General features: G+C 51.0%; 184 protein-coding genes, 1 rRNA gene and 2 pseudogenes (1 of these 187 cut by a window edge). 25 read left to right on the forward strand and 162 right to left on the reverse strand.

Translation table 11 applies throughout. From position 1 onward, the window contains the following. Together AC50Y3_RS21170 and AC50Y3_RS21175 are read right to left on the reverse strand one after the other, a co-directional pair. Positions 1-267 (reverse strand): 16S ribosomal RNA (locus tag AC50Y3_RS21170); the annotation flags it as partial. A gap of 368 nt (positions 268-635) precedes the next feature. Next, positions 636-1,511 (reverse strand): nucleotidyltransferase-like protein, encoded by an 876-nt coding sequence (locus tag AC50Y3_RS21175; protein ID WP_494820715.1) that lies wholly within the window; start codon positions 1,509-1,511, stop codon positions 636-638. 143 nt (positions 1,512-1,654) lie between these two features. Here AC50Y3_RS21175 and AC50Y3_RS21180 point away from each other — a divergent pair, with 143 nt between their 5' ends. Further along, positions 1,655-2,029: a YgzB family protein gene (locus AC50Y3_RS21180; RefSeq protein ID WP_494820716.1), complete on the forward strand. Its 375-nt coding sequence runs from the start codon at positions 1,655-1,657 to the stop codon at positions 2,027-2,029. A 68-nt stretch (positions 2,030-2,097) separates the two neighbouring features. On the opposite strand, the gene AC50Y3_RS21185 is transcribed toward AC50Y3_RS21180, so the two are convergent. The 9 genes from AC50Y3_RS21185 to AC50Y3_RS21225 form a co-directional block, all read right to left on the reverse strand. Further along, on the reverse strand, positions 2,098-3,825 hold the full coding sequence (locus AC50Y3_RS21185; RefSeq protein WP_494820717.1) for a glycosyl hydrolase family 18 protein: 1,728 nt from the start codon (positions 3,823-3,825) through the stop codon (positions 2,098-2,100). A gap of 124 nt (positions 3,826-3,949) precedes the next feature. Then, entirely contained in the window at positions 3,950-4,384 is a 435-nt protein-coding gene (locus AC50Y3_RS21190; protein ID WP_494820718.1) for a Fur family transcriptional regulator, read from the reverse strand. Positions 4,385-4,467: 83 nt separating this feature from the next. After that, positions 4,468-6,375 (reverse strand): DUF4097 family beta strand repeat-containing protein, encoded by a 1,908-nt coding sequence (locus tag AC50Y3_RS21195; protein ID WP_494820719.1) that lies wholly within the window; start codon positions 6,373-6,375, stop codon positions 4,468-4,470. Positions 6,376-6,482: 107 nt separating this feature from the next. Continuing rightward, positions 6,483-7,925, reverse strand: coding sequence for an Asp-tRNA(Asn)/Glu-tRNA(Gln) amidotransferase subunit GatB (gene gatB / locus AC50Y3_RS21200; RefSeq protein ID WP_494820720.1), 1,443 nt, complete (start codon positions 7,923-7,925; stop codon positions 6,483-6,485). A gap of 34 nt (positions 7,926-7,959) precedes the next feature. Next, positions 7,960-9,417 (reverse strand): Asp-tRNA(Asn)/Glu-tRNA(Gln) amidotransferase subunit GatA, encoded by a 1,458-nt coding sequence (gatA, locus tag AC50Y3_RS21205; RefSeq protein ID WP_494820721.1) that lies wholly within the window; start codon positions 9,415-9,417, stop codon positions 7,960-7,962. 36 nt (positions 9,418-9,453) lie between these two features. Next, positions 9,454-9,741 carry an Asp-tRNA(Asn)/Glu-tRNA(Gln) amidotransferase subunit GatC gene (gatC, locus tag AC50Y3_RS21210; RefSeq protein ID WP_091223885.1) on the reverse strand — a complete coding sequence of 96 codons (288 nt, stop codon included), beginning with the start codon at positions 9,739-9,741 and terminating at the stop codon, positions 9,454-9,456. A gap of 100 nt (positions 9,742-9,841) precedes the next feature. Beyond that, positions 9,842-10,828 (reverse strand): ABC transporter ATP-binding protein, encoded by a 987-nt coding sequence (locus AC50Y3_RS21215; protein ID WP_494820722.1) that lies wholly within the window; start codon positions 10,826-10,828, stop codon positions 9,842-9,844. A 29-nt stretch (positions 10,829-10,857) separates the two neighbouring features. After that, positions 10,858-11,673 (reverse strand): ABC transporter permease, encoded by an 816-nt coding sequence (locus AC50Y3_RS21220; RefSeq protein WP_494820723.1) that lies wholly within the window; start codon positions 11,671-11,673, stop codon positions 10,858-10,860. A gap of 6 nt (positions 11,674-11,679) precedes the next feature. After that, entirely contained in the window at positions 11,680-12,471 is a 792-nt protein-coding gene (locus AC50Y3_RS21225; protein ID WP_494820724.1) for an ABC transporter permease, read from the reverse strand. Positions 12,472-12,678: 207 nt separating this feature from the next. Between AC50Y3_RS21225 and AC50Y3_RS21230 the strand changes: the two genes are divergently transcribed. Then, entirely contained in the window at positions 12,679-13,545 is an 867-nt protein-coding gene (locus tag AC50Y3_RS21230) for a hypothetical protein (protein WP_494820725.1), read from the forward strand. A 76-nt stretch (positions 13,546-13,621) separates the two neighbouring features. Here the strand turns inward: AC50Y3_RS21230 and AC50Y3_RS21235 are convergent, their stop codons facing one another. From AC50Y3_RS21235 to AC50Y3_RS21455, 45 genes are all read right to left on the reverse strand, one after another. Continuing rightward, positions 13,622-14,002, reverse strand: a complete 381-nt coding sequence (locus AC50Y3_RS21235) for an ATPase (RefSeq protein ID WP_494820726.1) — start codon at positions 14,000-14,002, stop codon at positions 13,622-13,624. A 101-nt stretch (positions 14,003-14,103) separates the two neighbouring features. Further along, positions 14,104-14,889, reverse strand: coding sequence for an ABC transporter permease (locus tag AC50Y3_RS21240; protein WP_494820727.1), 786 nt, complete (start codon positions 14,887-14,889; stop codon positions 14,104-14,106). Next, a complete protein-coding gene (locus AC50Y3_RS21245; RefSeq protein WP_494820728.1) occupies positions 14,886-15,848 on the reverse strand; it encodes an ABC transporter ATP-binding protein in 963 nt (320 codons plus the stop codon). The genes AC50Y3_RS21240 and AC50Y3_RS21245 overlap by 4 nt, the downstream gene beginning before the upstream one ends. Next, a complete protein-coding gene (locus AC50Y3_RS21250) occupies positions 15,845-16,051 on the reverse strand; it encodes a PLD nuclease N-terminal domain-containing protein (RefSeq protein ID WP_494820729.1) in 207 nt (68 codons plus the stop codon). The genes AC50Y3_RS21245 and AC50Y3_RS21250 overlap by 4 nt, the downstream gene beginning before the upstream one ends. Before the next feature lie 18 nt (positions 16,052-16,069). Beyond that, positions 16,070-16,270 (reverse strand): sigmaY antisigma factor component, encoded by a 201-nt coding sequence (locus tag AC50Y3_RS21255; protein ID WP_494820730.1) that lies wholly within the window; start codon positions 16,268-16,270, stop codon positions 16,070-16,072. Continuing rightward, complete coding sequence (locus AC50Y3_RS21260; RefSeq protein ID WP_494820731.1) at positions 16,252-16,632, reverse strand: DUF5345 family protein; 381 nt, start codon at positions 16,630-16,632, stop codon at positions 16,252-16,254. The genes AC50Y3_RS21255 and AC50Y3_RS21260 overlap by 19 nt, the downstream gene beginning before the upstream one ends. Further along, positions 16,625-17,254 (reverse strand): RNA polymerase sigma factor SigY, encoded by a 630-nt coding sequence (gene sigY / locus AC50Y3_RS21265; RefSeq protein ID WP_494820732.1) that lies wholly within the window; start codon positions 17,252-17,254, stop codon positions 16,625-16,627. Before sigY ends, AC50Y3_RS21260 begins: the two co-directional genes overlap by 8 nt. Before the next feature lie 95 nt (positions 17,255-17,349). After that, the gene (locus AC50Y3_RS21270; protein ID WP_494820733.1) at positions 17,350-18,681 is read right to left on the reverse strand and encodes an LLM class flavin-dependent oxidoreductase; all 1,332 of its coding nucleotides are present in this window, start codon (positions 18,679-18,681) and stop codon (positions 17,350-17,352) included. 19 nt (positions 18,682-18,700) lie between these two features. Further along, entirely contained in the window at positions 18,701-19,711 is a 1,011-nt protein-coding gene (locus AC50Y3_RS21275; protein ID WP_494820734.1) for a GNAT family N-acetyltransferase, read from the reverse strand. Positions 19,712-19,732: 21 nt separating this feature from the next. Beyond that, complete coding sequence (locus tag AC50Y3_RS21280) at positions 19,733-20,890, reverse strand: amidohydrolase (protein WP_494820735.1); 1,158 nt, start codon at positions 20,888-20,890, stop codon at positions 19,733-19,735. Between the two features lie 34 nt (positions 20,891-20,924). Next, the gene (locus AC50Y3_RS21285; protein WP_494820736.1) at positions 20,925-21,935 is read right to left on the reverse strand and encodes an LLM class flavin-dependent oxidoreductase; all 1,011 of its coding nucleotides are present in this window, start codon (positions 21,933-21,935) and stop codon (positions 20,925-20,927) included. Between the two features lie 21 nt (positions 21,936-21,956). Further along, positions 21,957-22,709, reverse strand: a complete 753-nt coding sequence (locus AC50Y3_RS21290) for an amino acid ABC transporter ATP-binding protein (protein ID WP_494820737.1) — start codon at positions 22,707-22,709, stop codon at positions 21,957-21,959. Then, positions 22,706-23,416, reverse strand: coding sequence for an amino acid ABC transporter permease (locus tag AC50Y3_RS21295; RefSeq protein WP_091223855.1), 711 nt, complete (start codon positions 23,414-23,416; stop codon positions 22,706-22,708). Before AC50Y3_RS21295 ends, AC50Y3_RS21290 begins: the two co-directional genes overlap by 4 nt. After that, on the reverse strand, positions 23,413-24,195 hold the full coding sequence (locus AC50Y3_RS21300) for an amino acid ABC transporter permease (RefSeq protein WP_494820738.1): 783 nt from the start codon (positions 24,193-24,195) through the stop codon (positions 23,413-23,415). Before AC50Y3_RS21300 ends, AC50Y3_RS21295 begins: the two co-directional genes overlap by 4 nt. Before the next feature lie 30 nt (positions 24,196-24,225). Beyond that, on the reverse strand, positions 24,226-25,092 hold the full coding sequence (locus tag AC50Y3_RS21305; protein ID WP_494820739.1) for a transporter substrate-binding domain-containing protein: 867 nt from the start codon (positions 25,090-25,092) through the stop codon (positions 24,226-24,228). Positions 25,093-25,300: 208 nt separating this feature from the next. Then, positions 25,301-26,200: a LysR family transcriptional regulator gene (locus AC50Y3_RS21310; RefSeq protein WP_494820740.1), complete on the reverse strand. Its 900-nt coding sequence runs from the start codon at positions 26,198-26,200 to the stop codon at positions 25,301-25,303. 130 nt (positions 26,201-26,330) lie between these two features. Next, a complete protein-coding gene (locus AC50Y3_RS21315; protein WP_494820978.1) occupies positions 26,331-27,107 on the reverse strand; it encodes an SDR family oxidoreductase in 777 nt (258 codons plus the stop codon). 40 nt (positions 27,108-27,147) lie between these two features. Further along, positions 27,148-28,017: a helix-turn-helix domain-containing protein gene (locus tag AC50Y3_RS21320; protein ID WP_494820741.1), complete on the reverse strand. Its 870-nt coding sequence runs from the start codon at positions 28,015-28,017 to the stop codon at positions 27,148-27,150. An 89-nt stretch (positions 28,018-28,106) separates the two neighbouring features. Then, the gene (locus AC50Y3_RS21325) at positions 28,107-29,192 is read right to left on the reverse strand and encodes a Gfo/Idh/MocA family protein (RefSeq protein ID WP_494820742.1); all 1,086 of its coding nucleotides are present in this window, start codon (positions 29,190-29,192) and stop codon (positions 28,107-28,109) included. Beyond that, on the reverse strand, positions 29,179-29,982 hold the full coding sequence (locus AC50Y3_RS21330) for a sugar phosphate isomerase/epimerase family protein (RefSeq protein ID WP_494820743.1): 804 nt from the start codon (positions 29,980-29,982) through the stop codon (positions 29,179-29,181). The genes AC50Y3_RS21325 and AC50Y3_RS21330 overlap by 14 nt, the downstream gene beginning before the upstream one ends. 37 nt (positions 29,983-30,019) lie before the next feature. Further along, positions 30,020-31,192 carry a Gfo/Idh/MocA family protein gene (locus AC50Y3_RS21335; protein WP_494820744.1) on the reverse strand — a complete coding sequence of 391 codons (1,173 nt, stop codon included), beginning with the start codon at positions 31,190-31,192 and terminating at the stop codon, positions 30,020-30,022. Beyond that, positions 31,189-32,058: a sugar phosphate isomerase/epimerase family protein gene (locus AC50Y3_RS21340; protein WP_494820979.1), complete on the reverse strand. Its 870-nt coding sequence runs from the start codon at positions 32,056-32,058 to the stop codon at positions 31,189-31,191. Before AC50Y3_RS21340 ends, AC50Y3_RS21335 begins: the two co-directional genes overlap by 4 nt. 14 nt (positions 32,059-32,072) lie before the next feature. Continuing rightward, entirely contained in the window at positions 32,073-33,119 is a 1,047-nt protein-coding gene (uxuA, locus tag AC50Y3_RS21345) for a mannonate dehydratase (protein WP_494820745.1), read from the reverse strand. A gap of 229 nt (positions 33,120-33,348) precedes the next feature. Then, on the reverse strand, positions 33,349-34,599 hold the full coding sequence (locus AC50Y3_RS21350) for a M24 family metallopeptidase (protein ID WP_494820746.1): 1,251 nt from the start codon (positions 34,597-34,599) through the stop codon (positions 33,349-33,351). A 128-nt stretch (positions 34,600-34,727) separates the two neighbouring features. Beyond that, complete coding sequence (locus tag AC50Y3_RS21355; RefSeq protein WP_494820747.1) at positions 34,728-36,278, reverse strand: response regulator; 1,551 nt, start codon at positions 36,276-36,278, stop codon at positions 34,728-34,730. 34 nt (positions 36,279-36,312) lie between these two features. Next, on the reverse strand, positions 36,313-38,040 hold the full coding sequence (locus tag AC50Y3_RS21360; protein ID WP_494820748.1) for a sensor histidine kinase: 1,728 nt from the start codon (positions 38,038-38,040) through the stop codon (positions 36,313-36,315). 102 nt (positions 38,041-38,142) lie between these two features. Then, entirely contained in the window at positions 38,143-39,852 is a 1,710-nt protein-coding gene (locus AC50Y3_RS21365; RefSeq protein WP_494820749.1) for an extracellular solute-binding protein, read from the reverse strand. Positions 39,853-39,942: 90 nt separating this feature from the next. Next, positions 39,943-40,824, reverse strand: coding sequence for a carbohydrate ABC transporter permease (locus AC50Y3_RS21370; RefSeq protein ID WP_494820750.1), 882 nt, complete (start codon positions 40,822-40,824; stop codon positions 39,943-39,945). 15 nt (positions 40,825-40,839) lie between these two features. Then, the gene (locus AC50Y3_RS21375) at positions 40,840-41,811 is read right to left on the reverse strand and encodes an ABC transporter permease (RefSeq protein ID WP_494820751.1); all 972 of its coding nucleotides are present in this window, start codon (positions 41,809-41,811) and stop codon (positions 40,840-40,842) included. 213 nt (positions 41,812-42,024) lie between these two features. Beyond that, positions 42,025-42,510: a hypothetical protein gene (locus AC50Y3_RS21380; RefSeq protein WP_494820752.1), complete on the reverse strand. Its 486-nt coding sequence runs from the start codon at positions 42,508-42,510 to the stop codon at positions 42,025-42,027. Positions 42,511-42,536: 26 nt separating this feature from the next. Then, positions 42,537-42,962: a hypothetical protein gene (locus AC50Y3_RS21385; RefSeq protein WP_494820753.1), complete on the reverse strand. Its 426-nt coding sequence runs from the start codon at positions 42,960-42,962 to the stop codon at positions 42,537-42,539. Further along, positions 42,959-43,105 (reverse strand): hypothetical protein, encoded by a 147-nt coding sequence (locus tag AC50Y3_RS21390; protein ID WP_494820754.1) that lies wholly within the window; start codon positions 43,103-43,105, stop codon positions 42,959-42,961. The genes AC50Y3_RS21385 and AC50Y3_RS21390 overlap by 4 nt, the downstream gene beginning before the upstream one ends. A gap of 14 nt (positions 43,106-43,119) precedes the next feature. Beyond that, positions 43,120-43,272, reverse strand: coding sequence for a hypothetical protein (locus AC50Y3_RS21395; RefSeq protein ID WP_177246046.1), 153 nt, complete (start codon positions 43,270-43,272; stop codon positions 43,120-43,122). A 29-nt stretch (positions 43,273-43,301) separates the two neighbouring features. After that, positions 43,302-44,192 (reverse strand): hypothetical protein, encoded by an 891-nt coding sequence (locus AC50Y3_RS21400; RefSeq protein WP_494820755.1) that lies wholly within the window; start codon positions 44,190-44,192, stop codon positions 43,302-43,304. Positions 44,193-44,210: 18 nt separating this feature from the next. Next, entirely contained in the window at positions 44,211-45,149 is a 939-nt protein-coding gene (locus tag AC50Y3_RS21405; protein WP_494820756.1) for a type II secretion system F family protein, read from the reverse strand. Then, positions 45,146-46,561, reverse strand: a complete 1,416-nt coding sequence (locus AC50Y3_RS21410) for an ATPase, T2SS/T4P/T4SS family (protein WP_494820757.1) — start codon at positions 46,559-46,561, stop codon at positions 45,146-45,148. Before AC50Y3_RS21410 ends, AC50Y3_RS21405 begins: the two co-directional genes overlap by 4 nt. After that, positions 46,561-47,466, reverse strand: a complete 906-nt coding sequence (locus tag AC50Y3_RS21415) for a CpaE/TadZ family protein (protein WP_494820758.1) — start codon at positions 47,464-47,466, stop codon at positions 46,561-46,563. Before AC50Y3_RS21415 ends, AC50Y3_RS21410 begins: the two co-directional genes overlap by 1 nt. Beyond that, positions 47,463-48,185, reverse strand: a complete 723-nt coding sequence (locus tag AC50Y3_RS21420) for an SAF domain-containing protein (RefSeq protein ID WP_494820759.1) — start codon at positions 48,183-48,185, stop codon at positions 47,463-47,465. The genes AC50Y3_RS21415 and AC50Y3_RS21420 overlap by 4 nt, the downstream gene beginning before the upstream one ends. A 180-nt stretch (positions 48,186-48,365) precedes the next feature. After that, positions 48,366-49,064, reverse strand: coding sequence for a hypothetical protein (locus AC50Y3_RS21425; RefSeq protein WP_494820760.1), 699 nt, complete (start codon positions 49,062-49,064; stop codon positions 48,366-48,368). After that, on the reverse strand, positions 49,057-49,749 hold the full coding sequence (locus AC50Y3_RS21430) for a hypothetical protein (protein ID WP_494820761.1): 693 nt from the start codon (positions 49,747-49,749) through the stop codon (positions 49,057-49,059). Before AC50Y3_RS21430 ends, AC50Y3_RS21425 begins: the two co-directional genes overlap by 8 nt. A gap of 175 nt (positions 49,750-49,924) precedes the next feature. After that, positions 49,925-50,275, reverse strand: a complete 351-nt coding sequence (locus tag AC50Y3_RS21435; RefSeq protein WP_090581240.1) for a type II toxin-antitoxin system PemK/MazF family toxin — start codon at positions 50,273-50,275, stop codon at positions 49,925-49,927. A 3-nt stretch (positions 50,276-50,278) separates the two neighbouring features. After that, on the reverse strand, positions 50,279-50,560 hold the full coding sequence (locus AC50Y3_RS21440; protein ID WP_090581236.1) for a CopG family ribbon-helix-helix protein: 282 nt from the start codon (positions 50,558-50,560) through the stop codon (positions 50,279-50,281). 236 nt (positions 50,561-50,796) lie between these two features. After that, positions 50,797-51,972 (reverse strand): alanine racemase, encoded by a 1,176-nt coding sequence (gene alr, locus AC50Y3_RS21445; RefSeq protein ID WP_494820980.1) that lies wholly within the window; start codon positions 51,970-51,972, stop codon positions 50,797-50,799. Positions 51,973-52,142: 170 nt separating this feature from the next. Beyond that, positions 52,143-53,324: an outer membrane lipoprotein-sorting protein gene (locus AC50Y3_RS21450; RefSeq protein ID WP_494820762.1), complete on the reverse strand. Its 1,182-nt coding sequence runs from the start codon at positions 53,322-53,324 to the stop codon at positions 52,143-52,145. Between the two features lie 208 nt (positions 53,325-53,532). Beyond that, on the reverse strand, positions 53,533-53,937 hold the full coding sequence (locus tag AC50Y3_RS21455; protein ID WP_494820763.1) for a DUF4259 domain-containing protein: 405 nt from the start codon (positions 53,935-53,937) through the stop codon (positions 53,533-53,535). Between the two features lie 234 nt (positions 53,938-54,171). Here AC50Y3_RS21455 and AC50Y3_RS21460 point away from each other — a divergent pair, with 234 nt between their 5' ends. Next, a complete protein-coding gene (locus AC50Y3_RS21460) occupies positions 54,172-55,647 on the forward strand; it encodes an esterase-like activity of phytase family protein (protein WP_494820764.1) in 1,476 nt (491 codons plus the stop codon). A gap of 194 nt (positions 55,648-55,841) precedes the next feature. Here the strand turns inward: AC50Y3_RS21460 and AC50Y3_RS21465 are convergent, their stop codons facing one another. The 5 genes and pseudogenes from AC50Y3_RS21465 to AC50Y3_RS21485 form a co-directional block, all read right to left on the reverse strand. Beyond that, positions 55,842-56,237: an antibiotic biosynthesis monooxygenase gene (locus AC50Y3_RS21465; RefSeq protein ID WP_494820981.1), complete on the reverse strand. Its 396-nt coding sequence runs from the start codon at positions 56,235-56,237 to the stop codon at positions 55,842-55,844. Between the two features lie 30 nt (positions 56,238-56,267). Then, positions 56,268-56,681: pseudogene (locus AC50Y3_RS21470) on the reverse strand (ankyrin repeat domain-containing protein); the annotation flags it as partial. Between the two features lie 2 nt (positions 56,682-56,683). Then, a complete protein-coding gene (locus AC50Y3_RS21475; protein ID WP_494820765.1) occupies positions 56,684-57,493 on the reverse strand; it encodes an ABC transporter ATP-binding protein in 810 nt (269 codons plus the stop codon). After that, positions 57,490-58,518 (reverse strand): FecCD family ABC transporter permease, encoded by a 1,029-nt coding sequence (locus AC50Y3_RS21480; protein WP_494820766.1) that lies wholly within the window; start codon positions 58,516-58,518, stop codon positions 57,490-57,492. Before AC50Y3_RS21480 ends, AC50Y3_RS21475 begins: the two co-directional genes overlap by 4 nt. Before the next feature lie 4 nt (positions 58,519-58,522). Next, complete coding sequence (locus AC50Y3_RS21485) at positions 58,523-59,794, reverse strand: ABC transporter substrate-binding protein (protein ID WP_494820767.1); 1,272 nt, start codon at positions 59,792-59,794, stop codon at positions 58,523-58,525. A 388-nt stretch (positions 59,795-60,182) separates the two neighbouring features. On the opposite strand from AC50Y3_RS21485, the gene AC50Y3_RS21490 reads away from it, so the two are divergent. Continuing rightward, positions 60,183-61,754 (forward strand): methyl-accepting chemotaxis protein, encoded by a 1,572-nt coding sequence (locus AC50Y3_RS21490; RefSeq protein ID WP_494820768.1) that lies wholly within the window; start codon positions 60,183-60,185, stop codon positions 61,752-61,754. An 83-nt stretch (positions 61,755-61,837) separates the two neighbouring features. Here AC50Y3_RS21490 and AC50Y3_RS21495 read toward each other — a convergent pair whose 3' ends face one another. The 29 genes from AC50Y3_RS21495 to AC50Y3_RS21635 form a co-directional block, all read right to left on the reverse strand. Continuing rightward, positions 61,838-62,500, reverse strand: a complete 663-nt coding sequence (locus AC50Y3_RS21495) for a DUF4386 domain-containing protein (RefSeq protein ID WP_494820769.1) — start codon at positions 62,498-62,500, stop codon at positions 61,838-61,840. Between the two features lie 65 nt (positions 62,501-62,565). Beyond that, positions 62,566-64,698, reverse strand: a complete 2,133-nt coding sequence (locus AC50Y3_RS21500; protein WP_494820770.1) for a helix-turn-helix transcriptional regulator — start codon at positions 64,696-64,698, stop codon at positions 62,566-62,568. A gap of 287 nt (positions 64,699-64,985) precedes the next feature. Then, a complete protein-coding gene (locus AC50Y3_RS21505; protein WP_494820771.1) occupies positions 64,986-70,634 on the reverse strand; it encodes a CIA30 family protein in 5,649 nt (1,882 codons plus the stop codon). A 42-nt stretch (positions 70,635-70,676) separates the two neighbouring features. Beyond that, positions 70,677-71,513, reverse strand: coding sequence for a carbohydrate ABC transporter permease (locus tag AC50Y3_RS21510; RefSeq protein ID WP_494820772.1), 837 nt, complete (start codon positions 71,511-71,513; stop codon positions 70,677-70,679). A gap of 9 nt (positions 71,514-71,522) precedes the next feature. Then, on the reverse strand, positions 71,523-72,410 hold the full coding sequence (locus AC50Y3_RS21515) for a carbohydrate ABC transporter permease (RefSeq protein ID WP_494820773.1): 888 nt from the start codon (positions 72,408-72,410) through the stop codon (positions 71,523-71,525). A gap of 74 nt (positions 72,411-72,484) precedes the next feature. Beyond that, the gene (locus tag AC50Y3_RS21520) at positions 72,485-73,825 is read right to left on the reverse strand and encodes an ABC transporter substrate-binding protein (RefSeq protein ID WP_494820774.1); all 1,341 of its coding nucleotides are present in this window, start codon (positions 73,823-73,825) and stop codon (positions 72,485-72,487) included. A 132-nt stretch (positions 73,826-73,957) separates the two neighbouring features. Then, the gene (locus tag AC50Y3_RS21525) at positions 73,958-75,520 is read right to left on the reverse strand and encodes a response regulator (RefSeq protein WP_494820775.1); all 1,563 of its coding nucleotides are present in this window, start codon (positions 75,518-75,520) and stop codon (positions 73,958-73,960) included. A 2-nt stretch (positions 75,521-75,522) separates the two neighbouring features. Continuing rightward, the gene (locus AC50Y3_RS21530) at positions 75,523-77,292 is read right to left on the reverse strand and encodes a cache domain-containing sensor histidine kinase (RefSeq protein WP_494820776.1); all 1,770 of its coding nucleotides are present in this window, start codon (positions 77,290-77,292) and stop codon (positions 75,523-75,525) included. A 203-nt stretch (positions 77,293-77,495) separates the two neighbouring features. Next, complete coding sequence (locus tag AC50Y3_RS21535) at positions 77,496-80,837, reverse strand: methylmalonyl-CoA mutase family protein (protein ID WP_494820777.1); 3,342 nt, start codon at positions 80,835-80,837, stop codon at positions 77,496-77,498. A gap of 114 nt (positions 80,838-80,951) precedes the next feature. After that, positions 80,952-82,709: a DUF5107 domain-containing protein gene (locus tag AC50Y3_RS21540; RefSeq protein ID WP_494820778.1), complete on the reverse strand. Its 1,758-nt coding sequence runs from the start codon at positions 82,707-82,709 to the stop codon at positions 80,952-80,954. Continuing rightward, on the reverse strand, positions 82,703-84,391 hold the full coding sequence (locus AC50Y3_RS21545; RefSeq protein WP_494820779.1) for a DUF4091 domain-containing protein: 1,689 nt from the start codon (positions 84,389-84,391) through the stop codon (positions 82,703-82,705). The genes AC50Y3_RS21540 and AC50Y3_RS21545 overlap by 7 nt, the downstream gene beginning before the upstream one ends. 1 nt (position 84,392) lies before the next feature. Next, positions 84,393-85,979 (reverse strand): DUF4091 domain-containing protein, encoded by a 1,587-nt coding sequence (locus tag AC50Y3_RS21550; protein WP_494820780.1) that lies wholly within the window; start codon positions 85,977-85,979, stop codon positions 84,393-84,395. A 26-nt stretch (positions 85,980-86,005) separates the two neighbouring features. Beyond that, positions 86,006-88,006, reverse strand: a complete 2,001-nt coding sequence (locus AC50Y3_RS21555; protein ID WP_494820781.1) for a glycoside hydrolase family 2 TIM barrel-domain containing protein — start codon at positions 88,004-88,006, stop codon at positions 86,006-86,008. A 24-nt stretch (positions 88,007-88,030) separates the two neighbouring features. Then, positions 88,031-88,822: a glycoside hydrolase family 16 protein gene (locus AC50Y3_RS21560; protein ID WP_494820782.1), complete on the reverse strand. Its 792-nt coding sequence runs from the start codon at positions 88,820-88,822 to the stop codon at positions 88,031-88,033. A gap of 291 nt (positions 88,823-89,113) precedes the next feature. Continuing rightward, positions 89,114-90,049 (reverse strand): carbohydrate ABC transporter permease, encoded by a 936-nt coding sequence (locus tag AC50Y3_RS21565; RefSeq protein ID WP_494820783.1) that lies wholly within the window; start codon positions 90,047-90,049, stop codon positions 89,114-89,116. Positions 90,050-90,061: 12 nt separating this feature from the next. After that, positions 90,062-90,922, reverse strand: coding sequence for a carbohydrate ABC transporter permease (locus tag AC50Y3_RS21570; protein ID WP_494820784.1), 861 nt, complete (start codon positions 90,920-90,922; stop codon positions 90,062-90,064). Continuing rightward, on the reverse strand, positions 90,922-93,189 hold the full coding sequence (locus AC50Y3_RS21575) for a DUF5696 domain-containing protein (RefSeq protein WP_494820785.1): 2,268 nt from the start codon (positions 93,187-93,189) through the stop codon (positions 90,922-90,924). The genes AC50Y3_RS21570 and AC50Y3_RS21575 overlap by 1 nt, the downstream gene beginning before the upstream one ends. Next, entirely contained in the window at positions 93,176-95,206 is a 2,031-nt protein-coding gene (locus AC50Y3_RS21580; RefSeq protein WP_494820786.1) for a YIP1 family protein, read from the reverse strand. The genes AC50Y3_RS21575 and AC50Y3_RS21580 overlap by 14 nt, the downstream gene beginning before the upstream one ends. A gap of 14 nt (positions 95,207-95,220) precedes the next feature. After that, positions 95,221-96,093, reverse strand: coding sequence for a carbohydrate ABC transporter permease (locus tag AC50Y3_RS21585; protein ID WP_494820787.1), 873 nt, complete (start codon positions 96,091-96,093; stop codon positions 95,221-95,223). Positions 96,094-96,108: 15 nt separating this feature from the next. Beyond that, the gene (locus AC50Y3_RS21590) at positions 96,109-96,996 is read right to left on the reverse strand and encodes a carbohydrate ABC transporter permease (protein WP_494820788.1); all 888 of its coding nucleotides are present in this window, start codon (positions 96,994-96,996) and stop codon (positions 96,109-96,111) included. Next, positions 96,993-99,965 carry an extracellular solute-binding protein gene (locus tag AC50Y3_RS21595; protein ID WP_494820789.1) on the reverse strand — a complete coding sequence of 991 codons (2,973 nt, stop codon included), beginning with the start codon at positions 99,963-99,965 and terminating at the stop codon, positions 96,993-96,995. Before AC50Y3_RS21595 ends, AC50Y3_RS21590 begins: the two co-directional genes overlap by 4 nt. An 84-nt stretch (positions 99,966-100,049) precedes the next feature. Then, on the reverse strand, positions 100,050-101,477 hold the full coding sequence (locus AC50Y3_RS21600) for an ABC transporter substrate-binding protein (RefSeq protein ID WP_494820790.1): 1,428 nt from the start codon (positions 101,475-101,477) through the stop codon (positions 100,050-100,052). Between the two features lie 191 nt (positions 101,478-101,668). Then, the gene (locus tag AC50Y3_RS21605; RefSeq protein WP_494820791.1) at positions 101,669-102,679 is read right to left on the reverse strand and encodes a LacI family DNA-binding transcriptional regulator; all 1,011 of its coding nucleotides are present in this window, start codon (positions 102,677-102,679) and stop codon (positions 101,669-101,671) included. Between the two features lie 221 nt (positions 102,680-102,900). After that, complete coding sequence (locus AC50Y3_RS21610) at positions 102,901-104,502, reverse strand: extracellular solute-binding protein (protein ID WP_494820792.1); 1,602 nt, start codon at positions 104,500-104,502, stop codon at positions 102,901-102,903. A gap of 70 nt (positions 104,503-104,572) precedes the next feature. Beyond that, complete coding sequence (locus AC50Y3_RS21615) at positions 104,573-105,487, reverse strand: carbohydrate ABC transporter permease (RefSeq protein WP_494820793.1); 915 nt, start codon at positions 105,485-105,487, stop codon at positions 104,573-104,575. Next, on the reverse strand, positions 105,487-106,404 hold the full coding sequence (locus AC50Y3_RS21620) for an ABC transporter permease (RefSeq protein ID WP_494820794.1): 918 nt from the start codon (positions 106,402-106,404) through the stop codon (positions 105,487-105,489). The genes AC50Y3_RS21615 and AC50Y3_RS21620 overlap by 1 nt, the downstream gene beginning before the upstream one ends. Before the next feature lie 230 nt (positions 106,405-106,634). Continuing rightward, positions 106,635-108,050: a response regulator transcription factor gene (locus AC50Y3_RS21625; RefSeq protein ID WP_494820795.1), complete on the reverse strand. Its 1,416-nt coding sequence runs from the start codon at positions 108,048-108,050 to the stop codon at positions 106,635-106,637. Beyond that, positions 108,043-109,818 carry a sensor histidine kinase gene (locus tag AC50Y3_RS21630; protein WP_494820796.1) on the reverse strand — a complete coding sequence of 592 codons (1,776 nt, stop codon included), beginning with the start codon at positions 109,816-109,818 and terminating at the stop codon, positions 108,043-108,045. The genes AC50Y3_RS21625 and AC50Y3_RS21630 overlap by 8 nt, the downstream gene beginning before the upstream one ends. A 164-nt stretch (positions 109,819-109,982) precedes the next feature. Beyond that, a complete protein-coding gene (locus AC50Y3_RS21635) occupies positions 109,983-110,984 on the reverse strand; it encodes an iron-hydroxamate ABC transporter substrate-binding protein (RefSeq protein ID WP_494820797.1) in 1,002 nt (333 codons plus the stop codon). Between the two features lie 289 nt (positions 110,985-111,273). Here AC50Y3_RS21635 and murG point away from each other — a divergent pair, with 289 nt between their 5' ends. After that, positions 111,274-112,365 carry an undecaprenyldiphospho-muramoylpentapeptide beta-N-acetylglucosaminyltransferase gene (gene murG / locus AC50Y3_RS21640; RefSeq protein ID WP_494820982.1) on the forward strand — a complete coding sequence of 364 codons (1,092 nt, stop codon included), beginning with the start codon at positions 111,274-111,276 and terminating at the stop codon, positions 112,363-112,365. A 124-nt stretch (positions 112,366-112,489) separates the two neighbouring features. Here murG and AC50Y3_RS21645 read toward each other — a convergent pair whose 3' ends face one another. Beyond that, positions 112,490-112,873 (reverse strand): hypothetical protein, encoded by a 384-nt coding sequence (locus AC50Y3_RS21645; RefSeq protein ID WP_494820798.1) that lies wholly within the window; start codon positions 112,871-112,873, stop codon positions 112,490-112,492. A gap of 79 nt (positions 112,874-112,952) precedes the next feature. After that, the gene (locus AC50Y3_RS21650; RefSeq protein ID WP_494820799.1) at positions 112,953-114,293 is read right to left on the reverse strand and encodes an MFS transporter; all 1,341 of its coding nucleotides are present in this window, start codon (positions 114,291-114,293) and stop codon (positions 112,953-112,955) included. A 375-nt stretch (positions 114,294-114,668) separates the two neighbouring features. Here AC50Y3_RS21650 and AC50Y3_RS21655 point away from each other — a divergent pair, with 375 nt between their 5' ends. Further along, on the forward strand, positions 114,669-115,559 hold the full coding sequence (locus AC50Y3_RS21655) for a helix-turn-helix transcriptional regulator (RefSeq protein WP_494820800.1): 891 nt from the start codon (positions 114,669-114,671) through the stop codon (positions 115,557-115,559). Positions 115,560-115,621: 62 nt separating this feature from the next. Then, positions 115,622-117,025 (forward strand): ADP-ribosylglycohydrolase family protein, encoded by a 1,404-nt coding sequence (locus AC50Y3_RS21660; protein WP_494820801.1) that lies wholly within the window; start codon positions 115,622-115,624, stop codon positions 117,023-117,025. A gap of 594 nt (positions 117,026-117,619) precedes the next feature. Here AC50Y3_RS21660 and AC50Y3_RS21665 read toward each other — a convergent pair. Continuing rightward, complete coding sequence (locus tag AC50Y3_RS21665; RefSeq protein ID WP_494820802.1) at positions 117,620-118,123, reverse strand: hypothetical protein; 504 nt, start codon at positions 118,121-118,123, stop codon at positions 117,620-117,622. Positions 118,124-118,205: 82 nt separating this feature from the next. Beyond that, positions 118,206-119,219, reverse strand: a complete 1,014-nt coding sequence (locus AC50Y3_RS21670) for a CobW family GTP-binding protein (RefSeq protein WP_494820803.1) — start codon at positions 119,217-119,219, stop codon at positions 118,206-118,208. Between the two features lie 241 nt (positions 119,220-119,460). On the opposite strand from AC50Y3_RS21670, the gene AC50Y3_RS21675 reads away from it, so the two are divergent. Continuing rightward, entirely contained in the window at positions 119,461-120,564 is a 1,104-nt protein-coding gene (locus AC50Y3_RS21675) for a CobW family GTP-binding protein (protein ID WP_494820804.1), read from the forward strand. 67 nt (positions 120,565-120,631) lie between these two features. Here AC50Y3_RS21675 and AC50Y3_RS21680 read toward each other — a convergent pair whose 3' ends face one another. Then, complete coding sequence (locus AC50Y3_RS21680; RefSeq protein WP_494820805.1) at positions 120,632-121,462, reverse strand: phytanoyl-CoA dioxygenase family protein; 831 nt, start codon at positions 121,460-121,462, stop codon at positions 120,632-120,634. Positions 121,463-121,513: 51 nt separating this feature from the next. Continuing rightward, positions 121,514-122,923 carry a glucuronate isomerase gene (gene uxaC, locus AC50Y3_RS21685; protein WP_494820806.1) on the reverse strand — a complete coding sequence of 470 codons (1,410 nt, stop codon included), beginning with the start codon at positions 122,921-122,923 and terminating at the stop codon, positions 121,514-121,516. 160 nt (positions 122,924-123,083) lie between these two features. Between uxaC and AC50Y3_RS21690 the strand changes: the two genes are divergently transcribed. Next, the gene (locus tag AC50Y3_RS21690) at positions 123,084-123,947 is read left to right on the forward strand and encodes a helix-turn-helix domain-containing protein (RefSeq protein ID WP_494820807.1); all 864 of its coding nucleotides are present in this window, start codon (positions 123,084-123,086) and stop codon (positions 123,945-123,947) included. Between the two features lie 45 nt (positions 123,948-123,992). Here the strand turns inward: AC50Y3_RS21690 and AC50Y3_RS21695 are convergent, their stop codons facing one another. The 14 genes from AC50Y3_RS21695 to AC50Y3_RS21760 form a co-directional block, all read right to left on the reverse strand. Continuing rightward, positions 123,993-125,576 (reverse strand): response regulator transcription factor, encoded by a 1,584-nt coding sequence (locus tag AC50Y3_RS21695; protein ID WP_494820808.1) that lies wholly within the window; start codon positions 125,574-125,576, stop codon positions 123,993-123,995. Next, positions 125,569-127,350 carry a sensor histidine kinase gene (locus AC50Y3_RS21700; RefSeq protein ID WP_494820809.1) on the reverse strand — a complete coding sequence of 594 codons (1,782 nt, stop codon included), beginning with the start codon at positions 127,348-127,350 and terminating at the stop codon, positions 125,569-125,571. Before AC50Y3_RS21700 ends, AC50Y3_RS21695 begins: the two co-directional genes overlap by 8 nt. Before the next feature lie 136 nt (positions 127,351-127,486). Beyond that, positions 127,487-129,244: an extracellular solute-binding protein gene (locus AC50Y3_RS21705; protein WP_494820810.1), complete on the reverse strand. Its 1,758-nt coding sequence runs from the start codon at positions 129,242-129,244 to the stop codon at positions 127,487-127,489. Positions 129,245-129,335: 91 nt separating this feature from the next. Further along, positions 129,336-130,223, reverse strand: coding sequence for a carbohydrate ABC transporter permease (locus AC50Y3_RS21710; protein ID WP_494820811.1), 888 nt, complete (start codon positions 130,221-130,223; stop codon positions 129,336-129,338). A 56-nt stretch (positions 130,224-130,279) separates the two neighbouring features. After that, positions 130,280-131,233, reverse strand: coding sequence for an ABC transporter permease (locus AC50Y3_RS21715; RefSeq protein WP_494820812.1), 954 nt, complete (start codon positions 131,231-131,233; stop codon positions 130,280-130,282). 98 nt (positions 131,234-131,331) lie between these two features. Next, complete coding sequence (locus tag AC50Y3_RS21720) at positions 131,332-133,347, reverse strand: beta-galactosidase (RefSeq protein WP_494820813.1); 2,016 nt, start codon at positions 133,345-133,347, stop codon at positions 131,332-131,334. A gap of 229 nt (positions 133,348-133,576) precedes the next feature. After that, a complete protein-coding gene (locus tag AC50Y3_RS21725; RefSeq protein ID WP_494820814.1) occupies positions 133,577-135,049 on the reverse strand; it encodes a glycoside hydrolase family 32 protein in 1,473 nt (490 codons plus the stop codon). A gap of 117 nt (positions 135,050-135,166) precedes the next feature. Beyond that, a complete protein-coding gene (locus AC50Y3_RS21730; RefSeq protein WP_494820815.1) occupies positions 135,167-136,795 on the reverse strand; it encodes a response regulator in 1,629 nt (542 codons plus the stop codon). Position 136,796: 1 nt separating this feature from the next. Beyond that, positions 136,797-138,704 (reverse strand): cache domain-containing sensor histidine kinase, encoded by a 1,908-nt coding sequence (locus AC50Y3_RS21735; RefSeq protein WP_494820816.1) that lies wholly within the window; start codon positions 138,702-138,704, stop codon positions 136,797-136,799. A 177-nt stretch (positions 138,705-138,881) separates the two neighbouring features. Then, positions 138,882-140,600 (reverse strand): type 2 periplasmic-binding domain-containing protein, encoded by a 1,719-nt coding sequence (locus AC50Y3_RS21740; protein ID WP_494820817.1) that lies wholly within the window; start codon positions 140,598-140,600, stop codon positions 138,882-138,884. 73 nt (positions 140,601-140,673) lie between these two features. Beyond that, on the reverse strand, positions 140,674-141,567 hold the full coding sequence (locus AC50Y3_RS21745; protein ID WP_494820818.1) for a carbohydrate ABC transporter permease: 894 nt from the start codon (positions 141,565-141,567) through the stop codon (positions 140,674-140,676). 27 nt (positions 141,568-141,594) lie between these two features. Continuing rightward, entirely contained in the window at positions 141,595-142,566 is a 972-nt protein-coding gene (locus AC50Y3_RS21750; protein WP_494820819.1) for an ABC transporter permease, read from the reverse strand. 971 nt (positions 142,567-143,537) lie between these two features. Next, the gene (locus tag AC50Y3_RS21755; protein WP_494820820.1) at positions 143,538-144,116 is read right to left on the reverse strand and encodes a GNAT family N-acetyltransferase; all 579 of its coding nucleotides are present in this window, start codon (positions 144,114-144,116) and stop codon (positions 143,538-143,540) included. Between the two features lie 48 nt (positions 144,117-144,164). Next, entirely contained in the window at positions 144,165-144,527 is a 363-nt protein-coding gene (locus AC50Y3_RS21760; RefSeq protein ID WP_494820821.1) for a VOC family protein, read from the reverse strand. Positions 144,528-144,677: 150 nt separating this feature from the next. Between AC50Y3_RS21760 and AC50Y3_RS21765 the strand changes: the two genes are divergently transcribed. The 4 genes from AC50Y3_RS21765 (at position 144,678) to AC50Y3_RS21780 (ending at position 146,821) form a co-directional block, all read left to right on the forward strand. Then, the gene (locus tag AC50Y3_RS21765; protein ID WP_494820822.1) at positions 144,678-144,836 is read left to right on the forward strand and encodes a hypothetical protein; all 159 of its coding nucleotides are present in this window, start codon (positions 144,678-144,680) and stop codon (positions 144,834-144,836) included. Between the two features lie 291 nt (positions 144,837-145,127). Then, a complete protein-coding gene (locus tag AC50Y3_RS21770) occupies positions 145,128-145,586 on the forward strand; it encodes a Calx-beta domain-containing protein (protein ID WP_494820823.1) in 459 nt (152 codons plus the stop codon). Between the two features lie 86 nt (positions 145,587-145,672). Further along, entirely contained in the window at positions 145,673-146,578 is a 906-nt protein-coding gene (locus AC50Y3_RS21775; RefSeq protein ID WP_494820824.1) for a hypothetical protein, read from the forward strand. 27 nt (positions 146,579-146,605) lie between these two features. After that, positions 146,606-146,821 carry a helix-turn-helix transcriptional regulator gene (locus AC50Y3_RS21780; protein ID WP_494820983.1) on the forward strand — a complete coding sequence of 72 codons (216 nt, stop codon included), beginning with the start codon at positions 146,606-146,608 and terminating at the stop codon, positions 146,819-146,821. Between the two features lie 14 nt (positions 146,822-146,835). Here AC50Y3_RS21780 and AC50Y3_RS21785 read toward each other — a convergent pair whose 3' ends face one another. The 8 genes from AC50Y3_RS21785 to AC50Y3_RS21820 all read right to left on the reverse strand — a co-directional run bounded on the left by AC50Y3_RS21785 (position 146,836) and on the right by AC50Y3_RS21820 (position 159,291). Further along, a complete protein-coding gene (locus tag AC50Y3_RS21785; RefSeq protein WP_494820825.1) occupies positions 146,836-148,848 on the reverse strand; it encodes a hypothetical protein in 2,013 nt (670 codons plus the stop codon). 35 nt (positions 148,849-148,883) lie between these two features. Then, entirely contained in the window at positions 148,884-149,990 is a 1,107-nt protein-coding gene (locus AC50Y3_RS21790; protein WP_494820826.1) for a glycoside hydrolase family 172 protein, read from the reverse strand. Positions 149,991-150,133: 143 nt separating this feature from the next. After that, entirely contained in the window at positions 150,134-151,018 is an 885-nt protein-coding gene (locus AC50Y3_RS21795) for a carbohydrate ABC transporter permease (RefSeq protein ID WP_494820827.1), read from the reverse strand. Between the two features lie 18 nt (positions 151,019-151,036). After that, positions 151,037-151,942, reverse strand: a complete 906-nt coding sequence (locus AC50Y3_RS21800) for an ABC transporter permease (protein ID WP_494820828.1) — start codon at positions 151,940-151,942, stop codon at positions 151,037-151,039. 80 nt (positions 151,943-152,022) lie between these two features. Then, the gene (locus AC50Y3_RS21805) at positions 152,023-153,753 is read right to left on the reverse strand and encodes a type 2 periplasmic-binding domain-containing protein (RefSeq protein WP_494820829.1); all 1,731 of its coding nucleotides are present in this window, start codon (positions 153,751-153,753) and stop codon (positions 152,023-152,025) included. A 200-nt stretch (positions 153,754-153,953) separates the two neighbouring features. After that, positions 153,954-154,727 carry a response regulator transcription factor gene (locus AC50Y3_RS21810; protein ID WP_494820830.1) on the reverse strand — a complete coding sequence of 258 codons (774 nt, stop codon included), beginning with the start codon at positions 154,725-154,727 and terminating at the stop codon, positions 153,954-153,956. Next, positions 154,724-156,472 (reverse strand): sensor histidine kinase, encoded by a 1,749-nt coding sequence (locus AC50Y3_RS21815; protein WP_494820831.1) that lies wholly within the window; start codon positions 156,470-156,472, stop codon positions 154,724-154,726. The genes AC50Y3_RS21810 and AC50Y3_RS21815 overlap by 4 nt, the downstream gene beginning before the upstream one ends. A 206-nt stretch (positions 156,473-156,678) precedes the next feature. Continuing rightward, positions 156,679-159,291 (reverse strand): cadherin-like beta sandwich domain-containing protein, encoded by a 2,613-nt coding sequence (locus tag AC50Y3_RS21820; RefSeq protein WP_494820832.1) that lies wholly within the window; start codon positions 159,289-159,291, stop codon positions 156,679-156,681. A gap of 397 nt (positions 159,292-159,688) precedes the next feature. Here AC50Y3_RS21820 and AC50Y3_RS21825 point away from each other — a divergent pair, with 397 nt between their 5' ends. Next, a complete protein-coding gene (locus tag AC50Y3_RS21825; protein ID WP_494820833.1) occupies positions 159,689-160,744 on the forward strand; it encodes a LacI family DNA-binding transcriptional regulator in 1,056 nt (351 codons plus the stop codon). 75 nt (positions 160,745-160,819) lie between these two features. Here AC50Y3_RS21825 and AC50Y3_RS21830 read toward each other — a convergent pair whose 3' ends face one another. Next, positions 160,820-161,236 (reverse strand): hypothetical protein, encoded by a 417-nt coding sequence (locus AC50Y3_RS21830; protein WP_494820834.1) that lies wholly within the window; start codon positions 161,234-161,236, stop codon positions 160,820-160,822. Positions 161,237-161,410: 174 nt separating this feature from the next. Here AC50Y3_RS21830 and AC50Y3_RS21835 point away from each other — a divergent pair, with 174 nt between their 5' ends. Further along, positions 161,411-161,755 carry a helix-turn-helix domain-containing protein gene (locus AC50Y3_RS21835; RefSeq protein WP_494820835.1) on the forward strand — a complete coding sequence of 115 codons (345 nt, stop codon included), beginning with the start codon at positions 161,411-161,413 and terminating at the stop codon, positions 161,753-161,755. On the opposite strand, the gene AC50Y3_RS21840 is transcribed toward AC50Y3_RS21835, so the two are convergent. The 12 genes and pseudogenes from AC50Y3_RS21840 to AC50Y3_RS21895 all read right to left on the reverse strand — a co-directional run bounded on the left by AC50Y3_RS21840 (position 161,724) and on the right by AC50Y3_RS21895 (position 183,587). Continuing rightward, a complete protein-coding gene (locus tag AC50Y3_RS21840) occupies positions 161,724-161,858 on the reverse strand; it encodes a hypothetical protein (protein ID WP_494820836.1) in 135 nt (44 codons plus the stop codon). The genes AC50Y3_RS21835 and AC50Y3_RS21840 overlap by 32 nt on opposite strands. A gap of 182 nt (positions 161,859-162,040) precedes the next feature. Further along, positions 162,041-164,128, reverse strand: coding sequence for a GxGYxYP domain-containing protein (locus AC50Y3_RS21845; RefSeq protein WP_494820837.1), 2,088 nt, complete (start codon positions 164,126-164,128; stop codon positions 162,041-162,043). Between the two features lie 281 nt (positions 164,129-164,409). Further along, positions 164,410-166,620 carry a hypothetical protein gene (locus AC50Y3_RS21850; RefSeq protein WP_494820838.1) on the reverse strand — a complete coding sequence of 737 codons (2,211 nt, stop codon included), beginning with the start codon at positions 166,618-166,620 and terminating at the stop codon, positions 164,410-164,412. Positions 166,621-166,680: 60 nt separating this feature from the next. Next, entirely contained in the window at positions 166,681-169,698 is a 3,018-nt protein-coding gene (locus AC50Y3_RS21855; protein WP_494820839.1) for an alpha-mannosidase, read from the reverse strand. A 77-nt stretch (positions 169,699-169,775) separates the two neighbouring features. Next, positions 169,776-171,242 (reverse strand): extracellular solute-binding protein, encoded by a 1,467-nt coding sequence (locus AC50Y3_RS21860; protein WP_494820840.1) that lies wholly within the window; start codon positions 171,240-171,242, stop codon positions 169,776-169,778. Between the two features lie 89 nt (positions 171,243-171,331). Next, positions 171,332-172,261, reverse strand: coding sequence for a carbohydrate ABC transporter permease (locus AC50Y3_RS21865; protein ID WP_494820841.1), 930 nt, complete (start codon positions 172,259-172,261; stop codon positions 171,332-171,334). Positions 172,262-172,264: 3 nt separating this feature from the next. After that, a complete protein-coding gene (locus AC50Y3_RS21870; protein ID WP_494820842.1) occupies positions 172,265-173,251 on the reverse strand; it encodes a carbohydrate ABC transporter permease in 987 nt (328 codons plus the stop codon). Between the two features lie 404 nt (positions 173,252-173,655). Beyond that, the gene (locus tag AC50Y3_RS21875) at positions 173,656-174,834 is read right to left on the reverse strand and encodes a GntR family transcriptional regulator (RefSeq protein WP_494820843.1); all 1,179 of its coding nucleotides are present in this window, start codon (positions 174,832-174,834) and stop codon (positions 173,656-173,658) included. 422 nt (positions 174,835-175,256) lie between these two features. Beyond that, positions 175,257-178,091 (reverse strand): GxGYxYP domain-containing protein, encoded by a 2,835-nt coding sequence (locus AC50Y3_RS21880; RefSeq protein ID WP_494820844.1) that lies wholly within the window; start codon positions 178,089-178,091, stop codon positions 175,257-175,259. Between the two features lie 313 nt (positions 178,092-178,404). Then, the gene (locus AC50Y3_RS21885; protein ID WP_494820845.1) at positions 178,405-179,601 is read right to left on the reverse strand and encodes a GntR family transcriptional regulator; all 1,197 of its coding nucleotides are present in this window, start codon (positions 179,599-179,601) and stop codon (positions 178,405-178,407) included. 80 nt (positions 179,602-179,681) lie between these two features. Continuing rightward, positions 179,682-181,703, reverse strand: coding sequence for a GxGYxYP domain-containing protein (locus tag AC50Y3_RS21890; protein WP_494820846.1), 2,022 nt, complete (start codon positions 181,701-181,703; stop codon positions 179,682-179,684). 615 nt (positions 181,704-182,318) lie between these two features. Then, positions 182,319-183,587, reverse strand: a pseudogene (locus AC50Y3_RS21895) (FAD-binding protein). A 154-nt stretch (positions 183,588-183,741) separates the two neighbouring features. Between AC50Y3_RS21895 and AC50Y3_RS21900 the strand changes: the two are divergent. Continuing rightward, positions 183,742-184,566, forward strand: coding sequence for an RMD1 family protein (locus tag AC50Y3_RS21900; RefSeq protein WP_494820847.1), 825 nt, complete (start codon positions 183,742-183,744; stop codon positions 184,564-184,566). 104 nt (positions 184,567-184,670) lie between these two features. Beyond that, a complete protein-coding gene (locus AC50Y3_RS21905; protein WP_494820848.1) occupies positions 184,671-184,895 on the forward strand; it encodes a hypothetical protein in 225 nt (74 codons plus the stop codon). Positions 184,896-185,007: 112 nt separating this feature from the next. On the opposite strand, the gene AC50Y3_RS21910 is transcribed toward AC50Y3_RS21905, so the two are convergent. From AC50Y3_RS21910 to AC50Y3_RS21920, 3 genes are all read right to left on the reverse strand, one after another. Further along, the gene (locus AC50Y3_RS21910) at positions 185,008-185,343 is read right to left on the reverse strand and encodes a hypothetical protein (RefSeq protein WP_494820849.1); all 336 of its coding nucleotides are present in this window, start codon (positions 185,341-185,343) and stop codon (positions 185,008-185,010) included. A gap of 80 nt (positions 185,344-185,423) precedes the next feature. Further along, positions 185,424-186,341 carry an ATP-dependent DNA ligase gene (locus AC50Y3_RS21915; RefSeq protein WP_494820850.1) on the reverse strand — a complete coding sequence of 306 codons (918 nt, stop codon included), beginning with the start codon at positions 186,339-186,341 and terminating at the stop codon, positions 185,424-185,426. Between the two features lie 77 nt (positions 186,342-186,418). Beyond that, on the reverse strand, positions 186,419-187,024 hold the full coding sequence (locus tag AC50Y3_RS21920; RefSeq protein ID WP_494820851.1) for an MSMEG_1061 family FMN-dependent PPOX-type flavoprotein: 606 nt from the start codon (positions 187,022-187,024) through the stop codon (positions 186,419-186,421). Between the two features lie 122 nt (positions 187,025-187,146). Here AC50Y3_RS21920 and AC50Y3_RS21925 point away from each other — a divergent pair, with 122 nt between their 5' ends. Both AC50Y3_RS21925 and AC50Y3_RS21930 read left to right on the forward strand, forming a co-directional pair. Then, complete coding sequence (locus AC50Y3_RS21925) at positions 187,147-187,620, forward strand: YeeE/YedE family protein (RefSeq protein ID WP_494820852.1); 474 nt, start codon at positions 187,147-187,149, stop codon at positions 187,618-187,620. Further along, entirely contained in the window at positions 187,617-188,021 is a 405-nt protein-coding gene (locus tag AC50Y3_RS21930; protein WP_494820853.1) for a DUF6691 family protein, read from the forward strand. The genes AC50Y3_RS21925 and AC50Y3_RS21930 overlap by 4 nt, the downstream gene beginning before the upstream one ends. 14 nt (positions 188,022-188,035) lie before the next feature. On the opposite strand, the gene AC50Y3_RS21935 is transcribed toward AC50Y3_RS21930, so the two are convergent. From AC50Y3_RS21935 to AC50Y3_RS21955, 5 genes are all read right to left on the reverse strand, one after another. Then, the gene (locus tag AC50Y3_RS21935) at positions 188,036-189,250 is read right to left on the reverse strand and encodes an MFS transporter (protein WP_494820854.1); all 1,215 of its coding nucleotides are present in this window, start codon (positions 189,248-189,250) and stop codon (positions 188,036-188,038) included. A gap of 314 nt (positions 189,251-189,564) precedes the next feature. Continuing rightward, a complete protein-coding gene (locus AC50Y3_RS21940; protein WP_494820855.1) occupies positions 189,565-194,919 on the reverse strand; it encodes an S-layer homology domain-containing protein in 5,355 nt (1,784 codons plus the stop codon). Positions 194,920-195,458: 539 nt separating this feature from the next. Next, a complete protein-coding gene (locus tag AC50Y3_RS21945) occupies positions 195,459-196,160 on the reverse strand; it encodes an SDR family oxidoreductase (protein WP_494820856.1) in 702 nt (233 codons plus the stop codon). A 158-nt stretch (positions 196,161-196,318) separates the two neighbouring features. Next, a complete protein-coding gene (locus tag AC50Y3_RS21950) occupies positions 196,319-197,743 on the reverse strand; it encodes an MDR family MFS transporter (protein ID WP_494820857.1) in 1,425 nt (474 codons plus the stop codon). Positions 197,744-197,906: 163 nt separating this feature from the next. Continuing rightward, on the reverse strand, positions 197,907-198,767 hold the full coding sequence (locus tag AC50Y3_RS21955) for an SDR family oxidoreductase (RefSeq protein ID WP_494820858.1): 861 nt from the start codon (positions 198,765-198,767) through the stop codon (positions 197,907-197,909). Positions 198,768-198,891: 124 nt separating this feature from the next. Here AC50Y3_RS21955 and AC50Y3_RS21960 point away from each other — a divergent pair, with 124 nt between their 5' ends. Beyond that, the gene (locus AC50Y3_RS21960) at positions 198,892-199,221 is read left to right on the forward strand and encodes a winged helix-turn-helix transcriptional regulator (protein WP_494820859.1); all 330 of its coding nucleotides are present in this window, start codon (positions 198,892-198,894) and stop codon (positions 199,219-199,221) included. Positions 199,222-199,476: 255 nt separating this feature from the next. Here AC50Y3_RS21960 and groL read toward each other — a convergent pair whose 3' ends face one another. The 8 genes from groL to AC50Y3_RS22000 form a co-directional block, all read right to left on the reverse strand. Next, positions 199,477-201,114: a chaperonin GroEL gene (gene groL / locus AC50Y3_RS21965; protein ID WP_091223635.1), complete on the reverse strand. Its 1,638-nt coding sequence runs from the start codon at positions 201,112-201,114 to the stop codon at positions 199,477-199,479. A gap of 72 nt (positions 201,115-201,186) precedes the next feature. Continuing rightward, on the reverse strand, positions 201,187-201,468 hold the full coding sequence (groES, locus tag AC50Y3_RS21970) for a co-chaperone GroES (RefSeq protein WP_090983460.1): 282 nt from the start codon (positions 201,466-201,468) through the stop codon (positions 201,187-201,189). A gap of 217 nt (positions 201,469-201,685) precedes the next feature. After that, a complete protein-coding gene (gene tatC / locus AC50Y3_RS21975) occupies positions 201,686-202,426 on the reverse strand; it encodes a twin-arginine translocase subunit TatC (protein WP_494820984.1) in 741 nt (246 codons plus the stop codon). 147 nt (positions 202,427-202,573) lie between these two features. Beyond that, entirely contained in the window at positions 202,574-202,807 is a 234-nt protein-coding gene (locus AC50Y3_RS21980; protein WP_494820860.1) for a twin-arginine translocase TatA/TatE family subunit, read from the reverse strand. Positions 202,808-202,918: 111 nt separating this feature from the next. Next, the gene (locus AC50Y3_RS21985) at positions 202,919-203,950 is read right to left on the reverse strand and encodes a molybdopterin-binding protein (RefSeq protein ID WP_494820861.1); all 1,032 of its coding nucleotides are present in this window, start codon (positions 203,948-203,950) and stop codon (positions 202,919-202,921) included. Beyond that, a complete protein-coding gene (locus AC50Y3_RS21990) occupies positions 203,947-204,441 on the reverse strand; it encodes a MogA/MoaB family molybdenum cofactor biosynthesis protein (protein ID WP_090983463.1) in 495 nt (164 codons plus the stop codon). The genes AC50Y3_RS21985 and AC50Y3_RS21990 overlap by 4 nt, the downstream gene beginning before the upstream one ends. Before the next feature lie 263 nt (positions 204,442-204,704). Then, the gene (gene moaC, locus AC50Y3_RS21995) at positions 204,705-205,172 is read right to left on the reverse strand and encodes a cyclic pyranopterin monophosphate synthase MoaC (RefSeq protein ID WP_494820862.1); all 468 of its coding nucleotides are present in this window, start codon (positions 205,170-205,172) and stop codon (positions 204,705-204,707) included. 4 nt (positions 205,173-205,176) lie between these two features. After that, positions 205,177-205,800: a 5-formyltetrahydrofolate cyclo-ligase gene (locus AC50Y3_RS22000; protein ID WP_494820863.1), complete on the reverse strand. Its 624-nt coding sequence runs from the start codon at positions 205,798-205,800 to the stop codon at positions 205,177-205,179. 210 nt (positions 205,801-206,010) lie between these two features. On the opposite strand from AC50Y3_RS22000, the gene abc-f reads away from it, so the two are divergent. Then, on the forward strand, positions 206,011-207,951 hold the full coding sequence (gene abc-f / locus AC50Y3_RS22005) for a ribosomal protection-like ABC-F family protein (RefSeq protein WP_494820864.1): 1,941 nt from the start codon (positions 206,011-206,013) through the stop codon (positions 207,949-207,951). An 83-nt stretch (positions 207,952-208,034) separates the two neighbouring features. On the opposite strand, the gene AC50Y3_RS22010 is transcribed toward abc-f, so the two are convergent. The 4 genes from AC50Y3_RS22010 to AC50Y3_RS22025 form a co-directional block, all read right to left on the reverse strand. Beyond that, a complete protein-coding gene (locus AC50Y3_RS22010; protein WP_494820865.1) occupies positions 208,035-208,361 on the reverse strand; it encodes a hypothetical protein in 327 nt (108 codons plus the stop codon). 983 nt (positions 208,362-209,344) lie between these two features. Further along, positions 209,345-210,193, reverse strand: a complete 849-nt coding sequence (locus tag AC50Y3_RS22015) for a class I SAM-dependent methyltransferase (protein WP_494820985.1) — start codon at positions 210,191-210,193, stop codon at positions 209,345-209,347. Positions 210,194-210,220: 27 nt separating this feature from the next. Beyond that, positions 210,221-210,682 carry an HIT family protein gene (locus AC50Y3_RS22020; protein WP_494820866.1) on the reverse strand — a complete coding sequence of 154 codons (462 nt, stop codon included), beginning with the start codon at positions 210,680-210,682 and terminating at the stop codon, positions 210,221-210,223. 49 nt (positions 210,683-210,731) lie between these two features. Next, on the reverse strand, positions 210,732-212,324 hold the full coding sequence (locus AC50Y3_RS22025; RefSeq protein ID WP_494820867.1) for a 2-isopropylmalate synthase: 1,593 nt from the start codon (positions 212,322-212,324) through the stop codon (positions 210,732-210,734). Between the two features lie 555 nt (positions 212,325-212,879). Here AC50Y3_RS22025 and AC50Y3_RS22030 point away from each other — a divergent pair. After that, positions 212,880-213,209: a hypothetical protein gene (locus tag AC50Y3_RS22030; protein WP_494820868.1), complete on the forward strand. Its 330-nt coding sequence runs from the start codon at positions 212,880-212,882 to the stop codon at positions 213,207-213,209. A 166-nt stretch (positions 213,210-213,375) separates the two neighbouring features. On the opposite strand, the gene AC50Y3_RS22035 is transcribed toward AC50Y3_RS22030, so the two are convergent. The 9 genes from AC50Y3_RS22035 to AC50Y3_RS22075 all read right to left on the reverse strand — a co-directional run bounded on the left by AC50Y3_RS22035 (position 213,376) and on the right by AC50Y3_RS22075 (position 219,303). Further along, positions 213,376-213,585, reverse strand: coding sequence for a hypothetical protein (locus tag AC50Y3_RS22035; RefSeq protein WP_494820869.1), 210 nt, complete (start codon positions 213,583-213,585; stop codon positions 213,376-213,378). Positions 213,586-213,634: 49 nt separating this feature from the next. Next, positions 213,635-214,666, reverse strand: coding sequence for a tRNA (adenosine(37)-N6)-threonylcarbamoyltransferase complex transferase subunit TsaD (gene tsaD / locus AC50Y3_RS22040; protein ID WP_494820870.1), 1,032 nt, complete (start codon positions 214,664-214,666; stop codon positions 213,635-213,637). Then, positions 214,650-215,153: a ribosomal protein S18-alanine N-acetyltransferase gene (gene rimI, locus AC50Y3_RS22045; RefSeq protein ID WP_494820871.1), complete on the reverse strand. Its 504-nt coding sequence runs from the start codon at positions 215,151-215,153 to the stop codon at positions 214,650-214,652. Before rimI ends, tsaD begins: the two co-directional genes overlap by 17 nt. Beyond that, entirely contained in the window at positions 215,140-216,033 is an 894-nt protein-coding gene (gene tsaB / locus AC50Y3_RS22050) for a tRNA (adenosine(37)-N6)-threonylcarbamoyltransferase complex dimerization subunit type 1 TsaB (RefSeq protein ID WP_494820872.1), read from the reverse strand. Before tsaB ends, rimI begins: the two co-directional genes overlap by 14 nt. A 14-nt stretch (positions 216,034-216,047) precedes the next feature. Further along, a complete protein-coding gene (gene tsaE / locus AC50Y3_RS22055; protein WP_494820873.1) occupies positions 216,048-216,530 on the reverse strand; it encodes a tRNA (adenosine(37)-N6)-threonylcarbamoyltransferase complex ATPase subunit type 1 TsaE in 483 nt (160 codons plus the stop codon). A 13-nt stretch (positions 216,531-216,543) separates the two neighbouring features. Then, the gene (thiL, locus tag AC50Y3_RS22060) at positions 216,544-217,677 is read right to left on the reverse strand and encodes a thiamine-phosphate kinase (RefSeq protein ID WP_494820874.1); all 1,134 of its coding nucleotides are present in this window, start codon (positions 217,675-217,677) and stop codon (positions 216,544-216,546) included. Between the two features lie 147 nt (positions 217,678-217,824). Then, the gene (locus AC50Y3_RS22065) at positions 217,825-218,691 is read right to left on the reverse strand and encodes a YitT family protein (RefSeq protein ID WP_494820875.1); all 867 of its coding nucleotides are present in this window, start codon (positions 218,689-218,691) and stop codon (positions 217,825-217,827) included. 234 nt (positions 218,692-218,925) lie between these two features. Then, a complete protein-coding gene (locus AC50Y3_RS22070; RefSeq protein WP_090984223.1) occupies positions 218,926-219,114 on the reverse strand; it encodes an H-type small acid-soluble spore protein in 189 nt (62 codons plus the stop codon). Between the two features lie 3 nt (positions 219,115-219,117). Next, on the reverse strand, positions 219,118-219,303 hold the full coding sequence (locus AC50Y3_RS22075) for a hypothetical protein (protein WP_494820876.1): 186 nt from the start codon (positions 219,301-219,303) through the stop codon (positions 219,118-219,120). Between the two features lie 134 nt (positions 219,304-219,437). On the opposite strand from AC50Y3_RS22075, the gene ku reads away from it, so the two are divergent. Genes ku through ligD form a run of 3 tightly spaced genes read left to right on the forward strand, consistent with a single transcriptional unit; the run spans position 219,438 to position 222,331 of the window. Beyond that, on the forward strand, positions 219,438-220,379 hold the full coding sequence (gene ku, locus AC50Y3_RS22080; protein WP_494820877.1) for a non-homologous end joining protein Ku: 942 nt from the start codon (positions 219,438-219,440) through the stop codon (positions 220,377-220,379). Between the two features lie 3 nt (positions 220,380-220,382). After that, positions 220,383-221,435 carry an ATP-dependent DNA ligase gene (locus tag AC50Y3_RS22085; protein ID WP_494820878.1) on the forward strand — a complete coding sequence of 351 codons (1,053 nt, stop codon included), beginning with the start codon at positions 220,383-220,385 and terminating at the stop codon, positions 221,433-221,435. Then, positions 221,432-222,331: a non-homologous end-joining DNA ligase gene (gene ligD, locus AC50Y3_RS22090; protein ID WP_494820879.1), complete on the forward strand. Its 900-nt coding sequence runs from the start codon at positions 221,432-221,434 to the stop codon at positions 222,329-222,331. The genes AC50Y3_RS22085 and ligD overlap by 4 nt, the downstream gene beginning before the upstream one ends. A gap of 75 nt (positions 222,332-222,406) precedes the next feature. Here the strand turns inward: ligD and AC50Y3_RS22095 are convergent, their stop codons facing one another. Further along, positions 222,407-229,969 carry a LamG-like jellyroll fold domain-containing protein gene (locus tag AC50Y3_RS22095; RefSeq protein WP_494820880.1) on the reverse strand — a complete coding sequence of 2,521 codons (7,563 nt, stop codon included), beginning with the start codon at positions 229,967-229,969 and terminating at the stop codon, positions 222,407-222,409. Positions 229,970-230,512: 543 nt separating this feature from the next. Beyond that, positions 230,513-230,686: the 3' portion of an aldo/keto reductase family protein gene (locus AC50Y3_RS22100; RefSeq protein ID WP_494820881.1), read on the reverse strand. It continues 765 nt past the right edge of the window; 174 of the gene's 939 nt are visible here — the last part of the coding sequence; its start codon lies off the right edge, out of view; its stop codon occupies positions 230,513-230,515.

Genomic DNA, 230,686 nt, shown 5'->3' on the forward strand with positions numbered 1-230,686 from the left:
GCCGTTACCCCACCAACTAGCTAATGCACCGCAGGCCCATCTGTAAGTGACAGCTTGCACCGTCTTTCCCAATTCAGCCATGCAGCTAAATTGCATATCCGGTATTAGCATTCGTTTCCGAATGTTATCCCGGTCTTACAGGCAGGTTGCCTACGTGTTACTCACCCGTCCGCCGCTAACCTTACCCGAAGGCAAGATCCGCTCGACTTGCATGTATTAGGCACGCCGCCAGCGTTCGTCCTGAGCCAGGATCAAACTCTCCATAAAAGTGGTAAGCCCGAAGGCTTGGCCATTTTTAAGAATTCGCTTGTTAGCTCATTCAAAAAACTAGCTTTGCGAAACGTTCATTTCGCGATTTATGACCATTTGACTGGTCGCTCATTGTTCAGTTTTCAAAGAACAAATACTTCGTGTTTTGCTCGCCCATGTCTCAGCGGCGACTTGATTAATATATCACATCCGGCATTTCAAATGCAAGCTTTTTTTTATTTCTTTTTTCTTACTCGCTTGCCAGCATTACGCTGTTTCATGTTTGCCTCGGAGGCGGTAATAAAGAATTTATCACATGCCTGCATGCTACGTCAAGCATTAATTCACAAAAAAAATCGCGGGCAAGCTGCCCGCGATGAATCCTTCTACGAAACACTATGATATCGCAGCTCAAGCGCTTCTGTATCCCCAAGAAGCGGCATATAAGCGACCTCTCGGATATAGCCGCGCATGACAAGCTTCTGAAGAAGCAGCGACAAGTCCATATGCAAGTCCATGAGGTGTGGATGAGTTTGAAGCTCCATCACGCTCCACGGCTCTTCACGGCTGCTGAGAATAGAAAAGAGCAGCCCGCAGGACGATTTCATTTTGCTCATAACCGAGAACTCGCAAGCCAGCAAAACAAGCTGCACTCTCTTCTCAAGTGACTCCGGCGAAATGGTCAGCTCTTCATATAGTTTATAGATGCCTGGGTTGAACCGTCTCATCTGGCGCCAAACCGTGAGCTCCGGATGCACACCTTCTTCAATAAACGCAATATGCGCCCAATGATGAAGAGCGGTTAATACATTCGAGTAAGCATCGAGCAAATTGTTGTCCTGCAAATCCTGTTTAGCCTGCAGATAAGAGCGAATGAAATGTGAGAACTCCACAAGTTCCTTCTGTCCGCGCAAGGATGCCGGGAAAGAAAGCAAGCTTTCCCTGAGGTTGAACAAATAATTGTCTCGATCCACCAGGATCTCCCCCCGAACAAGCCATTGTATGATACTGCGGTTCTCGCCGCCCGCTGTCCATTGCTCCAGCATCGTAGGTGTTACGGTTCTGATCTGCACCCGATCTTCGCCGATGCGTACATGCTCGATTCCCCGGTTTGGGTCGTTCTGCGTAGAAACAACCAGTATTAATAGATCCAATCCGTCGATCATTGGATTGTACGGAACCGGGTTCTCGATGGCTGCCAGACTGATTAGCGCCTCATTATGTTCAAAGAATGTTTTAAAATGTGCCTTTATATGTTCCACGGTCTATCCCCCATATAGCTTCATGCTGTTGTTTAAGCTATAATGATTTCGCAGTTGTTTATACTCTTGTTCGACAATGTACGCACGTTTTCCTGCCTAAGGTCTTAGAAAACCGTACGCAAATGTCAGAAAGGATTTGTGATATGTTCGGAAAATCAAGTAAAATCAATGAATTTCGGCTCTGGGGCCTTATGTTCACGCTGTTTGGAATGGGACTAATGATACTGGGTACAGCCGGGGTTGTTTTCTGGGGACAAGCCGGTAAAGTATTCGCGGGAATATTTATGGTTATTGGTATGATTGCCATGTTGGCAAGCGTAGGTATTTACTTCTGGGCAGGCATGCTGTCGACCAGCGCAGTTATCCTGAATTGCCCGGAATGCGGCAGACATACGAAGATGCTAGGCAAAACAGACCGTTGTATGTATTGCAAAACGAAGCTGACACTTGATCCTACCCAGGCAACCGATCTAGATGATGCGGAAGAAGCAGAAGAAGTTTCCCAACCCCAAGCCTAGCATACACAATAATAAAAACGCCCTTCGACCGGCTTCCAGCCGGAGAAGGGCGTTTTTGCAATATATGATTACGGAAGTTTATTTAAAGATTGATGAATGATTGCCCAAATATCATCGGACTGGAACTGGCGCTGCCATGACGCAACACCGGCTATCCCGTACTTCTTGGCTAATGCGGTTCTTGCCTTCAATGAGACGCCATCTTCAATCCAAATGCGCTGCAACGCGCCGTCAGCCTCGTATTCCACGTAATTCTGTCCGGAATCGGCGTCAAATGTCGGCTTAAGCTGATGTTCTTTAATAATCGACTTCACGGCTTCCATCCCCAGCGCCTTCGAGCTTACTTTGACATTGTCGGAATCGTCTTTCTTCTCCGTCCACAACCGGGCATACAGCGGCATGCCTAACACCACTTTATTAGCCGGGACCCCGTCTTCTTCAATAATCCGCGAAAGCGACTGCTCTGTCCACGGCAATGAAGCAACCGAACCCGCCGTAGGGCTGGATGCCCAGTGCTCGTCATAGGCCATGATCATCATATAATCAACCACTTTGCCCAGAGCTGCACGATCAAGAAATAAGGACCACATTTCACTGTTCGATTTAGGCGTTACATCTATGGAGACAACGACATTCTGCTCATGCATGAGAGGTGTCAGCTCACGCACAAATTGAACCAGGTTCGCCTTGTCCGACGTGTTCACATTTTCAAAATCCAGGTTGATTCCTTTCAGCTTGTACATCTGCGCATAAGCAGCAAGCTGATGGATCATCTGCAAGCGGGTATCGGCCTTCGCTAATGCGGCCGTCGTCCGATCCGGATCGAAACCGTTGCTGAACACCGCCCACACTTGCATGCCTCTGTTCTGGGCCCATTTTACATAATGCATATCCGCTTTGCTTCTAATATTACCTTCACCGTCAAGAAGCTCGAACCAAGTCGGCGAAACAACGTTCACACCCGGCATATCACTGATTTGATCGGTGTCAGGCGCTTTCTCGTAGATTGCTTCCCACGTTAGATTGATTTTGCTGCCGACCGCTTTCCACGCTGTGAAGGGGGCCGGTTCGATCTGCTGCTTAATTTGCTCCGCTTCCGTCAGTTCAATATCTCGTTTCTGAGCATAGCCCAAAATCCCTTCTGTACTCTGAACCGTGTACCAGCCATCCTTCTCTCCCCATATGCGCACAGCATCGGAGTTCGCAAGGCGATCTACAATCGGCTCTTTAATGGTTGGCCCGCGTCTGATGACCACATCGTCTTTCACGACTCCGCGCTGAACCGCGTCTCCTGCCCGCATAATCGTGATAATATCGTCTTGCGCATTATATTCAGCATGAAGTCCATAAAGCTCTTCAAGCGGTGTAATCGGCAGATAGACGGCATCATCTTTCACCTGTGCCGCAATGCGAAGCGGATAAGGCTTCTTATTGATTGTCGCGGTTAATGCATTTGTTTTCATCCGCAGCACTTTATTCGCATTTGTTAGCACAATTGAACCGGTCTTGGCTTCATAATACACTTCTTCCTTAAGTCCCAGCTGATCATGAATGAAGCTTAAGGGAAGACTAATGATATCTTGATTGACCTCTGCATGACCTTCGGCCACTTGGCCAAGAAACAGAATCGGATGCGCTGCACCGTATTCCGGTTTAACTTCTGTATTATTAGGGGCAAGACGCTGCCAGCCTACCCAAATAACTGCTGCTGCAGCTACTATTCCGCTAGTTAGTACCACCCATTTCAACCAACCGCCGCCACTTTGTCGTCTAGGGCGCATTCGTACGGTTTCCACTTGTAAAGCGCTCCTCTCCAAGTTAAGCTAGTCCACCGATGTGGGAACGATCCAAATAAAAAACGCGCATGATGGTGAGCTGCCTCTACCCCTGCGCGTTTATTAGTCTTTCAATCATCGCATGTTAATTAGTGTGCCGCGCGGAGCAATCTGCGCAATACCCATAAATCTCCATTCGATGCCCCTCTACTTTAAAGCCCGTTTCTCTGGAAGCCGCTGCTTCTACATCCGTTAGAGGCGGATAATCAAAATCAACGATGGTGCCGCATGAACGGCAAATCGCGTGATAATGATCGGTTAAGTCGGCATCAAATCTGCTTGAATCATCGCCGTAAGTCAATTCGCGAAGCAAGCCCGCATCGACAAACAGCCGGAGATTATTATAAATGGTCGCCACGCTCATACTAGGAAACGATGGCGAAAGTGATTTATAAATTTCGTCTGCAGTGGGGTGAGTCATGGAGTGCATGAGAAAGCTTAAGATTGCATGACGCTGCGGGGTCATTCGTACGCCGGTACTTTTCAATTGTTCAAGCGCCTGCTCAACGGTCGCACCCATGCCCAACACGTCCTTTCTGCTTTTGTTAGAACCATTGTACGTGGATACTTTTCATTTTGTCAATGAAAGCGGGAATCATTTTATCATTTGTAACGATTTACCTGAATGCTGCTGTTCGCGTCGATATTGATCCTGAAGTTCGCTGTTCCGATGCTGCCACGTATCGTTTTCTTGCTGATTGTCAGTGGTAAATCGCTTGTCACTTCGCCAAAAGTAGCCGAGCCGTTGACGGAATAATTCCCATATAGAGGAATTGATAAGGCGATCTCGCCAATGGAGCTGTCGATATCCCAGTCGCCGCCGACTTGGGAGCTCGCAATCCGAATATCACCATTGAGGGTATCTGCTTTAATTGCACCCGTACCTTCTTTAATGACGATCTCACCGTTCTTGGTGTCCGTATCGATGTCGCCGGTCACTTGCTGCAAGTTGATACTGCCGCTAAGCGTGGAAGCTTCAATGGCACCAGTTACATATCCTGCTTTCACATCGCCATTATAGGTACTCAGCTCCGCGTCGCCAGTCAGCGTCGATGCATCGATGCTGCCATTCTTCGTCTCAGCCTTCACTGAACCCGTCAGGCCATGCATCGCGATCGAACCGGTTGTCGCTTTGATGCTTAGTCCTCCCGGCAATGACAACCCTGTTACATCTACAGAACCGTTCACAATTTGGATGGCGAGTTCGGATTGGACGTAAGCGATCTGAGGGCTAGCCGTATCCGTATCCGCTTGACCTGCACCCGTTGTTTCATCAGCTGTTGAGGTTTGATCCGGTAATTCGGCTGGGTTCGTTTGCGAAGCATCTGTCGATTCATCGGTATTAGTCGATTCCGTATCGTTAGTCGTGGTCTCGACTGGTACAAGCTTCCCAAACGCAGACTCAGCGGGTACGGTCACTACTATATTCATACGCGGCACACGATCTCCATTAGCACCATACGGATGACCTTTTGCCTCGATTTTCAACTCGTCCTCGCCGCTGACCGTTATTTCCGACTTGCTGGCTGTATCGTCTGCTTCCGTCTGCTCGGGTGCATCCACCCACATAACCGTTTCGACCGTCAGCTCGCTTACATTCCCCTTCTTGACTGTAACTTTGCCATTCGGGTTCACGATCTCGATACCTGTAGTTTCATACGTAACCGGGGCATGAATGGTTTCCTTCGCATAACGGAATCCTTTCTCTTCTCCGTAAGCACTCGTTCCGGTCAAATTAACCTTAAATTCATCCAGCCAACGAAAAGGCATGGAAGCGAACTGTGTCACACTAAAAGCCGTAACCGCTATAAGTGCAGCAAGGAAAGTCCCTCCGATATCGAAGGACGGCCGTTTGGAAGCGGTCCGATACGCAAGACTCATGATGACAACTTCAATGCCGAGCAAGACAAAAGCTGCCGGCCACCATTGTCCAATCAGCTCCATATCATTGCGATCGCGAATTTGGTCCCAGAGCAATAATGCCCCTACCGTGATCATCACCGCCGCCGCAGTGAATCTCCCCAACTTAAACATGAATCCACTCCTCCTTGAAGCAAATCCGATCGCCAGTACGATAAAACCAATGCCCGGTGCATAGGTGCCTATTGTATCCACAATTGTTTGAAAGACAACAGGTGCTTGAACAAACACGAGCAAAAGGAAGGCAAGTCCAATGACTGCAAGCCCTTGCACAATCGTACCTATTCCTAAACGCGGCGATTCTTCCACCGATGGATTTATTGCTGCTTCCCGCTGTTTAGCCGCCTGCTGGAGCGTATCGAATACGCTGTAAAACCAAAAGAACGGCAGCGCTAATCCTAAAAAGAGGATAAGTAGTGCGTATTTCCCTCCGCCTTCATCGGCGTAACGAATCATTGCAGCGATATCGGTCAGCGTGCCAAGCAGCAGCAGCATGCCGGTTAAATGCCGTCCCAGCGCAAGATGGCCGCCGCCCGGTATAAGAAAAGCGAGCAGCGACGCGAGCAGTGTACTTCGAGATGATTCACGCATGAGATGGTTGGCACCTCCTGGCTGTTGTTGATTACAAATATTGTATCATAATTTCCTGCAGCAAAAGAGGCATGTCCGCATTACGCCGGACATGCCTCTTCTTGTAGTTATTGATTCAAGCGTGCAAGCAGCAGCTTGTTCACGAGCGCCGGGTTCGCTTTCCCCTTCGTCTCTTTCATAACCTGACCAACCAGGAAGCCGATGGCTTTCTCTTTGCCGGCTTTGAAGTCTTCGACGGATTGCGGATTGCCGCTCACGATGCGGTCAACCACTTCTGCGATCGCACCTTCATCGCTAATTTGAACAAGGCCTTGCTCTTCAACGATTTGCTGAGGACGTTTGCCTGTTTCGAGCATTTCCTTAAAGACCGTCTTCGCGATCTTGCTGCTAATCGTGCCTTTCTCCATCAGACCGATCATCTCGCCGAGTCCTTGACCTGTCAGCTTGATATCTTCCAGCTCAAGGCCGCCCGCATTCAAATATCCGAGCAGATCGCCCATGATCCAGTTGGATACCGCTTTCGCATCCTTCGTAAATTGCAGGCTCTCCTCGAAGAAATCAGCCAGCTTCTTGGACGCCGTTATAACACCCGCATCGTAGGAAGGGAGACCGAATTCAGCGGTGTAACGAGCTTGACGCGCATCCGGCAGCTCCGGTATGGATGCCAGGACACGTGCCTTCCACTCTTCGTCGATGTGGATCTGCACAAGGTCAGGATCCGGGAAGTAGCGATAATCATGCGCTTCTTCCTTGCTACGCATGGTGAATGTTTTGCCTTGCGCTTCATCCCAGCGGCGTGTTTCCTGAACGACCTTGCCGCCGCTGTCGAGAATATCCGCTTGGCGCATTTGCTCATACTCGAGACCGCGCTGAACGCCGCGGAAGGAGTTCATGTTCTTCAGCTCGGCGCGTGTGCCGAACTGCTCTTGATCGTAAGGACGCAGACTGACATTGGCATCGCAGCGAAGCGAGCCTTCCTCCATCTTCACGTCGGACACTTCGCAGTAGAGCATGATGGCTTTCAGCTTCTCCAGGTAAGCCTTCGCTTCTTCCGGCGTACGAATGTCCGGCTCGGAAACGATCTCGACAAGCGGTGTGCCGACACGGTTAAAGTCGACCAATGATGCAAAGCCGCCTTCAACATGCGTCAGCTTGCCCGCGTCTTCCTCCAAGTGGAGGCGCGTAATGCCGATGCGTTTCGTTTGTCCGTTTACTTCGATATCGATCCAGCCATGCTCGCCGATCGGCTTATCAAATTGCGAGATTTGGTAGGCTTTGGGAGAGTCCGGGTAGAAATAGTTTTTGCGGTCGAATTTGCTGATGTCGGCAATTTGGCAGTTGAGCGCCATGGCTGCTTTCATTGCGAATTCCAGCGCCTGACGGTTCAATACCGGCAGCACGCCTGGGTGTCCGAGACAGATCGGACATGTATGGGTATTCGGCGGGGCGCCGAAGGAGGTGGAGCAGCCGCAGAAGATTTTACTCTTCGTGTGGAGCTCGACATGCACTTCCAGCCCGACAACCGTTTCGTAAGTGTTCGGTTCAAACATCGTTTAGCCCTCCTGCTTTATTGGCATCCGAGAATTATAGCTGCGGACGCTGTTTATGATGCTCAGTATGCTGTTCGAAAGCATGCGCGGCGCGAAGCACCGTGCGCTCATCGAACGCTTTGCCGATAATTTGCAAACCAACAGGCAGACCGTCTGCGAAGCCGCAAGGTACGCTGATTGCCGGAATACCGGCAAGGCTGACCGGAATGGTGCAAATATCGTTCAAGTACATGGTGAGCGGGTCGCCCACTTGCTCGCCGATACGGAAAGCAGGAGTAGGCGCAGTCGGCCCGATGATCAGGTCAAAGTTCTGGAACACGTTGTCAAAATCTTGCTTGATCAGCGTGCGCACTTTCTGTGCCTTCAAATAATACGCATCATAATAGCCGGAGCTGAGCGCATAAGTCCCGAGCATAATACGGCGTTTCACTTCCGGCCCGAAGCCTTGGCTGCGGGATTTGCGGTAAAGCTCAAGCAAATTATCCGGATTCTCGGCGCGAACGCCATAACGAACGCCGTCAAAACGAGCGAGGTTGGACGAAGCTTCAGAGGAAGCGAGCAGATAGTAAGTCGCTACCGCGTATTCCGTATGCGGCAGGGATACTTCTTCCCAAGTTGCGCCGAGGCTTTCGAATTGTTTCAGCGCAGCAAGTACCGCTTCTTTGACCTTCGGATCGATACCCTGTCCGAGGTACTCCTTCGGCACGCCGATGCGAAGTCCTTTGACATCGCCGCTTAACGCGCCGACATAGTCCGGAATTTCCACGTTAGCCGAAGTTGAATCGCCTGCATCGTAGCCTGCAATTGCTTGCAGTACATAAGCGGAATCTTCAACGTTCTTCGTAAGCGGACCGATCTGATCAAGTGAAGAAGCGAACGCCACGAGGCCGAAACGCGAAACCAAGCCGTACGTCGGCTTCAAACCAACGATACCGCAATAAGCCGCCGGTTGACGGATCGAACCGCCAGTGTCGGAACCAAGCGCGAAATAAACTTGTCCTGCCGCAACGGATGCCGCAGATCCGCCGCTTGAGCCGCCCGGTACATAATCCGTATTCCACGGGTTGCGTGTCGGGTGGAAGCTCGAATTCTCGTTGGAGCCGCCCATTGCGAACTCGTCCATATTCAGCTTACCGATCGTTACCGATTGGGCTGCGTTCAGTTTCTTCATTACTGTTGCGTTATAGATCGGATCGTAGTTGCGCAGAAATTGGCTCGCACAAGTCGTAAGCAAGCCTTCCGTCACGATGTTATCCTTAATGCCAGCCGGCAAACCGAACAGCAAACCTTGCTCTCCGCCAGCTGCCAAAGCGCCGTCCAGCTCAGCTGCCGCAGCGCGTGCGCCTTCTTCATTCAGCGTCAAGAACGCTTGTATGGAAGCATCGGTAGCGGCAATGCGTGAATACGAAGCATCCACCAAATCGCCTACCGACAGCTCTTTCTTCTTTAATTGGTTATGTACTTCCTGTAGGCGTAAGTCAAAGAGTGCCAACAGCCGTTCCTCCCTTCGGTATAAACCCTCACACTATTATTCAAGAACAGCCGGCACTTTGAACTGGCCGTCTTCATCATCCGGCGCATTTCGCAGTGCAGTCTCGTTCGTAACCGACTCGCGAATGACGTCGTCACGCATGACATTGTGAACCGGCAGCACATGGCTGGTTGGTTCCACGCCGTCTGTTTGCAGCTCGTCCAGCTTCTCGGCATATTTAAGAATCGCGTTCAACTGCCCCGTAAACTGCTCCTTCTCTTGCTCAGAAAGCTCCAGTCGGGCCAAATTGGCCACATGCTCGACATCTTTGATGGTTATGCTCATTGTCTATGGTCCCGTCCTTTCCATCCATTTTGCACACATTCTACCTATTATAACGTAAGCCTGCATTTAAACTCAATGAGAATGCTGAATGCAAGTGCGCTTAAGCGGGTGAGGAGCTGCGGTACATTTCCCGAATCATATCCTCGATGTCAGGCTCCTTCACGCTGAGATCGACAACCGAAAGCTTGGCCGATAAACCGCTGATCAGCTCGGATGCGGAAATATCGCTTTTGTGGAATCGATAGGTCAGCTTGAGTCCCTCTTGTTTGATCAACTCTGCACCAGGATGCTGCAGGGCTGACGGCTCCGGAAGCTGGCTCAGATCGAGAACGAGCAACCGGTAAGGCGCCATACGAAGGATCAACTCTGACAACGGACCGTCTTCGACCACCTTACCGTGATTAATGACAATCAGACGCCTGCACAGCTGCTCCACATCGTCCAAATCATGGGTCGTCAAAATAATCGTCGTGCCGCGTTTCATATTCATCTCTTTGATAAAAGTCCTGATGTTCTGCTTGGCTTCCACATCGAGGCCGATGGTCGGCTCGTCGAGAAACAGAACGGATGGCGAGTGCAGCATCGCTGCCGCCAAGTCGCCTTTCATACGCTGTCCGAGAGACAGCTGCCTCACAGGCGTATTGATCAGTTGGTCGATGCCAAGCACATCATGCATCATCGCCAAATTTGTCTTATACGTATCCTCATCAATGCGGTAAATGCGTTTCAACAGCTCGAATGTTTCACCCAGTCGCAAATCCCAGTAAAGCTGCGTGCGCTGTCCGAAAACGACGCCAAGCTGTTTGACGACGGACTTCCGACTTTCCTGCGGCGAAATGCCGCCAATTCTCACCGAGCCTGAAGTTGGGTGAAGGATGCCTGTCAGCATCTTAATAGTCGTCGACTTGCCCGCTCCGTTCGGGCCCAAATAGCCAACCATCTCACCCGGCTCGATACGGAAGCTGATCCCATCTACGCCGCGCACGATCGTTTTCTCCGGCCGGAACAAGCTCTGGATGGAGCCGCTCAGTCCGCTTTTCTTCTTAATGACGGTGTATTCTTTGACGACATTCGTCAGTTCAATCATATGCACGCATCCTCTCTCTGCCGCGGCCGCTACGAGCCGGCGCTTTCATATCTCTTCAGTCCGCTTTGGAAAATAAAATGGCATAGCGCAAAAATAATAAGTCCGACAACCGGCGTCCAAATCGCCAGTCCGACAGGGAATGTGAACCCGTCCTCTTGCCCAATGAAATCCGATGCGGGATAAAAGCTGATAAACCCGATCGGCAGCACGAAGGTCAATGCCAGCTGAATGAGTCTTGGATATAAGGAGAGCGGGTACATCGTCGTCCGTTCCATCGTCGCCAAAGTTAATGAAACGAGCGAGCCGCTGCGCTTGGTCCAGAACGCTGCTGAACCCATTATTGTGCAGATCGAAGCCCGGATGAACATCCCGCCGATGACGACCCCAAGCAGCTTCAATACATTGACGACATTCCAATCAAAGCCAATCTGAGCGCAGCCGTAGAAGAAGATAAGGAAGCCGGGAATGAGATCGATAAAGCCGATAAAGTTGACGTAGTTGATGACAAATTGAAAAAAGACGTTCATAGGGCGAAGCAGCATGCGATCGAAATCACCGCGGATCACCATGTTATCGATATGCCAGGTTTGAATGAAGAATATAACGGACAGGCCGTGGCTCAGCAGTCCTAGTCCATACAGAAATGCCAGCTGCGGGAAGGTCCAACCTGCCAGCGCCTGAAATTGCTCCACCATCAGCTTCAGCACCCATACCCCGCTGATGTACTGTAAAGGGATCATAAGAAACCAGCTGACCAAGAACAGCGGATATTCCAATTGACGCTGAACGGCCAGTTTGGCAAAGAAATAAGCAACGGATGCATGATAGCGAATCGCGTTAACCATGACGGATTAACCTCCTTGAATGAGCGTGACACGCTGGGCACGCTGCCACACGACGTAGGCGATAATAGCAAGCGCCGCAATCCAAACCGCTTGAATAACAAGCGCTGTTCCTGCCTGTGCGTATGAGGTTTTGCCAATATAAATGGAAAGCGGGGTTTGGTACATGTACTGGAAAGGAAGATAGCTCGACACGGTCGCCATCCAGCCGGGGAAGAACCAAATCGGAATCAGGCTGCCGGACAGCACGCGTACGATCGCATCCTTCACGATGCCGAGGTTCCCAAGCTCCATGACCCAGAATGAGATCATGCCGACGATCGCACCCATGAGCCAGAGTAGTAGAAAGCTCAGCATCAGGCTTGGTATAAAGAGGAGAAAGGCAATTAAGCTGACAGGCAGCGGCGGGGTAAATAGAATCGAAGCCAGCAAAATAAGCGGAATGGCTTGATTCACGAGCGCGCTTACCGTGGTGCCGAGATCCTCGGCCAGGAACATGCCCAGCAGATGGATAGGCTTAATGAAATCGGTCGCGATATGTCCCTCCCGGACCCGATAGTACATATCATTTTGAACATTGACCGATAGGATCGCCCCCATCACAACGGCTAAGATGGCGTAGACGATCATTTGATGCTGGCTCACCTCTTGCACGGAACCCATGCCCCGGTAAGCTGCCTTCCAGAGGAATACAGACGCAAGCAGCATAACCGCGTTAGAGGCCATGCCGGTGAACACTTCGAACCGATAGGCAATCGTCGTTAAAATTCTCATTTTGAAAAAATAGTAATAGGCAGACATACGAGGCCTCCTTCCAAACCTGTCCAATAATTGGATGTTTTTGTTATAGGATAACGTTGCCATCGCGGTTTGGGCAATACCTTTATGTGAAGTGAATCTTCATACAGGGCTAAGGGAGCTTTTACGTTACCTTCAGCTTTCTTTAAGGTTAACTGCCCATACTGGAGAATGTAACCAAGCACACCTAAACTCAAGGAGGAAGAAATAATGAACAAAACCATGAAAGCCCTCGGTTTAACGGCCGCAATCGCGGTGATGATTCCACTAAGCGCCTATGCCGCAACAAGCACATCGACTACGGACAGCACGAAGGCTACTACTTCGGCTACATCTACGGCGGCAATCGAACAAGGGCCGTTCGGTCATGATGGAATAGGCGGCGGCTTCAAACAACGTGCAGGCGGCTTCGTCAGTCAAGAGGTTCTGGATTTGCTGAAGCTGGATATGAAGGCGTTTAAAGAGAAAATCGAAGCTGGCAAAACGCTGGCTCAAATTGCGGAGGAACAAGGCGTCACGCGGGATCAGTTGAAGGCAACCATGACAACGGCATTCGAAAAGCAGCAGGCTGATCAGAAGAAGGCATTTACCGACAATCTCGATAAATCGCTTGATTCCACGCTCAAAGATGGTATCGGGTTCGGAAGAGGCAGCGGTGGCGAACGAGGCGGTAACTTCAAGATGGAGTTCAGATCTCATGCCGGCGCAGCCGACCTTAGTGCATCCGCAAAGGTTCTTGGGCTTAGCGATGAGGAATTGAAAACGGCGCTGAGCGGCGGTAAGACACTTGCTGACTTGGCAAAAGATAAAGGCATCGACGTCCAAAAGCTGATTGATGCGCAGAAGCAGGTTATCGTGGACAATTTAAATGCCGCCGTAAAAGCAGGCAAAATTACGCAAGCCGAAGCCGATAAGGAGATCGCCAAAGCGGCTGATATCGCAACACGGATCGTGAACGGGAAAATGGACAAAAAACCACATACGATTAAAATCGACCGTAATGGCGTAAAGCAAGATGCCGGCACCAAAGCAGATACGGGTACATCGGCGGCTGTGTCGCCGGGTACTGACGCTTAACAAGAAAAGCCTCCTTCCGATGAATCGGACGGAGGCTTTCTCTGTTTGAGCAGCTTGGTTACCCAGCGCGTTCGCGCTAGATCCAAGCTTTCAGATGGACTTGACGAATAAACTCTTCGCGAGTCTGCGGTTCGCCTTCGTTGTCCTCTTCTTGCATCGGCTCTTCCCCGCCATTCATGATGCGATGGAACAGCTCCGCATTGTGAGTTGCCAGCGCAAAGTCGATCAGCGCTTCGCGCTCCAAGCGGTCCACCTCTTGCTTCATCAACACTTCCTCCAGCTCGATATCAGCTGCAGGCACGTAGAAATTACGGTTTGCCTTCGGAACCCGAATGACATAATCGAATGCGTTATCGGCATTGCGATCATATGCAATTATATAACCATACTCCCCTACCGGGAGGGTCTGTTCAAATAAGTCCGATATGATAATGATACGTTGGCCAAGCTTATACATTAGCGTCTCACTCCTGTCACCAATAACCATACTCTATGACTCTACTCTATCCTACTAAAATTCAGAAAGGAAGTCCAATAGATGAGAATGGTTATTGGTTATTACATTTCCAGTGATGGACGACGACGCAGTGACCAAGCGGCGATTGCCATTACGGCAAGCATGATGCCAATCGCGATACAGACAGCCGGCCATAGGCTGCTTTGCCCGCTTGGCGAAGCCGTGAACTGCGCGGAGGCAAGCTTCGGCAGCATGCCCGGGCTTGCCGCGAGCGCGTGCGGGAACGCGGAGGCCGTCAGCGCGAGCATGGCCGCTGAGCCGAGCGCGCACGCAGCCGCTGCTGCTCCGCTGCGCAGCAATGCGCTAAACAGCAGCGTGAGCGAGCCCGCGAAGCTCAGCCAGAGCAAGAACAGCAGATAGGCATAGAGGCCGTGCTGCCAATCTACGTTATCGAACAGTGCCGCCGTGTAATACCACGCGGCGCCGAAGCCGCCTGCGAATGCGAGCGCGATGAGCACCAGCATGGCAGCCCATTTGGCCGAGACGAACGAGAGATACGAGATTGGCTTAACAAGAATCATAGCGGTCAACCCACTTGTGCGTTCCGCGGAAATGCTGCCCATGACTGATAAGGCTAGCACCAGCAGCCCCATCGTGTTGAACTGCTGCAGCGTCTGCGCCATAACTTCGTTCGCGGAAGGCTGCGGGATCGAAATGACCGCTCCATCCGGTAAATTGCCGGCATGCGCTAGGATGTCCGGCAGAAAATACGTGGAAAGGGGCTGCATCGCACCAAATATAATATAGACAAGCGGAACCCATACAAGCTTGTAGCTGCGGATCAGCTCTGTCCATTCTTTGCCGAATAACACAAGCCACCGGTTCATACGTGCTGCACCGCCCTCATAAATAAATCCTCCAGTGTCGTCGAACCAAATTCCAGCTTGGTTACGGGCACTCCTCGTTCCAGCAGTTGCTGCAGCACGATCTTTCGGACTTCGTCGATTCGGTTGTTCTGTACACGAAGCTTGACTCCGTTGCCGCCAGATAGCTGCTCCGCGGAGTGAAAGAGTTCCGATGACGTCGACGACGAAGAGACCATCAGTGAAACCCACTGTGACAAAGCGGTCCGCGCTTCATCGGTATTCTCGGCTTCAACCAGCAGCACCGGCTCACGATAAGCTGCGCGAATATCATGGATCGCCCCGCTAATGACAATACGACCGCTCTTCATAATGAGCACGTCGTCACACAGCTCTTCTGCGTCATGAAGCACATGCGTAGAGAATAAGATCGTCGTCTCGTGCTTCAGCTCTCCAAGCAACTGCATCACTTCACGGCGTCCAATGGGGTCAAGCGCAGATACCGGCTCGTCCAGAATAAGCAGCTTTGGCCGGTGAATGAGCGCCTGCGCCAGGCCAAGGCGCTGCTTCATCCCGCCGGAATACCCGGCGATTCGGCGCTTACCGGCATCTGCGATGCCGACCCGCTCCAGCAATTCGAAGCTGCGGGCAGCTGCTTCCCGTTTCGACAGCCCGCATAAGCCCGCGGCGTAGCGTAGAAATTCGGCGCCCGTCATCCAACCGTGAAATGCCGGCGTTTGCGGCAAATAGCCGATGAGCGCGCTGTGATCATCGCCCGGCTTCAAATCTCGGAAGCGTATGCTTCCTGACGAAGGCTGCAGCAGCCCGCTGAGAATGCGGATCGTCGTTGTTTTTCCCGCTCCGTTTGGACCGAGCAGCGCCGTGCATCGCCCTTCCCCAAGCGTAAAGCCAATATCCTGCAGCGCGGACGTTGCTCCGCTGAATGTTTTGCTAAGTCCGTCGACAGTAACGAGTCCTATCATGACGACTGTTTCCTGCCGAAGAGGAAGAACAGCACCGAACCAAGTAAATTCATGAAAATAATAATGAGCACCCACATCCACTTCGGCCCTCTCGTTTCAGCAGCACGCGCGCAAACGACAAGTGCCGTTACCATCAGAATCAGCTGCACAACGGCGAGCGGTAATATGAGGGAAAGCAGCTTCGCATTCGTTATTTGATCCATATTCGTAACCCCTCTCTCTTAATTATCCCTACGCTTCGACCAGTTCACTCGAACGATCAGCAAGTAACATAACAAGGGCATCGGGAACTGAATCAGTCCCCATATCCCCCAGAACCACGGATAACGGCTCCGTTTCTTCGCATCTTTAAACAGCCAGGAGGATTGGCACAGTAAAATAATGACGACGCCTATAAGTGGTGCTATTTCCCATCTGACCATCTGGGACGCCGCCTTTCCTTGCCTTTGATCATGAATAAGAAAACAAATGCCGCCGCAGCTGCAAAAGCTAAGACTTGGATGATTACGAATAGCACGATGCTGCTCACCCACAGCAGCAGCAAGCCGCTTAATACGAGAGCGCTAACCAGCCAGAATAAGGCGAGCTCCCGCCGATAGCGGCTGTTCAGCTCTTGCTTATGTTCATGAACCAGCTCCGTTATCGAGTCGACTGAAGGAATATCCGGCTGAATGGAGCGATCCCATTCTTCCAGATGAACGCCAAGCAGCTGCCGAAATTGCTGCTCTTCTTGCTGATCGTCGTCGATGTCACTTTTCTTGCTGCGCTTACCGTCTCTATTCATCCTCGTTAAGCTCCTTCCTTAGCTGTTTCAGGCCGTTATGCAGCCGCGACTTCACTGTACCGACAGGAATGTCGAGCCATGAGGCAATTTCCTCATAGGCATAGCCGTAATAATATTTGAGCAATATCGGCACACGGATCTCATACGATAAAGCCCCAAGCGCATCGAGTGCATGCGGCCATTCCTGCTGCCGCAACGCGGCATGAAACCGAATGGATTGCAGCGCTTGCTCCTCCGTTTGCCACTTCTGCTCTCTCTGCTGCTTGCGCATCTCGTCGATATAACGCCGGGTTGCGATCGAAATCAGCCACGTTGAAAATTTACTTTGCTGCCTGAACTGGCCGATCTTCTCGATGGCCTTCAGCATCGTATCCTGCACCAAGTCTTCCGCCATCGCCTTGTTCATCGTTACCTTCAACATGTACCGATACAACAAGGGGTAATGGCTGCGCAGCAGGGTCGACAGCGCATGATCGTCGCCGCGAATTGCCTGTTTCACTAGCTGCGCATCATCTCCCAGCTGTTCCATCCCGATCATCGTGTTCCCCTCACCTGCTGCATGAAATAAGCCTCTTTCCTTCAGTCTCGCCAATATGACGCCGAAGGTTGCCCGTTTGTTCACTTGCGCCGCAAAAACTTCTGGCGTTGTCCTTATATTGTAAAGAATTAGGAAGCGAGATGCAGCAAAAGGCCATCCGCATGGATGGCCTTTATCAATTATTGTTTCACTTTGGCTGCAGCTGTATAGCGATTCTCCGGCACCGGCAAGCCTAGATTTCCGCGTAATGTATCGGACTCATATTCAGTCCGATAGACGCCGCGTTCCTGGAGAAGCGGAACGACCGACTCTACGAAATCGCGCAGAGCGTCCGGCGTCGGCGCATATAAGATAAAGCCGTCCGCCGCTTCCTCCGCATGCCAACGCTGGAGCAAATTCGCCACTTTCTCAGGCGTCCCAATGAACTCACTGCGAGGTGTCGCCGTGCGAATCGCTACTTCGCGCAGCGTTAGGTTTTGCTCGCGCGCGAGCTGCTTAATTTTATCCGTTCCGCTGCGGAAACTGTTCTTGCCGAGTTCGCCGAGCTCAGGGAATGGATCGTCCAGCGGATATTGGGAGAAGTCATGGTGATCGAAAAACCTGCCGAGGTATTCCAGCGCCTTATCAATCGTCACCAAGTTCGCGTATTCCAAATACTTGCGCTCAGCTTCTTCTTCCGTAGCTCCGATGATCGGTCCGACGCCCGGCAAAATCACGATATCATCCCGCGAACGGCCAAGCGCAACTGCGCGATCTTTTACATCCTTATAGAATGCCTTAGCTTCGTCAATATTCTCATGTCCGGTGAATACGGCGTCCGCGCTGCTTGCAGCTAATTTCCTGCCGCTTTCGGACGAGCCCGCTTGGAAAATCACCGGATGTCCCTGCTTGGAACGCGCGATATTTAATGGTCCTTGCACGGAGAAATACTCGCCTTTATGATCGAGACGATGCATTTTGGACGGGTCGAAAAACACGCCGGACTCCTTATCCCGGATGAACGCATCGTCTTCCCACGAATCCCACAGGCCGCGTGACACTTCCAGATATTCTTCGGCGATTCTGTACCGTTCGTCATGCGTCGGATGCTCGGGTTTCCCATAGTTTTTGGCTGAACCTTCAAGAGGAGAAGTGACAACGTTCCAGCCCGCGCGTCCTCCACTAATATGGTCGAGGGAGCCAAATTGGCGCGAAACCGTAAAAGGTTCGCTATACGAGGTGGATAGAGTGCCAACAAGGCCGATCTTGGAAGTGACTGCCGCAAGCGCAGACAGTATCGTAATCGGCTCGAAGCGGTTTAGAAAATGAGGGATCGACTTATCATTAATATAAAGGCCATCCGCGATGAAAACGAGATCGAATTTCCCCGCTTCGGCCGTTTGCGCTTGTTTCCGGTAAAATTCGAAGTTCACGCTTGCGTCCACAGGTACCTCCGGATGCCGCCATGCGGATACATTGCCGCCTACCCCGTGAATAATCGCACCTAACTTCAACTTTTTATTGTTCGCCATAACGGGTACCTCCCTAAGTTTAGGATTGCAATAAAGCGGATTCTTTCAACCGGAGCCGGTAGCTCTTCACTAGGATATCTCCGTTCTTAAATTCCTTATCGAGCGCTCTCTCGAATCCCAGCCGCTCGTACAACCGCACCGCGGAGTCCATAATGTCGGAGGTATGCAGGTGAAGCGTATCGGCTCCCCACTCCAGTACCAGCTTCGCGCTCTCTCGAATGAGCTCCGTCGCTATCCCGCGTCCACGTGCTTGTCGCGATACGCCGAGAAGCCGAATAATCGGATTTTGAATGTCCAGCTCCGGCGCTCCATATGCGGTCTCCGAGGAATCATAGATGAACACGCTGCCCATGATTTGCCCATCCAACTCCGCAACAAGCCTCGACTTCGTCGAAGGCGTATCGACTGCTTGCAAAATATTTTCCTTATACTGCTCCCATCTTGCCGCATCCAGCGTAATTTCATATTGCTGATAGGCATCTAGCAGCACTTGAACAACCGCATCGCGATCAGAAGGACCAGCCTCTCTGATTCTCACTTTATTACGAGCCTCATCTTCCGCCTGCTTAATCCTCGCGATTTGCCCCAGATGGCGTTGTACATGCGAAATGAAAGATTGAACACTAGCAGCAAGTGTGATGCTTTCCCCTTTGAAATTAATACCTGTCTTGTTCCAATCCTCGATAGTGAGACGGTGAAACAACACTCGGTTATAGTTCAACAACTGGTTATAGAACGTCAGGATATCCTCGGCATTCCCCTCGTTCGCCTTCTGCCCCGCAACCCAACGATCTTGGTTAAACGCGGGCAATCGCACCTCAGAGTCGGACAAAATTTCGCGAATGCGAAACGAAACGACGACATTGTGGTCGGCCAAATGAGTAAGAACTTCGATAATGCTCCATTTATCTGCTGCAGCCTTCCAGCGCAATTGCTCATCGGACAACCCTTCGATGGCTTGCTGCAGTTGTTCGTAAGTATGCAGGTAGTGGTCAATTTGAACGAGATCTTGCAGGTTACTTTGACTCATCTATACACGCCTCCCAGACCGTTATGTCGATACCTTCAATGCACGTATGGCATCCACCGCTAACTTCTCGAAAAATAAAGCTCCAATCGACAGCGCTCTTTCATCCGCGTCAAAGGCCGGATGATGCCACTCTTGCGGGCCGGATGTGCCTAAGAAAAAGAAAATGCCCGGCGTCTCCTGCAAGTAGAATGCAAAATCTTCGCCTGCCGGAGAAGGCGCAGGCTCTACAACCGTCAACCCGAGCGACTCCGCAGTCTCGGCGGCACGCTCAGCCCATGTCGGATCGTTCACAACGGCCGGCGGACCGGTAATCCATTTGACCGTCGCTTTCGTATCGAGCGCCGTCCCGACACCGACGACCACTTGCTCGAACCGCGTGCGCACTCGATCACGTACTCGCTCATCGAATGTGCGAAGCGTTCCGTCGAATACGGCTTTGTCCGCGATCACATTCCAAGCCGTTCCGCTGTTCAGCCGAGTGACGCTAATGACCGCACTATCCAGCGCACTAACGTTGCGACTGACGATAGACTGCAGTGCCGTAATAATATGGGCAGAGGCTACGATCGGATCCAGCCCCGCTTCCGGCACGGCGGCATGAGATCCCCGTCCCTCGACTTCGACGACGAACCCGTCCGCCGCCGCCATGATCGGACCAGCCTTAATGCCAATTGTGCCTACCGGCAAGTTCGGTTTATTGTGCAAGCCGAACACCGCTTGCACGCCTTCAAGCGCGCCGCTTGCAATTACCTGCGACGCCCCTTTCGCTTTCTCCTCCGCGGGCTGAAATATCAGCCTGACCGTCCCTTCCAGCTCCTGTTCCCGCTGCTTCAATAAGAGCGCCGTACCCAGCAGAATCGCGGTATGAACATCATGGCCGCAGGCATGCATAACACCCGTTACAGTAGAAGCGAAGGGGAGGCCCGTTTCCTCTTGAATCGGCAAGGCATCGATATCCGCGCGAATGGCGATGATCGGCCCTCCGCGGTGGCCGCCTATCTCGGCGACAAGACCGGTTCTCAGCGGATATTCCGCGATTCGGATGTCTGCCTCCTTCAGCCAGGCGCTTAGAGCAGCCGTCGTTTTGAACTCTTCATGGGATAATTCGGGGTTCGCATGTAAATGACGCCGATACGCGATCAATCTCTCTTGGAGCTTGTCGACTACCTGAAAACTCATCTTGTTCTCTCCTCATTGCTAAGCTGCATGACCATTAAACCGGCTGTTCCTCGAAGGCTTCCTTCAGCAGCTCGAAATTTCGAACTCGTTTGGTAAAGTCGGGGATGATTGTCGTGAAGATCAGTTCATCCGCGTCGTACGTATCGCGCAGCTCGATCAGCCGCTTTCTTACGGTCTCTTTCGTTCCTCTCGTAATATCCGCATCGCGAATCTCCGCGGTATACGTCTCGCCTGCTTGCTTGGCGAACTCTTCTGCCTGCTCCAACGAACCGACGTTTACCACCTTGCCGCTTGCGAGCGTTACGCGAACGCTCTTGAAGTTACCCGCGAGCTCCGCAGCCTCTTCTTCGGTATCCGACGTGATGACCGATAACGCAAGGATGGCGTACGGTTCGCTTCCGTTGTCTCTATTGAAATGCTCGCGATAGCTCTCGAAGGCTAGTCGAGCCGTTTCCGGATCGTTGTTGATGAATAACGCGAATGCGTAAGGATACCCTCGCTCGGCGGCCAGTTTCGCGCTTGAAACGCTCGTACCTAGCAAATAGATGTCAGCGGGCTGTACCGGCAGCGGGTTGGCTTGCAACCCCGCTAGCGGATGGTCATCCCCAAACGAGCCATGGAGCAATTGTTCCAGCTCAACCAGCTTACTATCGAGCGATTCCGACTCGCTTAAGCCTTTCTGCAGCGCCTTCGTGGAACGAGGCAAACCGCCAGGCGCGCGTCCGATGCCAAGATCGACCCGTCCCGGTGCTAGCGTTGCCAGAACGTTAAAGTTTTCGGCAACCTTATAAGCACTATAATGCTGCAGCATGACTCCGCCTGATCCGACGCGAATCTTGTTCGTGCGAGCGAGCAAATGCGAGATTAGTACCTCCGGCGAAGCGCCGGCTATTTGCGGGGAATCATGATGCTCCGATACCCAGAAACGTTCGTAGCCTAGCTTCTCCGCCAATTGAGCCAGCTTAATCGTATTGCCCAGTGCTTCCGGCGGCGTCTGCCCGGGAAACACGATGCTTTGATCCAAAATGCCGAATTTCAATACCATCTACCATCCGCTCCGTTTCGATTAAATAGAATAAGCGCTCTCCGGTGTAATCCTCGCCAGAAATTGTTTGGTCCTGGCCTCCTTAGGCGACTGAAAAATGAGATTCGGCGGGCCTTCCTCGACGATCACGCCTTCGTCCATAAACACGACGTGATTGGCGACGTCTTGGGCAAAACCCATCTCGTGCGTGACGATGATCATCGTGATGCCTTCCTTAGCAATTTTGCGGATGACGGCAAGCACTTCACCGACGAGCTCCGGATCTAGCGCGGAGGTCGGTTCATCGAACAGAATTACGTCCGGATTCAGGGCAAGCGCCCGTGCAATGCCAACGCGCTGCTGCTGTCCTCCTGACAGCTGACTCGGATAGGAATCCAACTTGTTACCGAGTCCCACCTTCTCCAGCAGCTCAATGCTTCTTTGGCGAGCTTGCTCTTTCGGGATGTTCTTCACGATAACGAGCCCCTCCATCACGTTCTCAAGGGCGGTCTTATGCCGAAACAGATTATAGTTCTGAAACACCATCGCTGTTTTCCCACGCAAGGTATGAATATCCTTCTTCAATGGTTTCCGGCAATTCACCTTAAAGTCGTCGATCGAAATCTCCCCGTCACTCGGCTTCTCCAAGTAATTAATGCATCGGAGAAGCGTCGTCTTGCCAGAGCCGCTCGGGCCAAGGATAGCAACGACTTCGCCTTTTCGAACGGTCAGATCGATTCCTTTCAACACTTCATTGCGGCCGAAGGATTTCGATATATTCGTAAGTTTGATCATGCTACACCCCCGCGGTTATAAGCATTAATGCGCTTCTCCAGCAGCGCAGTTGCTCGTTCAATCAGAATGGTAAGGCCCCAAAAAATAAGCGCCGCGGCCAGGTACGCCTCAAAAAACTTCCAGTTCGTCGTTGCGATGATATCTGCCTTGGCGTTCACTTCCACAACCGATACGGTAAAAGCGAGCGTGGAGCCATGCAGCATGCCGATCAAGCTGTTGGATAAATTGGGGAGCGCAGCCGCGAAGGCTTGCGGCAATACGATTCGGCGCAGCGCCTGGAAAGTGGTCATCCCGATTGAATGAGCCGCCTCCATTTGACCTTTATTTACGGCGAGAATGCCCGAACGAATGACTTCGGATAAATAAGCGCCTGCGGTGATGGAGAAGGAGAGATAAGCGAAACCGATCATTGGAATCGAGACCGAGTGGAACGACCAATGGTACTTGTCGGCTAAGCTGTCGACGATCATGGGCAATCCGACATAAATAAGGAGCAGGTGAGTCAGCATCGGCGTGCCTCGAATAAACGTAACGTAAGCCGTACCGATCTGGCTCAGCACAGGAATGGCGAATATACGGGACAGCGCAACAATCAGACCGATGATAAATCCGCAACCAACGGAGACGACCGTGATGTAAATCGTGTTCGGAATCGCCGGAAGCAGCAGCAGAAAGGCTTGCCAGATGAACGCAAAATCCAATGTCATACGCCTGTGCCTCCTTTACCCCATGCTACTTTCGCATCTAGCAGCCGATTTAGCCCTTTTTTGCCCATTGGAAGTTTGCTAGCGGTCGTTATGGCCGTTTCATGCTTAAGCAGCCTGCGCTCCGTGTAATAGAACAATTTCTCCAAGAAGAAGCTGATGATGAAATAAACGATAGCCAATGCAATATAGCTTTCTAACAAATGCCTGGACATCGTAGGCAGCGTCTGCGATTTCCCCGTAAGCTCCATAACTCCGAGCGTAAAAGCCAGCGACGTGTCTTTCAGCGTTGCGATAACCAAGTTAGCCAGAATGGGGATCGATATGGCCAGCGCTTGCGGGAATACGATCCGTGTGAAAGCTTGATAGCCGGTCATGCCAACCGCGTAAGCCGCTTCGACTTGTCCCCGATCTACGGCGGAAACCGCAGCTCGGATTCCTTCTGAAATGTAGGCTCCGCTATGCAGCCCGTAAGCCAGAATAACGAAGTACAATGCCGACACCTTGCTTACGTCAACGTGCACGGCTTTCAGCACTTCCGGCAAGCCGTAATAGATCAAGAACAGCTGAATAATAATCGGCGTTCCTCTGAAAAAAGAGGCGTAGAGCTGGGAAACCCGCCGCAGCAGCGGCACCCGATAAAGCCGGGGAAGGGCGACGAGAAAACCGACGCCCAGACCGACCAAGATAGAGCTCGCTACGATAATCAGCGAAATCCGTATAAACGGAAGCAGCTTCCAGAAATATTCGACAACATAGGCGATATCGAATGGAGCACCCATAGACCGACCTCACCCTTTCTTGAATAGTGTCTATTTTTCAGATACGGTTGCGTCGAATCCAAGCCACTCATTGCTGATTTTGGTTAACGTGCCGTCTGCCTTGATTTCCAGAATCGCCCGGTCTACAGCATCCGCAAGCGTCTGCTGCTCCGGATCGTTCTTGCGGAACAAGAACAGAATATCCGCTTCGCTAAGCTCTTTGCCGACGGTTTTCAGCTTGCCTTCCGGATCGATGATCGGCAGCACGAAGTCCGCACCTACGGTAGCATCAACGCGGCCGGAAGTAATTTGGGACAAGGCGTCATTCGCAGCCCCGCTGGAATACACAATCTTAAGCGCATTGTCGTGGTCTTTGTTGTAGTTCTCCAGAATCGTCGCCTCAGCGCTCGTAGCCGTCGTGAATATCTTTTTGCCTTTCAGATCGTCGAGCGATTCAATCGCATCATTGTTGTCTTTGGCAACGATGATTTTGTTTTTCCAATGTGCATAAGACTCTTTGTTGAACAAGTATTTGGCTTCGCGCTCCGGGTTTTTCTCGAATTCGTGAGCAGCCAAATCGATTTTCTTCGTCTCAAGGCTTAGCAAAATATTTTTGAATTCCAGTACTTGAATGTCGAACTCGTATTCGGGAAGACGCTTATCGATCTCTCTGATCAATTCAACGTCATAGCCGGTCAGCTTGCCGCTTTCGTCGACGAATGCAACCTTAGGAAACTGATTGCCTGTTCCTACGACGATCTTCTTTACTTCTTTCGGCGCTTCGGAGTTGGCTGCAGCCGTGGTGTCGGACGCGACCTTGTTTGTAGCTGCATTGCTTGCATTATTGTTCTTGGTACCGCAAGCCGACATTGTGAGAATCAGAATAAGACTTGCTGCCATGACGATAGATTTTTTCATTGTAACCCCTCCGTTTTTGTTCGATTATTTAAACTTATAATTCCTAGTGGTTAAGTAAGAATTAATGTTGAGATTAACGATATCATCGCAATCAACGATCGTCTAATAGAGATTTTCAATATGTGAATCAAAAAATCCGATAATTCCTATTCATTTACTTAGTGTATAGATAAAACGAAAGGGCTGACCCTGTCTTGCGACATCTAGTTCAGCCCTTGTCTTGCTCGTCGAATAGGTGTTTGCCAATTTCCATGATCTCCGAAAGTAACTGCGTATGCTCGCCAAGGCAGGCGATGACGTTCGTTTGCAAAGATATCCCTTCCGTCTCCGTCACCCGAAGCGGAATCAGCTTTCCTTGGGCGACTTCTCCTCGTACGCTTAGACCGGGAAGGAAAGAAATACCGATTTTACCTAAGACGAGCCGTTTAGCCATCTCCGAATTGTCCGTCTGAATCCGAATGTTGGGCGGCTGCTCCAAATGCTCAAACACGCGGTGAATGCGGAGCCAGTCCAGTGCTCCGCATTCGAAGAAGACGAGCGGTTGCAGTGCAATCTCTTCGACTGACAGGTCTGTTCTCCCGATGAAAGGATGACCCTCGAAGGCATAGAGAGAAATTGGATCTTCGTAAAATTTGACGGAATGCAGGGAGGGATGATTCACCTTGCGAACGAAGCCGACGTCGACTTCCTTATTGAGCGTTTTGGAGACAATCTCATCAGTGGTGCCTGTGACGAATTTATAGTGGATGTTCGGAAATTGAAGCTGAAGCCGCGGCATGAGCTGCGGGATGATGTAGTTGGATACGGAAACTGTACAGCCGATCCTGAATTCCTCCGGCATCTTCTTTCGGCTTATGTTCAGCTTCCCCTTCTGATAGGTCAGTAACAGCTGTTGCGCATACGGAAGGAACCTTCTTCCCTCCTCCGTTATTTGAACCTGCTTGCCGTTCCGGTCGAACAGCTTGCAATCAAGCTCACGCTCCAGTGATTGTATGCGTGCCGTTACAGAGGGTTGGGATAAAAATAAAGCTTCTGCGGCTTTATTAAAGCTTCCGCAGTGGATGACGTACACAAACGCTTCGATATTTTCTATGTTGACGGTAACCACCTCCGGATCGATCGCACACTAATACATATTTATCCAATAAGATAACTCGGAATTCGCATCTTGTAAAGTGGAATATTCGTAAAAAAATACGGCCGTTCCACATATGATGCGGAACAAGCCGTATGGATTGTTAAATTGTCATCGATCCAAAGCCGCCGTCTACGCGAATCAGCGAGCCCGTGACATAGCCGGATGCCGCCTCGGAAGCCAGCCAAACGACTGCCCCTTTCAGCTCCTTCGGATCGCCAAAGCGCTTCATCGGCGTATGGCTCATAATGCTTTCCACCCGCTCCGGCGACAGAATGGCGCGGTTCTGCTCCGCCGGGAAGAACCCCGGTACGATGCCGTTGACACGTACGCCATGCGGCGCGAATTCACGCGCCAGAAATTGCGTCATGCTGTTCACGGCATGCTTCGAAGCCGAATACGTGAACACGCGCGAGAGCGGCGGTCCCGATGAAACGGAGCTGATCGTAATGATGCTTCCGCCATGACCGGCATCAATCATCGATCGGCCGAACACCTGGCAGGCCAGCATAACACTCTTCGCGTTGACGTCCATGATCCGATCCCATTCTTCTTCCGTAATATCGAAGAACGGTGTCGCACTGTTGGTGCCGGCCGCATGCAGCAGAATATCCGCTCGACCGTTTGGCGCCCAGTCTTTAATCTCGCCGAGCACCCGCTCGAGATCTGCCTTCACCGCGGCATCCGCCTCAAACAGCGCAGCACGGCCTGTTTCAAGCAGATGGGCAAGCTTCTCTTCCGCTCTTTCCTTGCTGCGGACGACAAGCGCCATATGCGCACCATGGTCAAGCATCGCTTCAGCCATGACGCTGCCAAGCGTACTTGCGCCGCTAATTAGGACCGCCGTACGGCCCGTTAAATCAAACAATGAGCTTCCGATATTGAACGCCTCCGAATGTGCGGCGGCGCACGCAAGGCTTTTAGCTTTCGGCAACGAGCTGGAGCATCCGCTTCCGGTACGTCTCCGGACTTGCACCGACTGTCGTTTTGAACAGTCTGCTGAAATGCGGCAGATGGTGGAACCCTACAGCGCGGCAAACCTCCGAAACCGACTGCCTGGGCTCGAGCCGAAACATCATTTTGGCCTGATTGATCCGCCGGTTGTATAAGTATTTGAATACCGTCGTGCCGGTAACATCTTTAAAGAGGTTGGACAGGTAAGGTTTCGTTAAATGGAGCGCACTGGCAATATGGTCGAGCGTCACTTCCTCGAGGTAATGATCCTCCAAGTAAGAGATGACACGCTGAACATGCTGCTCTTTCTGGGAACGATGCTCCCGCTCATTAACCGGCTCGCTGCACCAATCCCGAATGAGATGAAGCAGCTCGATGACCCGCATGACAAACCGATTATAGGCCGTTCGCACGCCCGCATCGTTCGTTCGCTTATACAGCTGATCCATCTCCGCAAGCAGCGTTTCAAGCTCTGCTTGATCCTGCGGGCTGAGCGAAATACGGATATTGCGCAGCTCATCGAACGGTTTCAGCAGCATCGCCGCCGTATCCGCTTGAAGCACTTTATGGATGTAAGCCGGATCCATATGTATAATCGTGCGAATATAAGGCCTATGCGGTGCCGGGTTTGGACAATGAAGCGTCATTCCATGCATGAGTATTAAATCACCGGGCTGGAGTGTAATCAGCTTATCGCCGATCAAATAATTGCATTCGCCTTCTTGAAAATAATACAGTTCATAAAAGGCATGCGAATGAAATTGAGCGCCCGGATACGGTTCGTCGTTCCGGTACATCAGCTCGATCGGCTGCTGCCATTGCATCGTGAGCGGCACACAGTTCCCCTCCATTTGAGGCGCCGTGTCAGGGCGCATCCTAATGAAATGATTTTACCATGTCGCACATCACCATTGTATAGATTCCTTTACAAACGGACGGCTTTATTTTGCGCGAGCATACAGAGCTCTGCCGCCTTAAAGGCATGTGCCTGCGTCATTGCATTCTCCGTCCGGTTAAGGCAGTCGAGAATCAACTCGCCGAAGTACGGGAAGCCGACCTGGCCGCCAACGGAGAGGTGATGCTCCCCTTCGTGGTTGACCAGATAGATGTGATCGCCGCTCTTGTCGCGCGCCACATCGATATATTTGCGCAGCTCGATATACCCGTCCGTGCCGAGAATAATCGTCCGACCGTCGCCCCAGGTGCCTAATCCGTTCGGCGTTAACCAGTCCACGCGAAAATAATTCGTCGCTCCGTTGTCGCCGATGAGCGTTGCATCGCCAAAGTCCTCGAGCTCCGGATAGTCCGGGTTGCTGTAGTTGGCGACTTTACTGCTCGCCACAGTCGCGTCCTTACAGCCTGCAAAGTGCAGGAATTGCTCGATTTGATGGCTGCCGATATCGCACAGAATGCCGCCGTACTGTTCCTTGCGGAAAAACCAATCCGGACGCGATGGCTTGTTCAGCCTGTGCGGGCCGGTGCCGATCACCTGAACGACGCGTCCGATGGCGCCTTCCTCCAGCAACTTGCCGGCATAGATCGCACTTTCGTTGTGCAGCCGTTCGCTGTAGTAGACCATGTACTTGCGTCCCGTCATCGCCTCTACTTCCCGCGCCTCCGCGAGCTGCTCCAGCGTGGTGAACGGGGTTTTGTCGGTGAAATAATCTTTGCCGTGCTTCATGACCGCGACGCCAAGGGGGCCACGATCAGATGGAATGGCGGCAGACGCGACCAACTTGACCTGCGGGTCTTCGAGGATCATCTCCGGCGAAGCGGCAGCTGTCGCCTGCGGGTAGACCTTCAGAAACTGCTCAACCTTAGCCGGATCGCGGTCGTATACCCATTTCAGCGTCGCACCTGCTTCGAGGAGGCCGTTCGTCTGACCGTAAATATGGCCGTGGTCGAGGCCCATGGCGGCGAATACGAACTCGCCGATGCCGACAACCGGTTCCGGTTTCTTGATCGCTACCGGCGCATAGTTCATGCCGTCGCTGCGATTAAACCCTGACATCGCCCTTCAACTCCTCTTCCGTTTGGTAGGCTAACTGCTGCAGCGCGCGGTAGCTGATCGCTAAGCTCTTGAACGGATCGCCGGGGCAAACGTCCTGCTCCACGACATACCATTCAACGCCCGTTTCGCGGCAAGCTTCGATAATCGCCGGCCAGTTCAGGTTGCCTTCGCCGATTTCGGCGAATACCTGCTGATCGTTTACGATCGCCATATCCTTGAGATGGACGACCTTCATGTCTGCAACCTTCATGATCCAGCTTACAGGGTCGGCTCCGCCGGCTTGCACCCAGTACGTATCCAGCTCGAAGCTGAATGCGCCGCTTGGGCTGTCTTTGGCATCAAGCAGCCAATCCATGCCGGTCTTGCCATCGAACTTCTCGAATTCGAATTTATGATTGTGGTAGATCAGTTCCAGGCCGGCTTCCGCCAGCTTATCGCCGATCTCGTTCATAATTCCCGCAAAGGCCGTGTAGCCAGCTTTGTCATTCCGATACTCCGGCGGAATAGAGCCGATGCCGACATATTTGCAGCCCCATGCTTGGTGCTCCGCAATAAGCGCGTCAAGATCGTTCAGCAGACGGTTGGTCGGCACGTGAGTGGCGCAGATGGCCAAGCCGTGGCCGTCGCAAATGCGTTTCACTTCATCCGGTGCGATGGGACCAATGCCGGACACTTGCACAGCATCGTAACCGATGGCTTTGACGCGCTTCAACGCGGCGTCCAGATCCTCGGCTGTCTTGCAATAGTCACGGAGCGTGTAGAGCTGAGCAGCGATTTGCTTCTTATACAATCGGGTCACTCTCCCTTAAATGAATGAATTGGATGTATTAGAACGTACCTGTCAGATCAGCCGGTTTGGTTTCTGCTGCAGCCGTAGATGGCTTCTGGAACGTTGAGCTTGCGATGCGTTTATTCAGCTCCGCTTCATGCAGCGCTTCGTCCAGCGGCAGATCCACCCATCCGTCCAGCCACGTGGACAAATGCATCGCATTGGAGAGCGTTAAGCCTTTGATTCCTTCTTGGCCGGGCGCAACTAGCGGCGTTCCAAGCAGAACGGCATCCGTGAAGTTTTGCAAAATACCTGCATGCTCCGGGCTCGGTCCTGAGCTTGGGATATCGATCTTCCAGCATTCCGGCGAAGCGAACGGTTCCGTGTTGCGGGCGTTGAATGCAGCTTCTTCTTCGCGCAGACGCCAGAAGGTCATCTTATCGTTCTCGATGACGATTTTGCCGCGGCTTCCCGATACTTCAAGGCGATTCGTGCCCGGCGCATCCGAGGTGGAGGTGATGAATACCGCCGTTGCCCCGTTCTCATATTCGGCGTAAGCGGTGACGTCGTTCTCGACTTCAATATTCCGATTCTTGCCGAATTGGCAGAATGCGCGCATTCTGGTTGGCATCATGCCTGTTGTCCACTGCCACAAATCAAGGTTATGCGGGCATTGGTTGATCAGTACGCCGCCGCCTTCGCCGCCCCATGTTGCGCGCCATGTGCCGGAGTCGTAGTACGCCTGCGTCCGGTACCAGTTGGTGATAATCCAGTTGATACGGCGGACTTCGCCGATCTCGCCGGATTGAATCATTTCGCGCAGCTTCTGATAGAGCGGGTTCATCCGCTGGTTGTAGACGATACCGAAGGTTTTGCCGCTTGCCGCAGCCGCTTCGTTCATCTCCCGCACCTGTTTGGCATAGACGCCTGCAGGTTTCTCGATCAGTACATGCATGCCTTTGTTGAAAGCTTGAATGGCTTCCGTTGGATGATCATAATGCGGTGTAGCCACAACAACGGCGTCAATAAGGCCCGAATCGATCATGGCTTCCGCGCTCTCAAACACGGCGACTTTATCGCCGAACTTCTCTCTTGCCCAATCCCGTTTGCTCTCGAAACCATCACAGACCGCGGTGAGCACGGCCCCCTTGATTGTGCCCGAAGTCAGGATGTTTGCATGTCCTGAGCCCATGTTTCCGATTCCGATAATACCGTAGCGAAGCTGTTTCATTCGATCTCCTCCATCCAAGTTTTCATTTGATTGGCATATGTTTGCAGCATCGTTCTTGTATCAAAGGTCGTGCTGAAATCCTCCACACCAAACCAGCCGTCATATCCGACCGCCTTCAGGTCGCGGAGTACTTGCTTCCACGGCACTTGGCCATTGGCAATGGGGCTCCAGCTGCAAGACCATTCTTGCGATTGCAGCGGGTCCGATGATTCCGTGCCTGGCGGCTGCCAGCCTGCATTCTTAACATGAACATGGGCCAAATACGGACCGAGCAGCTCCAAACCCATCCGGTAATTCTCGAAGCCTTCGTATACCATGTTGCCAGGATCATAGAGCACGCCGATGCAATCCGGATCGAAAGGCGATACGAGCCGGTGCGCGAGCGATGCACTTGGCGCAATTGTCACGTGGTGCGCTTCAACCAGTGCTTTAACACCATAATGGCGGGACAGCTGCTCTACCTCTTTGAGGTACGCGATCGCTTCCTCGTAGAGCTCGTTGTAATTGCGAGTGCGGTTGTAACCGGGAACGCCCACGCGAATCATGGATGCGCCAAAACGTTTCGCAAGCCGCATGACCTGCTCCGTACTTTCAATATCGCCGCATTGGATATAGGGCGTAATGGAGATGGTCTTCCTACCGGATCGATTCGCCGCTTGCTCGAAACGGCTGATCTCTTCCTCATTTGCATGCTGCGAGAGTGTGCAGATATTGTTGCCCCAGAAGGAAGGCGCCTCGTTGCGGAGCTCTGCCGGCGTGTCTTTGCAGCGCCATTCGATGCCGCTGATTCCTGCAGCTGCTGCCGCTTCGCATAACGCCTCCGGTGTAAGATCCGGTGTTGCAACCGTAAATACAGATAATTTCAACATATGGCTCGCGGTCAGCTCCTTGTCTTTGAAATCGCTTCCCAAATCCCGTTCAAATACGTTGCACCGAGCGCGCGATCATAGAGTCCGTAGCCGGGACGGCCTTGCTCGCCCCAAATCATACGACCGTGATCCGGACGAAGCGGTCCGGTAAATCCGGTTTCGTGCAGCGCCTCCAATATCCGTACCATATCGATGGAGCCGTCGGACGAGCGATGCGACGATTCTTGGAAGGAACGCGGACCTGTACGAAGGATGTTTCTTGTATGGGCAAAATGCAGCTTACCTTGTGAGCCAAAATGGCGGATGATCGCAGTTAAGTCGTTATCTTCGTTCGCACCAAGCGAGCCGGAACAGAATGTAATGCCGTTCGAAGGGCTGTTCACATGCTCGGTCAGCCGTTTCAATTGACTGAAATTGCTTACGATACGCGGCAGGCCAAAGATTGGCCATGGCGGATCATCGGGGTGAATGGCCATGACGATGCCAGCCTCTTCGGCGACGGGAATGACGCGCTCCAAGAAGTAAGCAAGGTTGCTCCAAAGCACGTCTTCCGTTACTTCGGCGTAAGCGTCAATGAGCTGCCCCATCTCTTCCTTGGTGTAGCTTTGATCCCAGCCCGGCAGCGACAAGTCGCCGTTCACCGGATCCATGCGGGAAATCGTTTCGTCCTCGAACGTCAAGGTCGTGGACCCATCCGGCAGTGTGTAAGCTAATTGTGAGCGTGTCCAGTCGAACACGGGCATAAAGTTGTAGCAGATGACAGGCACCCCGGCTTCGCCAAGGCGGCGAATCGTTTGACTGTAATTTTCAATAAGACGATCGCGAGAAGGTCGTCCCAGCTTGATGTCCTCATGCACGGGAACACTCTCGATCACTGCTAGCCGCAGCCCTGCAGCCTCGATGGTTTCTTTCAGCCGATTGATGGATTCCACCGGCCATGCTTCACCGACCGGCACGTCGTAAAGTGCGGTTACAATCTCGTGAATCCCAGGAATTTGGCGGATATTTTGCAAGGTGACCGGGTCATCATTGCCAAACCATCTAAACGTCATTTTCATCGTACAGCACCTCTTAGATTGGGTAGATTGGTCGATTTCCGCTTATTGGCATATAGATTCAGCATTATTGTAGCACAGCAAAGTCCAATAGAAATCGGCTTTGCCGATTACCTTAACCACAGTTAAATCTAAGAGAGAAGTACCGCATTTGAGTCAAGCTGGAGGCAGCTGGAAACGCAAAGAAGCTGTCTGCGGACAACATATCGTTGACTCACAGTCAGCTTCTTTATTATGGGATAAGGATCAGCCCTTCAGGCGATCTTGTGAGAGGCCGGCAGCCGGTATCGGTAATGAGGTAACTATTCTCGATGCCGACGACACCGCGTCCCGGAAATGTGAATTTGGGCTCTACCGCAAGTGTAATGCCTGCTTCGAGCGGATCGCTGAAACCTTTCGCAAGCACAGGCCACTCATCGACTTCAAGCCCGATGCCATGGCCGAGAAATTTGACCTGATTGATGCCATACCCCATAAAATGATCGGCAAGCCCTGCATCAGCAGCTTGTTTCAGCGCCGCCGCATAGATCGATTCGCTGGATGTGCCCGGACGCATCAGCACCTCCGATTGGCGAATGATGCGCTCCGCCTGCGCATAGGCTTCCGCCAAGTCATCAGGCAGATTGCCAATCACTGCGGTTCGGGTCTGATCGATAATATAGCCATCGATGCAGCAGCCGATGTCAATGAGGATCGGCTCCCCTCTGCCGATGGATTTGCGGCTCGTGCTTTGCGGAAACGCAGGTCCAAGGCCGAGGCCTCCTGCCGGACCATCGAACGCACTCGGAACGGCAGCCGCAGCGCCTGAGCCCAGCATGCCGGTTGTAATTTCCATGTTGTAGCTGCGGGTACGCATCAATCCGATATGACCGCGAATACGAATTTCATATTCGATTCGAGCCATCAGCTCAAGCTCCGTCAGGCCTTCTTTAATGATGCCTACAGCGGCTTCCAGCGCTTCTGCGACAACCTGTGCGGCTGCTTCAATACGGCCAATCTCCCACGGCGACTTCACCATCCGAACTCGTCGAACGAGCGTCGAACCGTCTACCAGAGAGCAATCGTTGCTGCTGCCCGCCAGTACTTCAGCCAGCTTGGCGAATGTGGATGCCGGCAGCACATCCATCTCCGTAGCAATCTTCACCACTTGAGCGCCGTTGGCGTTGCCAAACACAGCAGGATGGTCCTGCTCCAGCTGAGCGCGGAATTGGCGCAGCGAGTTTAACGCCTGCACTTGAACGGCCGACTCTTGCAACGCCCGCTCCACACTACGTCTCACATAGAATACTGCCGCGCCTTCAGCAGGAATAAATGCGTACCCGGCCTGCATCGAGCCTGTAAAATAATAAAGATCCACATGCTGCGTGACCAGAAAAGCATGGATGCCCGCTTGGGCCATGAACTGCTGCAGCCGATTTATACGCTCCGCGATTTCGTTCTGCTGCACCTGTATCGTTTCTACCGTTCCACTGTTCACCTGCACGCGCAATCGCTCCTTGCTCCAAGCTTATTTCCTCCATTACAACAAAAGAACAGCGGCTCCGTCAACTTGACGTCAGCTCCGCTGCTCTTGTGATTGTCCAATCGATTGGTTATTTGCCATCCAGCAGGTCATCCAAGCAGCTTACTTCTTGCCTTGCTTCGGTAATCCTGCGGACTAATCCGGTATTTATCACTGAACAACCGCGAGAAATATCTCGGGTTCGCAATCCCGACTAACGTGGAAATTTCATAGATTTTGAGATCTGATTGTGCCACCATAGCCTTTGCCTGTTCCAGCCGGAAGTCCTGAAGGTAATCCAAGAAGCTGTGTCCCGTCTCATTGCGGAACAGCGTTCCGAACCAACTCGGGCTCAAGTTTACCTGGCGGGCAACGGTGACCAGATCGATGTCCTCCTGATAGTTGCTGCGAATATACTTGATGGCATCGCGGATTTCTTGGCGGCAGCGATGAACGGGCATTGTCCTGCGGTTTAAGCTATCGATCAACTGTGTGATGATAATAGAGAGGCTGCTGACATGCTCGCAATGCTCAATCGCGGACAGAATCCATTCGCGAGCAGCAATCGCTCTCTCCGTTGTCTCCAAGTCAAAGTCTTCCCGGAAACAGCTGCTGAGCTCGAAGCCCGCGTGCTTCAGCTGTTCGGTGCCCGGCTTTGCATACATGGCAATCTCATCTCGCCATGCATTCAGCAGTGTCGCAAGTGCAGCAGTATCGTCCTCCTCCGCCGCCTTCTTAATATCGGCATAGAGCACCTTCAGTCTGGCATTCGATGATGAAGAAGCCTCTGCTTCCGGGCTGTTCTCACCGACGATGACGCAGCCTTTAGGTTCATAGAAAGCCTGCTCGAGCAGCTTGCGGCATGTTGCGAGTGCATCCGGCAGCTGAGCCAGTTTATACTTGAAGCCCGATAGCGCTTGGAGCGGCTCAATACCTCGGCCCAGGCATTCGTCATAGCCCTGCTTCAATGTGTGCATGGTCCAGGCATTGAAATCCGCGCTGCCATTCGGCTCACTCGATGCGAGCAGGACTGCCCACAACGGCTCCGTCAACCGAATAATGAATGACGTATACGGGGCAAATTCCTTCTCGTAAGCATCGATCATCAGCGCCGCATCATGCTTGACATCACTGGGAAATCGCAGCAGTCCGAGCCTGAATTGCTTGAAGGCCGACAATTCGTTTGCTAACGCCTCCGCGGATGCGGATGCGCCCCCCGAGAGCAGCCAATCCTGCAGCAGCTGCCTCAGCGTCCAATGCTTCTGCATGCGCGCCTTGCGGATTTCCTCGACCGCCCTGTCCAGACAGGAAATGAATTCCGTCTCGCTTAGCAGCAGCTTGGTCAAATAATCGGCTGCACCGTTTCGCATCGCGCTTTGCACCTTCTCGAAATCCTCGAAACACGTTAACAGAATAACTGCAGGCGGGGATGTCATGCCGCGGATTCGTTTTAATAAGCCCAAACCATCCAGTATCGGCATACCAATATCCGCGATCACTATATCCGGCTGCAGTTTCTCAATCATCCGCCAAGCCTGCTCGCCGTTCTCCGCTTCCCCAGCGATCTCATAACCGCGGGCCGCCAAATCGAATGAACGAATCCGCATCCTGGCTAAAGGTTCATCATCGACGATAAGCAGGCGAAAAGTAGGTTCATTCATTCGCTAACCTCCTGTAATAGAGAGTTTGGCTCTCTTAAAGCCGTGGCAATAGAATGACGACAGTCGTTCCTTCCCCGTATTCACTGCGGATGGATAAGCCGTAACGTTCTCCAAAATGAAGCCGAATCCGCCGATGAACGTTTAGCACCCCGATGCCGCGCTCGCTGCCCGGATCCACATCCTCCCGCAGTGCCTGCCGCAGCCATTCCAGCCTCTCTTCCGGAATGCCGACACCGTTGTCTCGCACATAAATCGCGACCGCTCGTTCCTCGACATGAACCGAGACGTCGAGCTCACCTTGCCTTCCTTCCAATGCATGCAGGCCGTGAAACACCGCGTTCTCTACGATCGGCTGCAGCACCAGCTTCATGACCGGCATCTGCGCGATCTCCGGCGGGGCCGTTCCGATCCGAAATTGGAAGCGGTTGCCGTAGCGGACGGATAAGATATGCAAATAGTCGCTGGCATAACGCAGTTCATCTACCAGAGGCGGCTGTTTGTTGTCGTCCAGGCTGTATTGAAGCAGCCGACACAGCACCTCCATCATCTCGTGCAGCTCCGGTTTGGGGCTGACGTCAATCATGATGTCGATCGTATTCAGCGTATTGTACAGAAAATGCGGATTGATCTGCGACAGCAGCACCTGCATGTCGGATTGGCGTTTTGCCTCCTCCGTTCGCTGGAGGCCGATGACAAGATCGGATATTTTGCCGGTCATCTGGTTAAACTGATTCGCCAGCTCACCTAACTCGTCCCGCTGCTTCACCTGCACCTTTGCTTCCAGGTCGCCTCTGGCAACCTTGCGAATTCCTTTGGTCAATGCGAGAATCGGCCTCGTAAACCACCAAGAAACCGTAATATATATACCCAGAAACCCGATTAGACCGAACAGCAGCAGCGACCAAGCGATCTGCCCGAGCGGCTTGAACCGGTTCTCCAGCTTATTGACGTCACCAACGACGATGACCTTCCATTTCAGGTTCGTATTCATATACGAGACGGAATGATAGACGCCGGCTTCCTTGAAATACTGCAGTGCCTGCGGCAGCGTCTCTACGTTCTTCTCCTCAACGAGCTTTCTTCTGCCCTGCGTTGACGGGCTTGCCCAGATGTAGTCGATCAATTGATTGTCGCTGCCATAGAGCAGCGTCTGCGTATCGTAGCTGCCGGCGAAGGCTGCGCTTCGATCCAGAAATGCAGATAAATCTACGAGAAAGGCCAGATAACCGGACGGATGGCCTTCTTCGTCGAAAACGGTCTTCGTCACTAGGCTTGTCGGGCCGTAAGCCCCCGTTCGGCCGATATCGGAGCGGATCGTATCCGACCATTCGAACACGCCTCGGCTCTCTTCCGCCTGCTTCCGCACAAGCTGTTCTTCCTTTTCCGAGAAATTGCCCCAGAAATTTTGCGGATACCCCGTAATGACGCCATCCTTGCGAATATAAACGATGCCTCGAACAAAGTCCGAGCGGATTTGCGCGGCTGTATGCATGGAGCTGCTCAGATTATCGCCAGAGCCGCCCTCCTGCTTGATCGTCTGTTCCATTTCCAGCATGTTATAGGTGATTTCGCTATTGTAGATAGAGATTAAGTGCGTGACCTGACTGGACATGCCGGCAAGTGCTTCGTTTTGCGTTTCCCGGAGGAACCCGAGCGTATAGTCCTTGGCGATCTGAACGACGAAAAACACGAACAACGTGCTTGGTATGAACAAGAGTAGAATCAATTTAGCGCGTGAACCAAGCGCGAAGCGAGGATTCAATCCAGATGCACCCTTCCATGGCGGCGTTATCCCGTAAATAGACAAGTATACTCACGAATGCACAGCTGCACATTCATGAGTATACCGAATACCAGTAGTTCCTTATTGTTTCTCTACGCCCAGCTGCGCGGCAGCATCGTCGATGAGCTTCTGTCCGCCTGCTTTCTTCCATTCTTCCACATAATTGTCCCAATCGTCAAAGGAACGTTTGCCGAGTACGAAGGAGATTTCATTCTTGTTCTGGAAATCCGTCAGCTTCTGGCTTGTCGGGCCGTCGAGCGTCAGATTCATATCAAAGTTCTTATAACGCGGCATGGCGATAACCTGCTGATTCCATTTGCTTCCGGTTACGCCAACCGGCTCGTCGTCATAGACTTGCCAGATCAGTGTGTAGCCGAAGAACTGCCAGTCTGCGAGCGATTGATATTCCGGCTTCACCTTCGAGATGTGCGAATCCTTGATGAAGAAGACGTTCGTACCATCATCATTCAGCTTTACGGTAGAGTCATCCGGGAAGATTTCCGGCCCGCCGCCTTGTGAAACGGCCCAGTAATTCTCGTTTGGATAAATCATCGTATCGAGCATATGGGCAAGACGCATCAATTTTCCTTGGTCATCCTGCAGCTTCTTGGAGAAAATGAACATGCCGCCCGGATTGCCGCCCGGTCCGTACATCCCGCCTTTACCGTCGCTTGATTTAAGCGGATTGAGCGGTTCCCACAGCGTAGCTGCGACTGCATCCTTCTTCTTCGCATCGTACTGCTCCTGCACGATATTCCAGCCCGGGTACCAGACGAGGCCGATCTGATCGTTCAAGCTGTAGGCTTTGAACGGCTCCCAGCCAATCGTATACCAGTCCGGCGCAAGCAGCTTGTTGTCGTACAACTTCTTCACAAACTGCAGGAACTGTTTGGTCGTACCATCCAGCATCGGATGATTGATCTTGCCGTCCTGCTCATTCCAGCTTGGATGGCCATACATCGTCTTCAGCGCATCCATCATGGACCACCCGTTGCCTGCACCCGCAGCGCCCATCAACCAGGTATCGGCTTTGCCGTTCTTGTTAGGATCCTTCTCGACGACTGCTTTCGCATAAGCGAACAGCTCGTCTTCATTCGTTGGCATGCTCATGCCAAATTCCTTCAACCAGTCCTGGCGGATAAAATAAGCCCAGTTGTCCGGGAACACGCTGTAACGCGGCACCCCAATCAGTTGGTCATCCTTCGTGGTGGCCCAGTTCTTGTATTCCTTCGTGACATATTCCATAGCCTGCGGCATGTATGGCAGTACTTCTTTGCCATCAAGCAGCTGGCCGGCATTATATAGCGATAAGGCGACATCCTTGTTCGGCATCATGACCATGTCCGGTTCGTCCCCGGAAGCAAAGCGCACGCTGACGGAATTCTTCAGATCATCCGCGTTCATGCTCGTGAATTTCAGCTTCACGTTGAACTGCTTCTCCAGAAATTCCTTCACCTTATCCTCAGGTACCGACTGGTTGAAGGAGCCGGATACCATAATATCCAGGTCGTAGGATTTGCTCATATCGTCGTAGGCATAGCTGGATTTATCCACTGCCGCCGGGACTTTCGGAAACGCATCCGGAAAATCAAGCTCTTTGAGCGGCGGCTCAGCCTTGCCGCTGCCCCCATTTCCGCTGCTATTATCCGTCGCGGTGTTATTGCTGCCTCCGTTATCCGCCGTCCCATTATTGGCAGCGCCGTTGTTTGTCGAGTTGTCGGAGCAGGCGTTCAGCATCGTAACGGAAGCCAATAGAACGGCTAATACGGAATAGGTCATTTTCTTTCTCATGGCTCGTGATCCCCTCTCTGAAACCAATGATATATGTGAAGAAGCGCCTCCGGATGGCTTCTCGACACCTCTTTTACACTTGCTTGGTATTTACCCTTTGACAGCACCCAAGTACATGCCTTTGACAAAATGCTTTTGCAGGAACGGGTAGACGCATAGAATCGGGACGAGGCCGATGACGACTGTTGCCATCTTGATCGTTTCTGTACTGACAGCTTGAGTAGACTTCAACATACCATTCATATTGTCGCCGCTGATAGAATCGACGGTCAGCATATTCTTGAGCACCATCTGCAGCGGATAGAGCGACTTATCATTCAAATAAAGCAACGCGTCAAACCAACTGTTCCAATGCGCTACGAGGTTAAACAACCCAATGGCAGCCAGCGCCGGTGCCGCAAGCGGAATCACGATACGCGTCAATGTGCTCCATTCTCCGGCTCCATCGATTTTAGCGGATTCGACGAGGCCATCCGGCAGGTTCTCGATGAAAATCTTGATGACCAGCAGACCGAAACTATCCACCATAAGCGGAAGCACCATCGACCAGAGCGAGTTGATGAGCCCCAGCTGCTTAATGACGAGATAAGTGGGAATCATGCCGCCATTGAGCAGAATGGTCGCCAGAATGAAGAAGAGGAACAGCTTCCTTCCGGGCAGCGTTCGCTGCGCCAAGACATATGCCCCAATCGTCGTCAGCGCCAATGAAAGCAGAGGTCCGACCGTACTGCGGAAGACGGAAATCAAGAACGAGTGCCATACAACGGAGGAAGCCATGATCCGCTTGTATGCTTCAAGCGTTGGCTCCTTTGGAATAATGACAAAATAATTGCGTTGAATCATCTCCGCTTTGGTCGTAAACGACATCCCAAGGACGTAGATTAGCGGGAAAATGGCGGTGATCGCCACGAGAATAACGATGATATGTATGATCGTTTGGTAAATCTTTTCGCTTCGCGATTTATAAATCATAGGTGGCCCTCCATTCTACCAGATGCCACGACCGGTGTATTTTTTGGCGATGAAGTTGCTCGATATAATGAAAACCATTCCTATAATGGATTGGAAGACGCCGACAGCTGTTCCGATACTGAATTGAAGCCGATTAAGTCCTTCACGATACACCCAAGTCTCAATGACATCTGCGGAATCGAGCACGGCCTTATTATAGAAGAGTAGAATTTGCTCGCCGCCTGCGAATAGAATATTTCCGAGACTGATACACAGCACAAAGGTGATGACAGGCAGAATGTTTGGCAACGTTATCGCCGTAATTCGCCTCATCGGTCCCGCGCCATCGATTGTGGCAGCCTCATACAGCTGCGGGTCGACGGTCGTCAGTGCTGCCAGGTAAATGATCGTACTCCAGCCGATTTCCTTCCATAGTGCGGATCCGAGCAGCAGCGGGCGAAACCACGTTTCCGATAGGAAAAACTCGAACCGGTTGTAACCCAGCCATGCCAGCACATTATTAACGAAACCAGACCCTGTGGAGAAGAACGCAAACACGATCCCGTAAACGATGACCCAAGAGAAAAAATGCGGAATATAGACTGCGCTTTGCAGCCATTTCTTCATTCTGCTCGACGCAAGATCATGGAACATGATCGCAAGGATAATAGGCGGGAAGAAGCCGACCACAATACGGAGCAGGCTGATCTCGATCGTATTCCGCAGCACGTTGACGATTTCGGGGTCCTCGAACATGATCCGAAAATTACCGAAGCCCACCCACTCGCTGTTGAACACACCTGTACCCAGCTGCAAGTCCTTAAAGGCTACGATCCATGCCAGCACAATCGGCCAATACCGAAAAATAACGTAATACGCGATGACGGGCAGAAACATCAGATACAGCACACGATGATCCGCGATCCGCTGCCAAAGGCCGCGTTTCGACGGTACCGCAGCCCGGCCGGGATGCAGCGCTGCGATCGACTTTAGGCCTGATTTTGCCACTTTTGCTTCCTCCTTCTTCCTTGCCGAAGCTTTGCCGGTTTGATAAACACAGTATAGCAAACGCTTTCATCTGAAAGGTACACTGTGAAACTGAAAAGGTGCACAAATACACTGAGTTCTCAACTGCGAGATTCTACTCCCACAAGGCGAAACGGCTGACGCCGTCCTTTGACGGCGTAGCGCGTTTCATTAACAAAAAGAGCAGCGGCTCCGTCAACTTGACGTCAGCTCCGCTGCTCCTTTAATCGTCCACTCGATTGGTTCGATCACAGTAAAAATGCGGGGATACACGATTCTGGCGATCAGAATGACGCCGGGTCGCTGCAACGTTACCTCGTAGTCATAGGTATCATTGCGATAGGTGTACGGAAACGTCCTGTCCCCGTTGATCACTTGAAAATCCACGACGTCCACCCGCTCCCGCAAATAAGCGCTGGGTAAGGGTTTCCCGCTCTCATCCAACTGCAAGTTGCGTTGCAAGTACAAACCGGCCGCCCTGCTCGCCGCTAGTTCATCAATGTGTAGTCGGCCTTCTGCCAATGCGCCTTCATCCACCTGCTGTGCCGCGGCATGCGCAGCTCGATTAACCGCGTGTTTACCCTGAAACAACGCTGTAATTGCAAGCTCTTCATCGGTTTGAAGCGCGTGCAGCAGCATCCATACGACCATCATCAGCATGACAAGCACCAACTTATACATACGGCAGCTTCCTCTCCCCGGGATGCTTACGGGACATATTCGCTCATCTTCATCCCGGTGGCTTGCAGCTTCGTATTCGCCGGTGGCGGTGCCAGCCCAATTAAACGGTCAATAGCCAGCAAGCCTTCGATGGGATAGCTCGCTGTCAGCGACAAGGCGGTTCCCCGAAGCAGCGGCTTAGTGGCATCGGTGGCTGAATCTCCGCTCCCTGAGCTGACTACGAACTGTACGGAGCCAGGGACGAGTCCATACTTAGCTAATCGAAGCCTCGAATCCTGCAGCATTGCGGCATCAATATATCCATGGTCGCCGTTTGCCCCAATTTCCAGCAAGTAATCTACCTCTTGCTGAAGAACAGCTTGGCGGACAATTAGAACATGTTTATAAATCGGAGAGAACATAAACCAGCAAATCATGCCGGACAGGAGGATAAACACAAGCAAACTCTTCAAGGGCTCATCCTCCGAATCCCATCGCTCATATGCCGGCCGGACTGCTCCAGTTGAGCCTTCGTTCCTTGCTCGCCGCCGGTTACACCATTGTATAGAATGACCGCAACGATGATTAGCAGCAGCGTCATCAATAACGATCGCATGCTACTGTGCCTCCTTATGGAATCGTAATCGTGTTGATTTTCGTATTCGCAGCATTTCCTTGCGTTTCGATTTGGTCCTTCGTTCCGGTCGTATCCTTAGCTACAATCGCATTAAACAACAGGACAACGACAACCAGCATCATGACAGTAATCAAGATATTCCGCATGCCCTCACCTCCTTCGTCACCTCAACCTGTTAATTGAGGGAGTTAAACAGCTTCTGTCCTTCTCGAACCCACGGGTATATAAAAATCTGAAAGGTGTACATGATCGGAAGTCCTGCTATAGCAAACAAGAAGTAGGATGTCGATTCCTTGCGACTGTCCTTCGCCAATTCCAGCTTCTCCTTGTAATCCTGAATTCGTTCTCGCAGCAGCTCATAATACTGTTCGCTCTCATGGAGCCGCAGGGAGTCGATCGTCTCTACGAAGCTCAGCCCCTCCTCGGTTCCAAGCCGCAGCTTTAGCCGCCTCAATGAGCCTTCCGCATCGTGATACCACTCGCCAAGCAGCATCTGAAGCTCGCTTCGCATCGTCCGTGTGTAAGGCAAGCAGCGCATCAGCTTCGTATGAATATGAAGCGAGGATCCTGCCAGATAGAGCAGTTGATTGCTGACGATATAAATCTCCTTCGTCATTCGTTCTGCTCTCGTTCTTCTAATGGCCTCTAGCCAAGGGACGTCCCAGAGAAGGAAAAGGATCACGATAGCAAGCAATAACGGCGCACTCACGCGCGGCAAAGCTTCCACTTCCACATAAGTGAAACCATACGCCACTGCCGACCAGAGCGGAACAAGCATGAAGAACAGTCTGCGAAGCAGCACATACAACGCCGCATCTCCTGAAAAACCGCATCCGGCGAGTAATCGTTCTCGCTCCTTAAACGAGCTGCTTTCACGGCTAATCCTCGTAAATGCAAGCCATTGATCGCTGACCGTCTTCTTCCGCCAATGCTGCAGCAATACATGCACATAACGCGGCTTCTTAAACGTCAGCAGCTTCAATAGCGAAGCAAAGAGCACGAATAATGCTGCATATTGGCCGCCAAGTGCTGCCCACATGACCGCCTTTGCAATAGAGTCACTCATAGTTAGCCATGAACCTCCTTACATTTTCTTGCGAGATAACCATAACCCCATAACGAAAGAACCGAATATCATCATTCCTGCGTTAAGCAATAAATCTCGCCCTGCGGGATCGACAATATAGTACTGGTAGGCATTCTCGGGATTGTAATGAAAGTTGATTCCGATAAACAGCAGGAGAAACAATATAGGCGAGAAGTTCGCGATACGGATCTCGAGCAGCTTATTGCGCTCCTGCTGATTAGCTCTGCGCGCCTTACGCATATCGGTAATCAAATCCTTTAAGTTGCCGGCGATCGGATGTCCCTCTGCCAGCCCCGCCCGGACTATATTCACAAAATAATCCGCCCAGACATGGCCGAGCGATGACGCAAAGATCCGCAAACTGGCTTCATCATCGCCCCGGACGGATACATTCCGATACAGCTGTTCAAACACCGCCTGCATCGGCCCAAGAAGCCGCTTCTCTTCAACCGTTCGCTGAAGCGCCGCTTTGATCTGCCTGCCACCGCTGACAAGGCAGCACTGATAGAACAGCTCTACGGCGGGCAGGAAATCGATACGAGTCTTCATTTGGCGATGCACAAGCATCGTCCGAAGCAGCATGTAAGGTGCCGTGACCATCACACCGCCCAGCATGAACGCGCCTTTCGCGCTCTCAAAAAATAACGCCCCAAAGGATGATCCTGTCAACAGAAGAAGCACGCTTGTGACGGCAAATGAGACCGGCCCCCAGCTTAACTGCAGGGACTCAAGCAGCTCGGCTAGATGGCGATAGGAACGGTCGAAGCGCTGCAGAAAACGTGAAATCCGTTCATGTGCACCACGATCACGTCGATAATTCAGCCTGCCGATAACCTGCTGTCGATGCAGCCATATTCCCATCATTCCTCGCACTGCAACATACACCGTGCCAAAAAGCGCTATGATGAATGAAAGAAGCCCCAGCTTAACGATCATTTGGGTTCAGCTCCCTCCATATTCGCGAAATCCGGCAGCCATGCTGCGCCCCAATGTTCTACAGACGCTGTCTTCAACCTTGCTTGCGCAGCTGCGGACGGCCCTTGCGGATATCGCCAATCACCCAATTCCTCATCAAAAACGGCCCAATCCCTAACAAACACTTCTCCATCCGCCCATCCCATCTCCGCCAGCCGCACTAACCGACGGCGTCCAGCCGCAATACGCATTTCAATGCCGATTTGGGTCACGTACTCAGCGATCCGCTTCGTCAGCCGCTCCGGGTTCATCCCCCGACCATCGAGCATACACATATCAGCAATTGCTTCGGGCACATCCTCCAGCATATTGGCATGCAGCGTCGTCATGCTGCCTGCATGTCCCCTCGTGCACGCTCGCACATAGATGTTGGCATCCTCATCTCGAATCTCAGCATGAATAATTCGTTGCGGCGACTGGCGCAGCGCCAGCTTGAACGCCTGCGTGGAGCGATGCATCGCATCCTCTTCATCCGCTTCATATTCGATCACGTTTTTCGTTGGGAAATCTCGCATCAGCATCAGCTCATGTCTGCCCTCAATTGTGACAATACGCTCCTCGTCCGGCAGTTCCCCAATCAGCGCCTTGATGAGATTGGTCTTACCGGAGTTCGTTGGCCCAATTACAACAATGTTGAATCTAGCTTCCAGAATCCCTACGAGCATCCGCCGAAGTCGCTCATTGATCGTTCCTAACTCCTCTCGCCCCAGCTGTTCCAGTTGAAATCGCCTAACCGTATAGAATCGCAATGTCAGTGTAGGCTGCGCCGTAAACCCATGGCCTGTCATCGTAACCCGTGTACCGTCGCGCAGCATCACTTCCGCCCATCGCTTGCGCGGATTAATACGATCGTTATTGTAGAGCACCAGGTTCTGTTGAATGCGCTCAACCTCGCGAAGTGAATCAAAGGCATACTGGGACGGCATACTTCGTCCGTCACGCACTTCAAATATCCTCTTGCCGACAACCTGAATCTCCTCCAGCCCATCCCGCTTCTGCAGCACCAGCTCCAGTACATTCATCCCAATCACTTCCGCGAACAGCGCCTCTGCAAGCGTCGCATACGGATGCCGGTAACCGGGCAATTCATGAATCCGCTGCCGGAGCAGACGATCCGCAATGACCGCGAGTATGCGCTCGCGATCATACGTATAACCAAGTACCGCTCGATTCAAGCTCTCGTTGTATTCACGCCGTTCTTCCTCTGTCTCACCGCGCGGCAGCGCCAAATAGGCGCGCACGTCTTCCGATAACCGGCTAAAGTCCCGCTGCGCATCATACTCTGTTACCGGAGCAGCAGCGTCTGCCACCGTTTCAACCGCCAGTAGCTTCGCCGAGAAAGCCGATGGCGAGAAGCGCCCCTCGCCTCTCATCAGGAGCTAACTCCGCCGCGATGGGTCAACAGCTTCTTATACCAAGGCTGAACCGTCATTCTTAATTGACGCTTCAAGCCATAATGCTCAATGAGTTTCCTTGATGGCTCCTTCATGACCGCTTTCCCTCTCTCGTCATGTAACAGCCACTCATCGAGTGTTCCGCTATCAAGCTGCGACAGCAGCGGTTCCGACAATGCCAGCTCCCCTAGAAACGTCACGCCTAGCTCTTTACAAATCTCCTTCACATGAAATCCTCCTTTGCCCCAGGGCTGATGTATGATTATGGCTTCATAACCGTGAGCAGCAATGCCGTACATGGCGGAAAGCTGCTTCATCCAGCGCTGTCCGTCCTCCTGAAAGTGAGACAACGCGCTTGTCGTTACGATAATCCGTTTATGCGCCTTACGAAGCGCGCACAGTGTTGCAGCATTATCCCAATAAGCACCGACATCTGCGATCACTACGCTAAATGTCTGTTCAGCGACGGTTAACAAATGCTCCATCTCTTCAATCGTGAAAAACTCCGCTTGATCCCGCATAATGTTGCCGAACAGCACGTGCAGATCCGGCACTCCTCGGCAGCGGTGCATGGAGCGAAGCAGTTTATCGGGTTGCAGCGAACCCGTAAGCAGCTCAGGCCGCAACGAATCCAATGTTGCGCCGGGTTTATCTACGCCAAGAAAACGATGTGCCTTGGCACTCTTAAGATTCAAGCAAAGATATCCAACGGACCTTCCGCTCTCCTCTGCGATTCGGCAGGCCGAAGCGAAAGCCGCAGTTGTCGTGCCGATATTCGGCGTCGTTCCGAGAAAGGTGATGATCGGATTGGCTACCGCGGCACTGGTACCAACACTGACACCTATGCCGATACCGCTAGCGGGAACAGCGCCGAAATCATTCATCGCGCCTCCTCCTTGGTTGCTGCAATATCAAGCGATTCGGACGAATAGGCAATAACCACTTTGCTGTTGCCGCCCTTACAGATCGAATCGAGCTTCAGCCACTGTGCCTCCGTCAAATTCAAATTGACGGAATCAATCATGCCGTTCGCATCACGTCTGGCGGCATACATGCCTTCTTTGTCCGAGTTAGCCAGCGACATCAGGTTCGAATTGCTCGTATCGTCGATTTCGAGATTGCCCGATGTTTTCACCGAGGCAACCGTCACCGATTCGGCAAACAACCTGGCAGATGCTACGGACTCTCCCGACAAATACAGCATCACTTTATCTCCGGCACGAATGCCATTCGAGACGGAAAGGACATAGTCGCGCGGGATTTGAAAAGTAGATTGCTCTCGACTTGGCAGCAGCCGGAATTTATCCACCTTCCAGCTAAGCAAAGGCTCGTTCGCGCCTAGCGGCACAATCACCTCCATGCCGTCCATCTCTTCTGCTCGCAAGAACATCTCCGGCACATAGGAGGCTTTCGCAATTTGCTTCACACCAAGCATTCCCGTTGTCAGCCGCTCACCGGCAGCAACGAACCGAACCGGAACGACAACGTCCACTGTCTCTTGAAACTTCACCTGTCGCAGCTGCAAAACGTACACTCCGTATACAAGCAAGCCTGATAGGAGGGCTGCCGAAGCGGTAACCCATACATGGCGCTTTCGATTCATGGCGATTCCTTTCTGCAGCTAAAATAGCGATAAACAAAAAAAGAACGCAAGCAGGGCATGGAGCCCAAGCTTGCGTTCTTCGCATAGCGGTTGCTAAATATCTGCTGCTATAATATTGAACTCATAATAACAGACCTGGCAAACACTGTCTAGCATAAATTGGCATTTTCTCATAAAATGTTATCTTTTAACCTCTTCATTCACGATCGAATCCTTGCTTACCTTGAGCGACTTGCGATACTCAATCAACCCGATCCGGCATCCCGGTCCAATGCTAATATTCGTTCCCCTTACAACATCGGCTGTCGTATGCTCCAAGTAAATATTCTCGCCTTCGATCAGCTCGCTGTTCAGTTCCATCGAATGCGGCTTAGTAAACCATTGCTTCATTCCGCCCCACTTGCTCTGCCGAACATTGATCCGCCCGCCGCCAATTTCTTTGGCATAACAAGGTCCCCATGGACGAATCTCGACCACGTTCGCGCTTAATAAGCCATGGATATGGAACCCGCCCCGAACATCAAAATATTCAGCCTCGCATTCCCCGTGAACAGCCATCTGGCCGCGAACCTTCATCGACTTGCTGCGAATGCTTCCCGTCGCATCCAACTCACCCAGCACATGCATCTGAGCGCCATATATATCGCCTCGAACGTTCGTTTCCCCAACCTGACGATAAAGTCCGACCTTCAAATCTCCTGATACGGTTAGGTTCCCCATGCTGTGGAGAGACTCGCTCTCAATAGAGCCAAGCACTTGGCCCTCACCTAATACACGGATACTTTCATAAGAACCGCCAGAGGTTGAGCCTGTTCCTGTAATGCGCACTTTTCTTCTTGTACCCGTCATCATCTGCAGCTTCACCTCGCCCTTACCCAAAAATCCGCGCTCGTGTGCGAACAACCGCGTCCGGATGCACGATGAGCTCCGATTCATACTCGACGCGATCAATCACACAGCCTGCACCGATCTTAACTAGACGGCCGCGTACAAGCGCTGCGGTAGTTTCGACCACATTGATTTCATCGCCTTCAATACGATCTGCACGCAGCTGCGTTTGCCAGTTTGTCGGCAGAATCGATTGCATCAGACGTTTAAGCGTGCCACTTTTCGTAATCATGACGCTGATTTGCTTGGCTCGAATCATATCCGCTCGCACCGGGCCATCCATGTAAATATTCAAACGGTCCGCATCCAGCACGCCATCCACGGTCATCGCACCTCTTACATCGCATCGCTGCGTCCTGCAATCGCCTTGAATTTTGATAAAACCATTCGCTTCATAAACCTCGCTAGCCAAATGACCGCGTACCGTAACCTGACCTTCAATCTTGGTTATGGCAGCTCTCAGCGAGCCTTCTACTGTTAACTTGCCAGCTGCTTCGAATCGTTCTTCTGCGCGAATGCTGCCTTTCACTTTTGCTAAACCACTCATCCGAAAGGAGTAACAATCCAAGTTTCCGTCTACCTTACTGACCCCTTCGAGCTCGACGCGGTGAAAGTCCCCTCCACCCGTTGTACCCATTCCTGAAATTGCAAAATCGGGCCGATTCATTGTCGTCATTCCTATGATCCCTCCATCGATTCAATATGTTACTTTCATTATGGAGTGAAACGACGCTGGCAAACAGCGGCGCAGGATGGAACATAAGCTACGTCCGAAGGCGGATATTAAGAATTCTTAAATAAGCAAAAAAAACAGAGCCATCTGGCCCTGCTGTCGTGTAGTGCTCTTTTGTTCAAAAATCGATTAGACCGACACTGATTTGAAGTGCCTCGTCTACCTTACGCATCGTCTCATCATCCAGGTGAGTGATTTTGTCGGTCAGACGCTGCTTATCAATCGTGCGGATTTGTTCCAGAAGCAGAACGGAATCACGGTCAAATCCATGCAATGCCGCATCAATCTCCACATGTGTCGGCAGCTTAGCCTTCTGGATCTGGGCTGTAATGGCTGCTACAATGACGGTTGGACTGAAACGATTGCCAATATCATTTTGAATAACCAGAACAGGACGAACGCCCCCCTGTTCAGAACCGACAACAGGTGACAAGTCCGCAAAAAACACATCGCCGCGTTTAACGATCAAGCTTTACACCCCGCTTACGAGTCGGCCGAGCGTATCGCCGGCATCTTCCTCCGCTTGAAAAGCTTCCGACGCCATCACTAGGTTGATTTTTGCCATTTCCAGATAGCCTCGCTGCATCGAATCGCGAATCTGTCGTTTCTTCCGCTCGATTAAATACAATTTCATAGCCTGACGAATGAATTCGCTTCGGTTCGAGTTTTCTTTGGCGACGATTCCGTCGACTTCCTCCAGCAAATGATCCGGTAAACTGATCATAATCCTTTTGGTGTTTTGCATATTGGCCACCGAACTCGCACCCCCAAAACATTTCCAGCAAAAAACAGTAACAGTATGTCATTGTTTGGTCCGTATTATACACCTTCATATGTATGCAGACCGTATATCAAGTATGCTGCATTGAAGATAAACGCTTTAGACCGACAACAAAGAACATCTTAACAACATTATTCGAGATAAGACGATAAAATCCTTTAAATCCATTGAAAATCCTTAGATGGTAATTCGTTCCTCATGCATGCCGCTTACAGCAGCGGATTCGACACAGCAACGACCTGCTGCCCTCGCAGATATACGCGCGGTACACGCGCTGCTACCATACATGTGATCTCATAATTGAGGGTCCCCAGCTTATCCGCAACTTCCTCTACGGAGATTACCTCGTCGCCTTGCCGACCCATGATCACGACTTCTTCGCCGACTTGAACCGGACCTTCAGAGGGATCAGCACCATCAAGCGCTATCATACATTGATCCATACAAATCGTACCGAGTACCGGTGCGCGCTGACCGCGCAGCAGCACTTCTGCCTTACCTGTCAGCATGCGACTAAAGCCATCCGCATAGCCGACCGGCAGTGTTCCGATTCTCTCCGTGCCCTTCGTCACATAGCGCGTACCATAGCTGATTCCCCAGCCTGCAGGCGCGTCCTTAACCATAACGATGGCCGTCTTGAACGTCATGACGGGTTCAAGCGCAATCCGTTGCTTATTCACGTCTGCCGATGGATAGAGACCGTACATGCTAATACCAAGGCGCAGCATGCCGCCGCCCATCTCCGGTGTATCTATTCCGGCTGCACTGTTAGCAGCATGGATGATCGGAATATGAAGATTTGCTGCTTTAAGCTGTTTGACGAACGTAGAGAAACGCTCATATTGCAGCTGCGTATAGCCTTTGTCCGCTTCATCCGCTCGCGCGTAATGGGTGAATAACCCTTCGACATCAATGCCTGGCTGCTCCATCGCGCGCGAAATAAACGTCAGTGCAGCATCACCTGCAAGCAGGCCCAATCGGCCCATGCCCGTATCGATTTTCATATGAACAGCGAGTTTCTTGCCGTTCGCCGGCAAGGCTGCCGCAGCTTCCAAAATTTCATCACTAAAAAGCGCAATAGCAATATCCGCATCCCGCGCAGCAGCTAAGCCTTGCGGCGGTACATAGCCAAGCACCAGAATGTTCGTCTTAATACCGGCCTGCCGGAGCTGAAGAGCTTCATCAAGAAACGCGACACCGAGAAAGTCAACGCCGCAGCGTTCGGCTTCCCGAGCCGTTTCGACGGCACCATGGCCGTAAGCATTCGCTTTCACAGATGCCATAAGCAGCATGCCTTCAGGCATTGCCTTCCGAAAAGACTGCAAATTATGAGAAAGCGCATCTAAAGATATCTCTGCCCGAGTGGGGCGATAATAAGCGTTCACATCCAACTTGCTCCACCTTCATTTCCAAAAAGTAAACGCCCGCCTTGGTAAGGGCAGGCGTTTATCTTATTAACCCGTAGCCTATATGTTAAACGTTTTGGCTTCCTGATGTCAATGAATTGGAGGGTCGAACAGGCCCGTTTCATGCTGGAAAATGTTTTTTGTACACACTATTTACTCATCTCGCCTTGTACGGATTGCGCGACTTTGATCATTTCATTTTGAGGTAAGTTGCCGGTCGTGATTCTGAATTCCGTGCCGTCGTAGGTCCATGTCAGCGTACGCTGTGCTTCGCTGTCGTCACCGGTGAGCGAGCCGTACGTAAAGCCCAGATCGATTAACTCACCTTTCATTGCAGACACAGCGACATCCTTAGGTTGTGTTTGAATCAATGTGTAATCGAAGCTCCCTGCATAACGAATAAGGATGCCCGCATTGCCGCCGAACACGATATCCTGCTGGTCTTTCTCCGATACACCATCAGGGAGATAGGACGGTTCCATGGCTGTAAATGCTTTATTGATCGGTCCGAGCGTGCCTTGCGAGCCATCATCGGACTCTTCACTGCTTGTTCCATTATTGTCCGGATTCGCTGTTGCATCGGAATCGACGGAATTATTCTCATTTGAATTCGTATTTGTATTCGCATTTGTATCTGCATTCACGTTCGTATTGCTTTGATCTGAATCCGGCTCAGCTGTCGTCGGTTTGTCGGCTGCTGTGCCCATATTGGTCTGCGTATCGAACACGCTCTTCTCCAGCTTAGAGCCGAACTCGAACGAGTCGAACTGGACGGACACCATTACGGCTGCATTGGCATCGCTGACTTCCACTTTGCTAGGGGCATAATCGGATTTGTTCAGCCAAATTTTCTGCCTAGCAAGCGATCCGTTCTGATAATTAGCCATTACATCAAATACATAAGCATCGTTATCGACTGCGAATTGGCGCGAGTTGTCGAGCAGAATGCTTTGAACCAGCGTTTGATACAGGTACACTTGTCCTTGGTTGGCCGGCCAATCGCTTTGGAAGCGGAACACTTTATTCAGGCGCGGCGTCAAGACAAATACGCCCTCATCGTTGCGCAACACGATTTGCGTGATGTCCTTCTTCGCGTTCGTCAAAGCGATACGATAGTACTGCGGCTTCTGATAAGAGACATCCACCTGATACTCCAGCGGCTGCTGGCCCGTGTACAGCGTCATCGTGCCTTTGCCGTGATAGCTGCCCAAGTTAGTTAGTGTTTTGTCCAATTCCTTGACAACCGATTCCGCGTCCTTAGTCCCGCAGCCTGCGAGCACCGCCGTAAGGCAAAGCAAAATAGCTGCGATTAAACTGAATCGACGACGCATGAGATCCACCCCTCATCACAAATTTTAAACGTATCCGGAGTTGCACATTGACGAAAGCCGTTTACGCTTGACTTGTACTATGTCTATGAGAGGACTTGGACAATTATGCAGACTAGCATGACAAGCTTATGGATCGATATCGATATAAAAAAGAAGAGCCCAGTCAGGCTCTCCTTCGATGTGTACCAATAGGATATATACCACTAACTTACAATCGGTTTTCCAGATTATTGATAACTTGCAGCCAGGCCTTATAGTCTTCTGATTCTTCCCAAAGTTCCTTTAGCTCCGAATCCTTTTTGATCTTCTTAACAGCTTTCTTGGCCAGCGGTAATAAGCTTTTCCCTTGTCCTTGATGCTGTTCAATCCATTCTTTAAGCCCTTCAACATAACTTGATTCCTTCTCCGGTTCCTCACCGGGTCTTCCTTGAAGTGCAGCCAGTATTTCAATGGCTCCGAGTGCATGAGAAGCTAAATCCACTTCTACATAATCTTCTTCCATAACTGAATCAAGAGTTTCTGTAATCATTTCCAGACCTTCCGATTCAAGAAGCTCCGCTTTCCAATCCAATACATCGTCATTTTCGAATATTCCGGTTCCCCATGCTCCCATGTAGACACACTCCATTTTGAATTTTCGCATAGTATCGAGACTAAATCTGAAGTATTCGAGAGTGGGATAAAACAATCCTGCCAGTTAAAGACCGCCATCCAACTTATTACATTAATAGTAGCAAGGTCTAATTTTACAATTTCTTCAAGTTTTTATCATATTACCTTAATCCTTCTCCTCTATGCTGATCAGAGATATAGCAAAGCCAGCATGTATAATAGAGGAGAGATGAGAATGAAAGCTGTTACAAAGAAATGGGTTGCCGTTGCGGGCGCTGCTTGCATCGCTATCGGCAGTACGCAAATCGTACAAGCAGCCGATACAGCACTTAAAGCCCTGGCAGTCCAGATCAAGCTGTTTACAGGCGATACCGAAGTGAAGCTGGATAAAGATGCGGTAACGATCAATGGCAGCTTATACGTGCCGGTGAGAGCGATGGGCGAGGCACTTGGACAAGAAGTGGCTTGGGACAGCACCAGCAAGAAAGTAACTTTGCGCGCGTATCCTTACGTTGCCGGCAAGTACACATGGACGAACCCTCCGATCCTTGGACTCGGTTTGAAGGAAGGCGGTTTCTCCGGTCTGGCCCATTTGCCGGGCGATCCGGACAATGTCTTCTATACACTCGCTGACCGTGGACCTAACGGCCAAATTACAATCGATAAGACGGTTAACCGCACATTCCCGGTGCAGGATTATGTGCCTCGTTTCTATAAAATCAAGCTTGAGGGCAGCTCCGTGAACATCCTTGAGACGAACAAGCTTCTGCTCCCTGAAGGTACAAAAGGCGTCGTTTCGGGCAGCCGTTTCACAACCGGCCTAAGCAACATCGCCTCCGATGAGAAATCATACGACAATACGGGTAAAACTTTGCTGCCGCTTGATCCGGATGGACTCGATCTCGAAGGCATCGCCTATAACCCAACGGATGACACGTTCTGGATGTCCGACGAATACCGCCCTTCACTCATTCAATTGAAACGTGACGGCACCATTATCAGCCGCTATGTTCCGGTGGGCGATAAAGCGAAGCTCGCGAATGCACAAATTCCGGTCATCGAATCGATCCCTGCCGTTTATGCGAAACGGATCGTCAACCGCGGTTTCGAAGGCGTTACGATCAGCCCGGATGGCAAATTCCTCTATGCTTCCATTCAAAGCCCGATGGCTGTGCCGGATAAAGCGACAGGCGAAGCCTCACGCAATCTGCGCATTTTGAAAATGGATCTGGCCACGAAGAAGCTTGTAGGCGAATATGTATATGTTGCCGAGGATGCAAAGTCATTCGTAAACGTTTCGCAGAAAGACGTTGTCATCTCCGATCTTCAAGCATTATCCGACGATGTCCTGCTCGTTGATGAGCGCGATAAGAATGAAGGCGCGGCAGCGCAAATCAAACGCGTTTACCGCATTGACCTGGCGAAAGCCACGAACATCCTTAACAACGCCGCTGTTAGCGGAAACGTTGAAGGTACGTCGGATTGGAAAGCACTGAGCGTGACAACTGCACCGAAAGAGCTGATTGTGGATCTAACGAAGCTCGATTATCCGTTCGAGAAATTCGAAGGTTTGACCGTGCTGAACAAGAACACGCTGGTTATCGCTAATGATAACGACTTCGGCGTTGGTGAGTACGATGCTAACGGCGTCCTCAAACTAACGGACAAGCAAACTCAAGTGTGGGTAATTAAAGTAAAAGAGATGTGGTAATACGTATGAAGGGCTGTCCCGGTCAACTTCGATGACTAGGGCAGCCTTTCTTTTCGTTATCGAAGGAAATGCCGTGCACGATGTGGTGAAATTTGATTGGTCGGCAGCTGAGAGTCGGTTTTTCCTACTCTCAAGATAAAAACGAGCACAAACGAAAAGAAGCCTCCGCTTGGAGGCTTCTTTTCGCTGCTGCATTAGTTAGCGCCTGATTCAACTGGCGCGGACTCTGGCAAATGCGAGACCACGACTTGATAGATCGTCACTTTGTTGCCTACGATCGGACCTGCTGCAGCTTCGGCAGCAGGCTGGCCGTGTCCATGCCCTTGACCGTGAGGAGAACCTTGCGCTCCTTCGCGGCGTGTATGTGCATGACGGAAAGAATCGCTGTTAGCCCAGGCTTGGAAGTCTTCTTCCTTCTCCCATGTTGTGCAAACGCGGATCTCTTCCGTTTCTTCGGAAACGACTGCATGCAGAACATCCATCCGGACAAATCCAGGGAATGTATGTACGCTCTTAGGTGTCTTGAAGCGTTCCAATACCGCCTCTGATAAGCCGGCACGAACCTCAATCCGATTTTCCACTACGATCATCGTTTTACTCCCTTTCTCATCGATATTCAAGAGTGATTTCAAATAAGAGACAACCTCTTTCGCTTGCTCGCCGCCGATCATGGCATGCTGCAGCAGCGTAATGCCGTGCGGTCCACGCGCATGAATCGATTCCGGATACCGGGTAAGCGTCGATTTGATCACTTCTAGTTCACCAAGCATAGCTGCGGCAAATAAATCGATCCGTGCACCTTTGGACAACAGCCACTCTGCAATGTCACGGCGTCCAACATGAGATGCCGCTCCGAGTGCGCTCTCCCAATCATCGCCGCCCCAGTTCATGGAGGCGTGCAACAAAGCAGGTTCTTGCGCAAGCAGGGTTTGGACCTTATTCAAATCCGCGTGTGCTGCGCCTACGTATTCTCGTACCAATTCGGTGCTTAATGCTGCTTTAGCCAATCGAATCTCCTCCTCATTATAACTCATATTTATGCTGTCGCTTCATGAGGCTGTTTGTTTACAATACCGCTTGGCAAATAAACCGGAACACCATCATCGTTGTAAACCTTGGCTTCGATGCCGAACACCTCGCGGAAGAACTCCACGCGGAATACTTCTCCCGGCGTCCCTTGCTTGACGATCGCCCCGTTCTTCATCGCCACAATTCGGTCGCAGAAGCGAGCAGCTTGATTCAAATCATGCAGGACCATCACGACTGTAATGCCTTGATCCTGGTTCAAGCTGCGGATCAGCTCCATCAATTCCAATTGATGCGCAATATCCAAATAGGTCGTCGGTTCATCTAGCAGCAGAATCCGCGGCGTCTGTGCCATACACATGGCAAGCCATGCACGCTGCCGTTCTCCGCCAGACAATTCCAACAGGGAACGATGCTGCAGCCTCGTCATGCTGGTAACCTGCAAAGCCCAATCCACTACTTCTTCGTGCTCGCCCCTGCATTCCTCATACCATTTCAGATGCGGATTACGTCCTCGGCGCACCAGGTCACGTACCGTTATGTCTAGGGCACCTTCCTGGGTTTGCGCAAGCATTGTCATCGTTCTCGCAACGGATTTGTTATCCATCCCTGCGAGCTCTCGCCCTTCTAGCTCAATCTTACCTGATTGAGGCGTCGCAAGTCTTGCCAACATCCGCAGAACGGTCGATTTCCCCGAGCCGTTAGGACCGACGATGCCGAGCCATTCGCCGGCGGCAACCTTAAGATTGAAGCCGTTTACGATCGGAGCAGAGCGCTCATAGCCATACTTCAATTGATCGGCAGTTATTGCAGGATTCATCGTTTGACCCCTTTCCTAAGCAAATAGAGGAAGAAAGGTGCACCGAGAAGCGCAAGTAAAATACCTACTGGGAATTCGATCGGATCAAACCAGCTGCGCGCAGCCGTATCCGCGGCCATGACTAACGTTCCCCCGCCAATTGCTGAAATAGGCAGTAAGATTCGATAATCATTACCGACTAACAGCCGTACGATATGCGGAACAACAAGGCCGACGAAGCCGACCATCCCCACGATGCTGATCGAAGCACCCGCCAGGAACGTAGACAGCAAAATAATAAGCATTCGTCCGATTTCAACTCGACTTCCGAGCAGTTTAGCGGCATCGTCACCAAGGACGAGCAGGTTAGCCGTTTTAATCAAGAAGATCGAAGCGATGATGCCAATAACGGCATACGGCAGCAACGTTTGAAAATGCGGCCAGCTTCTTCCGTTCAAGCTGCCTGACATCCAAGGCAGAACGGATTGAACCTTCTCACTGTTCAAAATCATCAGCGCCGTCATCGCTGCGCCTAGCAGCGAGTTTACCGCAACGCCCGCCAGAATCAGCCGTATGGGCGAAGCGCCGCCTTTCCACGAAAGAGCATACACAACTGCTGCCGCTGTCAATGCGCCAAGGAAAGCCGCGATGGGTAAATAAGCGATTTTCTCGGGGAACAAAATCATAATAACGACAGCCGCAAGTCCGCCGCCGGAGGAAACACCGATAATTCCGGGATCAGCCAGCGGATTGCGGAAGACACCTTGCAGGAAGGTGCCGGAGATCGCGAGGCAGATTCCTGCAAGCATGCCGGTCAGTACACGCGGAAGCCTGAGATTCCATACAATTTGCCTCGACTCCGAGTCGGAGGCGTGAAGCAATGAGCTCCACACCTCGCGCGCCGGAATCGGAATTGAGCCTGACATCAAGCCATACAACCCTGCAAGCAGCAGCAGGACAAGACTAATAATTAGTACACTGCCTCTGCGAATACTTCTCGAGGTCCGCACCTCTTGCGCTCTTTGTCCGGTTACGATTGTAGCCATCGGATTAGTCCACCGTCAAAAGCAATTTGTTGATTGTTTCGATCGCTTGCGGTGCTCTGATACCTGGGTTTGCAGCGAACAGATCGGAAGGCAGCACTTCGAACTTGTCATTCTTCACGGCAGGCAGGCTCTTCCAAGCCGCGTTTGTTTCGAATTCTTTCTTGAAGCTCGCTTTTACGTCTGCTGCATCACCATGCGTAATGAATAGAATAATGTCCGGGTTCGCAGCAACGATCCGCTCAAGGCTAAGCTCCGCATATTGCGGCATGCCGTCCATTCCTTTGAACGAAGAAGCTACGTTCTTACCGCCTGCAAGCTCCAAGAAATTGCCAGGGTAGCTGGTAGGAAGCGCAATAACGAAACTGCCCGGTGCGCCGTAAACGATCAACGTTTTCGGTTTTGCAGCCGTTTTTTTCAAACCTGCAACATCGCTGTTCATCTTAGCGATCAGCTGTGCTGCTTTCGAATCTTGACCAAGAATGCGTCCGTAAAGTTTGATCGAAGCTTGAATTTCCGTAAAGGAGTTGTGCGAGTTGAACATCACTTGTGCGCCGAGTTTCTCGATTGTCGCTTGTTGTGTTTTAAGCGCAGGGCTTGCAATAACGAGATCCGGTTTCAATGTAGCCAGTTTCTCGAAATCAATACCGTGCGAGCTTCCTACTTCCGGAACAGACTGCGCTTCGGAAGGGAATACTTTGCCAATAGCAGTGGAGCGGCCGACAACCTTGCTGCCGAGTGAATAGATAATTTCTGTATCGGAGGAAGAAAGCGTTACGATGCGGCTCGGTTTCTTCTTCAATGTAAACGGGCCGGTGCTAGTCGTCACTGTCAAGGTGCTGTTGATTGCAACGGAATTGAGGTTCTTATTGTAAGTCACCCATTTGCCAAATGCCTCGGAGATCAAACGAAGCGGTACATACGTTTTGCCGCCAGAAATGAGCGGTGCAGATTCCAATGCTTTGTAATCACCGTTTATGTATGCGGAAGTAGAACCAACGTTTAGTTTAACCGTAACGCCGCCTTGTACAGCCGAGACAGCCTTATTCTTCGCATCCCAAGTTGCACGACCGCCAAGCGCTTGAACGAGGCTGCTGTATGGAACGAGCGTTCTGCCGTTGATCACTTTAGGTGCGGCATCCAGCGAAACCGATTTGCCATCGAGCGTTACACCGATAGACGAACTTGCTGCTTGCGCAGCTTGACCTGACCCTGCTGCTAACGGAGCAAGAAGCACCGATGCCGCTAATACGGAACGTGTTAAAACTTTGGAAAACACATGACCACTCTCCCTGATAATGATAATTACTCTCAATCAATATTGACAATAATAATCGATAATGATTCTCATTGTCAATGATAATTTTGATTATAATAGTAGATCTCGCAGCTTGTGATTTCTCTTCTACTAAATGGCTTATTTTCATAGATCCGGTACAGACTTTTCTGCTAATCTATTCAGACTAAAACCGCTGTTCATCTTTGAACAAGCTTAATTATTCAGTTGGACTTCGCCTCGCACTTTCCTAGCATTTGATCGAGAAATGAACCTGTTTTCGCCCAATTCCATACAGAAATCAAATAGTTTTTACCCATTTGTTTTAACACTTTCCCTGTATCTTTAGTATCAAAGATAAACCTAATCCTATCAAACAGGAGTGAAACATGTGAAATTGTCCATACGCGTCAAACTGATGTCCAGCTTTCTTGCCATCCTTGCACTGCTGACCGGGATCGGGGTACTTGCTATTGTACAAATGGGATCGCTTCAAAAATCCAGTTCCATCGTTCAAACCAATTGGTTGCCGAGTCTAAATAATATTGGGGTCATTAAAGATGACTTCATGGAAGCACGCGTTAATGTTAATAAAATCAACCTGGAAAGCAATCCGACCCAAATCGCAACTATTGAACAAACTATCAATGATAGTATGGCTAAAGCCATGAAAGAGCTTGCCGATTATGAGCATCTCCTTATTTCACCGGAGGAAACTGAAATATTCAACTCGCTACGCGCTAACATGCAAGCTTATGCCGACAAGCTGCCGGCTATTATACAAGCCAGAAAAGACAATAATCCTGAGAAGGGATATGAGCTGGTCAATGAATTGACTCCGCAGCGCAAGAAGGTAACAGCCGACTTCGAGCGCTGGATTGTGTTTAATAATGAAGGCGTTAAAGCGGAAGTAGATAGCGCGGCACATACGAATGCAGTCAGTAAATCGCTCATTATCGGATTCGGTATCTTTGCAGTAGCGGTAGGCATCGGGCTTGCCCTTCTTATCTCCGAGTCCATGGTCAAATCGATCCGCTCCATTCTGAATGTGGCGACCAAAGCGGCTAAAGGCGATTTGCGCGATCAAGCTGTCGCTAAGAGCAAGGACGAGCTCGGCACGCTTGCGCTGGCGTTTAACGATATGATGGATAATTTACGCCAGCTTATCAGCCATACCGTATCCTCCGCTCAGAGCGTTGCGGCGGCTTCCGAAGAAATCTCCGCTACGACGGAAGAGATTGCTAAGGGAAGCACCGAGCAGGCGGAATCGGCCCAAGTGATTAGCGAGCTTGTACGTGAAATGTCGATCGCCGTTAACGATGTCGCGAACAAAGCATCAGTCGTGGCCGAGCTGTCCGACAAAACAAAACGCGGTGCTGAGGACGGCAGCGATACGGTTAGTGCATCCGTGCAGAGTATGGAAAATCTATCGGCTCAGATGCAATTGCTAGAAAAAGATTCACAGAAGATTGGTCAAATTATTGAGGTTATCGACGAAATCTCCGAGCAAACCAACTTGCTTGCCCTTAATGCTGCCATTGAAGCGGCACGCGCCGGAGATCAAGGACGAGGGTTTGCCGTTGTTGCCGATGAGGTTCGCAAACTGGCAGAGCGCAGCAGCGAAGCTACGCAGCAAATTGCCGAAATCATTAAAGGCATGCAGCATAATACGGATCAAAGCCTAAGAGCGATGGAGCATGCGACGTTGCAAACATCCAAAACCGGACAAACCTTCGAAAGCATCGTACGCATGGTTAGCGAGACTGCCGACCAAGTAACAGAAATTGCGGCAGCCAGCGAAGAGCAAGCTGCACAATCCGAAGAGGTCATGCGCGCGGTTGAAACGATCGCAGCAGCTAGCGAAGAATCCGCTGCGGCAGCCGAAGAAACAGCAAGCTCCTCGCAGACGCTCGCACATCTGTCGGAAGAGCTCAACAAGAACATCAATTTCTTTAAAGTATAAGCAAAATATAAAGCGGGACTTTCAAGGGATTATTCAAGCCCTTGAAAGTCCCGCTTTCGTATGTCTGCTGCCATCTGGCGATATTATGGGCTTTCCTCCGAGCGAAGATTGAATCCCTTAACAATGATCCAAACGGGAAACACAATTTCGAATATTGCTCCCGGCACATATAGGACGGACTCGATTTCTTGGCCGAGGATCGCCTGACATCCGCTCACCAACAATGCCGCATACCCGAAGAAACCGATGACCGACAAAAATCGTGGAACCAACCTCGATCGATAGAGGATATTACAAAGCAGCACGCTGCCTAAGCTCAGCACGATCATGGCGATTTGGAAGAGCAAAGAATGCGCTTCTACCAATAAATTCCCTATCGTTTCAAAGTACGAACCCTTGGGAGTACCTACGGAAATGTAATTTTCGCTCAGCTCGATAAGTACAAACGGACCAATTGCACTAATGATAAGTAGTGTAGACTCCATGATACGGGATCCGAAGTATCCCAGCGCAAATGCTTCGTTATGCTTTTTTAAGATGGGGTACAGAAGCATAGCAATCCCCACTACTGCTAAGGCGTTTATTAACTCCAAAATCGATCCGGAAACCACGTTTGTTCGGTCTGGATACAGTTTGGCGAGAAAATCCGGGCGATTAAGAACCGGATCCAGAAGTCCGTTTCCTATCAAGTAAGCACCCGTCGAAATCAGAAACAATGCCCCTGCCACTCTTGCGATTTTTTTCATGTTTATCTCCTCTTTGCTAATTTATGAGAAGTATAGCTCGAAGAGGATTGGGGCTTGTAGACACTTTAGTGTGGTTTACGGGTGTTGGGGAATAAATTCAACTCACTGGCACGAGCGATCGCTTCCGTGCGTCTTTGCACCTGAAGCTTTTCAAAAATCCTGCGATTATGCCCTTTGACCGTGTCCAAGGCCAAAAAGAGTTTCTCTCCGATTTCTCTGTTCGAGAGCCCCTTAGCTATGAGCTCGAGCACTTCGATTTCTCGCTTGCTGAGCGGTTCGATCAGGTTGCTCTTTCCGCGTTTGCTCACACGTTCCAAACCAAGTTGTGCTTCACGGAGAGCTGGAATCGGTAGATCACCGCCCAGACGCAGAGCCTCTTGGTAACATTCCTCCGCTAAACTGGTCCGATTATCAGCTTCTTCTATTTGCCCTACTCCAATCATGGCCATTACAGCCATTAGTTGATGACCCATCTTAAGGCTATTCGAAATGACTTCGTAATAGGCTTCGCGAGCGGTGGAATGATCTCCGCTTCGCTGGCAAGCGACGCCCAGCATCCAAGCGGCCGCTGTTCGAACGGGAATATTATCCGGTCGCAGATTCGCCAACGCACGGCGTGATTGGATAATAACATGCTCAATTCCTTGATTTCCGCTTATCCATACATCACTCGCAGGTGCAATCAGTCCGACAAGCTCATCGGTCTTGTCATCGTGTTCCGTGCTTTGCATTGCCGCTTCGGCTACCTGTAATTTTCTTTCAGCACTGTTTGGATTGCCGATTAACACCAGTGATGCCAATGTAGCCCGAGTCGCCGCAATCAGTCCAATCAGGTCCTTGACACGAACGTCCTGTTCCACACCTTCCAGTGCCACCTCAGCCGCTCGCAGCTTGTGTTCGACGCCGGTCAGCTTGCCCGTAATCAGAAGAGCTGAACCATATATCACCCACAAGGCAGGTCTGATATCCAATTCAGCGGCAGGCAATGACTCAAGCCAGTTAAGAGAAATGCGAACAGCCCCGCGAAGGTGCAGCGGCATTCCTTTCCCTTCGAGCAGACGTGCGGCGCAATTGATGTCATGGGATTCTACTGCATGGCTAAAGGCTTCGATATCGAAACCATTATTTTCATACCAGTCACTTGCTCGTTTATGTAATTCCGCGATATTGCTTCCATCGAGACTTTCCTGAAGCCTTTTGCGGAGTAAATCGGCAAACAAATGGTGATAGCGATACCACCGTCGTTCATTGTCCAGCGGCACGACAAATAAGTTCTTGTGTTCAAGATCCATTAAAGTTTGCTTACCGGAAACCGTGGAATCGAGCATAACGTCATCGCAAAGAGGTCCGCACAGACGGTCGAGGATCGACGTCCGCAGCAAAAAGCTTTGAACGGCATCAGGCTGCCGCCGCAGGACTTCTTCAACAAGATAATCTAGCACGAAATGATGTCTGCCGGTGAAAGACTTAATAAGCCGATCGGCGTCATGGTCTCCCTGAATGGAGATCGCAGCCAAATGCAAACCCGCAACCCAGCCTTCGGTGCGTGACTCCAATGAGGCTATTTTATCCATGGACAGGTTAAGACCCATGATACGGTTCAAAAAATCTTCGGATTCGGAGAGAGTAAATCTCATATCGGCTGCTCGTATCTCGGTCAATTGGTCACTCGCTCGCAATTGAGCGAGCGGAATACTCGGGTCCTCGCGCGTCGTCATGACAAGGTGCATCTGAATAGGAAGATGGTCAAGAAGGAAGCACATGGCATCGGAGACCAGTTTCGAATTCGCCGCGTGATAATCGTCAAGAACAAGCATGAAAGGAGTCGGCATGGCTGCAATCTCATTAAGAAGAGCAGTCAGAATCGACTCGGTCGGCGGCAGTTGGGGGAGTTGAAGCATATCAAGTACGCCTTTTCCTATATTCTCCTCAATTGTCTTTAGAGCTAAGATCATGCAGGTTAAAAAGCGCGTAAGTTCGTTGTCCCCTTCTTCTAACGACAGCCATGCTGCAGGCCTTCCGCAATTGGCAAGCCATTCGCAAACTAAAGTCGTTTTGCCATAGCCCGCTGGTGCGGAGATTAGGGTAAACTTGCGGTAAAAACCCCTGCTGAGCCTTTCGGTCAATCGTGGGCGCAGAACCGCCTTCGGCCGAGGCGTGGGGATATAAAATTTGGTGGCTATGAGAGGAGTAGACATATATTCAACCATCCTGCCCGTTCGTATAATTGAAAAATGGAGCAGTTGCCACCGGCAAACTGCTCCTTAGTCTTATTAATTAATGTGCACCGTTGATAATACGCCTCTGCATTACGGCAATAGTCCTTCTAAGTTGCTTTGATTAATATAATAGCATTAAAAGACCGCATACTTGCAAAGAATTTCTACTCTCTACCGGAAAACGGATACTCTTGTCCGAAATTGCGCCAATCGGGATAGTCATCTCACAAATAGGCCGGCTGCGCAGAACGCAGCCGGCCTATTTGTTATGCTTTTAACAGGTGTACGAGATTAATAATCGCCTGTACAGCTTCTGCACGAGTAGCTGTGCTAAGTGGCGAGAATTGCTGATCTCCGGTTCCTTTCATCAGTCCGGAAGCAACAGCTTGATTCACGTCATCCTTCGCCCATGAAGCAATCTGTTCCGCGTCCGTGAATGACTGTGAATCGACTGCAGAAGGGGTGCCAGCAGCTTGTTCCTTGCCGCCGAAAGCCAGCATTCTGTTAATCAGTACCGCCATCTCCTGACGGCTGATTGTCGCTTGTGGAGCAAATAACGCGGCGCTTCTGCCTTGAATGAATCCATGTTCGTATGCGGCATTGACCGCATCCGCATACCATGCATCGGAAGCAACATCGGCGAAGACCTGTTTCGTGCTATTGGCTGCCGATAGCTGTAAGGTATTCACCATCAGTTGAACGAATTCCGCACGGCTGATCGCTTGTGCCGGTGCAAAATGATCATCAGTAATACCTTTCACCAGATGATGTGCCGCAGCTTCTGTAACAGTTGCAAAAGCCCAGTGTGCAGTTGGCAGATCTTTGAACGCTTTCTTATACGTCATAACCGCATAGGTGCTGAAATGAGAGAGCGGTGCAGAGATGCTGCCCCCTTGCTTATCGACCTGTCCGCCTACATACTCCCAAGCACCGGAGGTTGAATTGAAATAGTAGATGCCCAGTAGCTCCGGATGTTCTGCCGACTCAGCATTCACCGGCAATGTAAGAATGACAGGCTTCTCGAACTTCGTCAGCTTATGCTGCTTCCCGTCCTTCGTTACTATAGCCAGCTCTAGTTGATAGACTTTGCCTTCGAACAGATAACCCTCTTGCAAAGGAGCCCCGTCGGTATTCTGATCCTTCGTTGCAATTTGGAGAGAAATCGTCGCTTCCCCGCGTGCATTCGGCTCCACTTGTGATAGTAAAGCTTGAAGCACCTCAGGTGCGATAGAAGTCTTCACTCCTTGAGCGTCCACTACAAGGGTGTTGCTCCCAAACGTATTCGCCAAAGCCGCAGGAATCAGCAATTCATTCTTACCGCCTTGCAGCGTAACAGAAATTTGGCCATCCTTAGTGCCGTTCTTCACTGCAGCGTCACTTAGTTTCTCTTGACTCTGCAACAGCTGATCCGGTACATAAACGTAACCCGTTCCACTGCCGTCACCATCCGGCTCTTCCGGATCAACTGTGGCCTGATATACACCAATCGAATCGACATAGAGCGTACCGTCGCCTACCGGTCCATCTCCTTGATTAATGTACAGCGAAAACTCTGAGACGGAGCCAAGATCAATGATGCCATTGCCTTTCGTATTCCAAGGTGCATGCCGGAATTCTGAGAATGGAAGCTTCAGAATGCTAGCCTCCGTACCCGAAAGTACTCGGTAAGCCTCCCACGCTTCGCCGTCCGGTTCAATAAATTGAATGGTCAGCTTGCGGCCCGATCCATCCGGTGTTAGCCAGAAAGAGACACCGTCGTAGCCTGCCCATGACATGCCATTCAGGTTCTTCGTCATACCGGCAAAGTTCGTGGCCGCAGTCAACGTGTACGTATAACGAAGCCCGTATTTGCCTGCTTCCTTATGCTCGCTGTCCGGCGTCAAAGTAACAGGACCGCCCCACGTATTGCTCGTGTAAGCTTTCTGCGTAAGCAGCTCGCCTCCGCCGTAATAGTCAAAGTTGTCGATAATGGGTACATTGCCGAGTTTCAAATCATCGATGTAAAGCACATGACTGCCTGCCGAGCCCGCACCCTTGTTGACGAAAATCGAGATTTCCGTCAGCGCCGACAAGGAGAGCAAGCCGTCTCCGCTCGACCACTGGTTACGTGCAAAACCGCTAAACGGTACCTCGTATACAGCGCCTTCCGTTCCGTTAGGAAACAGCTGAGCTTCCCAATAGTCGCCATCCGTATCCTTTAGCTGCAGCGTGACTCCGTTCTGCGAGCCATCCGATTGGAGCCACAGTGAAACGGCGTTGCCGCCGGAGGCTAGATTCATTCCGCCAAGCGATTTGGTCACGCCGGCATAACCTTTCTCATCCGTCAGCGTGTAGGACAGCTTGAGGCCGTAATCCCCTTCAGACTTATGCGCAGCATCCAAGCTTGCAACGATCTCATCGCCGTCGCTTTTACTCACATATGCAGCAGATGCTAGATTGTTCGAGCCCTGATAATACTCAAAGCCTTCGATATTGCCGATCTTAGCAACTTGAATGGAATCAAAATACAACGTCCCTTCACCCGCTCCGCTGCCGCCCTTCTCCACATAGAGAGAGAATTCTGCAATGGAAGCCAGGTCGATCACGCCATTGACAGGCGCGTTCCAACCTGGTCTGGCAAAGGCATGGAATGGGATTCGCACAAGTCTTGCTTCATCCCCGGAAACACGCAGCTTTGCTTCCCAATACTCGCCGCTTGTTTCTTTAAACTGCACCGTGATTCCGCGATTTCGGCCATCAGGCTTATACCACAGCTCGATGCCGTTGTTCCCGCTCCAATCGATGCCTTCCATGTTCTTTGAAACGCCTGCATAACCCTTCGCATCGGTAAGTGCATAATCCAGCTGCAGTCCGTAATCTCCGCCAGCCTTCACATCCGGAGAGAGCGACAAACTCAAAGCGTCTCCGCCGGAATTCGGCGTATAGGCCGCTTGGAGACGTGCATTATCTCCTTCGTACGATTCGAAGGTATCGATAGTCGGAAGCCGATACAGCTTGATACTGTCAAAATAAACGGTATACTCCGCCGGCGCTCCGTCCACGTAAAGCCCAAAGGATGCCACCTTACCGGCATCAATCACGCCATTGCCTTGCGATGAATGACTATCTTTCCACCACTGCGGAATGTAGAACTTGCTGAACGGTACCTGCACGAGAACCGGGTCGGTACCGGAAATCCGCAGGTCTGTCTTCCACACCTCGCCTGCCGTATCCAGTCCCTCTGTTAGCTGCAGCGTAACGCCCATATCCGCGCCTGTTGGCTGGACCCAGAACTGGATACCGCTGTTCCCTGACCAGTCGGCATTATCAAGCGCCATCTCGAGGCCGCCCCAGCCTTGGCTCATGGAGGTCTCCAGCTTCAAGCCATAGTCGCCTTCGTTCTTATGCGATGCATCCAAGGAGAGCGTAATCGGCGAACCGGACTCGTTCACAGCATAGGCGCTGCGAAGAGCGGCACTGGAGCCGCTATAACCTTCAAACCCGTCAATCAGCTGGCTCTTGGACAGCTCAGGCGGTGCTTCGAGCTGCTCGTCGCCTACGCCAATGGCAATTCGGCTCACTTGCGGGTTCCAGGTCTGATCGGCTTGGCTTAAAGGGAACTGAACCTTCAAATACCGTGTTCCCGCTGGCAGCTTATACGCCGTATACTCGGTGCGCGTCCACCAGCCATCCCCGCCTTTGCTCGCTTTCACGGCCGTGCCGTATTCCGTAAAATTAACCCCGTCCGCGGACGTGAAGAACTTGAAATCCCCCACCAAATACGCGCTTGGATCCTGCCTTGCATACGTAAGCAGCTTAAAGTAATTCATATCGCCGCTCGCCTTGTACTGGAAGTACTCTTCCGTATCGGTGCTGCGGACAAGTCTTTTGTTATCGCCGCCGAAATACGCATCCGGGTTGTCGGTACTAAAGCTGAGATTGATGCTGCGGTCATTCATTTTGACGAAATTGTTCATATCATCGATCAGCACACCGTTAGCGAGCTCCGGACGTTGGATGGAATCCGGGAAGGTCAGCGCGCTGCCGTCCGTGCCGTACTCGATTGCCACTTCACCAAGCTCAGAGGCGCTGTAGTCGCTTGGAAACACGATTTTCACAAACTTAGCAGCTGCGGGCAGGATGCCCGAATACTGAATCTGATGCCACGGACCACCGTTATCTACTGGCGTAACTTCAAGTGCCTCATAGGACTCTCCATCTGCCGACGTGAACACGCTATAAGCGGAAGAAGCCAGCTTCACAGGGTCAATATAGGCTGTTACCTTCACCTGCAGCCCCGTCACTCCGGTATCAGATGTCGGCAGTGCGTACGTAATGTACTGCTCCTGCGAGGTTTCCAGCTGCTTCAATCGCGAAGGATCGCCGCTGAATCGAGACGGATTCTTCGCTTCGAATTCCAAGTCGGTCGAATAGTCATACAGCTTCGAGAAATTCCGTATGACATCCTTAATCACATGTTTGGCAACAACCGGACCAACCACATTCGAATAATCGGATGAGCCGGTTACGTTATTCGCTTTCAATCGGTAGTAATAAGACGAGCCGCTCACAGCAGATGTGTCATGGAACAATTGTGTTTCTCCCTCAACCGCATCGGAAACTCGGTCGCCAACGATGCTCCAAGGTCCATCCGCCGCATCCGAACGTTCAACGGTATACGAGCTGGCCCCGACAGAGCCGAGCCACGATATCGTGGATACCGTATCAATCGGCAATAACCGAGGCGTTGCCGGAACCGGCAACGGCGGAACTTCGTCAATGCCGCGAATTTGATAAGCATGTTTGCTAAGGGTTCGCAGCAGATTCGTCTCATCGAAGCCATCGCCGGAAGGGAAACCCGGCCAGCGGTAAGCGCCGTAGAAGACGCCATCCTTCACACTCTCCGTATGCGGGTAGAAGCCGCCGTCGCGGTTATGCATGCGCAAGCTCCAGATCATAGCGCCGCTTGCACCGCTTTCCTCCACGATGCTCAAGAAATCATCCACCTGCGCCGTTGGCTTAAAGCCGAACTCCCCAATGATGAAGGCTTTCTTGCCGCGTGCCTTGCCCACATCCAGATTGGTCTGCGCGCCGTAATCGGAGTAATGGTCCGGGTAATAGTGGTTGGAGACGATGTCAATGTTGGGATCGTTCAGCGAGGCATCGTCAATGCCATATTTGCCATCAATGACCAAGTGATTCGTATCCAGGCTCTTGATATAAGCTGCAATATCGCGGGTCCATGCTTGTGACGCCGGTACCAGCTCGTTGCCAGTCTCCCAGCCGAGGATTGCAGGGTCATCCTTATACGCCACGCCGGTATAGCTGTTCACCCTGTTCAGCACATGAGCAATGACCGACTTAAAGTCCGCGATCAGCTGCGGATCGCTCCAGAAGGCCGCTTCACTCTTTCCGCGGAAGGCAGCGTACTCCTTAATCCCGCCCTGCCACTGATACTGATCGACGAATGGCAGAATAATGCGCACGCCGTACTGATTGGCCAGCTGCAGCATTTTATCCAGCGCCTTGAACACCTCTTCGTTAAACTGCAGCGGACCGCCCGGCGCGGCAGGTCCCATAACAGCCCGCTCCTCCGTCGTGTCATCCGCTTTCTTCACAGACAGCACATACGGCCGCGTTACCGTTCCGCCAAGTTGAACGAGCGCTTGGAAGGCATCCTCCTGCTCCCATGCCGTCGGAACCCGCCAATAAATATCCTCGATCATGCTAAGCGTGGGCACGTTGGCCGAAATAAACCGGAACGCAGCCCCGCCGTCCTTCAATGTATCGCCGTCACGCGTGATGAAATGCTCAAAAACAGATGCAGCTGCAGGCAAATCCTCCGCCTCAGCCTGCCGAGGGGCAGTAAAAACCGATAAAAAAGATGACACCGTAAGAGCCAGGGTCATCAGGATAGGTATATAACGTTTGAACAAGATCGTTACCTCCCGAACATGGAATGTGTGGAGAAGCAAAGCTTATTTTACCGAACCGCTTACAATACCCGAGAAGATATAACGCTGCAGAAATAAATACATGATCACAGTAGGAATTAAGATAATGACGACAGCCGCGCTGATCAAATTCCACTGGGCACTGTTCACCCCGGCGAATTTCATAAGCGATGTCGAGACGACGCCAAGCTTCTGCGCCGGCATGTACAGATACGGAATATACATATCGTTATAGATGGAAATCGTCTTAATGATCGTGACCGTTGCCGTTGCGGGAATGAGCAGCGGGAAAATAACCGAGCGGAAAATCCGCACCAAGCTTGCGCCTTCCATCATCGCACTCTCATCGAGATCAAACGGAATACTGCGAATGAATTGCAGGAAGATATAAATTTGCACCACGTCTGTACCCAAATATAGCAGCACCGGCGCCATATGCGAGTTGAATAATCCAAGGTGCTTCACGATCGAGAACGTAGCAACCTGCGTCGTCACCGAAGGAATCAGCGTAGCGAGCACATAGCCGCCGAGCAAATATTTCTTGAGCTTAAAATCGAAGCGACCAAGGGCATAAGCCGCCATCGTGCCAATAATGATGTTGCCGATCAGCGCCAGCACGAGAATGATGCTCGTATTCCAGAAGGCACGCCCCATATGGCCGATTCGCATCACCGTTTCGAAGTTCTCCAGGTTGAAGAAGCTGCGCGGCAGCTCGAATACGGATGAGGTGTTGTACTCCTCCGTTCCCTTGAAGGCGTTCAGAATAACGACATAAGGCGGGAAGAGAACGAGAAAGGCAGCCAGCGTCAGCAGTAAATAGTGAATGGCAAGTAAGGGATTGTTGCGTTTAAATATCGACATGCGCTTCTATCATCCCTTCTCTTCCCGAAGAATAAATTTACGCTGAATCGTAATGACAACAATGACAATCAGCAGCAGCACGACGCCCATCGCAGAAGCAAGACCGTAGTTGCTGTAGTGGAAAGCCGTATCCACCGTCTTCGTGACAAAGGTATCGCTGGCTCCCGCCGGTCCGCCTTTGGTCATAATAAACGGCAAATCAAACACTTCAAGCGCGCCTGTTACGGTGAGCAGCATGGAGAGCTCGACGATCTTGAGAATACTCGGCCATGTGATGTAATAGAAAGACTGCCTTTCATTCGCTCCGTCAATCAGCGCTGCTTCATAAAGATCATCCGGAATCGACTGCAACGCGCCCAGGTAAATGACCATATTAAAGCCGAGATACTTCCACATTGAAATGAAAGCAAGCGAGATATTGACCGTGTGCTTGTTGCCCAGCCAGCTCGTAATGAGACTGTCGAGACCAAGCGCTGTCAGCAGCCCGTTAAGCGAGCCATCCTGCGAGTCGTACACATACGAGAACATATACGCAATGGCTACGCTGTTCATGATGTAGGGCAGGAAGATCAGCACGCGATAGATGTTGCGGCCGCGCAGCTTCTTATTGAGCACGACGGCGAAGTAGAGGGCAATGATATTTTGAATAATGCCGCCGAAGAAGTAATACAGGTTGTGGGAGAACACGCTGAAAATTTCACTGTTGCGGAAGATCTCCCTATAGTTGTCTAAGCCAACCCACCCCTTCGCCGCACTATAGCCATCCCAAGAGGTTAAGCTTAAATAGAGCAGCATCACGCCCGGATACAAGGAGAAGAGGACCAATAGGGTGACAGGCAGCAGCAGAAAGGTGAATAACACGATGATCTTCTGCTTCTTGTAAATGGAGGAATACATGCAAAGCCCCTTCCTGGTTCAATAGAAACGGGGCATGACATGAACCGTTCACGTCATGCCCCTCTCTCAAAACGTTATTTCGATGCTACTGCGGCGCGTGCTTCTTTCCAGCGCTTGTTGTAGTCGGCGAATACTTTGTTCACATCGTCTGCCATAATGACATCTTGTGCAAAGCCGCTCGTATCGAATTGCATTTTGTTGCCGATGCTCACGTACTCGTCGCTCTCCGCTACCATTTCAACCACTTGCGGCTTGAAGGACATGAATTCTGCCAGCTGCGGCAGCTTGGATTCTTTATCCTTCAGTACCGGAATGAAGCCGCCGAAATCGTCATAGCCGGATTCCTCAACTAGCCATTTCAAGAATGCTTTAGCTGTTTCCACATTTGCACTGTTCTTGCTGACTGCATAAGCGTAGTCAGGGCTCAGAAGTGCTTTGGCTTCGCCGCTGTTGTCAATCGGAAGCGGGAAGAAACCGACATCCTCGGACTTCGCGCCATTATCGATGACTTGATTGATGACCCAGTTGCCAAGGAGGTACATCGCAGTCGTGCCGGAAGCAACGTCCTTCTTCGAGCCTTCCCAGTTCGTGGACATCAGGTCTTTCTCGACATAGCCTTTATCTACGATGGTCTTGATAATGTTCATCGCTTTCCAGTGCGGGCCATCTACAGGGAATGGCTCGTCTTGTCCGGCCATCGTGTTGTGCAGACCCGGGTCATTCGCGAATAGGAACGCTTCTTGATCCCAGCCCATCAGCGGCCATTTGTCCTTGAAGTTCGTGGAGAGGGCGACGATACCGGCTGCTTTGAGCTTCTCGCAAGCGGCATAGAACTCATCCAATGTTTTCGGAACTGCGGTAATGCCTGCTTTCTCGAAGGCTTTCTTGTTGTAGGTAATTCCCATCGCGGAGCTTCCGGATACGATACCGTAAGTAGAGCCGTCCTGCGTGTAATTTTCTTTAAAATAAATGCGGTCGTTCAGGCCCAAATCATCCAGCGGAGCGAAGAACTCCGGCAAATTCGCTTTCGTTACCGTCTTCGGAACGAGAATGACATCAGGCAGCTCATTGGATGCCAGGCGCACCTTCATCGATTCCTCGTAGTCCTTGATGGCTTCGAACTCAACCGTTGCTTCCGGATACTTCTCGTGGAAACGCTTGGCGTATTCCTTCAGCTCGGTTTCTACTAGATCCGTGCGGTTCGTCGCGAATACGATCTTCCCTTTAATCGCGCTCTCCGCAGCCGGCGCAGCTTCGTTCGTCGCAGCCTCATTCGTAGTTGCATTGGTTGTGCTCTCTGTCGCTGCCGCTTCTTTATTCCCCTCGTTACTCTCGTTGTTGCCGCCTGATGAACAGCCTGCAAGCGCGGCCCCGAATACAACCGTCGACAACACCAGTGATGCCCACTTCTTCATTTCCTTCTTCCCCCTCATCCGTACTGGAGCGTTTTGTTATCGTTTACATTTTGAATTATGGAGGAATTTGAGAACGCTTTCTATGCAGCCGTTTTGTATTTATTGTCTTCTTTTTGGGTACCCCTCGGTCGATTAGCTGCCGCTCGTCTGATTCCTGTATTTCTGCGGCGTGACGCCGACTGTTTTCTTAAATAGCTTGTTGAAGTAGATGCCGTCGGCATAACCTACGAGCTCGCCGATCTGATAGGCCTTGAGGTCGAGCCTGTCCTTCAGATACTCCTTCGCTTTGGCCATGCGCACCGCAGTGATATACTCCGTAATGGTCTGATTCGTCTCCCGCTTGAACAGGAAGCTGAGGTAACTCGCGTTCAAGAAGACGGTCTCCGAGAGCGCGGTCAGCTCGATTTCCTCCTGATAATGCTCCTGAATCCACAGCTTCACCGTCTCGATGACGCGTTTGCTGCTGGCATTGCGCGTCGGCTCCAGCGCCTTCACCACTTGATCGACGATCGCGATCAGCCACTCCTTCAAATCTCGCATCGCAAAATGAGAGGCAACCGTCCGGTGAAAATCAAACGCCGCCCCCTGCAGCTCATAGAGCGCATCTAAGAAGCCGTCGATCTTCGTCGTGAGCGTGTAGAAGAGATGTCCGGCCATATGCATGATCTCGTCATAGCCGGCTTTCCCCCGCTCCGCTTCAGCAAAGAACAGGGGGATGACATGCTTGATCGTCTGAGAGTCGAGCATCTCGCATGCCGTCTTAAACTGCTCATCGAGCGCAGGCATATTGAACTTCCACAGCTCTGCCTTCGCGGGCAGATCCTTCAAATTCATCGCGAACGTCTCGCGTTCTTTGTAGAACTGATGCCTGCTCGCGGCGAGCGCTTCTAAGTAGGCGCTATGCCAAGTATCGCTGCCGTGCGGCAGCACGCTTTCCCCGATGGCGATAAAGCCGCCGCTTCGGTTGTGCATGTAGTCCATCAGCCGAAGACTGATTGCACGCACGTTCTTCTCGGGCTGCTTGCTATCCTCCTGTACGGAAAGCAGTACCGCGATGAGGTTGTTGTCCATGACGACAACATGGCGGAACGTCGCTTTGATCTCGTCAAGGTAATGCAGCAGGCTCTCATGAGCGAGCATATTAGAGGTGCGAAATACCATCACGGCCCCCCGACCGGACTGCAGCTCAGGCAACAAGCCCGACTCTGCATGATCGGTTGCACTGTTGTGAAGCAGCTTTCGCAGCTGCTGCTCTAATTCCTGCCCTTTCTGCTGCTTCGCTGCCACGGCCAGCTGCTCCTCGTTCTCGCGACGCGCCGACAGCTGCTGGTCTACGGTCTGCAGCAGCTTCGACAGTTCCTGCAAATCTACCGGCTTAATCATATAATCATCCACGCCGAACTGAATGGCTTTACGCGCATATTCAAAGTCGTTATAGCCGCTCAGAATCAGGCAGCGGATGCCGGGCAGCTTCTCCTTCACCAGTTCGATGAACCGGAGCCCGTCCATGTAAGGCATCTTAATATCCGTAATGATGAGATCTACTTGAAGATCCGGCGTGCCGATCGCCGCAAGTGCTTCGGCTCCGTCCTCGTAGCTGCCGACAATGCGGTAGTCGCTCGAGAATCTCTTAATCATTTTCTCAAGACCGAGCCTTATTATTTCTTCATCATCTACGATGGCGATGTTGAGCATCGTTATACTCCCCCAGTGTTCTGATCTATGCTGAATGCGGCGGATGGATATGGCAGTGAGAGCGTCACAATCGTGCCTTCGCCGACACGGCTGTCGATCGCAACGCCGTATGCGTTTCCGTAGCGCAGCTTAATGCGCTCATTCACGTTCTTCAGGCCAATGCCGGATTTCATGTCTGTTTGCTCCGTTTGCCCGTTCAAATATTGCTGCAGATGCTGGAGCGTATGCGGATTGATGCCGTTGCCCTCGTCTTGGATGTGGATATGCAGCAGCTCTCTCTCCAGCGTCGCGTAGACGCGGATGTGCACCTTCGCTTTCTTCCCTTCCACGCCATGCAGAATCGCATTCTCCACAATCGGCTGGAACGTCAGCTTCAGCATATGGTAGCTCAGTACCTCCGGAGGTAAATCCGCTTCCCATTGGAACTGGTTCTTGAAGCGATATTTGAGCAGATCGAGATAGTTGCCCAGATGCTGGAGCTCCTCTTGCACCGTCACCATCTCTTTGCCGCGGTTAATGCTGTACTGCATGAGTTTGCCAAGAATGAAGGTCATATCGGCCACATCGTTATCGTCGTTTAAGATCGCCTTCATGCGAATGGTCTCCAGCGTGTTATAGATAAAATGAGGGTTGATTTGGCTTTGCAGCGCTTCGAGCTCCGCTTCGTTCTTGCGGTTCTGGATGACGTAAATCTCGTCAATCAGATCCTTAATACGCCTTAGCATGCGATTGAACTGCGTGCCAAGCACGCCGATTTCGTCTTTATTCTTGACCTTGAAGCTGATATCGAGGTTACCTTGCTGAACAGCTCCCATCAGACTCGACAGCTTGCGGAGCGGATGCGTGAGCCGGAAGGAAATCACAATCGAAACGATGAGTGCGCCGATCATAATGATGATCGTTAAGCCTGTTGTAAGGTTCCGCGTAATCTTGGCGTCCTTGTGCAGATGCTTGACCGGTATGTAGACGATCGTACGCCAGCCGGTAATCTGAGATTCGTTGTACGTCGCAATATAGCTTTCGCCGTCAATCGTAGTCTCCACGCTGCCTTGTTTTCCCTTAATATCCGCAAGCAGCTGCGGATCCGAGAGCGGTTTCCCAATCGACTGCTTAAGACTGTCGTAGATGACCTGATGCGCATTGTCGATGATGAGCGTTCTGCCTTTGGTAATGGAGTCCATCTGCTTGACCGTATCTTCGATGATGCTCAGCTTCGTATCGACGACGATGGTTCCAATCGACTTATAGGAGCTGACATCGCGAATATCGCGAATCACCGAGAATACATAGTAGGGGGTATGACCCGGAATCGATATCTCCTGCGTACTCAGAATGACCGGATTGCCTTTGCTTTGAGCGGCCAGCTTCTTCCACTTGGGGAATTGTTCCTTGAGATCGGAACGGACTGAATCCGTTTTCATTCTGTAAAAGACGTTGCCGTAGAGATCCAAAATATACGTGGAGCTCATATCCTTGTTCATATTGTTCATCAGGCCAATGTAGAAATCGATCTTCTTCTGCTTCGATAAATCGAGGCTCGGCGAAACGAGAAACTGCTGCAGCTCCGAGGAGAACAGGGGGATCTTCGTAATCATCATCATGTTGGAAATGTTCTCTTCCAGCTTGCTCTGAAAGTTATAAATCGCTTCGTTCATATATTTCGTCGTATTGTCATTGATGGAGCTGACATAGTTCTGGTACGAAATATAACTGATGGCAATGATAGGGCTGATAATAAGAAAAAGAAAAACTGCCGTCAGCTTCTTCTGCATACTGTTTTGCACCATAAAAAAAGACCATAATCGCCTAATCGAACCGCGCATGAGCCATCCTCGCCATCATCCTATTTTCAGTACATCGTACATCACCTCTCTTATCCTAGCAATGCAAATACTAGAAATAGAGTTGTTAGGCGGACGAAAATAAACCCGCTCCTTCGCTTGGAAGGCTGCGGGTTTGCTCAAGCAATGGGAGGCTAAATGTTGCGCCGATACTGGCCTCCGACCTCATAGAGCGCATGCGTAATTTGCCCAAGGCTGGCTACTTTGACGGTTTCCATCAGCTCCTCGAACAGATTGCCGCCGCTCACTGCGATCTGCTTTAGGCGCTGCAATGCTTCAGGCGCGGCATGCTTATGCCTCTCATGAAAGCTTCGTAAGCCCGTTATCTGCTGCTCCTTCTCTTCTTCCGTCGCCCGCGCAACCTGCAGTTCCGCTACATGCTCCTTCGGCTGTGGATTCAGAAAGGTATTCACGCCAATGATCGGCAGCTCGCCGCTGTGCTTCTTCATCTCGTAGACGTAGGATTCATCTTGGATTTTGCCGCGCTGATATTGGGATTCCATCGCCCCGAGCACGCCGCCTCGCACATGCAGCCGCTCGAATTCCAGCAGCACCGCTTCCTCTACCATGTCCGTCAACTGCTCGATCAGATACGAGCCTTGCAGCAAATTCTCGCACCGCATCAGCCCAAGTTCTTTGTTAATGATGAGCTGGATCGCCATCGCCCGGCGGACGGCTTCTTCGGACGGTGTCGTAACGGCTTCGTCATAGGAGTTTGTGTGCAAGGAATTGCAGTTGTCCATAATCGCCATCAGTGCTTGGAGTGAGGTGCGAATGTCGTTGAAGTCTACCTCCTGCGCATGCAGGGAACGACCCGACGTTTGGATATGATATTTCAGCTTCTGGCTTCGCTCATCGGCTCCGTACCGATCGCGCATTACAACCGCCCAGATTCGCCGTGCTACTCTACCGATAACCGAATACTCTGCATCCAAGCCGTTGCTGAAGAAGAACGAGAGGTTCGGCGCAAACGCATTAATCGGCATCCCCCGGCTCAGGTAATACTCGACATACGTAAATCCGTTTGCCAGCGTGAACGCAAGCTGCGTAATGGGATTCGCTCCCGCCTCCGCGATATGGTAGCCGGAGATGGATACGGAATAGTAATTACGTACCTCCTGATCGATAAAATAGTGCTGGATATCCCCCATCATGCGAAGCGCGAACGGCATGGAGAAGAGGCAGGTATTCTGCCCTTGATCTTCCTTGAGAATGTCCGCCTGCACAGTCCCGCGAACGGTGCGGAGGGTTTGCCGGCGGGTTTCCGCCGTTTCCTCCGAGGTGAGTGTGCGGCCGAGCTTGCTGGCTGCCGCTTCCAGCTGCTGTTCGATGGCGATATTCAGAAACATCGCCAGCAGCATGGGCGCCGGCCCGTTTATCGTCATCGAGACCGATGTAGCCGGATGACACAGCTCAAAGCCGGCGTACAGCTTTCGCATATCGTCCAGTGTGCATACACTGACGCCGCTCTCGCCGATTTTGCCGTAGATGTCGGGTCTGTATGCCGGGTCTTCCCCGTACAGGGTTACGGAATCGAATGCCGTGCTGAGCCGCTTGGCCTGCTCGCCCTTCGAGAGGTAGTGGAATCTGCGGTTCGTCCGTTCCGGGGTGCCTTCTCCGGCAAACTGACGCTTCGGATCCTCCCCTTCGCGCTTGAACGGGAACACGCCTGCCGTGTACGGGAACTCGCCGGGGCGATTCTCGCTATACGTCCAGCGGATGAGCTGGCCCCAGTCCTCGTAGGACGGGAGCACAACCCTTGGAATGTCCAGACCGGATAAGCTTCTGGTGTACAGCTCGTTCGTAATCGTGTGACCGCGAATCGTGGTGGTGAATGAAGGCGCCTGGTAGGCTTTAGTGATCGCGGGCCACTGTTGCAGGATCGTTCGCGACGCCGCGCTCAGCTTGCCGAAATGCAAGTCACGCATCCGCTCTAGTGAGGCAATCGCGGACTCGTCTCCCTCTGAACGCGCAGCTTCAAGCGCCCCTTCGATGCGGTAGCACATTCGCGCGGCCGCGGCTTGCTCCTCGGTCAGCTGCTTGTAACGCCGCACCGTTTGCACGATTTCACTCAGATAGCCGCTGCGCTCATCCGGGATGATCGTTTGCTTCTGCGAGGGCTGAGCAGGTTGGCCGTCGGCGATGGCGGGTGACGCCGGATTCGGCGCACTGGCCGCGCCTGCCCCCGTCGCGCCTGCCGCACCGCCAGTCGCGCCAGCCACATCCGCGCCCGTTTCGCCGCCTCGCTCGCTAAGCTTCTGCATGATAGCCGCGAATAACCGGCTCATCCCCGCATCGTTGAATTGACTCGCATTCGTGCCGTAAACCGGCATGTCCTGCCAATTCCGGTCAAACTGCTGCCGGCTGCGCTGGACTTGCTTCTTCACCTCTCGCAGCGCGTCCTCGGAGCCGCGGCGATCGAATTTATTAATGACGATCAGATCGCCGTAATCGATCATTTCAATCTTCTCCAGCTGGCTCGGCGCACCGAATTCGCTCGTCATCACATAGACCGACAGATCCGCTACCGCGGTAATTTGGTTGTCCGCTTGGCCAATTCCGCTTGTCTCCACGACGATCAGATCATAACCGGCGGCCTTCGCTGTCAGGATGGCATCCGCGATAGCTGCGGACAGCTCGGTTCGTGACCCGCGGGTTGCAAAACTCCGCATAAACACGCGGTCCGAGTACACCGCATTCATCCGAATGCGGTCGCCAAGCAGCGCGCCGCCGGTCTTCTGTTTTGTTGGATCGACCGACAATACGGCAATCGTCTTAGCCGGGTCATGCTGCAGATAACGGTGCACGAACTCGTCGGTCAAGGAGCTTTTTCCCGCGCCGCCTGTGCCCGTAATGCCTAGAATTGGCGCGTTTCCGCCTGCCAGAGCAACCTCGGCGAACAGCTCTCCCAGCCGCGCGGCCTCATCCGCCGCCGCAGCTGTCACTCTTCGCTCTGCCAAGGTCATAAAGCGCGCGGTCGTGCGATCGTTTCCAGCCTCGAGCTCCGCCGGCTTCTCACTAAAGTCCGCCACCGTCGAATAATCGCAAGCCTCCAGCATGAAGTTAATCATGCCTTGCAGACCAAAACGCCTACCGTCCTCCGGAGAGAAGATGCGCGTTACACCGTAGCGATGAAGCTCTTCCGCTTCCGCCGGGAGAATAACGCCCCCGCCTCCCCCGAATATGCGAATGTGGCCGGCGCTTAATTCACGAAGTAGCTCCACCATGTATTTAAAGAACGCAACATGGCCGCCTTGATACGAAGATACCGCAATCCCTTGAACATCCTCTTGAATGGCCGCTTTTATAATTTCCCGAACGGAGCGATTATGCCCCAGATGAATCACCTCTGCCCCGCTCGCCTGCAAGATTCTTCGCATAATGGTAATCGATGCGTCATGCCCGTCAAACAATGCGGATGCTGTAACGAAACGAACCTGATGTACCGGCACGTACCGACTGACCTCTTCGCTCATACCGATCGCCTCCGAATGTTAGCGTTGTCTGTTATCTTTATGCGATGCAGAGTGCCCTTATATCCAAAAAGCCGCCCCTTCACCATGTGAAGGGGCGGCTCATCGCTGATTTAGCTATACTTCCTTATTCGCATCCGATACCCGGTAGGCACCGTATATGGCCAAATCGTCCTCACCCAGATGCTCGGGAATATCCACATTGGGCGAGCCAAGCGCCTCATGGATTCGCATCCATAGGAGCGTTCGTTCATAGCGCTGATGGATGCAGCCGAATGGATAGCTCTCCAAGAGCGCCTTCGCTTCAACATGCGAGCCGCGGGCGACTAACATCGCCGCTTTGCGCTCCACCAGCCCGTCATCCTGCAGCGAATCCACGAGCTTGAACCAGCGCTCCCGCTCCTCCAGCGTGGAATGCCCGATGGCTTCCAGCGTCATATCCCGCTCAATGAACAGCTGCGGATGCAGCTTCCAAGCTGCCGATTCCATGCTATCGTACGCAGCTCTTGACGCCTCATAGTCCTGCTTCACCACGCGCAGCAGCCTTCCAAGCAGCGCATAGGCGCAGTCCAATTCCAGCGTTTGCAGCAGCTCGGTGGCATCCTCTATCTCATCCTGCGCCGCTAGCCATACCGCTCGGTAATAGGTCCAGAGCGATCGGTTCGCTTCACACACATCAGCTGCTGCTGCCCATTGCAGTGCCTCACCGAGCCGCTCCATTCCAGACGGAGGCCAGCAGCCGCCCTCCGGTTCAGGCGGGGAAGGAATCTCCTCACCTTTGCAGCCACCGTCGTAAGCAGCTAACACCGCAAGCCACGGCAGCGTCGTCTCCCGCTTGACCCAATCGAATACCGGCACTTGGCTGAGCTCCGCAAGCTGCGGAGCCGGAAGCGCAATTGCCCTTATATCCAGCGGCTCCGTGCTTGGCAGCCAGTATTCCACATGCGTATGCCGTGCACCGGGCTGCAGCTTGTTATTGTCCGCCTGCTCCAGCAATGGCCCCGCTTGAATCTCGACGTAGCTCTCTTTGCGCTGCGCAGTCTGATGCGCCCAGGCTTCATGTCGCCCGGTGCCGTATAACCAAAGCTTCATCCCGGGCGTTACCGCCGGATCAGCGATATGGTAGAGGCCGCTCCCAAGACTCGGCGTATACATCCCGAATGCCGTGCAATCGGAGGTCTTCCAGAAGAACCCCTGCATCCGATCAAAATCCGCTAAGCGGTACTCGCGATCCCCGCTCCACTCCAGCTCTTCAAGCACATCGGCATGCCGAAGCACGCGGCCGGCCGGAAAATGAAACTGAGAATCCGCACGCGCCGGAAGCGCGGCATTAGACCAAGACATCCACGCGTGCGCCTGCGAAGTAGGATTCATGAACGTTGTCCGCTGCGTCAGGAATCGATCCTGCTCTCCAAGCGAATACTCCACCGTCCAATGCATCCCGTAGCGTACTTCCCGCTCGCCGCACCAGACATACAGCCGATCGCCGATGAGCTCGGCAGCGGCATGTACGGCTTCGATCTGCACAGGTGTGTGTGCTATCGGAAAACTCACCTCGATGCCGCCGCTGATGAATGCCATGCGTGGCAAGATGCGCACCGGCCGCACCGAGCCGGCATGGAACAGAATCTCCTTGCCGCTGGCTTTATCGACGATGGAATGGATTTTACCGCCTAAGTCCGGACATACCGTTACCTTCAGCCAGTCATTCTCGATAGCGATCATCCGCAGCTTGCGGAGCACCGGCCGCTCGGCCGTCTCACTAAAGCTCACATACGGATAGATGCCTTCTTCATCGCAGATCGTTGGCACGGGGCCGCAAGGCTGCGACTCATGGACGAGCGTCGGTTCCCGCCACTCGGTATGCTTCAGCATGAGAACTCCCCCTGCTTACAAGCATAGATCCGCTGATTCACGCGCTGCCGCATGCTCAGCAGCCATGCACTGCCTTTCTCATAGGTTCTAAACGTAAGAGGCTCCGCCATATCCTCCTCCAGCAGTGCAACCGTCGCTTCTTTGCCAATACAGCTCTCCAGCAATTGAAGCGCCCGAATATCTTGGAAAGCCTCGCGCAGTACCTCCAAACGAATGGACGTGATTGGGCCATCCTTGCCCGGATAAACCAAGAAAGCATCCCCCGAAGGGAAAGCATGGTCAGCATCCGTCACTGTGAAGGGATCGATAGCTCGTCGTGAACGCTGGGAGTACCAATGGTTGTAGCCCCAGTGCAGGAACCCTTGAATATTGTGCTTATACAGCTGCACGCCAATAATTCGGTTGCGAGCCGATGGCATGTTGAAGAAACGGTTCGATTCGTAATGCTTGTACTCGCAGCAGCAATAATAGGCCCAGAGCGGATCAGCCTCCCCGGCAATGTAGGTGTGGATATGCTCGGTCGATACAACGGGATGCGTCAACAGCCCTTTCTCATAGAACGCATACTCGGATAAGGCATCGATGATCGGAAATTCCTTATTAAATAACGAGCGGATTAGTGTGCTTGCATGCGTATACGACTCCAAATCATGCAGTGTCGGCTCATCGGAAAGATGGAAATAACAGCTCTCATCCAGACCATGCAATCGGATGAACTGCACCAATTCCGGAATGAATTGAGTCAGAAATGATTTGTATTCTTCGCCGGCGGCATCGGACTCCCAACCGAAAATTTGCACATGCTCACCCTCGACCTCCGCAAAGATCTTCGGTGCATGCTTCGCTCCCCACTGCGTGAACAAATGGGAAAACTCGAATCGCTGAATCCCATTACGGCGGCATAACTCAACCCACTTCTCAAGGAGAGAGAAATCAAACTGATACTCGCGCCCGTCCCCTTGTCCTTTGTCGAAGCACTTCACGCCAATCAGTTGGACAGTCGGACGATACTTCCCGTAATCCAGCTCAAGCGGCGGCGAGAACAGCGGCGTCAAGATTAGATTCATGCCGTATTCGGCGTAATGAGCAACATAGGTCTCGATCAAGTTCCAGTGTGCTTCCGAGAACATCTCAACCTTATACTGAGTGGCGAGGCAGTCGAAGTAAAACCATTCCGTATGAAGAAGACGCTGCTCCGGCAGCTCGGCGCCGATAACTTGGAGCCGGAAAGCTTCCGAGCCCAGCTCCGCGCCCGATTCATCCGTGAATCGGATTACAACGGGATGGTCGCCTGGCGTGACGTCACTTCGGAGCTGAACAGTCACCCACACAGACCGCCACTGCTTCGGCAGCGCATGTACAGTGCCGTCTTCAAGCGGGTAAAGCGGATCCGGATAGAGCCCCGGCGTAGTCCGCAGCAAATAATCGTCGGGATCGTTATAGTTGGTCAGCTCGGATGGCGCAAGGCCGACGCTTCTAATCGTAATGGCATCCGCCAGTTCCGGCGTTTCAGCGGTTACCCGAATGTTCTTCATCAGATATGCGGCGCGGTAGGCAACCTGGAAGGAATAATATTCGCCAAGCAGTGCTGAGCCTTCTCCATACGGGGACTCAAGCAGCTCCTCGTCGGCAAACACCTTCACGAGAGAATGGACGCATCTCGTCTCAAAAGGCTGTGTCATCTTACCCCTCCTCCGAAAGTGCCGCGAGCAGCTTACGGTGCACCCGTTCGAAGTGCGCCGGATCTTCGTTTGCTTCATTGAAGCTGATCAAGCAGCTATGCGTCAGCTCATCCGCCAGCGCTTTATCCTTCTTCGCAAGCTGTCTCAGAAGCTCATAATCCTCGATCCCGGCACGCATCGCCTCTAAGCGCACGCTGCCAATCGGACCGTTCGTTCCCGGGAACGTGATATGCGTATCCCCCGGCGGGAAGCACAGATCCGTCTGCTCGTATGGATCTTTATCATCATCGCAATGATTCAGTCCCCAATGCAGGAACCCTTCCAAATCATATTTATAATTGCCCCAATGCAAATACCTCGTCCGCAGCAAAGGCATGTCCCACAGACGATTCATCGAAGTGCCTCCAGGGAAGCAGCAGGTATAAAACCACAGTTTATCGCCAAGCGATCTCAGCTTCTCGAACTGTTCGCGATGCTCGAGGTAGTAAATATTTTTCGGTACCAGAATGTCGACAGAACCGGCTAGGTCATAGGTTTCTACCGCTTCAAGCAGCGGAATCCCCGGCATGAATTTCCGCACGATCCCCGACAGAATGCGGTACTCCTCTACGCTCGTTCCGATCGGCTCATCCGCTACATGCTGCACCAGCGAACCTAACCAGCCGTTTTGTTCGAGGAATGTACGCCATGCAGGCAGAAATTGCGACAAATAGGCATAACCCTCCGTCGAAATCGCTTTTAGCGCTTCGCCGCCGTTCCATGTATTCCATATAAAGAATTCCGAGCCCCAGAAGTCTTTACGGCCTGCGACTAAACCGCCTTCAATATGGGTAAATCCAAGGCTGAAGTACATCCCGATGAGCCGCTCTGCCCGTTCAAAATTAAACTGATAGCTATCTTCGCCAACAAGGCTCACCTGAACCGCATCCATCGGTACCCAGAAATACGTTTGCCGCGCACGGCGCATGAGTCTGCCATACTTCTCGATCATCGTCCAGTGCCCTTCCGACCACAGCTCTACCTGATAGCGTTTGGCCATATTCGGCAGGCTGAACCAGTTGGTAACCGCCAGCGTCTCTTTAGCCGGAACCACAGCCTCATACACTTCGATTTCAACCGGAATGAGGCAAGTCTCGTCTCCCATTGTTACAGACAGCTCACCTATGAAATGGCCTGTCCCTGCATCGACCGGAATCTCCCAGCACAGATAGAGTGCCTCTGTAGCGGCGCGAGTTACGACACCCTCCGTTAACGGATTCATGGCTTCGTAAACACGGAACGGCGCCTGGCGCGTCGTGTATCCTTCAGCCGATTCGCCTTCATTCACGCAATGGCTGATCGGACCCGTATTCTTTTCCACAAAAATATCAATTAATTGATAGACCTCAGGCTGGCGCACAATCACGCTGCTCGTCGAACGTACAAACTCACACTGAATCTCCGCATTTGGCGCCACGTCGTTAAATAAAATCTGACAAGCGGCATAGCTGCCTCTTGCAGTCGCAAGCTTAATCGCAGTGTTACCACTCTCCGAAACGATGCTATCCGGGTAAATCCACTCATTCATGCTGAAGACTTGATATTTCATGGGTGTTGTTCCTCCTGAACGATTCGCTATTCATTCTCTTCGTTGACGAAACCGCCTTCGTGTTTGGTAAACGCTTGATAATCCTGCTTGATGAGCTCCCCGACAGGCTTAATCGTTTTGCGGTCCATATGATAGATGCCGAAGGTATCGATCCAATTATTGTGGTTCACATACCAATCATACATAATCCAGTAGTCGATGCCAGCCAAGAATCCCTCTTTATTTCTCGTACCATCCGGCAGAATAACCGCTTGCTCCATTAATGCCTTCAACGTTTCCTTGTAGGTCTCGATTTGCGTATCGCTGACGATGTTATTCTCGCCAGACCAGTGGCCGTATTCGGTGTTTACGATCGGCTTATTCGGCCATAAGCGATGAGCATCCTCTAGGAACTGACGGGTTCCTTCGTAATAGGTGCTTCCGTGAAAAATGCCGAAGTACATCGTCCAGCTCGCCACATCAAGCGGCTCCATCGAGGGATCATGTGCACCCGGTTGATCTGCCGCAGCGCTTTGCGTCGTCAATCGGCCGTCCGGATAGCGTGTCTTCAGATCATGAACTAGCCGATTATTATAGACCGTCCGCAGCTCCACCTCGACCGACTCGTTCTGCGTGCTCCACATAAGCACTGAAGGACGATTGTATTGCGAGAATACCATTTCACGCCACATTTGGTCGCTCAGCCGCTTCTCTTCTTGTACCTCGAAATGCTCGCGCGTAAACTGCCACAGCGGAATTTCGCTAGCCGTTGCAAGCCCAAGACGATCAAGCAGCATTCCCGTACATACATGGTTCGGATAATGGGCGGTGCGCACGTAGTTGACATGCAGCTCTTCTCTCATTTTGAGCAGATCATCGCGAATGCGATCCCAGGAAGCCGTACGCCCGTAGTTCGGCCATTCTTCATGACGGGCAATACCGGCCAGGAAGATCGCGCGCGCATTTAACAGCATGTCGGTTCCTTCCGTCGTAATCGTCCGAATCCCGAATTGCGTATGGAAGCAATCGGTTGTCTCCCCTTCGCCATTGCTCAGCTTGAATGCCGCGATGTATAGGTTCGGCTTCCAGAATGCCCACAGCTTCGCATCCTCCACGCGCACGCCGAAAACAACCGCTCTTGTTTCTCTTGCTTGCAAGGATAGCCGGGCGGACAAATCGCCATTCCATGATGCCTCCGCACCTATGATCTGTGAGGCATACGGCGAGTCCAGAAACGCATCCGCGGTCTGATCCGCCTCATGCAACGAGCCTTGCAGCTTGCAGGCAGCAGGCAGGTCCGAACGGTTCTCCACGATTGCCGTTACGCGTAAATTCCCTTCAACGTCAAGAGGGACGACATCTACTCTTGCCAAATGGCAGGGCGCGCTGCCGCTCAAGTACAAATCATGAATGACGCCTGTGTAGTTGAAGAAATCCGTTCCCGCCGTAGCCGGAATGATATCGCTGCGGCTGCCCCATGGCGGATTATCCACGCGAATGACAATCGTGTTTTCGCCGCCATAACGAACATGCAGCGTAAGATCAAGGGCAAAGGGCGTATACCCGCCTTCGTGATAACCGATCCATTTGCCGTTCACCCACACATCGGCTACGTAGCTGATCGACAGTGCATGCAGGGTGACGGCTTTGCCGGTCCATTCCGTCCCCAGCTTGAATGAACGGCGGTACCAGACACCATTCTCATACGTTTCGCTGGAGCCGGCCGCTTCCACGCCTTGGAGCTTATTCTCGGGAATAGGCAGCGTGATCGTTTCCCATGCGGAATCATTGTAGCTGATTTCCGTACGGCCCCCGGCCTCTTCTCTGGCTTGAATGAACCAGCGCTCATCGCGCCTCGACATCGAGAAATCATGATCGGCCTCGAAACGCTGCTTCTTCCATGCGCCGCCCAAGCCCAGCTTCAACCGGTCCTGCGGATCAAAGGAAGGGACCGGAATTCCGTTCTGGAACGGAACCTGAACCCCGTCGATCGGCTGCAGCGATAATGTCGTACGAATACCGGTGTAGGTGCGTAGTTGATCTGTCATCGCAGGATATCCCCCTAAGCTCGTTTAAATTGCAGGTCCATAAATGCCGTCTTCCGGCTGATAGACTCGAATATAGTCCACTTCCAGCGTTTGCGGGAAAACGGTTGTCTCGTCGGGATAACCGGGCCAATTGCCGCCTACCGCAAGATTCAGCATCAAGTAGAAAGGCTTATTGAAAGGTGCCGGATAAGGCTCGACTGCAGCAGACTCCGTCTCACGTGTATACCATTCACTGCTCTTATAGTACAGCTGGCCATCGATGTACCAGCGCATCTGAGTCGGCGTCCAATCCACCGTGAACGTATGGAAATCATCTGCGAAAATACCGGATTCCAGCGTGTAGCAATCGCCTTTATAGTAATGCGGATTGCCCATATGGAGCGTGCCGTGCACTTTGTTTGGCTCATGTCCGCACATCTCCATGAGGTCGATCTCGCCGGCGCTCGGCCAATCGCCATGAACCTGCAGATCCGTAGACATCATCCAGAAAGCCGGCCAAATCCCTTGACCATACGGCAGCCTCGCACGGATCTCAAAACGTCCATACGTCCAATCCACCTTGTTCCTCGTAACTAACTTCGCCGAAGTATAAGGACTTCCCTCGTAATCCTCTTTGATCGCTTTAATAATAAGCCTGGAGTCCTCGATATAAGCGTTTCTAGCTTCTCTCGTATAATACTGCAGCTCGTTATTTCCCCAGCCGTGACCATCGATGTCATAATCAAAGCGGGACAAATCAATCTCCGGCCCATCAAACTCCTCGTTCCATACCAGCTTCCATCCATTATCTGATCTATCAAAATTATTCGTAGTCATAATTGTCCCTCCAATGTTTGATTTAGTACGCATTCGCTTGTTAGTACGCGCAGCGTACACACACGCGAGCAAGGTCATGCAGCGAGCGGAAAGTCGCCCTAAAAAACCGTGCGTACAGCGCACGGGAAGTGGGGCCAAAGCGAAGCAGGGCGGAGTCAGTGTGTAGAAGCGGAAACGTTCGCCTTTGTCCCCGGAATTCAACTCCGTGAGAGTTGGATTCAAAGAATTCCGGGGACAACAGCGATCGGAACACGACTCCGACATGCGCAGCGACCCAGCCCCCACTTGTCTTTACTCCCCCGTAATCCCCGTACGGTCCACACCTTCCACAAACCACCGCTGCAGCAAGAAGTACACCACCAATAACGGCGCGATCGTCAGCATCGTACCCGCCATCTTGATGGCTTCGTTCAGCTGGCTTCCCGGCGTTCCCGGCGGGAACATCTTCGAGTAGCTGTCGCTGAATCGCTGCAGCTCAAGCGGAAGAATCGTAAGCGAATTGCCGAAATACAGAGCCGCCAAATACGATTCATTCCAATACCATACGAAGGAGAACAAGAAGACGATGATGAAGGCCGGTCCGGCTGTCGGCACGGCGATGCGATAGAACATTTTGAAATAACCGGCGCCGTCGATTTGAGCCGCTTCTTCCAATACGGCAGGCAGCCGCTTGAAGAATTGATAGAAAATCATAATAAACAGCGCGCCCTTCAAGCCCTGACCCAGAAGCGCCGGGTAAATAAACGTTTGCAGCGTGCCTAGCAAATGATAATCCTTGAACATCAAATAAGTCGGAATCATCGTCACCTGAGGCGGGATGATGAAGGTCGCGATCATCAGCACGAACCATAACCGTTTCAGCGGAAAGTCGAACCGTGCAAAGCCGTATCCGATAACGGCCGACATGACGGTTTGGACAATGGCGGGCACGCTTGCCACCAGAATGGTTTGCAGCAGCGTTTTATTGAAATCCAGCACTTGCAGCGCCTTGGTGTAGTTCTCCGTGTATAACTCCGTCGGTATCCATTTGACCATCGAGTTCACCAGGTCATCCAGGCTCATGAAGCTGTTGACGAACATGTAAATCAGCGGATATAAGTAAATAAACCCGATCCCGATAAGCAGCAGATAAACGACCGCTTTAAAGACCAAACCGTCATTCTCCCCTACGCCGAACACGATCCTGCGGATACGGCTCAGCACGGCCTTTATACTTGGATTCCCCATACTGTCCCCTCCCTAACTCTTTCTCGTGCGCAGCAGTGCGGTCCAGATGCCGAGCACAATGGCGATAATGACGAAATAGATCCACGCGATCGCCGTTGCATAGCCAAATCCGGTCGAGGTATTGAACATGTTATCTCGAATCATCGCGATAATTTCATTCAGTGCAAAGGTCGAGATATACACGATCGTATAAATGAAATTGACGACCACAAGCGGCATCAGCATCGGAAGCGTCAGCTTCCAGAACATCTCCCATCGCGAAGCCCCGTCGATTCTTGCAGCTTCATAGAGCGCATGATCGACCTTTTGCAGACCGGCTAAGAAAATCAAGATTTGCACGCCCGAGAACCAAAGCACCATAATGATTTGTTTGAACAAGTACATGACCGGCCCGGCAACGGCAGGCGACAAGCTCTCCTTCACAAGGGCAAACATGCCATACGATTCAATGTTCGGTATGGTCGTCACGCCCTGGCTGAGCAGCTCGTTGATAACCGGGCCGCTAGTAATGATGACCGGCAAGAAGAAGATCGTCCGGAATACGCCGCGGAAGTTGATCTTCTGATTGATCAGCATCGCGATGATCAGAGAGAAGGTTACGATAATCGGTACATTAAGCGCCATATCTCTTAAATAATGAAGCACCTTCTCGACGAAAGTGGCATCCGACACAAACGCGTATTTGTAGTTATCCCAGCCTACATAATCCGTCTTAATCCCAAGCGGCGTCACTTTCACCTTCTGGAAGCTTAGATATAGGGAGTAAATCATCGGCCGCAGCGCGAATAAGAAGAATCCGAGGATCCAAGGCGCGACGAAGGCCGTGCCGACTAATGCTTTTCTTCGTTTGTTCGTTAATCGAATGGCAGCCATTACAGATTCACCTCAATTACTTTAAAACCAAGCGCCGGCACAGAACCGTTCTTGCTGTCATAGGATTGGTCGTTATAATTCACGATAATTGCTTTTCCGTTTGAATACGTGACCTGAACTACGCCTTCAGTAAGCCACTTCCGTTCCTTCATGGTGGCATACTGCACGGGCTTCAGCGCGTCGTTAACCATCCGGTACGTGCTCACGATATTTCCCTTCCAGTCGGCGAACGACGATGCGTAGACGTCACTGGAATTGGTATGCATCAATCGGAAGGACGGCTCGCTCGTCAAGTAGTAGGAAGGATACGAGCCGGTTTCGATCATTTTGAGCAGCTCTTTACGCGGATTGGCAAAGAAGTTGATCGGCTCGGCAAAATAGTTCCTATAGCCCTTCAGCACAATTTGCTCGAACGGCACTTCTTCGCTCGTATACGTGTACTGAGACGAGTGCATCGGAATATTGAGCAGCTCATCCGCATAACGGAACATGTAATCGTTTGGCCGGTACATAGCCATCGAAGCCATAGTTGGCTTAAGCATGTCCATGATCCTGCCATAGGCATCCGCTGTTTGGCTGCGGCTTGAGACCGTGCTGTCTACTCGTTCGGAGAACAGCTCGTAAGGCGTACTATCAACTGCGATTGAACCAATTCCCTTCTTGCTGTACGCGCTGACATTATTGCGAGCAACCTGCTGCGCATAATCGGCGGACATGTAGTACATGGATGGGTATACCTCTTGGTAGGTCGGAAGCGTCAGCAGCGACTTGTCTAATTTTCTAGCAGCTCCGGCACGTGCGGAGAAGTGCTTCGATTCTTCATAAGCGGCCGTGAAATCCGTGTAGTAATATAGCTTGCCGCCTAGCTCTGCAATGCGGCTGTTCAGCCCGGCAAAATCCCCTGCCGATCCGAGAGCCGGCTCAAAGCTGACAGGAGCAGGATTCGTGCCCGATAATCCGCCTTTGTTCCAGCCTTTATATACGACTGACGGTCGTTTAACGCCTTCGGTATGCAGCTGATTCACCATGGATTCAAGCTGCGCCGCCGTTGTCATCGGGATGATCCCATTAGAGAAGAGGCCTTTCTCGGTCTCCGCTCCCAGAATGTCCAAATGAATCGGAATATCCGTTTTCCCCGCAGGCTGCGGCTCAGCCGGGAAGGCTCCTTGCTTGATCAGATAGCTTCGGTAATCGTTCGCCATTCCGATGTAACTAGCGTTCTCTCCCTCTAGGAAGGAGTAGCGAAGCTGCATATCTTCCGGGTTCCGGTTCTTCTCATAAACGACGATACCGCCCATCGTGCGGCTCGTCGGCTGCAAATACGATTCTCGGATAAGAAACTGCGCAGTCGTCCAGTTATAAGGCGTATTCACGCCATTCGCGTAGCCGAGAATTTTGGCATTATAGCGCCCATTCTCCACAATCCCCAGCATCGCATGCCGGCCTTCCCCGTGGACCATTCCGAATACGGGAAACTGGGCGGTATAAGGATCCTTCGCGCCATCTTTGAGATTGTCCGTTGTCCGCGCAATCTCTATCCCGCTATTAGCGCCGTATATTTTCGTTTCATACTGTGTTTTGAATTTGCCCTTATTGTCCGCATAGTTGATTAACGCACCTGATCCGTCCGGGATGAACATGTAGCCCTCGATATCGCCGCCTTTGGTTGCGCCGAGAAACGGATACAGAATCAACGATGCAAGCTTGCTGTCCGCGCCCTCGATGATACTCTCCTTCGGAACGTCGACAACCACCTGACTGCCCTCCAGCTTGACGACCAGATCCATGCCGATCTTCAGATCGTTGAAGCGAATCGAAGCCTGAAAGCCTTGATCAATCGGCTTCACTTGCACGCTCTTATTCGCTTGACTGGTTAGGTCCGTTCGGATCGGGTTGTTGTCCACTTTATTGAAATAATCAAAGGAAATCGCCGAATGGATGAAATTCAGCCAAGTATCGTTCGCATCCGGCTTGACGATATCGGAAGACCATACATAGCCTGATTGTTTATTGACGACTTGAATACCAAGCGTATCTTCCTTCAGCTTCAGGATCAGCTGTTCGTTCTCCGCAACCTGCCGATAACCGGAAGATAGCGGACCTTGTGCGGCAGGCTTATCCGGGAAGGCGGCTGCCAGCACTTCAGCGGAAGACGTATCCTCCTGTTCCTTCGAGGACCCGCCCATATAAAGATGTGCGAAGAATGCCACGCATGCGGCTATCAAGCCAATTGATAGCAGTCGTTTTATCCATTTATAGTTCCGCACGCGTAATCATCTCCTGTATGACAGAGTAACCGAAGTCGTAGACCTGATGTAAAATGACGTACACGATAAAGACCACCAAACTGACGATCAGCATCGTGAACAACGTAATAAATAAATTGCGGAACGTTTCTCGAATCGTATAGTCATGCACTTCCTTCACCATGATGAAGAGAAGGACGGCACACCATGCCGTAATGATCGTGTTCGCGAAGCTAAAGAGAAACGAGTCATTCAGCGTGAGCCAATTGGACGCCATCACCACAAATGGGTGAAAGATGAGATACGGCGCAAGAGAATAGATCGTCCCTTGATAGACCTCCGAGAACTTTCCTTCACCTTCGCTGATCGTGCTGACCAGGTAGTTCGATATGACCCAGACGGCAAGCGGCACGATCATCATTGCCAGCTCTTTGGTCAGGTTAATCGAAGTGGAATCGACCTGATTAAAGATAAAACCGGTATTGTACAGCGTGAACACATATTCGATCAGAAGCAGCGCATAGAGCAGCGATGCGGATAGATTCGAGATTCGGCTCTCTTCTTTCAGCCCATAGATCCCATCCATCGGTTTCTTAATAAATCGGAACAGGAAGAGAAGCTCTTGCATGATCCGAATGTGAAGTAAGCGGCCGTTTAAGCGGATTATCGCACCGAACGCTCCCGTTTTGCGATGCACCCCTATCAGAATGGAACGAAGCAGCATGAGACCGAGGACGATTAAAATCACGTTCAACAGGTGCTGCTGCAGCCATCGGTTGCGTATCTCCCAGAAGGCATTGGAGTAACCGGTGACATCGTTTGCCTTCTTGTATTCATCCATCGCGTCCGCGTACTGCTGTTGTTTGATATAAGCATCGCCAAGTCCTCTATGGGCCAGGAAGAACAGACTGTTTCGTTGTTCCACCTCGTGCCATGGCTGCTGGCTCTTCACGTAGAAACCTTCCTTGTACAGATCAAGCGCAGTATGGACAAGTCCGGCGAATTCGGTCGGCTCGTACATTTGGATGATGTTTCGCTCTTTATCCGTAATGTAGATATGACCAGTGGAGTCAAGCGCAATGCCTGAACCGTTCAGCAGTAAGCCTCTGCGCGATTTACCGTCGTCAGGTGAACCCGATTGGAACAGCAAGTCGCCTTCGGAGCTGATTTCGTAGAAATAGCCCTTCTGACTGACCAAGAACATATTGCCGCTGGCGGAAACAAACATATCCGTATAGGTAGGATCCCAGAAGATCCCGGAAGGAAGCAGATTATAGCCGGAAATGTTCAGCCGTTTGATCGATTCGCTGGCATCCCCCTGCGTGACGGTGTACACTAACCCTTTTGTATCGATCGCAATATTCGTTGGCGTGTTCGGAACGCTTTTGAACAGCTTCTCCATCTGTTTCTCGGTGAAGAAAAATCGCTGCAGTCGCAGCTTCAAGGTCGGCTGTGTTTGGTTGGTGCCGAAGAAGCCTACGAAATCCCCGGCCGGACTCATTTGAATGACTCCGTTGGTCGTACCTTCACTTATAATGTAGACGTTCCCGCGTTTATCTACGGTGACCTTCATTGGCTTGTAAGGGGTGCTTTTCCCATACAAGGGAGAATCCGGTCTGCTGAACGTCTGCACTACCTTGCCCTCGCTGTTAAACTTTAAGACTTGCTCCAAACCATTGTCCGCTACAAAAATCGAGCCTTTCGTATCCACGAATACCCCTGTTGGCGATTGGAGCACATCCGTCCCGATAGCTCGGATCAGCTTGCCATCGCGCGAAAGCTCGACGATTCGTTTGTTCCCCGTATCTGCGACGTAGAGGACATCCTTCTCGTCTATGTAAATATCCGAAGGCCCCAGGAAATCGGTTTCTCCGGCTTTCTCGATTGCCCCTACAGGTTCATAGGCATCGGGTGTTCGGAAAGCGTCTTGCGAATAGGTTTTATAAGTTGCTTCTGCATGCGCAAAGCCCGGGAATACCGATAGGCAGATTGCAAATGCAGCCATAAGCATGGAAATGGATAATAATCGCGATCTCATGAGTGCCTCCCTGCCTACTTCAATCCGGAATGTGCCATGGTGTTCATGACCTTGCTTTGCAAGAAAATAAAGATAATCAAATTCGGCAGGAACATCAGCAGCGATGCGGCAGCAGACATCCCTTGACCGGCAACCGTATTTCCATTAGTGCTGACAAGCGTGCTCATATAGAAGCCAACCGTTTTCATGCTCTCGTCATTGACGTAGTACGATGAGGTATCGATGTTATTCCAGACGGCCTGGAACGCCAGAATCGCGACCGTTGCCAAAGCAGGCTTAATGACCGGAATGATGACTTTACGGAATACGAGAAACTCGCCCGCCCCATCCATGACTGCTGCTTCTTTCAACTCATCCGGCACTTGGTCGATGAACTGCTTAAGCAGGAACAGTCCGATCGGCATGGCCAGCAGCGGTAAGATATGCGCCAGATACGTGTCCATGATGCCGCTCTCATCCACGACCAGAAACCGCGGAATTTGTACCGCAATCGGCACAAACATAAGGGCGACCGTATTAATCTCAAACAGCGTGGCACGCAGCTTGAACTTCATTTTGGACAAGGTATATGCCGCCAGTGAACTGATGAATACCGATAGAAACATGACGCTTAACGTGACGAACAAGCTATTGAAGACGTATCGGCTAAAGGGAATACCCGAATCTCCCGTAAATCCAGCAAGCTGTTGAAAGTTCGCAAGCGTTGGATGATGAACGAGAAATTGAGGCGGAAACGCAAACAGCTCATTGACCGGCTTGAATGCATGAAACACGATAAACACGATCGGAAGCATCATCACCATCGCAAGCGGGATTAAGATGACATAGAATTTCAATTGACTCCGGTGAAATTTCGACGGATTTATTTTCGTGCCTTGATAAGACATTGCGCGCACCTCCTCTTAATCTTTCTCGCCAAACAGCCTCCAGGAAAGCTTGGACAATCCATAGATGCCAACCAATAAGATAACGGACAACGCTGAGGCATAACCCATCTCATAGCGAATTAATCCGTAGTCGGCAATATGGTTGACCATGACCTGTCCGGAATTCTGCGGTGTCGGATTACCGCCTGAGAGCTGCACCCCGAGATCGCCGGATTGGAAGGTTGTCACGACCGCCATGACGGCGCCGAACAGCATTTGCGGTTTCATAGACGGGATCGTAATATGAATGATTTCTTGGAACCGATTCTTGATACCATCGATATAACCGGCTTCGTAGATCGATTGATCAATGTTCAGCACGCCGGCAAGCATGGCGAGGAAGCCTACGCCCATGCTGCCCCATAGCGAAACGATAATCATGATCGACATCAAGTACTCCGGCGACTGCAGCCACTGAATCGGCATATTAATAAGTCCCATGCGCATTAAGAATGCGTTCAGATAGCCGGTCTGATCCCCGCTGAAGAAGATCGACCAGACGACAGTCATCGCTACGCCTATTGTCATCGATGGCGAATAAATGATCAGCGCCAGTATAGTCCGCGGTTTAGGCGAAATTTGCGCCAGCATCCAAGCGAGCAGAAACGAGATGACATAGCCGCCCGGTCCTACGATAAGTGCAAACTTAATCGTATTGGGAAGAACGTTCTGCATAAATACATCATCCTGCGTAAAGATCGCCGTGTAGTTCTTGAAGCCGATCCACTTCGGTAGTTCAATCGTATTGAAGCTCGTAAACGAGAGATAGATGGCGACTAAGACCGGGACGACGATAAACATGAAGAACATAAGAAGATAAGGCGATAAATACCAATAGGCTTCGTATTTGTTTGGTTTCTTCATTTCTTTTCAACCCACTTATCTATCGTATTAATTGTCGGAACCGGGTTCGGTTTCACGAGCTTGCCGTCTTTGTAGAACCCGAACTCCTCCATCTTCTTATCGATCTCGCGATTCGCCCGAATGACGGAATCATCGATAGCCGTTCGCGGATTGGTCCCGCTGAATACGACGCTGTTGAACACGTTGCTAAGCTCCCGCTCCACCATATAGGCGCCCGGAACGCGCGAAGCTTCGCGTACCCACTTGCTCTGCTCGAGAATGACCTTCTTATCTTCCTCCGGCCAAGCTGACTGGGCAAAAGCATCCATATTCGCGCTGTTCCACATAAACAGGGGCCCAAACGTCGTTTGCTCCAAGTTCGCATACTCCACTTGGATGTTCGTGGATACCCACCATTTCAGGAATGTCCATGCCTCTTCCTCATGCTTAGAGCCCTTAAAGATCATCCCCGTAGCACCGCCGGCCGGAGACCAGCGCTGCACGACACCATCCTGCAGCATGCCGGGGTGAAGCGCGATTTTCCAGCTGTTTGCAATCTCCGGAGCAGCTGCCCGCAGCTGCAGGTAGCTTGTCAGATCAGAGATACCGATAGGCAATGTCCCGTTGCGGAAATGCTGGTAGAAGCTCGGTACATCCTGCGGCAGGTTGTAGATCGTAAACAGGTCGGTCATAAACTTAATGCCCTTCAGCGCCTGCTCGCTGTTGATCGCCGTCTTCGTTCCCTCGCTATTAAACAACTCGCCGTTCATTTGGTAGATGAACGGAGTTGTAGCATTCAACGGCTTGAAGCCTTTGTACTGGGCAAGCGGATCGAAGAAGTTCATCCCCAAGCGCTGCAATTCAGGCAGCATATTGACGACATCATCCCAAGTGTCCGGCACGGCAAGCTTCAAATTATCCAAGATATCCTTGCGGTAAAACATCACCCAGAAGTTCTGCGTCTCCGGGAGCGCATAGATGCCATTGCCATAAGCAAGCGGAATCATCATGCCTTTGGAGAAAGGTTTAACGACTTGATCGAAGTCAGCGAACTTGCGCAGGTCGACTGCCGCGTTACGCGCGGCAAGATCGTAAGGAATCCAGCTGTCCACGCCAAGCGCCGCATCCGGCTGACTGCCTGTCGCATTCGCCAGAACAAGCTTGTTCTGATCCGGCATAATCGAAAGTTTCACCGCTACGCCGGTTTCCGGCGTGAATTCCTCATCTATGAGCTTCTGCATTAATTCAACCTCGGGTCTGGAACGATTAATCCATATGTTCAGCTCCGAGCTCGACTTGGCGGATGCGGAATACGATTGTTTCGTAAACGAGAGGAAGAACCGTTTGATCGACTCTCGCAAATGAACGAAGAAACCGGCATTAGGCTTCGGCAGTTTTCCTTGCTGGTAGACGTAGAGCTTGTCAGCCAACAGTGGAGATTGCGATACGCGCTGCAGCAGATCGCCTAGCAGCTGCGAGACGGAGGACCCTCCTTCCGAGAATAAGGGCATCCGGTTAGGCAGCTTATCGGGTGCGGCCGCAAGGGAACGCAGCTGCTTCGCCGCCGTCTTGAGGTTGATCAATTCGACGATTTCAGCATTCTCCGGATTAAGCTTCTGAATATGGCTATATTCTTGATCCAGCTGGTCGGCCCAAGCATTCAACGTTTGATCCAAGTTCGGAATATACTCGGATAGGTTCCAGTCCCGGTAGGCATCCATGCGATTACCGGTCAGCTTCTTGATCTCGAGGGACAGCCGGCTTATTTCTTTCATTTGGCTCTCGATACTCTCGATCAGCGGCCTGATCGGATCTAAATCAACGGTCAGCGTGAATAGATGCTTGCCCTTGGTTAAGTAAAATTCATAAGGTTTGTCGCCCGACCCCAGCGTGTCGTTCCGCCATTTCTTGCTGTAGAGAAACGAGCTATGCTCCGCTTCTCGGAACGGCACTTCACCATCCAATTTTATTTCCCGAAAAACCGGCATGCCTTTCAAAGCGTCCTGCTTATATTTCAATGCAATCTTGTAATAACCGTCATGCGGGGCATCGATTTCCCATGAAGCGGATTGTCCGCCATCCATCCAGGAACCGCCGAACGCATTTAATAGCTGCCTCTTCGTATCATAGGGAGTCATCCCCGGTTCAGAGACAGGAACGGCCCGCATGGAGGAGCTGTTTTTATACTTCGGGACCTCTGCTTCGATGACAATCGGATTCTGCATGATCTCGTCGTCGTCAGTTGCTGTCCTCTGCTGCTTCGAATACGTCTCGTAGCTATTTATTTCAGAAGGGGAGTCTACTGTAATATTGCCCAGCAGCAATTCTCCTCTTGTACTGGCAAAGGTTATGGTATTCAAGCCTTTGTTCAATTTGTACTTCAGCGGTTTCATATACAGATAGCTCGCGTCCATTGCGTAAGTATGCTGCCATACTTTCACTTTCACGGGACGGGGCAGCAATTCATTGCCGTAACGGTCGTACTTCTCTTTAAGCTGCTGGTTTTCCCACAAGTTTGGAAATAGAATTCTGCGGCTTTCATAGAACGGATATTGGTGGTTGACCTGAATATAGCCCTCTGTCGGCATAATGCCGTCATCTGTGACCAGATAGTCGAATCCAATTTGATAGAGTCCCTCTTGCGCGACTTCTACCTGAACCGTCACTTGCGAGCCCTCTGAGAGACGCACGGTTGCGGACGGATAACCTTGACTGTCAGCTGCTGTGACAACGTGATTCTTATTCATTGGCTCCTCATTGGGTTTCATGAGTATGCTTGCTTGAGAAACGGAGGGAATAGTCGACCATTCCTTCAGCATTTGTGAATAGGTTTGCTCAAGCGGCTTCGCTTCGGTTCCGGCTTTGGCCTGTGCAGATAATGGTTTATTCGCAGCTTCGCCTTCAGCTGCAGCCGGCAGCGGATGACAAGCTCCGACCATGAGAGATGCGATAAGGGATGTTGAAAATAAAGTGCGAAACGTTTTTTTCATAGTCTCTTCCCTACCTATGCTTATTAATGCCATAAGTGTGAAAGAGATTATCTTTCACACTTATGGGCGACATTTGCTATGAAATTATTGATTCTCGAGCATTTTCGCTCTTGCGCTCGCAACGAACTCGTTTACTTTATCCTCGAACTCTTTGGCTTTGTCAGCGACTTTATATTCACCGGACATCAGCTTCTCCGTGAACTTGTTCTCTGTATCCCATGCAGCGAAATCGTTCCAGCCCGGAACAATCGGATATGGAACCGCGTTAGACATCAGCTTCATAACTTCTTTCTCACCCGGCAAAGTCAGGTTAGCTTCAAGCTTCGCCCATACTTCCGGTTGATCCGCTACCGGGTACTTCGTAACCGGCTGTCCTGCGGCTTTCTCGATGTCGATCCGTTTCAAGAAGCCTTCTTGACCCCATGTCATGAATTTAGCGAGCTCGTAAGCCGCTTCAGGATATTTCGTCGTAGAGGAAACGCCTACGAAGTCTACGATAGTCGGAATGCGTTGACCTGCTTTGCCGGCAGGCATCGGGTAGAAATCAACATCGCCGGCGCCGCCTTTCTTCATCTCGCCCGGGATCCAGCCCATATTCCAGGAGAAATCGACTGCCATCGCAACATGTCCTTTTTGGAATGTCCATGAGCCTTCGTCGCCCCATAGCTTCTTCTTCTCTTCGCCTGTCATCACATCATCCACTTTCGTGCGGCGAAGCTCTAGTTTCAAGTTGTACGCGTCGATCCATTCTTGGTTCGTGAAGTGGAATTTCTCTCCGTCATAGGTGTTCCAGCCAATTTCATTATCGTTGTTCATCGGCACCCACTCTTGAAAAGCCAGATCGCCCCAAGGTCCGCCGATCCCATAGTAATGTTGATCCGGCTTCGAGAACTTCTTCGCCAAATCGATCATTTCGTCGAACGTCCAGTTGTAAGCAGGCAGAGGGACATTGTTTTTCTCGAACAAGGTCTTATTCACGAACACGCCTTCCGCGAATTGGAAGTTTGCCATGGCATACCGTTTTCCGTTAAATACGGCCATTTCCGCAAGGTTCTTGTACACCTGTTTCGACTCCTCGTCTTTGTCCCAGTAAGGGCTCAAATCAAGCAGCCAGTCACTTGTAATCGCGAGCGGGATATCTTTCATCCCGAATACGTCAGGCATCGTGCCAGCAGCCGCAGCCGCCGTCAATGTCGGCTCAGGCGGGAATGTGATGCTCTTGTCATGCTCGACGGTAATGTTCGGATATTTCTCCATAAAGGCCTTCATCATGTCATCTTCAATTTTGCTGTCGCCGCCATCGGCATATTTCAACGTGAACTTCTCCGTTTGCCATGCCGGCTTCTCTTCAGGTGCGTTTGTTGCCTCGGTTGCAGGCTCATTGGCCGGTTCCGTGCTCGCAGTATTATCTGCGGCATTCTCGGTCGAATTGTTCTTGCTTGAGCATCCTGCTAACATGGTCAATACAACAGCCAGAATCATAAACACAGTGATAAACTTGCTGGATTTCATTCAGAATCCCCCACTTCGATTTATGTTGATACACACGTAAAGTGTAATGTATCCGATAGCGATGAAAGGCCGCTCGTGCCTTTTACAAATTGGAATCGATTTCATAAAAATTAACAATCGAAACGATTCAATTTACAATAAATTCATCTGTCTGGTGAAATCGATTTCAATTTCACTAAAATAGAGCCCTACTATAATGCTCTATTAAATACCGATGACTGACGTATGATCAGCTGCGATTCCAAAATCGATATACGCGGCAAGTCAACCTCGCCGTTCATGCTGCGGATCAGCTTATCCGCAATTAAGGAGCCCATATCGTTCTTGGGTTGGTCAATCGTACTTAAAGAAGGTGTCAAATACTTGGATACCCTATCATTATCGACACCGATAATGGCTAACTCGCTTGGTATGCTAATCCCGGTTTCATTGCAGTATTCGTACACGCCGAGCGCCATTTCATCATTGGCCGAGAAGACGGCCGTGAATGCCGCACCTTTATCCATGAGTCGCTTCATCGCTGCATAGCCGCCGGTTTCATTGAAGTTGCCATTCTCGACAAGCTCCGGACGAAACGGTATACCGTTTGCGCTTAATGCTTTAATGTACCCTTCCAGGCGGTCATAACTGTCCTTGGCATTGGCATAGCCGCTTAAGAAAACGATATCGCGATGCCCTTGCGTGATTAAATGCTCAACCGCTTGTTTCGCTGCTTTCACGTTGTCCGTATGTACGTTTAACACGTTCTCATGCTCAATGCTGCGCCCTACAAGGCCAACCAAATACCCTCTTTCGGCAATGCTCAGCACTTCCTTCTCCGGCAGCAAAGAAGCGACCAGAATCAGGCAATCGACACTGCGATCCGTCAGCAGCCGCAAGTATTCCCGTTCGATCTCCATATCGTTCTGTGTATCACAAATAACGACCTTGTACTTCTGTGCGTATGCCTTATTCTGAATGCCCTTCACGATATCTCCATTGTAGGAAACCTTAATGTCCGAAACGATAACGCCAATGGTCATCGTTTTCTGCTGCCTTAAATTCTTGGCGGCAGCATGCGGTACATATTTCAGGTCCTCAATGACTTTGAGAACGGCATCTCTCGTTTTCGGTTTCACGATCGGATTGTTGTTGAGCACCCGGGAAACCGTCGCCTGAGAGACGTTAGCGATTTTTGCGACATCTACAATCTTAATGTCCATTTGCATTCGCCTTTTCTCTAAGTTTATGACAACTCTTAGTTTGCGTATGGTAAATTCAGTATTGAATACGCTTACCTTGGTGGTCTTGTTTTAAGATATCATTCTTTGAAATCGATTTCAATCATTTATTTCCCTTAATTATGTTAAGATTTTTTATCCATAATTGTAAAAACGAGGAGTGGTCACCCGCAATCAGGCTCCCACTCCGATTATAACGCGATTTAGTTCTCATCCTTAAACTTCTCGTTTACTTGATCAATGGCAGTCTGCAAGCCAAGACCCATTTGCTCATCGGCAAATTTCTTAAGCGCTGCTTTTATATCGTCATTGCCCATGACCAGCTTCGTTACCAAGCCGTCAAGGTCACCGCCGCCAGTGCTAAGCGAGCTTGCATAAGAATTGACAACCCAGTTCACAGGAGCTTTCTCGCCGGTTTTCAATGCCTCTGCTTCAACGCCATCCAAATACTGTTGTACTTGCTCCGTCTCCGACGGACCATACCCTTCGATGTAGCGCACGCCGTCACCCCAGATGGACAGACCGTTAAACACGGTTGAAGACGGGTACTTTTTCGCTAGATCAAAGTCTGCTTCACCAGCATGTTTATTGGTGATTTTATCGCCGTTCGGCTCCCAATCTACGCCTTCAAGTCCGTAGAACACGGTTTTCTGGCCTTCCGGGGACGCAAGCCAATCCAGCAGAGCTAGAATGCGCTCTTGCTTCTCATCACTGACTTCTCCGTTAAAGAGCGTACCGGACCAGTAGTCAAAGTAGCCATACAAGTAGTTTTTACCGTCCGCTGCCGGAATGTTAGGCAAGATTTTTACATGATCGATAATTTTCGAGCCCGGATTTGCTGCAGTCCAGCCCGGAATCATACCTGTCATCGTTTTCACTGTTGTTACGATTGCAGCTGCTTTGCCTTGGTCAAACTTGCCCTCGGCATCCATGTTCGGAACCGCAAAATCTTTATCCATCAGTCCGGATTTGAACAGGTCTCTCTCGTGCTCAACCACCTCGGCATAGCTGTCGGTCATCCAGCCCGGGATCCATTTGCCGTCCACCTTCTGCCACCAGCCGCCAGCAGGAGCGATGTTGTGGAATACGCTGTCATGCGTCCAACCGATATTGTTCGTTGTAAGGGCGATAACGCCTTTCTTATCGGCAATGGTTTTCAGCACGTTCTTCAGTTCATCATAAGTCGTTGGATCTTTCAGACCCAGCTCTTCCATCCAATCTTTACGAATCAGAATGCCGCGGTCGTTTGGAAGCTCATTGCGATTAGCAAGCATCCTTGGTACAAAGTAGCTCTTGCCGTCGGCAGCATTCGCACCTTGAACGTCCGGAAGATCGACGTATTTCTTCAGATTCGGAAATCTGCTCATATCATCAGGCAGCGGCTTAATGATCCCTTGATCAACCCATTGATTGAACAAATCGCCGCTTGTCGCATCCGAGAAGAACGCATCCGGCAGTTGACCGGAAGCAGCCCATAGCTTCGTTCTGTCGGAATAATCGCTCCACGATTCATTTACCGGCTTGATTGTGATGTTGAATTTATCTTCGATCATCTTCAGCATATCGTCCGATTGACCTTCTTTAATCGCCGAAGCGATATCAAAGTACGCAATGGACACCTCCAGATGATCCTTAAATAGATCGGCTTCAGCTGCGTTGCCATTGCTTGCATTCGCGGCGTTATTGGCAGGTGCTGTATTACCCGCATTGTTCGATGTATCGTTATTCGATCCACAGCCTGTCAGTAAGCCGGTTGCAAGCAGTGCTGCGCTAAGACCTACGGTAAGAGTTTTCCTGTTCCTCATATCTCTTTTTCCCCCTCAAGTAATATATCGTCTTTCAAGGCCCCGTTACTGGTAATCAGCTTCAAAGGAATTAACCTTTGATCGAACCGATCATCACCCCCTTAGTGAAATACTTTTGCAGGAAGGGATAGACGGCCATGATCGGTAAGCTAGTTACCATGATTGCTGCCATCTTGAGCGAATCCTGCGGAATTTTCACTTTCGATTGGTCGATGACCGATACACCGTTATTCATACTTAATATTTGAGAAATACTTGTCAACATGTTGCGTAGCATGAGCTGCATCGGATATTTATCCGCGTCGGTCAAGAACAGCATCGGCGTATACCAGTCGTTCCAGCGATCCACCGCGTAGAAGAGTGAGATAGAAGCAATAACCGGCATCGAGGTCGGGATGACGATGCGCATTAGAATTGCAAAGTCGCCTGCCCCGTCAATCTTGGCCGATTCTTCCAGACTCGTCGGGAATTCCCGAAAGAAGGAGAGCATGATCCAAATATAGAACGTGTTGAGCGCTGATGGAAGGATCATAACCCAATAGCTGTTCTGCAAGCCAACACCCTTAATCGTGAGATAGTACGGAATAAGGCCGCCTCCGAAGAACATCGTAAAGATAATGAAGCCCATAATATACTTCCAGCCTGGCATGCCCCTCTTGCTGAGTGCATAAGCGGCAACCGTTGTCAGAAACAAACTGATGAACGTACCAATGATTGTAACAGACATCGAGACCGTGAATGCTCTGCCGACACCGTATTGAATAATCTGCTGATAGCCTTCAAGTGTAAAGGTCGTCGGCCATATCAAGCCGGTCGGTGTGCCGAATGAACTGATCAGGACGGTGTAGAAAGGAAATATGGCGCAAATAGCTGCGAGGATAAAGATAGCATGCAGCACAATATCTGCACTGCTCTTTCCCCTGTTTGCCAAACGATGCTCATCTTGCCCGCCGATTTTCTGATTCACAACTGTCGCTTCTGCCATTACACCAATCCCTCCTGACCCATACGTTTCACTAAGTAGTTGGCAATCATCAAGAGGGCCAAACTGATAACCGACTTAAACAAACCGACTGCCGTAATGATGCCGAAGCCAAGGTTTACTTTGCCGGAGAACGACAGACGATACATAAACGTATCGAGAATGTCCGAAACATCATAAACACCGGGGCTGTACAGGTTGAATATTTGATCGAAGCCGCCATTCATGATCCCGCTGACGGCCAGGATCAGCATCATTGCAGCAACGCCGTTAATCGAAGGCCAAGTAATGTGAAGCATCTGCTTCCATCTGTTCGCGCCGTCCATATAAGCGGCTTCGTAGAGCTCCGGACTGATGCCGGCGATGGCAGCCAGATAGATAATCGCGCCCCAGCCCGCCTCTTTCCATATATTCGTCGTATACAGCAAGCCTCTGAACGTATGAGGATCGGATAGCAAACTGACATTCTCGAGGCCAATATGCGAAAGCACCAAATGCACCGCGCCCGTGTTGCCAAGGATATTTACGAGAATACCGCCAAGCACGACCCAGGATAGGAAATGGGGAAACGTGAATACGGTTTGGTACAGCTTCTTCAGCTTGGAGCCCGCAACCTCGTTAAGCAGCAAGGCTACGATAATCGCCATCGGAAACTCAATGATCAGCCTGCCGATGCTGATGACGATCGTATTTTGAAACGCTGTCCAGAAGTCGGAGTACTTGAAAATATATCGGAAGTTGTCCAGTCCCACCCACGGACTGCCCAGTATGCCTTTGTTGTACATGAATTTCTTAAAGGAAAGGGTGACGCCATACATGGGGATGTACGCGAAGATCGCGTAGTAAACGACAATCGGCACTAAAAACAAATAAAACATTTTATATTGCATGATCCGTTTCCAAAGCACTGTACCGTTCAAATGAACCATCTCCAATATACGTATGTCGTCTTACCTGATGTTCTGTAAGCTATAAATCTATATTAGCTACAAATGAAAGCGCTTCCCATGTACAAAACACAGCTGCTTTTGTCCTTATACTCGAAGTTTTCGGATGAAGCTTCTCCAACAATCTAACAAAGAGACAAGAAAAAATAATATTTGTCTATTTCCGAATCGGGAAAATAAAAAAGACGGCTTTATGCCGTCTCCTACATGCTCGCCCGATATTCTCGCGGCGTCTTGCCGACAATTTTCTTGAATATTTTGCTGAAATAATAGGCATCCGGATAGCCCGCGCGTTCCCCGACACGGTGAATCGGCAGGTTGCTGTTCCTCAGCAGCTCACAGGCGTGACGCACGCGCAGCTCGGCCAGGTAATCCGTAAACGATTGGCTGACATGCTTGATAAACAGCTGGCTGATATAATTGCGGTTCATATAAAATTCATCGGCAAGCATTTGAAGCGATAGATTCTCTTGGTAGTGATTGTTCACGTACTCGATGACGGCAACGAAGGACTCGCTGCGAAAATGCCCTTGATGGTACATGCCGCCCAAGTACGCCCCGGACATCCGTTTCAAATCCTGTATCAATTCGCCGATATCCTGGTACCGCTCGATTAATCGCTCATAGTCGACCAGCAGGTATCTGGCAAGCATTTCTGAATCGTTAGTTTGCGAATGGATAATAGTCGTCAATACGGTGTTGTGGAGGAAGAAAGCGTGCTTGATCTGATAACAGCCGGTACGAAACGACTGTTCATATTGTTCATATAAGGACATTAATTCGGACAAGTTTCGGTTCTGAAGTGCAGCGGGCAGCTGCTTGAAGTCCGAGAACCCTTTCGACTCCCCGACTTGGAGCACGGTTGGCTGACCGGTTATAAAATATTGAAAGGCTGCCATCTCCGCGTCTTCGATAGCCCCCTTCAGATTAGTCACGTTATCGAACACGCCGCTAATCCCAATGCCGCGGAATGTCGAGCCGCTATTCGCCAAATGCTCGTAAAGCGATATCGGTTGATCCTCTTCCATCGCAATATATAAGCATTTACCGCCGCCGGCGCTCAGCTTCAAATGGCGATATGGACGCAGCAGATTCGCATCCGTTACATCCAAGCCGACAACCACGCGTAAACCGCTTGCAGCATCGAAGCCGGCATTGCTCAGCAGCTTCATTACGCGCTCACTGCCTTCTTGTTTATCCTCTACAACCCATTCCAGCACGGAAGGTACATCTTTGGCCGAACGTTCGTCCAGCCTCTCCTTGGCTTTCTTAAGCAGTGGAATAATTTCCTCTTCCTCAATCGGCTTGAGACAGTACCCGATCGCCCCTAAGTTCATGCATTTCTGCACGTACGAGAACTCGGCGAAGCCGCTGACGACAATGAAGAGCGTGTCCAGCTGCAGTTCATTGCATTTCTTGATGAGCTCCAAACCGCTAATCTGCGGCATCCGAATATCGATGAACGCCAAATCGGGATGGAGCTCTTGCATGAGCTGAAGCGCTCTGGGGCTTTGCGTTTCCGTAGCGATAATATCAAAACCAAAGCGAGGCCACTCGATGGCATCCAGCAAATTTTTCACTACCCACTGCTCATCATCAACGATCATAGCTCTATACATGTTCAGCCCTTCCTTCCGTCTGAATTGGAATCCGGATCGTAACGACAGTTCCTTTATTGGCTTGGCTCCATATATCCAGTCCGTAATCATGGTCATATTGAAATTGCAGGCGATGATGGACATTAAGCAGTCCCACACCGGCTTGCATGCCGGAATCCGTCCCCCGGCTCCTCGTATGAATCTGGCTCTTCAGGCCGGCCAATTTCTCCTCAGCCATCCCAATGCCGTCATCGCTGACGGTCAGTATAAGATCATGTCCGCTGTTCAGGTCATAGTGAGCGGTAATCGTCAGCGTACCTTGTTCATATCTCGGTTCAAGTCCATGAAAGACGGCGTTCTCGACCAGCGGCTGCAGGATCATTTTCGGTACAATTACACCCTTCAAACTGTCCGGGATATCGTGCTTGAATGCAAAGCGATGGGAGAAACGAATCATCTGAATGTTCATATAAGCTTCGGCGATGCGGAGTTCATCCGATAAGGACACGGTGTCCTGACCTTTGATGCTGTAGCGGAATATCCGTGACAATGCCCCGGTCATCTCGCGGATTTCCGGCACGCCGCGCTCGGAGGCAAGTCCGCGAATCGTATCGAGCGTGTTATAGAGAAAATGCGGATTCACCTGACTCTTGAGAAAATCAAACTCGGCCCGCTTCTTCTCGATTTCCGACTTTAACAGCCGTTCATTGGAATCGACGAGCTGGCCGGTCAGATCCTGGACGTCCGAGAGCATCTGATTATACCTGATGCCGATAACCTCCGCTTCAGCCGAGCCTTGCAGGTCTACCCGTTTGTTCAAATCCTCTTTATGATGAATTCTCATATAGTGATAGAGTTTGCGCAGCGGCAGAATCATATTGTTCAGGATGAGGAAGAACGGGATCAACAGCAGCAATATACCGACGGCTAACGCGATAACCGTCTGCTTGCGCAGCTTGCGAATATCCTTGAAGAAGACGTCATCCGGAATCAAACGGACGAATTTCCCGCCGATCTGCGGCAGCTCCTTCACTTGAATATGCTGCAGCTTGCCATCCAGCTCTACAATGCCGCTCCCAAGCCCCTCGCTTGGGAAGATGAAGGGTTGTCCGATCTTATCGCGAGCATTGCTCATGAATATGGTGTTATTCCGATCGAGCAGGTACACACTGGTTCCGGGCTGGAGGGATTTGATGTCATAACCTCCGGTAAGTGTCGTCGCGTCGATCAGCAGCACAATCTGTCCGATTTCGTTCGTGTAGCGATCATGGATGTCACTGGAGAAAATGTTCGTGCTGACCGCAAAGCAATTTTTCTCGATCCCCAGGTTCTTGCAGGTTTGAATGGCCGAGAAATACGAATCGGCCTTCTTCGGTATCTTAACGTTCATCAGATTGAGCGTACTGCCCTGCAGCGAGAAGGTTTCGCCGTTCTTACCGATGATCAGGAAATCTAAGATCCCCGGCTTTACCGTTGATAAGTTGATGAACAAGTTCCTCAGCGTCGGATAACGCTGCAGCTTAGACAGAGGATCTTCGTCCAGCAAATAATCCTGGATGGATTTATTGTAAGCGACATTGTAGGTCAGCCATTTGACGACATCGTAGTTCGATAGAATCGTTTGTTCAATCTGGCTGAACATATCGTTTGTGTAGACTTCATTGTTCTTGGTCAGAAACGCAGCGCTCCGGCTGTAGTTAAACAGCAGGATTGCGATAATTAGGCCCATTGTTAAGGTAGCAATGAGAAACATCTGCCCTCTGATTGGCAGCTTCCGCAATACATTCATCGTCTGTCATCCTGCCTCGATATGAATTGAAACGTTTCGATTCCACCTCGATTATAGCACACAAAATGAAACCGCTGTCAGTGTCCCTCTACCATGTAAAAATAAAAAGCGTGCAACTCCTTTCATCGGAATGAAAGGAATTACACGCTTCTCATTGAGGATACTTATTTCACGAGCAGTTTAACTGCATCGTCCATCATTTGCTCACCGGCGATTTTACCGGAGTACAGCCAAGCGCTTGAAGCCGGAACTTCGTAAACATGGTTGTTTTTCACGGCAGAGATGTTTTTCCATACCGGGTTTTTCAATGTTTCAGCTGCATCGGTTTTGTCGCTGTTCACAAGAATGATGTGATCTGCAGTCAATTCTGCCAGCTTCTCCATCGCGACCGGATTCCAAGTTGCTTTGGTCTTCTCCGGAATTTCGTTAACGAGGTTCGGAGGCGTTACGCCAAGATCCTTGTAAAGAACAGCTCCGCTTGATTTGGTTTCGTCTACGATGTAGAAGTTCTTCGCTACGAGCCATAGAACCGCTACGGACTGCTTATCGATCGCGCCGGCAAGCTTCGCTTTCGTGTCAGCTGCTTTCTGATCGTAGTCTGCGATTGCTTTATCTGCATCTGCGCTCTGGCCAAGCAGACCGCCGATTGTTTTAAGCGTTTCACGCCAGTCGTTGTTTACTTTGTCGCCAAGTACGTATGTAGGAGCGATCTTCGCATATTGCTCGTAAAGCCCTTTCTGTACAGCGGACTCGGAACCGACAATGATTAGATCCGGTGTCAAGCTAAGAACATTCTCAACCGGCAAATCCCAGCCGATTGTAGGCACATCTTTCAATTGCGGAGCCAGGTAATCTTGAATGCCGTTTGCAACAGACCACTGAGCAACAGGCGTCTTGCCGAGCGTTACTACAGGATCTTCTAAATAAGAAGCGAGGATACGCTTCGGTTCAGCAGGAATAGTAACATCGTGGCCCATGCCGTCCTTCACGACTTTCTCAGTTGGAGGCTCGGCTGCCGTGTTGTTGCCAGCGTTCTCGGTAGCGGTATTGCCGCTATTGTTGGCGTTATTCTCGGATTTGTTGCCGCATGCGGACAAAACCAGCATCAATGCCAGCAATCCCGTCATGATCAAACTAAACTTTCTAACCATGCTTGTCTTAAACAATGTAAGTGCCCCCTGGGTGATAAATGATTTCTTCACTACATTGCATGATAATGAATCTCATTATCAAAGTCAAGCCAAAATGATGATTTCGATTACGGCTGATTCGTCCGCTGACAATATTGTGTCATGTTCTCCCTGCTTACGCGCATAGTGTTCTAAGATATAGGAAAAGGTCATGTCATGTTCTCCTGCTTCTCCCAGCTTCAAGAAACTTGTGGTACGCTTGTCATAACGATTCTTTCAAGGAGTGCCCTTCATGCCAAATCAAACCCTTTCCCCTCCACGGGAAATGAAGCCGCGCCATATTTTGTTTACCGGCGGCGGCTCAGCGGGACATGTGACCGTCAATACGGCACTAATCCCAACACTGCTTGAGCGAGGCTGGAAGGTCTCGTATATCGGCTCGAAGAACGGAATTGAGAAACAGCTCGTGAGCCGACTCTCGAACGTCGACTATTATGGCATTTCGACGGGAAAGCTGCGCCGCTATATCGATTTGGAAAATGTGAAAGATCCTTTCCGCGTCGTCAAAGGCGTCTTCCAAGCCTTCCGCCTCATCCGAGGGCTAAAGCCCGACGTGCTCTTCTCCAAAGGCGGCTTCGTCTCCGTCCCGGTTGTCATCGGAGCTTGGCTGAACCGCGTGCCCGTGATCATCCACGAATCGGATTTGACCCCCGGCCTTGCGAACCGGATAGCCGGACCGTTCGCCAAGCGGATCTGTATCACCTTCGCGGAGACCGCCAAGCATATTAAAGGCGACAAAGCGGTTCATGTCGGCCCGATCATACGCAGCGAGCTGCGCAATGGGAGCGCGTGGAAAGGCATCAAGTGGTGCAAATTCACGCCGGGCAAGCCTGTCCTTCTCATTATGGGCGGAAGTCTAGGCTCCCAGCGCATCAACGAAGCGATTCGGCGCAATGTCGCTGCGCTTACGCGGACGTATCAAATCATTCATATTTGCGGTAAAGGGGAGCTCGATGCAAGCTGCGATGGCATTCCCGGCTACCGGCAATATGAATATATCCATGATGAGCTCGCGGATGCGCTCGCCTGCACCGAATTGGTCATTTCACGTGCGGGCTCGAATTCGATCTTCGAGTTTCTCGCTCTATGCAAGCCGATGCTGCTCATTCCGCTCTCGAAGGATGCAAGCCGCGGCGATCAAATTCTGAATGCCGAATCGTTCCGGCAATCCGGTTATTGCGAGGTGCTGCAGGAGGAAGAGCTGACCGATGAGGCGTTCTTATCCCGGCTTGCCGAGCTATACGACAACCGAGATACCATCAAGGCACGGATGAGGCAGCACGGGCAAGAGGATGCTGTCGGCCGGCTGATGGCCCTTATTATGGAACAAGGTGAATCGGCTGACGCCGTCCTTTGACGGCGTAGCGCGCTTCATTCCGGAGATGTCTAAGCTCATTTATAGATGTGAAACTTATAAATTTTTAGAAATTGAAAAATGGCTCGTTCGCAGATCTCTGCAAACGGGCCATCTTAATGTGTGGTTACACCATGACAGGGCTAAGCGCCGAAATAAAATTAAGATCTGTTTGTGTGTAGCGTTGGTCTTCGACCAAATTGCCAAATTCGTCGAGTCCGGTTACGGACATCAGCGCATTCGGAACACCTGCTTCCACAGTCAACGACAATTGCACTTCATACGTGACGTTGCCTGCGATATAAAATTCCCGCACATCGTATGAATCTGCGAGCACCTCATACATGGACACGTATGCCGTATAGAACGTGCTGGAATCAACAGAAGCAAACACTTCAACGATAATCCAGACCGATTCCTCGGTGTCCAGATTTCTCGTGCTCACGACGACATTGGTAGCTGCAGTCCCAGACGCTCTGGTATTGGTAACTACGCCTGTTGAATAAGCCATATACGCATCAACTCCTTTCAAGTAGACATGCTGTATTATATGACAAGCTGTCTACATTGACTGGGGTTTTGCGTAATAACTATGAACCATTCTTCCTTGCGTTCAAGCTTACCATCATTTCCGCATATCGACGTTCAGATAATGGATAGAAGGAGATACAAATGACGCAAAGCAGCAATCCGATCGCCGGTAAGATGGACATCATCACATGAATGCCTGTCAGCACGGAATCCGTTTGCTCTCGATCGGCCACATAGCCTGATAGAGAAAGTCCGTATCCCGCTATCGCACCTGCGATCGCGGAGCAAAGCTTCGCATTGAACGTCCCGACTGAGGTTACAATGCTCTCTGAGCGTTTCCCCGTATTCCACTCCGCATATTCAATGGTATCCGCCTGCATGGATGTAATCAGGACAAGAATAAAACCGAGGCCGAACATGCTGATCGCATTAACGGCGAACAGAACCAGCGTATTCTCCGGTTGGATAAAGAAAAGCACGAGATTGGCCGCGATTCCAATCATGCCGCCGATCATAAAGGTTGTTTTCTTCCCTCTCTTCGCGGCAATTCTCGGCGTAATGCCCATGGCTACGAGCATCAGCAGCATTGCGCTTAATAGGAATAGCGGGAGCTTGTCTTCGTCACCCGCGTTATATTTCATAAAGTAAATCGCCATCGTATTCTTCAGTACCAGCGGCGTTGTCGCGAAGAAGCCGGCAAGCGTCACAATTAGCAGCGGCTTATTGCGGATGACCACGTTTACGCTGGCTTTCAGCGACTCATGCTCCGTTCGGGTTCCGACAAGTCGCTCCTGCGTGTTTCGGAACATCAGCATGATAAGCAAGACGCAGATCAGGGCAAAAATAACCGCGGTCCACAAGTAACCGTTTGCATCAATGCCGCCGCCAAGCGCCTTCACGAGCGGACTGACCGCGCCGCTGGCGATAATGATGCCGACTGCACCGAGGATTTTGGGGAAAGCAATGATTTTGGTACGTTCGGCCGGATCGTTCGTAAGCGTTGGTGCAAGTGACCAATAAGGTACGTCGAATAAGGAGTACGCAGTATTCCAGAGCATGTACGTGATATAGATGTAGACGATTTTCATAGGCATGCTAAGCTCAGGCGCATAGAAGCACATGACCGTAAGCAATGCGACGATCATGCCGCCTAGCAGGACGAAGGGTCTGAATTTACCCCATCTCGTGTTGATGCGGTCGATAAAGACCGCCACTACCGGGTCAAGCACGGCGTCCCAAATCCGAGCAATCAGAAACAACGTACCGACAATCGCGGCATCAATGCCAAATTCATCTGTGTAGAAAACCATGAGGAATGTAGATACAAGACCGTAAATCAGGTTTTGCCCAAGTGCGCCTAATCCGTAAGACCATTTTTCCTTTGCGCTTAATGCCTTCATCCCACTGTCTCCTCCGGTTCATCTTTCCTTGCTATCTATTCATTTCAGGTCCTAGTACTACTCGCCTATCAGTGTAATTTGGTTGACCGATTGTTGCAAGATGGTATGCTTTAATTCTAGTGCTTGCTAAACTAAAAAAGATGCCTTTCGCTCCGGGAAACTGGAAACTCCCTTGCGACTGACATCTTTCTAGTGCAGCAGATTTTTCACGCCCAGGATGATGATTGCCCAGAGCGCCAGTGATATAGCTACCGCTGCAAGATAGCCCCATTTGAACCGCATTCGCTGCATGCTTCACCTCTAGTCTATCTACTCCAATAGTATCGCCAAAACCGGTTCCGCACAATCGGTCCGCCCAAGGAGGATCAGCAGGCCATGAAGCTTACGATTACTTATGAGCATGAAATTCCGATTAATGCCTTCTACTGGACGCCTAAATCCTATCGGCAGCCCCTGCATGCCCATGCAAGTTTAGAAATGGGGCTGTGCTTGTCGGGCACGGGGACGTTTTATTTCGGCAATAAACAGTATCATGTCCGGGAAGGTGACTTCTTTCTCGTTAATAATGAGGAGCTGCATATTGCGCAGTCCGATCCACATCATCCAAGTCATTACCTGTTTCTGAATTTCGACAGTGACCTGCTCATGAAGGAGGATCCGAGCCTGCTGCTTCCTTTCTCTTACCGCTCGGAGCATTTCAGCAACCTCATCGCCTCAGATACTCCGCTTGCTAAGGCCATCAAGCCATGGATGAAGACGATTGAAAGGGAGCTGCGTGAAGGAAAGCCGGGCTACAAAGCGCTCGCCAAGAGCGCGCTCATTCAGCTGTGCGGCTTGCTTCTGAGGCATTACCATAGCGGGCTTACCGACTCGCAGCAGCGAACGATGGTGCAATCGGTCAATCAAACCAAGGCGCTGGCCTCGCTGGTTGAGCAGCGCTACCGCGAACCGATTAGTCTGCAGGACATCGCGCAGGAGCTCGGCATCAGCGTCTCCCGTGCCAGCCGCGTATTTCACGAGACGACGGGTCGTCGCTTCGCCGACTACGTCGCTATGCTTCGTGTTCAAGAGGCGAAGCGGCTTCTTGCCGGAAGTGACAAGCAGGTGGCCCATATCGGGTTCGAATGCGGCTTCCAGAGTTTAGCTACCTTTTACCGCGTATTCAAGGAGTCGATGGGCATATCACCGATCCATTTTCGACAAACACTTGGCCTTGACCCAGGGGCAGCTCCCGCAAAAAATGAGAGTTTCCCGCCTGCACCATGAGAAGATGAGCCATCCTTTATCCGTTACAATAAAGCTATTCGACAGAGAGGACTGGTGAAAGCATGGCAGGTTGGGTTCCCTTATTTTCACTGATTCAAGAAGAGATCAAGCAGCGCGGCGAAGAGGGTTGCGATGTGACCGGTTTTGCAGAGAAGCTGCAGGCGGCTGACAATAACGAGACCGCACTGATGGGCGTCTACAAGGAACTGATGGCACTTCCGATTCGGGCGGATTTCCCTTACTCAGAACCTTCCGACCTGGAGACGATCCGCGCTGAAAGCCCAGGAGTAACGGCAATTGCAGCACCTTCATTGCGTGATAGCGAATGGCTCGATAAGTTTAACGGCGCATGGCTCGGTCGTTCCATCGGCTGCGCACTCGGCAAGCCGCTTGAAGCAGGTCCGTTCATGAACGGTTCGGGCGGCAGACCCGGCTGGGCGAACGTGAAGCTGTGGTTTGAAGGCGCCAATGCATGGCCGATTCATGGTTATACGCCGATCGAGTCCGCAAGTGTCGCGGACTACCCGGATCTTCATATTTCGATGTGGTGCAAAGCGAGTACACGCGAGCATATCGCTTACATGGAAACGGATGACGATATCCGCTACACCGTGCTTGGCCTTCATATGCTGGAGGAACGCGGAACTGATTTTGACTCATGGGATGTCGGCAAAATGTGGCACAGCAAGCTCAGCTACGCCCAAGTTTGCACGGCTGAAACACAGGCGTATTTGAACTTCGCGCAAGTGACCTCACATATCGGCGATTCCAGCCGGGAAGAACGTCTTGCCTCCAAGGACTGGGTGAGAACCCACCTGAATCCTTACCGGGAATGGATCGGTGCGCAAATTCGCGTCGATGGATACGCGTACGGCGCTGCCGGCAATCCGGAGCTGGCGGCGGACCTCGCTTGGAGGGATTCCTCGTTCTCCCATGTGAAGAACGGAATCTATGGCGCGATGTTCTGCTCGGCTATGATCGCCGCTGCTTTCGTAGAGAGTGACGTTCGTCGCATCGTAGATATCGGTCTCAGCGTCATCCCAGCGGGAAGCAGGCTCGCGCACGATGTCCGGCACGCCATCGAGATTGCGAATTCAACGATGGATCAAGTCGAGCTTGTCAGCCGCATCTGGGAAGCATTCAAGCAATATGATGCGGTGCATACGAACAACAACGCAGCGCTCTGCGCGGCTGCTCTGATCTACTCCGGCGGCGATTTCGAGAAAGGCATTACGACAGCCGTTCTCGGCGGCTGGGATACGGATTGCAACGGCGCGACTGTCGGCTCCATACTCGGCGCTTTACTGGGAGCCGGCGCACTGCCTGCTTCTTGGACGACACCACTGAACGATAAGCTGTACGCGGAAGTGACCGGATTTCATCCCATTGCGATTTCGGAATGCGCCCGGAGAAGCTATGAGGTGTTCCGCAAGATTCAAGCACAGACGGCAGCGGTCACTGCATAATGGAAAGGAGCTAAGCGGCTGAAATGCGCTTAGCTCTTTTGTTGATTGGTTGAGGTTGCGCGCTCGCGATTGCCACCAACTACTTGGAATCCCTGTATTTTCGCTGAGATAATAGCGATATCAGTTGGAGTGGTGCTGGCTTGAGCTGGTTGGCTTCTCGATCTGCGTCGTTTGCTGGAATTCGGCCAATTATTAGCTCTAACGAATCGTACAAGACTTATTTGCAGCGTAATCGCTTCAAAAAAACTTTTACGAATCGTACAGGGCTTATTTGGCGATTTTGGGGTATTGAGAAGTCGATTATCCCACAATAAGGCTTCTACGATTCGTTAGAATCTCAAAACCTCGAACTCCGGCCAAATAAGGCTTGTACGATTCGTTAGCTTTTCGCGGGAAACTCTAAAGGTGGCATTCGGCTATCTGGGAACTGATTATTTGGGTGATCAGGTTAGTTGGTTGCTGAGAGTGCGACTTTGGAACGCTCAGCTTCCTTTCGGCGTAGTTTCGATGGTGAGAGTGCGTTTTTCGCAAAGAACAAGGGCTCGCCTCAAAAGTCGCCTTGCAACTTTGGAGACTGCCCTTGTTTACGGTCTGCTATGAAGCAGAATAAGACTTGGATTTCTCCTTCTGGTCCTTCTTCATGCCATGCTCCTTGCAGGCTGCATGGATTTCCTCGCGCAGCTGCTCAGCTGTTTTCCCTTGCGTATTGATGCCAAGACGTGTTGCTTTCTCCTGCAGATGCGCCAAACGCTCCGCCTTCTTCGCTGCTTTGAACTTCTCCCACTTCGTAGGATCCTTCTTAATGGCAGCTTTGAGCTCATTATGCAATTGCTCGGCTGTTTTCCCTTCGGTTGAAATCCCGAAGTAAACGGCCGCCTTCTGCAGATGCTCCAGCTTGCGGGCTTCACGATGCTCACGGCCTTTACCGTGATCGCCATGTCTCCAGTGGTCTTGCTTCTGTTCATGCTGCGCCTGCAGCTGGTCGGAGGAGGGTATTGTAACCTCAGCGCGATTCGCGCTTACCGTTCCTGTCGTCAGAATCAACGCCGCAGCTGTGCCGAGGATGGCCAGCCGCGTACGCAACCGATTCGTTGTCATGTACTTCAGCTCCTTTCGCGGGCTGTGAAACTGCCCATTCTGCGATAGTATCCCCGGCAGCCGATAAATTATTCCATTATTTTCATGCTTGATTAGGATCCATCAGCTCGGCTAATTCCCTCTCCAAGACGTCCTTGGCAAAATGCTCCCCGATGAACACGGCAACGTCATTCACCGTTCCCTGCGGCGTAATCCGAATAAACTCCACCTCGCGATACGCGTATTGGAAGAGGAAACGGCTATTCGTATCGCTGAAGGTAACGATGCCTTTGGCGCGATAGACTTCCTTCGGCAGCCGGTTAATGAGCGCTTCGAAGGCGTGGCTGTCTACGGGACCGGACAAATAATGCGTCAAGGTCATGACATGCGCGTGCGAGTTGTAGGTCCCGTCGGCGTGGTCATGGTTGTGATCATGGTCATGCTCGCAGTTGGCGCCGCAGACATGGCTGGTCTGCGCCGGCCGTGCTGCGCGGGCTTCCGTTTTCGTTTTGGCCGAGGCTGCTTGATCAAACATCCCCAGATCGACGACGCAGCGAACCGTCACCGTCAGCGGAGCAAATGCATTTAGCTCGCGCACCAGCTGCTGGACCTCTACGAGCTCTTCCGGTGCAAGCTTGTCGGCTTTGTTCACGATCAGATCGGTCGCGCAGCGAATTTGATCCTGCATGAGCTTGAAGGTTTTGCCGCCCCGGCGGCTGCGAGCAAGCAGCTCCGGCCCGTCGACGACAGTTGCGATTGTGCGCAGATCGATGCGCAGGAACATCGCCGCTTCTGTAATCGCGTCGATGATTTCCATCGGATTAGCTGCGCCGGTGGATTCGATCAGCACGACGTCAGGCTGATGCTCTTCGATCAGCTCTTTCAGCTCGATACTGAGATCACCGCGAATGGTACAGCAGATACAGCCGCTCAGCATTTCTGCCATGGGTACATCCTGGTCGACGAATTGTCCGTCTAAGTTGACGTCGCCGAGCTCATTCATGATGATCGCGACCTTCACATCTTGTGCTTTATAGTAATCTACGACATGGTTTAGGAGCGTTGTTTTGCCGCTGCCCAGGAAACCTGACAGCAGATGGATTGGAATGGCAGTCATGGTTGGATTCGTCCTCTCGTCAATTGTTCAGCGTACAAAGAGCTGTGATTTGTTCTCTGAACGAAGCTGGCTAAATTATACCGTTATTTTTACGAATTTAACAGCTTGTGCGGATAGCCGAATTCCGTTTCACTCTCGCTTCTGCGCACGCCAGAGATTATGTCGAAGAGGTTTTATTTTGGCTGTATGCCGCATATCCTTCTTTGAATGTGGACCTTGGAGGGAGTGTGAGCGCTCGAACATGGAACAATCAGCAATTCCGGTAATCGTATTAAGCGGTTTTCTGGGCAGCGGAAAAACAACACTGCTTCTGAGGCTGCTGCAGCATGCCAAGGCTACCGGTTTACGAGCATCTGTACTGATGAATGAAATCGGAGCCGTTGATGTGGATGGAACGTTAGTGAGCAGTGCATCTGCAACGCAGATGCTGGAGCGGATTACGGAGGGCTGCCTGTGCTGCAGCAAGAAGAGCGAGCTAGCGTCCTGCTTGGAGCGGCTTGCGCTGATGCAGCCGGATGTAATCGTGATGGAGCTGACAGGCGTGGCGAATCCAGAGGAAATTGCGGAGGCGATCACAGAACCGACGATTATCGGCAAGGTGCAGCTGCACCGGATCGTTACGGTGCTGGATGCCGAGCATGCTCTTGACTATAACAGCATCTTCTCCTCTGACCGCGAGCTGATTCGTACGCTGCGCAAGCAAATTGAGGCGGCGGACTTTATTATCGCCAATAAATTCGACCTCATCTCCAATCGAACCGCGGATAAAGTGAAGCAGCTTATTCGAGATCGCAACCAAGCTGCCGATCTCATTACGGCAACTCGCTGCGAAATCGATCCCGCGCTTGTATTCGCGGGAATTGCGCCTTCGCCCGTGAGGCGGCAGCCGGCAATATCCGGTACGCGGACGGCCATCGCGACCGGCGGCCGAATAATGCCCGAGAAGCTGCCGGGCAGCAGCAGCAGCGGCAGAGGCAGCGCCGCCGCCAAGTCGCAAGCGGCTGCAGCAGCGCCCGGCAAGCTCGCTGCCTCCACCGCTACCAAAGCGCCGAGCTCGTATTCGCGCATTCGAACAGCAGCGATTTATCCCGGCGCAGATGCAGCCGGGCTCACGCGGCGTCAGTTCGAAGCTTTCATTAGCGGACGCGGCAACAATTGCCTGCGCGCCAAGGGCTATTTGCCATACGGCAAGGATGGCAGCCTGATGCTGTTCCAGCTGGCGGGCAAACGGCTGGAATGGTCGGCGAGCAGCTACGAGGGCGAGCCGTATTTTGTCATGATCGGCATCGAACTCGACGAGAACAAGATCAAGCAAGAATGGGCGAGGTTCACGGCCGGCAAATAAATAAGGGATATCTCACCAGCCGCCGCCATGGCGGCCTGGATGAGATATCCCTTTATTCATTCAAAGGCTAGCAATCCGCCCCCGTCATCTCGCTCGTAAACATACGCTTATACTCTCGGGGACTGATCTTCTCCGCGGTATCCGGCGCATAATGAAACTGCAGCGCACGCCGGCGCTTCTGCGAGAAATTGAATGCCGTGCCGTGCATGAGCAGCCCATGGAAGAACAGCGCGCTGCCCGGTGCGAGAGGTACAGCGACATTGCGCTCGACAGGCACAACCGTGTCGCAAAGCTGCCAATCTCGCTCCGCATAATGCGGGATGCCGCCGTTCATATGCGAACGGGGGATAATTTGCATGCAGCCGTTATCGAGCCCCGCTTCATCAAGCGCAATCCAAACGCCGATCACTGGCTGATCATATGCAAGGTTGCCATAGGCCATATCTTGATGCCACGGCTTCTCGCCCCCGCCCTTCGGCGGCTTGAGCAGCGCAATATCCTGCACCAGCTTCGGCTTCGCCCCAAGCAGCTTCTCCACGACGGCCAATAAATCCGGGTGATAGGCAACCGCTCGCAGCCGATCATCCACCTCTACAAATTCATATAGCTTGCGGACGGCGAGCTCACGCTCCTCATCGCCGTGAAGCTCGTTCCGCGGCTTCACAAACTGCACCTTCACTGCCGTCTGATCGTCGCTAATGTGCGCCATGATCGCTTCGATCGCACGATCGATTTCGGCACCGGTCAACACATCCAATACCGTCGCGTACCCCTGCTGCCGATAGGACTGAACCTGCTCCTCCCCAACTTCGGCAACGCGGTGAACAGCCTTATGAATCTCGCCGTGCGGATACAACTGCTTGTTGATCTCATCGGGTGATGTCAGTTTGCCGCTCATGGTATCCCTCCTGAATGGTCTTCTACCTCGTCGCTTTGCTAGAACTAGAAACTAGAATCGAAAATACCCCTTCGCATTCTCATAGCACACCGCTTGCACAAGTCCGCCAAGCAGCTCTGCATCATTCGGCACTTCCCCATTCTCCGCCCATTCCCCAAGCAAGTTGCAGAAAATACGACGGAAATATTCATGCCGCGTATACGAGAGGAAGCTGCGCGAGTCCGTCAGCATGCCGACAAACCGGCTGAGCAGGCCAATATTCGCAAGCGACTTCAGCTGCTCCAGCATGCCATCCTTCGTATCGTTGAACCACCAAGCGGCGCCAAGCTGGATTTTGCCGGGAATGCCGCCGCCTTGGAAGCTGCCGATCAGCGATGCCAGCACGTTGTTATCCGCCGGATTGAGCGAATACACGATCGTCCGCGGCAGTTTATTCTGCTCATCCAGCTTGCTCAGCAGTCGCACAAGCGGCACAGCTACCGGACTGTCGTTCATGGAATCGAACCCCGTATCTACCCCAAGCTCGCGAAGGGTTCGCGCATTATTGTTGCGGTGCGCATTCATATGCAGCTGCATCGACCAGCCAAGCTCCGCATAGAGCTCGCCTAAGTAGACCAGCGTGAACGATTTGTATTTCTTCTCGTCCTCAAGCGTTACGCCGCCGCCCTCAAGCGCCCGAGCAAAAATTTCCGCTGCTTCCTCACGCGTCGTCTCCGCCCAAGGCACATAATCGAGCGCATGGTCGGACACTCGGCCGCCAACGGAATGGAAGAACTGAACCCGCTCCTTCAGCGCATGCAGCAGCTCGTCGTAGCTCTCGATGCTGCTTCGGCCCGTTGCCTCGGCCAGCTTCGCGATATAGCCGACAAACGGCGCGCGATTAATCTCCAGCACCTTATCCGGACGGAATGAAGGCAGTACGCGGAAGCCGAGATCCGATTCCTGCGCCAGCAGCACATGATGCTCTAGCGAATCGATCGGATCATCTGTCGTACAGACCACTTCCACGCCCGCGTCACGGATGAAATCGCGAACGGTAAAACCGCCGCCGCGCAGCTTGGCATTCGCCTTCTCCCAGATAACAGGCGCATTCTTCTCATTGATCAGCTCTTCAATGCCGAACAGTCGGCGCAGCTCCAGATGCGACCAATGATAGAGCGGATTGCCGAGCGTCATCGGCACCGTCCGCGCCCATGCGAGGAAACGGTCATAATCGCTGACCCCTTCGCCGCCGGTAATGTACTTCTCTTCGATACCGTTCGCACGCATCGCGCGCCACTTATAATGATCGCCATACAGCCAAACTTCCGTCAGGTTGTTATAGCTTTTATTCTCGTAAATGTCCTGCTGACTTAGGTGACAGTGATAATCCAGAATCGGCATGGCCTTCGCATATTCATGATAAAGCCGTTTCGCCGTCTCGTTATGTAGTAAAAAATCATCATCCATAAAATTACGCATAGTGGGATGTACCACCTTCCTTTAAAGTCCATATCTCCATTTAGCATAACGCAATATTTGCCGAATATCGTGACATATTTTGCTCAAAATGATGGTTTGTTCACCTATCTTGCGCTAAAGTAGAGATATCCGTATGCCAGCATCACAAGGAGGATTTCCGATGAAGCTCATCGTCGACGAACCGCTCTCCTACGGAGATGAGGAAGGCGATTTCTATATTCAGCATGTACATCGAACGAAGCCGTTTGGACGCAACAATCACTTTCACCCTACCTATGAAATCTATTATTTGGTGTCGGGGAAGCGCGTGCATTTCATCGAGGACCGCTCCTATTCGATAACGTCCGGTGACTTGCTGCTCGTGAATAAACAGGTCGTCCACAACTCTTCTGAGCTTGGCCCGCCGGAACATGAACGGATCGTTATCAATTTCAGCGATGCCTTTCTCGGAACGGAGCATCCCTTTTATGACCCGCTGCTGCTGCAACCATTCGGACATCGTGCTCTTCTGCTGCATCTCACGCCGCAAGAGCAGCTATTCGTCCGCCAACTGCTTGGCAAAATGATCACCGAAGCCTCCGAGCTGCGGCCCGGCTTTGAATCCTATCTAAGGCTGCTGCTGACCGAGCTGCTGCTATTCGCGGCCAGACATCCCGCACCGGCGCAATCCGAATCTGCAGCACCCGAGCAGCCGACCGCTCTGCATCAAAAAATATCCGAGGTCGCCCTGCACATCAACGAGCATTATGACGCCAAGCTCGCGCTGGCTGATCTCGCCAAACAATTCTTCATGAGCCCCTACTATCTCAGCCGAAGCTTCAAGACGGTCACGGGCTTCACCTTGATCGAGTATGTTCATCTGACGCGAATTCGCGAGGCGCAGCGCCTGCTCAAGGAGACGGATCTCAAAGTCATTGTCGTTGCGGAGCGGACCGGCTTCGAGAACACGGGACATTTTGACCGCATCTTCAAGAAAGTGACGAGCATGACGCCGCTTGCCTACCGCAAAATGAACCCTTTATAAAAATAAGCGATGGAAGGCTGCCCTCCATCGCTCTCATTAAAGCTATCATTTCATCCGATATTCCCCGGCGCTCATGCCGGCATAACTCTTAAACCGCTTATAAAACCAATCCAGCTCGCCATAACCGACAGCTTCGGCAATCTCGTAAACCTTCTTATCCGAGTGTCTGAGCAGCTCCTTCGCCTTCTCCATCCGCACCTTAAGCAAATAATCGTTGAACGACTCGTCGGTTCCGGCCTTGAACATTTTGCCCAAATAATTCGGGTTCAAGAAGACCTGCTGCGCGATGCTCCGCAAGCTGATATTGGTGTGATACTGCTCCAGAACGAGCTTCTTCACCGTTGTGACAAGCGTACTCGGCTGCAGCTGTTTGATGCCGCATAACCGCGCTCGCACATCCTTCGCTTTCCGGCTTGCCAGAAGCTGCAGCTCCTCCATCGTCTTACATTTCATCACCCGCTCGTAATCGCCAAGCTCATATTCGAATAGCCCGTCGGCACTCGCGCCGAGCTCCCTGACAAGCTGCTGCAATTGGACAAGCAGCTCCAGCACGCTCTTACGGACGACATTACCCGACGCTTGCTCCGTCTTGAAGCCTTCCCATAATCGATCAATGGCATCATCAACCTGCGGCTCGTCCTGCAAATTGGAAATCACCTCGAGAACGCCTGCCTGCAGCTTAGCGGTACTTGGGAATCCGCCGCTGCCGCCTCCGGTATGCTCCATCGCATTCCGGCCAAGCAGGATCGAACCGCTGCCCACCAGAAACTTCCCATCGAGCGCTTCCTCCGCTGCGGCGAATGCATGCATGAGCTCTCGTCCATTCGTGACCAAGCTCCCCACGCCTATGCTGATTGTTTCTTTCGCATTCACGGCAACCGCGTCTCTGATCGTCCGAGCGAATGCAAGCAGACCCTCACCTTCAAGCTCTCCTTGCATCCCCATTATAACGATGCCGTATCGTTCATCGGTCATTTCGAACACAAGACCATCCCCGCCGCACAGCTCTTCCAAAATATTACGCACCGCATAACGCTTGAGCTCCGCATCATGTTCGGTCAGTGCCTGGCCAGGCGACGAGAGGGAGTCCATCTCCACCAGCAGCGTACGAAGCGGTCCTTCCTCCATCCCGCTGCCAATGGTTCTGATTGCGTCCTCGTACTCGCTTCGGCTGACAGGGCCATGCGCAAGCTTCCGCAGCACTTGATCGCGAAGAGCGGATATACCCAGATGATGCTGTCGCTGAAACGACCGCTTCTCCGAGATGCTCTGGCCCATTCGCTCCAAGATCGCGATTAATTCTTCTTCCTCCACAGGCTTCAACAGGTAATCGTGGACGCCCATTTTGAGCGCTTGCCGTGCATATTCAAAGTCCTCATACCCGCTGAGAATAATGACGGGCACGTCCGTGAATTCCCGCAGCTTGGCAATCAGCTCCAGCCCGTTCATCGTCGGCATGCGAATGTCCGTCAGCACGAGCGAATAATGGTTTCGCTGCATGAGCTCAAGCGCTCGTTTGCCGTCTTCCGCTTCTGCTCGGATTTGGAACCCGTAGTTCTCCCAATCAATCACATATTTAAGCGATTCTCTTGCGAGCGGCTCGTCTTCCACGATCAGTACGCTATACATCTGTTTCGCCTCCATTATCCGCCTGCTGCATGGGAATGAATATCGTCACTTTCGTTCCGGCTCCTTGCTCACTTTGCACGTTCAGCCCATAGCTGTCCCCATATCTGACCTTCAATCGCCGATTCACGTTGCGAAGGCCGATGTTGGAGGTAACCTCCAGTGAATCCTGCTGCAAGCCGGCTTTAATTTCGGTCAGACGCTCAGGCGTCATGCCCAGACCGTCGTCTTCCACGGTGATCTGAAGCGTACCCTCCACCAGCTCGCCTTTAATCTGAATGCGGGACTGCGTCGGGCTCAGCTCCACCCCGTGCGTGATCGCATTTTCGACAAGCGGCTGAATGCATAATTTCGGTAAATTTACTGGAAGCGCTTCAGGGGGAATGGCAATAGCAAAGGTGAATTTATCGCCGAACCGATGCTGCTGGATTTGCAAATAAATCGAGATAAACTCCATTTCTTCGCTCAGCGTAATTGTAGGGCCGCCATTACGGAGCATCATTCGGAACGACTTCGCCAGAAGTCCGACGACTTTGGCCGTATCCCGTTCGCCTGCAATCAATAGCTTGCCTCGAATCATGTTTAGCACGTTGAACAAAAAATGCGGATTAATCTGCGTCTGCAGCGCGTACAGCTCCACTTCCTTCGTCCGCAGTGCCTGCTCCTTCTGATCGATCTCCGACTGGTACACCTCTTGGATGAGCTGCCCGACCCGCTGCACCATTAGATTGAACATTTGACCCAGCTGCGCAACCTCATCCTTGCCCTTCACCTCGACGAAGCTCTGAAAATTATCCTTATGCACCCGCTTCATCCGAAACGACAGCTCCGTCAACCGGCGCGTCAATCCTACCGAAATCGTTGAAATGAAGAGCGCGGAAACGACTATGGCAAGCAGGAACAAGAGTATCGAGAGCGAGCGAAGCTGTTCGATCTTGGGCATCAGCTCGTTAACCGGAATAAAGGTCAGCACCTTCATCCCTCGCACGGAGTTATGAGATTCGAGCGTCTGGAACATAATCTGATAGCTGTTACGCTCATCCTCATAACTGAAGCTACCCTCTGTTTCCTTCATGATTTTCGAATAAAAAGGCAGTTCCTTTAATTGCTGAATGCCGCCGGTCTCCACGCTATCTATCAGCACCGTACCGTCTGCGAGCGAGAAAATAAACCGCTTACTTTTACTCTCTACATTAATAAGCTCCGATAACACACGAAGCTGGATTTCAATGGAGACCACGTTCGGGGATGCCGGATCGAAATTGTTCATTCGCTTGCGGAAGCTGAACACCGGTTTATGCTCAAGAAGCGGTATGTAGGGTCCGGTCCAGTAGCCGCCAATTCGATTATTAAACACCTTGCGATACCAATCGCTATCGCGCGTCTCCTGGTCGATCAGGAACACATTGGCGAATAGAAAGGTGGGATTATCGGTATATAAGTTGAGGTGAGAGATCGCTTTGGTCGCTTGAACGGCCGAAATAAAAGGCTGGTAATAGTCAAAATACGTATCGTACGCTTCCTGCTCATCCTTATACGGCTTCTGCAATTTCTCATTCAAGGAAGAGTTCAAAAATAACGTATTCGCATTCTCCTCGTAGGAGCTCAGCTTATTATCCAAGTTCGCACTTACTTGAGACAGGGAAAGCTCGGCATTCTCGATGATATGCTCATAGACCAAGTCGCTGCTGCGTTTCATGAGCACATACGTAAGGGAGCCCAGAAGAAGCAATACAACGAATAAGTTGGCTACGATCAGCTTTGTCCGTATTTTCATGTCGCGGCTACCTCGCACCTTTCGTGGCTGTACGTTTCTCACTCATTCGCTTCACCTGCGCTCTTTTCCTTCCGCTGCACGAAACATACTCCTTGCCCGCAAGTGCTGCGAGCAAGGAGTAGCGTAACTTCAACCATTATTGGCCTAAGATGCTGTTGTACTTGGCATTAAAATCCGCCCATAGCTGCGTATAAGCCGCCTCTACTTTCTCCAGACCATTCTTGTTGATGCCATCCTGCATATCCTTCCAATTGGAATCGAATGCGGCATCATCCTTCGACATGATGATCTTCGGCAAGTATTTACGCCATGTATCATCGATCTTCTGTTCCTCCACCTTCGTCGTATCCGGAGGCGTAAGCTGCCAGATATAGCCCGGTACATATTCAACCGGCGGTAAGAAATCTGCCCATACCTGCTTGCCGTACTTCGCCAGCACTTCCTTGGTCATGTCATCGTAGTTGGCGATAACCATGTCTTTGGTAAGCGGCGTGGAGTAGTCGCCATCGGCCAGCTTCGCGCCATTGCCGATGCCAAACCACGAGAAGTTGCCTGTTCCAATGCCGTGGAAGCCTTCTTTGTAATCCGTATCCGGATCTGCAAGACGCTGTTGAATAAGCTCCGGCTTCAGTACACGGTGACCGTCTTTTACATCGAAGTGAGTCCCTTCAATGCCCCACTGCGTCAGAATTTGACCTTCATCGGAGAAGAGGAAATCGATCATTTGAATCATACGCTCCGGGTTCTTCGCATTCTTGCTGATCGTCCACTGGTAGCTTCCTGCTTGCGTTGGCGTCAGCGTGTTGGAGTGATCTTCAGTACCTTCCGAGAAATAAATCGGAATATGGGCATAGGCACGTTCCGGATGACCTGAATTACGCAGCGAGGCTTCGGCATCACCTAAGAACCAGCCCGGTGAATAGGCAGCAAGGACGCGGCCTTGTGCGGCTTTCGTTGAAATATTGTCGAGCGAGAACGCTTCTTTATCGAACAGCCCGTTGTTATACAGCTTGTTTAGGAATTTCAGGTAGGCCTTGGATTCCTCGGAAACCGGGTTGTACGTGACATTGCCGTTAGCATCAATTCGGGAACGGTCATGGTCAGGGAGTCCAAGCGCATTGATGACCGGATTGTTGAATTCAATCTTCATCGTCCAGCTTGCCATGGAAGCGGCGAAGCCAATCGTATCCTTCCCATCGATTTGCGGGTGTTTATCGGCATACGCTTTGATGACATCGTAGAGCTGATCGAACGTTTTGATTTCCGGATAACCGGCTTCCTTCAGCACATCATATTGCACGACAAAGTTGGCACTCGAGTTAGCTGCCGCTTCTTCGCTCTTGTTGACGCCGGACAAGGAGTAGATATTGCCGTCTTTGTCTTTGAGCAGATTGAAGTACTTGCCATACTTTTCTTTAATGTTCGGGCCATATTTGTCGATCAGATCGTTAAGCGGAATAATGGCGCCGGCATCTTTAAACTTCTGCGTGTAGTTGGCATCGAGCACGACGACATCCGGATAGTCACCGGCTGCCAGCCACAGATCCCATTTCTGAAATTGGTCGCCGACGGAGAGGTCATACTTGAGCGATACGCCTGTTTTCTCTGTAATCGCTTTCGTAATTGGCGTATCCCATTTCAGCTTGTCATCGGCCGTGTTGATCGTAAATTCGATTGGACTTAAATCCGCTGCAGGCTCAGCTGCGGCGTTATCGCCGGAAGCTGCTTCATTGGTCTTGCCATTGTTTGCAGCGTTATTCGTGCTCTTCGCCGGTTCGTTAGCTGCCCCTTCGTTATCGCTGTTATTGGAGGAACCGCAGCCTGAGATAAGCACGGTCAGTACGGTAATGATGAGTCCGATTGTAAGTCTGCGTTTTAACCTAGTACCCTTCATCTTTAGACTCCCTTTCAATCATCGTTTTGTATATATCAACGGATCGATCGCTCCGTTTGATAACCTCTTGATTAACCGGCTGCGCAGCCGGTTATTCCTTAATTGCAGCTAATGTGACGCCTTTGACGAAGTACCTTTGCAGGAATGGATAGACCAGGAGGATCGGCATTGTAACTACAATAGTCAGAGCAGCCCGTATCGTATCGGGGTTGGACTGAATCGCTTTGCCGTCCACATGTTCATTCGCATTCGCGACTTGGCTAACGCTTTGCAACAGAATCTTCTGTAATTCAAACTGCAGGAGGCTCAAATCGGGATTACGGCTGGCATAGAGATTGTTATCGAACCAGGAATTCCAATGGCCAACCGCGATAAATAACGTGATGGTCGAAATAACCGGCAAGCTGATTGGCACGACAATCCGAAACAGCGTCTGAAAGTCGGTTGCCCCGTCGATTTGCGCCGATTCTACCAGTCCTTCCGGAAGCTGATCGAAATAGCTGCGAATAATAATAACATTGAACACCCCGATTAAACCGGGAATGATATAGACGGCAAAATGATTCATCAACCCCAAGTTCTTGATCAGCAGATAGGTTGGAATGAGGCCGCCGTTCACGTAAAGGGTAATGACCAAGATGACGTTAAACGCTTTGCGGAAGATGAATTGCTTGCGGCTAAGCGTATAAGCAATCATGACGGTAGCCGTAACACCTAGTACGGTGCCAAGCACGGTACGAATAACGGAACGGACAGCGGACCACGCAAGCGTGTCATCACTCAATATCGCTCTATAATTCATTAGTGTCCATTCTCTGGGCAGGAGGGTTATTCCTCCCTTCAAGGAATCGAGCGGATTGTTTAGCGACACCGCAATGAGGTTCAAGAAGGGAAACAAGGTTGCCATGCCGATGAGAAGCAGCAGCGTAAAGTTAAAGGTGTTGAACGCGAATGCGCCCCACGCCTGATTGCGGTCCATTCTTGACCACCCTCCTTCTCTTATCGGGATTGTGTACTGTACGTGTATAGCAGCTGCTAGATTAGCCGGCTTTGATTCGTTTTCTTGGCCAAATAATTAACGGCTAGCACCATGACTACGCTTACGACTGATTTAAACATGCTGATTGCTACCCCGAATGAGAAGTCTCCAAGCTGTGTCGAGTAGCGGAGTGCATAGAGATCGAGCACCTCGGAATAATCAACGACGATTGGATTGCCAAGCAAATACTGCGACTCGAAGCCGCCCTGTATGATCCAGCCTACATTTAAGATGAGCAGCAGAATCGCGGTCGGCATGATGCCTGGAATAGAGATGTACCACATCTTCTGAAAGCGGCTCGCACCGTCGACCTCAGCCGCTTCATACTGCTCGGGATTCAGCCCCACCAAGACCGCCAAGTAGATAATGGTGCTCCAGCCCAGCTCCTTCCACAAGCTGACCGTCGTATGGATGAACCAGAACCATTTTTCCTCGCCCATGAAGTAGAGCGGTTCCTGAATGATGCCAAGTTTCATCAGAATGCGGTTTAGCATACCGTCATCCGGAGAAAGCATCGTAAGCGTAATGTTCGCAATAACGACCCAAGATACAAAATGCGGAATGTAGGTAATCGTTTGGATAACCCGTTTGAACCAGACGAATCTGACCTCATTCAGCAGCAGTGCCAGCGCAATGGCGCATACGAAACCGGTGATCAGCTGCAGCAGACCCATGGCGAGCGTGTTGCGGAGTACATGGTAGAACTGTTCGTCTTGGAAGAGTGCGACGAAATTATCGAAGCCGACGAAAGGACTGTGTTTGATCCCTTTGCCGAGCGTGTACCGCTGAAACGCCATAATCCATCCCCAGAGCGGGACGTAGGAGAACAGGACGATCAGGAGGACGAACGGAACAGACATGTAGATCAGCTGTCTTTGCATGATGACTTTTCTGCCGAAGCTGCGTTTGTTTGGTGCCGTGTCTTGCCTAGTTGGTGCGATTGATTTCACACTGCCGTACTCCTTTCTACCCTGTTTCTCATCCGTGTTGTTCTAGTTTTATTATGCAGGGGGCCGGTAACGCCAACAACCTGATAAACTGCAACTTATTACCCTAGTAGCGGGTGATCCTTGCGGAAGAGAAACACGCCGTTGCCCGGTAAATCGATCGTGCCTGCTGCTATGGTTTGCTCCGTGGTAAGTTCGTACAACGGCTCTGCGAGCGTGATGGCCTGACGGTCTGTACCATGATTGATCGCGAAAATATATTCCTGCCCTTCACCGCTAACCCTTCGCGTGAGCTCAATACTTTCCGGGACCTGTATGCCCTTTATTGGCGCTACTCCGGCCTCCGCGCATATGCGATCCATAAGCGCATTCATTAAGGCAGGCTGCGGCTCCATGCCCAAGTAATAGGCGGCGCCTTGGCCATAACGATTGCATGTCGCTGCAGGCGATCCGGCAAAATAGTCTTCGCCGAACCAAGCGATTGGCTCCGCCGTCTCCGGTTGGATGAAGTCATACCAGGTCTTTGCTTTGTAGCTGTTTGTGTCTTGGGATAGTTGGACGCTGCGCGTTTGACCTTCCCGCAGGATACCGTAGTCGCTAATCGAGATGCCAAGAAGCTCCCGATAGATGCCGGGCAGCGTTTGATCCGACATCCGGTTGTCCCACAGCCGCGAGCCGGAACGGAAATCGAGCAGCACCGTGCCGCCTTGCGCCGCATAATCGTAGATTCGCTGCTTGGCTCCCGGCTTAGACAGCATGTAGTGCGGCAGGACGACGACACGATAACGGCTGAAATCCGCTTCGTCGGATAGGAGATCCACCGGAATATGATGATCATAGAAATAACGATAATAGCCTTTGAGATGACGGATATACCGGTGCCCCATCACCTGTGGCTGTATGTCCATGACCCATTCATTCTCGTAGGAACGAATGATTGCGACTTCCGCTCCTGCGCTGCTGCCTTCAATGCGCGGCATGATTCGTTTCAGCTCCTCACCAACCTGCTTGACTTCGTCATACCGCCTGCCCGGAATGCCGTCATGAGGCAATATGCCATGCCAGAACTGCTCCGCGCCGAATAGGCATGTCCGCCAGCGGAAATAGACGATTGCATCGGCGCCATGGGCGACCGAATGATATGTCCATCTGCGAAGCTCCCCCGGTCGCGGCGTTGGAAACATGATGTTGCCGCCGGGCGCGCCGCTCTGATGCTCCAGCACCCAGAAGGGGCTTTGCTTCACGCCGCGGGCCATATCGAGCTGGATTGCGCTTTCGCGGGGATCCGGTTGATCGGTAAAACAGAGGTTGGGGTAGATGTCCCAGGAAGCGAAATCGAGATCCTTGGACAGCTCGAAGCTGTTTATCTCGTTCATCTCCGACCACATGTTATGGGTGACGGGCTGACTTGGGGCAAGCTGCTTCAACAGGTCAATTTGCCGCTTCTGGTACGCGATGACGGAATCGGAAGCAAACCGGCGATAATCGAGCTCCAGCCCCGGATTATGCAGATGGAAGACGGTATACGCAGGAAGCACGATTTGCTCCCATTCGTTGTAGGTTTGACTCCAGAACACCGTTCCCCAGCTTTCGTTGAGCTGATCGATACTTGTATAGGTATGGCGCAGCCAAGCCTGAAAGGCTGATCGGCAATTATCACAATAGCAATAAACCGTATCGTTGCAGCCGAATTCATTATCCGTCTGCCATGCGATGACATTCGGATGTTTGCCATAATGCCGCGCAACTGCGGTTACAATGCGATCCGACGCCTCCATGTAGTTGGGATTGTTGTAGCAGTAATGCCTCCGATTGCCAAAGCCCCTCGCGATGCCTTTATTGTCCCGCATATAGATGTCAGGGTGTTTATCCATCAGCCATTTCGGCGGTGTTGCGGTTGGTGTTCCTAAGATGACCTCAATCCCTTGTGCCGCCAGCAGCCCGATGATGCGATCCATCCATGAGAAATCGTAGCTGCCTTCATAGCGCTCAAGCTTCGACCAAGCAAATTCGCCGATCCGCAGGACGTTCAGCCCGGCTTCCTTCATGAGCTTCACATCCAGCTCCCAGCGTTCCTCCGGCCAATGCTCCGGATAATAACAAGCGCCAAATTTCATCTGCTTCCCTCCCCCTCGGTTGTCTACCTCATTATGGAGGAAGTGCAGCAAGGTCAAAACCTTATAGATTCAACCTTTTGACCATAGAAAACAGACCAATCCGACGTGGATTGGTCTGTTAGCCTTCTAATCTACTCTCTATAATTGATAAACGCCCGGTTCGATTTCTTGATGGCAATCTTCACTATAGAGGTTAACGCCATTCTGATTTTCACCCTCAGTAAATCCGCTATAAAACATAGGACTCCAATGAGCGAAGAACCGCATTCCCCCCGCGACTGAACAGACAAGCCCCCAAACTATCCGGCTGCGGATAGATGCGGTTCGTCATTGTTTTCTCGCCATCATTGGCAAACAGCTCAAGCGATGAACGATCGAGGAACAGATGGAGCTTCAGCAGCCCGCCATCCTGAGGCGCAAGCTGAACTTCACTGATTCCGCCATCGCCCAGACCGGCAAGCTCGCGGTTCACATAGAGCATGCGGTCCGCGGCGCGGTACCCGATTTCGGTGTATTCGCTGCCGTCCGCCGAGCAGCGCAGCCGCAAGCCGAATTCGGCCGCATCGCCGTCAAACAAGGCGATGATTTCTACCGCATCCGATGCGATGCCCGGCAGAGTTACTTCCGTATCTGCTTCGATTACCTGCGATTCCACATCGTATCGCTCTCCCCGAAGCTTCTCCAGTTCCGGCACGGGAAGCATGCGCACACTGCCGTCCGGCTGCAGGATCAGCTCACGCGGAATCGTCATCGCTCCTGCCCATCCATCCTGCTGTTCGGGCATCGTTGCCCCCCACATATTCATCCACCCGAATAGAATGCGTCGGCCTTGATCATCCTCAAGCGTCTGCGGCGCATAGAAATCGAAGCCGTAATCAAGTCTTTCGGCACGAGTTGCCGTGAGCCTGCCATTCTCGTAATCGAAAGTGCCGGACAAATACATCGTCTTCGTGGCCCCCATGTTCATCGGGGAGACAATCAGCACATGGTTCTCTCCGCCGCCAAGCGGGAACAGATCCGGGCATTCCCACATATCCCCCTGCGAGCCATCGCTGTCAGCGGCAATACTTATGTAGCGCCACTCATGCAAATCCGAAGAAGCATACAGCCGCACATTGCCCCGGCCTTCTTGACCGCTTCCAATTACAATGTACCACTTATCTTCATGCTTCCAAACCTTCGGATCGCGGAAGCCGAATAATCCTTCTTCCGGCGGCCCCGGAATGACCGGATTCGCTTCGCTTTTCGCGAACGTATTGCCGTCGTCCGAGCTGACAGCCAAACACTGTACCTCAACCGGAGATTTGCCGGAAACATGTCCGGTGTACAGCAGAGCAAGCGTATCGCCATCGACGACAGCACTTCCAGAAAAACAGCCGTAGCCGCCGCTTTCGCCCTGATCATAGGATTCTGAAGGTGCCAATGCGACCGGAAGATGGGTCCAATTGACGAGGTCTTCGCTCTTGGCATGCCCCCAGTGCATCGGTCCCCAACTCGGCTCGTACGGATAGTACTGATAGAAGGCATGATAGCTGCCCTTGAAGTATACAAGTCCATTCGGATCGTTCATCCAGCCGGTTCTCGGCATCAAATGATAGCGAAGTCGGAAGCGATCCTCCGAAATCCGCGAGCTTCCTTCCTCCGTGGCTTGATTCGCCCTTGCTATGTGCTCTTCATGCTTCTTAGCTTGATTGGTTTCCATGACAGCCTCCTGCTCGAATTGTGGCATCACCCGGATTATAGCATACTACTAACCTACGACTTACCACTTTTCTCCTCCATGAAAAAAAGGGCAGTCCGCTAGCGGCCGCCCTCCCTCTTACACACGATGCTGCACCGCATGTTTCGTCCGATATTCCATCGCCGAGATGCCCTCCATCTCGCGGAAAACGCGATTGAACTGCTTCGAATTCTCGAAGCCGACCTGCTCGCTGATCTCATAGATTTTGTGGTCTGTTTCCTCCAGCAGCGACTTGGCTTTCTGAATGCGCACCCGCTTCAAGTAGACGACGAAGCTCTCGCCGGTAAACTCCTTGAACGCCTGACTGAAATACGAGTAGTTCAGCGAAACATGGTTCGATACCATCGCCATATTCAGGTCCCGATGGAAATGATCGTGAATGTAGCTGACCGCTTTCTTCATCTCCTTATGCTCGACATGCACAAGGCGCAGTCCTTTCACATAATCGTTCAACCGCAGCAGCAGATCCTCCACGCTGTGAAAATAATCATGAATCGTCTCGAAGTTATACATGCAGCCGACCTTCTTATAGATCCGCAGAATTTCCACCGATTCCTCGCCGTACTGATTGAAGACGCGGTCAAACACAAGCTCGTTCAGCTGTTTGCTGATTTCCTCGATCGACGCGATATCGAAGCCAGCCAGCTTCTTCGGGTCCAGAAGCTCCGTAAGAATCTGCTTCATTTCCTTGTCCCGCTCGGTACCGAGCATATTCGCCAGACGCCGAATGTCTTCAAGCGGCAAATGGCTCTCCTGATGGCGCGCTCTCTTCCGGTCGTAATGCAGAAGCACCGGCTCCGCCGTTACCGCCTGCAAGAAGCCATACCTTAGAGCTTCGAGCGCTTCCTCGTATGCTTGTTTGACGCCGCCTGCACCATTCAATCGCTCGCTGACTCCGATTTGCCCCGAAACATGATGCTCTTTCATGAACGCCAGCAAGCTGCTTGGTCCCTCGGTCTCCTCGCAAATGACGACCAGCCGCTCATCCTTATCTTTAAAATAAAACCGAACTCCGCTAGGCCGAGTCGCCAGCATCGCCTCAAGCTGGCCCGCTTTCCCGGAGGACAAGCCGCCGCGAAGCTTGAGCAGTGCAATCACATAACCGCGCGCCTGAGCCTGCCCCGGCCCCGGCCCATTACTCGCACCTGCTCCAGCCCCCGCCTCCGAGGCATCCCGAGCTTCAACAAGCGCATCCCAGCCTGCTTTTGCACATCGTTCCGCGATTTCTTGTGCCTTCAAATTCGGATGCAGGAAGATATAGTTCAACTGGCTCGCCAGCAGCTCATCCCGATAATGATGCACTTCCCCCAGCCGCTCGGATAGCGCCGCTTGCCGCTCCAGCTCCCGTTCCACCCGCTCTAGCGCCGTGAACAGCTCATCCCGCACAATCGGCTTGAGCAAATACTCCCGCACATCGTAGAGCATCGCTTCCTTCGCATAGTGGAAATCATCATGGCCGCTGAGAATCATGACGACCGGTTTCTGCGGAAGCTGCGCCAATTCGCGAATTAATGCCAGACCATCCATCCCCGGCATTCGAATATCCGTGATGACGATCTCCACTTGGCCGCCTTGAATCAACCCGAGCGCTTCCTCCCCATCAGCCGCAAATAACATCTCATATCGTCCGGGATATCCTCGCTCAATGATCGCCTTCAGCCCGAGCCTGATATTACGTTCATCGTCCACAATCAGCAGTGTACGCATCTCAGGTCACCCCTCCGCTTAATATGAAATAGGGTACACGCATAATGACGCGCGTATAGGCACCCTCTCTGCTTTCGACTAACAAGCCGTATTCCGTGCCATAAAATAATTGAATACGCTGATGCACATTGCGCAAACCGATCCCGCTGCCTTCCGTTTGCTTCTCCTGCTGTGCATATACATCCCGCTTATCTGTAGGCCCACCTACATCTTCAAAGTTGATTTTCCGGTTCAGCTCCTCCGCCATCTCTGCTGTCATGCCAATCCCGTTATCCTCAATTTCGATGACGATGGTGGAGTCGATGACCTCCGCCTTAATCGAAATAACGACGTTTCGCGCTTCCGATGGTCTAAACTTCATGCCATGCTTAACGGAGTTCTCCACGATCGGCTGCAGCGACATCTTCAGCAGCTCCTGATCCAAGTAATCCGGAGGAATATTGATTTGCAAGCTGACCGTATGATCAAACCGAACGTTCATAATGGCAATGTAGTTGGTAATATGTCCAAGCTCATCCTTCAGCCGCACGTACTCACTCGTCCACTTCAAGTTGTAGCGCATCATGCCGCCAAGCGAAGTAAGCGCATCCGAGATGACGGGCTGATTCTCGATTTCCGCCAGCATCTTAATATTCTCAAGCGTGTTGTAGAGGAAATGGGCATCGATCTGATTCTTGAGCGTTCGCAGCTCCGCTTCCTTGGAAGCGGCCTGTTTCGTGACGGCTTCGGCGATGAGCGAATTGATTTTCTTTAACATTTTGCGAAAATGATGCGCCAACTCTCCGACCTCGCCGCCGCCGCGGATCGTGAAATCAAAGTTGAAATCACCCTGGCGCACCCGCTTCATGAAATGAGCGAGCGTATGCAATTTCTTCAGAATAAGCGCATTCAGGAAGTAAGTCGAAATAGACAGAATCGCCAGCAGACTAACATTCACCATGATGAGTTTGTTACGTGTCTTATTAATGTCTGCAAACACATTCTTCAGCGACACGACATTCACCACATAGGCATTCAGCTTATCGATATACATGTAGTTGCCAAGAAAAGGGGTTTTGTTGTGGTTAAACAGGAAATGACCCGTGCCATGTGTAACATGCTGATTTAGCGCACTACGCACATCTGTCTCCGTAAGACCCGTGCTCGCCAGAAACGGGCTGGCGTCATTGCGGAACATTTTGCCTTCGCCGTCAATAACGAACATCTCCGACTGGCCTGAATCCGTTCCATGAAATACGCCCTGAAAGAAATTCGTCAGCAGCATATCCACTTGCATAATGCCGACATGGCGCCCTGCCGGATATTCAATCTCGCGCAGCAGCGAGAGCTTCGGCCTGGATTCCTTCGCGTCGGGAACAAGTGAGCGGATCGGCTCCCGGTCCATCCGGTCAAAGTACCATAATTCCTGTCCGTCTAGGCGGTTCACCTTCGCATACCAAGGATCTCCTTGAATACGACGCTCCAGCATAATAACAGGCCATATTTCATTAATCCGTTTATTGTTGGAGAACAGCCGAATATGCTCGATATTGGGATTGTTGAACTGTAAGCGCAAAATATTCGAGACCACCGTTGTATCGAACTCAATCAGCTCTGTAGCGTTGGGCTCACTGGTCCGCTCCAAATAATAGAGCACTTCTTTATCCGAGACCGACAGCTGTGCAGCCCGCTCCATCGTCTCGATGTTGTTGTTCATGTTGACCCGCTCGATCTCCAGCGTGTTCTCGTACTTCTTGATAATGTCTTTCATATAATTGTCGTTCAGCTCTTTAAAAATATAGAGCGAAATCAGGATACTAGGCAGCAGCAGGATGAGTATGTACGAAATAAACAGTCGCTTCTGCAAGGACAGCTGTTCCAGCTTATAAATAATCGTTTCACGGCTGATCATGCGAGGTCTGTTTAGCAAATGAAATCACGTCCATAGTGTGGGATGAATGCCTAGTCTCCAGTATAACGCAGAAAACGAGCATGAACAGCCGGGCAGTCAGCCCCGGCCAAGAAGGGCGGCAGACTTCACCACTCTTCTTGGCCGAGGCTTACACCGCCGGCTGTTCGATTGTTACCCGATTCTGAACGCTAATTTTTATTTCAGGAATTCTTTCAGCTTCGCTACGTTCTCTTCATATTTCTTCTGTTGGAACGCCTGCACTTTGTCGAAGCCTGCGTCCTTACGTTTCTCTACGAACTCCGCAAATGTTTTGTCGAAGTCCTCATCGGACTTGCTAAGCAGCAGCTTCGGAAGCGTTTTGCCCCATGTTTGCGCGATCTTCGTATTCGCAATCCCTTCCTCGGAGTTACCCGTCGGGTTGATTTGATCGTATTGCGAGAAGCTTTGCGTTTTGCCTTTGGTCCAATCTTCCATTTGCTTGGACGGTTCCACGCTTGGCGGCGCCCACTTCAAATTCATATTGGTATCCATCAGCATCCAGAAGGTGTACGACGCGCCATACTTCTTATCGAAGGAAGAACGGTCTTTGTTCAGCAGGTCAAGGACTTCAGGCTTAAATACGTCTTTGCCGTCAGCTGTGTCATACGTAACGCCCGGCTCGCCCATGAACAAGTCTTTGTTGCCTTCTTCACTTATAAGGTAGCTAAGGAAACGGATTGCTCTCGCTTTGTCTTTCACGTTCTTGGAAATAAGCGTTACCGTCCAGCCGGAGATGCCAGGGCCTGCAAGCGTCGGTTGGTCTCCTGCATCATTGCCAGGACCATCGATAGCGATGTAGACGGAGTTTGGATCTTTGGCATACAGAGCATTCTGTTGTGCGGCAAAATCACTGCGTTGATACAGCATTGCAAAGTAACGGCCTTGCGCGATTTTCTCTTCCATCTGCGGACGTTTGTCGATGAAGATATCTTTCGCCAGCAAATCCATTTCATTGGCTTTGCGGAAGGTTTTGAGCCAGCTTACATATTCCGGATCTGTTACGCGGTCGTACAGCTTGCCGTCTTTCTCATAAGGAACAGCAAGGAAGTTCTGCAGGTAACCTTCCAGCGAGCTGTTGCCGGTCTCGCCAAACTCATGCAGGCCAAGCGGAATAAGCGGCTGTCCGTTTACTTCCGGGAATTTCTCCTTCGCTGCTTTAAGCGCGTTCAGGAAACCTTCCTTAGTGCGCATGTCTGGTTTGCCAAGCGCTTCATACATATCTTTGCGTACGACGAATGTTTGGTTCGACGTGTAATCGCGTGCATACTTCTCGAAATCCTTCGGCGAGGACGATGCGTTCGGATACCCGTACACATTGCCGTCTTCTTGGGTATACCACGATGTTTTCGCAGGGTCAGCAACCTTGAAGAAGTACGGGTCATACTGATCTGCCAGCTTGTTCAGCGGTTCTACCAAGCCGCCTTCGATCATCTTCTTCACGCCGTCCTCATACCAGCCAAGCGTGATGAAATCCGGAAGCGAGCCTGAAGCGATCATCGTGTTCAGTTTCTCGTTCTCATTGCCTGCCGGTACGATGAAGTTGATGTTGACGCCGGTTTTCTTCGTGATGTATTGGGAAGTTGCGTCTACGCCCCACTTATTCGGGAACCAAGAGAAGTTCAGGTACCAGTCGAACGTAATCGGTGACGTGTCCGCTTTCCAGCCCGGCTCATCCGCGGATACTGCGGGTTTGTTCTCCGCTTTGGTGTTGTCTGCTGCCGCTGTGTTGTCCGCGGCATTCGTGCTTTTGTTATTGCCCGCTGCCGCTTCATTGTTCTTATTGTTGTTGTTGCCGCTGGAACAAGCCGCCAGTGTGAAGACAAGCGCAAACACTGTCGTTAAAGCAATTAAGCGCTGAACCTTACCTTTTCTCATGTGTTCTACCCCTTTGCTTCGCTTATTATAATGTCTTTGCCGACTCGGAATCCAGCCTGCTAGGACGAATAACCTAACCCTTGATCGAACCGATCATCATACCTTTGACAAAATATTTCTGCAGGAACGGATACACCAGCACGATTGGCAGCGTTGTGACCACCATCGTTGCGAGTTTTATCGACTGCGAGGTCACGCTCTTCGTAATGCCGCCCGGCATCGCCGCCATCATGATGTTCGAGCTCGACTGCGCGATAACCCGGTACAAGTACGTCTGAATCGGCTGCAAATCCATATTGTTGATATAGATCATCCCGGTAAAATAATCGTTCCATTGATACACCCCGTGGAACAGAGCGATCGTGGCGATCACCGGCATGGATACCGGAATGACGACGCGAACGAAGATGGAGAAGTCGTTGGCTCCGTCGATCCTCGCGGCTTCCTCAAGCCCAGCGGGAATTTCTCGGAAGAAGGCCAGGAAGATGATGAGATCGAAGAAGTTGAACATGGCCGGAATGATATAAACCAGGAAATTATCGAGCATATGCAAGTCGCGAATAAGCAGATAGAAAGGGATGAGGCCGCCATTGAAAAACATCGTGATCGTGCCGAGCAGCATGTAGGCCTTGCGTCCAACCAACTCTCTTCTGGAGAAGGCGTAGGCGACCATTGCCGTAAAGAATACATGTGCGGGAGTACCTATAACCGTCTTCGCAACCGTTACGCCCATGGCCAGCATAATGCCGGGGTTATTGAACACGGCTTGGAAGTTATCGAGACTGACCAGACGAGGCCACCAGTAAATGCCGCCGCGCATGGCGTCCTGCCCTTCATTGAAGGCATTGACGAGCACGTACCAGATCGGATAGATCGTCACGAAGCAGACAATCAGCATGCCGATCGTATTCACGACATCGAATAGTGCCTCGCCGGCGGTTTTTCTTCGGAGTAGGGATGTATACATCAGTCGGCGCAACCACCTTATCTTTTATTAAAATAGCGACGTATCGTTCAACTTCTTCGACACTTGATTCGCCATAATCAGCAGAATCAGCGCGATAATCGATTTAAACAATCCAACTGCGGCCGAGTAGGAGTAACGCCCGCTTAAGAGACCGGTTTGGTAGACATACACGTCGATTACGTTGCTCGCGCTCTCATTGAGCGAATTGCGCAGGACGAGAATTTGATCGAAGTTCGAATTCAGAATGCCGCTGACCGCTAGGATGAACAAGATCGCGATCGTACCATTGATGCTCGGAAGCGTCACAAACCACATTTTCTGAAAACGTCCCGCGCCGTCGATCGTTGCAGCCTCATACATTTCCGGCGAAACGCCGGCGATTGCAGCCAAGTAGATGATGGCCGACCACCCTAGTTCCTTCCAAATATCCGATGTGATGACGATGGACCAGAAGTAGCTCGGCTCCGCCAAGTAGCTGATCGGTTCGTCGATGAAGCCCAGTGCCATTAACAGATGGTTGATGATGCCGACATCGGCGAGCCATGTTGTCAGGATCCCTCCGAGAATGACCCACGAGAGAAAGTGAGGCAGGTAGGAGATCGTCTGTACGAACTTCTTCAGCTTCAGCGAGCGTAGCTCGTTGAGGAAGAGAGCGAAGATGATCGGCAGCGGGAATGCGATGATGAGCTTAATCAAGCTCATGCCGACGGTGTTCCAGATGACGTTTGGCAGCTCCTCATCCTCGAGAAATTCCCGGAAATGCTGGAAACCAACCCAAGGCGCATCGTGAACGGAATGAATGATGTTGTATTCCTTAAAGGCGATTATGACGCTGTACATGGGAATGTAGTTGAAAATAATCATCCAGGCTACGCCTAGCAGCGCCATAACCTGTAAATACCTCTGGCCGATCATCTTGCGGATCACTTTGACGGCCTTGTCCTTCCGGCTTGCCGGCTGCTGCCTCGTAGACAGCTCATAGCTCAGATTGGCGCTCATGCTGGCAGACCTCCAGGGATCGATTTGTTGATTGAATGTAAGTGCTTTCATTCTTCTGGACTTATTGTAAGCCGCCGGACAGTGGCAATATAAGGTCTCAAATTTTGCATTCGGTCGCAAAATTTCAGGTTGCGCTTTCGTCCGCCTGTTCCACCGCTTTCGCGTCGTTGTGATGCTCCTTGAGCTACTCTTCCGCCATTTCCGCCGCTTTCGAGTCGATGTGTTGCTCCTTGAGCTACTCTTCCGCCACTTTCACGTCGATGTGTTGCTCCCTGAGCTACTCTTCCGCCATTTCCGCCATTTTTGCGTCGATGTGATGCTCCTTGAGCTACTCTTCCGCCATTTTCCGCCATTTTTGCGTCGATGTGTTGCTCCTTGAGCTACTCTTCTGCTATTTCCGTAGCTTTCGCGTCTATGTGTTGCTCCTTGAGCTACTCTTCCGCCATTTCCGTAGCTTTCGCGTCTATGTGTTGCTCCCTGAGCTACTCTTCCGCCATTTCCGCCGCTTTCGCGTCTATGTGTTACTCCTTGAGCTACTCTTCTGCCACCTCCACCGCTTTCATGTCGATGTGTTGCTCCCGGTGCTACTCTCTCCCACATGCAACTGCTTTTTTACGCTCTTTTCGTGCTTGTGCCGCCAGCTCGCTTATCTCGTATTCCGCTCCCCTACTCCCCCAACTTGTTCGCCGCATGCGGCGAATTTCTAACGAATCGTAGAGGTCTTATTGAGGAGAATCAGGCTCCAAAATACCTAAAACCCTTCGAATAGTGCCTCTACGATTCGTAGAATTTTTATGAAGCTATTTTCGGGCAAATAAGCGCTGTACGATTCGTTAGAGCATTTCATATACCACCGCGCTGCCCCAACTCCTTCAACAAAAAACAGCCCGGGAGCATGATGAAACTCTGCTCGTCGGACTGTTTTTTGTGGAGCTTTCTTTTTTAGGTTGCTGTGCTGGTTGCTGCATTGGTTATTGCGGACTCAGCAGGCTCTGCAGCCGCTCTTTAATGACCGGCCACTCTCGATCGAGAATGCTGTAATAGACGGAGTCTCTCACATAGCCGTTCGGATAGATCATATGGTTGCGAAGCACGCCTTCTTTTACAGCGCCTAGACGTTCAATTGCTTGCTGGGAGCGCGTATTCCGCGAATCCGTCTTGAGTTGGACGCGGATGGTACCCAGCGTTTCGAAACAATGCTTCAGCAGCAAATATTTACACTCCGTATTAATTGAAGTGCGCCATACCGAAGGGGTCAGCCACGTCGATCCGATCTCCAGCCCTTTGTTCGCGATAGAGATATCGAAGAGCTTCGTGCTGCCAACGATACGCCCCGTTGTCCGATCGAATATGACAAACGGCAGCGCCGCCGGTTGCGACAGCGCCTTGTCGACATCGGCTTTCGCATCGTCCAGTGAAGCTATGCCTTTGGCAGTAAGTGTCCATATCTCGGGATATCTGCCTGCCTCATAGATGCCATCGATATGCTCGATAGCCATCGGAACCAGCTCTACTTTGGCGCCGGTCAGTGTGATTGGTTGTACGTTCATGGTGATGTTCCTCCCAGCTGTTGCTTATTGAGTTGTGTTGGTTGGCAATTAATCAGCCTGCGCGAGATGCCAGCATACACCTGCCGGATCGATGAGATGGAGTTCGCGACGGCCCCATGGGAATAGCGTTGGCTCTTTTGCGCGGATCGTCGGGAATTGTCCGCTCTCTATAATAGATTGGATATGCGTCCACCAAGCGTCCAAATCGTCAACAGTCAGATCCAGCATGTAATTGTTCTGGAACGACTGGTCATGGTAATTTTGAAGAATAAACTCCTGATCGGATAAGCGGAAGATGCTGATGTCCTGTACGGAAAGCGTGCATTCGAAGCCAAGTGCCTTGAAGAATCGCTGCGCCAGCTCATAGTCCGCGCCGGACGGAACAAAAGGTCTTAATTTAGTCGCTTTCATGTCGTTGCTTGCCTCCCTGTCATTGTGCGAATTTACAATACAACCCTATTCGCGATAGCCGCGCAATCTCCTTCTACGTCTAGCATTTCCGCATCTTGTACGCTATACTTGGGCAAAAGAAATCTAGCGATGATGGGGGCACCTATGAAAATGAGTCCGCGATTACTGCAGGTTGTGAGCATTTTCTTTATCGGTTACGGTATTATTGATATTTTGTTCGTCAATTGGGTGCTTGGCGTTGTGCTGCTGATTATCGGTATTTATATGAACTATTCGGCCATCAAGAAGCGCCGTGAGCAGAAGAAGTAGCAGGCATATAGCGGGGTGAAGCTGAGAGTGCGATTTTGCACGCTCGGCTTTTTTAATAGAGATGGAACAATTGAGCTAATATTCTTACTAGGTGCTATTAGCCGGTATGCCGCTTACGAAGTCGCTCAAACGCTTCGAAACGACGTTCTTCGAGGCTTCTATTCGCTTCCGACCCGGGTCGATCTACTTCATTCAACTGCTAGAAAAATAGAATTGACATGTTACATACAGTATCATAGAATAGTTATTGTTACATATTGTATCATAAAATTAGGTAATGGAGGTCGTTTCATGCTTAGTTCCACTCAAAGGTTCAAAAAGCTATCTTTCCTGTTTCTCGCTTTCTGCATGGTCTTCCTGCTGGCGATGCCGCTTCAAGCATCGGCAAAGCCGCGCGACGAACCGAAAAAGCCCGGGAAACTAACCCTGTCTGACTTTATTTACGATGTGAAGGAAAACAAAGGTACAGTTACGATTACCGTGGATCGAATTGGCGGTAAAGACGGCGAAGTATCGGTGAAGTACTGCAACTGCAGCTTGACGGCCAAAGCAGGCGAAGACTTCAATCATGTTTCAGGCGTTCTCGTGTTTGGCGACGGCGAAACGAAGAAAACGTTCACGGTGCCAATTGTAGACGATTCCAAGAAGGAGTTTTTGGAAGCGTTTAACGTCTATCTGAAGGATCCGACCGGCGGTGCAACGGTAGGCCCAATCTTCTTCTCCTTCGTAAACATAATCGATAACGATTAAACCGCTATGACCGGGTGGCTCGGAGCAGCAGCATAAAAAGGCTGAGCCGCCCATTCACCACTACCCGGATGGAAAGGAAATCGCACATGTTCAAAAAAGGTATCGTTCTCCTGCTTTCGCTGTTCCTCGCGCTGTCTGCCGGAACAGCCGCCCATGCCCAAACAAAAGACAAGCCAGCCCCATATACCAACCCTATAATCCTAACTCTGGACGAACAGCTCCAGCCCGGCCAATTTTCGGTAACCTTCTCTAGACCAATCAGTCTGAAGCATCTTGAAGCAAATTTCACCATCCCGAATAAGAAAATCAAGTGGTATACCGAGCTATACGGCGGGTACAACAAGTCCTATTATGGCGTAATTGACAATGCCACCAAAGGGCACGACTATCTCGTTAAACTTGGCAAAGGGCTCGATCGGGCCAAAACCGTCGATCTCAGCCTGTTGTGGCGCAAAGATTATATTGATGGCGAACTGGGCTTTTTTCTGGAAATCGGTACATTCGAATTGACATCGACCACGAAAACCAGTGTAGAACAGCTCAAAAAAAGTATAAAAGCAAACAATGCACCGGTAAACGTAGAGCCTGCTTCGGAAAATGATGGTTTCCACTGGATCATCACAATTCCGCTTGCACAGCCTTCCGTGAATTACGCCATTACATTTGCAAAACCAATCATTCTATCCAATACCGTCTACAGCTGGAGTCCCATACTGGTCCAGATTAAAAGCGCCATGCTGGATTTGCCAGCCGGCACCATTCAGCTTACCCTTCAAATGGGGGCGGAGCGAGAGCTCTCGCTCCACGATTTCGACATTACAGCAACACGTAATGATAAGCCTTACACGTTACAAAACGTAACCTACAGCAAAGAGGGACTCCTCTCCTTCTCTCCCATTGCCGATCTCGCGACGGAAGAAAATCTGTCGATTCAAATCGCAGGCAAAGCTTCAAGCAGCGTGCAAGGAACCATTCAAGTAAGGAACAAGTGATGCTGGACTAATGGAGGGATTAAGTTGGTGTTACACCTCGGTAATACCATTGCAGAGCTAAGGGAATCCAGGGCGATGAAGCAAGAAGACTTAGCCAGAACGCTTGGGATTTCCAGATCTACGCTCTCGCATTACGAGAAGAACAGAAGGAAACCCCCACTCGACATCATCGTTCTATTGGCTGCAACGTTTAACATTCCTGTGGAGCAAATTATTAACGCTCCAGCGAATCAGGAGTTGTAGGTCGGCTTTTCGCACTACAGCTGCTTCTTGCAAAGCTCATACAGCGCAGTGGACGCCGCACCGCAGCCCCAATCGAAGATCGTAAATTCACCGACCGCAAGACCATCGGAATGATTGACATTCTCCATGTGAAAGCCGTAATCGCTTTCCTTCATATGGGGATGGACCTGCTCGTACTTTGCCTTCACATCGGCATTCTCCGGGCAGTACATCATATAGAACGATGCCTTCATCGCCCAGTAGGCGCGGTATCGATAGGCTTCATCGCCTGTCGTTTCGTAGTAGCCCATGTAGATGCCGGCAAATAAGCTTTGTCTGGCGTCGTTCCACTCCGAGTCGCAGTTCATTACGCCGAAGCCGCCAACCGTAGGAACGGTGTGGAATGGCGGCTGCCATATTTGCTGGTACAGCGATGCTTCAGCAAGTACAATCTGCCCTTGCCCCAGATAATGCGCGCTGCCCGTCAATAGGTACAGATCGCGCATCGCTTCCGCTGTCCAGTACATGCCGAAATTACATTGGCTGTACAACCCGCTTCTTGCATCGCGAACCCCCGGCTGCTTCTGCTCCCACATGCCGGCGCATGACCAGTAGGTCTCGAAATCCTCCCAGCGTCCTTCCGCTATAACCCGCTTCTCAAGGAAAGCCGCTGCGCGTACGGCCGCTTCCAGATAAGCCGGCTCAGGCCGCAGCCGGTACAAGCTGCAGAGGAGCATAATATGCGCTGCCGTTTCCGAGCTGACCGTAAGATAGGCTGAGCCTTCCAGGGTCTGCGGATGAACCCATGCCGGGAAGCTGCCATCCTCTTCCTGCAGCTCAAGCAGAGTCTGCACATAACGATCCACATAGTTCATGATGCGCTCGTCCTTATGAATATCCCTGTACCACTTCAGAAGCCAGATGCTTGTCCACGAGCAATCGAGCAAATGCGCATAATCATGCTGTCCCTTCGGAACACGGGAATGAGACATAATCCAGCGTCCATCCTCCCAGCGATTATCCGGCCCTGCCATATAACAAGCCGGGAACAGTCCGTTCGTCTGCGGCGCAGCAAGCGCGAAGGCCAGCGACTTCTCCGCCTTCTGCATCCAGTCCTGTTTGCCCCATGCCTTTCCCCACATCCAGTAGCCATACGCACTGCGAAGACTGCAGAACCAGGCTTGATTCCAGATGCTCTTCTTCTCACGCCAAACCTCTTCCTGGCCGTAACCCGGCTGCTGCCGCGTCGTAACGATGAATACAACGCCGCCGACTTCCTGACCGTCCAGCTCAAATTGCTGCCAGCTGACCGACTCCCACCGTTCGAATGCCCATTCATAGGCGTATTTGGCGTAACGCTCCAGCTCCCTGATTCCACTGTCAGGTTCCACGGCAGTCATGGCAGAGGATGCATAACGTTCCCAAAGGAAATGCTCCACCGGCCTATAGTCCCTCGATACACCCGCTTCCGATTTCATCCATTCCACCAAATAGAAGCTAAGCACAATCGGTGCTTGTACAGCACGCGGCTTCGGCTCCAGTTGATAGTAAGTATGGCCTGTATCGCGATAATCGGAGACCCCATAATAGAGCGCATGAGCGGACAGCTCATAATCCATAATGTGAGGCAGTACCCGATTCGACGCCAGATGTGCGATATCCGGAATCAGTGCGCACATCCTCGACTCGTCCTCCAGAATAATAGCCGGTGAGCGAAAAACGATGTCCCCGATCGTCATCCCCTCAAGCGGCGTAAGATGGGTTTTCCAGCTAAGCGCAAGCTCCGAATCGACGGGCATTACGAGTTGAAATCCACCAAGCAAGCCTTCACTGCCTGCACTTAGGCGCACTTCCATACGACTACAGCTGTAGGCGCCAGACTGACCTTCATCGGGTGCAAGCTTAACGTGAACTCTACCTCCATCCGCCGCGGAACCGACCCATTCCGCTGCGCCGGAATCGGACTGATCCAAACCGTAGGTGTGCCACTGTCCATTCTCAAACCACCGGAAGCCAAACTCATTACTTAGCCAAGAACTATGCCGCATCTAAAGATCCTCCCTGTGTACGGATTCTATTGGGATTATACGTCACTGCGTTTCGGGCCTTCTGTTTTACCATGAAGCAAATCTTTAATTCGATCATCCCTATCCGGAAAGCTGGCAAACGGCTGCGAAGGCAGCGACTGATACCAGTAGGCGACCGCACAATAATCATCGCTCAGCTCAAAATAACAATCCTCCGCATCCGGCTCGCTTCCCGCCGCCCGATACTTCGTAAAGTCATCTCCCAAATACGCCTGCGCTTGGCTACTTGAGCCATAGCCGATTTGCTGCACCGTAACTTTCAAGCTGTCTTGGAAATAGATCGGATCGCGAACATGGAAACGATAGATGGAATAGAGACCATTGTCATGATCAACCAAAGGTGCACCTTGATACGGTGTCAGCACCTCATCGAGTCCCCAAGCCGAGCCCATATAATCCTCGGCGCCTGTTCCGCAGATGGTTGGATAGTCCGAATCGCCATCGATATAGAATTTCACTTCCCCTTCGCCCCACCAGCAATCCCGATAGATGCTGCGTACGCCAATCGTCGTTCCGAGGTAAACGCCCTGCCCTTTAATGTTATCCGCGATGACGAAATCCTCGTGCATCGGACATGGATTACTGCGTCTAAACTGTGCATGAAAATACCCGGTCGAATCGTTCAGCTCATCGCCGCGAGTGACATCGAATTGATAGAACAAATGAGAGACATCGGAGCCGGAGTCGTTCTCGATTGTGACGATCGCCTTCTTCTTGAAGGGCATCGGAATCCAGCAGTTCAGCCCTTTCCCGCTCTGCATGGTGACGCAGTCGGATAACATCACCTTCTGCCGGCCATGTGCCACACCAAAGAAATCCCCGATCGGCGCTTCCACGCTCGGATGCGTCTGACCGTCCCAATACATCCGAATAATGACATTACGCATATGATCGACATTGCCCGGCGGAAGCGTGATCCATATATGCCGAATCATACCCGGCCCATCGCAATTAACCAGTTCGATCGTCTCACCTTTACGGAAGCCTTCGATACACGGCGAACCTTTCCGGCCATTCTGCGATTGTCCGCCAGCGCCAACTGCCCCTGTCTTATTTTCCGATGTAAATGCACGGCTCTCTATGTTCTTCAACTCATACAACATGCTGCAGCTACCTCCATCTATTCAGGGATTTTATTGTTCCTCTACCTATTAATGCCACTATTAATACGGAGTTGTCTAGTAAAATAAAAAAGACCCCGAATCGGTTCAACGAACACGCTTCGAGGCCTCTCCTTCCTTACGAATTACTCTTTCACCGAACCAAGCATAATACCGCTAATGAAGTACTTCTGCATGAACGGATACACAACCAGAATCGGAATCATCGTGACGACCAGCTTCGCTGCCGTCAAGCTTCGATTGGATACCGAAGCCATGCTCTTAATCTGCTCAACATCGCGAACAGTCGTATCGAACTTAACGACAAGCTGTTGGATATACGTTTGCAGAGGGAAATCACTGGTTTGCATCGAGTAGATCAGTCCATCATAGTAAGCGTTCCAGTTCCCTACGACGACGAAGAGTGCAATGGTCGCCATAATCGGCATCGACAGCGGAACATAGATTTGCAGCAACCGGCGCCAAGGCCCCGCTCCATCTATACTCGCGGATTCTTCAAGCTCTGAAGGGATGTTACGGAAATAGTTGAGCATGAGGATGATATTGAATTGTCCGACTGCACCGGGAATGACAAGCGCCCAGATCGTACCAAGCATATGCATATCCTTCACGGTGAAGAACATCGGTACCACACTCGGTCCAAACAGCATCGTTCCGATAATGATCCACATGTAGATGCCTCTGGAGCGGAATGCCTTCTTACTTCTGGACAGCGGGTAAGCAGCCAGAACTACCAGCACCATATTAATAATCAAAGCAAGAATAACCCGTTTGACCGATACGCCGGCCGCAGTTAGAATCGCGTGATCTTGGAATATTGTCGAGTACGTTTTCCAGCTCAGACCGAGCGGATAAATGGTAACAAGACCTGCCGTCGCTTTGGCGCTGTCGCTCAATGAAATGGCTAGTATGTTGAGCAGCGGAACAAGTGTAATGACGGCCAACAAGGTCAGAATACCGTATATGATCGTGTTGGTGATAATATCGCTTTTCGTTAATCGAATACCCATCTGTTTCACCCCAATCGTCTAGAACACCTTATATTCGCCGTATTTTTCTGCCAGCCATTGCGAGATTAGAATAAATATAAAGGCAACTGCCGATCGGAACAGCCCTACTGCAGTAGCAAATTCATATTGATTGCTCTGGAAACCCATTCGGTAAATGTACGTGTCGTAAATATCAGCCACTTGATAGACAAGCGGATTATACAGGTTGAAGATTTGATCGAATCCTCCGCTAAGGATGCCTTGAAGACTCAGGATCAGAATGAGGATAACCGTACCTTTGATACTCGGCAGCGTAATATTAACTAACTTCGCCCATCTTGAAGCGCCATCTACATCAGCAGCCTCATACAAGTTCGGATTAATGGCCGTGAGTGCCGCCAAGAATACGATGGCATTAAATCCGAAGCCCTTCCACACATCCGTTAAATAAATGATGATCATAAACCAAGTGTTGTTGTTGAAGAACATCGTCGGCTCGCCGCCGGATATTTTGTGAACCAAGCCGTTAATTAATCCGTCGATGGAGAAGAAGTCTTTGAAAATACCAGCCATAATAACCCACGATAGAAAGAACGGCAGATAGACGATCGTCTGCACCGATCTCTTGAACCACTTCTTCTTAATTTCGTGCAGCAGCAAAGCGAAAGCCAGTGCGCAGGAAATATTCAGAATGATTTTGATCACCGAGATCGTAATGGTATTAATGGTAATTTGTTTAAACTCCGGTATTTGAAACAGCATTTTGAAATGGTCCAGCCCCGCCCAGGGCGATCCCCATATGCCCGCAATCGGATCAAAATATTTGAAAGCCATAATGGATCCAAGCGTAGGGTAAATGCTGAAAATAGCCAATAGGATAATACTCGGAAACAACATGAAGTGATAGTGGATGGCTTCCTTGCTACGCACTCTGTTCGTCTTCAACATCATTCCACCTCAATTCGGATAAAACAAGTGCTGAGGCTGGGGTCAGCTCAGCACTTGTTAAAGAGTGATAATCTGAATTATTTGCCTACGATATCATTCACTTCAGCCGTGATGTCTTTACCGCCCATGTCATTCCAGAGCTTCACGAAGTTATCGAACTCGTCAATCGACTTCTTGCCTGTGATGATTTCAAGGAAGGTCTTCTTCTCCAGGTCATCCATCGAGGCTTTCTTCTTCTGCATCAAATCTGTCGAACCGATAAAAGCCGGAAGCGTTTGTTGAACCGGGTTCTTCACCAGACCTGCTGCGCCGACCGCGAATTGGTTAGCAAGGCTCCACAATCCCAGATCTGCAAACTTGTCTGTTGCTTTCTCATAATTCTGAATTGCCGTTGCTTGTGCTTTCGACTCTGGATCTGCTTTGTCCATAGGCGTTGTGCCGTTAAGTACATCTTGAATCGCTTTGTAACGCACTGTGATTTCATGCGGATCCTTCGCGCTTACGCTGACTGGAAGCAAAGGCATTTTGGCATTCAAGTATTTAGCGCCTTCGTCAATTGTAAGCTTGTTGTACCAATCCAGATGTTTCGTGTTTGCTTCTTGTGCATAGTTCAGCAATTTCATAATCGCTTCCGGATGGCTGAAGCCTTTCTTCACGACAACAAACGATCTAACTGCACCGTAGCCTTTAGCATGAGCAACGCCGTCTACACCTTTAAGTACAGTCGCCTGCCAGTTTGCATTGTGATCGTTCTTAATGGAGTCCGGAAGCGGATACCATGTGGACCACCAAGCGCCTTCGAACACGCCGGCTTTGCCTTTGGCGATCTGCTCAACGGATTTGTTGCTGTCATTCATGATGAAATCAGGTGCAATCATGCCTTCTTTATACCATTTTGCCAGTCTTTCCAGTGCGCCTTTCATTTCCGGCTGAACGGAACCATAACCTACGCTGCCGTCAGCTGTTTTGATCCATTGACCGGGATAGGAGTTATACGCTCCGAATACGAAGTCGAAGGAGTTCGTGTCTGCGCCGTAAATATTTTGTTGGGCAGGAAGCACGCCTGCACCGAATTTGTCTTTGAACGCTTTAAGCGCTGTCTCTACATCATCAAGCGTTTGCGGCTCAGGAAGCCCTACTTGATCCAGCCAATCCTTACGTGTCCAAATGACCGGGATAGCCGTTTCAACGTCTGCGATCGAAGGAATCGCATACAGCTTACCGTCGGAGGAAACCGAGTTCAATGCATCCGGTCCACCTAGTGCAATGCTTTCTTTCAGGAATGGCGATGCATAATCTTCATATACCTTAGACAGATCCTCGATCATGTCTGCTTTAATCAGTTTCTTCAAGATGCTCAGACCATTCGGATCTACGCTGATCGAGAGCACGTCCGGAATGTTATTAGCGGCAATCAGCAAGCTGACCTTTTGCTCGAAAGCAAAGTTCTGGTCACTTGTCGACCAAGCCATCTTCGGCTTTACATTCAAATTCTGCTCGAACCATTTCTGTACATCGTTATTCTCAAAGCTCTCTCCGGCAGGCGGTTTTGCTTCTGCGGAAATCGAGATCCCTGTAGTGAATTCAACCAACTCGTCCATCTTGGCAAACGGATCAGGCTTCTCGGCAGGCGCAGTGTTTTCTGCTGCCGCGTTCGTTGCACCTGCGTCATTCGTTGCTGCCGCATTGTTTGTTGCTGCAGTGCTGCCGTTCTCGCTTGCGTTGTTCGAATTACCGCATGCTGCGCTAGTCAACATTAATGCCGCGATCAGTGAAATCGATGCTGCTGCCTTTACTTTTTTGTTCACTTGAATCCCCCTTGACCTCTGTGAATTTGTTGTATTGCGTATCTCTATAGTAAGCCTGAATTGCGGAAGGACGAGATAGACAATCATCATCAGCAACTGGGAATCCGGTTATCAAATGTACACGTTTCCATAACAAATTTCATACCTTTTCAGCATAATCTTCCCTTGTTGTTGAAAGCGCTTAAATTGTAAATTCGGCACTACCGGTTCCGTTCCCGGAACTCCGTAGGCGTCATGCCGCAATGCTCACGAAACAGCTTGCTGAAATACTTCTCATCTTGGAAGCCGAGCTGATCCGCGATCAAGTAGACCGGTTTGCTCGTTTTGCGCAGCAGCGACTCGGCGGATTGGATTTTCAAGTTTTTCAAGTAATCACTGAATGGGGTACCCACGATATCCTTGAAGCACAGGCTGAAATACCCTCTGCTCATATTGACGGCCTTGGCGACCTCTTCTTGGTTAATGCCATGGAATAAATGCTCGTTCATGAATTTGACCGCATTATTAATGCAGGAGACCACTTCCTCGGAGTAGCGTTTCCCTTGCTCGTTCTTGAAGATCGGCGCATACTCACTCCCGCTCCGGTCTTTGTTCTCGCGCCGGATGCGGCTCTCGATTCGCTCCAGCACATCCTCGAGTTTCTCCTTCTTCAGCTGTGTTTTCACAATATAATCAATAGCGCCCAGGCGCATCGTCTCTTGTATGAATTCAAAGTCTTGATGACAGGTCAGCACGACCACCTTCAGATCGGGGAAGCTGTTTCGCGTCTCCTTCATGAGCTCGAACCCGGACATCCCCGGCATCGTCAGATCCATGAACATGACATCGACGCCATTGCCTTTGAGGAACTCAAGCGCTTTGTCCCCGCTGCTGACGTCGCCAACGATCTTAAAGCTGAATTTCTCCCACGGAAGTACGGAAATGAGCCCTTTTCTCACATAGATTTCATCGTCTACGATTAAAGTTCTGATCATTGTAATTCCTCCTTATGCTCTCTGCGGTTGATGGGTAGACGGAGCTTGAATACGGTCCCTACACCCTTCTCGCCCTTGATGTCCATTTCAGCCTCTTGCCCGTAATTCACTTCAAGCATGTATTTGACATAGCTGAGCCCGATTCCCATGCCAACCTTCTTGTGTTCCTCGGATTGCGGCTCCATCATTCGCGCAATGTCCGCATCAGTCATCCCTTCTCCGCTGTCTTCGACGGTAATAATCAATTGCTTGTCCTGCTCATAGACAGCAATCTTAATAGAGCCGCTTTCATCCTTGAGACCATGATAGATGGCATTCTCCACGATCGGCTGCATAATAAAGCGCGGAATACTGACATCGCCAAGCGTAGGATCTACGACAATTTGGACGTCAAAATGATAGGCATACCGAATGCGCTGCAAATCCACATAGTTCTGAAGCGCCTCCACTTCCTCGTTTAAGGAGACGATCCCGCCTTCCTTGCCCAGATTATAGTGAAGCACTCTCGTAAAGAGCGCGACCAAACGGTCAATCTCGTCCTGCCCGTTCATTCTTGCCAGCCACTGGACCGTGTTCAGCGTATTATGCAGGAAATGAGGATTAATCTGGTGCAAAATTTTCTCCACCTCGATGACCCGCTTCTTACGCTCCTTCTCTTCCAGCTCCTTGAACAAGTCCGAAATTTTGATTTTCATATCGTTAAACTGCTCTAGCAAACTATCAAACTCGAGAATTCCGGTCATCTTCACCTTGGAATTAAATTTGTTATGCGCCAGCAAAATAATTTCTCTGTTAATGGTCCGCAGCGGCCGCGAGACAATTCTCCATATGGAGAGTCCCAGAAACAAACTGATGACAATGGACAGTACGGCGAACAGCGCGAATTTGCCGATCCATTTCTTCACATCTGCACTGTAGGCTTTCGTCTTCACCGCGGAGAGAATGTACCATCCCTGCTCGCCTTTCTGCGAGAAAACATAGTAGCCTTTCTTGATCGCATCCGATTTGCTTGTGCTGCTGAGTTTCTTGACATCGATTCGCTCACCAATTGCAAAGTCTTCCGGCCGCTGACTGTACATCACTTGCCCTTGATCGTTCAGCAGAATCGAGGCTACATCGAGCTTATACCGCTGCGATTTCAGAAGATCCTCAAACAGCTTAATGCCGGTCTCGACATAAACGTATAAATCAGCTCCCTCGATGAGGTTCACCTTTCGCGCGATCGAGAAAACCTGCATATCCTTCGTAGACTTTACGGTCATATGAGGCCCATAGAAAGTGGCATTAATGCCATCCGCAAGCTTGGGCAGCAGCTCTAGGCTAAACCCCTCAGACACGCTCTGATTCTCGAACATGACCTGATTCTTATTGGCATAATAGAAGAAAATGAGCCCAAGATCCGGTTTCGCGGCATTTATGAGCGAGATGCTCTCTATAACCGCTTTCTTCTTCTCGTATTTGGTCAAAATATCTTTCGTATCGATAAAAGTTTCAATATCGTCAGCCACTCGCCCGTTATACATCGCAAGCTGGAGCGCTGAATCTTCTAGATTCGAGAATACATGGTCGACGCTAATTTGGAACTGTTTCATATTGCTGTGAATACCGTCATCGATATTCGTGTTTAAGAGTGAAATCATAGATACATAGGAGATATAGCCGATTAGCGTTAACGGAATGATCGAGCTAAGGATTAGGAAAAAATACGCCCTGTTCTTAAGAGAGTACGACGATTTCGGCAGCAATTTGTGGTTCCCCCGCTCCTGATGAATGGTTTCCATTGATTGTTATTATTGTAAGGAATGTTAAAGGGAACCGTCAATCCGCCATAATACATCATAATCTTTCATTATCTTACATATTTCTGCACTCCCGCCTACGAAGCAAGGCTGGCCTTAGTCAATGGACTAAGGACCAGCCTCCGATTGGAAGTGATTTCCGTTATGTTGGTTTAGCCGCGAACGACTGTGATGGTGTAGGTTTTCTTCGTTCCGTCCTGTGCTGTCACAGTAACGGACACCGTGTTGTTCCCAACAACCAAATTGCTGCCGCCCGTGATCGTTGCTTTAGCATTCCAGTCTGCTGCAATTGCAGTCACAAGCACTGACTTCTGGCCGCGAGGTACCTTCACTTGATAAGCTTGGTTGTCCGGTGTGAAGCTCGGCACCGACTTTCCGTCGACGAACAAGCCGATTAAATTCGCATTGCCGGATTTGGCACGGTTGATCATAATCGTGTAGGTTTGCTTCGTTCCGTCCTCAGCCGTTACCTGTACGTTTACTTGATTGCTTCCGATGACAAGCGACAAAGCAGGATCGACGGAAACTTTGGCTTTCTCGCTTGCCGCTTTCGCACTTACATACACCACAATCATGCTGTTCGGCACGGTTACGGAGTACGTAAGCTTACCGGGTACTAAAGTGATCAGCGATTGTCCGTTAATTTTCAATTCACTAAGTTCAGTATTATTTGACTTGGCCCGAGTAATTGTCAGCGTGTATACCTTGCTGCTGCCGTTCTCTGCCGTTACCGTTACCGATGCTGTGTTGTTGCCAACAGCAAGAGCCGAGCCGCCATTTACGGCAACCGTTGCATATGGATCAGCTGTCGCTGTTACCGCGACCGATGTTGTTGTGTTAGGTACTTGCAACGAATACGAAAGCGTATCCGCATTGAAGCCTGCAACCGTGACACCATCGACCTTCAGGTCACTGAGGTTCGCGTTCTTGGAAATGCCGGATGGGAACACAAGGTCAGGATGTTGATTGTAGAAGCTGCTTGCTGCCGGGCCGACTCTAGTAATATCGCCAAGTCCGTCTACGCCATTGGAAGTCCATGGCATCATGCCCGCCCAACCATTTGCAAAAGCACTTGCGTAATCCTGTGTTAATGTATGGCCATTCGTACCCAGTGCAGCTGTCTCGCCAATCACTGCCGGACGATCCGCAGACAATCCGAACTGCTCCGGTGTCATGTACATCGGGTTACCCCAATATTGACCCATCCAGTCGTAGTAATGCGGTGCCCAGAAATCCAGCTTCGCCTGCGGATTGCCGCCGGCTTTGGCCATCAACACATCATCGCCGACTTTATTGCCTTGGCAGCCTTCCGTACAGGTGTCGCTGTTGTATTTGATCATTGCGACGCCTACCGTTGTAAGCACGCTGCTGTTGGCGTGAACGCCTACGCTCATTTTCGCGAAGAGAGACTGCAAATTCTCCCAAGGAAGCTTGCTTTCCTCGAATACCCAGTCCGGCTCATTCATAAAGTCGATCGACCATAGATAAGGGTTGTTTTTGTAACGATTCGTGAACGGAATCACGTAATTATTAACATACGAGTCGATGTTAGCGTCGCTCATCAACATCTTTCTCCAGCTGTCATAGCTCGGATGGGAATTCTTCATATGGTCAAAAGAAAGCAGGGTTGCCATGATATAAACGCCATGCTTCTGAGCCAGATAGAACAAGCTGTCCAGGTCATTCCAATGTGCCGCGGTTGCGCCTGACACATGCCCTGTCGCATCGATGTTGATGCCAACTTCTCCGTTTGAAGTGATCCAAACGCGGGAGGCATTCACGCCGTTAGCATGCAGCAGTGCGAAGTGTGTGTCCCAGAAGTCATAATCGAAATCGCCGCCAAAATCATTCCAGTTGTCCCACGGGGTATTGGCACCGTTAAACCAAATTTCCTCATTATGACCGCCGTAAAATTTGTTGCCTTTGATCGTAATAGGATTGCCTTGGCTTGCTGGAAGATCGCGGATCAGTTTAATCGTATACGTTTGTTTGGTCAGGTCCTTCGCCGTTACCTCTACCGAAACCGCATTCTCGCCAACAGCAAGATTGCTGCCACCGGTAATCGCAACAGTTGCATCAGCAGCAGTAGCTGCAGCCGTTACCGCAGCCGAAGTTGTACCGTTCGGAACATGTGCAATATAAGAAAGGTCTTTGCTTGTGAAACCCGCTACCGTTGTGCCATTGACACGAAGGTCGCTTAAGCCTGCAGGATTCGGAACTTCAACAGGCGTACCGCCGAGAATACCGATGCTGTCGATATAGACGCTGCCTGCAAAGTCGCCGCTCGATTGCACTTGAACGCCGAACTCATTGAATGGCGTCTTAGCTCCTGCAGGAATGGTCAGTGTCAGCGTATTCCATGCATCCTTCGTCAAATTGCTGTACGGTATGAAGTTGCCTGTCCATGACCAGGTGCTGTCCATCATATAAGGCTGGATGCCTGCGATTGCTGCGCCGCCCGGTACCCAAACATGGAATTCATAGGTGCTTCCTGCGGTAAGTCCTGCAGGTGAGCTCAGTTTTGCGAATGGTCCTTGGGAGCCTGTCACATTAAGCGTCATTTTCAAGGATTGATTCCCTTGGTATGCCTTCTCGGAGCTGACAGCTACCGTCGACCCCGTTGTTCCTGTGAAGCCTTGTGTGTTCGTCTCGAAATTGAATTGTGCTGTATCTGCTGCAGCGTCTGCGCTTACAGGTACGACGATTAAGGCTGCCAACATAGACATGATGAGGAATAAGGCGATCTGCTTACGAAGCTTTATCATTCTTGATTCACCCCAACTAATGTAGTTTTAGTAGATTTCCAAAAGCCAAGCATCGACATTGCCGCCAGAACTCCCCCTTTCATTAACGTAAAGCGCTTACAAATCTTATGAAAATAGAAAGTTGATTGGTTTCCGTGTTGCAACTCAAACTTTACAATTTATTAGTTTTGTAATATTCAAGTTTACAAATTGAACCTTATTCATCAACTCTTTGGTGATTTCGATTATAGTTGATCCAATTTCATTCTGTAAATATGCAATTTTCGAATTTATTGTTTGTTTAGCTAGTGCTTGATTATGTTTTGTTTAGTTACAAAATTACCATTTTGTTTATTGACAAAAAATGCGGCTAACTTACAATAAAGAGAGAGATTTCAACATTGAAGGATGGTTATTCGTGAGTAGAAAAATTACAACCAGCGATATTTCCTTAGCACTCGGCCTTTCTCGGAACACGGTATCTAAGGCGCTTAACGGCCATTCCAGCATTACCATAGAAACAAGGAAGAAAATCGTCGATCAAGCCATTGCGATGGGATACAAGAAATTGAAGCCTGTTACTAGCGGAGTTTCTGCTGCTGAAACCGCGGGCAAAGCACGGAGTATCGCCTACATCACCAAGAGTCAAATTAATCACGGGACAGGCTTCTGGTTGAATGTCCTGAGCGGCGTCGAGCAGATGATCAGCCGGAACGGCTATGAGATGAAGCTTAGCTTTGTGAAGAATGAGGATATGGAAGCGCTTGAGCTCCCTGCCCTGCTCGCAAGCGACATTGCCGGCATTATTGTAGCCGGCAGCTTCGACAAGCCCTATACCGAGAAGCTGATGGCACTCCCGCATCCGAAGGTGTTCATTAATATCCATCCTGATATACCGTTATCCGACCTGCAGACAGACGTCGTCTTTATGGAGAATGAGGACAGCATCTATCAGATTACACGGCATCTGATGAAGCTCGGCCATACGGAGATCGGATTCATCGGCGAAATCTTCTCTTGCCGCAGCTTCATGGAGCGTTGGTTCGGCTTCCAGCGCGCTCATTTCGATACGAATTTACCCATTCAGCCATCACTATGCCTTACCGTCCGGAACGAGGAGATCTACCAGAACTACGAAGGAATCGCTCGGTCTTTGAAAGAGCTGCCGGAGCTGCCGACTGCCTTCGTATGTGCGAATGACAAAATCGCCCTGCATGTCATCAAATATCTCCATGAAATCGGTAAAACGGTTCCCCGCGATATCGCCGTTACCGGATTTGATCAGATTAGCGAAGCTGAATTTCTCGGCTTCTCCCTTACGACCGTCGCGCTCGATGAATACCAGCTTGGCCAGCGGGCAACAGAGCAGCTGCTCACCCGCATGAGCAAACCGGACCGCGCGTTCGAGACGGTTCGCTTAGCGGCCAAGGTCGTCATTGGCGAGAGCTCGTCGTCGTTGAGACAGTCGTACTAGCTACAAAGGCTTCTCACCTCCAGCGTTCAAGTGAACGCGGGGTGAGAAGCCTTTGTTTGTCATGCTAAAGAACCGTTAGTTCACCTTAACCAGCAGATGCGAATATTTCTTAATTTTCGCCTTCGAAATGGGTACGCTTATTCCGGCTGCTCCCTTGAAATAGGCATCATTACCGTATAGACCAACCTCAATCCGGTCCACGAGCGGTACATTAACAAGGCAGGACGGATGAAACAAATCATAGCCAAGCGGCGACAATACCTGCTTATAGTGTTCCACGTTGACTAATTGCAGATAGACGCCATCCCTCGTTACAAACATTGGAATTCCAGCTTTATAGCTCGACTTCCCCCTTAACTGCGGCGTAACTCCCATATACAGCACTTCTGTGGCCAGATTCAAATTTCTGCAGATGACCTGGTTGTTGACCGGTTCCATTTTGACGCAGTACACATAAATGGAGTCCGTTCTCTCGTTGCTCTTGTTGACCACCTATTGCATTCTACCTCCCATATCAATCACATATCGCGGCTACCTTAGCTACTAGTATATGTTCACATTACGTGATTGTAAATAATAAAAGACGCTTTTCGAGTCCGATTTTCCTCGGCCATTGGTTGTAAGCTATAATAGCAAATGATTGGATGACGTCATGGAGGTGAACGGATGCGTACGTTCGGAGAACGACTTTCTTACTTGAGGCATCGTAAGGGGTTGTCGCAAGAGGAGTTTTCGAAGCTGCTATCGATCGGGAAAAGCACGTTGGGCATGTACGAGACGAATAAACGCGAGCCGGGCCATGATATGACATCCCATATTGCAGCATTCTTCGAAGTTAGCGTGGATTGGTTAACGACAGGCAAAGAATTCGCCCATACGCCGATGGCTTCTACGCAAGAGGAGATCATTATTAAGGACCTCGTGCAGCGCTATCATATTGATCTGACAAGAGAGCGTACCCGAGAGAAGCTGGAGAAGATTATTCAGCTTGTTTTCGAAGAAACAACATAATGATCGCATTCTGAATGAACGCAATCAGTTCCTCAGTCGGTACATCGCGCAACTCCGGTATTTCCTTCTTCAGTTCTTCGATGATATGCTGAACGTCTTCCATGAACTTCGGCTTACCCCTTTGGCAGCTGTTCTTCTAGTATTAGTATAAATCGAATTGGAAGATTTGGAACATCGATTCAGATAGGCCGATTGTTGTTGACATAAACTAGTAAAACATGGTAATAAAAGAGGCTTCCCCTCACGTTTTGGTTAAACGTGGCAGGGAAGCCTTTTGTGATTGCGTTATGGCTTGCTAGGCAGCTTGTTCGCTTGACGGATGAGCGAGAAATACTGATCCGCCAAAACGACGTCATATTCCGGTCCGAGAGAGTCGGTAATGGCAGCAACGTCCGTAGGCGTCAGACTCCAAGCCAGCAGGCCAATGGAGATGAAGAGCGGCGATTTGCCATCCCATTTCGCTTTGGCATCGGCAAGAATGTTCTTCCCTTCGCTCACAGCGCTAATTCCTCTAATCGTCGAAACCGGCAGTCCATTGCTGATTTGCACTTCGGAAGTATCGCCCCAGCTTAAGAAGACCCCAGATGGATTGTACTCATTGCGGTATGCCGTACTCTTCGCATCACTGAGCGGGATATTCTGTCCGTCCACGCGGTTAAGGATATACGGAATGTCCATCCCCGTCTGTTTCAAATACTTCTTGCTGCTCTTCAAGAAATCGGCGAACGAGCTGTCCGGCCAAGCGTCCGGATAGAAGTATCCGGCACCGGAAGGTCCGGCGATAATTTGATCATTCGCTGTTGCCGTGCTTCGGAAATAGTTCAACATTACCGGAGCAGCGTCGTATAACAGCGGGCTGGATGTCCAGTTGATCGGCACTTGGCCGCGGCTTGGGTCATCCCACAGAATACGCATCCGGTGCTGGTTATATTGGAGGTTGTCTCCTTCACTGAACGTGTAGGTGACATAGATTTTGTTCTCCAGCTTCACCGGCGCCGGCGCTTTCGACTTCACGTCCTTCGGTTTGGAACCGGAGAACACCGTCAAATTGCTGAACCAGTCTGCCGCCAGGACATAAACGCCATGGTTGGAAGTGACTTCAACGCCGTTAAACTCGCCTTCCACATCATTGTTGAACCAGCCTAAGTAAGGGGTGCCCGGTTTAACGTCGGAGAGGATTTTCTCAAAGAGCGCCTTCTGCTCGGGAACGTTGGAATCGAGCCAGAACACCATCGCTTTATTGGCAACAGCGTAGTCGCGCAGATAACCATACGGCTCCTTCGTCAGTGAAGTGAACGGCTTCTCATTGCTGGCGCTTACTTTGTATTGGTTCCACATGTCTGCGGACACTACCAGTTCCTTCGTTCCAACCGGCGGTGTAAATTTATACGTGAAGTAACGGCCGTTATCGGCGAAACGATGGCCGCCGCTGCCATCCGAAACTTGCGAGCTTTGCGGATCGTAGAGGAATGGTTCTTCCTCCGGCTTACCAGGAAGGAAATGCGCAATGACTTGACCATCCGCTTTCACGGTGACTTCATGTACTGCTGCTCCCCATCCGTCAGCCGGGAAAGCATCCCCGAACTTCACGTACACATCCGGCTTGCTCAGATACTTGCTCAAATCAAGGTCATATACTTTACGATTCGCCGCATCTCGCTCTTCCGTCGGTTCCTGAGCAACCGTTTCGAAGCGATCCGGCTGTTCCACCGGTACGCGTGCCGTTGTATCCGGACTTAGTCCGACCAGCATGCGGTGCGTGGAATCTTTCCATAGATTCTCATACTGCCACGTGTAAGCATCTAACCGGTCCTTGAATTTCCCTTGCAGATCCTCAATGACACTTAGGTTATAAGGAGCGGCCTTCAGCTGTGCGGCAAGCTCCGGACTAACAGCCACGCCGCCTTTTAGCCCAGCCAACGTAGTAGCAACGTTAATCGAATCCGGGACGGCCGGATCGTAAATGATAATGCCTTTGACTTCGCCTTTATAACGCTTCAGAATATCCCAGTAGCTGTCATAGACACGGTAGTTAACATCCAAATCGTTCAGCCATTTGAATTTACCTTCTTCTTTGTTCTCAAGCAGGTAGATCCGCGGCTCCTGACGATTTATAATACCCTGCAAGGTACTAAACAACAGCTTAATGTCGCCCGGTGCGTCATAAATATCAGCAACATCCAGCTGCTTCGCTTGTTTGAAGCTTGGGAGCATTTGCTCCTTCGGCCAAGAGATGGATGGATTACTCGCAGATGGATTCGCTGCGTTCTGAGGCTCCGCAGATTTGTCCTGTGGAGAATCGGCGAACGTGCCGGATGAGAATGTCATCGTACATACTAAGGCCAGACTGATTGCGGTTAGCTTTCGGATCATTTTTACTTACACCTCTCCATTTATGGAATTATAGAACTGTCCCAGACGCTTTCAGTCACACCTCCTTAACAGCTGCTGCTTGAAGCGAACCAGAACTTTAACCTCATCTATATATTTAATATATCTTTTATGATTACACAATCGTTTCGACAAAATTTCCCATAAAAATAAACAGCTAGCCCTACATTCAGGACTTCCCAAACCCTATTCGACAAATAAAAAAAGACCGAGCCGGCGGCTGCGGTCTTATCGATATCGAACAAACAAACTCCATTAATCCTCTACCACAATACCTCTACCTGAACACCGCTGGGATTGTTAGCATAACGAAGCAATAACGTCATGCTACCCTCATCCCAAACGTAAGCCCCTTGCGTCTTCGAGCCGTCCGCTCCACCCAGAATAACCCGTTCCGGCTCACGCGGGCAGCGGAAGCGCGCAGAAGCTTGAATCCCTTCCGGTCCTCTAGCCGCGAATGCGAACCCGCCGTCCCGCTCCTCGATTCCATCGATTCGGGATGCCGCGGCAATAAGCTGCACGCCCTCTCCCGCGCTGCTCAGATCATAGAGCAGCGCTTGTTGGCCCGGCTCTACCGTTACCTCATGAAGCACAGGCAGGTCAGCGTTCAGCAAATCCACATAAGCGCCGCTCAGAACGAACGGCTGCGCATCAACCGACTCTTCCAGCACGGCCGCTACTACATAAGGACCACGGCGCAGCGCCATGCGGTTCATCGTTTCCCACTGCGAGGCAGCTGCCTCCTGCCCTTGCGCCTGCGAGCTTCCAGCAGCTGCAAGTGCTCCCCTGACCGTCAAACGCAGTTGGTCGGCCACGTCGGCATGAAGCGCGCATAGCGCCGGATGAACATTCAGATAAGCCAAGCTCCCTTGGCCAACGGAATAGACGCCGGGCTGCAAGGAGGCTTCCAAGCCCATACAAGTAAATAGATGCTCCATTGGGGAAGCATATTTCTTCGCTCCCTGGTTCCACCATTCACGAACCGTATGGAAGTCGTCGCTGCCATCGCCGACATAGATGAGCGCGCCCCCATCCTTCACCCATTCCGCCAATACGTTATGAAGACCGGCTGATTCCGGCTTCATATACTCATAGCTCAGAACCAGCGCCTTGTAATCATCCAAATAACCCGCGAATCTTCCTGCGTTATCCAGCTGTACGGGCCGCACAGCCGCACCGTGCTTCAGCAAAGGCAAAGTCAAACCATAGAATGGCGACCAATCGAGCAGCTCCATAAACTCGCTGCCTAGCGCCGAGGCCACTTCCGTACCGTCATATTTGAATGCCGTCGCTTCTTCACTCCAGTCCGGATGATTGCGCTGGAACATAGCGGAATCGGCCAGCAGCACGCCGATTTGCAAATTCGAGGTCAGCCATTCCGTATCCGGCTGATCCATGTCTGCCAGCGAGTTAAGCACAACCTGCAGTTCAGTCGCATACGCTGCCGGAATGTTCACGCGACCCTCTTCCCCTTGCTTCGGATAAGTCCCTTGATAAATTCGTCTAGGCCACGGACATACCTCATAACGACTTACATGCGGATGCAGCAGTGAGGCAACCAAGGTGCGAATATAGTTCTGGCGGTAATCCTCCCACGTATGCTTTGGATCATCGGCAATCGGATCATGCAGGAACCACATCCGGCGATCCGTGCCGCGAACAAGCTCCTGCATAATGCCATATTCCAGAAAAGCCGTCTCGAAGGTACGTTCCTTACGCACGCCATTATAGACATTCGGCGTCTGAGCCGTTCCCGTCCATACTTGCGCAATATAACCATCAACGCCCGGCAGTTCCAGCAGCTTAGACTCTGGGCTCACAATTCGCCACTGGGTATAGTTAATTAGACTATGTGTCGGCACATAGAATCGAATATTCCGGTCATACTTGACCTTCGCATATTCCTTCAGCGTATTGCAAATCCGGTCCAGCGTCCGGGCATAGAGATGCACTTTCAGCTTCGAGGCCCGATATTGCGCGTCTACCGTCGCATGCGGAGGCTGCCACGGCTCCCGATAGTAAATTTCCCACTCTCGTTTAAAAGCGTCCGAATAGCCGCCCTCAACCCAGAACTCCGGTTCCTCCAGATGAATCGCTTCCACACCTGCATCAACCGCAACGCGAATCTGCTCCGTTAGGAAATCCGCATACGCAATGGTTGGCACCATATAAGGAATATCCTCGGAGGTTCCGTGAATGATATGTTCGTTTCTACGATTCTTCTGCGCTTCATCCCAGTGTGTTCTGCCATCCACTTCGCCGTTCAAATAATGCTGATAACCGCCCCAAGATACGCCGGTCATCAGATGAACGACATAGCCCTTGTCCTTCCACGTACGAATGCGTTCCTCCAAGTCTCCGCGGATCCCATACACCATGACAAAGTCAGTCTGCAAATCGTACGACGGATGGTACGGTCCACCCTCCTGAAACCCGGTTAATTCACTCAAGCGATCTCTTGAAATCAAGGACACGGCTGCATGCCTCCTTCTAAAAGTAAAAATAAAAGGGAAGGCTCGCCCTTCCCTTTCTGGTTATGCATTCAACTTTATGCGAAGCGTCTTAATCTCAAAAGGCTGGAAGGTCAACACTACTGAACTCGACATCTCCTGCAACAATGTAATCGGATTCTCCAGCAGATCGGTCTCCTCAATCGCCTCACAAGTCAAACCGAAATTCACTTTCGCCTGCGCCCGTGTGCCTGAAGCTTCGTACAAACGGATAATTAGATGCTCGCTATCCTCCGCTTTCTTCACCGCCTCGATCATCACATCCGGATTATCGATTTGAACCAGGGAACGCAGATCTGAACGCCCTGCTGCAGTCGCGGCACCAGCGGACTTCGCAACCGTAAGCGGCGTATTCAATTCATAGCCTTTGCGGTATACTTTCGCCTGCACGAAATCCCCCTGATGCGGGTAGATCGCATAAACGAACTGATGCTCAGCGCGGTCGCAGGCAGGATCCGGGTAGCCCGGGCTGCGCAGCAAATTCATATCCAGCACATTTCGTTCCGCACTGAAGCCATACTTGCTGTCACTAAGCAGCGCGACACCATAATCAGGCTGCGATAAATCTATATATTGATGAGCGCAAATTTCATCTCTAACGAACTCTACCATCGTATTGCGCGTTGTTGGACGCTTCAAATAACCAAATTGAATCTCGCAATTGACTTGCTCCGACATCACGCTGACCGGGAAGGAAGTGCGAAGCATTTTCTCCGACTCCTGCCAATCTACCTTCGTTTCGAACCGAATCGTCGTTCCATCTTCAGCGAGTACGATACGCTGCTCCAGCGAGGATTCGCCGTACCGATAAGTTTGCACAAGCACTGCATTCGAGCATTGAATGGAAGCCGTGGAGCTTACAAGCTGCATCGTGCCTGCTACTGTATCCCGGTAATCTCGCGGGAAATCCCATGCATCGCCTTTGTCATGATAGAGGGTCAGTACATTAGCTTTCTTGCCGGCTTCAATAGATTCTCTGCCCGCAACTTTGTCATAAATCGATAGAATGCTTCCATCGGATGCAAAAGTAACGCGCAGGTTGCGGTTCTCGAGCAAAGCTTCATCTGCATGCAGCTCTTGAGACTGTTTGTTCGGGGTGCTGCGCAGCTCTTCCGAGAGTGCGACAAAGCCCATTGGCGGCACCTTCACAGCGTACTGGGCGCCATTCTGTTCCACCAGTTCTTCACGTTCCCACGGCAGCGAATTCACAACGATCGCCTGCCCGCCAGCAATGCCGGACAGTCCCGCGACATTCGCATAGGTCTGCTCGATCATCTTTGCTACTCGAGTATGAAGGATTTCATAACGGGCCAGCGATTCGTCGAACACGCGCGTGATCGAAGAGCCTGGCAGGATATCATGGAATTGATATAACAAAACTTCTTTCCAAATCTCATCAAGTTCTGCTGTCGGATACGCCTGTTCTCCGAGTGCCAGCGCCAAGGATGCAGCAAACTCCAGCTCCCGCAGCGACTTCTCCATCTTGCGGTTATACCATTTGTTTCTCGCTTGCGACGTCAGCGTCCCTTGATGTTTCTCCAAATACAGCTCCCCGCGGTAGGTTTGGAATCGCGGCCCTTCCTGCGCCAGCTTCTCGAAGAAGGATAGCGATGATTCCTGAACGACCGGCGGCAAACCGAGCAGGTTATGCTCACGTGCCAAACGTTCCAAGTGTTCTTCGCCAGGGCCTCCGCCGCCATCGCCGATCCCAAACAACATTAACGCATGCTCGGAAACGTTGCGGTCTAGATATTGACTCTCAATCTTGGCAAGCGATCTCGGTGCTCCCGGGCTGTTATACGTATCCTCAGGCGGCAGATGGGCAAGCACTTTGCTGCCATCTATACCTTCCCAATGAAAGCTATGATGCGGATGCGTATTGTATACGCTCCATGACAGCTTCTGCGTCATCATGTAGTCCACGCCGGACTTCTTCAGAATTTGCGGAAGACTCGCGTTATAGCCGAATACATCCGGCAGCCACAGCACCTTCATCTCCTGGCCAAATTCTTCTTGGAAAAATTTCTTTCCATATAGGATCTGTCTTACCAGCGCTTCACCACCGGAAATATTCGTATCCGGCTCCACCCACATCGCGCCTTGTACTTCCCAGCGCCCTTCCTTCACTCTGGCCTTAATCTGCTCGTAGAGTGTCGGATAATACTCTTTCATCCATTGATACAACTGCGGCTGACTTGCGCCGAACACGTAGTCGGGATACTTCTCCATGTTGCGAAGTACGGTCGAGAATGTCCGCGCCCCTTTGCGAATCGTCTCCCGAATCGGCCATAGCCATGCCAAATCCATATGTGCATGCCCGATCGCACTGACAGTCAGCGATGGATCTCCCCCGCGCTTGGCAAGCTGCTTGGCTAGAATCGCTCTGGCACGCGCAACGGTTTCTTCATTAATGACTTCCAGCACAAGCGCTGCTTCGTATAGGCTCTGAATGACGCGGTCTTTCCTTGCGCTGGCATCAGGCACTTGCTCCGCCAGCTCCAGCAGCACTTCATAGTCATAATAGAGGCGACGCGTTTCGTCGCTGCATATCGCAATATCCGCTTCTTTAAGCGTACCGCTTCGATATTTCCCGAATAAGTCATTGCACCCGGCATCGGCCCACAATTGGATCGTTTCTCCGGCAGCTGATTCACTAATATCCACCACACGTTTTCCCGGCAGGCCGAGGCTGAAATCAAATTCGGAGTTAATGTTGGTAAGTCCTTGGTAAGGCGAACCGTTGTTATCGACCAAGCACAGCTCACCGTTCACATCAATGAGCAGGACAACCTTCTTTCCTGAAGCACTCTCTGGTACGCGGCCTTCGAAACGAAACCATGCGCAATCCCATAAGTTACCCCATTTATCGCCCGGCTTCACTTCCATGTATTCGCCGGATGTACGTTCTGAATAAGGAACCGGCTCCTTAGTCACCCATGCTGAAACGGTCAAAGCAGCAACCGGTTCATAGATGGCGTTTCGTATTCTAGGCAAGAGCCCCTTTGCCTTTTCCAGTATTATTTTCTTAGTCTCGTAGGGCATTACGGTCCCTCCCCATTCCCTGTAAGTTTATTAAGAAAGAGGACTGACAAAAACAGTCCTCTCGTCTTTGCTTCTATTTATTTGGTTACCAATTCCGCCTTCTTCTGAGCATCATCCAGAATCGCTTTGATGTCGCCGTCTGTCATGAGCGATTTCACGGCAGCATCGCCAAAGATTTGCCAAGCCTTCGAGTTGTCTTTCGCAAAGGTTGGAAGACCTTGAACGTTGCCAATCATCGCTTGATAGTGCAGGTACATTTCCGGATGCTTCGTTTTGTAGTCATCCGTCTCCGCGATTTCTTTCAGAATCGGCGAGCGTGTGTTGGAATCCGCAATCAGCTGTTGCACTTCTTTGCTGTACATCGCTCTGATGTAATCAAAAGCTGCTTCTTTATTCTTAGCATCTACCGGTACGGAGTGGAAAGCAGCTCCGATCGTTACGTTACCCGGCTTGCCGTTTGGCGACAATGGAATCGGCGCCATACCGCACTCCAGACCAACATTCTTACATTCTTGCGCGCGCCACGGTCCATCGATCAAGTAGGCCAGTTGACCTTTATTCCAAGCATCGAAGTATGTACCTTCGTTGTTGTTCAACATCAAGCCTGCAGGATGGTTAGCATTCAAAGCTCTCAGAAGCTCGATCACTTCAATGTTAGCCTGGGAATTGAATGTCGGTTGTCCGTTTCCATCAGCAAATGTTCCGCCATTGATGGCAACCAGTGCACCATAACGAAGGTATCCGCCGAAATTAGGAGCGCCATATACGCCGCCGCCATAGAATTTGCCTTTACCTGCATCTGTTACTTTCTTCGCGTTGTCTACAAGCTCAGCCCAAGTCGTGATTGCTTTCTCAGGATCCAAGCCCGCTTCTTTCACCAATTTCTTATTCCAGAACAAGCTGCTTACGCCCGGCTGGGAAGCCAATCCGTAGATCTTACCGTCGATTTCCATCGGTTTCCATGCTGCAGGAGCAAGCTTCTCACGAATCTCTGCTGCCATATCATCCGGGAACGCCTCAAGCAATCCTTGTTGAGCGAAACCAGGCATTTGCGTTTCACCGACGATGATGTCCGGAATGTTCTTAGCCAGGAAGCCCGCTGTTTCTTTCTGGATCAGCGGCTCGCCCCAGCCCCAGTCTTCCGTTTTGATGCTTATATTTTTTTCTTTCAATTTCGTGCTAATGAATTTTTGATAATAAAGACCGAATGCTGCACCTTCAAATTGGTTGCCCGGAGTATAGCTCGTATCCGTGCCGCCATCTTTCAGTTCCTTCTCCTTCGAAACGAGCAAATCATCCACTAAGCCCACGCCAATGCCGACAGCGCCTTCATTCAATACAGTAAGCGTAACAGGTTCTGCAGCAGCGGGCGTATTCTCCGTTGTATTAGCCGCCTCATTCGTTGCATCATTTGTTTCCGTTGTTGCTGTGTTGCTTGGTTTCTCATTCTCTGCTGCGGTATTAGTGTTATTCCCGCCGCACGCCGTCAGAGCAACCATCAATAGCGCTGTTCCCATCAAGGCTGTGGTCTTTTTAAATTTCACTTGAACCCCTCCATTTGTGGATGACTATTTGCTACATCTGAAATATAACATACTAATATAATATATTCAATATGTTATTTAGAAATATTTTAACCCTTTATTCCTGTGTTCGCCAAGCCTTGCACAATGTATTTCTGGAAGAAGAAGAACATCAATAGCGCAGGAATGGTAGCGCCAAGCCCGAGTGTAATAATGAGCGGCCAGTTCGGTATTCCGCCAGGGCCGGCTGCAGCTGACGACAGCCTCGTAATCGCGGCAGGAAGTGTCTGCAGGGAGTCTGTTGATGTATAGAAGAACGGCGTAGCAAAGTCATTCCATGTGCCAAGCGCTGTCGTAATTGCTATATATGCCATAATCGGCAGCTGGAGCGGCAATAAGAGCTGGAAAATAATCCGGATCGTACTCGCACCGTCCACCTTTGCCGCTTCATCCAATTCGAATGGGATCTTCTCAATGGACTGTTTCACTAGGAATGCACCCATGATATTAATGCTTGGCCCACCGATGAGATACACCCACCACGTGTCCAGAATACCCGTACCGCCATTAAAGATGTGATTGCCACCGGCAAACGGAAATCTCGCATACTCCAGATAAGTAGGAATTAATGCGATCGTACCCGGGATCATTTGCGTGCCGAGCAAGAACAAGAATAACTGGTCTTTCCCTTTAAACTTCAGCCTCGCGAATACATAACCCGCTAAGAAAGAGGTCAACAGCGCCCAGAACGTGTTGTAGACCGTACGGATGGAGGAATTGAGGAAATATTTCTGCACGCCCGCCTCAGTAGATCCATAGAACAGCACCAAGTAGTTTCGCAGCGTCGGTTCTTTCGGAATCGGGAGCAGTCCTAGTACGGATGATGTGAATTCCGTCCTTGAGAAGAAACCCGCTAATATCATAAATACTAAAGGATATAACAATACGAGGCCGACACCGAACAATACGATATGTGCGAATAAATGGGTTGGCTTTAATTGCACGGCGACTTGTTTACGAAATCCTGCTGTTGCTGCCATAGTTTATTTCCTCCTTTTCAACGGGATTGTATTACTTCTGTCCGCATTCGTGGACCAGCGGTAGTAAAGCACCGTCACCGCGAATACAACGACTGCCATAACAAGCGACGAGGCTCCTGCCATCCCCATGTTGAAATCCCAGAAAGCATCCCGATAAATACGGAACACGAGCACTTCCGTCTGTCCGTATGGACCGCCATTTGTCATAAACAAGACCTGCTCGTAAATTTGAATCGCACCGATCAAACTTGTGATAATGATATAAGTTGCAATTGGTTTCAAACCGGGCAAGGTGACATTCACCAATTTCCCCCACCGGCCGGCACCGTCGATTTCCGCTGCTTCGTACAATGTCGGATCTACGGATTGAAGCCCGGCCAGCCAGATAAGCGCAGCTCCGCCCACGCCTTTCCACACGGAGTAAACCACGATCCAGAACACGCCCCAGAAAACGGAATACTGCCATACGATCGGTTCCTTGCCGATCGATTTCAAGAAGTTATTAATGACCCCGTTATTCGTATCCAGAAGTAGGTTGAATATTTGGGTCGTTGCAACGGCCGAGGTGACGGCCGGAATGTACCAGATAGAGCGGTATACCCCTTTGCCGAATAAGGGCATATTCATTAGCAAGGCTGCGCCAAAGCCAGCCATTAAAGTAACGACCGTCACCAAGCCGCCCATCCATATCGATCTCCAGAGCGCATTGTAATACTGCGGATCCTGGAAGAACCTAACGTAGTTATCTAACCCAACAAACTTCGGACTGCCTGTAATCCCAATCCATTCGAAGAATCCAAGCATAAAGCCGAATAAAATCGGAAAACCAGATAGCACAAGCCACCACAAAATCATAGGTCCTAAAATAACGGTTGCAATGATCGCGTCTCGATGTTTCTTGGTGAATTTCTTCAGTGAAGACTGACTGCTCGCATTAACGCTGCTATGCAGCGAAGCTTGAGCACTCACAGTTAAATTGCCCTTCTCCATATTCACACGCCTCCCATGCCGGATTAGTTGCCTTCTCGTTTCAAATCACGGTTTACTCGCTGGAATAACTCTTCAAAGGATGCACGTTCACAACCGTACAGCCGTGGAAGCGCTGTTATTTTTACTTACATCTTGAATTTGTTTCAATCCGATCTGCTTTGCTTTATCAATTAACGTGGCCAGCAATTGCAATACATGCGGCATAAATGCGGCGAGATGACTTCCCGGCTACCATCCCCGTCCCCCCTCGTCTCATACGTAACATTCCCTATATTAACCACTATAATATAAATTATATTAATTATATCATTATAGTCAAATAAAATTTTATAAAAAAAACCGATAGCGCTGTGAATGGTACCTCCACAGCGCTATCGGTCCTTCATTTGTGTCCTGGTGTCCGGTTAGTTTAACTGACCTGTTGTTTTGCGAATGACAAGACTTGGCTGTAGGTTTATCTTCTTGTAGCTTGGCTGTTTGCCTCTATTGTCTATCACTTGCAACAACAAGCGGGCGGCTTCTCTGCCGATCTCTTGCTCGGACTGGTCGATGTGCGTCAGCAGGCTGAATTCCTCCAGCAGCGGGCTCGGGTTATCGAAGGTAATAATGGAGATATCCTCCGGCACGCGCAGTCCGACTTGCTTGGCAATCGACAAGATGTGGACGCCGAGCGCGCAGTTCAGCGCAATGTAGGCCGTCGCCATCCGGTTCTTAATGAAGCGGTACAGCGGGTGTTCCTGATTCAATATGGTTTGATTCTCGCTCGATGTGGTGAATAGCGTATTTACGCTCTCTTGCTTTGCATTCACAAGGAAATCGGTCAGAATCAGCGCCGGATTAATCAATGCGCCTTTCTGCTTCAGCGCTTCATTGTAGCCTTGAATCCGTTCCTCCACCGATACTGTCATTAGCGGCGAGTCCGAACAGATCGCAATATTCCGGTGGCCGAGACTCCATAGATGATCAACCGCCAATATGGAAGCTTGGACACTATCCGAGGATACGACATTCGTTTCTACGCCCGGCAGATGACGATCAATAAGCACGAACGGATAATTTTGCATCTTGAGCGCGATAATTTCTTCATTGTACACCTCGGCATCCACCGGAAAAATAATCAAGCCGTCAACGTTATTCTTCAGTTCACGAATGACTTCTTTCTCCATTTCCTTGGAGTTGTAAGTGAACATGACCACCACGGAATACTTGCTTGCCTCCAGCATTTCCGTTATCCCATGAAGCAGCCGGATCGCGAAGTAATCGCCGATGAACGGAAAAACCAAACCGATCTTCGCCCGATATGTCGCGCGCTCTGGCATAGGCGTTTCAATAATTGTGCCTGTCGCGATGTATGTTTCCGGAATCCCTTTGATAAAGCTGCCTCTACCCGGTATCCGATAGATCCAGCCGTCCTTCGCCAGCTCCGCTAATGCATTAACAACCGTGATCCGACTGACCTCGAACTGATCCATTAGGTCCTTCTCTGTCGGAATTTTATCATCCTCTACCAGTTTCCTGCTTATAATCAGGTCCTTAAAATAATTTTGAATCTGAATATATAGAGGCTCTCTATCCTGACTCATGAGCCAATCCCCCATTATCTATTAATTTCACCGCACGTACCTTTATATCAAATATATCATAAACATTCTCGATTATAAAGCAACCTAACATGGCCCTCTAATAAAAAATCGCACATCATCCATAATCAAACATTTGTGAACAAAAAAGTTATTCGTTCTATAAAATTGACGCATTAAAGATATAACAATCATGTCAACTTGTGGAATTGAACGCGAAAGCAGAATAATAAATGCGAGAAAAAGAGCCTCTCACTCCATTTCTTCCTAACACACTTAGAAAAACAAAAAGAAACCCGTGCGGTTTAATCACCGTGGGTTTCTTTCTTTATACACAAGGAAGGAGCGCAAGATTGCGCTCCTCTCCTTATTAGCAGTCGGCCTTAACCAGAGCAGCCTTCCTGCTTGCTAACCGCTATCGCTCACTAATTGATCGTAATCCGATCTGCCGTTATCGTAGCTACATCATAGAAGTACACGCGGTACTCCAGTTTACGATTAAGCGTTTGATTAAATGTCAGGTTGAAATCCTGATACGTGTTAGCCGCCGTAAACTGCTGCCTCGTAATATCTGCCTGTGCCACAACAGCACCCGCTTGTGCGTCCCAAACATCGATTTTGGCGACATTCAAGTTGTCCAGCGTGTTGTTGTCCACTTTGAGGCGGAATGTGATTTTACGATTACCGATCGGCACTTGGGTGTCATATGGACCGTAAACCATATGTCCGCCGTTATCCAGCGACGGAGTCGCCTGCCAGCCATCTCCGTTTACGCGTCCGAGACCATGACCTAATACGGTACCTTCCGCTTCATAGTTGCCAAGTCTAGTTGTAACGGCTACCTTATCGACGTTGATTGCGGCTTTATCTTTGTAATTCACCCTGAATTCCAGCGCACTTCCCGTTGGATTGGTAAAGCTCAAACTGAAATCCTGATACGTATTGTTCGCTTTGAATTGATTCCGGTACACATCGAGGACGGCGAGACTCTGTCCGGTCGAATTATCCCGTACATCCAACGTAACGACATTATCGTTGACACCGGTAATGGAATCGATCTTCATCTTGAACGATGCTGTCAATTGACCGACCGGAAGGGTATTGTCATACGGTCCCCACATCATGAAGCCGGCATTATCCTGAGCGACGTTTGCACTCCAGCCATTCTCGTTCGCACGGCCAACCGTGTGCGAGAACGCAGATTCAGCTTCATACTTCTTCACAACTGTAGCCGGATCGATTGGCAGCTGATTATTTTCCCGCATGAGCTGGAAGTACGTGTCCGGTCTGACGAATACGATGTTGCTGTTGCTGCTGAAATTGTTGACGGCATTGATAAAGCTCTGGTACGTGATGCCTTCCCACGGATTCGACTGAATGGTAACGAAGCGAGGCGACGTTCCGTTCCAGCCTGAGATGGCCCCATTGATTTCGGAAATAATGGACGCCTCCGAGTAGCAATACGTCGCGTTCAGCCCTTGGCTTGGCAGCGTATTATCATACACCGAGATCGCTCCACCCGCGTTCTGAGCCGTCAATCCGTACAGGGAAGGGGCATATTGAGCAAAGCTGTTTCCTACGTTTGCGTTCGTCGCGCCATTGATTTGATTCCAGACCGTAAGAACCCTGAGGCCCGCCCGGTTCATATAATCGTTTGTGAGCGCCACATAGTTGTTCAGGTACGTCTGGTTGCCCCAGTAATTCGGGTACGTATAGCCGATTCCCGTCGGACCGGAAATCAATTCGTCATTCGGCGTCGCCGTATTGTACAGGTAGTTCAGCACGCCGGGCATAGCGTCCAGCATCGCCGGGGATACGGTCCACCCCAGAGGCACTGTACCTCTTTGCGGATGATCCCAGAATGTTTTGAAGCGGTGCTCCAAATATTGAATGTTATCGCCATCGCTCAAGATGAGGGAAATATAGATTTTGTTCTCCAGCGGCGGCTTATTGGGCGTGCCCTTCACATTGACCGTTCTGGATGTACCGCCGAACACAGTTAAATTGGATGCAAAATCGCTGGCAATCGTCGACACGCCATACTCGGACACGGTCTGAATGCCCAAGCCCTCATCCGGCCACCAGCCCATGTAGATCCCGCTGCCATATGGCATGTCGGCCAGGAATTGGCGAAGCAGTGTATTCTCGGCGGCAATTGCCGGGTTCAGCCAAATAGTAGCCGCCCCTACCGCAGTCGCGTAATCGCGCAGAAAACCTTTGATACCCGGATTCAATCCGACAATCAGCTTATGCGTGACCAATGACCAGTAATTCGTATACAAGTATTGATAGACTTGCAGTTTAGTTGTGAAATCGCCGCGCAAATCATTAAGAATCGGCAGATTGTACGGCGCAGCGGTGAGCTTCGCAACCATGCTTGGCGATGCTACTATTCCGCCGCTTAGCGATGCGATCGTAGTCGCCAAGTTGACGGTATCCGGAAGCGCATCGTCATACACGACGATCCCGCTAATTTCACTTCTGTATTTGGTAATAAGCGAATATTTATCTGCCACATCGGCATAACCGAGTCCCAAGGAGTTTGGCCAGTTGTACTTGCCTTCCTCGTTGTTTACCGCGTTATCGAATGTATATATTCGAGGCTGCGTTTTGTTGACGAGCCCTTTGAGCGTCGTGAACAACACCGCTTCTTCTTCTTTAATCAGCGGTCTTGCGCCTACATCATTAACCTTCATATACGCGCCACCGTGCCAGAACACCCTGAATTCCAGCGCATGCCCAGCGGTCGCATTCTTGAATGGAACCTCAAACCGCTCATAGACGGAGGCCTGCCTCCATTCTTTCCGCGTAATGCTTCTGCTCGCCAATACGACACCGCTTGTGCTGTCTCTGACATCAACGGTTACCATGACATCATCATTCGCCGTGTTATTATCGATCTTCAAATCATAGAAGGCGCTGAAGCTTCCCGTAGGGATGGTAGTCACATTCGGACCGGTTATCATGTTGAGATTCGGCGCATCGATTGAGGTTTGTGCCAGCCAGCCATCTCCGTCCAAGTGACCTGTGGCATGTCCAACCGCTGCACCCTCCCCTTCATATTTATATTCGACATCCTCTGTTCTGACGTCGATCAGATCAAGCGTTGCGGCAGGTGCCGAGAAGGAAGGAAGCACTTGACCCGACGGCCAAGTAAGCCCAGCTGCTGCTGCAGGTGAAGTCGGGAGTATCGGCAGCGGTGATGCCGATGCAATGATAACGGCTGCCAGTCCTAAACCAATCCATTTCTTAACTCTCATTTTCATCCTCCAATACGATCATAATTTGGAATCTAAATGAATGCCGGCTATGCGCGTAATTCTACACTCGATATAACTTGTATCCTCCTTTGCCTCGGGATTATTTCCACTTCTCTATGCTGTAAGTGCTTACAATGTAAATTAAATATATCGTATATATCTTATAATAACAATATGTTTTATTGACAGAAATTACATAAAAAACAGCTTGTTTGTGACGCGATCGAACCTTGTCGTTTAATGGAAAAACAACGTCAAAAAAGCTGCCTCCTCCTATGTGGAGGAAGCAGCCTTCCTTGCGTGCAGATGCAGACTACTTCTTTGCGTATTGCATGACAGGTCCAGTCGACTGACCGACGACCAGCTTTGGTTCGAGAACGATTTTGTGGTATCCTTCTTCTTCACCCGGACGGTCCAGCAAATCGGTTAATATCCCAGCCGCGCGGCTTCCGATTTCCTCTTCCGATTGCGCGATATGCGTATACCATTCCTGGCTGTCCACCTCTGAAGACGGATCATCGAATGACAAGATCGACAATTGTCCCGGAACATCCAGCTTCATACTGCGGGCCAGCCCGGAGATGTAGAGCGCGAGCTTCGCATTCAGCGTAATATAAGCTGTTGCATGGCCGTTCTTAAGGCAGTGAGCCAGTGCATGCGCATCGTCCTTGTGATCATAATCGACCACAAGCTCAGTCAGAATGAGCGCCGGATCGATCATCGCTCCTCTTTGCTTGAGAGCCTCAACGTATCCGGCAATCCGCTCTTCAACCGTAACCGTCGGAAGCGGTGAGTCCGAGCAGATCGCAATATTCCGGTGGCCCAGCTCCCATAGATGAGAGACCGCCAATTGCGCGCCCAGCCTGCTGTCCGAGCATACGAAATGCGTTTCCACCCCCGGTAAATAACGATCAATGAGCACGAATGGGAAATGATTCATTTTGAGCGACAGGATCTCCTCGTTATACGTCTCGGCATCAATCGGGAAGATGATCAAGCCCGCTACATCCTTCTGCAGCAGCTGAACAATCGCTTCCTTCTCGAACTCGTTGGAATGATTCGTCAAGATGACCGCTAGGTAATAGTCGCTGTGCCTCATAATCTTGTTCATGCCTTCAATCAAACGGAGGGCAAAATAATCATCCAGCGTTGGGATGATAAATCCGATCATTCTTTTGCCAGCCGGACGCTCACGCTGCGTGATTTCCTGCTTCTCACGCACGATCTCATTTAACGCCGGCGCACTCTCAGGTTGTTGCGAAGGCACATCGGGAACGAAAGGCATATCCTTGCTAACAAAGCTGCCCCTGCCCGGAATCCGATAAATCCAACCTTCCTTGGCTAGCTGGGTTAATGCATTGGCAACTGTGATCCGGCTCACATTGAAATCGACCATCAATTCCTTCTCCGAAGGGATCCTCTCGTCGATCGCCAGCGCACCGGAACCGATCAGCTTCTTGAAATGCTCCTGCACTTGGAGATATAGCGGCTGCCGCTCTTTCTGCATCATTCAGGACTCCCAACCCATAGTTAATAACTCATTTAATATAATAAATACAATACTTTGATATATCATATATTGTCAATGACTTATTTAGACGATGAATTAGGCTCAATCGGCAACCCTTTGCTTTCACGAACCAGCTGGAAATACGTGTCCGGACGTACAAAAACGACATCCTTATTCGACAAGTATTGATCCCTTGCATTCACGAAATTCTGATAAGAAACCTGCCAGGGGTTCGCTTGAATGGCTACGAAAGCAGGAGATTTACCATCCCATTTCTTAACGGCTGCCTCAATTCCATTGGTCAGGTCGCTTTCCGCACTGCCATAGGAGACGTTCAGCTCTTGTCCGGGAAGCTCATTCTTATAAACTTCGATCTTGCCCGTACCGAACTGGGAGGTAAAACCAAGCAGCGAAGGTGCATGTTCGGCAAAATGATTCGCAGCCTCCGGCGTAATCTCGCCTTTGACGTAGTTCCAAATGGTCAACACCCTCAGTCCTGCTCGAGACATGTAGTCATTCGTACGCGTGACGAAGTTGTCGAGTCCATTTCCGTCCTGCCAGAAGTTCGGATACGTATAGCCCATTCCCGACGGACCCGAAATCAACGCATCGTTAGGCGTTGCTGTTTTGTACAAGTAATTTAGGATGCCGGGCATCGTATCCACCATCAGCGGCGAAACCGTCCAGCCAAGCGGAACTTCGCCGCGGTCAGGCGTATCCCAGAATCTTTTGAACGAATGCTCCATGTACTGCAAATTGTCGCCATCGCTCAGGATGAACGACACGTAGATTTTATTTTCCAGTGGCGGTTTCTTCGGCAGTTCAGGCACGGTGATCTCGCGCGAGATTCCGCTAAATACGCTTAAGTTGGATGAGTAGTCGCTCGCAACCGTAGCTAATCCGAAGTCAGACGTTTTCTTCACCCCTTCGCCTTCATCCGGCCACCACCCCATATAGAGCCCGCTTCCGTATGGCATATCCTTCAGAAATTTATCCAGCAGCTCGCTTTCCTTCGGCTCTTTCGGATTAAGCCAGACGACAGCGGCCGTGAGATTCATCGCATAATCTCTGAGATAGGACTTGAGCGAAGGATCTAGACCGATGATCACGCGGTGCGTAACCTTGGGCCAATAGTGCTCGAGCATATATTCGTATACATCCAGCTTTGATGTGAAATCACCGCGCAGATCCTCCAGTATAGGCAGGTTGTACGGAGCTCCGGTCAGCTTCTCCACTAGTGCCGGAGGTGCAACAATTCCGTCCTTCAGGCCGGCAATTGTCGTTGCCAGATTGACGGTATCCGGCTGGCTGTCATCGTACACCACAATGCCGCTTACCTCCGAGCGATATTTGTCCAGCAGCTTCCAGTTATCCTTCTCTTCTTTATATGCAAGTCCGAGCGAGGTTAGCCATGATGTTCCTGTGCTGCCATTCACATTATCCGTGAAGGCGTACAAGCGAGGTTTGGTTTTATTGACCACGCCTTTCAGGGAAGTGAACACGAGGTTCTCATCCTTGCGAAGCGCCCAGGAGATACCGATGTCGAACAGCTTTACAGTGGATTTGCCGGTCCATAACACCCGAAACTCCAGTGCATGCCCATTATCCGGGACGGTAAAAGGAAGCTCGAAGCTCTGGGATGCATTCGGCAGCTTGAAATCCCAGTTCGTTATCTCCAGCGAAGCAAGACTCGTACCCGCTTCTTGATCGAGCACTTCCAGTTTCGCCACAACCCCGTTCTCATTCGCAAAGTTGTCTACCTGCAAGTTTACGATCGCCTTATTCTCACCGGGCGGAATGTTCGTTTGATTCGTAACGTCCAGCATGGGAACATTCGGCGCATCGCTGCCAGCTGTGGCGAGCCAGCCATCCCCGTCCGCTTTGCCGGTTTTATGGACTAACGAGGCATCTTCCGCCTGGTAGTAGAAGTTATCTGTGGTGTACATCAGATCGAGCGTCGAAGCCGGCTCCTCGAACGAAGGCAACGCCTGCCCCTTCGGCCAATGGACCCCCTCCTCTTTATCAGGCCAGGCAAAATAAGTGGTGACGGCTGCAGCGGCTACGACAACTAAGGAACCGAGTAGAATGAATCTGCCTTTCAATGGATCTCCTCCTATTTAGGTGAATGGTTGATGAATCGTCCCATGATGTCAAAGTTCTTAATATTTACTATAATATATATAACAAATAATATCTAGAATGAAAAAAGATCTCACCGAGCCGAACATTCGCCTACCACGTGCCGCATTCCTCTTCCTGCGCCACGTCACAGCTCACATCTCGCGTTCCGCATCATCCCCACGCCACGCCACAGCTTACATCTCGCGTTCCGTATCATCCCCACGTCACGCCACAGCTCACATCTCGCGTTCCGCATCATCCCCACGTCACGTCAAAGCTTACATCTCGCATTCCGCATTCCGTATGCCGCAACTCCCTCACGACCCTGCCACATGCCAGAACTGGCGTCTCTCTTGCCGCAAAAATCTAACGAATCGTAGAGGCCTTATTCTGCCGAATATCGGGGCTCTGAGATTCTAACGAACCGTAGAGGTCTTATTGTGGGAGAATCAGCACCAATACACCTAAAAACCGTCAAATAAGGCCTGTACGATTCGTTAGCACATTCCGTAACTACCATCGCGTGCCGGAAACAACGAAAAAGCCGCCGACTAAGCCGGCAGCTTCACATTTACGATCAATAGGAACAATTTGCGTTAAGTCCCCAATATATATTGATTGATAAAATCATTGCCAAACTTACCTTCCGGATCATAGCGACGAATCAGCTGCTGAAAGTCGGGTAACTTCTCGTAGTGCGATTGTACCCGGGCCGGTGACATGGTGAATAACTTCCCCCAGTGAGGACGAGCATGGAATGGCTCAAGCTGCTCTTCGATAACAGGCAGCAATTGTTGAACAGCAGCCCAATTATCTTTCCATGTAAAATGGATCGCTACCATCTCCTGCTTGTAACAAGGGCTCATCCACAGATGATCTGCGGCAATGGTGCGGATCTCCGATACATGAAGGAGCGGCGATATCTGATCACGCAGGCGGTTAATCGCACACAAAGCCGAATAAGCGTCTTGGCGCGGCACGAAATACTCGCTTTGCAGCTCCTCCCCCGCACTCGGGGTAAAGTCCATGCGAAAATGCGGTAAACGCTCATACCAAGGTCCTGCGATTCCCATCTGTTCACTGCAATTCTCCGGAGAAACGCCCGGTACCGGGTGCCGATTCGAAGGTGCTAGTGTCGCGCCGTAAAACTCAGACGCTACCAGACTCTCCACGGTAGCATCTGTTAGCTGATTCTTCCGCCACACCTGATTAAACAAAGATGACTTCCAATCCGTAAACAAACTTACGCTATAAGCACTGGAGAAGATTGCGTCAAACTGGTCTTCCAGCTGCGTTAGCGGCAAGTTTTCATAGATATACTGGTTCATTTGGAAGGCTGGAACGACGTCTAGCGTGAGTTTCGTAACTACGCCTAATGCTCCTAGTCCCACGACTACACCGGCAAATACGCCATCATTTTGATCGCGAGAGCACACAATTGTCTCTCCATCCGCTTTAACAACCTAAAGGGAATGGACCACCGTAGCGAGGTTGCCATTCAAATCCCCTGAACCATGCGTCGCTGTCGCTACCGCACCTCCTACTGAAATATGCGGCAGCGAGGCCAGGTTATGCAGCGCATAGCCGTTGTTATGGAGATAGTGACAAAGCTCACCGTAGCGGATTCCAGCTTCCACCGTCACTCGATTGTTGGTGCGATCTAATGTTATTATGCGGTTCAGTTTCTGGAGCGAGAGGTGAACTCCAATAGAGTCGGCGATGCCATTGAACGAATGCCGTGTGCCAAGTACCTTGATTCGATTGCTGCGAGCGACCAACGCTTGTACTTCTTCTACATTCTCAGGCGCATGGAACTCCGAGGCGTTGTACCTGTAATTCCCTGCCCAGTTACGATTATTTTCCACAGTAAGACATCCCTTCCTGAACTACGTATCGTTAGTGTTATTACTTGCTTCGCCCTCGGTTGGAGATATCCCTGCAACCTCCTCCTTTTCCCTTTCTTCTAATGCTTCGTTCCGTAGCATAAAATGAACTAGATTCCTATAAGGTGGCGAGCCTATGAAAGAGATTTCATTTCGAGCATTTGCAATTACGAATGAAATTGATTTGAACAAAATAGCCATCCGATGCGGCATTCCTAAGAAATACACATGGGAAGAACCGCTAATCCTGAGAGACAGCATCTTGGAATCGATTCTCCAGCGCCAAGTCGATGCCTCGCAGCAGGTGCTCGTTTTCTCCTTTGGCAGCGTCGTTTTTATTAATCACCAGCACCGCGATGAGATACTCCGTTTTTTCACCTTCATCCGTTCTTTCGAGCCGAATATTGACCTTGATGCCACAGACAGCTACACCGATGATTATAGTCTTCATACCGCGGAAGCTGAGAATATGGTGCTTACCGATGAATATGTTGTCGTTCCCCAGTATGAGCTTTTCTACCCTGAGTTAATATCCACTATACTAGCCAAATCGGTAGCGCTGGAGAAAATAGAAGAGCAGCTCGGGAAGATCCACGACAAGCTCGAAACCATGATCGACCGATTGGAAAAGGGCAAACTCAGAATCGGCAATAAGGAGCTCGCACGGACGATGGCAACCATCATTCGGCATGAGTATAACACCCTTGGGTATATCATGATTTTGGATAAGCCTGATATTACTTGGACAAGCAGCACAGCCGGCGAATTTTACGATAAAATGCTGGAGTTTTTCGAATTAAATGATCGGTACAAAATATTAAAAAGCAAAACGGACGTGTTATACAACATCATGGAGGGTTTCTCGACCATCAGCCACTCCATTAGAGGGCTATTCGTAGAGTGGGTCGTCGTGATTCTCATCGTTATTGAGGTTGCGCTTTCGATATTTAAGATTGCTTGATTTAGAACGAAGCGCTAAAGCAATAATACCCAAGCAACTAGATTACAGCATATAATTGAATAGACTCCACGAGTGATGAGCTGTTTTATTCGGATGTTACAAAAGTGCTCGCATACATCGAACAAGATCACCTCTGCAAATTCTTTTTAGGCTTCATCCAAGAAGTAGAATATGATTATTCCCATGATTACCCCTGGTTAAGCACCGATCAGCAGCTGCGTGCAGCAGGTCGAGTCATAGAGATGACGGGCGGCTTCTGCAAACCGAAAGAGGAGAAAGCCAATTGGTTTATCAAGGTGCATAGGAAGACGCCGACCGTTGTAACCTGAAAATATCCTACAGTTCATTTCGAAACAAAGAAGACTACCTCCCAGATCAGGAAGTAGTCTTCTTTGTTTCAGTTCTCCATCAACAGGACGAAGCTCGATCCGATTCGCAGCATCAATCTAACGATTTGAATTTATAATCGTCTTTCATTTTATCCAGGCTCTTCATCTTTGAAGTGCCCAAAGCCGGTTTAACATGCTCAGCTGGAATTGAATATTTCGCCACTTCACCGCTGTTGTGGGCAATGATTTCAAGAAGTTCAATAACTTTGCCGGCCGCGAAGAAAACAACGGAAGCCGTTATTCCGCCAATGATCCAGTACATGGCTACCAACCAGCGAAAGGACTGTTCATAGTCAACGAGCGGATTGTCTGCATTACCTGCAACAATACCGATAATTAGCCCTCCTACGAGCGATAGCCATCCGAAAAGCTTTAGTAAATCTGTCATTGTCTCACTTGAGCCCCCTACTGGATTTTTTACAACCCATTATATCCCAAATGATCAGAAGAAGACTACTCTCTTACTTCTTACCCATAATCCCAGACACAATCCTCCGGTCGTTTATTGGGCAAGAATCCTCTGAAAATCGTAACACTAAGCTGATGCATATCCGTCCGCTCCTGGTACTCGATACGGCAGCACAGGCGCGGCTCGATCCACTTTGTTTTCTGATCCTCGGAGGTATGGAGCTGCTGGAGCTGCTCTGCGATCGCCAAGAAAGCTTGCTTTTCTTCAGGCTTGATGCCCTCTTCAACGGATCCTATCGGCTTGTTTCTTATCGTCCGAAAGTGAAGTCCGAGGACTAGCGCGAATGGTTCTGTCCGATAGCCTAGAATGACCGTGTCAATGGATTTGAAATGCTTGATTTTCAGCCAATCCGGCGATGTCCGGTTCAATTGATAGCTCGAGACCTTCCGCTTCGCGACAATACCTTCCAAGCCTTTCTCCTTCGTCATCGCGAATAGCGCTTTGCCCATCCCGTCGATAAACATGGTTTTGGTGAGAGCCGGTGAATCGGAAACCACCTCGGCCAAACGCTCCTTCCTGTGCATCAATGGCTCATGTATATGCTCTTGATCGGTATATAAAATATCGAATGCCACGAAGGTTACCGGATGAGTGAGCGTCGCTTGGGCAATTCTTGAAGAGTGGCTTAGTCTTCCGCGATGCAAAAAATCATCGAACACAGGCCGGCCCCCGCGCATACAGATGCCTTCACAATCCAAAATAGCCGACTTGGCCTTGATCGCGGCGGCCGCTTCTTTCAATTCGGGGAACTTGGCTGTAACAAGAACTCCGTAACGCGTGTAGGCTTCAATACGTTCGTTTTGCTTGTGAATGAGCATACGCCAACCGTCATATTTAGGCTCGAAAATATAGCCTTCATCGTCGAAGGCTTCTTTTCCAACGCTCACAATCATGGGCTTTAATGCAGAAAAGAGCATAGGCTGGAATCCCTCCCCCTATACTCTAGTGTCTCCCATATAAAAGAGCGCAAACCAGCTGGCTTCATATCCTGCTTTTACTTCTCGTCCTTCTCTATTACATAACCGTTCTTCGTAATATGATCCTCGAATATCCGCTGTATATCAGGGAACTGCTCACGTTCCAGCCACGATTCCGTTTTCCATACACTCGACGTATTCAGCGCACGCGGGCAATGAATGAAACATTCCTCGACGGTTACCTTAACTGCGAATTGCGGAGGTCTGCCATTCAGTGCCATGCTCTGCTGCAAGGTCTCGTTAAAGACCATTCGCGCAGTTCCGTTAATGCGGAGCACCTCATTCATCCCAGGCAAAATGAAGATCATGCCGAGCCGCGGATTTTCCAGCAGATTCATCATCGAATCAACGCGCCTGTTTCCCATTCGCTCAGGAAACGCTAATGTATGGTCATCCAATACCTTCACAAACCCAGGCTGGTCGCCGCGCGGCGATACATCGCATTGGCCTTTGGCATTCGCGGTTGATAGAAAGAACAGCGGACATTTTGCTAAATAGGCACGGACATGATCATCGATATGATCGATGGTTTTCTTCACAACGGCCTCGTGCGGAACGCCGACTAACTCTCGCAATCGCTCAATGGAATCAATAATTTCGTCTTCTTGATAGTTATAACTCATATATGATTTCCTTCCTATATAGAATCTTAGTATTCATTGTACACGAAAAACAGCTTACTCCGCATTGCCTTATCCTTTCAGTGCATACACTGGATTAATACGTTGAATCGGGGGTTTTATACGTGACCTTATTTCTAAACCATCCGGAGTGGTACATCCTAGGCCCTTTATTTGGAATTACGGTGGCGGCCATGTATGCGGTATCAAATAAGCCACTCGGTGCAACTGGATTTTACGCTCAACTTACGGACATGATCCTGGGTCGCCCAATGAAAGAGGCATGGCGGCTATGGTACTTGTTAGGCGTTATGATGGGCGGTGCAGCTGCAGCTTTGATGGGTGGAGATTTGGGCCCTGCCTCCTACTACGGGAAAATGGGAGAATCGCTCCCGATACAGGCTCTTATCCTTATTTTGTTCAGTGGCGGCCTGCTTATGGGGATCGGAGCCAGATCTGCAGGCGGATGTACATCCGGACATGGCTTATGTGGAACAGCCACGTTATCTCCCGGCAGCATCGTATCGACAATTGTTTTTTTCGGCGTGGCCGTAATCGTAACGTTCATCTTGCATGTTGTAACAGGAGGAGCTCTATGAAACGTACGGGTTTCTTATTTGGCCTATGTTTTGGGTTCTTAATCGCTCTGGCCCAATTTACGGATTACAATGTCATCCATCAGGGACTGTTAATGAAGCATGCTTATATTTATCTCGTCATGGCTTCGTCCGTCATCGTATCGATGATTCTGCTCTGGCTGTTAACGAAGCTTAAATGGCGCACGCTGCTGGGTGGTCCTCTTAAACTACCGAAACTCCCGATCCGCAAGCATCACATCTGGGGCGGCGCTCTGTTTGGAACGGGTTGGGCGATTACAGGAACGTGCCCCACTGTTTCGGCGGCCATGCTTGGCACGGGAAAGCTTCTGGGCCTAAGCGTAATGGCCGGCTTATTCGTTGGGGTATTGCTAAAGGATGTTTGGAGCAATCGGAAGCCGTGACCGTGAGAAGCCTCTTATTCATTAGATAAAGATCGCAGGCGTCTAAGCGACGGAAACAGAAACATCCACAAGCCTGCTACGACGATGGTTCCGATCCCTCCGATAAATGCGGCAGGAACGGGTCCAACCATGCCGGCAAGCGTGCCCGACTCAAACTCTCCCAGCTGATTGGAGGTTCCGATGAAGAGCGAGTTTACCGCATTTACGCGGCCCCTCATCTCATCCGGCGTTTGCAGCTGCACAAGAGAAGAACGAATTACCACGCTGATGACATCCGAACCTCCAATAAGCAGTAAGGCAACCAGCGAGATGATCAAATTCGTCGATACCGCAAAGAGCATCGTAGCTAATCCAAAAACGCCGAGTGCTCCGAACAGAATCGGACCGAGCGCTTTCCTCAAGGGGAAATAGACGAGTGTAATGGACATCAACAGCGCACCAACAGCAGGAGCGGTCCTCATTATCCCTAATCCTAGCGGACCTGTATGTAAAATATCCTCCGCGAATATAGGCAGCAGCGCTGTTGCGCCACCTAGAAGAACGGCAAACAGGTCAAGCGATATCGTTCCCAAGATGACGGGATTGCGTCTGACGAAGACTAAGCCGGAGAAGATGGAGCTGGCCGTCACCGGCTCGGGTTTCCTAACGACTCCCTCCATGCGGATGAGGAAAGTAAGAATCCCCGCAACGAATAGCGCAACTGCTGCTGTAACATAGACGAATACCGGCCCCACCGCAATAAGCACACCGCCTAGGGTCGGTCCTATAATCTGAGAGGTTTGTCCGGTCGAGGTTGTCCACGCAATCGCTTTCTGCATGAGTTCTTTCGGTACCAGCATCGGGAGCAACGATGAAGACGACGGCCCTTCGAATGCCCGGCAAGCACCGAGTACGGCTGCAGCCACCAGGATTTCATTTCGCCCTAACCATCCAGCTAAGTTCCCGACAAGCAGCAGCGCTGCGATAGCACTTTCGATAATTTGGCACAAGAAAACGATTTTCCTTCGGTCGAACCGATCCGCGACTTGACCGACAACCAACGTTAGCAGCATCATCGGCAGAAACTGTGCCAGTCCCACGAGCCCGAGGCTGTATGCATCATGCGTCAGCGCATACATCTGCCAGCCAATCGCAACCGAAAGCATCTGGAAGGAAGTCGAGGATAACGTTCGCGATACCCAAAACTTCGTAAAAGAAGGCTGCCGGAGTGTAGATTCCGTTTCCAACACGGTGCATTTCACGCCCTTTTTAGATCGCTTTTTTCCATACTAGTCATGGGAATTGTACTCGATATTCATAAAAAAGACTACCTCCTTGGGAAGGAAGTAGTCTTGCGTAATGCTAACGAACCATACAGGCCTTATTGGGCTGGATTCCGGGTCTCTGAAAATCTAACGAACCATACGGGTCTTATTTCGAGAAAATCGACTCCCAACTGCCGAAAAACCGTCAAATAAGGCCACTACGGTTCGCTAGACGGGATGCCAAGCGCATAGAAACCGCTACCCATAACGGGTAGCGGTCCGAACGCAATACTGTACTCTTACTTGTTATCCATTGCCTTAAGAAGAATCGTCAGCATCTTCGCCGCCTCGCCTCTGGTCGCGCTTTGGTTCGCCGCAAACAGGTTGTTCGGCTTGCCTTGGATGATGCCGGCTTGCTGTACCTTCTTCACGGCATCTACAGCGAAGGAGGAAATCTTCGACTCGTCCTTAAAATGAACCAGTGCCACTTGCTGCTTCAACTCATAACCGAGCACTTCAGTGAGACGAACGAGGATTACCGCCATTTGTTCCCTAGTGATTTTGGCGTTCGGCGCGAAGGAATCCGCATCTACGCCGGATACAACCTTATTCGCTTGCGCCCAGGCGACGTACGGCGAGAACCAATCCGTCGGCTTCACGTCATTGAAAGGCGTGCTCGTGTACTTTGTCAAATCCGCCCCTGCCGCAATAGCGATGATTTTAACAAATTCACCTCGTGAGATTTCGTTATTCGGCGAGAATTGATTCTCACTTACGCCGTTGATAATGTCTTTACCTACAAGATAATAAATGTCGGATTTCGCCCAATGATGGTCCGCATCCTTGAAATCAACGACTTTTTGCGTCGTCAACACGTATTCCGCGGAATCCGCTGAGACGAACGGGATCGAAACTTGTCCCTTATCGTTAACGGTCAGTTCGGAAAGCAGCGTCGGAGCGTCCTCCGAAGATTTAACGGCATAGAAGAACAATTTCTTACCTGCGCGTTCGAGTCCTGCCGGTACGTCCAGCGTCATCTTACCAGGCAGCTTACCGTTATGATTCAGCGAAAGCCCGAGCACGACCTTATCCGAATTCACTTGCACCGGCGTTTCGATCTTCCCAACGGGAGCCTGCTGAGCGAGCTTCACGCCCAAGTCGAGCTTTTCCGCGACAGTCGGATTCGTTAGATCAGCCGCATGGATCGTCCACGTATAGTTGCTGCCCGCAAACGTCAACGTACCGTCCTTGGTTTGGCCAAGTTCGGCGAAGAGGTTGGACGGCACAACGCTATCCTTCGTGATGTCGATATTTTGGCCTTGATCAGGGATAACAGGTTGTTGGCCTGGCCCACTGACAGGCGGCGGCGAAATAACATCCAGTTGGGCTACTGCTTTCAGCCCGCCGAATTCCGCAGTAATCTCTTCATCGCCGATCTTGCTCGCCACCAGATCGCCTGCGTCTGTTTTGATGACATTGCCGTTTTTAAAGCTGAAGGAAACATCTTTCAGATTGAGCGCGTAAACCGAGCCGTAAGCGTCTGTAGCTTTGACCGTCGGAATGACTAGCTGGCCCATCACGGCTGTAGGGGCTACTGACATCTCGAGCTTCACCGGCTTTACTTCCGTCGGGCTTACAGTGTCAACCGTAATAGAGTTGCTTTTTCCGCCGGAAGTCGCAGTGATCGTTGCCGTTCCGGCAGCCTTAGAATTGATTACGCCGTTTTCATCAATCGAAACGACAGCTTCGTTGCTGGACTTCCAGTCGATTCCGACAAGACCGTTGTGGTTATTGATTTGAGTCATGTAGTTGGCTGGATACAATCTGAAGTCGCCAAACAAATCCAATTGGACTTTGGAGCCGATGACAGCCTTCATTTTGCCGGAAATGATCGCATCGTTTTTGACAAAGACATTCGTCACAAGCGGATCATACGAATATTTCATTTTGCCATTAACAATCGAGATTGTGCCGCTGCCCAGTATATCTCCTTCTCCATGCGTAACGTAGGTTTTGTTGGCGCCATTCCCGTTAATAATGTACTTCACGCCGCCAACGTCCCAGCTTTGAAGGGTATGAAGGTGCCCGAATACGGTGTAAACTCCCGAGCTCGGGTGTTGAGCTTTATATTGGCTTAATATGGACTCTAATTTACTTGCATCCACCGGATCCATTTCATGTTTGGTGCCGAAAGAATCCCGAGTAATAACGTGGCTCGTCACAAGGACATTAGGCTTTTTGTTCTTAGCTAACACCTCTTCCAACCAGTGGAGCTGCGTCGAATCGGACAGGGTTAGGCTTTGGATATACGCCGTATTGAGCATGATAACCAGCGTATTGCCAAAATCAAAGTGTTGAGTCGGCGAACCGAATTTCTTATAGAAGATATCCAACGTATTCTGGAAGGCTTCATGGTTCCCCGCCAAAACGAAATACGGTTTGTCTTTGAATGCTTTCAAATCATTTTCCGCGTCGTCATATTGCTTCTGAGATCCATCGTCCACGATATCTCCCGTGTGAATGACAAGCGACGTATCGTCCGCTTCCGCACGGGCAAACAGTTTCTGTTGGAATGGGCTATCGTGCGTATCCGGAATAATCGATATGCTGAAGTTATCTCCGTCAACAGGTTGAGGAATAGCTTGCAAAACCAACTGATCCGTATACGTAGGCATTACATTGCCGGCTTTATCTTTGGCATTGATCGTTAACGTGTAATTCCCGTTAGCCAAATCGCTTTCCGGCTCGGCATAGCCCCATCCTGTCAACGCATCGTAATAAACCGGCAAGTCCATCTCGTTCATTTTAACGGAAATGCTCTTTGGATCAACCTGCGATTTGTTATCCAGCAGCTTGAACGTAACTCTTGGCGTTGGCGTTTTGATTTTGACGTCTTTCGTTGGTGTAACGTCAGTCATCGTCGGAGCCAAGATATCCGGAGTCAGGTCCACGTGATAAGTCTTGTCAATATACGGTACGGACTGATTACCGGCCTTATCGTAGGCATCTACATATACGTTGTAGTCCCCCTCTGGCAGATCTTTCAATGTAAAGGACAGACGCCCCGTATTTTTGTCAAATGTATACGCTTGAGCCGAACCATTGACCTTAACGGTAATTTTGCTTTCATCTACCCCAGAGAGACTATCGGAAACCGTAGTCGAGAAATCAAGGGTATTACTGTATAGTCCATCCGACGATGGGCTTGTTTCCGTAAACTCCGGACCGCTTGTATCCGTAACTTCGTCCGTATAGATGAATTTCATATCATCGAAATATACCGAACCGGAATAAGCCGGTTTCGATTTAAGCGTCTCAACCATGTACAGATAGTTAAGACGGATCGGCAACTTCCAGCCCTCAGGAATCGGAAGTTCGATATACTTCCAACCTACCCAGTTGACGTCGTCGTTTTCCGTGGTGAGGTCCAACTGTTTGTTCGCGCCGGTGCCGTCTTGGAAAAACACCCGTAACCACGGAGCCTTGCCGTCACCGTATACCCAAATACCGAATTTTTTCGGATATACATCGGTCTTATAAGTCGTATCCATCTCCGCCGCAAGAGAATCCGGCCATTTCGTGCCCGTATACCAATGCGGGATCCAGTTCAATGTCCCATTTGAATTTTTGTTTGTCCACTTGTTAAGGTCATAATCCATTTTGAAGCTCCGGCTTCCCGAATGCTTAATCGTCGTGGAGAAGCTCAAGTACGGGCTGCTCCCGGCACTTCCTGCATATTGGGAAACACTTCCGTACCCGATTCCGCTAAGATGGTAGCCCTCAATCGGATACTTCTCAAAATCGTCAATCATCTGCTCTTTAATGCCGACCGTAACTAAGGTTGTTAACGTTTTTCCTGCTACCGTTACCGTTAGCGTTGCCGTTCCGTTACTATCGTTGGAAGTAACCAATCCACTCTCGCTCACGGTACCGATACTGCCGGAAAGGCTCCACGCAGCCACGGATGGGTCAATGTAGACCTGACCGCCGGTTGCATCGGAAGCTACAAACCCGAACTGCTTCTTCGCGTTATTGTTCATAACCACGTTGGTGCTCGTCAAAGCAACAGAAGCCACGGAAGCCGCATCCACGACCGTCACCTTCGCGCTGCCCTTCACGCCGTCGACCGTTGCCGTTACTTCACCGGTTCCGGTTTCGGCATTCGCGATATAATGACCGTTCTCGTCGATGCTTCCGAGTGTTGTCTCCCATTTGACGGAACGATTGCCTTTGTCAATCGGGTTGCCGAATTCATCCGTCAATCTGATCGAAAAGTCGGATTTAGAACCCTGCAAAAGCGTCGTGTTCTTATCTACGACAACATTGCCAACCGTCGTGCCTTTCGTAGCCGTGCTGACGAATAACAAGGAACTGGAAACGAGCCTTGATTGGCCGTCGCTAGGATGGTTAACAGTGGTTGGATGATCTGTCCCGGCTTCGCGAATGATCATCTCGGTTGAGCCGCCGCCGTCCATATTCACCGCATCGATGGCTCCCGCATCCTTCATATATTTCGCAAGGTTCGGAATATTGGAACCCGTGCTGTCCGTATAATTGGCACTAGGCTTGTCCACGGTAACTGCGATGACTGTTCCGTCTGCCTTAAGACCCAATGCCGTACGTCCGTTAGGAGCCGGATCACCGTCCAACAGCACTCCGCCGTCGCGTACAAGCCACTTGTTAGAGCTAATCGATGTCACGATATTGTTGTTTTTGATCAGATTGTTCTGTGCATCTTTACCTGCATATAAATCATATTGAAAGCTTACTTTCGTATCTTTTTGCAAGGACTGGACGAGTTGCTTCTGCGTCCCGTAGCCTTCCAATACGACGCAGTCTTCCGGAATATCGAAGCCTTCCGTATCGGTTACATTCACGATGGTACCCGTGTATTTCTGTCCAGGAAATACTTTGCCGTTGAAATGATCAACGCGGATCAGCGCATACGCAGAAATGCCTTGGTCCTCTTTATAGACATGTGTCATTTTATTCGTTCTTGTAATGGCGCTTGTTTGGATGACCAAAGCGTTGATGGCCACGTTGTTAGTTTTGTCGAAAAAGCCCGAGTTTCGATTGAACAAGTTCACATCGTAATTGGCGGTTTCGCCAATAGAAATTGTTCCTTTTGAGCTGACTTGATTAATATGGGGCTTATTTGCATCGTCCATATAAAAGCTTGCACGATAGCCACTGCTGCTAGGATCTTCTTTCTGGTTTTGGCTTGTAAGCAATTCGCCATCCTTCACGATCAAACCATCCGGAATCCCAGAGGCCGCATCTTGAATATCGTAAAAATCGCCATCGATTCCCGCAACGACCGGGTTGCCTCTCAGGATTTCCCGATATGCCATATCACCGACGGTTTGCACGGCATTAATGGTATCGAAAGCTTTACTAGTAATAATTCTTGTATGCGGATCGGACGGATCGATGTTCAGTCTGTTTACAACGACCCGACTACCGGTACCATAATAATCGTTGATATCTTCAGAGGTAAAATTAATGCCGGAGGAAACTTTCTCGTTTCTAATGACATGGACAATCTGATCTTGCGCGGAAACGGAATCACCTTCAGCTGCGAAAGCCTTAACGCCAATCAGGTTAGCGGTTGAAGTTACAAGCAGCAACACAGCTAACCATTTTTTTCTTTGCATTATTTTCATTTCTCCTTCAATTATGTCGATAAGATCAGATCTCACGTTTTGCTTAGACGGAACGGCAGCAGCATCTTTCTTTAGCCTCTTATGTTCTCCTCACCTCCGGTTGGCAGAACCAGGAGCATCCTGGAAACTACCTACTCATTTCTCGAAAAGTTTAATATAGCTACTTAACAATGCTCTTAAACTGTTAACGATAGTGTTACTATCCTTTTTATTAATATTAAGGTTTCGCCCCTTAAAATATAGTAATGTACAAATTTAAGACAGTAATAGATATGTATGCGAATCCAAATCAGGTGTATTGTAAAGGTTGCTCATCATATTATTAATTAATTATTTGCATTGTTATTAATTATCCCTACTTGAAAAAGAGACCTCTCAACAGATTCAGAGAGGTCTCTTTTTACACCTGTGGTCAACATGTGGTCAAACGGTCTTTGACCGCAAAAAAGAGGCTTCGAAAAAGTTCGGAGAACTCGTTCGAAGCCTCAGCTTTAAGCGTTACCAACGGTTACATATAAGAGGCACGTCTGCTACTGAAACAATTTGGCATACAACGCTGCCACTCCTCCGGCAAGCCCTTTTTGTACGTTCCGGCTCATTTCATCAGCGAGAATTTCATAACTCTCAGCTTCGATTCCGTCTATGGCGATTCGCGCTATATCCTTTGGATCGGACTTAGGGGCTTGGATGTTAGCTACCATGTCCGTATCCATATAACCAACATGCAAACCTGCTACTTTGATGTTTTTAGGCGCTAAACTCAAGCGTAAGGAATTGGTTAAACTCCATTCAGCTGATTTTGCCGAGGAATAAGGGCCATGTCTTTCGCTGCTAACCCACGAAAGTACGGACAAAATATTAAGGATAGTGCCGCCGCCGTTCTTCTCGATCAACGGAGCGAACGCTCGAATCGTCGCTAACGTTCCAAAAACGTGTGTATCGAATACCATGCGAATTTCTTCAAGCTCACCTGTTAGGAAGGAAGCGTCCGTGTCAGAACCGGCATTGTTGATTAGAACGGTGATGTCCCCTGCAGCCTTCGCGGCCGAAACAATCGAATTCGGATCAGTAATATCAAGCTGCAAAGGATGGGCACCTGGTAAATCAACGGAAGCCGGGTTCCTGGCTCCGGCATACACTTTTGCTCCTCTGGCCAAAAGCTCTTGAGCCAACTGATTTCCAAGACCGCGATTGGCGCCGGTGACTAAAGCTACTTGTTTCGAGATATCCATGGTTTCATTTCTCCTCTTCTCACTGATGCAAGTTTTTTTTATTTAAATAAATAAATTAGCAAACATGCGATGATAAAGTAGCCTCATGAGCTTATCCCATCTAGGTAAGAAGCTTCGAAATGCGTTGTTTAATTCTGTTGAAGGAACTTGTGGATATTTTACTTAGCCTGCCGAGCGGGCCTGCGAAGGAATAATGCAAGCACCACGCCACAAATCGCAAACCAAGCGATGATAAAGTAGGTGTCACCGAATGCAAGAGCAGACTCCCTCAATTTATCGGCGCTCGGCCCGGCTTCTACCATACGTGTCCCAATTCGTGAAGTTAAATATCCCGTAAAGGCAGCTATTGCAAACGAAACGACTACTTGTTGTGTTGCTGAAGTCAGTGGTGTTACTCGGCTTATCAGATTGCGCGGAGCTGATTGCAGCACATGCGTGTTAATCGTCATCATCGATAAACCCATCCCGCTTCCCATCAAAAACATGGGAATCATTAATCCAATTGGCGGGGTGTGGATTGTGACCCTGGAAAGAAGTAATATCGCAACGGACACAAAGCTCAAACCTGTAACGGCTAGTGGCCTTGCGCCAAATTTGTCAGCCAACTTCCCCGATATAGGCGAAAAAATCAGAGCCCCCAGCGAACTAGGGAGAGCGATTGACGCGCTTACGAGCGGTGTTCTACCTAATACTCCTTGTTGATATAAGGGGAGCAACAGAACAGATACGAACATGGAAATTTGTAAAAGCCAAGATAGCACAATCCCCCGAATAAAATCGAATGATTTAAATACACGCAATTCGAGTAGAGGCTGCTTATGTCGTAACTCTGCAATAATGAATAGGATTAGGGCAACGCCACCGATGGCTAGTCCAGTTATAGCTTTAGTAGAACTCCAATCACTCCCGCCTTCACTTACTCCATAAGTAAGCATGGTAAAGGCAATTGGGCCAAGAATCATGCCTAAGACATCCAATGTCGCCGTCTTATGACGCTCAATTTTCGGTAAATATTGAATGCCTATAACAATAGCTGCAATGCCGATTGGAATATTAATAAAGAAGATCCAATGCCAAGATCCAATGCCAATCAACCAACCTGAAATTAACGGGCCTGTAGCAGGAGCAACCAGCATCGGTATTCCAAGAACTCCCATTACAGCCCCCTTCTTTTCAGGAGGTGCCAGCCTAAACGCCAATGCCATACCGATAGGTGCTACCATTCCACCGCCCAAACCCTGTAAGATGCGGTAAAACACAAGCTGTGCAGGCGTTTGAGCCAACGTACAGAGTACAGATCCAATCATAAAAAAAGCAATTGTGATGAGAAAAATTTGTTTAGCTCCAAATTTATCAGTCATCCATCCAGCTAAAGGGATCACAGTAGCTAACGCAAGCGTGTAGCCGGTAATCGCCCAACGAATGGATTCTAAAGAACTATTGAAGTACTTTTCTAAAGTAGGTACTGCAACGTTAATGACCGTGGTATCCAAGAGCACCATAATCATTCCAATCATTACGGCAAGCAATGGGGCAATGATCGATTTGATTGAGAATGCGGGTTTATCAGCTGTTGTTATCATTGAATAAATTCCTCTCGTTGTCCGATTGACGAATCTATTATTGCCCTTTGCTTTAACTGTAGTGTACCCATTTCTTTTCTTCTCAACGGGGACCTAAATCGAAGGGCTATCCATATTGCCTTTGATTATTAGGGACAGCCCTCTATACTTCTCACTTACAATTTTATCCGATAAATGCTTCCTTATTTGCTTGAGCAAAAGCCTCAAACGAGGTTGCTTTACGACCGGTAATTTCTTCTACCGCACTGGATACTTTTGCTGTGTATCCTTGCTTCACCATTTGATAATGCTCTAACAAGCCCTCGATAATTTCAGCAGGCATGCCTACTTTTTGCATCGAAGCGCGATAAGCCTCTACCGGTACATCAACGTACTTAATTGTTTTTCCGGCTACCGAAGAAAGAAAATCTGCAATCTCTGAGCCGGAGAGTGCTTCCGGACCAGACAAGTAATAAGCCTTGTTTTCGTGGCCTTCCTCCGTTAAGACATGATAAGCAACCCGGGCAATATCTCGCGCATCGATGTAAGCCGATTTCCCTTCGCCATGCGGTTCATACAAGGCTCTCTGATTACGAATCGTATAGGAGCTAAACTTAACTAAGTTTTGCATAAAAGTATTTGCCTGTAAGAATGTATAAGCTATACCCGACTGCTCTACTTCTTTCTCGGCAGCTCTATGCCACTTGGCCAATGTATCCATTTCAGACCCGCCACCGGATAACTTTACAAGATGTTTCACGCCGGCTTGTTTAGCGGCACGAATAATCGAAGAAGAAAGCTCCACCATATTCGGAACAAGCGGTGTTGCAAAGTAAACTTTTCGGATGCCTTTCATGGCATGTACCAATGAGTCCACATCATTCAAGTCGGCTTGTACCAATTCGACTTCCAATGATTGCAGTTCGCTTGTGTTGCTTGTCGAACGAACGGTAACACGCGTTTTATGGCCGTTCTTCGCCAGAAGTTTCACCAATTCCCTGCCTGTTGTTCCTGTAGCTCCAATTACTAAGATATCTGCACTCATTTATATTAGCTCCTCACATTGGTTGTTTTAATTACACTTTCATTATGATTGTAACCAGTATAAAATTGAAGTACCGACTTTTTTGTATGGTACTAACCAAAAAGTAAGTATGAGGTGATCGAACATGAAAGATAAAGAATTCACTTGTCCTGTAGAAGCCACGATTGATGCGATCGGCGGCAAGTGGAAACCATTGCTGCTATGGCGTTTGAGAGAACAAACGTTGAGATTCGGCGAATTAAAGAAACTAATTCCCTCCATTACCGAAAAAATGCTCACGCAGCAGCTTCGGGAGCTTGAACTTGATGGCTTAATTCATCGCGAGGTATATCCGGTAGTCCCTCCCAAGGTTGAGTATTCCCTTACCGAGTTCGGGGAGAGTCTAAGCTCGATTTTAAATAAGATGTTCGAGTGGGGGGTAAATTATATGGAGATGAATAAAAAGTCACCGTAAATTAAACCGAGTTAGTGCGGAGTCTTCAGTTTAGCAAAAGCTGAAAAAGACGCCTCATAGGTGCCATATCATGTTTACTCTACAATTTTAAGAGATCTTGGCCGAGCCTTTCTCGGCATCAACGAAAAAAGAGGCCTCCCATAAGTTCAATGAACTCATGAGAAGCCTCTATTTGCTGCCGATGATACCCTTTAGTTACCCTCAGAATACCCCGACACCTTAAAACCCTTATAAATCAAGGGCTAAGGGCATGAATTACATCATGCCGCCCATTCCGCCCATGCCACCCATGCCGCCCATGTCAGGCATGCCTGGTTTGTCTTTTTCCGGTTTGTCAGCTACTACAGCCTCAGTTGTCAGGAACATAGCTGCAACGGATGCTGCGTTTTGAAGTGCGGAACGTGTTACTTTTGCAGGGTCAACGATACCTGCATCGAACATGTTAACCCACTCGCCAGTAGCTGCGTTGTAGCCGATGCCGATTGCTTCTTTTTTCAGACGCTCCACGATAACGGAGCCTTCTTGACCCGCGTTAGCTGCAATTGTGCGAACTGGCTCTTCCAACGCGCGAAGCACGATGTTTACGCCTGTTTTCTCGTCTCCTACAGCATTAACTGCTGCAACTGCTGCGTATACGTTCACGAGTGCAGTACCACCACCGGATACGATACCTTCTTCCACTGCTGCGCGAGTGGAGTTCAAAGCATCTTCGATGCGCAGTTTGCGCTCTTTCAATTCCGTTTCGGTCGCTGCGCCAACTTTGATGACAGCTACGCCGCCAGCAAGTTTAGCAAGACGCTCTTGCAGCTTCTCACGGTCGAAGTCGGAAGTTGTTTCTTCCAGCTGCGCACGGATTTGGCCGATACGAACGTCGATGTCTTTCTTGTCGCCAGCACCATCAACAAGGATTGTGTTTTCTTTCGTAACACGGATTTGACGAGCTGTACCCAGTTGGTCAACAGTAGTAGCTTTAAGCTCAAGGCCCAGCTCTTCTGTGATCACTTGGCCGCCTGTAAGAGCAGCGATATCGCCAAGCATTGCTTTACGACGGTCGCCGAAGCCAGGAGCTTTAACAGCTACGCAAGTGAATGTACCGCGCAGACGGTTAACGAGCAATGTTGCCAATGCTTCGCCTTCAACGTCTTCAGCGATGATCAGCAATTGCTTGCCGGATTGTACAACTTTCTCAAGAACCGGAAGGATCTCTTGAATGTTGGAGATTTTTTTATCCGTGATCAGAATGAATGGGTTGTCCAGGACAGCTTCCATTTTATCTGTATCTGTGATCATGTAAGGGGAGAGGTAACCGCGGTCAAACTGCATACCTTCAACCACTTCAAGCTCCGTTACGAAGCCTTTGGATTCTTCAACAGTGATAACGCCGTCGTTGCCGACTTTTTGCATCGCTTCTGCGATCAATTGGCCGACTTCGTCGTCAGCGGAAGAGATCGAAGCAACTTGCGCGATCGATTGTTGGCTTTCGATTGGCTTAGCAATCGCTTTAAGCTCTTCAACCGCTGCACGAACTGCTTTCTCGATACCTTTGCGGATAACCATCGGGTTAGCGCCTGCAGTTACGTTTTTCAAGCCTTCGCGAATCATCGCTTGTGCAAGAACGGTAGCTGTAGTTGTACCGTCACCGGCAACATCGTTCGTTTTAGTAGCTACTTCTTTAACGAGCTGAGCACCCATGTTCTCGAATGCATCGTCAAGCTCGATTTCTTTCGCGATGGAAACACCATCGTTCGTGATCAATGGGCTGCCGAATTTCTTCTCAAGCACCACGTTGCGGCCTTTAGGACCAAGTGTAACCTTAACGGCATTTGCAAGTGCATCAACACCGCGCAGCATTGCGCGACGAGCGTCTTCGCCGAATTTAATTTCCTTCGCCATCGTAGATAACCTCCCAGTTAATCATTAGTTTAAGTAAAAAGCGTTACATGTATGTGGAGTCAGCACGAAGGCTTAACCCAGGATCGCGTGAATGTCGCTTTCTTTCATAATCAAAAGCTCTTTACCTTCGTATTTCACTTCGGTACCTGCATATTTGGAGAACAATACGCGGTCGCCTTCCTTAACTTCAAGCGCAATACGTACGCCGTCCTTAACCGCTCCGCTGCCTACAGCGATTACTTTGCCTTCTTGCGGCTTTTCTTTAGCTGTTTCCGGCAACAAAATGCCGCTAGCAGTCGTTTCTTCTTTCGCGATTGGTTCGATCAATACGCGCTCACCCAAAGGTCTGATCATGAAAAATAGCCTCCTTTTGATATTAATGCTGCAAATTGTTTGTCCCGTTAGCACTCACAATCATCAAGTGCTAATAACATTTCTAATAATACCGATTTTGATTGCAGATTTCAAGTCTCTCGCACTCAATTTATATGATTTTTACATTCCATTCCTGGAGGAATGCGGCCATCATCCATGTACAAGACGCCAAAAAAGCCGGCTTTCGCCGACTTTCCTAATTCTCTCCGTATTCTTCTTCCCAAGCCTGAGCAGCCTTCAACTGTTTCCGATAGACGACACTCGAGAGCATCACGCTGATTTCATAGAGCAGAATAAGCGGGACAGCCACTAAGGAATCGGATATGAAATCCGGCGGCGTCACGACGATTCCGACGATGATCAATAAGAAATACGCCAGACGTCTCATTTTCTTAAGTCGCTTCGGGTTCACGATGCGCAGCTGCGTCAGAAACATAATGACGATCGGCAGCTCGAAGAGCAGCGAAATCGGAATAAGGATGTTAAACAGAAACGTGAAGTATTGAATGATCCCGTAGTTCTCTTCCAGGTTCAGGTGCTTCGCCACATCGGTCGTAAAATTAAACGCCATCGGGAACACTACATAATAAGAAAAGGTTAAGCCGATTAAGAACATAATCAGCACGAATGGGACAAACAAAAGCGCCGCACGCTGTTCCTTGCGACCAAGTGCAGGCCGAACGAAAGCCCATAACTGATAAGCCGCTGCCGGCAATGCAAAGATAAGGGCAATGACAAGGGCAAATTTCATATACATGCCAATACCGTCCCACAAGGAGAAGGCATAGAATTTCATGCCCTTAACCGGTTCTTGGTCCAGCAAAAATTTATAAACCGGATTGGCCAAAAAGAGCCCGATAACCATCCCAATGACGAGGATGACCAGAATGATAATAATTCTGCGTCTTAGCTCGCCGATATGATCGAACAAGGTCATTAACTGATCGCCGCGCGCCGATTCCTTCTCGGCCGCTTCATCTTTCTCAACCACTGCAATGCTCACCTCTTCTCACGCCTGAAAACAGCTTGTACCGCCGCCCTATCTCGGGCAGTAGTCATCAATCATAAAAAAAGCGGGCCCCACTTACTCTGGGAGCCGCTTTTCGTCTTTTTGCTCATCGCGGTTAACTTCAACCCGACTCACTGGCTTGCGGTTGCGATCATCATCGTCTTCCATGATTTCTTTCGCACCGGCTTTAAATTCCTTCAACGTACGCCCGAAAGCGCGTCCGAGCTCAGGCAGCTTATTCGGTCCGAACAACAACAAAGCGACAAGTGCAATAAGTAGAAATCCTGTTACGCCAATTCCACTAAACATCGTTGGTAGCCTCCTTTACATGTCGAGTTATACATACACGGAATCCCGCTCGCTTATACGAGCAGAAAGAAATAATACGCTTCGCCCGGGTACATCTCTCACATCATCGGATTAGCAGCTGTTTAAGCCGCCGTATCCCATGGAGACAATGTCCTCTCTGGTGATGATATCGCCTGCCAAGACACGCGGTAGTAACACATTAAACGAAGTATAAGGATCATGCATGACGCAGCCTGGGAGCCCCATAATGGGAACGCCGTTCAAATAGCCCATAAGCAGCATCGATCCCGGAAGCATCGGTGTTCCGTAGCTGACAATCTGTGCACCGGACTCTGCAATTGCTGCAGGCGTACGGTCATCTGGATCCACTGACATCCCGCCCGTTACCACTATCATATCATAGGACTGCTGCAGCAAGTAGTGTATTTCCTTGACAATTATATGGCGTTCGTCCGGTGCAAAACGCTGCTCCATAACTTGGGAACCGAGCGACTCCACGATGCGTCTGACAGCTGGCCCGAACTTATCTTCAATACGGCCGGAGAACACCTCGCCGCCTGTCGTTAACAGTCCAATTCTAAACTTGCGCAGCGGCTTGAGACGCAGCGGCGATTGCCCTTCATGCTGCGCGCGGTAGCTGCTGATCAGCTCCTCCACCGCCTGTACTTTCGCCTCCGGCACGACGAGCGGGATGACCCGTGTCGCGGCTAGCTGACCGCCGGGCATTACGACCGCATTCGTACGCAGCGTAGCCAAAGCGATTTCGCCTAAATCATTAATTGCGTGAACGATTGCCGGATCGATCTCCGTTATAGCAGGCACATCAAGCGCTGACTTTACCGCTACCTTACCTTCATGGGGCTCTGATAGCTGCAGACCTTCACTCTGAAGCGCTGCCGCCATTCGCTTCGCTGCATCGTCTTCATGAAGCTCACCTTCGCCAAGCTCCATAATATAAATATGCTCCTTGCCTATATCAAGGAGCTTCGAAATGTCATTCTCTTCAATAACATGTCCCTTTTTAAACAATCTGCCTTTAAATTGCCCGGGAATAATTTGAGTTAAATCATGAGCGAGCCGCAAGCCGATCGCTTCTTGAACCGGCACTTCCTTGAGAATCGTTCCACTCTTCGGCTTCGTCATTCGTTGTGCTCCCCCATTCGTCCCGAGAGGATGTTGAGCGCGTGAGGCAGCTGGTCCATAATCGCCATCAGATTCTCATGCACACCTTTGGGACTGCCCGGCAAGTTGATGATGAGCGAGCGGCCGCGAATGCCGCAAACACCGCGCGAGAGCATCGCCCGTCGTGTACGCTGCATAGCACCCATGCGCATCGCTTCTGCAAGTCCCGGCACGAAACGGTCAATGACCTTCATCGTGGCTTCCGGTGTCAGATCGCGCGGAGCAAGTCCCGTTCCGCCTGTCGTAATCACGAGATCCGCTTGAAAATAATCCGTCATTTCTATAAGAGCAGCCATGATTTCATCCTGTTCGTCAGGTACAATCCGGTAATCGACAATTTCGCCGCTAAGCTCCTCTTCCACCAGTTCCCGAATGACCTGTGCACTGGTATCTTCCCGCTCGCCGCGCGATCCTTTGTCGCTGGCTGTCAACAACGCCACTTTCCACCGCATGAGCTTCTCCCCCGTTCACATTTTCGAAAAAGATATGTCATGTACAGCATGAAACCTAAATGCCATTAACGTTATACACTGTGGAGTACTACGCTGCGCGTACGGATCATTGTTCCGATCGCTGTTGTCCCCCGGATTTATTTGATTGTATAACCGATGTATCGGTTATAATCCGGGGGACAAAGGCGATCGCTGACGCTTCTGCACAACGATTCCGCCCGCTCCGCGCTGTACTCGGTGCATCGTTTCATGCTCTATCGATTTTATCGCTTATAATCGCCGTTCTTGCCGCCGCTCTTCTCTGTCAGCATGGTTGGCCCGATCACCATATCCTTCTGCAGCGCCTTGCACATATCGTACACGGTCAGCGCAGCCGCCGAAACGGCCGTTAGAGCTTCCATTTCCACACCGGTTTTGCCGGTGGTCTTAACCGTTCCTTCTATGTACAGCTCATCCTTGCCATTATCTGCGAAAGCCAGGTTAACGCCGGTCAGCGGAAGCGGATGACACATCGGAATCCAGTTCGCAGTATTCTTCGCCGCCATGATGCCGGCCACCTGCGCAACGGCCAGCACATCTCCCTTGCCGATTGTGCCCGCTTTGATGCGAGATAATGTATCCGGCGCCATCGTAACCGTTGTACGCGCGACAGCGATGCGGGAAGTGATCTCCTTATCGGACACATCCACCATCCGAGCGCGCCCTTGTTCGTTGAAATGCGTCAAATCCACGCGCCTAGCGCCTCCTTGTTAGCCCTTGTTCAGTAATGACTGCATCCACATAGGCATCATGCTCATCCATAGGAATAGGAGTATCATCCTCCACCCACTGGGCCTCATATCCTAAACCGATCCACTCGGGCATCGGTCTGCCGGACGCAGCCGCAAGCCCTCTCATCAGCTCATGGAACCGGTCATAATAACCGCCTCCATAACCTAATCGACCGCCGCGTTTATCAAATGCAAGTCCCGGTACGAACACAATGTCCGGCATAAAATCCGGTTCGCAGCGCTGTGCTGCCTGAGGATCAGGTTCCTTAATGCCATAAGCGCCGGGCATAAGTTCATCCCAGGCTCGCAGCCGGTATAGCTCCATCCCTCGGCTCGCTTGAATGCACCTCGGTGCGGCAACTTCGATTCCTTTGCGCCAGCACCACTCGATGAGTAGGGTGGGGTCGAGCTCCGAGCGAAAAGGAACATAAACCATTACACTGCAGACCACCTTGCCCGGTCTTGCCTGCAGCCATTCTACCGCTCGCTGACAGGCCGTATCGGACCAGGCCAAACGCAGCTGTTCAGGGTAGCCGTCGCGTTTCTTAGTCGCTGACAGCCGGGCTGTTTTCTTCTCCGATTGACTCATTCATGGTCACCGCTTTGCCTCTTATTGGCCGCAATGGCGTAAGTTTCAGTCATAGTTGTTATTTAGTTTACCACTGTTGCCCAGATTTCGCCAATAAGGCAAAGGCATCCCAAATTGGTGCCCGGAGGCGTGAACATTGTCGCGTTATGCGTCTTTTTCATGTACACTAAAACGTATAGGAATTCAACTTATTTGGAGGTTTCACGTATCATGCTTCTTCAAGTATCCGATATATCCAAAAGCTACGGAGTTAGCAGTGTGCTCTCGTCCATCACCTTCCAAGTGCAGCCTCGTGAGCGGGTTGGGCTGGTCGGTGTCAACGGCGCAGGCAAATCGACGCTGCTTCGTATTATCGCCGGGGAGATGTCTGCCGATTCCGGTACCATCTATAAATCCAAAGAAACAACCATCGGCTATCTCGCGCAGTCCAGCGGCCTGCAGTCTGATCAAACCATCGATGCAGAGATGCATGCCGTATTTGCTCATTTGACGGAAGCCGAACAGGAGCTTCGCGCACTGGAGCAGCAAATTGCCGATCCGAAGCTGCACGAGGATGCCAAGCAATATGAGGCCGTATTGAATCGGTATTCCGCACTCTCCGATTGGTTCCGCGAGAAGGGCGGCTTTGAGGTTGAAACGAAGATCCGCGGCATTTTGCATGGGATGGGCTTCGGTCAATTCCCTCCGGATACGATCATCTCGACATTAAGCGGCGGGCAGAAGACACGTCTGGCACTTGCGCGCATTTTGCTGCAATCCCCCGACCTGCTGATGCTCGATGAGCCTACGAACTATCTGGACATTGAAACGCTCACTTGGCTGGAGGATTACCTGCGCGGCTACGATGGCGGCATTCTGGTCGTATCCCATGACCGGTATTTCCTCGATGCGGTCGTACAGACGATCGTTGAAATTGAGCGCCACACGGCCAAACGCTACACCGGCAATTACTCCCGTTATATTGAAATCAAAGCAGCTGAGTACGAAGCGCAAATGAAGCAGTTCGACAAGCAGCAGGATGAGATCGCCAAGCTGGAGGACTTCGTGCAGCGCAACATCGTGCGCGCCTCCACCACGAAGCGTGCCCAGAGCAGACGCAAAGCGCTGGAGAAAATGGACCGACTCGACAAGCCGCTCGGCGACTTGAAGAAAGCGAATTTCTCCTTCGAGATTGAACGTCAAAGCGGCAATGACGTGCTGGATGTCCGTGATTTGTCGATTAAATTCCAAGAGAAATCCGACCCATTGTTCCAAAATGTATCATTCCGTCTGGAACGCGGCGAAAATGTTGCGCTTATTGGACCGAACGGGATCGGCAAATCGACATTGCTGAAATCACTTGTTGGCCAACAGCCTTATGAACACGGCACGATTCGCTGGGGCACCAACGTTAAGATTGGTTATTATGACCAAGAACACACCGGACTAAACCACGCCAATACGGTGCTAGAGGAGCTCTGGGGCACTTACCCTTCTATAGAAGAAGCACGTATCCGCACCGTCCTTGGCAACTTTCTTTTCAGCGGTGACGATGTGAAGAAACGGATCAGCTCGCTAAGCGGCGGAGAACGCGCACGCGTCTCGTTGTCGAAGCTGATGCTGGCACGCGCCAATATGCTCATTCTCGATGAGCCTACCAACCATTTGGACCTCTATAGCAAAGAGGTGCTGGAGTCCGCGCTTATGGATTACGATGGCACGCTGTTGTTCATCTCCCATGACCGGTACTTCCTTAACAAAATGGCGGAACGGATTGTCGAACTGGAGCCGCAGGGAACACAGCATTTCCTGGGAAATTATGACGAAATGATCCAGAAAAAACGTGAAAACGATGAACTGCAGATGGAAACGCTGTCATTTCCGCAAGGAAAACAGGGGAAGCCTACAGCAGCGCCGGATCCGGCCCCTGTTTCCTCTTATGAAGCCGACAAACAAGCGAAGCGTGACGAACGCAATCGCCAGCGTAAACAAGAGCAGCTGGAGAACGAAATCGCCCGGCTTGAAGGCGAAATCACGGCACTCGAGGAGCAGCTTGTCGACCCTGAAATCTATAACGATTATGTGCGCGTGCAGAATATCCAAACGGAATTGGATGGACTCAAAGCGCAGCTGCAAACCGTTTACGAGTCATGGGAAGAGCTGCTGGCTTAACAACGCCTTCGATTGAGCGATGCTTATTGCCAGCTCTCTAGTACTCCGTCTACCTACCGGCCAGCCTGATTTCAGCCATGATTTTACGTCGTTTGAGCAGATAAAATAAGAGAAGTGACCCTAATCCGAATCCGGACAGCACACCTGCTGTCCGGATTATTGCATTCCAGCCGCCAATCGAGATTAGATGGCGTAAACCTTCTACGGCATGCACCTAGTGACTGATTCACAGCAGACAGCTTGCCACTCCAATTTCCCCATTCCGCAGCAACACGCTCCGCATATGTATTCATCATCGCGATTCCTTTGTTCAGCTCATCTGCGCCGGCTGTAAGTGCTCCCCGACTGACAGCTTCGTGAGGCGTTATGAGCTTGCTTGCGATTCGTTGCGATCCAATACGTCTCGTCACTTTTTACTAATTTGTCCGTAAGCTCCTGCCCAAATTACGTTGTTCGCCACTGCGCTTCGCTCCGATGTCCTCATTTACACAGCGGCAGAACCAGCAGCCCTAACAGTGAGATGCGCACAGCTCGGGAAATCCACATCGTTTTCGCATCAAGCCAGGCCAGTCTCAGACCGCTTCTACTCTCACTCATGTTGTTACCGCTCCTTTGGCATCTTCTGAGAACTAGCATTCTCCCCAAGGATAGGAAACATGCTATGCTTTCAGCCCGAACGGGACAACTTTGCAATCTATCCCCCTTGTCCACAGACATATCCACAGTCCGGGATGAATTGTGCGGCAATTCTGGCACTATTAACGACGTAAAACAATAATAAATTTAACGTTTCTTTAACAATTCATCGGATGTGGATACAGACGGTTGCATTTTACCCACATTATCAACATTATCCACAGTTAGACTGTGAAAAACTTATCCCGAATTTGTTCACATTGTAAATGCCCGATTTATGCGGGTTTCCCATGTTTATGCACATTCCCTGTTGTAATTGTGGGTAACCTTGGGGATAAGTGCAAATGTTACGATGAAAGAACAGCATTATTGGCGTTTTTCGGGCTAACGAACCGTGAAGGCCTTATTTAGGTGAACTATAATGCTAACCGGATCTAACGAACCGTGGGGACGCTATTTAGTGGAAATGAGGCGATAATAGGGGTCTGGACACGAAATAACGCCTGAAGAGATCGTTAGAATTTCAAAGGGTGTCATTTCACTGAAATAAGCGCTCTGGGGTTCGTTAGAGTTCTTGGGGTTCGGGATTAGTGTTGATGGTTGGTGGTTGGTGGTTGGCGCCGTAATGTGAAATTGTTGTGTGTTCTGCGCCTTCTGCTCCCCGTTGACGCCACCGTAAATCCACACAGCAAAAAGAGGCATCCCAAAAGTCACCCTGCACACTTTTGAGACTGCCCCTTACAATATTTCCGCACGCCTATACGCGTCTTCCGATATAGAGTAAATGCGAGGACATCCCCAGCACCGTCGAATCCCTGGCCATCCGAATGAGCAGTTGAATAAGCTGTCGGTACGTTTCCTCCCCCTGCTCCGACCAATAGCGCCATTGGTCCTCTCCGAGGACAGTGCCCATGTTTGTCGAGCCGATCAATTCCAGCGTCTGAAAGCCATGCGATTCCATAAACGGCCGGATGGCTTCCAGCTCATAAAAGTAAGCTCCTGTGTAACGTCCTTCATCAGCATGATCAAATTTGCCATTCGCTTCGAACGCCTCGATGGCATCCAAGCGATGTAGCGGCTTCCAATGCTCCGGACTCCGCAGCGCAGTCATCACTTGATTAACTCGGCTGCGAAAAGCTACGAATACGACGCCTCCCGGCTTTGTAACTCGGTGAAGCTCGCGGACGGCCTTAGCGCGATCCTCTGCATCCTGCAAATGATACAGCGGACCCATGAGAAGCGTTGCATCATAGCTGCAATCAACCAGTGGAACAAGCTCGCAAGCATTGCAGACATGGAAGCCGCCTGTAAAACGTTCGGCAAGCCCCAGCTCATCGGCTTTAGCCTCAGCAAGTTCAACAAGTGCAGGCGTAAGGTCGGTCAGCGTCAGATCATAGCCTTCAGCAGCCAGAGCCATCGCATATTTGCCAGGGCCGGCCCCATTGTCCAGCACCTGACCGGTAGTCGGCAAATACTGTTTCAGATAATGCATGTTCACCGTGAACTCCAGCGGCTCCCGGTCAAGCCGGCTCCATTCCCGCTCGCCGAAGCCGGTATAATACGCCAGCACACGTTCCCTATTTCCTTGATCTGCCAGCTGTCCCATCACGATTCCACCTCCCGTACGAACCCTTCAGATTGCACGCAAGTAAACGTTAAGTTTCGAGCAAATCTTCTCTACTTCCGCTTCTCCGCCACGCGGGGCATCAGGCCAATTCATGAGGTTCATCGGATTCCGGAAGTTATCCGGCGTACCTGCATACCTGGGGATGAGATGCATATGAAAATGCGGTACACCATCCCCTTGAACGAAGCTGTAAATATGCTCAGCACGCAGTACATCCTTGAGCGCTCGACTAACCTCGTTCACAACAACCCCTACAGCCGCAGCTTCCTGTACGGACAGGTCTCCAAGACCCGGCGTATGTCGTTTCAATTCCACCATGACATAGCCTAAGTAAGTGGTTTGCTCTTCACCCCGAAACCCCATATGACCCACATGTACATGCCCATCCTCATATATGGTGCTCCCTACTGACCGGATGTCGCCACGATGCTTCCGGCAAATAAAGCAGTCTTGAACGTGCTTAGACACCTGTTGCCGCCCCCTCACGAACGAACCTTGAACCTCTATTTTCAATGCATCAGCTGCTCTTCTTCTGAATGAGGTCCTCTACCCCATCTTCATCCTGCACACTCATCAGCAGTTGATTGCAAGCACTCACATAAGCCTCAGCCGCCGCTAAAATAATATCGTTATGCACAGCCGTCCCCGTATAGCGGCGATTGTTATGCACAATGCTGACGATCGCTTCCCCGCGCGCATCTTCGCCCGTCGATAACGAATGCAGCTCCAGATCCTCGAATTCCGCGGTTACCGGGATCGCTTGCTGCAGGCAGTGAATGACGGCTTCCAGCGGCCCTTTGCCCGTTCCTGTCAGCGTGCGCTCCTCTTGCGAATCGCGTTCGCGAATGGTAACCGATGCAATGCGAGAACGCTGCGTCCCCGCAAGCACCTGCAGATCAACAAGTGTATACGGATCATGCTGCGTGTCTGTGGATTCGCTTGCCAACCGGACCAGAACATCGTCAGGCACGATTTTCATCTCATCTGCTTTCTCAATGAAGCGGTTATACACATCCAGCAATTGCTCGTCGTTCAGTTCAATGCCGTAATCAGCCAGGCGATGCTTGATTGCATGACGGCCGGAGTGTTTGCCAAGCACGATCATGCTGCGAGGGATACCCATCGCTTCCGGATCCATAATCTCGTACGTGTTCCGGTTCTTAAGCAGTCCATCCTGATGGATACCCGACTCGTGCTGAAAAGCGTTCCGCCCCACGATTGGCTTATTGTAAGCAATCGGGAAATTCATCGCCCGGCTCACCATCCGCGACGTTTCGTAAATCTCGCTTTGGACGATGCCCGTCTCCGCACCGATCGCCGATTTACGCGTCTCAATCGCCATAACAAGCTCCTCCAGCGAACAGTTCCCGGCACGCTCGCCGATTCCGTTCACTGTCACTTCCACCTGCGTCGCTCCTGCGTTAATCGCAGCTAGGCTGTTGGCTACCGCAAGACCAAGATCATTATGACAGTGTGCGCTGTACTGTACTTTATCCCCGCCTCTTGCACCTGCTCTCACGCTGCGGAACAGCTCGCCGTACTCTTCCGGAAGCGCATAACCGAGCGTATCCGGCAGATTGATGACGGTAGCGCCTTCAGCGATGACAGCCTCAACCATCTCAATGACAAAGTCACGTCCCGAACGGCTTGCGTCCATCGGAGAGAACTCAATTTCGTCCACGAACTGCTTGCCGTAAGCAACCATCTCACGAGCGATGGCCAGCACCTGCTCGCGGGATTTTTTTAATTGGAAATCCAAATGGATGTCCGAGGAGGAGATAAACAGATGCAGACGGCGGCGGGCAGCATCCATCGTAGAGCGGACTGCTGCGTCGATATCGCCTTTGATCGCACGAGCGAATCCAACGATTTCAACACCTTGCAGCTCGCGCGAGATTTGCTGTACAGCGGCGAATTCGCCCGGGCTTGAGATTGGGAATCCAGGCTCGATAATGTCGACGCCGAGCTTTGCCAACTGGCGGGCAAGTACGATCTTCTGCTCGGGACGCAGCGTTGCGCCCGGTGATTGCTCGCCGTCACGAAGGGTGGTGTCGAAGATACGGATGATTTTGTTACCGGATTGGGGTTGTGTTTGGTTATTAATGGTCATAAGGGTTAGCCTCCTAAAGGTTTGGTTTGTTTGGAATAGAATCGGATGGAGAAAACAGAAAAAGCCCGACGTCTCCTGATGAATCAAGAGACGACAGGCTTCGTGAGCATGCCGCGGTACCACTCTAGTTGCCCGGCCTATCGAGGCCGAACCCGCTTATGCAGCATAGATCGCCACCGGTTTGGATGCCGGGCAGCTGCTGCACCTGATGACGGTGGTTAACCGTAACTGAGGTAGGGTATGCGAAGCTGCAAGTAGCAACCTCGCGACATTCCCTCGTTCCGCTCCCAGGCGAGTTTCGGATATCCTTCGGCTGCGTCGCACCACCCCGCAGCTCTCTGCTTTCCCGGATTGTTCCTACTGCTCCTGTTCATCGCGTTTTATCTATTGGTCGTTCATGCGTGTGTCGATATTCCAGTGATTGTGACGGCATCTTTCTTCAAAACCGCTATTTCGGAAAACAAAAAAAGCCTGACGTCTCTTATTCAAGAGACGACAGACTGTTAGGTCCGGCGCGGTACCACCCTTGTTGACGTTCCTTCCCATAAGGAAGCAATGAACGTCCGCTTAAGCATGACGACGATTCTAGAAGTCGAAGCCATGCACCCGATCACGGAGGTCAACCGTAAAGACGTACATGAGCATTCCGTAAGCCTTGGCCTTCGGCCGACTGCGAAGCTCATTTCCGTAAATCCGCTCCCAGGCGAGGTTCAAGCGGCCTTCGACTGCGTTGCACCAACCCGCAGCTCTCTAATCCCGGCTATACGCTTTACTGCTCCTGTTCGTCGCGTTTGTCAGATGTTTGAAGTGTTGTTCCTTATTATATGCCTGTCGGAATCGTCTGTCAATTCGATTTATAAAAATTTAGCGGGATGGATAATTTGAATCGACGCGCGCTTCATGTTGTCGTTGGGGGGGTGAATGAACAAAAAACAACGTTTCCACCAAAGCGGCGGAATTGTGGTTTGTTGGGAAGCTGAGAGTTCGATTGGCACAAAAAAGCTGCCTCCAAACCGTATCATGTACGTTTTGAGGCAGCCTCGTATGGTCATTATTTCTTCTTGTAAATCTTGTACAGCAGCAAGAGGATTCCCCAAGGTACGATATACCGGGTCACCCACTCGAAAGCACGAACCAGCCGCTCTCCGCCGAAGAACTCGTCCCCTCCGCCAACGATCGCGCAGATAAAGATAAAAACGAATAATACGAAGATTGTGCCATAGAAATAGGGCTTCGAATTCACGACAATCAGCTCCCCCATACGTCTACATCCGTAAGCAAATTGCACGAACAGCGTCCGTGGAAAAATGTTAGCTCCGAACCGACCATTCTTCCAGCGACAAGCCCGGCTCAGCCTTCATGTCGAGCGGCGTAAACTCGCTGCGCTTCCACTTCAGGTGCGCTGCTGCGCCGATCATCGCCGCATTGTCCGTGCAAAGCTTAAGCGGCGGAATGAGCAGCGGAATGCCCGCCTCTTGGCAGCGCGCCGTCAAGGCTGCGCGCAAGCCGCCGTTAGCCGCTACACCGCCGCAGAGCAGCAGCTGCTTGGCGCCGACCTCGCGAACGGCGCGAAGCGACTTCGTCACAAGCACGTCGATGACGGATGCTTGGAACCCGCGGGCAAGAGCGGCCTCGCGCGGCGTTTCGCCTTTCATTTTGGCCGAATTGATGGCCGCAAGAACGGCAGATTTCAACCCGCTGAAGCTGAAATCATACGAATCCGGCTCCAGCCATGCCCGTGGCAGCTGGAACTCTTCCTCCGACTGCTGCGCAAGCCTATCGATGTAGGGCCCGCCGGGATAAGGAAAATTCAGCGTGCGCGCCACTTTATCATACGCTTCGCCGACTGCATCATCACGTGTCCTGCCGATGATCCGGAACACGCCTTCGCTCTCCAGAACGACAAGCTCCGTATGACCGCCCGATGCTACGAGCGCAAGGCATGGATATTCAATCTCATGCACCAGCTGGTTGGCATAGATATGCCCTGCGATGTGATGGGTGCCGATTAGCGGGAGGTCAAGCGCCATCGCTAAGCTTTTGGCAGCTACGATTCCAACCAGAAGCGCGCCTACAAGTCCCGGTCCTTGCGTAACCGCAATCGCGGATAGGTCGCGGAACCCCGCTCCGGCTTCCTTCATCGCCTGCTCCATAATGAGCGTGATCGATTCCACATGCTTACGGGATGCAATCTCCGGCACAACGCCGCCGAAACGCTGATGCGTCTCGATCTGGCTCGAAACAATATTGGTTACAATCTCTTTGCCGCCGCGAATAAGCGCGACCGCTGTTTCATCACAGCTTGTTTCTACGGCGAGAATCAGTTCATTTGTAGTCGTCATACATATTCTCCACTTCACCCGAGGCATCCAGTTCAGCCCACATGATGAGCGCATCCTCTTTATTGTCTGAATAATAGCCGGGCCGGATTCCGGACGGTTCAAAGCCAAGTTTTCTGTATAGCCGCTGCGCCACTTCGTTGGATACGCGCACTTCAAGCGTCATTCTCTTCGCACCAAACATGACCGCCGCACGCTGCAGCTCCACCATCAGCTTCTCGCCAAGTCCGCGTCCGCGATACGGTTCGCGCACGGCCACATTAGTCACATGCGCCTCATCCATGATGGTCCACATGCCGCCATAACCAAGGACTTCGCCTTCGTAATCCATCACCATATAGCGGGCAAAATGATTATTAGTCAGCTCGTTAACGAACGCTTCTTCCGTCCACGGCGAAGTGAAGCTCTCTTGCTCTATAGCAACGATCGTCTTCACATCGCTCATCGTCATTAACCGAAAAACAAGCCGGTTGACATCAATGACCGTCACGTTTACCCGCTCCTTCCACCGCGCTCTGCTGCTGCGAAGCCGTCCGTTCCTGCAATTTCACTTCTGCTTCCGTTAACTGCGTGTAATTCGGAATAAAGGTATGCACATCATCGGATTCTCCTGCCGCCAGACGCGAAAGTCCCAGAGCAGCAACGGATCGTCCTTCTAAGATATAAGTGAATGCCGCGACTTCCACCTCAGGGCAAATGTTCCTCAACCTGTCGGCCTCCGCCTCGTGAAGCTGTAATTCACCGACAATCCAAATCGCGGAAGGTCTCGAAGCAACGTCCATCGCCATCACATCTGAAGCGAGCCGGTCTACCCAATCGTGCATCAAACGGATGCCGTCTTTGGCCAGCCGTTTCCATGCCCCCGGGAAGGCAGCTGCCCCTTCAGAGTTGCCTGAAGCAGAAGCCTCAAACGCTCCCGTATACACTTGTCCGCGCCGCGCATCCATAATCGGGACGATCCAAACCGGACGCTCCCCTGCAGAAGCGTTGGCGGTAGCTGTATCCTTGTCTGCTCCCGTTTGCCATGCCCCGTAAGCGAGAGCTTCAAGACTGGACACGCCAACGAGCGGCTTCTGCCATACCCATGCTAAGGTTTTGCCGACGGATACCGCGATTCTCATGCCTGTGTACGAGCCTGGTCCACGGCCGATCGCGATGCCTGCAAGTTCCTCAGGTGCAATGCCGCAATCACTTAGCAGCTCCTTGACGACCGACACCGTATGGACGGAATGATTGCGTTCGGCAAGCGACTGAATGTCGCGCAGCACCTCATCTCCGCGCACGAGTGCGGCAGCGAGCGAAGCGGTTGATGTATCCAGCGCAAGCACAAGCTGTCCTTCCCGGCTGCCCGGCGTAGTAATTTCACTCATCTGATTACGTACTCCTATCTATGATCAATTGCCTGTAATTGTTGACACCAAGCCACATACGGCGCGCCAATGCCTGTAATCGTAATGCGGCGCGCTTCCCCTCCTAAATGCGCAATGTAAAGCTGAAGCCGATCGGGAGGCAACAGCGCCTCAATGAGGCTGGCCCACTCGACAATCGTGACACCTTCACCGAAAAAATAATCGTCCAAACCGAGCTCGTCCGCTTCTTGCTCGGACAGTCGGTACACATCCATATGATAAAGCGGCAATTGCGCCCCTTGATATTCTTTAATGATGGTAAACGTAGGACTGTTCACAACGCCCGGTACGCCGATTCCGGCTGCAAAAGCTTTTGAGAACCGCGTTTTGCCTGCTCCGAGGTCACCGTCTAGCGCCAGTACCGTTCCCGGAACCGCCAGCGCTGCAAGCTTCTCTGCCAATCGAACCGTATCTTCCTCGGTCTCTGCCGTCCAAATCAATTCGTAGCTTTCGTTCATGCTTCGGCCGCTCCTAATTCCCAAAATGATTATATCCGCGCTTCGCAATTGCTTCCCGCAGCACTTCATAGCGCCCCGTTCCGCGCCGATTGCCGGCTCCGCCGATGGCGCTATTGCCGCCGTCCAGGTCGCGGATCAGCTCCACGCCTGCGCCGCCGCCGGCTTCAACCTCGCCGATGATGAACATCGGCAGGCCGGCTTCGGCCAGCTCGGCTTTCGCTGCCCGCGCATCCGCGGCAGCTATCGTGCCGAGCAGCACGTAGTCTTCGCCGCCGTAGAGAATCCACTCCAGTGGATTCACGCCGCAGCCGTGCGCGTAAGCGGTCATGCTGCCGCTGCGCGGCAAGTCCGAGTCGCGGAGCACGATGGTTACGCCCGAAGCCTCGGCGATTTCCCAGGCTTCGCTGGCCAGTCCGTCGCTGACGTCATTCAGCGACGTCACGGTTCCGCGCGCGGCAAGCAGCAGCGCCGCGCGCACCGAAGGCGCCGGCCGGCGGTGCGCCTGCACCAGCGCCGCCGTGCCCGGCGCAGCCGCCACCGGCGGCAAAGGCGGCGAGCCCGCGCGCGCAGCCGCGGCGGCGAGCAGCCCATGCAGACCGGCCGCGGCCATCCCCGCCGCTCCGGTCACGAACACGGCGTCGCCGGGCTGCGCGCCTGCCCGGCGAATCGCCTTGCCGGCCGGGGCGGTGCCCACGACCGTCACGGACACAACCAAGTGCAGCGGCGAACTCGTCGTATCGCCGCCAACCACCGCTACGCCGTAATGCTCGGCGCACGCGTAAAGCCCATCATAGAGCCGGCGCATACGTGCCGGCCCCCATGCCGGCGGCACGCACACGGACACGAGCGCATGCCGGGGCACGCCACCCATCGCCGCGATATCGCTGACGTTCGCGGCCAGCGCCTTCCAGCCGATGTCGGCTTCGCCCATCGTCGCGTCGTTGAAATGGACGGTCTCCACCATCGTGTCGACCGCGAGCAGCCACTCCAGGCTGCCGCCATGCTCACCCGTCGGCAACCCGACGATCGCCGCATCGTCGCCGATCCCTAGCACCACGCCTTGCTTCTCCGCCAGCGCGGACTGATGTTGGCGGTCATCCGTCCAATTTCGAATGCGCTCAAACTCGTCCAGTTTCCCCGCCTCCATTCGCCGGCCGCAGCCTTATTTTCACAGTTAGTTGTCCCTATTATATCGGTCAGCACAAAGACCCGCAACAAAAGCAGGCAAGGCCATGCTTGGTTGCACAGCCTTGCCTGTATGAACGTCTGCGAGCAGACCTGCTTGATTGCTTGGTTAGTGGATGGCTCGCTTCTTAAAGCGGCCGCCCTTCACGTCGTGAATGTTGCCAACCGCGAGGAAGGCTGTCGGATCGAGCTCTTGGACAATGGACTTCATCTTCGCTTCTTCCAGACGCGTAATGACGCAGAAGATGACTCGCTTCGTGCCGCCGGAGAAAGCTCCTTCACCGTGCAAATACGTAACGCCGCGGCCGAGCCGGCTCATGATGGCATCGCCGATTTCCTTGGATTCTTTGCTAATAATCCAGACCGACTTCGATTGATCGATCCCCTCTAAGGTCACATCTATGACTTTAAAGGCAATGTAGTAGGCAATAAGAGAGAACATTGCGCTATCCCACGAGAACACGAAACCCGCGCTCGCCAGGATGAATAAATTGAAAAACATGACAATTTCTCCTACGGAGAACGGTGTTTTCTTCGTGAACAAAATCGCTATAATCTCCGTGCCATCGAGCGATCCCCCTGAACGGATAACAAGACCAACCCCAATACCGAGAATGACGCCGCCGAATACCGGTGCCAGAAACGGGCTGTACGTTAATGCTTTGACCGGATGAAGCAAGGTCGTGCCGATGGACATGATCACAACGCCGTAGAGCGTTGATATCGCAAATGTTTTGCCGATCTGTTTGTAACCGATAACTAGAAACGGCAAGTTGAACAAGAATAGAAATAGACCGAGCGGCAAGTTCGTCAGATGCGCCACAATGATGGAAATACCGACTATTCCGCCATCAATAATGTTGTTTGGTACAAGAAAAATCTCAAGAGCTACGGAAACGAGCGCCGCACCGACGGTGAGTAATACAATCCGCAGCAGCAACTCCAGCTTGGTAAGCTTATAGTGCTGTTTCGCCATACTTTCCCCCCTCTACTGATGAAAACTTAAAAATCAAGCTTATTTATTCATTATACTCCAATTTAGCTCGATTTCCAAGAATAAGCACATCTTTTCGCCATTTATATTTCGTTATGTCTCGGAATCGTCAAATATCGAACGTTTTCATAATAATCTATTTATTTATAAAAAGGATAAGACCCTCGGTATCCAACGTTTAGTCGGTGTCCGAGGGCCTGCTCTAAGTACCGCTTCCTATTCGTCGCCTTCTTCTTTCAAACGGTCAACCGAAACGGTTTGCGTATTGAGCGGGTCTGAACCCACTTGAACGGTTGCCATGCCATTGGCTTCGTCTACATTTTCAATCCACACCGGCTTATCGCCTAAATGAACGGCGAACGTGTCTTTTGAGCTGTAAATCTGCATTGCGCGTTTTGTATCCACTGCTTAATCCCTCGCTTCAGGCTCCATGGTATCCGTGGTGGACTCGGCAATTAACCCGTTGTTCAAGGTCACTTGCCCGCCGCCTAATCCTTCATTCACCATCCGGTCGATGTCCATAAAATAATCATCGCGGCCTTCATGTTTCTTATCGTTGCTGTTCCCAGTAGGGGAATTGCCCGCTTCTACCATTCCATTTGCCTCCTTTAGATGATGATGTTGGCTCTTGCTACACGAAAATATGCCCGAACCAGCTTACTTTCATGCATTCGGGGAACAATGAACTTATAGGACTTTAATCCATTTTAATGTGAGGGGGAAATGAAATGCATACCGTATGGAAAGGGGCCATCAGCTTCGGTCTCGTGCATGTGCCTGTCAAAATGTTTTCAGCCACGGAGGATAAAGATATTTCTCTGAAAATGATTCACCGCGACTGCGGCAGCAACATCTCTTATATCCGCAAATGCCCGACCTGCGACGTTGAAGTCGATTGGGACGCGATCGTTAAAGGCTATGAATATGAGAAAGGCCGCTATGTGCTGTTTGAGAAGGACGAGTTGGAGTCGTTGTCCAGCGATGCGACCAAGACGATCACCATTCTGGATTTCGTCGCGCTGGAGGAGATCGACCCGATTTATTTTCAGAAAACCTACTATCTCTCTCCGGATCAAGCCGGCGGCAACGCCTATAACCTGCTAATGGAAGCGATGCGGCAGTCGGGGCGAATCGGGATTGCCAAAGTGTCGATCCGTTCCAAAAGCTCGCTTGCAGCCATTCGTATCATCGATGATTGCTTAGCGATGGAGACGATTTTCTATCCGGATGAAATCCGCTCCGTCGATCAGGTGCCGGGGCTGCCGGAAACCGTCAATGTGAACGAAAAGGAGCTCATGATGGCGCGCATGCTGATCGAGCAGCTCTCTACCCCGTTCGAGCCGGCCAAATATACCGACGACTATCGGGAGCGCTTGATGGATCTCATCCAGCACAAGATCGCCGGCGAAGACGTACGCGTTGCGCCGGAGCAGCAGCGCACGAATGTGCTTGACCTCATGGCTGCGCTGCAAGCCAGCCTGGAGGCGGTTAAGCTGCCGCCGAATGCGCCCGGCGGCTTGGACACGAATACGGCCGGTGCAGGTGGGGCTGCGGCAGGTGCAGGCGATGCTGCCTCAAATCCTTCAGCTGCTGCCGATGGAACCAGCGAGGTCGTGGCCAAAGTGAAAGCGCCGCGTGCACGCAAAACGAAGAAGGACACGGTGTCATAGGCGATGGAACAGCCGTGGTCCGAGGAATCGCTTCCTGATGTGAGCTTGCATCAGGAAGTTCATTATGAGCAGCCGCTGCCTTTGCCTGTTGAGCCCATGGCCCCGATCTCCGATGATGAGCTCCCAATCGGCAGCGAATGGGGCTATCAGCTTAAATGGGACGGCGTGCGCATCCTTGCTCGATTGAATGGGCATGGGCAGGTGGAGATCTTTTCGCGCAAGCTGTACTTGAAGAACAGTATTTATCCTGAAATCACGTCGCTGCTGGAGTCGAAAGCAGCGGCTCTGGGCCGATGCCTGCTGGATGGCGAAATCGTCTGGTGGGATGGCGTCCGGCCGAATTTTCAACATGTGCTGAAGAGGGAACGATCGCGAGGGCTCTTGAGACAGCCGCAACCTGAGGTTGTTGAGGGCGGTTCAACTATTGGGTCTAATGGCGGTGCGAGTGCGCGGGGCGGGCTCGTCTTGGTGTTGTTCGATATTCTCGCGGATGCCTCCGGCGATTTGCGTGACCTTCCATACGAGGAGCGCCATCGTCGGCTAACCGAGTTATGTCCAGCTGACGATCCGCGCATGTTCGTGACGGATCTTTTTCAGGATGGTGCTGCGTTGTGGGATTGGGTGCAAACGAATAAATGGGAGGGTGTTGTCAGCAAACGGCTGGACAGCCCTTATCGAGAAGGCAAGAAACATCGCGACTGGCTGAAGAAGAAGATCGTCTTAGTCCTCGACGTCGATATTGTCGGACTCAAGTGGCGGGGCGGCATCGTCGCAAGTCTGGTCATGGAGCACGAGGGCTACTATCTGGGGAGTGTGTCGCTGGGGTTAAATGATGCGCTGCGCAGAGTGCTGGCCGCGACTTTTAAGCCGCAGCATTCGCACTTAGCCGTTGTCGCTTGTCCTTTCCCTGCGGTGCCGGAGGATCTGAGGCGTGAGGAGATTCAGTGGCTGTCGCTGCCGTTTAAGTGCCGGGTTTCCGGCCTTGAGCTCACTTCTGCCGGTCAGCTTCGCCATCCGAAGCTCGTGACGTTCCTGCCGAAGGAGCCGCTGTCATGAGCCGTTCTGTCAAAGGTACCGTTGTTGTTGACGGACAGGAACTAACGGTTAGCAACCCTGAGAAACTGTTATGGCCGGAGATGGGAATTACGAAGGCGATATTTTTGCAGCGGCTTGCCGCTCTTTCGCCATGGCTGCTGAAGCATTGCCAGGATCGGTTGTTGACGACCATTCGGTTCCCGGACGGGGTGAATGGGAAATCCTTTTATCAGAAAAACAGCCCATCTCCTGCGCCGGCTTTTGTCGAAACCGTGACCCGGGAGAGCATTAACTACGTGAAGCTGACCTCCCTGCCGGTGCTGCTATGGCTCGGCAATTTGGCCTGTCTCGAATATCACGCTTCCTTCGACCGAGTGAGCAACCCGGAGCATCCGACGGAATGGGTGCTTGATCTGGATCCGACCCTTGAAGAGGAGCCGCGTATTATGGAAGCCGCACTGCTCGTCGGGGATCTGCTGCGCTCGCTCGGCATATCCTCTGTGCCTAAGACGTCAGGTGCTACAGGTGTGCAGGTCATTATTCCGATCGTGCAGGATCTCACTTTCGATGAGCTGCGCCGGATCGGTGAGTTTGTCGGCGCTTTTCTCTCTGACAAGCACCCCCGCCTATTCACCATCGAACGGCTGAAAAAGAACCGCGGCGACCTGATCTACATCGACTATCTGCAGCACTATCAAGGCAAAACCATCATCGCCCCCTACTCCCCACGCGCTCGCCGAGCCGCCAGCGTATCCACACCGCTCCACTGGGATGAAGTGCGCCGTAACGTCGCGATCGCCGACTACAACCTGCTGAACATCGAGGCTCGGCTGCACAAGGAAGGCGACCTGCTGGACACGGTCGCCCCGCAGTCGCTCCGCTCGATATTGCAGTTTATCGGCGGCGGGAAACGCTGAGCGATTGAGTTATCCTAAATTGGCTAACGAAATAAAAAACCGACTTGCTCTCGCAAGTCGGTTTTTTGCTTATTCTTACAGGGAACTCTTCAGAGCTTCGATGCTTTGCAGCAACTGATCCGCGAAAGCAGCGTCGATCTTTTTGCCTTTCTCCTTGTTGATATCCTTTTCTAGCTGTTTGAAATCTTTCGCGTCAAGCTTGCCTTTTGCTTGAGCCTTTTGGATTTTGTCAATTTCCGATTGAAGAGACTTCGCGGTTTTGGCATCCGCGATCAAACCCCGGGTTTCCCCGAGAGAGATCACTTCGTCTAGTTGAGCGACTTCCATCGTGATTTCCAAACTGAACGTCTTCGTCGTCTGATGACCGAGATTATCCGTCGCTGTAACAACGATCGGATACGTTCCAACCGCGAGGCCGAGCGGATTTACGGAAACCGTTCCGGCTGTCGTCTTGCCGTTAAAGGATACGGTCAACGATTGCAAGCCGCTTCCGCTGTCGCTTGCGGAGAACGCGAGCGATACCGCTTCCGTTTGCAAGTACGACAGATCGCTCGGTGCAACGATTACCGGCGGCGTCGAATCAATCGTGATGAGGCTTTCGGCCGTTACGCCCGATCCGTCCTTCGCCGTGGCGACGACTTTGACTACGCCGTCAGCAACCGCAGTCAGTAGTCCGTTCGAGTCGATCGTCGCTTTGTTCGTTGCGTTGCCATTCGTGCCGACGACCGTCCAGGAGACGGATTTATCGGTCGCGTTGTCAGGCGTTACTGCGGCATTCATTTGCAGCGTGCCGCCGAGGCTCGAGATCGAGGAAGCGCCGTTCGCTCCTGTTACGGTAATGTCGGTAACGGCTACATCCGCTTGAACCAAGTCGGTTATCGCCGCCTGCAGTGCCGTAACCGCCGCATCAATCTGCGCTTGGGTCGCGGCGTTGTTTGACACAACAGCTATCGCAGCGTCTAAGGCTGTTTCTAAAGCTGCCCAACTCGCCTCCGTGTACTCGGCTTCAACAAGCGCACCGCCCTCGGCTATCAGCTGTTGCAGCGCGGAGGTATCCACAGTGACATTGCCTGGCTTATCGTCCGGGTTACCGATGACAGGAATATAAGTACTCTCGCTTGGCGCTGAGATCGTCATTGGCTCGGTGTAGCCGCAGATGCCCAAATACCCTGCATTCGGAAGATAATTGTTCTCGTCAATCCAACTTGCGACGATCGTGTCGCCCGCCTTGACTCGGATCCACACGCCATAGTCGGTGTTCACTGTACTAATTTTAACGAGTGTGTTTGTATACGCCGGTACAAAGCCTTTGTTGTCCGCCAGCGCCGATCTGCCGTCATCCGACAGAATGCTTGAACCGGGCTTCCAGAGTTCCGGCCAGTGCTGAATTTCAAAGGAGCCCTCCTTGAAGATAACGCTGTATTTCGTGCCGCTCCAAGGGTTGTTCAGCAGATCTACGTCGGTCGGAGCCCGCAGGGTAAAGTTAGGGAATGCCCCGGTGTTCATGCCGGACTCAAATCCAACCACGAACTCTGCATCGCCGAATGTTCTGCCTGTGTAACCTGCAGTTCCAGCCCCGACGGGGGTCAACTCTTTATTGTTATTCGCCCAGTTGATGGAAGTCCCTCCGGATTGCCAGTTGTCCTTATCTGCGATGACCGAGCCCATATCCACGTATTCGGTCACTCGTCCGAGTTTGACTGAGGATTCAGTCGCCAGGCCGAAGTAGCCTGGGGCGGAGACGTTTAAGTTATTTTCATCTCGAACGGAGAACAATGTTTCGTTTCCGCTCTTGAGCGTCACGGTCACGCCGCCGTAGCCGCTTTCGTTGACGTCATCCCATACTGCGCCGGCCTTCAAGAGCCGGTCGTTAATGTCTACCGTCCACTGTCCCAATTGGAGACCCTGACCGTTGTAATAACGGGTAAGTGTGGCTGTTGTTCCTTGAATATCAATTTCGTACCTGTTGGCAGCTCGCGTCGCCGCTGTTGCCCGGAGTATGATGTTCAGATCAAGATCGTCAAGATTTTCACTCTGATCCAATTTCAAATAGAAGTCCTTGTTACTGTACTTTTCCTGGGTGTAGAACGCAGCGGCTGACTGGCCGGGCTGCGCTACCAGAGTGAGGCCGGACGTTTCGTCTTTTACAAACGACGATTGGTTGGCTGCAGTCCATTTGGAATCCTCAAACAACATATCGTCCACCAATGCCACTGGGGAATTAAGCATCGGGTACAGATCGTCGCTGACCGGTCCCTGGTCCGGCGTAACGTCGGCACGCACAACCGAGAAGTCGTCTACCAGTGCTCGTGATCCGGTTGTTGTCTTTTTGGCATAGACTGTGGCTGTTCCGGTCTCGTCTGCTGTAAATTTGATCGATACCGATCGCCATGCCGGCCGGTCCAATTCACCTTTGAGGGTAGTTGCACCGACGTTCACGCTTATTTCCACCTTTTGCCCATCGGCGCTGCTGCCGTTGCCCATCCGGGCAAAACCGCGCAGCACGTATTCCGCACCAGGCTCCAGACCTGTAATCTCCTGCTCGAGTCCGATGTTCTGACCGGTCAGTTCCACGGCGTTCTGATCGCGGGCATGAGCATTGTCGGCAGATGAACCGGCTCTGACGAGCGATGCGCTTCCTGTCCCTGTCTTTTCCCAATACGGCATCGAGCCCATGCTCGGGAAGTCTACACGCGGCCACTCAAAACCGCTGTTGAACAGCAGGTTTTTGTTCGCATAAGGCAGGAACTGCGGGCCGCTGCTAACTTCTTCGGCCGTTACCGGAGTGCCCTTAAGACCGGCAGTCCAGGTATCTCCCGGCTGATAGGCGCCCATACCGACCGCGTCGGAACCGGATTTCAAGGTAAAGTCAAACGCCGATGGGTTGTTGAAGGTTGCAGTTCCATCGATGTTGTCTTCCGGTCTGCTGTAGTTGTCCAGCACTACCGCGCCGACGTTGACGTTGTCGGTACCCACACCGCGGGAATCCACAATGTTGTTCATAAATACGTCCATGTACGCGTCGCCGGGTGAGTTCGTGTAAATTTCAGGGTTCGAGTGACTGGTTGCTCCTTTGTATACCGTATTGTTGACCACGGATATAAACTCGGAGCTGGAGTTTATGAACACAGCCGCCCACGGCAAATTCCAGAACACATTGCCGTATACCAGGGCGTTTTTGCAGCCCAGATCGAAGTACACGCCATTGGAAAATTCGCTGTGGGAATCATGGATTTTGTTGTGGTGAATTTGGCTGTTACCAAAATCGTTGTAAGCAAAATACATCAGACCTGCGTCGGTGCTGTGCCAGTTACCGTCATGGATATCGTTGTAGGAGATTTCGCTGGCATAGAAGCTGCCGCCGATCAGAGTGCCGCTGGCGTTATAGATCTGGTTGTGGCTGATCAAGTGGTTTATTCCCGAAATGGTAATCGAGAAGGTAAACAAGGTAGGGCCGGTAGTAGCGTCATGCAGCTTGCTATTGACGATCTTGTTGCCCTCGCCCTCGACGGTGACCAGCGCGCCGGCAGAATAAGCGATCTCACTGTTGATCAAGGTGTTGTTCTTTCCGCCCACGATGATGCCGCCCCGTTCACTCTGTGGGGACAGGAATTCGGTGACGTATTTGGCAGTCATCTTATCAACTACATTGCTCACGCCGTTACGCATGGTCATGCTGCAGCCGTTCAGGTCAATACCTTCGATATGGATGTACTTACGGCTGGACAGATCCAAGCCCCATTCACGTGCTTTGTAACGAACATCCAGGTCGTTGGGGTCCATGCCGTTCGGGAGCTGTAAATACAAGGTTTCGCTATTCTGGTTATAGTACCACTCGTATGGCGCGTCCAGAGCAGCCATCGCGTTTTGGATATAGTAATGGAAATTGTCGCCTGAGGCGTAGCCGGTCGGGCCCAGCTCGTAGAAGTTCATGTTCGTAAGATTAAGCCAGCCTGGCGTGGATGAGACGACTTCCCCGCCGGATAGGTTCCAGCCGCGGTTGTCCATGCCCACGATGGCTGCACCGTTCCATGTACCGGCAGGCTGGTTCATCTCGGGATCACGGAGCTTGCCCGTAGGGGTAGACCATCCCCCTGTGCTGGCGTTCTCGCCGTCGAACACATAAGTCAGCCAATTCGGACGGTAATAGGCATCTTCCTTAGCAACGTTTGGATACCGTGAAGGAAGCATGGCTTCGCCATCCACAAAAATTTGATTGCGGTAATTGCCCATCGGCAAGCTAACGTTTACTTTCCAGAGGTTTGCATCATTCGCGTTATATTGCACCGCGCTCGGGTTTGACGCCGTCTGCCATGCCTCGGTAACCAGATTCGCACCGGAAATAACGACTTTCTCTCCGTTGTTTGTTTTATATGAAATGGGGTGATCAGCCGTGCCGTTGTACTTCGGACGTACGGATTCCTCATATACGCCCTCGTGAACGATTACTGTTTCGCCAGGCAGGAGAACATCGGCTGCCTTCTGAATCGTAAGGAAAGGTTCGGCCTCGGTGCCGGGGTTGCTGTCGCTGCCGGTCTTGGCCACATGATAGGTTTTGTCGCCTACCTGATTGGTGTCGGCTGGATCAGCCTGCTGGCCGGTACCGTCTGTATTAGGCGCTCTGTTATATAGCGCTGCATGCGCGGCGGCGTCGAGAACTGAAGGGAACACGGACAGCTCATCCAGAAGGCCGGTATACGCGCTTTCATTATAGCCGCCCCCGCCGAACCATTTGTAGGCTTGCAGATTAACAGGGAATGTGGACGTGTAGGTCTTTTCACCGATCAGACTGCCGTCCAGATACAGAGCAACGGTTTTCTCCGTCGCGCTGAAGGAGAACGACAGATAGTGCCAGTTGCCGTCAGCCAGATTCGCTGCTGGCGCTGATAAGCTGCTATCCCAAGAGGAGCCATCCGATCCGTAAGATAGGAAGCTTATCTTGGTGTCTGTGTAATTGTTTTCACTGGTGCCCCATCCGATATTCCACCAGATTTCTCCATTATTTAGCCCCCAACTGCCATCGGAGCCGCCATAAGGTGGGGCTAACAACGAACTGGATGTTCCAGGGCTTGGAGCTCCAGGCTTAACCCACACGCCCATAGAAAGATCATTTACATTCGCGAACTGTGCGCCGTAGTCGATTGTGAGCCCGCTCGCACCTCTGCTGTCAGTAGAGATCGCGGAAGTATCGCCCCGGCCGTTGTGATCGTTATCCCACACATAGTTGTTCAATGTGGCCGTGAGACCGTCCGAAAGGGCGCTGGAGGTCAAACCATTCCCCTCATTAAAAGGGAAAAGGATCTCATCGTGCAAGGTATCGCCCGGATTGCCGCCAACGCTCGTATTAGGCGCTCTGTTATATAGCGCTTCATGAGCGCTGTCGCCGAGAACTGAAGGGAAAACGGACAGCTCATCCAGAAGACCCGTGTACGCGCTTCCATTATAGCCAGCCCCGCCGAACCATTTGTAAGCTTGCAGATTAACAGGGAATGTGGACGTGTAGGTCTTTTCACCGATCAGACTGCCGTCCAGATACAGAGCGACTGTTTTCGCCGTCGCGCTGAAGGAGAACGACAGGTAGTGCCAGTCGCCGTCGGCCAAATTCCCCGCTGGTGCCGAAAGGCTGCTCCCCCACTCCGAGCCATCCGATCCGTAAGATGTGAAGTTTATTGTTGTGTCGTCATAATTGTTTTCACTGGTACCCCAGCCGATATTCCACCAGATTTCTCCGGCGTTTAACCCCCAATTGCCAGTGGTACCGGCATAAGGTGGGGCCATTAAATAACTGGATGTTCCAGGACTTGGAGCCGCGGGCTTAACCCAAACGCCCATGGTAAGATCATTTACACTCGCGAACTCAGTGCCGTAGTCGATTGCGAGCCCGTTCTTGCCTGTTTGGTCATTGGAGATTGCAGAAGTATTGCCCCGTCCGTTTTGATCCCACACATAGTTGTCCAATGTGGCCGTCAGACCGTCCGAAAGGGCGCTGGAGGTCGAACCATTACCCTCATTGAAAGGGAAAAGAATCTCGCCCTGAAAGGGATCGCCAGGATCGCCCGGATTGCCGCCAACGCTAGTATTAGGCGCTCTGTTATATAGCGCTTCATGCGTGCTGTCGCCCAGAACCGAAGGGAAAACGGACAGCTCATCCAGAAGGCCGGTGTACGACTTATCCTGGTACCCATTCCCGCCGAACCATTTGTATGCTTGCAGATTGACAGGGTATAGGGAACTATAATCTTTTTCGCCGATCCGATTGCCGTCCACATACAGCGCGATTGTTTTCGCCGTCGCACTTAAGGAGTACGCCAAATAGTGCCAGTTGCCGTCGGCCAGGTTCCCTGCTAGCGCTGAAATGCCGCCATCCCATTCGGAACCGTCCGATCCGTAAGATAATAAGCTTATACTTGTGTCAGCGAAGTTGTTTGCACTGGTGCCCCAGTTGATACTCCACCAGATTTCTCCATTACTGAATCCCCAGTTGCCTGTGGTGCCGCCATAAGGTGGGGCCATCAAAGAACTGGTTTGTCCAGAATTGGGAGCTGAGGGCTTTACCCAAACGCCCATGGTTAGATCATTTACACTCGCGAATGAAGTGCCGTAGTCGATTGTGAGCCCGTTCTTGCCTGTTTGGTCATTGGAGATTGCAGAAGTATTGCCCCGGCCGTTTTGATCCCACACATAGTTGTCCAATGTGGCCGTCAGACCGTCCGAAAGGGCGCTGGAGGTTGAACCATTACCCTCATTGAAAGGGAAAAGAATCTCGCCCTGAAAGGGATCGCCAGGGTCGCCCGGATTGCCGCCAACGCTAGTATTAGGCGCTCTGTTATATAGCGCTTCATGCGCGCTATCGCCCAGAACCGAAGGGAAAACGGACAGCTCATCCAGAAGGCCGGTGTACGACCTATCCTGGTACCCATTCCCGCCGAACCATTTGTATGCTTGCAGATTGACAGGATATAGGGAACTATAATCTTTTTCGCCGATCCGATTGCCGTCCACATACAGCGCGATTGTTTTCGCCGTCGCACTTAAGGAGTACGCCAAATAGTGCCAGTTGCCGTCGGCCAGGTTCCCTGCTGGCGCTGAAATGCCGCCATCCCATTCGGAACCGTCCGATCCGTAAGATAGTAAGCTAATACTTGTGTCAGCGAAGTTATTTGCACTGGTGCCCCAGTTGATACTCCACCAGATTTCTCCATTGCTGAATCCCCAATTGCCTGTGGCGCCGCCATAAGGTGGGGCCATCAAAGAACTGGTTTGTCCGGAATTGGGAGCTGAGGGCTTTACCCAAACGCCCATGGTTAGATCATTTACACTCGCGAATGAAGTGCCGTAGTCGATTGTAATCCCGTTCTTGCCTGTTTGGTTATTGGAGATTGCGGAAGTATGGCCACGGCCGTTTTGCTCCCACACATAGTTGTCTAATGTAGCTGTTAGATCGCCCGAAAGGGCGCTGGAGGTCGTACCATTCCCCTCATTGAAGGGGAATAGGATCTCGCCTTGGAAGGGATCGCCGCCGGTAGGGGTATCTGCGAAAGCAGTCGCCGGTAGCAGTGTAATTGCAACCATCAAAATACTGAGAACCAAAGATGTCAGACGTGAAGCCAAGCGTGATGTCATTCTGTGCTTGTTCATTTTCTCATCCCTTCTATGGTACATTTTGTGAGTCGATCATGGTTTATCATCATGGCAATGGAATCATCATCTCCCATATTTAAAATACTTTTTTGACGTGTTGCAAGATCGTTACTCTAGCTGTTCGCCCCAACTCCAAAAACAAGTGTCAAGATGCAGCGCTTATTCATTGTCAACTTGTATTTTAGTGTCAGCACTAAAAGGAGAAAATGAACTATTCTACGATTTTCGGACAAAACATGTTGAAGTCCCAAATTACGCCTCTTTCTTCCGATTGGAATGAGAAGCTAGCAAAAATAAAACGGCTGCCCCTTGTTCTGGCAGCCGTTCTGTATAGGGTTATAGTGGGTGCTGAGAGTTCGATTTCGAGACTCTCAGCTGCTTTTTCTCGCGGTTTCGCCTGTGGAGCTTACTCTCAAAAACGATAGAGATAGCCGCTATCGACTATACTAGACTGCAACTTCGGCGCCCTGTCGCAGCATTTTACCGCCGAGAGCGGCAATAAAAAAGCCAGACCAGCAAAGCCGGTCCGGCCGCAACAACCTATCCCAAAATCGATTCAATCCGTGCCAGCACGTCCTCCGACAGCTTGATGCCGGAAGCGGCTACGTTCTCGACAACTTGCTCCGGACGGCTTGCGCCAACTAGAGCACTAGCTACGTTCGGTTGGCGCAGAATCCATGCGAGCGCCAGTTGGCCGGTCGTAATCTCAAGCTC

The sequence above is a fragment of the Paenibacillus sp. J22R98 genome (assembly GCF_059383835.1).

Excerpts from the sequence above, each read along its gene's own strand:
- AC50Y3_RS21180 (WP_494820716.1), top strand. The coding sequence starts at position 1,655 with ATGTTCGGAAAATCAAGTAAAATCAATGAATTTCGGCTCTGGGGCCTT.
- AC50Y3_RS21190 (WP_494820718.1), bottom strand. The coding sequence starts at position 4,384 with ATGGGTGCGACCGTTGAGCAGGCGCTTGAACAATTGAAAAGTACCGGC.
- AC50Y3_RS21195 (WP_494820719.1), bottom strand. The coding sequence starts at position 6,375 with ATGCGTGAATCATCTCGAAGTACACTGCTCGCGTCGCTGCTCGCTTTT.
- gatB (WP_494820720.1), bottom strand. The coding sequence starts at position 7,925 with ATGTTTGAACCGAACACTTACGAAACGGTTGTCGGGCTGGAAGTGCAT.
- gatC (WP_091223885.1), bottom strand. The coding sequence starts at position 9,741 with ATGAGCATAACCATCAAAGATGTCGAGCATGTGGCCAATTTGGCCCGA.
- AC50Y3_RS21215 (WP_494820722.1), bottom strand. The coding sequence starts at position 10,828 with ATGATTGAACTGACGAATGTCGTCAAAGAATACACCGTCATTAAGAAG.
- AC50Y3_RS21220 (WP_494820723.1), bottom strand. The coding sequence starts at position 11,673 with ATGGTTAACGCGATTCGCTATCATGCATCCGTTGCTTATTTCTTTGCC.
- AC50Y3_RS21225 (WP_494820724.1), bottom strand. The coding sequence starts at position 12,471 with ATGTCTGCCTATTACTATTTTTTCAAAATGAGAATTTTAACGACGATT.
- AC50Y3_RS21230 (WP_494820725.1), top strand. The coding sequence starts at position 12,679 with ATGAACAAAACCATGAAAGCCCTCGGTTTAACGGCCGCAATCGCGGTG.
- AC50Y3_RS21235 (WP_494820726.1), bottom strand. The coding sequence starts at position 14,002 with ATGTATAAGCTTGGCCAACGTATCATTATCATATCGGACTTATTTGAA.
- AC50Y3_RS21240 (WP_494820727.1), bottom strand. The coding sequence starts at position 14,889 with ATGAACCGGTGGCTTGTGTTATTCGGCAAAGAATGGACAGAGCTGATC.
- AC50Y3_RS21245 (WP_494820728.1), bottom strand. The coding sequence starts at position 15,848 with ATGATAGGACTCGTTACTGTCGACGGACTTAGCAAAACATTCAGCGGA.
- AC50Y3_RS21250 (WP_494820729.1), bottom strand. The coding sequence starts at position 16,051 with ATGGATCAAATAACGAATGCGAAGCTGCTTTCCCTCATATTACCGCTC.
- AC50Y3_RS21255 (WP_494820730.1), bottom strand. The coding sequence starts at position 16,270 with ATGGTCAGATGGGAAATAGCACCACTTATAGGCGTCGTCATTATTTTA.
- AC50Y3_RS21260 (WP_494820731.1), bottom strand. The coding sequence starts at position 16,632 with ATGAATAGAGACGGTAAGCGCAGCAAGAAAAGTGACATCGACGACGAT.
- AC50Y3_RS21270 (WP_494820733.1), bottom strand. The coding sequence starts at position 18,681 with ATGGCGAACAATAAAAAGTTGAAGTTAGGTGCGATTATTCACGGGGTA.
- AC50Y3_RS21275 (WP_494820734.1), bottom strand. The coding sequence starts at position 19,711 with ATGAGTCAAAGTAACCTGCAAGATCTCGTTCAAATTGACCACTACCTG.
- AC50Y3_RS21280 (WP_494820735.1), bottom strand. The coding sequence starts at position 20,890 with ATGAGTTTTCAGGTAGTCGACAAGCTCCAAGAGAGATTGATCGCGTAT.
- AC50Y3_RS21285 (WP_494820736.1), bottom strand. The coding sequence starts at position 21,935 with ATGGTATTGAAATTCGGCATTTTGGATCAAAGCATCGTGTTTCCCGGG.
- AC50Y3_RS21290 (WP_494820737.1), bottom strand. The coding sequence starts at position 22,709 with ATGATCAAACTTACGAATATATCGAAATCCTTCGGCCGCAATGAAGTG.
- AC50Y3_RS21295 (WP_091223855.1), bottom strand. The coding sequence starts at position 23,416 with ATGACATTGGATTTTGCGTTCATCTGGCAAGCCTTTCTGCTGCTGCTT.
- AC50Y3_RS21300 (WP_494820738.1), bottom strand. The coding sequence starts at position 24,195 with ATGGGTGCTCCATTCGATATCGCCTATGTTGTCGAATATTTCTGGAAG.
- AC50Y3_RS21305 (WP_494820739.1), bottom strand. The coding sequence starts at position 25,092 with ATGAAAAAATCTATCGTCATGGCAGCAAGTCTTATTCTGATTCTCACA.
- AC50Y3_RS21325 (WP_494820742.1), bottom strand. The coding sequence starts at position 29,192 with ATGTCAGGGTTTAATCGCAGCGACGGCATGAACTATGCGCCGGTAGCG.
- AC50Y3_RS21335 (WP_494820744.1), bottom strand. The coding sequence starts at position 31,192 with ATGAAACAGCTTCGCTACGGTATTATCGGAATCGGAAACATGGGCTCA.
- uxuA (WP_494820745.1), bottom strand. The coding sequence starts at position 33,119 with ATGAAAATGACGTTTAGATGGTTTGGCAATGATGACCCGGTCACCTTG.
- AC50Y3_RS21355 (WP_494820747.1), bottom strand. The coding sequence starts at position 36,278 with ATGAATGAACCTACTTTTCGCCTGCTTATCGTCGATGATGAACCTTTA.
- AC50Y3_RS21365 (WP_494820749.1), bottom strand. The coding sequence starts at position 39,852 with ATGAGAAAGAAAATGACCTATTCCGTATTAGCCGTTCTATTGGCTTCC.
- AC50Y3_RS21370 (WP_494820750.1), bottom strand. The coding sequence starts at position 40,824 with ATGATTTATAAATCGCGAAGCGAAAAGATTTACCAAACGATCATACAT.
- AC50Y3_RS21380 (WP_494820752.1), bottom strand. The coding sequence starts at position 42,510 with ATGTATAAGTTGGTGCTTGTCATGCTGATGATGGTCGTATGGATGCTG.
- AC50Y3_RS21390 (WP_494820754.1), bottom strand. The coding sequence starts at position 43,105 with ATGCGATCGTTATTGATGACGCTGCTGCTAATCATCGTTGCGGTCATT.
- AC50Y3_RS21395 (WP_177246046.1), bottom strand. The coding sequence starts at position 43,272 with ATGCGGAATATCTTGATTACTGTCATGATGCTGGTTGTCGTTGTCCTG.
- AC50Y3_RS21400 (WP_494820755.1), bottom strand. The coding sequence starts at position 44,192 with ATGAGTGACTCTATTGCAAAGGCGGTCATGTGGGCAGCACTTGGCGGC.
- AC50Y3_RS21405 (WP_494820756.1), bottom strand. The coding sequence starts at position 45,149 with ATGATCGTTAAGCTGGGGCTTCTTTCATTCATCATAGCGCTTTTTGGC.
- AC50Y3_RS21410 (WP_494820757.1), bottom strand. The coding sequence starts at position 46,561 with ATGAGAGGCGAGGGGCGCTTCTCGCCATCGGCTTTCTCGGCGAAGCTA.
- AC50Y3_RS21415 (WP_494820758.1), bottom strand. The coding sequence starts at position 47,466 with ATGAATGATTTCGGCGCTGTTCCCGCTAGCGGTATCGGCATAGGTGTC.
- AC50Y3_RS21420 (WP_494820759.1), bottom strand. The coding sequence starts at position 48,185 with ATGAATCGAAAGCGCCATGTATGGGTTACCGCTTCGGCAGCCCTCCTA.
- AC50Y3_RS21430 (WP_494820761.1), bottom strand. The coding sequence starts at position 49,749 with ATGACGACAATGAATCGGCCCGATTTTGCAATTTCAGGAATGGGTACA.
- AC50Y3_RS21450 (WP_494820762.1), bottom strand. The coding sequence starts at position 53,324 with ATGCGTCGTCGATTCAGTTTAATCGCAGCTATTTTGCTTTGCCTTACG.
- AC50Y3_RS21455 (WP_494820763.1), bottom strand. The coding sequence starts at position 53,937 with ATGGGAGCATGGGGAACCGGAATATTCGAAAATGACGATGTATTGGAT.
- AC50Y3_RS21460 (WP_494820764.1), top strand. The coding sequence starts at position 54,172 with ATGAAAGCTGTTACAAAGAAATGGGTTGCCGTTGCGGGCGCTGCTTGC.
- AC50Y3_RS21465 (WP_494820981.1), bottom strand. The coding sequence starts at position 56,237 with ATGATCGTAGTGGAAAATCGGATTGAGGTTCGTGCCGGCTTATCAGAG.
- AC50Y3_RS21475 (WP_494820765.1), bottom strand. The coding sequence starts at position 57,493 with ATGAATCCTGCAATAACTGCCGATCAATTGAAGTATGGCTATGAGCGC.
- AC50Y3_RS21480 (WP_494820766.1), bottom strand. The coding sequence starts at position 58,518 with ATGGCTACAATCGTAACCGGACAAAGAGCGCAAGAGGTGCGGACCTCG.
- AC50Y3_RS21495 (WP_494820769.1), bottom strand. The coding sequence starts at position 62,500 with ATGAAAAAAATCGCAAGAGTGGCAGGGGCATTGTTTCTGATTTCGACG.
- AC50Y3_RS21500 (WP_494820770.1), bottom strand. The coding sequence starts at position 64,698 with ATGTCTACTCCTCTCATAGCCACCAAATTTTATATCCCCACGCCTCGG.
- AC50Y3_RS21510 (WP_494820772.1), bottom strand. The coding sequence starts at position 71,513 with ATGTCGATATTTAAACGCAACAATCCCTTACTTGCCATTCACTATTTA.
- AC50Y3_RS21515 (WP_494820773.1), bottom strand. The coding sequence starts at position 72,410 with ATGTATTCCTCCATTTACAAGAAGCAGAAGATCATCGTGTTATTCACC.
- AC50Y3_RS21520 (WP_494820774.1), bottom strand. The coding sequence starts at position 73,825 with ATGAAGAAGTGGGCATCACTGGTGTTGTCGACGGTTGTATTCGGGGCC.
- AC50Y3_RS21525 (WP_494820775.1), bottom strand. The coding sequence starts at position 75,520 with ATGCTCAACATCGCCATCGTAGATGATGAAGAAATAATAAGGCTCGGT.
- AC50Y3_RS21530 (WP_494820776.1), bottom strand. The coding sequence starts at position 77,292 with ATGCAGAAGAAGCTGACGGCAGTTTTTCTTTTTCTTATTATCAGCCCT.
- AC50Y3_RS21535 (WP_494820777.1), bottom strand. The coding sequence starts at position 80,837 with ATGAGCGAAGAGGTCAGTCGGTACGTGCCGGTACATCAGGTTCGTTTC.
- AC50Y3_RS21540 (WP_494820778.1), bottom strand. The coding sequence starts at position 82,709 with ATGCTGAAGCATACCGAGTGGCGGGAACCGACGCTCGTCCATGAGTCG.
- AC50Y3_RS21545 (WP_494820779.1), bottom strand. The coding sequence starts at position 84,391 with ATGACACAGCCTTTTGAGACGAGATGCGTCCATTCTCTCGTGAAGGTG.
- AC50Y3_RS21550 (WP_494820780.1), bottom strand. The coding sequence starts at position 85,979 with ATGAAATATCAAGTCTTCAGCATGAATGAGTGGATTTACCCGGATAGC.
- AC50Y3_RS21555 (WP_494820781.1), bottom strand. The coding sequence starts at position 88,006 with ATGACAGATCAACTACGCACCTACACCGGTATTCGTACGACATTATCG.
- AC50Y3_RS21560 (WP_494820782.1), bottom strand. The coding sequence starts at position 88,822 with ATGACTACGAATAATTTTGATAGATCAGATAATGGATGGAAGCTGGTA.
- AC50Y3_RS21565 (WP_494820783.1), bottom strand. The coding sequence starts at position 90,049 with ATGGGGAATCCAAGTATAAAGGCCGTGCTGAGCCGTATCCGCAGGATC.
- AC50Y3_RS21570 (WP_494820784.1), bottom strand. The coding sequence starts at position 90,922 with ATGGCTGCCATTCGATTAACGAACAAACGAAGAAAAGCATTAGTCGGC.
- AC50Y3_RS21580 (WP_494820786.1), bottom strand. The coding sequence starts at position 95,206 with ATGAGATCGCGATTATTATCCATTTCCATGCTTATGGCTGCATTTGCA.
- AC50Y3_RS21585 (WP_494820787.1), bottom strand. The coding sequence starts at position 96,093 with ATGTCTTATCAAGGCACGAAAATAAATCCGTCGAAATTTCACCGGAGT.
- AC50Y3_RS21590 (WP_494820788.1), bottom strand. The coding sequence starts at position 96,996 with ATGAAGAAACCAAACAAATACGAAGCCTATTGGTATTTATCGCCTTAT.
- AC50Y3_RS21595 (WP_494820789.1), bottom strand. The coding sequence starts at position 99,965 with ATGAAAAAAACGTTTCGCACTTTATTTTCAACATCCCTTATCGCATCT.
- AC50Y3_RS21600 (WP_494820790.1), bottom strand. The coding sequence starts at position 101,477 with ATGAAATCCAGCAAGTTTATCACTGTGTTTATGATTCTGGCTGTTGTA.
- AC50Y3_RS21605 (WP_494820791.1), bottom strand. The coding sequence starts at position 102,679 with ATGGACATTAAGATTGTAGATGTCGCAAAAATCGCTAACGTCTCTCAG.
- AC50Y3_RS21610 (WP_494820792.1), bottom strand. The coding sequence starts at position 104,502 with ATGAGGAACAGGAAAACTCTTACCGTAGGTCTTAGCGCAGCACTGCTT.
- AC50Y3_RS21615 (WP_494820793.1), bottom strand. The coding sequence starts at position 105,487 with ATGGCAGAAGCGACAGTTGTGAATCAGAAAATCGGCGGGCAAGATGAG.
- AC50Y3_RS21625 (WP_494820795.1), bottom strand. The coding sequence starts at position 108,050 with ATGTATAGAGCTATGATCGTTGATGATGAGCAGTGGGTAGTGAAAAAT.
- AC50Y3_RS21630 (WP_494820796.1), bottom strand. The coding sequence starts at position 109,818 with ATGAATGTATTGCGGAAGCTGCCAATCAGAGGGCAGATGTTTCTCATT.
- murG (WP_494820982.1), top strand. The coding sequence starts at position 111,274 with ATGAAGCCGCGCCATATTTTGTTTACCGGCGGCGGCTCAGCGGGACAT.
- AC50Y3_RS21645 (WP_494820798.1), bottom strand. The coding sequence starts at position 112,873 with ATGGCTTATTCAACAGGCGTAGTTACCAATACCAGAGCGTCTGGGACT.
- AC50Y3_RS21650 (WP_494820799.1), bottom strand. The coding sequence starts at position 114,293 with ATGAAGGCATTAAGCGCAAAGGAAAAATGGTCTTACGGATTAGGCGCA.
- AC50Y3_RS21655 (WP_494820800.1), top strand. The coding sequence starts at position 114,669 with ATGAAGCTTACGATTACTTATGAGCATGAAATTCCGATTAATGCCTTC.
- AC50Y3_RS21660 (WP_494820801.1), top strand. The coding sequence starts at position 115,622 with ATGGCAGGTTGGGTTCCCTTATTTTCACTGATTCAAGAAGAGATCAAG.
- AC50Y3_RS21665 (WP_494820802.1), bottom strand. The coding sequence starts at position 118,123 with ATGACAACGAATCGGTTGCGTACGCGGCTGGCCATCCTCGGCACAGCT.
- AC50Y3_RS21670 (WP_494820803.1), bottom strand. The coding sequence starts at position 119,219 with ATGACTGCCATTCCAATCCATCTGCTGTCAGGTTTCCTGGGCAGCGGC.
- AC50Y3_RS21675 (WP_494820804.1), top strand. The coding sequence starts at position 119,461 with ATGGAACAATCAGCAATTCCGGTAATCGTATTAAGCGGTTTTCTGGGC.
- AC50Y3_RS21680 (WP_494820805.1), bottom strand. The coding sequence starts at position 121,462 with ATGAGCGGCAAACTGACATCACCCGATGAGATCAACAAGCAGTTGTAT.
- uxaC (WP_494820806.1), bottom strand. The coding sequence starts at position 122,923 with ATGCGTAATTTTATGGATGATGATTTTTTACTACATAACGAGACGGCG.
- AC50Y3_RS21690 (WP_494820807.1), top strand. The coding sequence starts at position 123,084 with ATGAAGCTCATCGTCGACGAACCGCTCTCCTACGGAGATGAGGAAGGC.
- AC50Y3_RS21695 (WP_494820808.1), bottom strand. The coding sequence starts at position 125,576 with ATGTATAGCGTACTGATCGTGGAAGACGAGCCGCTCGCAAGAGAATCG.
- AC50Y3_RS21700 (WP_494820809.1), bottom strand. The coding sequence starts at position 127,350 with ATGAAAATACGGACAAAGCTGATCGTAGCCAACTTATTCGTTGTATTG.
- AC50Y3_RS21705 (WP_494820810.1), bottom strand. The coding sequence starts at position 129,244 with ATGAAGGGTACTAGGTTAAAACGCAGACTTACAATCGGACTCATCATT.
- AC50Y3_RS21710 (WP_494820811.1), bottom strand. The coding sequence starts at position 130,223 with ATGGACCGCAATCAGGCGTGGGGCGCATTCGCGTTCAACACCTTTAAC.
- AC50Y3_RS21720 (WP_494820813.1), bottom strand. The coding sequence starts at position 133,347 with ATGAAATTTGGCGCTTGTTATTATCCGGAGCATTGGCCGGAGGAACGC.
- AC50Y3_RS21725 (WP_494820814.1), bottom strand. The coding sequence starts at position 135,049 with ATGGAAACCAATCAAGCTAAGAAGCATGAAGAGCACATAGCAAGGGCG.
- AC50Y3_RS21730 (WP_494820815.1), bottom strand. The coding sequence starts at position 136,795 with ATGCGTACACTGCTGATTGTGGACGATGAACGTAATATCAGGCTCGGG.
- AC50Y3_RS21740 (WP_494820817.1), bottom strand. The coding sequence starts at position 140,600 with ATGAGAAAAGGTAAGGTTCAGCGCTTAATTGCTTTAACGACAGTGTTT.
- AC50Y3_RS21745 (WP_494820818.1), bottom strand. The coding sequence starts at position 141,567 with ATGTATACATCCCTACTCCGAAGAAAAACCGCCGGCGAGGCACTATTC.
- AC50Y3_RS21750 (WP_494820819.1), bottom strand. The coding sequence starts at position 142,566 with ATGAGCGCCAATCTGAGCTATGAGCTGTCTACGAGGCAGCAGCCGGCA.
- AC50Y3_RS21755 (WP_494820820.1), bottom strand. The coding sequence starts at position 144,116 with ATGAACGTACAACCAATCACACTGACCGGCGCCAAAGTAGAGCTGGTT.
- AC50Y3_RS21760 (WP_494820821.1), bottom strand. The coding sequence starts at position 144,527 with ATGAAAGCGACTAAATTAAGACCTTTTGTTCCGTCCGGCGCGGACTAT.
- AC50Y3_RS21765 (WP_494820822.1), top strand. The coding sequence starts at position 144,678 with ATGAGTCCGCGATTACTGCAGGTTGTGAGCATTTTCTTTATCGGTTAC.
- AC50Y3_RS21770 (WP_494820823.1), top strand. The coding sequence starts at position 145,128 with ATGCTTAGTTCCACTCAAAGGTTCAAAAAGCTATCTTTCCTGTTTCTC.
- AC50Y3_RS21775 (WP_494820824.1), top strand. The coding sequence starts at position 145,673 with ATGTTCAAAAAAGGTATCGTTCTCCTGCTTTCGCTGTTCCTCGCGCTG.
- AC50Y3_RS21785 (WP_494820825.1), bottom strand. The coding sequence starts at position 148,848 with ATGCGGCATAGTTCTTGGCTAAGTAATGAGTTTGGCTTCCGGTGGTTT.
- AC50Y3_RS21790 (WP_494820826.1), bottom strand. The coding sequence starts at position 149,990 with ATGTTGTATGAGTTGAAGAACATAGAGAGCCGTGCATTTACATCGGAA.
- AC50Y3_RS21795 (WP_494820827.1), bottom strand. The coding sequence starts at position 151,018 with ATGGGTATTCGATTAACGAAAAGCGATATTATCACCAACACGATCATA.
- AC50Y3_RS21810 (WP_494820830.1), bottom strand. The coding sequence starts at position 154,727 with ATGATCAGAACTTTAATCGTAGACGATGAAATCTATGTGAGAAAAGGG.
- AC50Y3_RS21820 (WP_494820832.1), bottom strand. The coding sequence starts at position 159,291 with ATGATAAAGCTTCGTAAGCAGATCGCCTTATTCCTCATCATGTCTATG.
- AC50Y3_RS21835 (WP_494820835.1), top strand. The coding sequence starts at position 161,411 with ATGCGTACGTTCGGAGAACGACTTTCTTACTTGAGGCATCGTAAGGGG.
- AC50Y3_RS21840 (WP_494820836.1), bottom strand. The coding sequence starts at position 161,858 with ATGGAAGACGTTCAGCATATCATCGAAGAACTGAAGAAGGAAATACCG.
- AC50Y3_RS21845 (WP_494820837.1), bottom strand. The coding sequence starts at position 164,128 with ATGATCCGAAAGCTAACCGCAATCAGTCTGGCCTTAGTATGTACGATG.
- AC50Y3_RS21855 (WP_494820839.1), bottom strand. The coding sequence starts at position 169,698 with ATGCCCTACGAGACTAAGAAAATAATACTGGAAAAGGCAAAGGGGCTC.
- AC50Y3_RS21865 (WP_494820841.1), bottom strand. The coding sequence starts at position 172,261 with ATGGCAGCAACAGCAGGATTTCGTAAACAAGTCGCCGTGCAATTAAAG.
- AC50Y3_RS21870 (WP_494820842.1), bottom strand. The coding sequence starts at position 173,251 with ATGGAGAAGGGCAATTTAACTGTGAGTGCTCAAGCTTCGCTGCATAGC.
- AC50Y3_RS21875 (WP_494820843.1), bottom strand. The coding sequence starts at position 174,834 with ATGAGTCAGGATAGAGAGCCTCTATATATTCAGATTCAAAATTATTTT.
- AC50Y3_RS21880 (WP_494820844.1), bottom strand. The coding sequence starts at position 178,091 with ATGAGAGTTAAGAAATGGATTGGTTTAGGACTGGCAGCCGTTATCATT.
- AC50Y3_RS21885 (WP_494820845.1), bottom strand. The coding sequence starts at position 179,601 with ATGATGCAGAAAGAGCGGCAGCCGCTATATCTCCAAGTGCAGGAGCAT.
- AC50Y3_RS21900 (WP_494820847.1), top strand. The coding sequence starts at position 183,742 with ATGAAAGAGATTTCATTTCGAGCATTTGCAATTACGAATGAAATTGAT.
- AC50Y3_RS21910 (WP_494820849.1), bottom strand. The coding sequence starts at position 185,343 with ATGACAGATTTACTAAAGCTTTTCGGATGGCTATCGCTCGTAGGAGGG.
- AC50Y3_RS21915 (WP_494820850.1), bottom strand. The coding sequence starts at position 186,341 with ATGCTCTTTTCTGCATTAAAGCCCATGATTGTGAGCGTTGGAAAAGAA.
- AC50Y3_RS21920 (WP_494820851.1), bottom strand. The coding sequence starts at position 187,024 with ATGAGTTATAACTATCAAGAAGACGAAATTATTGATTCCATTGAGCGA.
- AC50Y3_RS21930 (WP_494820853.1), top strand. The coding sequence starts at position 187,617 with ATGAAACGTACGGGTTTCTTATTTGGCCTATGTTTTGGGTTCTTAATC.
- AC50Y3_RS21940 (WP_494820855.1), bottom strand. The coding sequence starts at position 194,919 with ATGCAAAGAAAAAAATGGTTAGCTGTGTTGCTGCTTGTAACTTCAACC.
- AC50Y3_RS21945 (WP_494820856.1), bottom strand. The coding sequence starts at position 196,160 with ATGGATATCTCGAAACAAGTAGCTTTAGTCACCGGCGCCAATCGCGGT.
- AC50Y3_RS21950 (WP_494820857.1), bottom strand. The coding sequence starts at position 197,743 with ATGATAACAACAGCTGATAAACCCGCATTCTCAATCAAATCGATCATT.
- AC50Y3_RS21955 (WP_494820858.1), bottom strand. The coding sequence starts at position 198,767 with ATGAGTGCAGATATCTTAGTAATTGGAGCTACAGGAACAACAGGCAGG.
- AC50Y3_RS21960 (WP_494820859.1), top strand. The coding sequence starts at position 198,892 with ATGAAAGATAAAGAATTCACTTGTCCTGTAGAAGCCACGATTGATGCG.
- groL (WP_091223635.1), bottom strand. The coding sequence starts at position 201,114 with ATGGCGAAGGAAATTAAATTCGGCGAAGACGCTCGTCGCGCAATGCTG.
- groES (WP_090983460.1), bottom strand. The coding sequence starts at position 201,468 with ATGATCAGACCTTTGGGTGAGCGCGTATTGATCGAACCAATCGCGAAA.
- tatC (WP_494820984.1), bottom strand. The coding sequence starts at position 202,426 with ATGACCTTGTTCGATCATATCGGCGAGCTAAGACGCAGAATTATTATC.
- AC50Y3_RS21980 (WP_494820860.1), bottom strand. The coding sequence starts at position 202,807 with ATGTTTAGTGGAATTGGCGTAACAGGATTTCTACTTATTGCACTTGTC.
- AC50Y3_RS21985 (WP_494820861.1), bottom strand. The coding sequence starts at position 203,950 with ATGACGAAGCCGAAGAGTGGAACGATTCTCAAGGAAGTGCCGGTTCAA.
- AC50Y3_RS21990 (WP_090983463.1), bottom strand. The coding sequence starts at position 204,441 with ATGCGGTGGAAAGTGGCGTTGTTGACAGCCAGCGACAAAGGATCGCGC.
- AC50Y3_RS22000 (WP_494820863.1), bottom strand. The coding sequence starts at position 205,800 with ATGAGTCAATCGGAGAAGAAAACAGCCCGGCTGTCAGCGACTAAGAAA.
- abc-f (WP_494820864.1), top strand. The coding sequence starts at position 206,011 with ATGCTTCTTCAAGTATCCGATATATCCAAAAGCTACGGAGTTAGCAGT.
- AC50Y3_RS22015 (WP_494820985.1), bottom strand. The coding sequence starts at position 210,193 with ATGGGACAGCTGGCAGATCAAGGAAATAGGGAACGTGTGCTGGCGTAT.
- AC50Y3_RS22025 (WP_494820867.1), bottom strand. The coding sequence starts at position 212,324 with ATGACCATTAATAACCAAACACAACCCCAATCCGGTAACAAAATCATC.
- AC50Y3_RS22030 (WP_494820868.1), top strand. The coding sequence starts at position 212,880 with ATGAACGTCCGCTTAAGCATGACGACGATTCTAGAAGTCGAAGCCATG.
- AC50Y3_RS22035 (WP_494820869.1), bottom strand. The coding sequence starts at position 213,585 with ATGGGGGAGCTGATTGTCGTGAATTCGAAGCCCTATTTCTATGGCACA.
- tsaD (WP_494820870.1), bottom strand. The coding sequence starts at position 214,666 with ATGACGACTACAAATGAACTGATTCTCGCCGTAGAAACAAGCTGTGAT.
- tsaB (WP_494820872.1), bottom strand. The coding sequence starts at position 216,033 with ATGAGTGAAATTACTACGCCGGGCAGCCGGGAAGGACAGCTTGTGCTT.
- tsaE (WP_494820873.1), bottom strand. The coding sequence starts at position 216,530 with ATGAACGAAAGCTACGAATTGATTTGGACGGCAGAGACCGAGGAAGAT.
- thiL (WP_494820874.1), bottom strand. The coding sequence starts at position 217,677 with ATGGAGGCGGGGAAACTGGACGAGTTTGAGCGCATTCGAAATTGGACG.
- AC50Y3_RS22065 (WP_494820875.1), bottom strand. The coding sequence starts at position 218,691 with ATGGCGAAACAGCACTATAAGCTTACCAAGCTGGAGTTGCTGCTGCGG.
- AC50Y3_RS22075 (WP_494820876.1), bottom strand. The coding sequence starts at position 219,303 with ATGGTAGAAGCGGGCAATTCCCCTACTGGGAACAGCAACGATAAGAAA.
- ku (WP_494820877.1), top strand. The coding sequence starts at position 219,438 with ATGCATACCGTATGGAAAGGGGCCATCAGCTTCGGTCTCGTGCATGTG.
- AC50Y3_RS22085 (WP_494820878.1), top strand. The coding sequence starts at position 220,383 with ATGGAACAGCCGTGGTCCGAGGAATCGCTTCCTGATGTGAGCTTGCAT.
- ligD (WP_494820879.1), top strand. The coding sequence starts at position 221,432 with ATGAGCCGTTCTGTCAAAGGTACCGTTGTTGTTGACGGACAGGAACTA.
- AC50Y3_RS22095 (WP_494820880.1), bottom strand. The coding sequence starts at position 229,969 with ATGAACAAGCACAGAATGACATCACGCTTGGCTTCACGTCTGACATCT.